The 208,072-nt window shown below is 70.8% G+C and carries 149 protein-coding genes and 4 pseudogenes; 85 read left to right on the top strand and 68 right to left on the bottom strand.

The annotated features are described in order from the left end of the window. From ACZ7LS_RS22370 to ACZ7LS_RS22345, 6 genes are all read left to right on the top strand, one after another. Positions 1 to 11,307: type I polyketide synthase (locus ACZ7LS_RS22370; protein WP_385135641.1), on the top strand; the 11,307-nt coding region annotated here is incomplete at its 5' end. A 454-nt stretch (positions 11,308 to 11,761) separates the two neighbouring features. After that, positions 11,762 to 12,517 carry a thioesterase II family protein gene (locus ACZ7LS_RS22365; protein WP_382519837.1) on the top strand — a complete coding sequence of 252 codons (756 nt, stop codon included), beginning with the start codon at positions 11,762 to 11,764 and terminating at the stop codon, positions 12,515 to 12,517. 521 nt (positions 12,518 to 13,038) lie between these two features. After that, the gene (locus ACZ7LS_RS22360; RefSeq protein WP_382670107.1) at positions 13,039 to 15,945 is read left to right on the top strand and encodes a helix-turn-helix transcriptional regulator; all 2,907 of its coding nucleotides are present in this window, start codon (positions 13,039 to 13,041) and stop codon (positions 15,943 to 15,945) included. Between the two features lie 102 nt (positions 15,946 to 16,047). Continuing rightward, positions 16,048 to 18,813, top strand: a complete 2,766-nt coding sequence (locus tag ACZ7LS_RS22355) for an AAA family ATPase (protein WP_385135636.1) — start codon at positions 16,048 to 16,050, stop codon at positions 18,811 to 18,813. Further along, entirely contained in the window at positions 18,803 to 21,640 is a 2,838-nt protein-coding gene (locus ACZ7LS_RS22350; RefSeq protein WP_382670101.1) for an ATP-binding protein, read from the top strand. Before ACZ7LS_RS22355 ends, ACZ7LS_RS22350 begins: the two co-directional genes overlap by 11 nt. A 512-nt stretch (positions 21,641 to 22,152) precedes the next feature. After that, positions 22,153 to 22,734: a LuxR C-terminal-related transcriptional regulator gene (locus ACZ7LS_RS22345; RefSeq protein ID WP_382519858.1), complete on the top strand. Its 582-nt coding sequence runs from the start codon at positions 22,153 to 22,155 to the stop codon at positions 22,732 to 22,734. A gap of 776 nt (positions 22,735 to 23,510) precedes the next feature. On the opposite strand, the gene ACZ7LS_RS22340 is transcribed toward ACZ7LS_RS22345, so the two are convergent. Continuing rightward, positions 23,511 to 24,266: a hypothetical protein gene (locus ACZ7LS_RS22340; protein ID WP_382875717.1), complete on the bottom strand. Its 756-nt coding sequence runs from the start codon at positions 24,264 to 24,266 to the stop codon at positions 23,511 to 23,513. 508 nt (positions 24,267 to 24,774) lie between these two features. On the opposite strand from ACZ7LS_RS22340, the gene ACZ7LS_RS22335 reads away from it, so the two are divergent. Further along, positions 24,775 to 26,925 (top strand): FUSC family protein, encoded by a 2,151-nt coding sequence (locus tag ACZ7LS_RS22335; protein WP_385135632.1) that lies wholly within the window; start codon positions 24,775 to 24,777, stop codon positions 26,923 to 26,925. Here ACZ7LS_RS22335 and ACZ7LS_RS22330 read toward each other — a convergent pair. The 9 genes from ACZ7LS_RS22330 to ACZ7LS_RS22290 all read right to left on the bottom strand — a co-directional run bounded on the left by ACZ7LS_RS22330 (position 26,918) and on the right by ACZ7LS_RS22290 (position 36,810). Beyond that, positions 26,918 to 28,195, bottom strand: a complete 1,278-nt coding sequence (locus tag ACZ7LS_RS22330; RefSeq protein ID WP_469448323.1) for an acyltransferase family protein — start codon at positions 28,193 to 28,195, stop codon at positions 26,918 to 26,920. The two genes, ACZ7LS_RS22335 and ACZ7LS_RS22330, sit on opposite strands and share 8 nt — an antisense overlap. A 150-nt stretch (positions 28,196 to 28,345) precedes the next feature. After that, positions 28,346 to 29,383, bottom strand: coding sequence for an iron-siderophore ABC transporter substrate-binding protein (locus ACZ7LS_RS22325; protein WP_382519824.1), 1,038 nt, complete (start codon positions 29,381 to 29,383; stop codon positions 28,346 to 28,348). A 24-nt stretch (positions 29,384 to 29,407) separates the two neighbouring features. Next, positions 29,408 to 30,220: an ABC transporter ATP-binding protein gene (locus ACZ7LS_RS22320; RefSeq protein WP_382519822.1), complete on the bottom strand. Its 813-nt coding sequence runs from the start codon at positions 30,218 to 30,220 to the stop codon at positions 29,408 to 29,410. A gap of 24 nt (positions 30,221 to 30,244) precedes the next feature. Further along, entirely contained in the window at positions 30,245 to 31,339 is a 1,095-nt protein-coding gene (locus ACZ7LS_RS22315; protein ID WP_385135624.1) for a FecCD family ABC transporter permease, read from the bottom strand. A gap of 17 nt (positions 31,340 to 31,356) precedes the next feature. Then, the gene (locus ACZ7LS_RS22310; RefSeq protein WP_385135622.1) at positions 31,357 to 32,412 is read right to left on the bottom strand and encodes a FecCD family ABC transporter permease; all 1,056 of its coding nucleotides are present in this window, start codon (positions 32,410 to 32,412) and stop codon (positions 31,357 to 31,359) included. 206 nt (positions 32,413 to 32,618) lie between these two features. Beyond that, entirely contained in the window at positions 32,619 to 33,650 is a 1,032-nt protein-coding gene (locus ACZ7LS_RS22305) for a LacI family DNA-binding transcriptional regulator (protein WP_382519817.1), read from the bottom strand. A 33-nt stretch (positions 33,651 to 33,683) separates the two neighbouring features. Then, entirely contained in the window at positions 33,684 to 34,532 is an 849-nt protein-coding gene (locus ACZ7LS_RS22300; RefSeq protein ID WP_382519815.1) for a carbohydrate ABC transporter permease, read from the bottom strand. Further along, the gene (locus tag ACZ7LS_RS22295; RefSeq protein ID WP_382519813.1) at positions 34,529 to 35,485 is read right to left on the bottom strand and encodes a carbohydrate ABC transporter permease; all 957 of its coding nucleotides are present in this window, start codon (positions 35,483 to 35,485) and stop codon (positions 34,529 to 34,531) included. Before ACZ7LS_RS22295 ends, ACZ7LS_RS22300 begins: the two co-directional genes overlap by 4 nt. Further along, positions 35,485 to 36,810 carry an ABC transporter substrate-binding protein gene (locus tag ACZ7LS_RS22290; protein WP_385135618.1) on the bottom strand — a complete coding sequence of 442 codons (1,326 nt, stop codon included), beginning with the start codon at positions 36,808 to 36,810 and terminating at the stop codon, positions 35,485 to 35,487. The genes ACZ7LS_RS22295 and ACZ7LS_RS22290 overlap by 1 nt, the downstream gene beginning before the upstream one ends. 201 nt (positions 36,811 to 37,011) lie before the next feature. On the opposite strand from ACZ7LS_RS22290, the gene ACZ7LS_RS22285 reads away from it, so the two are divergent. From ACZ7LS_RS22285 to ACZ7LS_RS22255, 7 genes are all read left to right on the top strand, one after another. After that, entirely contained in the window at positions 37,012 to 39,033 is a 2,022-nt protein-coding gene (locus tag ACZ7LS_RS22285; protein WP_385135616.1) for a beta-galactosidase, read from the top strand. 31 nt (positions 39,034 to 39,064) lie between these two features. Next, positions 39,065 to 40,654: a glycoside hydrolase family 53 protein gene (locus ACZ7LS_RS22280; protein WP_385135614.1), complete on the top strand. Its 1,590-nt coding sequence runs from the start codon at positions 39,065 to 39,067 to the stop codon at positions 40,652 to 40,654. Between the two features lie 51 nt (positions 40,655 to 40,705). Next, complete coding sequence (locus ACZ7LS_RS22275) at positions 40,706 to 41,086, top strand: MmcQ/YjbR family DNA-binding protein (protein ID WP_382519856.1); 381 nt, start codon at positions 40,706 to 40,708, stop codon at positions 41,084 to 41,086. 379 nt (positions 41,087 to 41,465) lie between these two features. Further along, the gene (locus ACZ7LS_RS22270) at positions 41,466 to 43,067 is read left to right on the top strand and encodes an FAD-dependent monooxygenase (protein WP_385135611.1); all 1,602 of its coding nucleotides are present in this window, start codon (positions 41,466 to 41,468) and stop codon (positions 43,065 to 43,067) included. Between the two features lie 372 nt (positions 43,068 to 43,439). Next, positions 43,440 to 43,661 carry a hypothetical protein gene (locus tag ACZ7LS_RS22265; protein WP_382519804.1) on the top strand — a complete coding sequence of 74 codons (222 nt, stop codon included), beginning with the start codon at positions 43,440 to 43,442 and terminating at the stop codon, positions 43,659 to 43,661. Continuing rightward, a complete protein-coding gene (locus ACZ7LS_RS22260) occupies positions 43,658 to 44,251 on the top strand; it encodes a sigma-70 family RNA polymerase sigma factor (protein WP_382519802.1) in 594 nt (197 codons plus the stop codon). The genes ACZ7LS_RS22265 and ACZ7LS_RS22260 overlap by 4 nt, the downstream gene beginning before the upstream one ends. 5 nt (positions 44,252 to 44,256) lie before the next feature. Beyond that, entirely contained in the window at positions 44,257 to 44,946 is a 690-nt protein-coding gene (locus tag ACZ7LS_RS22255; RefSeq protein WP_382880025.1) for a hypothetical protein, read from the top strand. Between the two features lie 24 nt (positions 44,947 to 44,970). Here the strand turns inward: ACZ7LS_RS22255 and ACZ7LS_RS22250 are convergent, their stop codons facing one another. The 6 genes from ACZ7LS_RS22250 to ACZ7LS_RS22225 form a co-directional block, all read right to left on the bottom strand. Continuing rightward, positions 44,971 to 46,077 (bottom strand): SagB/ThcOx family dehydrogenase, encoded by a 1,107-nt coding sequence (locus ACZ7LS_RS22250; RefSeq protein ID WP_382880027.1) that lies wholly within the window; start codon positions 46,075 to 46,077, stop codon positions 44,971 to 44,973. Positions 46,078 to 46,529: 452 nt separating this feature from the next. Further along, positions 46,530 to 47,528, bottom strand: a complete 999-nt coding sequence (locus ACZ7LS_RS22245) for an alpha/beta fold hydrolase (protein WP_382519797.1) — start codon at positions 47,526 to 47,528, stop codon at positions 46,530 to 46,532. Positions 47,529 to 47,732: 204 nt separating this feature from the next. After that, entirely contained in the window at positions 47,733 to 48,287 is a 555-nt protein-coding gene (locus ACZ7LS_RS22240; protein WP_382875863.1) for a DinB family protein, read from the bottom strand. Positions 48,288 to 48,369: 82 nt separating this feature from the next. Then, on the bottom strand, positions 48,370 to 49,338 hold the full coding sequence (locus ACZ7LS_RS22235; RefSeq protein WP_382670051.1) for a pectate lyase family protein: 969 nt from the start codon (positions 49,336 to 49,338) through the stop codon (positions 48,370 to 48,372). 113 nt (positions 49,339 to 49,451) lie between these two features. Next, positions 49,452 to 50,942 carry an ATP-binding protein gene (locus ACZ7LS_RS22230; RefSeq protein WP_385135644.1) on the bottom strand — a complete coding sequence of 497 codons (1,491 nt, stop codon included), beginning with the start codon at positions 50,940 to 50,942 and terminating at the stop codon, positions 49,452 to 49,454. Positions 50,943 to 50,956: 14 nt separating this feature from the next. Next, positions 50,957 to 52,615 carry an NAD(P)/FAD-dependent oxidoreductase gene (locus tag ACZ7LS_RS22225; RefSeq protein WP_385135607.1) on the bottom strand — a complete coding sequence of 553 codons (1,659 nt, stop codon included), beginning with the start codon at positions 52,613 to 52,615 and terminating at the stop codon, positions 50,957 to 50,959. A gap of 334 nt (positions 52,616 to 52,949) precedes the next feature. Between ACZ7LS_RS22225 and ACZ7LS_RS22220 the strand changes: the two genes are divergently transcribed. Together ACZ7LS_RS22220 and ACZ7LS_RS22215 are read left to right on the top strand one after the other, a co-directional pair. Next, a complete protein-coding gene (locus ACZ7LS_RS22220; RefSeq protein ID WP_385135604.1) occupies positions 52,950 to 53,954 on the top strand; it encodes an ATP-grasp domain-containing protein in 1,005 nt (334 codons plus the stop codon). Next, on the top strand, positions 53,951 to 54,766 hold the full coding sequence (locus tag ACZ7LS_RS22215) for an ATP-grasp domain-containing protein (RefSeq protein ID WP_382670044.1): 816 nt from the start codon (positions 53,951 to 53,953) through the stop codon (positions 54,764 to 54,766). The genes ACZ7LS_RS22220 and ACZ7LS_RS22215 overlap by 4 nt, the downstream gene beginning before the upstream one ends. Positions 54,767 to 54,778: 12 nt before the next feature. Here ACZ7LS_RS22215 and ACZ7LS_RS22210 read toward each other — a convergent pair whose 3' ends face one another. Then, positions 54,779 to 55,408 carry a CGNR zinc finger domain-containing protein gene (locus tag ACZ7LS_RS22210; protein WP_385135601.1) on the bottom strand — a complete coding sequence of 210 codons (630 nt, stop codon included), beginning with the start codon at positions 55,406 to 55,408 and terminating at the stop codon, positions 54,779 to 54,781. A 121-nt stretch (positions 55,409 to 55,529) separates the two neighbouring features. On the opposite strand from ACZ7LS_RS22210, the gene ACZ7LS_RS22205 reads away from it, so the two are divergent. From ACZ7LS_RS22205 to ACZ7LS_RS22185, 5 genes are all read left to right on the top strand, one after another. Continuing rightward, a complete protein-coding gene (locus ACZ7LS_RS22205) occupies positions 55,530 to 56,009 on the top strand; it encodes a TetR family transcriptional regulator C-terminal domain-containing protein (RefSeq protein ID WP_382519785.1) in 480 nt (159 codons plus the stop codon). A gap of 45 nt (positions 56,010 to 56,054) precedes the next feature. Then, positions 56,055 to 56,558, top strand: coding sequence for an O-acetyl-ADP-ribose deacetylase (locus tag ACZ7LS_RS22200; protein WP_385135598.1), 504 nt, complete (start codon positions 56,055 to 56,057; stop codon positions 56,556 to 56,558). A gap of 124 nt (positions 56,559 to 56,682) precedes the next feature. Next, a complete protein-coding gene (locus ACZ7LS_RS22195; protein WP_382670033.1) occupies positions 56,683 to 57,888 on the top strand; it encodes a cysteine desulfurase-like protein in 1,206 nt (401 codons plus the stop codon). 151 nt (positions 57,889 to 58,039) lie between these two features. Continuing rightward, positions 58,040 to 58,831 (top strand): aminoglycoside adenylyltransferase family protein, encoded by a 792-nt coding sequence (locus ACZ7LS_RS22190; protein WP_382969672.1) that lies wholly within the window; start codon positions 58,040 to 58,042, stop codon positions 58,829 to 58,831. 210 nt (positions 58,832 to 59,041) lie between these two features. Beyond that, complete coding sequence (locus ACZ7LS_RS22185) at positions 59,042 to 60,523, top strand: MFS transporter (RefSeq protein WP_382670028.1); 1,482 nt, start codon at positions 59,042 to 59,044, stop codon at positions 60,521 to 60,523. A gap of 61 nt (positions 60,524 to 60,584) precedes the next feature. Here ACZ7LS_RS22185 and ACZ7LS_RS22180 read toward each other — a convergent pair whose 3' ends face one another. Further along, positions 60,585 to 62,246 carry an ABC-F family ATP-binding cassette domain-containing protein gene (locus tag ACZ7LS_RS22180; protein ID WP_382519776.1) on the bottom strand — a complete coding sequence of 554 codons (1,662 nt, stop codon included), beginning with the start codon at positions 62,244 to 62,246 and terminating at the stop codon, positions 60,585 to 60,587. Between the two features lie 520 nt (positions 62,247 to 62,766). Between ACZ7LS_RS22180 and ACZ7LS_RS22175 the strand changes: the two genes are divergently transcribed. From ACZ7LS_RS22175 to ACZ7LS_RS22165, 3 genes are all read left to right on the top strand, one after another. After that, complete coding sequence (locus tag ACZ7LS_RS22175; protein ID WP_382969663.1) at positions 62,767 to 63,591, top strand: LLM class F420-dependent oxidoreductase; 825 nt, start codon at positions 62,767 to 62,769, stop codon at positions 63,589 to 63,591. A 16-nt stretch (positions 63,592 to 63,607) separates the two neighbouring features. Then, the gene (locus tag ACZ7LS_RS22170; protein WP_382519773.1) at positions 63,608 to 64,039 is read left to right on the top strand and encodes a TIGR03668 family PPOX class F420-dependent oxidoreductase; all 432 of its coding nucleotides are present in this window, start codon (positions 63,608 to 63,610) and stop codon (positions 64,037 to 64,039) included. Between the two features lie 197 nt (positions 64,040 to 64,236). Next, entirely contained in the window at positions 64,237 to 64,470 is a 234-nt protein-coding gene (locus ACZ7LS_RS22165) for a hypothetical protein (RefSeq protein ID WP_382519772.1), read from the top strand. 109 nt (positions 64,471 to 64,579) lie between these two features. Here ACZ7LS_RS22165 and ACZ7LS_RS22160 read toward each other — a convergent pair whose 3' ends face one another. The 6 genes from ACZ7LS_RS22160 to ACZ7LS_RS22135 all read right to left on the bottom strand — a co-directional run bounded on the left by ACZ7LS_RS22160 (position 64,580) and on the right by ACZ7LS_RS22135 (position 72,033). Next, positions 64,580 to 65,491: a S1 family peptidase gene (locus ACZ7LS_RS22160; protein ID WP_382670017.1), complete on the bottom strand. Its 912-nt coding sequence runs from the start codon at positions 65,489 to 65,491 to the stop codon at positions 64,580 to 64,582. A 182-nt stretch (positions 65,492 to 65,673) separates the two neighbouring features. Next, positions 65,674 to 66,636 carry an amidohydrolase family protein gene (locus ACZ7LS_RS22155; RefSeq protein WP_385135593.1) on the bottom strand — a complete coding sequence of 321 codons (963 nt, stop codon included), beginning with the start codon at positions 66,634 to 66,636 and terminating at the stop codon, positions 65,674 to 65,676. Between the two features lie 261 nt (positions 66,637 to 66,897). Continuing rightward, complete coding sequence (locus tag ACZ7LS_RS22150; RefSeq protein WP_382519767.1) at positions 66,898 to 68,217, bottom strand: ABC transporter substrate-binding protein; 1,320 nt, start codon at positions 68,215 to 68,217, stop codon at positions 66,898 to 66,900. Continuing rightward, a complete protein-coding gene (locus ACZ7LS_RS22145) occupies positions 68,217 to 69,080 on the bottom strand; it encodes a carbohydrate ABC transporter permease (RefSeq protein WP_385135590.1) in 864 nt (287 codons plus the stop codon). The genes ACZ7LS_RS22150 and ACZ7LS_RS22145 overlap by 1 nt, the downstream gene beginning before the upstream one ends. Next, positions 69,077 to 70,036, bottom strand: a complete 960-nt coding sequence (locus ACZ7LS_RS22140; protein ID WP_382670008.1) for a carbohydrate ABC transporter permease — start codon at positions 70,034 to 70,036, stop codon at positions 69,077 to 69,079. Before ACZ7LS_RS22140 ends, ACZ7LS_RS22145 begins: the two co-directional genes overlap by 4 nt. 539 nt (positions 70,037 to 70,575) lie before the next feature. Further along, positions 70,576 to 72,033, bottom strand: coding sequence for an MFS transporter (locus ACZ7LS_RS22135; protein WP_382519763.1), 1,458 nt, complete (start codon positions 72,031 to 72,033; stop codon positions 70,576 to 70,578). A gap of 173 nt (positions 72,034 to 72,206) precedes the next feature. Here ACZ7LS_RS22135 and ACZ7LS_RS22130 point away from each other — a divergent pair, with 173 nt between their 5' ends. Next, positions 72,207 to 72,662 carry a MarR family winged helix-turn-helix transcriptional regulator gene (locus ACZ7LS_RS22130; protein WP_382519762.1) on the top strand — a complete coding sequence of 152 codons (456 nt, stop codon included), beginning with the start codon at positions 72,207 to 72,209 and terminating at the stop codon, positions 72,660 to 72,662. Positions 72,663 to 72,746: 84 nt separating this feature from the next. On the opposite strand, the gene ACZ7LS_RS22125 is transcribed toward ACZ7LS_RS22130, so the two are convergent. Genes ACZ7LS_RS22125 through ACZ7LS_RS22110 form a run of 4 tightly spaced genes read right to left on the bottom strand, consistent with a single transcriptional unit; the run spans position 72,747 to position 77,728 of the window. Beyond that, positions 72,747 to 73,895, bottom strand: a complete 1,149-nt coding sequence (locus ACZ7LS_RS22125) for an XdhC family protein (RefSeq protein WP_385130545.1) — start codon at positions 73,893 to 73,895, stop codon at positions 72,747 to 72,749. Beyond that, entirely contained in the window at positions 73,888 to 76,113 is a 2,226-nt protein-coding gene (locus tag ACZ7LS_RS22120) for a xanthine dehydrogenase family protein molybdopterin-binding subunit (protein ID WP_382519758.1), read from the bottom strand. Before ACZ7LS_RS22120 ends, ACZ7LS_RS22125 begins: the two co-directional genes overlap by 8 nt. Next, positions 76,110 to 77,102, bottom strand: coding sequence for an FAD binding domain-containing protein (locus ACZ7LS_RS22115; protein WP_385130542.1), 993 nt, complete (start codon positions 77,100 to 77,102; stop codon positions 76,110 to 76,112). The genes ACZ7LS_RS22120 and ACZ7LS_RS22115 overlap by 4 nt, the downstream gene beginning before the upstream one ends. Next, positions 77,099 to 77,728, bottom strand: a complete 630-nt coding sequence (locus ACZ7LS_RS22110; RefSeq protein WP_385130540.1) for a (2Fe-2S)-binding protein — start codon at positions 77,726 to 77,728, stop codon at positions 77,099 to 77,101. The genes ACZ7LS_RS22115 and ACZ7LS_RS22110 overlap by 4 nt, the downstream gene beginning before the upstream one ends. Positions 77,729 to 77,981: 253 nt before the next feature. Between ACZ7LS_RS22110 and ACZ7LS_RS22105 the strand changes: the two genes are divergently transcribed. Next, the gene (locus ACZ7LS_RS22105; RefSeq protein WP_385130538.1) at positions 77,982 to 78,617 is read left to right on the top strand and encodes a TetR/AcrR family transcriptional regulator; all 636 of its coding nucleotides are present in this window, start codon (positions 77,982 to 77,984) and stop codon (positions 78,615 to 78,617) included. A 96-nt stretch (positions 78,618 to 78,713) separates the two neighbouring features. Here the strand turns inward: ACZ7LS_RS22105 and ACZ7LS_RS22100 are convergent. Continuing rightward, positions 78,714 to 79,063: pseudogene (locus ACZ7LS_RS22100) on the bottom strand (MmyB family transcriptional regulator); the annotation flags it as partial. A gap of 179 nt (positions 79,064 to 79,242) precedes the next feature. Between ACZ7LS_RS22100 and ACZ7LS_RS22095 the strand changes: the two are divergent. From ACZ7LS_RS22095 to ACZ7LS_RS22035, 13 genes are all read left to right on the top strand, one after another. Next, entirely contained in the window at positions 79,243 to 79,581 is a 339-nt protein-coding gene (locus ACZ7LS_RS22095; RefSeq protein ID WP_382669985.1) for a hypothetical protein, read from the top strand. Between the two features lie 106 nt (positions 79,582 to 79,687). Beyond that, positions 79,688 to 80,368 carry an NAD-dependent epimerase/dehydratase family protein gene (locus ACZ7LS_RS22090; RefSeq protein ID WP_385130535.1) on the top strand — a complete coding sequence of 227 codons (681 nt, stop codon included), beginning with the start codon at positions 79,688 to 79,690 and terminating at the stop codon, positions 80,366 to 80,368. A 333-nt stretch (positions 80,369 to 80,701) separates the two neighbouring features. Continuing rightward, positions 80,702 to 81,688: a 3-oxoacyl-ACP synthase III family protein gene (locus ACZ7LS_RS22085; RefSeq protein ID WP_385130532.1), complete on the top strand. Its 987-nt coding sequence runs from the start codon at positions 80,702 to 80,704 to the stop codon at positions 81,686 to 81,688. A 114-nt stretch (positions 81,689 to 81,802) separates the two neighbouring features. Beyond that, positions 81,803 to 83,482 carry a hypothetical protein gene (locus tag ACZ7LS_RS22080; protein ID WP_382519746.1) on the top strand — a complete coding sequence of 560 codons (1,680 nt, stop codon included), beginning with the start codon at positions 81,803 to 81,805 and terminating at the stop codon, positions 83,480 to 83,482. Positions 83,483 to 83,490: 8 nt separating this feature from the next. Continuing rightward, entirely contained in the window at positions 83,491 to 84,588 is a 1,098-nt protein-coding gene (locus ACZ7LS_RS22075; protein ID WP_385130528.1) for a Gfo/Idh/MocA family oxidoreductase, read from the top strand. 30 nt (positions 84,589 to 84,618) lie between these two features. Then, positions 84,619 to 85,908 carry a B12-binding domain-containing radical SAM protein gene (locus tag ACZ7LS_RS22070; RefSeq protein WP_382519742.1) on the top strand — a complete coding sequence of 430 codons (1,290 nt, stop codon included), beginning with the start codon at positions 84,619 to 84,621 and terminating at the stop codon, positions 85,906 to 85,908. A gap of 4 nt (positions 85,909 to 85,912) precedes the next feature. Further along, complete coding sequence (locus ACZ7LS_RS22065; protein WP_382519741.1) at positions 85,913 to 87,019, top strand: Gfo/Idh/MocA family protein; 1,107 nt, start codon at positions 85,913 to 85,915, stop codon at positions 87,017 to 87,019. After that, positions 87,016 to 87,876 carry a class I SAM-dependent methyltransferase gene (locus tag ACZ7LS_RS22060; protein WP_382519739.1) on the top strand — a complete coding sequence of 287 codons (861 nt, stop codon included), beginning with the start codon at positions 87,016 to 87,018 and terminating at the stop codon, positions 87,874 to 87,876. The genes ACZ7LS_RS22065 and ACZ7LS_RS22060 overlap by 4 nt, the downstream gene beginning before the upstream one ends. Beyond that, positions 87,876 to 89,507, top strand: a complete 1,632-nt coding sequence (locus tag ACZ7LS_RS22055; RefSeq protein ID WP_385130523.1) for a serine hydrolase domain-containing protein — start codon at positions 87,876 to 87,878, stop codon at positions 89,505 to 89,507. Before ACZ7LS_RS22060 ends, ACZ7LS_RS22055 begins: the two co-directional genes overlap by 1 nt. 30 nt (positions 89,508 to 89,537) lie before the next feature. Further along, positions 89,538 to 90,671 carry a methyltransferase gene (locus ACZ7LS_RS22050; protein ID WP_382519735.1) on the top strand — a complete coding sequence of 378 codons (1,134 nt, stop codon included), beginning with the start codon at positions 89,538 to 89,540 and terminating at the stop codon, positions 90,669 to 90,671. A 200-nt stretch (positions 90,672 to 90,871) separates the two neighbouring features. Then, positions 90,872 to 91,999 carry a cytochrome P450 gene (locus ACZ7LS_RS22045; protein WP_385130520.1) on the top strand — a complete coding sequence of 376 codons (1,128 nt, stop codon included), beginning with the start codon at positions 90,872 to 90,874 and terminating at the stop codon, positions 91,997 to 91,999. 774 nt (positions 92,000 to 92,773) lie between these two features. Next, positions 92,774 to 95,593, top strand: coding sequence for a helix-turn-helix transcriptional regulator (locus tag ACZ7LS_RS22040; RefSeq protein WP_382875686.1), 2,820 nt, complete (start codon positions 92,774 to 92,776; stop codon positions 95,591 to 95,593). Positions 95,594 to 95,648: 55 nt separating this feature from the next. Further along, positions 95,649 to 97,094, top strand: coding sequence for a glyceraldehyde-3-phosphate dehydrogenase (locus ACZ7LS_RS22035; RefSeq protein ID WP_382519729.1), 1,446 nt, complete (start codon positions 95,649 to 95,651; stop codon positions 97,092 to 97,094). A gap of 47 nt (positions 97,095 to 97,141) precedes the next feature. Here ACZ7LS_RS22035 and ACZ7LS_RS22030 read toward each other — a convergent pair whose 3' ends face one another. From ACZ7LS_RS22030 to ACZ7LS_RS22015, 4 genes are all read right to left on the bottom strand, one after another. Further along, positions 97,142 to 97,501, bottom strand: a complete 360-nt coding sequence (locus tag ACZ7LS_RS22030; RefSeq protein WP_382519727.1) for an SCO4225 family membrane protein — start codon at positions 97,499 to 97,501, stop codon at positions 97,142 to 97,144. Between the two features lie 50 nt (positions 97,502 to 97,551). Continuing rightward, positions 97,552 to 98,232: a response regulator gene (locus tag ACZ7LS_RS22025; RefSeq protein WP_382519725.1), complete on the bottom strand. Its 681-nt coding sequence runs from the start codon at positions 98,230 to 98,232 to the stop codon at positions 97,552 to 97,554. Continuing rightward, on the bottom strand, positions 98,229 to 100,712 hold the full coding sequence (locus tag ACZ7LS_RS22020; RefSeq protein ID WP_385130515.1) for a sensor histidine kinase: 2,484 nt from the start codon (positions 100,710 to 100,712) through the stop codon (positions 98,229 to 98,231). Before ACZ7LS_RS22020 ends, ACZ7LS_RS22025 begins: the two co-directional genes overlap by 4 nt. 167 nt (positions 100,713 to 100,879) lie before the next feature. Next, the gene (locus tag ACZ7LS_RS22015) at positions 100,880 to 101,218 is read right to left on the bottom strand and encodes a MerR family transcriptional regulator (protein ID WP_385130513.1); all 339 of its coding nucleotides are present in this window, start codon (positions 101,216 to 101,218) and stop codon (positions 100,880 to 100,882) included. 399 nt (positions 101,219 to 101,617) lie between these two features. Between ACZ7LS_RS22015 and ACZ7LS_RS22010 the strand changes: the two genes are divergently transcribed. Then, entirely contained in the window at positions 101,618 to 102,151 is a 534-nt protein-coding gene (locus ACZ7LS_RS22010; RefSeq protein ID WP_382519720.1) for a DUF6010 family protein, read from the top strand. Here the strand turns inward: ACZ7LS_RS22010 and ACZ7LS_RS22005 are convergent. Both ACZ7LS_RS22005 and ACZ7LS_RS22000 read right to left on the bottom strand, forming a co-directional pair. Beyond that, a complete protein-coding gene (locus ACZ7LS_RS22005; protein ID WP_382519718.1) occupies positions 102,148 to 102,648 on the bottom strand; it encodes an SRPBCC family protein in 501 nt (166 codons plus the stop codon). The genes ACZ7LS_RS22010 and ACZ7LS_RS22005 overlap by 4 nt on opposite strands. After that, positions 102,645 to 102,965 (bottom strand): ArsR/SmtB family transcription factor, encoded by a 321-nt coding sequence (locus tag ACZ7LS_RS22000; RefSeq protein ID WP_129770166.1) that lies wholly within the window; start codon positions 102,963 to 102,965, stop codon positions 102,645 to 102,647. Before ACZ7LS_RS22000 ends, ACZ7LS_RS22005 begins: the two co-directional genes overlap by 4 nt. A 181-nt stretch (positions 102,966 to 103,146) precedes the next feature. Between ACZ7LS_RS22000 and ACZ7LS_RS21995 the strand changes: the two genes are divergently transcribed. The 4 genes from ACZ7LS_RS21995 (at position 103,147) to ACZ7LS_RS21980 (ending at position 107,450) form a co-directional block, all read left to right on the top strand. Beyond that, positions 103,147 to 104,097, top strand: coding sequence for an arsenic resistance protein (locus tag ACZ7LS_RS21995; RefSeq protein WP_385130575.1), 951 nt, complete (start codon positions 103,147 to 103,149; stop codon positions 104,095 to 104,097). Positions 104,098 to 104,301: 204 nt separating this feature from the next. Continuing rightward, complete coding sequence (locus ACZ7LS_RS21990; RefSeq protein WP_382881567.1) at positions 104,302 to 105,564, top strand: ABC transporter substrate-binding protein; 1,263 nt, start codon at positions 104,302 to 104,304, stop codon at positions 105,562 to 105,564. Between the two features lie 92 nt (positions 105,565 to 105,656). Beyond that, positions 105,657 to 106,571, top strand: a complete 915-nt coding sequence (locus ACZ7LS_RS21985) for a carbohydrate ABC transporter permease (protein WP_385130572.1) — start codon at positions 105,657 to 105,659, stop codon at positions 106,569 to 106,571. Positions 106,572 to 106,574: 3 nt separating this feature from the next. Further along, positions 106,575 to 107,450 (top strand): carbohydrate ABC transporter permease, encoded by an 876-nt coding sequence (locus ACZ7LS_RS21980; RefSeq protein WP_382669941.1) that lies wholly within the window; start codon positions 106,575 to 106,577, stop codon positions 107,448 to 107,450. A 77-nt stretch (positions 107,451 to 107,527) separates the two neighbouring features. Here the strand turns inward: ACZ7LS_RS21980 and ACZ7LS_RS21975 are convergent, their stop codons facing one another. The 5 genes from ACZ7LS_RS21975 to ACZ7LS_RS21955 form a co-directional block, all read right to left on the bottom strand. After that, the gene (locus ACZ7LS_RS21975) at positions 107,528 to 108,991 is read right to left on the bottom strand and encodes a glycoside hydrolase family 43 protein (protein WP_385130508.1); all 1,464 of its coding nucleotides are present in this window, start codon (positions 108,989 to 108,991) and stop codon (positions 107,528 to 107,530) included. Positions 108,992 to 109,102: 111 nt separating this feature from the next. Next, complete coding sequence (locus ACZ7LS_RS21970; protein ID WP_385130505.1) at positions 109,103 to 110,074, bottom strand: carbohydrate ABC transporter permease; 972 nt, start codon at positions 110,072 to 110,074, stop codon at positions 109,103 to 109,105. 1 nt (position 110,075) lies between these two features. After that, positions 110,076 to 110,981 carry a carbohydrate ABC transporter permease gene (locus ACZ7LS_RS21965; RefSeq protein WP_382519707.1) on the bottom strand — a complete coding sequence of 302 codons (906 nt, stop codon included), beginning with the start codon at positions 110,979 to 110,981 and terminating at the stop codon, positions 110,076 to 110,078. A 33-nt stretch (positions 110,982 to 111,014) separates the two neighbouring features. After that, a complete protein-coding gene (locus ACZ7LS_RS21960; protein ID WP_382669931.1) occupies positions 111,015 to 112,358 on the bottom strand; it encodes an ABC transporter substrate-binding protein in 1,344 nt (447 codons plus the stop codon). 158 nt (positions 112,359 to 112,516) lie between these two features. Next, positions 112,517 to 114,343, bottom strand: a complete 1,827-nt coding sequence (locus ACZ7LS_RS21955) for a glycoside hydrolase family 2 protein (RefSeq protein WP_385130500.1) — start codon at positions 114,341 to 114,343, stop codon at positions 112,517 to 112,519. A gap of 112 nt (positions 114,344 to 114,455) precedes the next feature. Between ACZ7LS_RS21955 and ACZ7LS_RS21950 the strand changes: the two genes are divergently transcribed. Beyond that, a complete protein-coding gene (locus ACZ7LS_RS21950; protein ID WP_382669925.1) occupies positions 114,456 to 115,508 on the top strand; it encodes a LacI family DNA-binding transcriptional regulator in 1,053 nt (350 codons plus the stop codon). 72 nt (positions 115,509 to 115,580) lie between these two features. On the opposite strand, the gene ACZ7LS_RS21945 is transcribed toward ACZ7LS_RS21950, so the two are convergent. Then, positions 115,581 to 118,490 carry a helix-turn-helix transcriptional regulator gene (locus ACZ7LS_RS21945; RefSeq protein ID WP_385130497.1) on the bottom strand — a complete coding sequence of 970 codons (2,910 nt, stop codon included), beginning with the start codon at positions 118,488 to 118,490 and terminating at the stop codon, positions 115,581 to 115,583. A gap of 202 nt (positions 118,491 to 118,692) precedes the next feature. On the opposite strand from ACZ7LS_RS21945, the gene ACZ7LS_RS21940 reads away from it, so the two are divergent. The 6 genes from ACZ7LS_RS21940 (at position 118,693) to ACZ7LS_RS21915 (ending at position 126,144) form a co-directional block, all read left to right on the top strand. Next, positions 118,693 to 119,607, top strand: a complete 915-nt coding sequence (locus tag ACZ7LS_RS21940) for an MBL fold metallo-hydrolase (RefSeq protein WP_382519698.1) — start codon at positions 118,693 to 118,695, stop codon at positions 119,605 to 119,607. A gap of 14 nt (positions 119,608 to 119,621) precedes the next feature. Then, positions 119,622 to 121,205 carry a carboxylesterase/lipase family protein gene (locus ACZ7LS_RS21935; RefSeq protein WP_385130494.1) on the top strand — a complete coding sequence of 528 codons (1,584 nt, stop codon included), beginning with the start codon at positions 119,622 to 119,624 and terminating at the stop codon, positions 121,203 to 121,205. Positions 121,206 to 121,374: 169 nt separating this feature from the next. Next, complete coding sequence (locus ACZ7LS_RS21930) at positions 121,375 to 122,247, top strand: hypothetical protein (protein WP_385130491.1); 873 nt, start codon at positions 121,375 to 121,377, stop codon at positions 122,245 to 122,247. A 191-nt stretch (positions 122,248 to 122,438) separates the two neighbouring features. Then, the gene (locus ACZ7LS_RS21925; protein WP_385130488.1) at positions 122,439 to 123,587 is read left to right on the top strand and encodes a winged helix DNA-binding domain-containing protein; all 1,149 of its coding nucleotides are present in this window, start codon (positions 122,439 to 122,441) and stop codon (positions 123,585 to 123,587) included. A gap of 80 nt (positions 123,588 to 123,667) precedes the next feature. Then, entirely contained in the window at positions 123,668 to 124,843 is a 1,176-nt protein-coding gene (locus tag ACZ7LS_RS21920; RefSeq protein WP_382519690.1) for an epoxide hydrolase family protein, read from the top strand. Between the two features lie 377 nt (positions 124,844 to 125,220). After that, entirely contained in the window at positions 125,221 to 126,144 is a 924-nt protein-coding gene (locus ACZ7LS_RS21915; protein ID WP_385130485.1) for a GNAT family N-acetyltransferase, read from the top strand. A 120-nt stretch (positions 126,145 to 126,264) separates the two neighbouring features. Here the strand turns inward: ACZ7LS_RS21915 and ACZ7LS_RS21910 are convergent, their stop codons facing one another. The 3 genes from ACZ7LS_RS21910 to ACZ7LS_RS21900 all read right to left on the bottom strand — a co-directional run bounded on the left by ACZ7LS_RS21910 (position 126,265) and on the right by ACZ7LS_RS21900 (position 128,834). Then, the gene (locus ACZ7LS_RS21910) at positions 126,265 to 126,648 is read right to left on the bottom strand and encodes a VOC family protein (RefSeq protein WP_385130482.1); all 384 of its coding nucleotides are present in this window, start codon (positions 126,646 to 126,648) and stop codon (positions 126,265 to 126,267) included. Between the two features lie 410 nt (positions 126,649 to 127,058). Next, positions 127,059 to 127,733 carry a class I SAM-dependent methyltransferase gene (locus tag ACZ7LS_RS21905; RefSeq protein WP_385130479.1) on the bottom strand — a complete coding sequence of 225 codons (675 nt, stop codon included), beginning with the start codon at positions 127,731 to 127,733 and terminating at the stop codon, positions 127,059 to 127,061. Between the two features lie 156 nt (positions 127,734 to 127,889). Beyond that, complete coding sequence (locus tag ACZ7LS_RS21900; RefSeq protein ID WP_385130476.1) at positions 127,890 to 128,834, bottom strand: aldo/keto reductase; 945 nt, start codon at positions 128,832 to 128,834, stop codon at positions 127,890 to 127,892. Positions 128,835 to 128,995: 161 nt separating this feature from the next. Between ACZ7LS_RS21900 and ACZ7LS_RS21895 the strand changes: the two genes are divergently transcribed. Continuing rightward, positions 128,996 to 129,586, top strand: a complete 591-nt coding sequence (locus ACZ7LS_RS21895) for a TetR/AcrR family transcriptional regulator (protein WP_382875654.1) — start codon at positions 128,996 to 128,998, stop codon at positions 129,584 to 129,586. Positions 129,587 to 129,705: 119 nt separating this feature from the next. On the opposite strand, the gene ACZ7LS_RS21890 is transcribed toward ACZ7LS_RS21895, so the two are convergent. Next, positions 129,706 to 130,188 (bottom strand): DUF6086 family protein, encoded by a 483-nt coding sequence (locus ACZ7LS_RS21890; RefSeq protein ID WP_385130473.1) that lies wholly within the window; start codon positions 130,186 to 130,188, stop codon positions 129,706 to 129,708. 209 nt (positions 130,189 to 130,397) lie between these two features. Here ACZ7LS_RS21890 and ACZ7LS_RS21885 point away from each other — a divergent pair, with 209 nt between their 5' ends. From ACZ7LS_RS21885 to ACZ7LS_RS21850, 8 genes are all read left to right on the top strand, one after another. Continuing rightward, positions 130,398 to 131,801: an aldehyde dehydrogenase family protein gene (locus ACZ7LS_RS21885; protein ID WP_382519678.1), complete on the top strand. Its 1,404-nt coding sequence runs from the start codon at positions 130,398 to 130,400 to the stop codon at positions 131,799 to 131,801. Next, positions 131,798 to 133,321 carry a sugar ABC transporter ATP-binding protein gene (locus tag ACZ7LS_RS21880; protein ID WP_385130470.1) on the top strand — a complete coding sequence of 508 codons (1,524 nt, stop codon included), beginning with the start codon at positions 131,798 to 131,800 and terminating at the stop codon, positions 133,319 to 133,321. The genes ACZ7LS_RS21885 and ACZ7LS_RS21880 overlap by 4 nt, the downstream gene beginning before the upstream one ends. After that, positions 133,318 to 134,376 carry an ABC transporter permease gene (locus tag ACZ7LS_RS21875; protein WP_382519674.1) on the top strand — a complete coding sequence of 353 codons (1,059 nt, stop codon included), beginning with the start codon at positions 133,318 to 133,320 and terminating at the stop codon, positions 134,374 to 134,376. Before ACZ7LS_RS21880 ends, ACZ7LS_RS21875 begins: the two co-directional genes overlap by 4 nt. After that, positions 134,373 to 135,350 carry a sugar ABC transporter substrate-binding protein gene (locus ACZ7LS_RS21870; protein WP_382519672.1) on the top strand — a complete coding sequence of 326 codons (978 nt, stop codon included), beginning with the start codon at positions 134,373 to 134,375 and terminating at the stop codon, positions 135,348 to 135,350. The genes ACZ7LS_RS21875 and ACZ7LS_RS21870 overlap by 4 nt, the downstream gene beginning before the upstream one ends. Continuing rightward, positions 135,350 to 136,840, top strand: coding sequence for a mucin-5B (locus ACZ7LS_RS21865; protein ID WP_385130467.1), 1,491 nt, complete (start codon positions 135,350 to 135,352; stop codon positions 136,838 to 136,840). The genes ACZ7LS_RS21870 and ACZ7LS_RS21865 overlap by 1 nt, the downstream gene beginning before the upstream one ends. A gap of 249 nt (positions 136,841 to 137,089) precedes the next feature. Further along, complete coding sequence (locus tag ACZ7LS_RS21860) at positions 137,090 to 138,061, top strand: ABC transporter ATP-binding protein (RefSeq protein WP_382519668.1); 972 nt, start codon at positions 137,090 to 137,092, stop codon at positions 138,059 to 138,061. Continuing rightward, positions 138,058 to 138,846 carry an ABC transporter permease gene (locus ACZ7LS_RS21855; RefSeq protein ID WP_382519666.1) on the top strand — a complete coding sequence of 263 codons (789 nt, stop codon included), beginning with the start codon at positions 138,058 to 138,060 and terminating at the stop codon, positions 138,844 to 138,846. The genes ACZ7LS_RS21860 and ACZ7LS_RS21855 overlap by 4 nt, the downstream gene beginning before the upstream one ends. A 5-nt stretch (positions 138,847 to 138,851) precedes the next feature. Continuing rightward, positions 138,852 to 139,652, top strand: a complete 801-nt coding sequence (locus ACZ7LS_RS21850; RefSeq protein ID WP_382519664.1) for an ABC transporter permease — start codon at positions 138,852 to 138,854, stop codon at positions 139,650 to 139,652. A gap of 50 nt (positions 139,653 to 139,702) precedes the next feature. On the opposite strand, the gene ACZ7LS_RS21845 is transcribed toward ACZ7LS_RS21850, so the two are convergent. The 4 genes from ACZ7LS_RS21845 to ACZ7LS_RS21830 all read right to left on the bottom strand — a co-directional run bounded on the left by ACZ7LS_RS21845 (position 139,703) and on the right by ACZ7LS_RS21830 (position 143,869). Then, positions 139,703 to 140,800, bottom strand: coding sequence for a carboxylate-amine ligase (locus ACZ7LS_RS21845; protein ID WP_385130463.1), 1,098 nt, complete (start codon positions 140,798 to 140,800; stop codon positions 139,703 to 139,705). A 225-nt stretch (positions 140,801 to 141,025) separates the two neighbouring features. After that, positions 141,026 to 141,862, bottom strand: a complete 837-nt coding sequence (locus tag ACZ7LS_RS21840; protein ID WP_382519661.1) for a family 1 encapsulin nanocompartment shell protein — start codon at positions 141,860 to 141,862, stop codon at positions 141,026 to 141,028. Further along, positions 141,843 to 143,000 carry a Dyp-type peroxidase gene (locus ACZ7LS_RS21835; RefSeq protein WP_385130460.1) on the bottom strand — a complete coding sequence of 386 codons (1,158 nt, stop codon included), beginning with the start codon at positions 142,998 to 143,000 and terminating at the stop codon, positions 141,843 to 141,845. The genes ACZ7LS_RS21840 and ACZ7LS_RS21835 overlap by 20 nt, the downstream gene beginning before the upstream one ends. Positions 143,001 to 143,131: 131 nt before the next feature. Then, positions 143,132 to 143,869 (bottom strand): class I SAM-dependent methyltransferase, encoded by a 738-nt coding sequence (locus ACZ7LS_RS21830; RefSeq protein ID WP_385130569.1) that lies wholly within the window; start codon positions 143,867 to 143,869, stop codon positions 143,132 to 143,134. A gap of 210 nt (positions 143,870 to 144,079) precedes the next feature. Between ACZ7LS_RS21830 and ACZ7LS_RS21825 the strand changes: the two genes are divergently transcribed. The 7 genes and pseudogenes from ACZ7LS_RS21825 (at position 144,080) to ACZ7LS_RS21795 (ending at position 152,620) form a co-directional block, all read left to right on the top strand. After that, positions 144,080 to 144,808 carry a cytochrome P450 family protein gene (locus tag ACZ7LS_RS21825; protein ID WP_385130457.1) on the top strand — a complete coding sequence of 243 codons (729 nt, stop codon included), beginning with the start codon at positions 144,080 to 144,082 and terminating at the stop codon, positions 144,806 to 144,808. Continuing rightward, positions 144,760 to 145,167 (top strand): annotated as a pseudogene (locus ACZ7LS_RS21820) (cytochrome P450); the annotation flags it as partial. The gene ACZ7LS_RS21825 and the pseudogene ACZ7LS_RS21820, both read left to right, overlap by 49 nt. A 432-nt stretch (positions 145,168 to 145,599) precedes the next feature. Next, positions 145,600 to 146,583, top strand: coding sequence for a BtrH N-terminal domain-containing protein (locus ACZ7LS_RS21815; RefSeq protein ID WP_385130566.1), 984 nt, complete (start codon positions 145,600 to 145,602; stop codon positions 146,581 to 146,583). Positions 146,584 to 146,789: 206 nt separating this feature from the next. Beyond that, positions 146,790 to 147,701: a MerR family transcriptional regulator gene (locus ACZ7LS_RS21810; RefSeq protein ID WP_385130455.1), complete on the top strand. Its 912-nt coding sequence runs from the start codon at positions 146,790 to 146,792 to the stop codon at positions 147,699 to 147,701. Between the two features lie 566 nt (positions 147,702 to 148,267). Further along, complete coding sequence (locus tag ACZ7LS_RS21805; RefSeq protein WP_385130452.1) at positions 148,268 to 149,416, top strand: cytochrome P450; 1,149 nt, start codon at positions 148,268 to 148,270, stop codon at positions 149,414 to 149,416. Positions 149,417 to 149,776: 360 nt separating this feature from the next. Continuing rightward, positions 149,777 to 151,882, top strand: coding sequence for a glycosyl hydrolase family 28-related protein (locus ACZ7LS_RS21800; protein ID WP_385130449.1), 2,106 nt, complete (start codon positions 149,777 to 149,779; stop codon positions 151,880 to 151,882). Between the two features lie 159 nt (positions 151,883 to 152,041). Beyond that, a complete protein-coding gene (locus ACZ7LS_RS21795) occupies positions 152,042 to 152,620 on the top strand; it encodes a TetR/AcrR family transcriptional regulator (protein ID WP_382519648.1) in 579 nt (192 codons plus the stop codon). A gap of 111 nt (positions 152,621 to 152,731) precedes the next feature. Here ACZ7LS_RS21795 and ACZ7LS_RS21790 read toward each other — a convergent pair whose 3' ends face one another. Then, positions 152,732 to 153,613: an MBL fold metallo-hydrolase gene (locus tag ACZ7LS_RS21790; protein WP_382519646.1), complete on the bottom strand. Its 882-nt coding sequence runs from the start codon at positions 153,611 to 153,613 to the stop codon at positions 152,732 to 152,734. A 398-nt stretch (positions 153,614 to 154,011) separates the two neighbouring features. On the opposite strand from ACZ7LS_RS21790, the gene ACZ7LS_RS21785 reads away from it, so the two are divergent. The 4 genes and pseudogenes from ACZ7LS_RS21785 to ACZ7LS_RS21770 all read left to right on the top strand — a co-directional run bounded on the left by ACZ7LS_RS21785 (position 154,012) and on the right by ACZ7LS_RS21770 (position 158,141). Then, complete coding sequence (locus tag ACZ7LS_RS21785; RefSeq protein ID WP_382875928.1) at positions 154,012 to 154,830, top strand: DeoR/GlpR family DNA-binding transcription regulator; 819 nt, start codon at positions 154,012 to 154,014, stop codon at positions 154,828 to 154,830. 477 nt (positions 154,831 to 155,307) lie between these two features. Further along, complete coding sequence (locus tag ACZ7LS_RS21780; protein ID WP_385130445.1) at positions 155,308 to 156,192, top strand: spherulation-specific family 4 protein; 885 nt, start codon at positions 155,308 to 155,310, stop codon at positions 156,190 to 156,192. A gap of 103 nt (positions 156,193 to 156,295) precedes the next feature. Further along, positions 156,296 to 157,066, top strand: a pseudogene (locus tag ACZ7LS_RS21775) (GH12 family glycosyl hydrolase domain-containing protein); the annotation flags it as partial. A 232-nt stretch (positions 157,067 to 157,298) separates the two neighbouring features. After that, positions 157,299 to 158,141: an endo alpha-1,4 polygalactosaminidase gene (locus ACZ7LS_RS21770; RefSeq protein WP_382519642.1), complete on the top strand. Its 843-nt coding sequence runs from the start codon at positions 157,299 to 157,301 to the stop codon at positions 158,139 to 158,141. A 120-nt stretch (positions 158,142 to 158,261) separates the two neighbouring features. On the opposite strand, the gene ACZ7LS_RS21765 is transcribed toward ACZ7LS_RS21770, so the two are convergent. The 5 genes from ACZ7LS_RS21765 to ACZ7LS_RS21745 form a co-directional block, all read right to left on the bottom strand. Continuing rightward, positions 158,262 to 159,185, bottom strand: coding sequence for a carbohydrate ABC transporter permease (locus ACZ7LS_RS21765; RefSeq protein WP_382519640.1), 924 nt, complete (start codon positions 159,183 to 159,185; stop codon positions 158,262 to 158,264). Then, positions 159,182 to 160,552, bottom strand: a complete 1,371-nt coding sequence (locus tag ACZ7LS_RS21760; protein ID WP_385130442.1) for a carbohydrate ABC transporter permease — start codon at positions 160,550 to 160,552, stop codon at positions 159,182 to 159,184. Before ACZ7LS_RS21760 ends, ACZ7LS_RS21765 begins: the two co-directional genes overlap by 4 nt. Before the next feature lie 10 nt (positions 160,553 to 160,562). Further along, positions 160,563 to 161,888 carry an ABC transporter substrate-binding protein gene (locus ACZ7LS_RS21755; protein WP_382969608.1) on the bottom strand — a complete coding sequence of 442 codons (1,326 nt, stop codon included), beginning with the start codon at positions 161,886 to 161,888 and terminating at the stop codon, positions 160,563 to 160,565. 69 nt (positions 161,889 to 161,957) lie between these two features. Beyond that, on the bottom strand, positions 161,958 to 163,685 hold the full coding sequence (locus ACZ7LS_RS21750) for a glycoside hydrolase family 13 protein (protein ID WP_385130439.1): 1,728 nt from the start codon (positions 163,683 to 163,685) through the stop codon (positions 161,958 to 161,960). A 163-nt stretch (positions 163,686 to 163,848) separates the two neighbouring features. Further along, on the bottom strand, positions 163,849 to 165,132 hold the full coding sequence (locus ACZ7LS_RS21745) for an ABC transporter substrate-binding protein (protein ID WP_385130436.1): 1,284 nt from the start codon (positions 165,130 to 165,132) through the stop codon (positions 163,849 to 163,851). Between the two features lie 176 nt (positions 165,133 to 165,308). Between ACZ7LS_RS21745 and ACZ7LS_RS21740 the strand changes: the two genes are divergently transcribed. The 3 genes from ACZ7LS_RS21740 to ACZ7LS_RS21730 are packed head-to-tail and all read left to right on the top strand — an operon-like array spanning position 165,309 to position 168,879. Continuing rightward, positions 165,309 to 165,824, top strand: coding sequence for a PadR family transcriptional regulator (locus tag ACZ7LS_RS21740; protein WP_382519633.1), 516 nt, complete (start codon positions 165,309 to 165,311; stop codon positions 165,822 to 165,824). Continuing rightward, the gene (locus tag ACZ7LS_RS21735; RefSeq protein ID WP_382519631.1) at positions 165,821 to 166,579 is read left to right on the top strand and encodes an ABC transporter ATP-binding protein; all 759 of its coding nucleotides are present in this window, start codon (positions 165,821 to 165,823) and stop codon (positions 166,577 to 166,579) included. The genes ACZ7LS_RS21740 and ACZ7LS_RS21735 overlap by 4 nt, the downstream gene beginning before the upstream one ends. Before the next feature lie 2 nt (positions 166,580 to 166,581). Next, positions 166,582 to 168,879 (top strand): ABC transporter permease, encoded by a 2,298-nt coding sequence (locus ACZ7LS_RS21730; protein ID WP_385130431.1) that lies wholly within the window; start codon positions 166,582 to 166,584, stop codon positions 168,877 to 168,879. A gap of 35 nt (positions 168,880 to 168,914) precedes the next feature. Here the strand turns inward: ACZ7LS_RS21730 and ACZ7LS_RS21725 are convergent, their stop codons facing one another. Both ACZ7LS_RS21725 and ACZ7LS_RS21720 read right to left on the bottom strand, forming a co-directional pair. Next, positions 168,915 to 169,199 (bottom strand): hypothetical protein, encoded by a 285-nt coding sequence (locus ACZ7LS_RS21725; RefSeq protein ID WP_382519628.1) that lies wholly within the window; start codon positions 169,197 to 169,199, stop codon positions 168,915 to 168,917. A gap of 66 nt (positions 169,200 to 169,265) precedes the next feature. After that, positions 169,266 to 170,099: a DeoR/GlpR family DNA-binding transcription regulator gene (locus tag ACZ7LS_RS21720; protein WP_385130427.1), complete on the bottom strand. Its 834-nt coding sequence runs from the start codon at positions 170,097 to 170,099 to the stop codon at positions 169,266 to 169,268. A 1,185-nt stretch (positions 170,100 to 171,284) separates the two neighbouring features. Here ACZ7LS_RS21720 and ACZ7LS_RS21715 point away from each other — a divergent pair. Further along, positions 171,285 to 172,736 carry a cellulose binding domain-containing protein gene (locus tag ACZ7LS_RS21715; RefSeq protein ID WP_385130424.1) on the top strand — a complete coding sequence of 484 codons (1,452 nt, stop codon included), beginning with the start codon at positions 171,285 to 171,287 and terminating at the stop codon, positions 172,734 to 172,736. Positions 172,737 to 172,824: 88 nt separating this feature from the next. On the opposite strand, the gene ACZ7LS_RS21710 is transcribed toward ACZ7LS_RS21715, so the two are convergent. Then, a complete protein-coding gene (locus ACZ7LS_RS21710) occupies positions 172,825 to 173,664 on the bottom strand; it encodes a hypothetical protein (protein WP_385130421.1) in 840 nt (279 codons plus the stop codon). A 1,134-nt stretch (positions 173,665 to 174,798) separates the two neighbouring features. Here ACZ7LS_RS21710 and ACZ7LS_RS21705 point away from each other — a divergent pair. Both ACZ7LS_RS21705 and ACZ7LS_RS21700 read left to right on the top strand, forming a co-directional pair. Next, complete coding sequence (locus tag ACZ7LS_RS21705) at positions 174,799 to 176,631, top strand: LamG-like jellyroll fold domain-containing protein (RefSeq protein WP_385130418.1); 1,833 nt, start codon at positions 174,799 to 174,801, stop codon at positions 176,629 to 176,631. A gap of 174 nt (positions 176,632 to 176,805) precedes the next feature. Then, the gene (locus ACZ7LS_RS21700) at positions 176,806 to 177,435 is read left to right on the top strand and encodes an HAD family acid phosphatase (RefSeq protein ID WP_382519623.1); all 630 of its coding nucleotides are present in this window, start codon (positions 176,806 to 176,808) and stop codon (positions 177,433 to 177,435) included. An 85-nt stretch (positions 177,436 to 177,520) separates the two neighbouring features. Here the strand turns inward: ACZ7LS_RS21700 and ACZ7LS_RS21695 are convergent, their stop codons facing one another. The 6 genes from ACZ7LS_RS21695 to ACZ7LS_RS21670 all read right to left on the bottom strand — a co-directional run bounded on the left by ACZ7LS_RS21695 (position 177,521) and on the right by ACZ7LS_RS21670 (position 190,069). Then, positions 177,521 to 181,318: a DUF4132 domain-containing protein gene (locus ACZ7LS_RS21695; RefSeq protein ID WP_385130414.1), complete on the bottom strand. Its 3,798-nt coding sequence runs from the start codon at positions 181,316 to 181,318 to the stop codon at positions 177,521 to 177,523. Between the two features lie 47 nt (positions 181,319 to 181,365). Continuing rightward, positions 181,366 to 183,558 carry a hypothetical protein gene (locus ACZ7LS_RS21690; protein WP_385130412.1) on the bottom strand — a complete coding sequence of 731 codons (2,193 nt, stop codon included), beginning with the start codon at positions 183,556 to 183,558 and terminating at the stop codon, positions 181,366 to 181,368. After that, complete coding sequence (locus tag ACZ7LS_RS21685) at positions 183,555 to 184,718, bottom strand: VWA domain-containing protein (protein WP_382969597.1); 1,164 nt, start codon at positions 184,716 to 184,718, stop codon at positions 183,555 to 183,557. The genes ACZ7LS_RS21690 and ACZ7LS_RS21685 overlap by 4 nt, the downstream gene beginning before the upstream one ends. Further along, positions 184,715 to 187,060: a DUF5682 family protein gene (locus ACZ7LS_RS21680; protein WP_385130409.1), complete on the bottom strand. Its 2,346-nt coding sequence runs from the start codon at positions 187,058 to 187,060 to the stop codon at positions 184,715 to 184,717. Before ACZ7LS_RS21680 ends, ACZ7LS_RS21685 begins: the two co-directional genes overlap by 4 nt. Position 187,061: 1 nt before the next feature. Then, a complete protein-coding gene (locus ACZ7LS_RS21675; RefSeq protein ID WP_385130407.1) occupies positions 187,062 to 188,279 on the bottom strand; it encodes an ATP-binding protein in 1,218 nt (405 codons plus the stop codon). Positions 188,280 to 188,578: 299 nt separating this feature from the next. Then, positions 188,579 to 190,069: a family 43 glycosylhydrolase gene (locus ACZ7LS_RS21670; RefSeq protein WP_385130403.1), complete on the bottom strand. Its 1,491-nt coding sequence runs from the start codon at positions 190,067 to 190,069 to the stop codon at positions 188,579 to 188,581. Between the two features lie 151 nt (positions 190,070 to 190,220). Between ACZ7LS_RS21670 and ACZ7LS_RS21665 the strand changes: the two genes are divergently transcribed. The 7 genes from ACZ7LS_RS21665 to ACZ7LS_RS21635 all read left to right on the top strand — a co-directional run bounded on the left by ACZ7LS_RS21665 (position 190,221) and on the right by ACZ7LS_RS21635 (position 201,140). After that, entirely contained in the window at positions 190,221 to 191,138 is a 918-nt protein-coding gene (locus ACZ7LS_RS21665) for a carbohydrate ABC transporter permease (RefSeq protein ID WP_385130401.1), read from the top strand. Continuing rightward, a complete protein-coding gene (locus ACZ7LS_RS21660) occupies positions 191,138 to 192,088 on the top strand; it encodes a carbohydrate ABC transporter permease (RefSeq protein ID WP_382519615.1) in 951 nt (316 codons plus the stop codon). The genes ACZ7LS_RS21665 and ACZ7LS_RS21660 overlap by 1 nt, the downstream gene beginning before the upstream one ends. 69 nt (positions 192,089 to 192,157) lie before the next feature. After that, complete coding sequence (locus ACZ7LS_RS21655; protein ID WP_385130398.1) at positions 192,158 to 193,498, top strand: ABC transporter substrate-binding protein; 1,341 nt, start codon at positions 192,158 to 192,160, stop codon at positions 193,496 to 193,498. Positions 193,499 to 193,712: 214 nt separating this feature from the next. Next, positions 193,713 to 194,747, top strand: coding sequence for a MurR/RpiR family transcriptional regulator (locus ACZ7LS_RS21650; protein ID WP_385130396.1), 1,035 nt, complete (start codon positions 193,713 to 193,715; stop codon positions 194,745 to 194,747). A 191-nt stretch (positions 194,748 to 194,938) separates the two neighbouring features. Further along, the gene (locus ACZ7LS_RS21645; protein ID WP_385130393.1) at positions 194,939 to 196,696 is read left to right on the top strand and encodes a glycoside hydrolase family 35 protein; all 1,758 of its coding nucleotides are present in this window, start codon (positions 194,939 to 194,941) and stop codon (positions 196,694 to 196,696) included. Between the two features lie 145 nt (positions 196,697 to 196,841). Beyond that, positions 196,842 to 199,097, top strand: a complete 2,256-nt coding sequence (locus ACZ7LS_RS21640) for an FAD-dependent oxidoreductase (RefSeq protein WP_385130390.1) — start codon at positions 196,842 to 196,844, stop codon at positions 199,095 to 199,097. A gap of 3 nt (positions 199,098 to 199,100) precedes the next feature. After that, positions 199,101 to 201,140 carry a beta-galactosidase gene (locus ACZ7LS_RS21635; RefSeq protein WP_385130387.1) on the top strand — a complete coding sequence of 680 codons (2,040 nt, stop codon included), beginning with the start codon at positions 199,101 to 199,103 and terminating at the stop codon, positions 201,138 to 201,140. On the opposite strand, the gene ACZ7LS_RS21630 is transcribed toward ACZ7LS_RS21635, so the two are convergent. The 4 genes and pseudogenes from ACZ7LS_RS21630 to ACZ7LS_RS21615 form a co-directional block, all read right to left on the bottom strand. Next, positions 201,115 to 202,281: an AAA family ATPase gene (locus ACZ7LS_RS21630; protein ID WP_385130385.1), complete on the bottom strand. Its 1,167-nt coding sequence runs from the start codon at positions 202,279 to 202,281 to the stop codon at positions 201,115 to 201,117. The two genes, ACZ7LS_RS21635 and ACZ7LS_RS21630, sit on opposite strands and share 26 nt — an antisense overlap. 117 nt (positions 202,282 to 202,398) lie before the next feature. Next, a pseudogene (locus ACZ7LS_RS21625) lies at positions 202,399 to 203,862 on the bottom strand (glycoside hydrolase). 188 nt (positions 203,863 to 204,050) lie between these two features. Further along, positions 204,051 to 206,252 carry a hypothetical protein gene (locus ACZ7LS_RS21620; protein ID WP_385130382.1) on the bottom strand — a complete coding sequence of 734 codons (2,202 nt, stop codon included), beginning with the start codon at positions 206,250 to 206,252 and terminating at the stop codon, positions 204,051 to 204,053. A 314-nt stretch (positions 206,253 to 206,566) separates the two neighbouring features. After that, positions 206,567 to 207,451 (bottom strand): formylglycine-generating enzyme family protein, encoded by an 885-nt coding sequence (locus ACZ7LS_RS21615; RefSeq protein WP_385130379.1) that lies wholly within the window; start codon positions 207,449 to 207,451, stop codon positions 206,567 to 206,569. Positions 207,452 to 207,632: 181 nt separating this feature from the next. Between ACZ7LS_RS21615 and ACZ7LS_RS21610 the strand changes: the two genes are divergently transcribed. Continuing rightward, positions 207,633 to 208,010: a sulfatase-like hydrolase/transferase gene (locus ACZ7LS_RS21610; RefSeq protein WP_471065181.1), complete on the top strand. Its 378-nt coding sequence runs from the start codon at positions 207,633 to 207,635 to the stop codon at positions 208,008 to 208,010. Positions 208,011 to 208,072: the final 62 nt, after the last annotated feature.

Here is a 208,072-nt window from a genome sequence, read left to right as displayed (position 1 = left end):
GGTCTGGTGGAGCGGCTGGCCGTATTGACGGTGGTTGAACGTCAGGAGGTGCTGTTGGATCTCGTACGTGGCCAGGTGGCTCTGGTTCTGGGGCACGCCGACGGCAACGCGGTCAACCCGGGCCGCGCCTTCCGCGACCTGGGCTTCGACTCACTCACCTCCGTCGAACTCCGCAACCGGCTCAACACGGTGACCGGACTGCGGCTGCCGGCCACGATGGTCTTCGACCACCCGACCGTCGAAACGCTGGTCGATCATCTGCTCGATGAGTTGCTCGGTGCCGACGCGGATGTGGCCCTGCCTGCGCCTGGGCGTAAGGCCGTGGTGGCCGATGATCCGATCGTGGTCGTCGGGATGAGCTGCCGGTATCCGGGCGGGGTGGCCTCGCCGGAGGATCTGTGGCGACTGGTCACCGAGGGCAGCGATGTGATCTCCGCCTTCCCGACCAATCGTGGCTGGGATGTGGACGGCCTGTTCAATCCGGACCCCGACCACAAGGGCACGTCGTACACGCGACAGGGCGGCTTCCTGCACACCGCGGGCGAGTTCGACCCGGCGTTCTTCGGTATGTCGCCGCGTGAGGCGCTCGCCACCGACTCCCAGCAGCGGCTGCTGCTGGAAACATCGTGGGAGGCGATCGAGCGGGCCGGGATCGACCCGGTGTCGTTGAAGGGCAGCGCGACCGGCGTATTCGCCGGCGTCATGTACAACGACTACAGCACGGTCCTGGGCGGCCCCGAGTTCGAGGGCTTCCAGGGGAGCGGCAGCTCGCCGAGCCTGGCGTCGGGCCGGGTGTCGTACACGCTGGGTCTGGAAGGTCCGGCGGTGACGGTGGACACGGCCTGCTCGTCGTCGCTCGTCGCGATGCACTGGGCGATGCAGGCGCTGCGCAGCGGCGAATGCTCCCTGGCGCTCGCCGGCGGCGTGACCGTGATGTCGACCCCGTCGGTGTTCGTCGACTTCTCCCGACAGCGCGGACTCTCTCCCGACGGCCGCTGCAAGGCGTTCTCGGACGCGGCCGATGGTGTGGGCTGGTCGGAGGGTGTCGGCATGCTGGTGCTTGAGCGGCTGTCCGACGCACGGCGTAACGGTCATGAGGTGCTGGCGGTGGTCAAGGGCTCGGCCGTCAACCAGGACGGTGCGTCGAACGGCCTCACCGCCCCCAACGGCCCGTCGCAGCGGCGCGTGATCCGCCAGGCGCTGGCCAGCGGCGGACTTGCGGCCGATGACGTCGATGTGGTCGAGGCGCACGGTACGGGTACGACGCTGGGTGACCCGATCGAGGCGCAGGCACTCCTTGCCGAATACGGCCGGGACCGTAGCCCGGAGCGTCCGCTGCTGCTGGGCTCCGTCAAGTCCAACATCGGTCATACGCAGGCTGCTGCCGGTGTCGCCGGTGTGATCAAGATGATCATGGCGATGCGGCATGGGGTGCTGCCGCGGACGTTGCATATCGATGCTCCGTCGTCGCATGTGGACTGGTCGGAAGGCGCGGTGGAGCTGCTCACCGAGCAGACACGGTGGCCGGAGGTCGGTCGCGCGCGGCGCGCGGGTGTCTCGTCGTTCGGGATCAGCGGCACGAACGCGCACGTCATCCTGGAGCAGCCGGCCACCGTCATCCAGGGAACAGTCCTCGGCAGTACGGAAGCCCCGAAGACCGAGCCGGGCATGGTCCCGTGGGTGCTCTCGGGCAAGACGGCCGAGGCACTGCGCGGCCAGGCGGCCAAGCTGCTGTCGTCGATCGAGGCGCGGCCCGAGCTGCGGCCGGTGGATGTCGGGTTCTCGCTGGCTACGGGCCGCTCGAAGTTCGATCACCGGGCCGTGGTGCTGGTGGGAGAGTCCGCAGATACGGCACGCGCTCTGGCGGCTCTGAGGTCCGGTGTCCCGGATGCGTCGGTGGTGTCGGGTTCGGTCGTTGGTGGGAAGACGGCGGTGCTGTTCTCGGGGCAGGGCAGTCAGCGGTTGGGGATGGGTCGTGAGTTGTATGGGCGGCTTCCGGTGTTCGCGGAGGCGCTGGATTCCGTACTCGCGCTGCTGGAAGCGGAGTTGGGTGGGTCGTTGCGTGGGGTGATGTGGGGTGAGGACGCCGACTCGCTGAATGACACGGGGTGTGCTCAGCCGGCGTTGTTCGCGGTGGAGGTGGCGCTGTTCCGGCTGGTGGAGTCGTGGGGTGTGCGGCCGGAGTTCGTGGCGGGGCATTCGATCGGTGAGATCGCGGCGGCGTGTGTGGCGGGGGTGTTCTCGTTGGAGGATGCCTGTCGTCTGGTGGTGGCGCGTGGGTCGTTGATGCGGGCGTTGCCGGTGGGTGGATCGATGATGGCGGTGCAGGCGACGGAGGAAGAAGTCACTCCGCTGCTGTCGGGTGAGGTGTCGATCGCGGCGATCAACGGCCCCGCTTCTGTTGTTATTTCGGGTGACGAGGACGCTGTCCTGGCGGTGGCGGCGCGTCTGTCGGAGCGGGGGCGTAAGACTGCGCGTCTGCGTGTCTCGCACGCGTTCCACTCGCCCCTGATGCGGCCGATGCTGGACGAGTTCCGTGCGGTGGCGGAGGGGTTGTCGTTCGCGGCTCCCCGGATCCCGGTCGTGTCGAATCTGACCGGGGCCCTGGCGTCGGCGGAGGAGCTGTGCTCGGCCGGGTACTGGGTGCGGCATGTCCGGGAGGCGGTCCGGTTCGCGGACGGTGTGCGGACACTGGCGGAGCAGGGTGTGCGCACGTTTCTGGAGCTGGGTCCTGACGGCGTGCTGTCGGCCATGGCCCAGGAGTCCGTACCGGACGGAACCGCGACCGTACCCATCCTCCGCAAGAACCGCCCCGAGGAAGCCTCGGCCGTCACCGCACTCGCTCAGCTGCATGTACGGGGAGTTCCGGCGGACTGGACGACGTTCTTCGCGGGGGCCGGCGCGCGGCGGGTCGAGTTGCCCACGTACGCCTTCCAGCGCACATGGTTCTGGCCGGCGGGCCCCCTGGGCGGTACCGGCGACGTACGGGCCGCGGGGCTCGGTTCGGCCGAGCATCCGCTGCTCGGAGCGGCCGTCGAACTCGCCGAGATCGAGGGCGCGTTGGTGACCGGTCGGTTGTCGGTCCAGTCGCATCCGTGGCTGGCTGATCACGCGGTGATGGGCCGGGTTCTTCTTCCCGGTACCGCGCTGCTTGAGCTGGCGATCCGGGCCGGTGACGAGGTCGGCTGCGACCGGGTGGAGGAGCTGACGCTCGCCGCGCCGCTGACCCTGCCGGAGCGTGGTGCGGTTCAGGTGCAGGTCGCCGTCGGCACTCCTGACGAGTCGGGCCGGCGTTCGGTGGGGATCTACTCCCGCCCCGAGGACGGGACGGACGGTTCGTGGACCCAGCACGCCACCGGCGCGCTGACAACCGCCGACACCACGGCCACCGACTCCGGTTTCGACGCCACGGTGTGGCCGCCGACCGGCGCCCGCGCCCTGGAAATCGAGGGTTGCTACGAGCGGTTCGACGAGCTGGGCTTCGCGTACGGCCCGGTGTTCCAGGGGTTGAGGGCGGCTTGGCGGCGGGACGGTGAGATCTTCGCCGAGGTGAGCCTGCCGGAGAGTGCGGAGAGTGACGCGGCCAGGTTCGGTCTGCATCCTGCCCTGCTGGACGCGTCCCTGCACGCCTGGCTCCTGCCCGGCGACGGCGAAGAGGGCGGTGGGGGTCTGCCGTTCTCGTGGGTGGGTGTGTCGTTGCACGCGACGGGTGCTTCGGCGGTGCGGGTGCGGTTGGCTCCGGTCGGTAAGGACGCGATGTCCGTGGCCGTCGCCGACACGTCAGGTCGGCCAGTGGCCTCAGTCGACTCGCTGCTCGTACGGGCCGTGTCACGCGAGCAGTTGACCGCCTCCGCTTCCGCGGACCTCGTCCGTGACGCGCTGTTCGGTCTGGAGTGGACGCCGGTGACGGCGGTGACCGAGCCGCCTGTCCGGGAAGTTGTCCAGGGGGCAGTCCAGGGGGCGGCCACGACGGGGTCGGCAGTCCCGGAGGCGGCCGTCCCAGGCTCAGCAGTCCCGGGCCCGGTCGTCGTCCTCGGACCCGACCCGATGGGGCTCGCCGACGCGCTGACCGAGTCCGGCGCGGAGGTCGGGACATACACCGATCTGATGTCGCTGGCGGCGGCGCCGGAGCCCTCGATGCCGGACACCGTGCTGGTGGGCATCGACGGTACGTCGTCCACGAACGAGGTCGCCGAGTCGGCCCACACGCTGACCGCCGAGGCCCTGGCCCTGATCCAGGGCTGGCTGGCCGAGGAGCGGTTCACAGGTTCGCGGCTGGTGTTCGTCACCCGGGGTGCTGTGTCCGTGGACGGCGGTGCTGTCGGCGATCTCGCGGCGGCCTCCGTGTGGGGGCTGGTGCGGTCCGCGCAGTCGGAGAATCCGGGCTGCTTCGGGTTGCTGGATCTGCCCGCCGACCTTTCGTCCCTGTCCGAAGCGCGAAGGGCTCTCGGTTCCGATGAGCCACAGCTGATCGTCCGCGACGGCGCGATCCGCGCGGGTCGACTCACCCGTCTCCCGGTGACCTCCGGCGAGGACGGTGGCCAGGCCGGGCCGGCCTGGGACGCCGAGGGCACGGTCCTGATCACCGGCGGTACGGGCGGCCTGGGCGGCGTTCTCGCCCGGCATCTCGTCGCCGAGCGCGGTGTGCGCCATCTGCTGCTCGCCAGCAGGCGGGGTGCGGAGGCGCCCGGCGCCGCCGAACTGGTCACCGAGCTGACCGCGCGCGGCGCGCGGGTGACGGTCACCGCGTGCGACCTCGCCGACCGGACCGCCGCGTCAGAGCTGCTGGCCGGCGTACCGTCCGAGTATCCGTTGACGGCTGTGGTGCATGCGGCGGGTGTGCTGGATGACGGTGTGGTGGGTTCGTTGACGCCTGGGCGGTTGGACGGGGTTCTGCGGCCGAAGGTGGATGCGGCGTGGCATCTGCATGAGCTGACGCGTGATCTGGGCTTGGGTGCGTTTGTGGTGTTCTCTTCCGTGGCGGGTGTGTTCGGGGGTGCTGGGCAGGGTAATTACGCGGCGGCCAATGCGTTCCTGGACGCTTTGGTGGCGTGTCGGCGGGCCGAGGGGTTGCCGGGTGTGTCGCTGGCCTGGGGTCCGTGGGATCAGGTGGGCGGGATGACCGGGACGGTGGAGGAGGCGGACATGCGGCGCCTGGCACGTGCCGGGATGCCCCCGCTCTCCGTCGACCAGGGCGTCGCGCTCTTCGACGCGGCGCTCGCCTCCGGTGAGACCGTGGTGGCGCCCGTGCTGCTGGACCTCCCCGCGCTGCGCGCGCAAGGCGATGTACCGCCGCTGCTCAAGTCGTTGATCCGTACCCGCTCCCGGCGGAGCGCGATCACCGGATCGGCCACCGCCACGACCGCCACCACCGCCGGGCTTCTCGGCCGGCTGGCAGGGCTGACCTCGTCCGCGCGGCACGAAGCACTGCTGGATCTCGTACGGAGCCAGGTCGCCCTCGTACTCGGCCACGCCGACGCCGCAGCCGTCAACGCCACCTCCCAGTTCAGGGAGTTGGGCTTCGACTCGCTGACGGCCGTGGAACTGCGCAACCGGCTGAGTACGGTGACGGGTCTGCGGCTGACAGCCACGCTGGTCTTCGACTACCCGACGGCGACAGCGCTCGCGGACCATCTCCGGGAGGAACTGTTCGGCGCCGAGGCCGAGGGCGCGACCACCATCCCGGTCAGGATGCTGCCGCCCGTGGCCGACGATCCGATCGTGCTCGTCGGGATGAGCTGCCGCTACCCCGGCGGAGTGGCCTCGCCCGAGGACCTCTGGCGGCTGGTCACCGAGGGCATCGACGCGGTCTCCGGCTTCCCGGCCAACCGTGGCTGGGACGTGGACGGACTCTTCCACCCTGACCCGGACCACGCGGGTACGTCGTACACCCGCTCGGGCGGATTCCTTGAGAACGCGGGCGACTTCGATCCCGCCTTCTTCGGGATGAGTCCGCGCGAGGCGATGGCGACGGACTCGCAGCAGCGGCTGCTGCTCGAAGCCTCGTGGGAGGCGATCGAGCGGGCCGGTATCGATCCGGTGTCGCTGAAGGGCAGTGCGACCGGTGTGTTCGCCGGTGTGATGTACAACGACTACGGCACCACACTGAACGGCAAGCAGTTCGAAGGACACCAGGGCCAGGGCAGCGCGGGCAGCGTGGCCTCCGGCCGGGTCTCGTACACCTTCGGGTTCGAGGGCCCCGCCGTGACGGTGGACACGGCGTGCTCGTCGTCGCTGGTGGCGATGCATCTGGCGGCCCAGGCGCTACGCGGCGGCGAATGCTCGCTGGCGCTCGCGGGCGGTGTGACGGTCATGTCGACCCCGGGCACCTTCGTGGAGTTCTCCCGGCAGCGGGGCCTGTCGCCCGACGGCCGGTGCAAGGCGTTCTCCGAGTCGGCCGATGGTGTGGGCTGGTCGGAGGGAGTCGGCATGCTGGTGCTTGAGCGGCTCTCCGACGCGCGACGCAACGGCCACCCGGTGCTGGCGGTGCTGCGCGGCAGCGCGATCAACCAGGACGGCGCGTCCAACGGACTCACCGCACCCAACGGCCCTTCCCAGCAGCGCGTGATCCGGCAGGCGCTGGCCAGCGGCGGACTGTCGCTGGACGATGTGGACGCCGTGGAGGCGCACGGTACGGGTACGACACTGGGCGACCCGATCGAGGCGCAGGCGCTGCTGGCCACGTACGGACGGGACCGTGACCCGGAGCGTCCGCTGCTCCTCGGTTCGGTGAAGTCGAACATCGGTCACACGCAGGCCGCCGCCGGTGTCGCCGGTGTCATCAAGATGGTGCTGGCGATGCGCTACGGAACGCTGCCGCGCACGCTGCATGTGACCGAGCCCTCGTCGCACGTCGACTGGTCGGCGGGCGCGGTGGAGCTGCTGACCGAGCAGACGCGGTGGCCGGAGAGCGACCGGGTACGGCGTGCCGGTGTCTCGTCCTTCGGTATCAGTGGGACGAACGCGCACGTCATTCTCGAACAGCCGGAGCCGGTGGCCGAGTTCACCGCCGAGCCGGAGGTGTCGACCGAGCCGGGCGAGCCGGAGACCTCGACTGAGCCGGCCGAGTCGGCCGTGGCGGGGTCCGCGTCGCCCGCTGTGGTGCCGTGGGTCCTCTCGGGCAAGACTCCGGGGGCGTTGGCCGCCCAGGCGGCCAGGCTGCTCTCCTACGTCGAGGCGCGGCCGGAGCTGCGGCCGGTGGATGTCGGCTTCTCGCTGGCGACGGGCCGCTCGGTGTTCGAGCACCGCGCGGTGGTGCTGGCGAGTGATGCGGTCGGCTCCGACGACGTGGTTCGTGCGCTGAGCGCCCTGGCGTCCGGTGACGCGGATCCGTCGGCGGTGTCGGGGGCGGTGCTCGGCGGCGGGACGGCGGTGCTGTTCTCCGGTCAGGGCAGTCAGCGGCTCGGGATGGGGCGCGGGCTGTACGGGCGGTTCCCGGTGTTCGCCACCGCGCTGGACTCCGTACTCGCCACGCTGGAAGGGGAGTGGGAAGGTTCCCTGCGCGAGGTGATGTGGGGCGAGGACGCCGAGCGGCTGAATGACACCGGCTTCACCCAGCCCGCGCTGTTCGCCATTGAGGTGGCGCTGTTCCGGCTGGCGGAGTCGTGGGGCCTGAAGCCGGACTTCGTCGCCGGTCACTCGATCGGTGAGATCGCGGCGGCGCATGTGGCGGGGGTGTTCTCGCTGAAGGACGCCTGCACACTGGTCCTGGCGCGGGCGAGGCTGATGCGGGCACTGCCGGCCGGTGGGGCGATGGTCGCCGTACGGGCGACGGAGGACGAGGTTCTTCCGCTGCTGTCGGACGAGGTGTCGGTCGCCGCGGTCAACGGTCCCGCTTCCGTCGTCGTCTCGGGCGATGAGGCCGCGGTCCTGGCCGTGGCGACGCGACTGGAGGAGCGGGGGCGTCGGACCACGCGTCTGCGTGTCTCGCACGCGTTCCACTCGCCCCTGATGCGGCCGATGCTGGATGACTTCAGGGCGGTGGCCGAGGGGCTGTCGTTCGAGACGCCCCACATCCCGGTCGTGTCGAATCTGACGGGCGGTCTGGCGTCGGCCGAGGAGTTGTCCTCGCCCGAGTACTGGGTACGGCATGTCCGCGAGGCTGTCCGCTTCGCGGATGGTGTGCGGACGCTGGTCGAGCAGGGCGTGCGCACGTTTCTGGAGCTGGGTCCTGACGGCGTGCTGTCGGCCATGGCCCAGGAGTCCGTACCGGATGAGGCGGCGATCGTACCGGTCCTCCGTAAGGACCGCCCCGAGGAGCCGACCGCTCTCACCGCGCTGGCTCACGTCCACGCGCATGGGGCGACGGTCGACTGGACCGGGTTCTTCACCGGGACGGGGGCGCGGCCGGTCGAGTTGCCCACGTACGCCTTCCAGCACCAGTGGTTCTGGCCGGCCGGTTCGCAGTCCGCCGCCGCCGGGGATGTACGCGCGGCGGGGCTCGGTTCGGCCGAGCATCCGCTGCTGGGAGCGGCCGTTGAACTCGCGGCGGGTCAAGGTGTGTTGTTCACCGGCCGGTTGTCGGTGCAGTCGCATCCGTGGCTGGCTGATCACGCGGTGATGGGCCGGGTTCTTCTTCCCGGTACCGCGCTGCTTGAGCTGGCGGTCCGGGCCGGTGACGAGGTCGGCTGCGACCGGGTGGAGGAGCTGACGCTCGCCGCGCCGCTGGCCCTGCCGGAGCGTGGTGCGGTTCAGGTGCAGGTCGCCGTCGGCACTCCTGACGAGTCGGGCCGGCGTTCGGTGGGGATCTACTCCCGTGCGGAGGAAACGCCGGACGGGTGGGACGGGTCGGACGCACCCTGGACCCAGCACGCCACGGGCGCCCTGGTCGGCCGTTCCGAAGGGGCGGAGACCGGGTTCGACGCGACGGTATGGCCGCCGGCCGGTGCCGAGTCCCTCGACGTCGAGGGTTGCTATGAGCGGTTCGACGAGATCGGGTTCATGTATGGCCCGGTGTTCCAGGGGTTGAGGGCGGCTTGGCGGCGGGACGGTGAGATCTTCGCCGAGGTGAGCCTGCCGGAGAGTGCGGAGGGTGACGCGGCCGCGTTCGGTCTGCATCCAGCCCTGCTGGACGCGTCCCTGCATGCTTCGCTCCTGGCGGCCGGCAGTGACGGTGAAGAGGGCGGTGGGGGTCTGCCGTTCTCGTGGTTGGGTGTGTCGTTGCACGCGACGGGTGCTTCGGCGGTGCGGGTGCGGTTGGCCCCGGTCGGTAAGGACGCGATGTCCGTGGCCGTCGCCGACACGTCAGGTCGGCCGGTGGCCTCAGTCGACTCGCTGCTCGTACGGGCCGTGTCGCGCGAGCAGTTGACCGGAGTCGGCGGCGCGGGCAGGGACTCGCTGTTCGGTCTGGAGTGGACGGCGGTGACGGCCGCGACCGAGCCGGACGTCCCCGAGTCGGTGGCGCTCCTCGGACCGGACGCCTTCGGGCTCGCCGACGTACTCGCGAAGGCGGGTATGTCCGGAACCGGCGTCGAGACGCACGCCGATCTGGCCTCGCTGGCGGCCGGGGACTCCCCGGTGCCGGATGTCGTGCTGGTGCCCGTCCTGGGCGAACAGAGCGGTGCCGCCGGGCCGGCGGCCGTACCCGGTGCGGTGCGCGAGGCCGTCTCCCGGGTGCTGGAACAACTCCAGGGCTGGCTGGCCGAGGAGCGGTTCACAGGTTCGCGGCTGGTGTTCGTCACTCGGGGTGCTGTGTCCGTGGACGGCGGTGCTGTCGGCGATCTCGCGGCGGCCTCCGTGTGGGGGCTGGTGCGGTCCGCGCAGGCGGAGAATCCGGGCTGCTTCGGGTTGCTGGACCTCGACCCGGCGGCCGAAGCCGCCGCGTTGGCGCCGCTCGGCCGGGCTCTGGGCTCCGAGGAGCCGCAGCGGGTACTTCGAGGGGGCGAGGTCAGGGCCGCGAGGCTGGACCGCGTACCCCTGCCGGAGCCTGTCACCACCCCGGCTGACGGGGACAGCGGAGACGACGGCCGAGCGGCAGGAGTGAGCTGGGAGCGCGGCGGCACCGTACTGATCACCGGCGGCACCGGCGGCCTGGGCGCCGTACTGGCCAGGCACCTGGTCGCGGAACGCGGCGTCCGCCGGCTGCTGCTGCTCAGCCGCCGCGGTCCGGGCGCCGAGGGCGCGGAAGCGCTCGTCGGGGAGCTGGCGCGGCTCGGAGCCGAGGCCACGGTCGCGGCCTGCGACGTCGCCGACCGGGAAGCGCTGGCCGGGGTGCTGGCCGGCGTACCGTCCGAGTATCCGTTGACGGCTGTGGTGCATGCGGCGGGTGTGCTGGATGACGGTGTGGTGGGTTCGTTGACGCCTGGGCGGTTGGACGGGGTTCTGCGGCCGAAGGTGGATGCGGCGTGGCATCTGCATGAGCTGACGCGTGATCTGGGTCTGGGTGCGTTTGTGGTGTTCTCTTCTGTGGCGGGTGTGTTCGGGGGTGCTGGGCAGGGTAATTACGCGGCGGCCAATACGTTCCTGGACGCTTTGGTGGCGTGTCGGCGGGCTGAGGGGTTGCCGGGCGTGTCGCTGGCCTGGGGTCCGTGGGATCAGGTGGGCGGGATGACCGGGACGGTGGGTGAGGCGGACATGCGGCGCCTGGCACGCGCCGGGATGCCCCCGCTCTCCGTCGAGCAGGGCGTCGCGCTCTTCGACGCGGCGGTCACCGGCTCGCGGGCGCTGGTGCTGCCCGTACGGCTGGATCTGGCGGCCCTCCGCGCCCAGGGCGGGATCCCGCCTCTGCTCAGCGGTCTGATCCGTACTCCGGCCCGGCGTTCGGCGACGGCCGCCCCGCGTTCGGCCGAACCGCTCGGGCAGCGGCTTACGGGACTGACCGAAGAGGAGCGTCGTGCCGTCCTGCTGACGCTGGTCCGCGAGCAGGCGGCCGTGGTCCTCGGACACGCGGACGGAACGGCGGTCGGTGCCTCGCGCCAGTTCCAGGAGCTGGGCTTCGACTCCCTGACGGCGGTGGACTTCAGGAACCGGCTGAACGCGGCCACGGGGCTGCGGCTCCCGGCCACCCTGCTGTTCGACTACCCCACCCCGGCCGATGTCGTGGACCATCTCCACTCCCGGCTGGTGACGGAGGCGGTCACCGGCGCCGGATCGGTGCTCGCCGTCCTCGACCAGCTGGAGAAGGCGATCACGGAGATGACGGTCGACGCGCAGGAGTTCAAGCACGTCGGCGGACGCATCGAGGTGCTCAGGGCGAAGTGGGCCGCGTTGCGGCAGGAGTCCGCGAACGGCTCGGGCGAGTTCGACCTGGAGGCGGCGTCGGACGACGACGTGTTCGCGCTCCTCGACGACGAACTCGGCCTGTCCTGAACCGCGAGGGCTCCGGGAAGCGGCACGGTCCGCCTCCCGGAGCCCCGGGCGGTCGGGGCCCCGCGGTTCCGAGTGGTCGGGGTCCCGCGGTTCCGGGCGTCCGGGACCCTGGCAGCCGGAGCCCCGGGAGGCGTTTCCTTCACTCCCGAGCGGGTTCCGTCACCGATGTCCACACAGAGACTAGGGAATTTCCCACTGTCCGTCCTAGTGGAATGGGGAGGCCGGTCACCGGGCCGGCACGTGGCGGTCGATGAGAGTGCGAGTGGCACGATGTGAGTCGCCGTCCGCCCACTTCCGCTGGGTAGGAGTGCCGCATGGAACGTTCGGTCGCTTCGGCGCGATTACGGCGCGCGCGGCGTGCCACGTCCCGTCATGTCCCACTGTCATCGGCCCGGAGGCCCGGATCGCTGCGCGGTCCGGATCGCCCGGCCCACGCCTAGGAGGATGCAACACGATGACGACGTCCACCGAGGAGAGCCTCTGGGCGCGGTGCTTCCACCCGGCACCGGCCGGCTCGGAACAACTCTTCTGTTTCCCCCACGCGGGTGGCTCGGCGTCTTTCTACTTCCCGGTCTCCGCCCAACTGTCGTCCGTGGCCGAGGTGTTCTCGGTGCAGTACCCCGGCCGTCAGGACCGGCGCAAGGAGACCAGCCCCGGTGATCTCGGGGTCATGGCCGATCAGATCTACGAGGCGTTGCGCAAGCGTCTCCGGGCCCGGCCGACCACGTTCTTCGGGCACAGCATGGGCGCGACGATCGCTTTCGAGGTCGCGCGGCGGTTCGAGGCCGACGGCGGTGAACTCTCCCATCTGTTCGCCTCCGGCAGGCGCGCCCCGTCGCGCCACCGGGCCGAGAGTGTGCACGAGCGCGACGACGACGGCATCGTCGCCGAACTGAAGCTGCTGTCCGGTACGAATACGGCGCTGCTCGGCGACGAGGAGATCCTGCGGATGATCCTCCCGGCGATCCGCAGTGACTATCGGGCCATTGAGACCTACCGCTGCGATCCAGCGACGAGGGTCCGGGTCCCGATCTCCGCGCTGACCGGCGACAACGATCCGAAGACCACGCTGGACGAGGCCGAGGACTGGCGTGGCCACACCACGGGATCCTTCGACCTGAAGGTCTACCCCGGCGGGCACTTCTTCCTCAGTTCACAGGCGCCGGCGGTGATCGCGCTCCTGCGGAAACATCTCTCCACTCAGGCGTAGTCGGCCGATCCGGCTGACTCGACTGATCCGGCCGATCCCACTGAGCGACCGAGCTCACTGAGTGATCGGTCAACGTCTCACGCTTGATCAACACCTTCGGGTGGTGTGTGCTCCCTGATGTGCTTCTAGCGCCCGTGATGGCACGGTTGTGCCTGTCGCTCTGGAAGAATGTCTTCTCGTGCGGTCATCCGGATCATCCGGTTATCCGGACATCCGGGTTTCCGGAGTCGGCTGCTGCCCGGAGAGCGGGCGGCTCGTCGGGCGGGCGGGTCACCAACTCCCGCACGGCGCAATGGCGTCCAGCGGACAATAGTGCTTGATCCAGTTTGCGCGGGGTAGTCCCCAGGTGCCGAAACGGGCCTCGTGGGTTTCGTGGGTTACGGGATCTTGTGATCATGTAATCTCGCGCCGCCGGTCGTGGAACGTTCAGCTGTTTTTGCGAGATGTGCGAGATGAGCGGGATGCGTGGGACGCGTCGAGGAGTCATCGCGTCTGTTGTGTCCCCGAGAGGCGAGGAGACCATGATGCTGGAACAGGCCGACCTCTCCGGTTTGTCCAGCACACTGGTCGGTCGCGCCCGTGAGCTTCGGGTGCTGCGCCGCCACGCCGAGGCCGCGCGCGCCGGCCGCGCGGGCCTGGTGATGCTGTCCGGCCCCGCGGGCATCGGGAAGACCAGCCTTCTGCGGACGTTCCTCAGGAGCGACGCGTGCCACAACATGGCCGTGCTGTACGGCTCGTGCGGCGAAGTCGGCGCGGGCGCGGGGTACGGCGGCGTACGGGAGCTGTTCGGCTCGCTGGGGCTCAGCGGCGAGGACGCCAAGAACTCCCCGCTGCTGCGCGGCCTCGCCCGTCGCGCGCTGCCCGCCCTCACGGCGGGACCGTTCGAGCAGGAGACATCAGGCGCGTCCGCCGCCTATCCGGTGCTGCACGGGCTGTACTGGCTCGCGGCGAATCTGATGGTGGACCGCCCGCTCGTCCTCGTGCTGGACGATGTGCACTGGTGCGACGAACGCTCCCTGTGCTGGGTGGACTTCCTGCTGCGGCGCGCGGACGAGCTGCCGTTACTGGTGGTGCTCGCCCACCGGAGCGAGGCCGAACCGGTCGCGCACTCCGCGCTGGCGGACATCGCCGCGCAGCGCCGGCCCGCCCTGATGCGGCTGGCGCCGCTCACGCCCGCGGCCGTCGGCGAGATGGCCCGGCAGGTCTTCCAGACGCCCGTCGAACCGTCCTTCGCCGAACGGGCCGCCGCCGTCTCCGGTGGCAACCCCCTCACCCTCGGCCGGCTCCTGGGCGAACTGCGCGCCGAGGGCGTGCGGCCCGACGAGAAGGGCGTGCGGAGAGTCGCCGAGGTGGGCGGCCAGGTGATCGTGTCCTCCGTGAGCGCGCTGCTGGACAGTCAGCCGCTCTGGGTGCGCGAGGTGGCCAGGGCGATCGCGGTTCTCGGCGAGGAGAGCCCCGAGCTGGTCGGCATGCTCGCGGATGTGCCCCCCGCGCTGGTCACCGAGGGCGTTGTGTCCCTGCGCCGCGCCGAGGTGCTGGCGGCGGACCGCGTGGACCTCGTGCACGAGGTGGTGCGTTCGGCCGTACTGGAACCTCTCGGCGCCGAAGCGCTGGCCGGGCTCCGCACGAGAGCCGCCCTGCTGCTGAGTGACGCGGGCAGACCCGCCGAGGAAGTCGCGGGCCGGCTCATGCTGTTGCCCGCCCTGACCCAGCCCTGGATGCCCGCGGTGCTCCGTGACGCGGCCGTCCAGGCCGAGGGGCGTGGCGCTCCCGAGGCCGCGGTGCGCTATCTGCACCGTGTGCTGGAGGTGGAGCCGGACAGTGTGCCGGTACGTGTCCAGATGGCCACGTCCCTCGCGGAGATCAATCCGGCGGAGGCCATCCGGCTGCTGGAGGAGGCGCTGCCGCTGGCCGACGGCCCACGCGCCAGGGCGATGGTCGCCGTGCGGTACGGGATGGTCTGCCTGGCCGTGCAGCGGGCGCCCGCCGGCGTACGGGTCCTCGAAGGGGTCCTCGCGGAGCTGGAGGCCGAGTTGGGACCCGGCCCGGATCCCGCGGACCGTGAGCTGCGCACACTCGTCGAGTCGGTCCTGCTGATCGCCGGGGCCGACGAGAAGTCGACGGTCTCCGCGACCCTGGACCGGGCGGCGCTGCTGACCGCGCCCCCCGGGGACACGCCCGCCCAGCGCCAGATGCTCGCGATGATGACCGTACTGACCGCGATGGACGGCCGCTCGGCGGAGCGTACGGTCGAACAGGCCCGCCGCGCGCTGAGTTCGCCCGGGACGGAGCTGGAGAGCTGGCCCCTGCTGGCCTCGTCCTTCGCGCTCAGCCTCGCCGACGAGTCGGAAGAGGCGCTGGACGCGCTGGACCGCACGCTCCGGCACAGCCAGGACAACGCCGCCGTCTGGACCTTCGTGCTCGCGCTGTCCACCCGCGCTCTGGTGCTGCACGGCGCGGGCGCGTTCCCCGACGCGCTGGCCGACGCCCAGACGTCCATCGAGATCCTCGGTGAGGAGAGATGGGGGGACGGCGCCGCGCTGCCCCAGATCGCGCTCGCGACGATGCTGGTCGAACGGGGCGAACCCGAACGGGCCGAGGAGGTCCTCCGCGGTATCAAACGGAGCGGCCTGGACCGGTTCGTCATCGAACACCACTGGTGGCTGATGGCGCGAGCCCGCGCCCGATGGGCGGTCGGCGACCGCGAGGCGGCTCTCGGTCTCTACCGCGACTGCGGCAGATCTCTGGAGGAGTCCCGGTTCAGCAACCCGGCGTTTCTGCCGTGGTGGTCCGAGGCGGCCTGTCTGCTCGCGACCATGAACCGCGGCGACGAGGCCCGTGGAATGACCGGGTACGGCAGCGAGCTGGCCCGGCGATGGGGCACCCCCCGCGCCCTCGGGCTCGCCGCGCTCGCCCGCGGCGTGATCGCCCCTGGCGGCACGGGCATCGAAACGCTCACCGAGGCGGTCCTCACCCTGGCCGGCTCGCCCGCCAGGGCGGAGCACGCCAAGGCGGAACTGATCCTCGGCCGCGCCCTGCTGAAGACCGGCGACCAGCGTGGCGCCCGTGAGCATCTGCGCACCGCCACCGACCTCGCCCAGCGCTGCGGAGCCCTGGCGCTCGCCGGGGTCGCCCGCAGGCTGCTGGTCACCGCCGGCGGCCGGATGCGGAAGATGAGCGCGTCACCGCTCGACATGCTGACGGGAATGGAACGCAGGGTCGCCGGCCTCGCCGCGGCGGGCGCCAGCAACCGCTCGATCGCGGAGACCCTGTTCGTCACGGTACGCACCATCGAAACACATCTGACCAGCGTGTACCGGAAACTGGGCGTGAGCGGACGTACCGAACTGGGCGCCGTTCTGCGGACCCCCGACATCCCCGATGGACAACCGCCGGGTTGGGTATCCGAATCACGCTGGCGACGCTGAAGCGAACGAGGCGAGGCGGTGCGTGTGACTGGCCGGAACAACAATTGTCTGAGCACGCGATCCCAGGAGCGGACGTATGGATCCGACACCCGTAGAGACGCGATGGACCTGCTCGAACGGGACCGCGAACAGGCGGCGCTGACCTCCCTGCTCACCGCGCTGGGCGGAAGACGCGCGGGCATCGTGACCCTGACCGGGAGACCGGGCCACGCCCAGAACGCCCTGCTGAGATGGGCCGCCCGGCGCGCCCGGGACGGCGGGCTGTCCGTGCTGCACGCCCAGGCCGCCCCGGCCGAACGTGACGTGCGCTACGGCGTGATCGCCCAGCTCATGACCTCATCCACGGGCCGGACCGAGGGCGGCCCGGCCGGCGCCGCGCTGCGGGAACTGATGGAGCACCGGCATCCCGATCCGCTGCCCGGCCTCGACGCGACCCTTCACTCCGCACAGGAGATGCCTACCCTCGTGGCGATCGAGGACACGCAATGGCTCGATCCCGCCTCCCTGCGCTGGCTCCACGCGCTGGTCCGGCGGCTGACCCCGGACACACCGGTCGCCGTACTGGCGAGCGGCAGCGGCGTGTCGGCCAAGGGCCGGGACTGGCTCGGCCTGCTGCCCACCTCCCCGGTGCCCGCCAAACAGCTCGTGCTGCGCGGACTGACGGAAAAAGGTGTCGCCACCGTGGTGGAGACGGTCTGCGGGGCCCCGGGCGACCAGCGGTTCACCGCGACGGTCGCGGCGGCCACCGAGGGCAACCCCGCCGTCCTGCGCGATGTCCTGTGCCGGTTCACCGACCAGGGCCATGAGCCGGTCGCCGCCCGGCTGCCCGAGCTGCGTACGATCACCGCCGCTGTCGTCGGCGACCACGCGACCCGCGCGCTGCACGGACTGCCCGCCGAGGCCGTCGCGCTGCTGCGGGCGCTGGCCGTCTGCGGCGAACTGCTCAGCTTCCCCCTCGTCCGCGCGCTGGCCGGGCTCAGGCCCGTACGCGGCCAGGAACTGCACGTGATGCTGGAGGCGGCCGGACTCACCGTCTCCGGGGGAACGAAGACACAGGTACGCCACCCCACGGTGAAGGCCCGGGTGCTGGAGGACATGGCCACCGCCGAACGGGCCCAGCTGTACTCCCGCGCCGCCGAACTGGCCCACCGGGCCTGGGCGAACGACGAGGACGTCGCCCAGATCCTGCTCCGTACGCCGCCGCTGGGAGCCCCCTGGGTGGTCAGCACGCTGCGCGACAGCTTCGCCGCCGCCCTGAAGACGGAGGACCACGGCCGCGCCGCCGCGTATCTCTCCCGCGCGCTGCGCGAACCGCTGGATCCGCGCGAGCGCGCCCGGCTCACCCTGGAACTGGCCGCCGTCGAAGCGATGTCGGCACCCCTGGCGGGGGACCGGAGGCTCGGTGAACTCGTCAGGGCCGGCAGCGGCGCCCCCGAAGGACTGCGGGCCCGCGCCGTCGACCTCGGACTCGCCCGCGGCGACAGCGACTGGGCACGCCGGGCGGCGGCCGAGGCCCTGTGCGATGTACGGCCCGGCGAACGCGACGGCCTGATCGCGCTGTTCTGGCTCGCCGACGAATGCCGGGACGACACCGAACCGATGGTGCCCGAAGTGCCCGTACTGCCCGCCCGGCCCTCGACCCCCGCGCAGAGCGGTGTACGCGCCTGGCAGCTCGCCGTGCGCGGCGAGGACCTGGAGACGACCAGGGCGCTGGCCCGCGCCGCTCTCGCGGGCGACAGCCCCGACACCCCGCTCGTACTGCCCCGGCTCGCCGCCTGCCGGGCCCTGATCCTGACCGATGACCACGAAGAGGCCCACGCCGAGCTGGACGCGCTGCTCACCGCCGCACGGCACGGCCACCACAGGGCGGCCATCGCACGGATCCTGACGCTGCGCGCCGAACTGTCCCTGCGCGCGGGCCGCTTCGACGCCGTCGAACGGGACGTCGAGACCGCGGAGCGGGCCCTGCCCCTGTCGAACAGGCATCCGCTCATCGCCCCGAGCCTGACGGCCCTGCGCATCGTGACGGCGGTGGAAGCCGGCCGCCAGGGGTACGCGCGGTCGCTGGCCGCCGCGCCCACGCGGCCCGGGGCGGAGGAGAGCGTGGCCTGGTCCGCCCTCCTCTTCGCCAGGGCGCGCGTGGCAGCCGTCGACGGGCGCTGGACGGAAGCGATGGAGCTGGCGAAGGAGAGCGGCAGACGGCTGTTGCGCCGGCAGTGGAGCAATCCGGCGCTGCTGTACTGGCGTCCGCAGGCGGCCGCGGCCTGCTACGCACTCGGCGACCGCGAGGAGGCGGCGCGGCTGAGCCAGGAGGAACTGCGGCTCGCCCGCCGGTGGGGCTCCGCGAGCGCCGTCGGCCTCGCCGAGCTGTGGACCGCCCGGATGCCCGGCGCCGGCCGCAAGCCCGTGGCCGGCGCCCGCGAGGCGGTGCGAGTGCTGCGCGACTCACCCGCCCGGCTGTCCTACGGATGGGCGCTCGCCCGGCTGGCCTCCTGCGAGCTGGAGGAGGGCGACCGCCGGGCCGCCGCGCTCTCCCTCGCCCAGCTCTCCACGTTCACCACGGCCTGTCCGCCGGGCCGGCTGGCAACGGCGGCGCGCGGGCTCACCGAACGGCTGGAGAGACCGGCCGGGCCGGCGCCCCCCGCCCTGCCCCGGGAGTGGACCACGCTCTCGGAGGCAGAACAGCGCACCGCGACCTTCGCCGGACGCGGCCACGGCAACCGCGAGATCGCGGAACTGCTCTCCGTGAGCAGACGCACCGTCGAGCTGCGGCTGAGCAACGCCTACCGAAAACTGCGTATCACCGGGCGCGAGGAACTGTGCGTGCTCGTAAGGAACATGGGAGAACGGCCGAGCGATGCTTCTTGAGCGGGAGACGGAACTGGCACGCGTGGGGGCCGCGTTGAGCGCCGCCGAGGAGGGCACCTCGTCGGTGATCCTGTTGTCAGGACCCCTCGGCATCGGAAGAACGGCCCTGCTGCGGCAGCTGCCCGGTGCCGTCTCCGGCACGGACGTACGAGTCCTGCGGGCGAACGCCGCGCCCATGGAACGGGACTTCGCGTTCGGTGTGGTCCGGCAGCTGCTCGACAGCCTGCTCTCCAGTGCCTCGCGGGCGGACCGCGAGCGCTGGGCCCGCGAACCCGACCACGCCACCGGCCTGATGTTCGACGTCGACGACCTTCCCCCCGGCTGCCCGCTCGCTGACGACATGCCGAGGGGAGACACGCCCGGCGGCGCGGGCGCCGGGGGACCGGCGGGCGCCGCGTCCGAGGCGACCCTGCACGGCCCGCGCTCGCTCCTCGCCGGCATCAGCGAACACGCCAGCCTGCTCATCCTCGTGGACGACCTCCAGTGGGTGGACATCCCCTCGCTGCGCTGGCTCGCCTATCTCACCAAACGGCTGCGCGGCCTGCGGGCCGTACTGGTCTGCACACTCCGGGACGGAGACCAGGGAGCCGGACACGCCCTGGTGCGCGAGATCGCCGCCGCCGCGACCCAGACACTGCGCCCCGCCCCACTGTCGCGCGACGCCACCCGGGCCGTGATCCACGAACGGTCCGGCGTGCCAGGACACGAGGAGTACGTACGCGCCTGTCATGAAGTGACCGGCGGCAACCCGCTGTTCCTGATGTCCGTCCTGCTGGGCATGGAGGCGCGGGGCCACGCGCCGACCACCGACCACACCGACCGGGTACGCGCCCTGCGGCCCGCGGGGCTGCGGGAACGGCTGGCGAGCTATCTGCGGACCCGGCCGCGGGCGGTACGCGACACGGCCGCGGCGATCGCCGCCTTCGGCGGTCACGGAGACCCCGCGCTCATCACGGAACTCGCCGGACTGGACGAGATCGGCTTCGGCGCCGCCCGGCGCGCCCTCCGCGAGGCGGGGCTGCTGGCCGACGCGCGCGAACCGCGCTTCGTCCACCGTGTCGTCCAGGACGCCGTCGAATCCGCGATGTCCGTGGCCGAACGCGAACGCTGGCACGCCGCCGCCGCGGACCTGCTCTACCGCAGTGGCCGTCCCGCCGAGCAGGTCGCCGCCCATCTGATGGCCGTCACCACCTTCGGCCGTCCCTGGTCGGTGATGGTGCTGCGCGCCGCGGCCGACACCGCGCTGCGCCGGGGCGCCCCGGAGACCGCCGCCCGCTATCTGCGCCGCGCGCTGCTCGGCCACCGCCGCCAGGACGAGAGCCGGGCCAGACTGCTGGTCGATCTGGCCACCGCGGAGCGGGGGTTCGACCCCGAGGCGTGCCGGCGCCATGTCGTCCAGGCGATGCCCTTGCTGACCACGGTCAGGGACCGGGCCGCCGCCGTGCTGCGTACCCCGCCGCCGCTGCTCGACGCCGTGCCCCCCTCCACCGCCACGCTCCTGCGCGGTGTCAGTGACGAACTCGGGCCGCCCGCCGGACTCGACGAGCCGGCCCGGGAGATGGCGCTACGGCTCGAAGCCCGGCTCAGACACTACGGACACGAGAACCCCGGAGAGCTTGCCTCGGCCACGGAACGCCTGCGCGAGCTGGGGGAGGAGCCCCCGCTCGGCTCCGCGGCCGAACGCGAGCTGATGGCCGTGCTCCTCTTCGCCGGCGTCCTCACCGGCAGTCTGTCCGCGGCCGAGGCGGCGCGTACGGGCGCCCGCGTCCTGGATCGTGAACCGGCCGCCTCGGCGGGTGTGCACACCACACTGCCGCTGGTCGTCGTCACCCTCTTCGCCGCCGAGTCGGTCCAGGACGTGGGCTCGTGGCTGTCCACCGAACAGCAGACCCGATGGCAGAACGCGGCGGGCGCCGATGGCGTACTCCTCCTCGCGGAACGGGCGTTCGTCCTCGTCTCGCAGGGCAGGCCCACCCAGGCACGTGAGTACGCCGAGCGCGCCATGGCGTCGGCCGAGGCGGACTGGCGTGAGGTCTCCCTCATGATTCTTTCCACCGTCGCGCTCGAACTGCGCGACCCGGCGCTCAGCGAGCGGATCCTCGCCAGGGCCAGGCAGCGCCGGACGGCGGGGCTGGCGCTGACGGCCTCGCTGCGGATTCTGCAGGCGTCGGTGGACGCCCAGCGGGGACAGCGGCCCGGAGCACTGGAGAATCTGCTCGCCTGCGGCCGTCAGCTGGACGTCTCCCGCTGGCGGAACTCGGCGCTGTTCCCCTGGCGTCCGCATGCCATCGGCCTCTATCAGCGGCTCGGCGACACCCCTTCCGCGCAGCGGCTCGCCGAGGAGGAACTCGCCTGGGCCACGGCATGGGGAGCCCCGGCCGCGCTCGGCCGCGCCCTCCGGCTGAAAGGCTGGCTCCACGGCGCGCAGGGCGTCCCGCTGCTGCGCGAAGCGGTCACCGTACTGCGCGGTTCATCCTTCGAACTGGAACTCGCCAGGACACTCGTCCTGCTGGGCCGTCAGCTGGGCAGCGGCACCGAGGCGGAGGCGGCGCTACGGGAGGCAGGCACCCTCGCGGCGGCCTGCGGTGCCCCGTGGCTGGTCGAGCGGGCCGAGCACGGCCTCGGTACGGCCGCCGCGCCGAAGACAGCCGTGCTCACCCGCAGCGAACGCAGGGTGATCACTCTCGTCGGCCGCGGGCTCACCAACCAGGAAATCGCGGATGAACTCGGCGTGAGTTCGCGCGCCGTTGAGAAACATCTTACGAATTCCTATCGGAAGCTTGGCATCTCGGGCCGGCATGAGCTGGCGGATGCTCTTCCCGCGTAGCCGCCGAGGCGTAACTGTTAACGGCACGCTACGAGGCGCTGTGGCCTGTGCGACCCCTGGGCGGCCTGGTTCGGTCCCCCCTTGCCACGCGTACCCTCAAGGGAACCTCAAACAGGGCTGAATTGCACGGATGCCTCGCCAATCCGTCCCGCCCGGCATGCCGGGTTTTTCCGACCGTGGACATCGTCATTGCGGACCGAACCTTCCGGGGGTGGGACCACAGCTTTAGCCGTGTGAACAGGGCTCTTGTTGACGGGCAACCGCAAAGCTACCTACTCTCAATTCAGTAAATGGATAACCCCGCCAATGAGGTCAGGGGAGGCCGGCTGCCGGTGTTATCCGACCCGCATAATGATGTTGAGTATTCCCAATGAATCGGGGGAACTCGAAAGGATGGCGGTCTCGTGGCGATTGCTGCACTCGCAGATTCGGCGCAGGTCACAACGAGCGATCTCAAACCCGACCAGAACGGGCGCGGGCACGGACACGCCCAGCAGTTCGACCAGCCGGGGCTGTGCATGGCCTCACTCGACCCGGCTCTGACCATCCAGCAGGCGAACGAGGAGTTCTTCCGCCGGTTCGGCGATTCCTCGGCCGGCGTCTGCGGCCGTAGCTTCCGCGAGCTGGTGCATCCCAGCGTCCAGCAGCCGCTGATGCGCCAGTTCTCCCGCCTGGTGGAGGGCAAGCGCCAGCGGTTCGCCTCGCACGTGGTGGCCGTGGGGCCCGAGGACTCCGCGTTCGCGGGGACGCTGACGGCCGCGGCCGTCAGCGGGGAAACCCCCGACGTGGCCGCGATCCTGGTGCTGATGCGCTCGTCGGAGGGGTCCGAGGACGCGGGCGTACTGACCCGTCAGAAGAAGATCCTCACAGAGATCGACGCGCGCATCCTTGAGGGCATAGCCGCGGGTCTGTCCACGATCCCGCTGGCCTCCCGGCTCTATCTGAGCCGGCAGGGCGTCGAGTACCACGTGACAGGGCTGCTCCGGAAGCTCAGGGTGCCGAACCGGGCCGCCCTGGTCTCCCGTGCCTACTCGATGGGCGTGCTGAACGTCGGCACCTGGCCACCGAAGGTCGTCGAGGACTTCATCAAGTGACGTGGGAGCCGGAGCCGGCCGCCAACGGCCCGGTCCGCCGCGGTTGATACCGCCTGTACCGCGCGAATCCGCCGAACCGCACATCCACTCTCGAACCGCGGGTTCTCCCCGGACCGCACATCCATCCGCAGGACCGTGACGCCTTGATCGGGCGCCACGGTCCTGCGGGTTTCCGCGTTCTTGTCCGACTTCCCTCACCGATACGCTCCGCCGGCTATTTCTCCCGGTATCCGTCACGGGTCCCGTCGGTCCTGCGGGCCGGAAAACCCGCTCACGAGTCCGCTTGTGCCGGCTCGGTTGTCTGTTTGCCGAACTCACGGCACGGGATTGTGAATTCACATGTATGTACTATTTCGCATGGCGTGCGAGAAACGTTTCGCTTCGTCGGCCCGCGACTACTCCGAGCCGTGGAGAGCGTGCGACCCACAGTAATTGGGCCATGCGGCACATTTCGAAGCCCGATGTTCGAATGGAATGGTTACCGTGTGGTTTTGGCCACCGCCGCCTGTGGTTTTTCTGACCGATTCGACCGGCGATTCGGGCGGCGCAACGGCGGGCGGGACACCGCCTGCCGGTGTCGGTGGCCGAGAAGTGCCAGGCGCATAGTCAAGAGTCCCGCGAAGCGGGACCGCCTTTCCCCTTACGCCATGCTCTCAATCTCCTGGCCGCAATCGAATCCGGACCGGCCGTGGCTCAGCCACGGCCGGTCCGGAAGAGACCTCCACGCGAGGGACGGACACGGGCGGTGTGGGGGCGGCGGTCGATCAGACGGTCGCTCAGCCGGCGGACGCCTGGTAGAGGCCACGGCCGGCGCGGTGGGCCCGCGAGGTGCCGACGAGCCGGTCAAGCGTGCTGCGTACCGCGTTGATGCTGCCGGGGGTGCTGTCACGCCCCAGCTCCTTCGCCACATCGCGGGCACGGACGGGAGTGCCGGCGGATGCCGCGAGCACCGCGAGGATCTGCTCGGTCAGCCCGCTCGCCTGCTCCTCCGCCGTGGCGGGGGCGGCAGCCGTCTTCTTCGCCGCACGGGTCTTCGTGGCCGCGGCGGGCGCGGACTTCTTGGCCGGGCGGCTCTTCCGCTCCTTGGGAGCCGGCGACTTCGCCCCGGAGTCCCCGCCGGAGGTGCGCGCCGACGCCGAAGCGGTCGCGGACTTACGGGACTTGGCAGCCTTGGCCGCCTTGGCGGGTGCGGGCTTCTCCTCGGCGGGGGCTTCCTCGGCGGGAGTCTCCGCGACGGGAGCCTCTTCGGCGGGAGAGTCCACCGCGGGAGTCTCCGCGACGGGCGCCGGGGCGGCGGCCGGCTCCACGGCCGGTTCCGCGGCCCGCTGCTCCGGCACGGTCTCCTGTGCGGGGCGGGCGGGGGCGAGTGCCTGCAGGGCGCTCAGAGCCGTACGTACCGACTCCAGGCGCTCGGTGACGCCGGCCAGTTCCTGTTCGAGCGACTGCTGCTGTGTTTCCAGCTGAGGCAGTTCTCCGCGCAGGAGTTCCGTCGTGGTTTCGATGCTGTCCGGTGTGCCGGATGACGATGTCATGGTGTAGCCCTCTCGTTCCGTGTCACCGTTGTCGTTGTCCCCGTTGGTGACCGTTGGAGAGCAGACTAGGCTCTGTTGCGTTGTGATTGGTAACGGATGAGCCAGGGAGGGCCCGGCGTTCGGGGCGGAGTGCCCGTGCGCCGAGGTGTGAAACGGCGGTCAACGCAGGCCAACTCCCCCTTGGGACAAGGGTGGTGTGGGGCCGGGGCGCGAACTGCCTCCCATGGGGACGCCGTCATGATTACCTGCGGCATTATCGTCGGCGACGTCAGTGTGGCCGCGGGGTGAGCCCGGTGCCTGAGCGGAGCCGCACCGGCCCGGAGCCGCACCGCCCCGGAACGCGTGCGACATATGTGCGTAACAGAACGGCTGCTCGAAGGACAAGCGTCGGTGTTACGGTCGGGGACACGCGGTCGCCGCTGCCCGCCGGTCTGCTTTCCCCGCTCGACGAGACCGGTCGTACAGGAGACTCGTGTCCGCACCGCCTTCCCTTCGCTCGCTTTCCCCCATGGCGCGTTCCGTGCCCGCCTGGCTCAGGCACCCACTGGGCTGGCGCTCCGCGCCCATCCCGTGGACCGCCGTGCTCCGCGGCGCCCTGAGCGCGGGACCGCTGCTGGCGCTCGGCGTGCTGACCGGGCACCTGAGCCAGGCGGTCCTCGCGGGGCTCGGCGCGATGCTCGCCGGTGTCAACGACCGGCCGGGCACGCGGCGTACCGGTGTGGTCCACGTCGGCCTGCCCGCCGTCGGCGGCGCTTTCGGGCTGCTGTGCGGCGGACTGGTCGCCGACGCCGGGAGCCGCTGGACCGCCGTGCCCGCGCTCTTCGTCGTGGGCTGGTTCTCCGGCGCGCTGAGTGTGACCGGCCCGGTGTGGTCGGCGGCCGCCATGCAGTGTCTGGTCACCGCGTCGATCGGCGCCGGGATGCCGATACCCGGCCCCGCGTGGCTCAAGGCCGTCTGCTATCTCGGCGGCGCGGCCTGGCTCCTGCTGCTCCGGTTCCTGCTGCGCGCCCCGCGCCACATGCTGCGGCGCGGCGCCCGCCGCGAGGGGGAGCGCGAGGCCGTCGCCGCGGTCTTCGACGCGCTCGCCGACGCCCTCCTCGCCCTCGGCGGACCCGACGCGGAGCCGGCCCGCCGACGGCTGATCGCCACACAGCACCGCGCGGACGAATCACTGCGCCTGATGCGGCTGCTGCCCTTCCCCGGACGGCGCGACGGCCGCGGCTCCGCCCAGGCGCACCGGATAACGGAGCGCTTCACCGCCGCCACCGCCCTGTGCGAGGCCGGGATCGCGCTGCTGTGGGAGGGCAGGCCGCTGCCCCGGCACGTGGCGGAGGCGCCGAGCCTGCTGGCCGTCGCCGTACGGACCGACTCGGCCCCCGGCGCCCTGGCGAGCCCCGTCTCCGACACGGTCCAGCGCGGCGCGTTCGACCGCGCGCTGCTGGCCGCGGCGGTGACCTTCGACCGTACGGCGCTGCGCGGGACACCCGTACAACCGGTACCGCCCGTGCAGCCAGTGCCGCCCATACCGCCCGAGTCCTACGAGTCCTACGAGTCCGGTGAGCCGACGCGTCCGGTGCGTGCCCCGCGTCCCCCGCGACCGTCCCTGAAGGCGCGAGGCGCCCGCCGGGCGCTGAGGGAACTGACCGTGCGCGGCTCGCTCCGTACGCTCGGCCGGGTGTTCGCTCCCGCCAGGCGTGAGAACGCGCTGCGCGTGGCGCTCTGCGTCGCGGCGAGCACGGCCGTGGCGCTCAGCCTCCACCAGACCCACTGGTACTGGCTCCCGGCCACCGCGGCCTTTCTGGTGAAGCCCGATCTCGGGCCGCTCTTCTCCCGTGTGGTCAACCGCGTCGCGGGCACCGCCACCGGAGTGCTCGTCTTCACCGGCCTCACCCTGGCCATGGCGGGACTCGGCGGCCTGTGGTGGCTGGTCGCCGTGGTCGCGGCGGGCGGCGCGCTCATCCCGGTCGCCACGCGCCACTTCGGCTTCCAGACCGCGGTGGTGACGCTCCTCGTCCTCTCCTTCGTATACGCGCTGGGTGACACCGAGGCGACCGCCGCCCGGCTGCTGGACACGGCACTCGCCTGCGGGATCGTGCTGCTCGTCGGCCACCTGCCGCATCTGACGGACCCGCGCGTCCGGGTCGGTCACCGCTTCGCCGTCGCGCTGCGCCGCACGGAACGGTATCTGCGGCACGTACTGGACGACCCGGGGTCCGCACCCACCACCTCCGACGGGGCGTCGGGCACAGCGGCCACAGCGGCGGCGCCGCCCCGCGGCGGAGACGCGACGGGCATCGCGCTGCGGTACGCGGCGTACCGGGCGCTCTCCGAGGCTCGGGCCGCGGCGGAGACGGCCGCGGCCGAACTGCCGGGTCCCCACCGCGCACACCGGCACGACTGGCTGGCGGTCATGGCACGCGCGGAGCGCATCGTGGACGCCGCCACCGTCTGCGCCGTACGTGTCGAACAGGGCGTGCCCCGGCGCACGGCCACCGAGGCGCGGTGGGTGACCGAGGCGCTGGCCGCGACGGCGGACGCGCTGGAGGGCGGCCGTGGCACGCCGATGCCCACGCTGCCGCCCGTCCCGAAGGACTGCCGTTCGCTGCGCGATGTGATGACGGAACTGCACGGCATCCAGTCCCTGACGGCCGTCACCTGAGCCGTGCGCCGGTCACCACCTCGCCCGCGGGTTTCGGGCGTTTGCGCCGGGTGAGCGGTTTCTCGATGAGGTAGTGGGACGCCGTGGCGGCGAGGAGACTGGCGGTGACCGTGGCGGTCGCGTGCCACGCGTCGTCCACTCCCAGATCGGAGACCAGCCGGCTGAGCGGGTAGTGCCAGAGGTAGAGGCCGTAGCTGAGATTGCGGCCCACCCACACGAGCGGGGCCAGGGACAGTCCCCGGGAGAGCCAGGTACCGGGCTGGAGTTCCAGCGCCGCCACCACCGTCGCCGACAGCACGGCGGTCACCAGGAAGCCGACGGTGTACCAGGGCATGGTCCAGGCGTTCGCACCGGTCATCGGCACGTACGCGACGATGAGCGCCAGGACACCCAGCGCCGGCCAGGCGAGCCGCGCCGACCAGCGCCGCAGCGCGGCCAGCCGGGGGTCGTCCCTGTGCAGCCGGGCCACCAGGACCGCCAGCAGCGCACCGGCGAGCAGTTGGTCCGCGCGGGTGTCCACGCCGTTGTAGATACGGTGTGCCGCGGTCGGGTTCCACAGGATCAACCGCCAGACCACCGGCAGCAGACACAGCACCGCGGCGCAGAGCAGCACGGTGCGCGCGCCGACCCGGCGCAGGAGCAGGACCAGCACGGGCGGCCAGACCAGGTAGAACTGCTCCTCCACACTCAGCGACCAGGTGTGGGACAGCAGAGAGGTGTCGCTCGAATAGATACCGGGCTGGGCGGCCCTGACGATGTTCATCAGGAACGTGGCGGCCAGCACGATCGCCGCCCACGCGCCGTCGAAACTCGGCAGCCGTGTGGTGAGCGCCAGCACGGCGCACACCGCGCAGACCGCCAGCAGGGCGGGGACCAGCCGCAGCCAGCGCCGCCAGTAGAAGGACCGCATGGCGACATCGCCGGTACGGGCGAACTCGGCCAGCAGCAGCCGGGTGATGACGAAGCCGCTGATGGTGAAGAACACATCCACCCCCAGGGCGCCGCCCGGCAGCAGGCCCGGTTCCAGGTGGTACACGATGACCACCGCGACCGCCAGCGCCCGCAGCCCGTCCACGCCCTGGACCCGTCCGCCTGCCCGCAGCGCGGAAGGGAATCCGCGCCCGCCCCGGACGAGCCGCCCGTCGATCCGTCGTGGGAGGAGGGCCAGGGCCGTACCGGACCGGGTGGAGTGAGGTCCGGTCCGGTCGGGTAGGCGCGCGGCAGCGGTGCCCGCGCTGCCTCGTGTGTCCGCGGTGGGTGGGGTGTCCATTCATTTCCCGTGCCCGCGATGCGGCGGAGCACTCGGCAGTTAACCGAAATCTCAGAAACACCACCCGTCCGCCGCACACCACCCGTCCGCCGCACACCAGCGCCGGGTCCGGCACGGCGCCCGGGGTCGCCACGGTGTCCCGGGAAGCGGCTACTTCAGTGGTGCGGCGAGCAGCGGGACGACCTTCTCCAGCGCGTACGCCACCGAGAACACCGAATCCGTCGAGAAGGCCGCGCTGAGGGTCGCGTCGTCGAACACCACCGAACGGCCCGCCTTGACCGAGGGGACGGCCCGGTACAGCGGGTCGTCGCTGATCTTCGCGGCGGGGATCCCGATGGGGGTCATCACCGTCAGATCGGCGTCGAGCAGATCGAGGTTCTCGCGGGAGACGTTGATGAAGAACGACGCCCCGGCCTTGGCGTCGACCCGCGGGTTGTTCGTGAAGCCGAGGCGCTCGACGAAGTCGACGCGGCCCGTGCCGTGCACGTACGCGCCGAACCCTTCGCTGGTCCTGGAGCCGAGCGTGATGGTCTTGTCCTTGAACTCGGGGTGGGCGGCGGCCGAGTCGCGGAACTTCTTCTCGGTCTCGGATATGAGCGTCCTGCCCTTTCCGGGCACACCGAGGGCGGTCGCGACCATCTCGGTCTGCTCACGCCACGAGATCTTGTACTGCTCGCCGCCCTTCGGGACGCCGACCGTGGGCGCGATCTTGCTGAGCGTGTCGTAACGGGCCTGGTCGCCGCTGGACTTGGTGTCCAGGATCAGATCGGGCTTGAGGGCCGCGATCTTCTCGAACTCCGGCTCCAGTGTGCCGATCATCTGCGGGCTCTTCTTGTAGAGGCCCTTCGCCCAGGGGCCGACCCCGTCGCCGCCGAACGCCAGCCAGTCGCTGGCCCCGACGGGCTGTCCGCCGAGCGAGAGCACGGCCTCGGCGTCGCCCCAGCCCAGCGCGACGACGCGCTCGGGCCGCTTCTCCACGGTGATGTCCCCGAACTTGGTCGCGACGGTGGCGGGGAAGGCGCCGTCCTCGGCGCCGGACGCGGCTTCCGGGGAGGAGCCGCCGGAGTCCGGTGCGGTGCCGCAGGCCGTCAACCCCATGACAAGGGCGGCGAGTACGGCCCACAGCGCGAGCGGAGCCGGCCGGGAGCGGCGTGAGGAGTGAGCGGAGGGGTTCTTTCGTGATGACATGGTATTAGGTTAGCCTACCCTAAATCACGCCTGGACTGGGGTGATGTGATGACGTCCGATCGGTACGATCATGGGCGTGCCCGAGGCGGGGTCCTCGGTGATCGAACAGCGCATCCCGAACACCTCCGTGACCAGCTCCGCCGTCACGATCTCGGTGGGAGCGCCCTCCGCCACGATCCGCCCCTCCTTCATCGCGACCAGATGGTCCGCGTACCGGCAGGCCAGATTCAGATCGTGCAGGACGACCGCGATGGTGGAGCCGTACTCCCGGTTCAGGTCGGTCAGCAGGTCCAGCACATCGAGCTGGTGGCTGATGTCGAGGAACGTCGTCGGCTCGTCCAGCAGCAGGATGTCCGTACGCTGGGAGAGCGCCATCGCGATCCAGACCCGCTGCCGCTGGCCGCCGGACAGTTCATCGACCCGCCGTCCGGCGAGTTCCAGTACATCGGTGGCCAGCAGCGCCCGCGCCACGGCCGCGTCGTCCTCGGCCGTCCAGCGGCGGAACCACCCCTGGTGCGGATAGCGGCCGCGGCCCACCAGATCGCTCACCGTGATGCCGTCCGGCGCCACCGGGCTCTGCGGCAGGATGCCGAGCACCGACGCCACTTCCTTGGTCGGCATCTCCTGGACGCTCCTGCCGTCCAGGAGCACACTGCCCGAGGACGGCGCCAGCAGCCGGGCCATCGCACGCAGCAGGGTGGACTTCCCGCAGGCGTTCGGGCCGACGATCATGGTGATCGCGCCGGGCGGTATGTCCAGACTCAGCCCGCTGACGACCTCACGGCCGTCGTAGCCGAGCCGGACGTCCCGCGCCGCCAGCGTGTGCTCCGCACTCATGCGCAGATCCTTCCGTTCCATCGGTCAGCCGCCCGTGCCCACGCGGTTCGAGCGGGCCAGCAGCCACAGCAGATACGGGGCGCCGATCAGGCTCGTCACCACGCCCACCGGGAACTGGACGGAGCCCAGCAGATGTTGTGCCGCGAAGTCCGCGACGCTCACGATCAGCGCTCCCGTCAGCGCGGCGGGCAGCAGGGCCGCGCCCTGGCCCGGCAGCAGCCGGCGCGCGATCGGCGCCGACAGCAAGGCCACGAAACTCACCGGTCCCGCCGCGGCCGTGGCCACCCCCGCGAGCGCCACGGCGCAGCCGATCAGCGCCAGCCGGCCGCGCTCGACCCGGGTGCCGAGCCCCCGCGCGGTGTCGTCCCCGAGTTGCAGCGCGGGCAACGACCGCGCCGCCAGGAAGGTCAGGGGTACGAGCACCACCATGGCCCACAGCAGCGGCCACATCTGCGACCAGGACCGGCCGTTGAGGCTGCCCGTCAGCCACGCGAGGGCGTTCTGCGCCTCGGTCACCGCCGAGCTGGTCAGCAGGTACGAGACGAGGCTGGACAGCGCCGCGCCGACGCCGACGCCGACCAGCACGAGCCGGTATCCGGCGACGCCCTCGCGCCAGGCCAGTACGTAGATCGCCACCGCGGTCAGCACCGCGCCCGCCAGGGCGCAGACCGAGAGCGGGAAACCGCTGACACCGAAGGCCGCACTGGCCAGCACCCCCGCGGCGCTCGCGCCCCAGGTGATACCGATCATGTCGGGGCTGGCCAGCGGGTTGCGCAGCAGCGTCTGGAACACCGCTCCCGAGAGCCCGAACGCCGCCCCCACCAGCAGACCGGTCAGCGCGCGCGGCAGCCGCAGTTCCATGATGACGAACCGCGAACCGGCGTCGCCCCCGCCCGCCAGGGTGGCGACGACCTCGCGGAGCGGCAGGACGAGATCGCCCACGGACAGCGCCAGACACAGTGCGGCGAGCGTCGCGACCAGCAGGCCGACGGTGACGACGGCGGCGCGGTTCCGGGCCGCCCGGCGGACCAGGGCGACCTCTCGTACGGCACCGGCCAGTCGCCCTTCCGCGAACGGGCCGCCGGGGGCCCGTATCTCTCCGGCCACGTCACCGCCCACTTCCGCCGCCGACCTCCTCACAGCTCCGCCAGATCACGGCGGCGTACCAGCATCACGAAGGGCACCGCCCCGATGGCGGCCGTCACGATCCCCACCTGTACCTCACCGTTCGAGGCGATGAGCCGCCCCACGATGTCCGAGACCAGCAGCAGCACGGCCGCCAGGAGCAGGCTGTACGGCAGGATCCACCGGTAGTCGGGGCCGGTGACGACCCGCGCGGCATGCGGGACGAGGAGGCCGACGAAGCCGATGGGCCCGGCGACCGCGGTGGCCGCGCCGCACAGCAGCACCACGGCCGCGGCCGACGCCAGCCGGGCCATCCCCACGCGCTGCCCCAGCGCCCGCGCGAGGTCGTCACCGAGCGAGAGGGCGTTCAGCCGCGGACCCAGCGCCAGGGCGAACACGGCGCCCACACCGATGAACGGCAGCGCCTGCCAGAGCACGTCGGGATCCCGGTCGGCGAGCGAGCCGACCTGCCAGAAGCGGAACTGGTCGAAGGTCTGACGGTCCGTCAGCAGCAGGGCGGTGGTCAGCGAGGTGAGTACGGCGCTGGTCGCCGCGCCCGCGAGAGCCAGCTTCACGGGAGTGGCGCCCTCCCGGCCGAGCGAGCCGATGCCGTAGACCAGGAGGGCCGCGCCGAGCGCACCGAGAAAACCGAACCAGATGTACCGCGGCGGCTGCGTCAGCCCGAGCACACCGATCGCGAACACCACGGCCACGGACGCGCCCGCGTTGATCCCGAGGATGCCCGGGTCGGCCAGCGGATTACGGGCCACCCCCTGCATGACCGCCCCGGCCAGGCCCAGCGCCGCGCCCGCCAGCAGACCGGCGACCGTACGCGGAACGCGCACCTCCCGCACGATCAGCTGCCCCTTGTCGGACAGGTCGGGGTCGAGCAGCGCATGGAGCACATCAGCCGCCCCGGCGTCGCCAGGACCGGTCACCAGGCTCGCCCAGGTCACCACCGCGAGCACGGCGGCGGTCAGCAGCAGCCCCAGCGCGAGCAGCGGACGGCTCCGCACCGCACGGCCGGCTCTCCCGGTCTCCACGCCGGCCGGCGAGAGCGCCGTCACGCCCCGCGGGCCTTCGAACCGATCGTGCCACCACGCATGCGAGCCGCCCTCACTGCCTCTCCGCGGCCGGCTGTCCACCGGGCGGAATGTCACCGTCAAAAAAGTAAGGTGACCCTAACATTGAGGTGCGGCCGGGTGCGCACCCGGCCGGGAGTGCCCGGTCGCCCGCCGGCACCACCGGCGTCACGCCGGTCCGCGCGCTACGGTCACGCCGATCCGCGCCGCACCAGTTCGGTGGGGAGGATCACCGTGGACGTGTCCTCGCCGCCGATCTGCGCGAGCAGCACGCGCACCATCTCCGAGCTGATGCGGTCCCACGGCTGCCGGATCGTCGTGAGAGCGGGCCGGGTGTCCAGCGCCGCCGGGGAGTCGTCGAACCCGCCCACCGCCACGTCCTCCGGCACCCGCCGCCCCGCGTCCCGCAGCGCGCTCAGCGCACCCTGCGCCATCAGGTCGGACGCGACGAACACCGCGTCCAGGTCCGGTGCCCGCCGCAGCAGTTCAGCGGCGCACGACTCGCCGCTCGCCCTGCTGTAGTCCCCGGTGGCGACCAGCCGTTCATCGGCCTCGATACCGCACTCGGCGAGGACGTCCCGGTACCCGGCGAGCCGTTCGGTGCCGCCCGGGGTGTCGAGCGGACCGGTCACCGTCGCGATCCGCCGGCGCCCGCTCCGTACGAGATGGCGGACCATCTCCCGGGCGCCGTCCCGGTCGTCGGCCGCGACATAGCTGACCCGTGAACTCTGGCCCAGCGGCTTGCCGCAGGCCACCAGGGGGACGCGCGCCGCGCGCAGCCGCTCGGCGACCGGGTCCCCGGAGTGACTGGACACCAGCAGTACACCGTCCACATGGCCGGCGGTGATGTACCGCGTGATCCTGCGCCGTTCGTCCTTCGTACCCGCGATCATCAGCAGCAGCGGAATGTCATGGTGGGCCAGCGCCTGCGTACAACCACGCAGCAGCACATTGAAGTTGGGGTCCTCGAAGAAGCGCTCCTGCGGTTCGGTGAGCAGAAAGGCGACCGAGTCGGACCGGCCCGTGATCAGACTGCGCGCGTGCCGGTTGACCACGTACCCGGTCTTGCGGATGGCGGCGTTGACCGCCTCCTCGGCCGCCGGGCTCACGTAGTGGCCGCCGTTGAGCACGCGCGAGACGGTGCCCCGTGAGACACCCGCCTCCCGTGCCACGTCATGGATCGTGGGCGGCTTGCGCCGGCCGTTGCTGTCCGTGCGGCTCATACCTGTCGTTCTCTCATGATCGTGCCTGTCGCGTCAGGACTTTACGGCCCCGGACAGCAGATCCAGGCTCCAGAACCGCTGGATGACCAGGAAGAGCGCGATCAGCGGCAGCACCGCGAGCAGCGCACCGGTGATCACCAGGGTGTAGAGGGCGGGGGTGTTGGCGCCCTGCTGGAGCAGGGTGTAGAGGCCCAGTGTCACGGGGAACTTCCGGTCGTCGCCGAGCATGATGTACGGGAGCAGGAAGTTGTTCCACACGGCGACGAACTGGAAGAGGAACACCGTCACCAGTCCCGGCACCATCATCGGCAGCGCTACCGACCGGAAGATCCGCCACTCGCCGCCCCCGTCCATCCGCCCCGCCTCCACCACATCGGGCGGTACCGCCGCCGCCGCGTAGATCCGGGCGAGATAGACCCCGTACGGAGAGAGGATCAGCGGGAGCAGCACGGACGGATAGCTGTCCGCCAGGCCGGCCTTCGCCATCAGCAGATACTGCGGTACGGCCAGGATGACCGGCGGCATCAGTACGCCCGCCAGCAGTACGTTGAAGAGGGTCTCGCGGCCCCGGAAGCGGTAGACCGCGAGCGCGTAGCCGCTGAGCGCGGACACCGCGGTCGACAGCAGGGCGCCGAACCCCGCGTAGAACAGGGAGTTGAGCATCCACCGCCAGTACACCCCGTCCCGGTACGCGGACAGGCCGGCGACATTGCCGGCGAACCCGGTACCGGGCAGGAAGGTGAAGGTGGTGAACAGCTCCCGGCCGGACTTCGTGGCGGCCACCACGACCCAGGCCACGGGCAGCAGGCAGTACAGGGCGCCGGTCAGCAGTGCCACGGTCGGCACCCAGGCGATACGGCGGGTGGTGGTGGCGGCGGTCACTGGGTCTCTCCCCGGTTCGAACGGGAGCCCACGGTCCTGAGGAAGCCGAAGGACAGCACGAGCGTGATCACGGCGATGACCACCGAGGTGGCCGCCGCGGAATGGATGTCCCCCTTGACGAAGGCGTCCTGATAGACCTTCATCAGCGGAGACCAGGTGGTGGACAGCGAGTTGGTCAGCGGCTTGAGCGTCGTCGGCTCGCTGAACACCTGAAGCGTCGCGATGATCGAGAAGAAGAAGGTCAGCACCAGCGAGGGCGCGACGATCGGGATCTTGATCCGCAGGGCGGTCTGGAGCGGGGACGCCCCGTCGAGCCGGGCCGCTTCGTGGATCTCCACGGGGATCGAGCGCAGCGACGTATAGATGACGATCATGTTGAAGCCGGTGCCGCCCCACAGGGCGATATTGGCCAGAGCCGCGTAGAGCGGTCCGCCGTCCAGCAGATCGGGCGCCGGCAGACCCGCCCTGTCGAGCAGATAGTGGAACGGGCTGACGTCCGGCAGATAGAGGAAGCCCCACATCAGCGCCGCGATCACGCCGGGGACGGCGTACGGCAGGAAGATCGCGAGCCGGGAGAAGCCGCCGAGCCGGGTCCGCTCGGCGTCCAGCATCAGCGCCAGGACGAGGGCGAGCCCCAGCATCGACGGCACGACGATCGCCCCGTAGCCGAGCACGCGCAGCGCACTGGCGAGCAGCTCGGAGTCGGAGAGCACGGCGGTGTAGTGGGAGAGCCCCGCCCACACCTCCTGCCGCGCCCCCGAACCCAGCCCGAGCCCCTTGACCTCGACCTTCCGCAGGCTCAGATAGACGGCATAGCCGATGGGCAGGGCGAAGAAGAGCGCGAACAGGAGGACGGCGGGGACGAGGAAGGCGTACGGAGCGCCCCGTACCCGCCACCCGGAGGGGCCGCCTCCGGCGCGCTGGGGCCGAGTGACACGCGGGTGCCGGGCCATCACCCGGTGACCTCGAAACCCTGCTTCTCCAGGTCGGCGACGGTGTCCCGCTGCATGACGCCGAGGGCCGCGCCGAAGTCCGACTTGTTCTTGGCCGCCGCGGCGAACGCGTCACGGAACGCGCTGTACGCGACGTTCACATTCGGCCCCCACGCGGAGGGCGCGGCGGTCTTCGCGATCCCGGCCGCCTCGGCGTAGAAGTCCGGCTGGTTGGGGAAGAAGGCGGGGGCCGTGCTCAGCGCGCCGCCCGTCTGCGCGGCGGTGGCGGCCGGGTAGATGCCGCCCTCCTTCACCAGCGCGGCCAGCGCCCGGCCGTCCGTGTTCAGCCAGGCGGCGAACCGCGCGGCGGCCTTCTTGTGGCCCGAGTCGTTGGTGACGCCGGTGGAGGAGCCGCCCCAGCTGCCGGTCGCGCGCTCTCCCGCGCTCCACTGCGGCAGCGGGGCCATCGCCCACTTCCCCTTGGTGTCCGGCGCCGCGGTGGTCAGCGTGCCGGGCGCCCACACCGCGCTCACCCAGGCGAGTTGGCCGCCCGTGTTGAGCGCCTTGTTCCAGGAGGGCGTGTACATGGGCTGGTTGTCGATGGCGCCCTCCGCGACCAGGCCGCCCCAGAAGTCCGCGACCTTCGCCGTCGCGGCGTCGGCTATCCCGACCTTCCACGTCTCGCCGCGCGTCGTCCACCACTTGGCGCCCGCCTGCTGTGCCAGACCGGCGAAGAGCCCCGCGTCATTGCTGGAGAAGGTGGTCAGCGCCCTGGACGGGTCCCTCTTCTTCAGGGCGCGCGCGGTGTCGGCGAACTCTTCCCAGGTCGTGGGCACGTGCAGCCCGTACTTCTTGAACAGGTCCGCGCGGTAGTAGAACATCATCGGCCCGGAGTCCTGCGGGACCGCGTAGACGGCGTCCGTGCTGAGCGTCGTCTGCTGCCAGACGCCCGGGGCGAACGCGCCCTCGGTGGCCGCCACTTCCGAGGAGATGTCCGCCAGTACGTCATTGCTGACGAGCGTCGGGAGCGCCTGGTACTCGGCCTGTACCAGGTCGGGGGCCTTCTTGGCCTTGGCCGCGGTGATGATCTTGGTGACCAGATCGTCCCCGGACGCCTGCTTCTTGACCGTGACCGTGACGCCGGTCTTCCTGCCCTCCGTCGTGTTCCAGAGGTCGGCGACCTTGTCCATGCCGGGCGCCCAGGCCCAGTAGGTGAGTGAGACGGGACCGTCGGCTCCGGACTCCGCGCCGTCCCCGTCGCCCGAGCCGCAGGCGGCGAGGGTGGTGGCGCCGAGCGCGACGGTGAGGCACGTGGCCACGAGGCGTCCGCGCGTGGTGAATGGCATGGTGTTTCTCCCCTGACGAAGGTCCCCGACCTGGCTGCGTCGGACCGGCCGTGCTCTGTGAGCGTTCACAGTAGAGAAACGTCCCGGACACTTGTCAATGGTTGTTCCTGTGCGGTTATGTGGGATCAGCGTCGCCGTTCATGTGTGTGCACGTTCCCACACTTCACAGTCCCCATCGCACGCAGCACAGGAGGCACAGCCATGCCGGACACCGCACCCCACGGGCTCGACGGGCTCGCGTTCGGCGGGGACTACAACCCCGAACAGTGGCCGGAGGAGGTCTGGCAGGAGGACGTCCGCCTCATGCGCGAGGCGGGGGTCAACCTGGTGAGTCTCGGCATCTTCTCCTGGGCCCTGCTGGAGCCCGAGCCCGGCCGCTACGACTTCGACTGGCTCGACCGGATCATCGGCCTCCTCCACGAACACGGCATCCGGATCGACCTCGCCACCCCCACCGTCGCCCCGCCCGCCTGGTTCTACCGCGCCCACCCCGACGCCCTCCCGGTGAGCCGGGAGGGCGTGCGGTACGCGTTCGGCTCGCGCGGGGCGATCTGCCACAGCTCACCGGCGTACCGCGCCGCCGCGGCGGCCATCACCGAACAGCTCGCCCGCCGCTACGGCGGCCACCCCGCGCTGGCCCTGTGGCACGTCCACAATGAGTACGGCGTCCCCGTCAGCGCCTGCTACTGCGACCACTGCGCGGTCCACTTCCGCCGCTGGCTCAGCGCCGCGTACGGCACGGCCGACGCCGTCAACGAGGCGTGGGGGACGGCGTTCTGGGGTCAGCGCTACGGTTCGTTCGACGAGATCGAACCGCCCCGCGCCACCCCCACCGTCTGCAACCCCGCCCAGCGCCTCGACTACGCGCGCTTCGCCGACGCCACCATGCGGGAGAACTTCGTACGGGAACGCGACCTGCTGCACCAGCACTCCCCGGGCATCCCCGTCACCACCAACTTCATGACCGCGCTCAGCCAGTGCGACTCCGTCGACTACTGGGCCTGGGGACGCGAGGTCGACCTCGTCACCAACGACCACTACCTCATCACCGACGGCCGGCGGACCCACGTGAACCTCGCCATGGCCGCCGACCTCACCCGGTCCGTGGCGGGCGGCGCCCCCTGGCTGCTCCTCGAACACTCCACCAGCGGCGTCAACTGGCAGCCGCGCAACCCGGCCAAGTCGCCCGGCCAGATGGCCAGGAACAGCCTCGCCCACGTGGCTCGCGGCTCGGACGGCGCGATGTTCTTCCAGTGGCGCCAGTCCCGGCGCGGCGCCGAGAAGTTCCACTCCTCGATGCTGCCGCACGCGGGCACCGACAGCCGCGTCTGGCGCGAGGTCGTCGGACTCGGCGCCGCGCTGGGCGGTCTGGAGGCGGTACGCGGTACGAGGACGGCCGCCGACGCCGCCCTGGTCTGGGACTGGCAGTCCTGGTGGGCACAGCGCCTCGAATGGCGGCCGAGCGAGGACCACGACGCCCGCGAACGGGCCGACACCTTCTACGAGGCGCTCTACGACCGCCATCTCACCGTCGACTTCGCCCACCCGGAAGCCGAGCTGTCGCGCTACCCCCTCGTCGTGGTGCCCGCCCTCTACCTCGCGGGCGAGGCCACGGGACGCAACCTCCGTACATACGTGGAGAACGGCGGCACACTCGTCGTCTCGTACTTCTCCGGAATCGTCGACCAGCACGACGCGGTCCACCCCGGCGCGCACCCCGGCGTCCTGCGCGACGTCCTCGGCCTCACCGTCGAGGAGTTCTCGCCCCTCGGCGAGGGCGAACGGGTCAGGATCACCGCGGCCGACGGAGCGGAGCTGACCGGCGACGTCTGGAGCGAGTTCGTGGTCCCGCGCGGCGCCGAGACCGTCTGGACCTACGCCGACGGGCTGACCGCCGGACGGCCCGCCGTCACCCGGCACCGGCTGGGCCGGGGCACGGCCTGGTACGTCTCCACGCGCCTGGACGCCGGAGCCCTCGACACCGTCCTCGACGCCGCCGCCGAGGACGCCGGGCTCGCGCCGCGCACCGGCCTGCCGCGCGACGTCGAAGTCGTACGCCGCGCCGGCGAGAGCGGCGACTACCTCTTCGCCGTCAACCACACCGGCACGGACGCCAAGGTGCCGCTGCCCGCACACGGCACCGAACTCCTCACCGGTGAGAGGACGGCGGGCCGGCTCGGCCTGCCCGCCGGAGCGGTACGTGTCGTGAAGCTCGACGACTGAGGCCCGTCACACCCCCGAAGGGACATCGAAGATGCACCTCGCACACCGCACCTGGACCCGGCGCTCACCACGCGCCGCCGCCGCGCTCTGCGTGCTGGGCGCCCTGCTCCTCACCGTCCTGCCCGCCCAGCGGGCACACGCCGCCGACAGCCTCGGCAACGCCGGATTCGAGGCCGACCCCACCGGCACCACCACCCCGGCCGGCTGGAGCACCTACTCCGCCACCGGGCAGAACACCGCCTCCTACAGCGAGAACGGCGGTTACAGCGGCAGCCGCCGGCTCACCCACTGGTCGGCCTCGGCCTACAAGGTCGAGACGTATCAGTACCTGACGGGACTGGCCGCCGGTACCTACACACTCAGCGCCCGGGTCCGCTCCAGCGGCGGCCAGAACGCCGTCTACCTCGCCCTGCGCGACTGCGGCGGCGCCGAACAGCGCACGGACCTGCCTCCCACGCCGAACGGCGAGTGGATCCGTATCGTCACGTCGGTACGGGTGAGCGGCGGCAGCTGCACCGTCAGCCTCAACTCCGACGCCCACGCGGGGGAGTGGGCCAACTTCGACGACCTGACCTTCACGGCCGGCGCGACGGGCCTGGCCGTCAAGGGCGGAGACCTCTCGGCACTCGCGAAGAACGAGGCGTTCGGCGCCACCTACCGCACCGCCGACGGCACGAGCGCCGACGCCCTGCGGATCCTGCGCGGCGCGGGAATGAACTACGCGCGGCTCAAGGTCTGGGTGAACCCGGCCGACGGCTACAACAACAAGACGCGGATCCTGGCACTGGCCAAGCGCGCCAAGGCCGAGGGCATGAAGCTCCTGATCGACTTCCACTACTCGGACCGCTGGGCCGACCCGGGGCAGCAGAACAAGCCGGCCGCGTGGGCCTCCCACCCGTACAGCAGGCTGCGCACCGACGTGTACGACCACACCTTCGACGTGCTGAACGCGCTCAAGGCCCAGGGCACCACCGCCGACATGGTGCAGATCGGCAACGAGATCAACGGCGGCATGCTGTGGCCGGAGGGCTCCACCGACAACTGGACGCGGCTCGCCGGACTGCTCACCTCCGGGGCCAAGGCCGCGAAGGCCGTCTCCGCCACCACCCAGGTCGCCCTGCATCTGGCCGAGGGCGGCGACAACGCGGGCACCCGCTGGTGGTTCGACCAGGCGGTGGCGCGCCAGGTGCCGTTCGATGTGATCGCGCTGTCGTACTACGGCTACTGGCACGGCCCGCTCTCCGGTCTCCAGGCCAACCTGGACGATGTGGCGGCGCGGTACGGCAAGCCGGTCCTGGTGGCCGAGACCGCCTACGCCCACACGCTCGCAGGCGGTGACTTCCTGGAGAACAACGTGTCCTCCGCCGCCCAGCTGGCGCCCGGCTATCCGGCGACTCCGGCCGGTCAGGCGGCGAATCTGCGCGATGTCATGAACGTCGTCGAGGCGGTCCCGGGCGGCCGCGGACTCGGCGTCGTCTACTGGGAGCCGGCCTGGACCGCGGTGAAGGGAAGCGGATGGGACCCGCAGGACCCCTCGTCGGGCAACGCGTGGGAGAACCAGGCGCTCTTCGGGTACGACACCCGGCTGCTGCCCGCGGCGGGGTGGTTCGCGCACCGGTAGAACCGCCATGGGAGTGTGCGCCGAAGGGCATTTACCATGGTCGCCGTGACCGTGATTGATGCCGAGGAAGTCCGCCGTATCGCGCTGTCCCTCCCACAGACCGTGGAGAAGGAGGCGTGGAGCATGCCCACGTTCCGTGTCGCCGGGAAGATGTTCGTCACGGTCCCGGACGATCAGACGTCGTTCGCCGTGCGCTGCCCCCGGTACGAGCGGACGGAGCTGATCGCGGCCGAGCCGGAGAAGTTCTGGGTGCCGCCGCACGAGGCGAGTTCCGCGTGGGTACGGGTACGGCTGAGCGCGCTGGAGGATCTGGGCGAACTGCGCGACATCCTCGTGGACTCCTGGAAGCAGGCCGCGCCGGACCGTCTGGTGGAAGAGTTCCCGGCCGCACAAGCCGATACGGGCGCGGAAGCCGGGACCGGGAAGGACTGAGTCACACCGACACAGCCGCGCTGATTGGTTCTCGCGGACCGGCCCGCACAGACGGGTCCGCACAGACGGGTCCGCACAACAAGAACGCCCCCTCCGTCGGAGGGGGCGTCGTGCTGCTCGATCACGTCGGCCGTGGCCGACGGCGGGATTCGTACCCGCGAACTGAGAAAACCATAGCCCGCGATCGCCGCGCGTCGGGGGAGTGCGGCGGGACACGCCGACCGGGAGAGGGGTGAATTCACCCATTCGGCCGAGCCGTGGACGGTATTGATCACGGTGGGGCCCGGGACATAGATTCCGGTCCGTGCCGCGCCCATGGTCCGTGGGGGAGGCGGGACGGACAGGACGGACGGGCTGTGTGAGACGGATGGGGGCCGAGGTGGGGAACACCGGAGTACCGGTCACGGCGGGCGGGGAAGACACGCAGGTCGTGATCGTCGGGGGCGGACCGGTCGGCATGCTCCTCGCCGCCGAGCTGGGGGCGTACGGCGTCGACACCGTGGTCCTCGAAGTCCGTGCCACCACGTCGGACCGGCCGAAGGCCACCACCGTCCACGCGCGGACGGTGCAGTGCCTGGCGCGGCGAGGCTACTTTCCGGCGCCCGACGCGTCGGCGGAGGGCACCGTCTCGCGGCTGTTCCACTTCGCCGGCCTGCCCGGACTCCGTATCACCGCTCCCGCCTCCGAGCCGGAGCCCCTCCTGAAGGAGACCCAGGCGGCTCTGGAGCGGTCCTTCGAGGCACGGGCGCGGGCCGTCGGGGCGCGGGTGTTGCGTGGGTACCGGGCGACCCGGGCGCGGCAGAGCCCCGAGGGTGTGGACGTCACGGCCGAAGGCCCCGAAGGCGTACGGGTGTTCCGCGCCGCGTATCTGGTGGGAGCCGACGGTTCGCGCGGCGCGGTCCGCGCCTGGGCGGGCATCACGGCGGACATCCGGCCCGCGACGGTGTCCGCGCTGATGGGCCTGGTCCGCTTCATGGGGGAGCGGGTCCCGCCGCTCGGCTGGCACCGTACCCGCCGCGGCTGGATCGTCACCAAGGCCATGGCGGACGGTCGCGTGCTGGTCCGTACGCTCGACTGGAAGGGCGGGCACGGCGACCGCAACGCCCCGGTCACCCCGGACGAGTTGCGCGACCGGGTGTCGTGGATCGCCGGACACGACGTGGAGATGGCGTCCGCGAGCCGGCTGAGCCGGTTCAGTGACTTCGCGCGGCGGGCGGACAGCTATCGCGCCGGACGGGTGCTGCTCGTCGGCGACGCGGCGCATGTGCATTTCCCGATCGGCGGACAGGGGCTGAGCACCGGTCTGCTGGACGCCCTGAACCTCGGCTGGAAACTGGCGTTCACCGTACGGGGCACCGCGGGCGCCGATCTCCTCGACACGTATCACGACGAGCGCGGGCCCGCCGCCCGCAGGGTCATCGACAACACCTCCGTCCAGGTCGCCCTGATGCGTCCGGGCCCCGAACTCGACCCGCTGCGCGCGCTGTTCGCCGGTCTGCTCGCGGGCGACGAGGCGGACGAGGCGAAGGAGGGAGACGACGGGGAGAGCGACGACGAGGGGCGAGCCGGGGGCGAAGGGCGAGCCGGGGGCGAGGGCGGGGCCCGGCATCTGAGCGACATGATCAGCGGGCAGGGCACGGTGGTCGCGCCCCGGTCGGTCCGTTCCTCGTGGTGGGAGGGGCGGTTCCTGCGGAACACCGCGCTGCTCACGGAGTCGGGCCCGGCGGATGTGATCGGGCTGCTGCGCGGCGGCAGGCCGCTGCTTCTGCTGTTCGGCGAGCGCGGCCTTCCGTACGCGGCGGACGCCCGGGGATGGGCCCATGTCCTCCGGGTGGTGCGGACCGAGCCCGTACCGGCGCTGCCCTGCGCCGCCCTGCTGGTGCGCCCCGACGGCTATGTCGCCTGGGCCCCGGAGGGCGGCGCCGCGGCCGGCGCGGGCCTGGGCGAGGCGCTGCGCGACTGGTTCGGCGCGCCGCGGTGAGCGTGCGCTCGGAACGGTCGTTCCGAGGGGAGTACGTGCCAGGTAGTGCGCCACAACTGAGTGATCTGCGCCACATTCGGATCGATTGTGGATTGAACTCGACGCGAGGGTGACCGGTGGCGGCTCGGTCCGCGCTGTCGCGTCGACGCAGGTCGGAGCATGCCTGAGGGTGTTCGCCCGATCACGCGGTGTGGCGCATGAGGCGGATGGGATGGCATCCGCACGTAACGGGACGATCGCTTTCCGTATTTTTCTTGGGTGTCGCGTTGCACGTTTGACCACCCCGGTCCGAAAAGCTGCTTCTTGAGGACATCGAAGTCCTCCAGCACCAGCGGGAGTTCGAGGTGCTGCTCAGTAGAAGAAGGACATGCCGTGACGCCCAACGACGTCTTCGCCCTGCTGGTGCTCGCCACCGCCGCGCGCGTCTTCGCCTCGGACCTGCGCCACCTGACGCGGCGTCTGCTGCGCGCCGGGGTGCGGGTGGGAGCCGCCGCGCTGATAGAGGACCGCCACCGCGGTGCTCCCCGTGCTCCTCGTGCTCCCCGGACCGAAGTGCTCACGCCCGCCGCGCACGACGAGGAGGCCCAGCCGTGAACACCGACCTCCCGTCGCCCGACGACCACGGCGAATACCTGGCCGAGGTGCAGTACACCCTGCCGCCCGCCCTGGAAGCCTTCCACGACCTGTATGTGAAGGCCTATCTGAACTACGCCCACGCCATGCTCGGCGACAAGGCCGCCGCCGTCGCGGTGGTACGCCGCTGCTTCTCCCATCTGGCCCTCAACTGGGAGCGCGTCATGCGGGCCGAGAGCCCGGAGGCGTACGCGTGGGCGCTGCTCAAGGCGCGGGTGGACACCCATCTGCGGCTCGCGGGCCTGGACCCCCAGCTGGTGGAGACGGCCGCGTTCCAGCGGACCGCCCGCGCGGTACTGGAGTCGGTGCGATGCACGTTCGAGGTGATGGAGACCTCGCTCGGCCTCTACACCGCCATCGCCTCCCTGCCCGAGCGGCAGTACGACGTGATCGTGCTGCTGTACGTGCTGGGCTACCCCTCGTACCGGGTCGCCCGCATCATGGGCGTGGAGCGCGACACCGTCCGTTCCCACCGGCGGCTCGCCAAGCGGCGTATCGCCCAGAAACTCGGCCTGCCCCCGTACACGGACGCCGACAAGGAGAAGGAGTGAACCCCATGCAGCCCCCGCGCGGCATCGACGAAGTCCTGGAAGACGCTGTGATCCCCGACGCGTTCGCCGAGTACGACCTCGCGGCCTCCAAGGCGCAGATCGCCCGTGATGTCGCCGACACCCTCATGTTCGACACCTCCGCCGCCCGTGGCGCCGGTATCGCCCGCTCCCGTCCGGCGGCCCCGGCCGGCTTCTTCCCGACCGTCCACGACCAGGCGGGCAAGGATCTGCACGCCCTGTCGGCCGAGGCGCTGCACGGCATCGACGCGGCCGGGCAACTGGCCCGGCTCGCCAACTCCCGGCGTATCGACCCCGACGGCGCGCTGCACTTCGCCTGCCTGCTGAATCTGGCCGGATGGCACGAAGGCGCCCAGTTCTGGTGGCAGTTCGCGGCCGGCGCGGGCAACCCCACGGCCGCCTACTGCCTCTATCTCCTCCACCTCGGCAGAGGGGAGCGACGCGACGCCGCGCACTGGGCGGACCAGGCCGCCGATCTCGACTCCGGGCTCGTGGCGCTCCCGGCGGGGCGGCTCAGCGTCTGCCGGCCCACCACACACCACCGGCGCCCGCCCAGCCCGGCACTGCGCGCGGCCGTGCAGCGCCTGACCATCGAGGAGGACGAGGAGTTCGGCAGCGTTCCCCACCCCGACCCGCATCTCGCGGAACAGATCGGGGAACTCGCCGACGCGCTGTGAGCCCGCCTCCGCGCCCCCGCCTCCTCATCCGCTGAGGGCCGTGTCGCGGAAGGTGTGCAGGACGGCCGGCGGCGGCGCGTCCTCCGGCGCCGGATGGGGGTGGCCGGCGGCCAGGACGTACAGCGGGGTACGGGCGATGTTGTCCAGGGCGCAGCGCTCCGCGACCGCCGAGTCGTGGAACGCGCCGGTCTGCGCCGGGCCGAGACCGAGCGCCGTGGCGGTGAGGGCGAAGGTCTGGCCCAGATGACCGGCGTTGAGCAGGCAGACGCGATAGCAGCGGGGTGTCGGGTACTTGGCGCGCATCCGTTCCAGCGTCGCGCTGAGAACGACCAGGAACGCGGCGCCGCCCGCCCAGTCCTGGTCGGCGCACAGATGCGCGGCCTCGTCGGAGGTGAGGCCCGCGCCGATCAGTTCGAGGGAGTGCTCCAGCGCGTTGTAGTGGTACATGCCGGGAGCGACCTCACTGACGTTGAGGACGCCGACGTACGCGTCGAGTTCCTGCCGGGCGCCGCCGGCCGGGCTGGTGCGCCGGAACAGCGCGCCGCGGCCGGAGTCGATGAAGTCCACGGGCCCGAACACCACGGCCAGCAGTGTGGCCAGCGTCCGCAGCGGCACGGGCTCGCGGGTGAAGTCGCGGTGTGTACGCCGGTTGTAGAGCACCTCGTCGTAGGGGACACGCAGATCCGCGGGCAGCCGGGGCAGCGGCAGCCGGTCCGCACCGGGATGGGTGGTGAACAGCGGAGGCATGTCGGCGGCGCTCGGTGCCCGTTCGGAGACCGCCTCGTGGTCGGGGTAGGGCACGTCCTGGGTGGCGTAGTGGAAGAACGGCGCCTCGGGCGCCCACGTACCCCAGTGACGGTCGATGAGTTCGTCGCGCTGCGCCTGCGGATTGCCCTCGGACATCAGCAGCCCGGCCTCGTGCAGCGCGGGAATGGCCTCGCCGAGCGTCTCCGGGGCGAGATGGCCGAGTGTGCGCGCGGCCTCGGCGGGGTCGGTCCACTCCTCGAACGCGGAGAGGATCTCCGCCGCCGCCGGATGGAGCGCGACGGGTGTGCCGCGCGGATACGGGTGCACGACGAACTGGCCTTCGTGCCAGTAGCAGGACAGGCCGCGGGGACGGCGAAGACGCATCACGAACCTCCGGTGTGACCGGGTGTATGAGCCGCGCCGGCGGACGGAGCGACGGACCTGACGGAAGCCGCCGGACGGTGGGCCCGGAGGGCCGGAGCCCCTGTGGACTCCGGCCCCGGCACGCGTACACGAGCGAGCGGTCGGTTACGCGTAGTACCACCGCCAGCTCCACGGCAGTCCGGCCCGGTCGGAACGGGACACTGCCTGGGCGTTGATCGAAATACGGCGCATGGCTCACACCTCCTCTCAGCACCTGATGAGAGGGGTTATCCCCGGCTTGAACGCAAATATGAGAAATGCGGTCCGATAGGGGATGAAACAACCTTTTAGTGTGCTGTCGAGGCGTACCGTCCGCTTATCGCACGCTTGAGGTACGGCCGTTCGACCTCCGGCGCACGCCCGGCGAGGGTCCGGTGCCCGGTCCCCCGGTGAAGCGTTGTGGTGATGGTCCGTCAGCTACGCGCGGCGGCCGGCAGGGCCCGCAGCCAGTCGGTCAGCAGCCGGTTGACCTCGTCGGCGCGTTCCTGCTGCACCCAGTGCCCGCAGCCGTCGAGGATGTGTGAGGAGACCAGACCGGGGAGGGTGGTGGGGTACGCCGCGATCGCGTCGGCCAGCCAGGTCGTGGACGCGTCGAGCGCACCGCCGATGAACAGCGAGGGCTGGATGATCGGCGCCCCGTGCCACGCGGCGAGATCCTCCCAGTCCCGGTCCATGTTGCGGTAGCGGTTGAGCGCTCCGGTCAGCCCCGTACGCTCGAACTCGTCCGCGTAGACATCGAGATCGGCCTCGCCGAGCCACGAGGGCGGGGAGGCGTCGGGGAAGCGGTCCGAGAGCTTCCCGCCCGCCGGGACGAAGTGCGGGTCGCCGCCGTCGGCCGGGGCGACCGCGTCGCCCGAGAGCGCGGCGTAGAACCCCGCCAGCCAGCCGCGCACATCACGCTCGATCTCCGCCTCCGCCCGGCCGGGCCGCTGGAAATAGCTGACATAGAACTCTTCGGGGCCGCCCATCAGGGAGAAGGCGTCCGTAGGCCGGAAACCGCCGCGCGGCGCGTAGGGAACGCTGAGCAGCCCCACGGCGGTGAAGACATCGGGCCTGAGCAGCGCCGTATTGGCGGCGATGGTCGACCCCCAGTCATGGCCGACGACGACCGCGGTCTCCTCGCCGAGCGCCCGTACGACACCGACGTTGTCGGCGACATGGGCCAGCATCCGGTACGCCTCGATGTCATGGGGCTTCGACGAGCGCCCGTATCCCCTGACATCGACGGCCACCGCCCGGAACCCGGCAGCGGCGAGCACCGGGAGCTGGTGGCGCCAGGAGTACCACGACTCGGGGAACCCGTGGATCAGCAGAACGAGCGGGCCGGTGCCCTGCTCCACCAGATGGATCCGGCCGCCCGGAACGTCCACGAGCCGGTGTGTCACGTCCGGTACCTGAGCGGGCTGAGTCATGCGTCCTCCTTGAGCGTTCCTGCGTCGGTCGTGCGACGGCGCACCACGGCGCGGCGGCCGCGGCGTGTCAGCGCCTCGCCGCGACGGGCACGGCTGTGATGGGCACGGCCGCGACGGGCACCGCCGTCACGAGCGCCGCCGTCACGACCATGTCGCCGCGACCGGACCACGGGCAAGTTTCGTTGCCGACTCGGCAAACCCGGCTCAGGGACACCCCGACGGAGCCCGGGGCGTGTCCACGGACGCCGCGCGCAGCAGCCGGAGCTGGCCGATCTCGGCGACGTTCTTCATCAGCTCCGAATTCACCCAGCCGGCCATATCGGCGACGGTGTGCTCGGGGTCGTTCTGCCACGGGAACGGGGCGATGGCGTCCAGACCGGTGTCGGTGAGCCCGTCCAGCACCGCCAGCCACTCCTCACGGAGGCCGCGCAGCCAGGCGATGGCCGCCTCACCGTCACCCGGCCACGCCACATCCTCCCGGTCCCGTGGCGTCCGCCCCCGCGCGTGGTCGATGGTCGCGCTCCACCACCACCCGATGTGCCAGCTCAGCCAGCCGATCGTGGGGACGGGGACGGGGTCGGGCTCGGTCTCCGCCCAGTCCGGCACCCACGTCCCGTCGGAGCCCTGCCGTACCGTCCAGCAGTGGGACACCGGCTCCCACAGGAAGTCCGCGGGCTCCAGCCGCTCCAGGTGGTAGTCGAAGAGCTGCCAGGTGAGGTCGAACTGACGGCGCAGCAGCTCACATCGGGATGCGTTCACCGGCCGACCCTGTCACGCCGCCGCCCCGCCCGGAAAGCCGTTTTCCGGCGACGGCCCCCGGACGGGCCGGCCCTCGCGGGTGTCAGATCTTCCCCGTGCCGGCACCCGCCGTCACCGAGGCGACGACGGTCGACGCCGGTTCCGCCGTGTAGCCGTACGGCGGCGCGGTGAAGGAACCCGTCTGCGAGATCTCGGTGGCGGCGCCCCCGAGGTCGTTCCCGCGGAGCACCGCGTAGCCGTCCACATCGCTGCTGCGGTTTGTCGTCACCGCGACCTTCGTGTCGCGGAAGACATTGTTCTCGACCAGCAGTTGCGCCCCCATCCGGGAGTGGCAGGCGGTCTCGGCGCCCTGGACGTAGTTGTCGTAGAAGTGGCCGGTGCCGAAGCGGAGGCTCGGGATGCGCGAGTAGACGTTGCTGAAGTGGTTGTGGTGGTACGTCACGCGCAAGTGGCCGGTGTCCTCACCGCTGTTGTTGTCGCTGTGCCCGACGAGCGACCCCTTGTAGTGGTCCTTGAACGTGTTCCAGCTCACCGTCACCTGGTCGGACGCGTGGGAGATGTCCAGCAGACCGTCGTAGTAGTCCTTGTCGTGGTCGCGGTCCGCCGAGAAGGCGTTGTGATCGATCCACACCTTCGTGGACTTCTGCACGGTGATGCCGTCCGCGGGCGCGACGGGCTTGCTGATCCGGAGGTTGCGGATGATGACATTGGTCGATTCCTTGACGCGCAGTCCGCCACCGGTGAAGCCCGACGCCGAACCCACCCCCAGGACCGTGGTGTTGGAGCCGATGTCGACCTGACCGCTGAGCGTGATCAGCCCGGAGACCCGGACGACCTTCGCGGAGTCGTCCGCGACGGCGGACGTGAACGCGGCGAGTGTGCTGACCGTGACGGGCGCCGCGCCGCCGCCTCCGGTCGTGCCGGCGCCGAACCCGACGGGCCCGGTCTCCGCGGCGACGGCGGACTGCTGCGGGATCGCGCCGAGGACGGCGACGGTGACAGTGGAGGCGAACAGGGCCGCCAGTCGGCGCCGGCTGATGAGCGAGGGCATACGGGTGTGTCCCTTCGAGGGCGAGGAGAAAAGAGGGGGACGGGCGCTGTGCGCCCGGGGTACTTCACCCTCTTGTCGCCGACGGAGACGGAAAGGTTGCCGGTCCGCGAAGGTCAGCTCCCGGCGGCGGAGCCGGTGGAATCGACGGATCCGGCGGCCGGGGCGGCCGCGTCGGCCGAAGCGGAGGGACCGGAGGAGTCGGCGGCCTGAGTGATCGGCAGGCACACCTGGAACCGGGTGTGGCCCGGCCGCGAGTCCACCCTGATGTCACCGTGATGCTTGTTGACGACGATGCGGTACGAGATGTCCAGGCCCAGGCCGGTGCCCTCGCCCACCGACTTGGTGGAGAAGAACGGTTCGAAGATCCGCGGCCTGACCTCCGGAGGGATACCGCTCCCGGTGTCCGTCACCTCCACGAACAGCCGGTCGCCCTCCCGCCTCGTCCCCAGCGTGAGCGTCCCCTCTCCCTCCATGGCGTCGACCGCGTTGTCGATCAGGTTCGTCCACACCTGGTTCAGCTCGGCGCCGAACGCCGGGACCGGCGGCAGCGTACGGTCGTACTCCTTGACCACCCGGATCCCGGCGGGGATCTTCGCCCGCATCATCGTCAGCGTGGCGTCGAGCAGCGCGTGCACATCCACGACCTGATGGGGCGCCCGGTCCAGCTGGGAGTACTGCTTGGCCGCCCCGACCAGGTCCGAGACCCGGGTCACGGCGTCATCGATCTCGCCCATCAGGAGTTCGGTGTCGATGGTGTACGCCAGCCAGCGCACCGCCGAGTCCAGGTGGTCCTCGCCCACGGCCTCGGCGACCGCCGCCAGCCACGGCACATTGACCCCTCCGGAGACCAGGACGGGCGCCACGTCCCAGGGGCCGGCCACCTCGTGCTCCTCCAGCCAGTCCGTGAGTTCGTCCTCGGCGTCCGAGGCGTCCAGCGCCGACAGGGGAGAGGCCGCGGCGGCCTGCTTGACCGCCGCGTCCTGGAGCTCCACCAGCCCGCGCAGCCGGGTGCCGTCCAGCCGGCCGTCCGCGATCAGGGCGAGTTTGTGCCGCATACCGGCCACCCGCTCGCGCAGCGCCTCGGTGGCCCGTACCGCCGCGGCGGCCGGATTGTTGAGTTCATGGGTGAGCCCGGCGGACAGCGCGCCCAGCGCGACCAGCCGCTCCCGCTCACCCAGGATCGTGTCCGCCGCACGTGAGCCGAAGAAGAGCCCCTCCAGCAGATGGAGCGCCATCGGGAACCAGGTGCGTATGGCCGTGGCGAACTCATCGGCGGGCAGGACGAAGAACTCCGCGTCGCTGACGGCCCGCAGCGTGTTCGGATAGACCTGGTCGACGCGGTCACCGAGGTACGCCTGCGTAGCCCCGCTGTAGACACCGCGCCGGTCGGCCCTGGTGACCTCGATGTCGTCGCCGTGCAGCCGCCTGCTGAGCGTCACCGCACCACTGAGCAGCACGAAGAAGCAGGTGGCCGGTTCACCCTCGTTGTAGACGGCCTTCCCGCCCGGCCGCTGCTCCACTCTGCCCCGCTCCGACAGCCAGGCCAGCTGGTCCTCGTCGAGCGCCTCGAACAGGAAGAGGGTGCGCAGTTCCGCCGGCGTCATACGGTTCGAAGCGCTCACTGTGACTCCAAGTAGCGGTGGACCAGGGAAATGGCCATCGCGCCGTCACCGACGGCGGAGGCGACACGTTTGAGCGACGCGGCACGGACATCACCGGCCGCGAACACCCCCGGCACGCTGGACTCCAGGTGGTACGGGTCCCGTGGCAGTGGCCAGTTGGCCGGCCGCTGTCCGTCGGCCACCAGATCGGGGCCGGTGATCACGAACCCGCGCGCGTCGCGCTCGACCACGCCCTCCAGCCACTCCGTACGCGGCTCGGCGCCGATGAAGACGAACAGCCAGGACGAGTCGACCGAGTCCGTCGCCCCCGACCGGACGTCCCGCAGCGTGAGCTGCTGCAAGTGGCCGTCGCCCTTCCCGCCGGCCACCTCGGTCCAGGGGTGGACGACGATGTGGTCGATGCCGCCGATCTGCTCGATCAGATACCGGGACATGGAACCGCTCAGCTCGGCGCCCCTGATCAGCAGGTGCACCCGCCGTGCGTAGCGGGAGAGATACACGGCCGCCTGCCCGGCCGAATTGGCGCCGCCCACCAAGTACACCTCTTCGCCCGAGCAGGTGATCGCCTCGGTGACGGTGGACCCGTAGAAGACCCCCGCGCCCGTGAACTCGTCCAGGCTGGAGGTCGCCAGGCGGCGGTACGAGACGCCGGTGGCGAGCACCACCGTATGGGCGGTGATGGCGCTGCCCTGCCCGAACCGCACCACCCGGCCCGATCCGGCCGCGTCCAGCCCGACGACCTCGCGGGCACTGAGGATCTCGGTGCCGAACTTCAGCGCCTGGCGGCGGGCCCGGTCGGTCAGCTGGGCTCCGGAGACGCCGTCGGGGAACCCGAGGTAGTTCTCGATCCTGCTGCTCTGTCCCGCCTGCCCGCCGGTCGCCTCGCGTTCGACCAGCACCGTACGCAGCCCCTCGGACGCGCCGTACACGGCGGCGCCGAGCCCGGCGGGTCCCCCGCCGACCACCACGAGATCGTAGAAGTCCGCGGTGGGGATGGTGCTCAGGCCGACATGCGCGGCCAGCTCGCCCTCGGCCGGTGCCACCAGCGACGTGCCGTCGGCGGTCACCACCAGCGGCACGTCGGTGGGGGTCACCCCGGCGGCGGCCAGCAGCCGGGCCCCCTCGGGCTCGTCGGCCGGCAGCCACCGGTACGGCACCAGATTGCGGGCGAGGAAGTCACGCACGGCGAAGGACGGAGCCGACCAGCGGTGCCCCACCACCCGGGTCTCGGTGATGCCCGGGTCCGGGGTCGTCGCCCAGGCGTCGAGAAGCTCGTCGATCACCGGGTACAGATGCTCCTCCGGCGGGTTCCACGGCTTGAGGAGGTAGTGATCCAGATCGACGACATTGATCGCGTCGATCGCGGCGCCCGTATCCGCGTACGCGGTGAGCAGTACCCGCCGTGCGAGCGGGAAGAGGTCCATCGCCGCTTCGAGGAACTCGATGCCGTTCATCTGCGGCATCCGGTAGTCGGCGAGCATGACCGCGAGCCGTTCACCGCGCAGCTTGATCTCGCGCAGCGCCTCCAGCGCCTCCGCCCCGGAGACGGCGCGCACCACTCGGTACCGGCCGCCGTATCTGCGCCGGATGTCGCGGGCGACCGCCCTGGAGACCGCAGGATCGTCGTCGACGGTCAAGATCGTCGGGTTCGCCATGCCATCACCATCGCCTGAGGACGAAACGGCCTTCGCACAAACAGTCTACGAGCGGCCGCCCCGTCCGCCTCCAGACGCAGGACGCACGGATCGGTGAGAAGACCGGAGGTCACCCGCGGTCACCCGCGGTGACGCTCCGGCTGACCGGGGGGTCGTACCCGGCCCCGGCGCTCCCATGGGCTCGTGGCGGCACACGGTGCCCGCTCCGGGGAACATCATCTCCCGGCCCAGGTGGGGCGGGTGGGGCTGGCGAGGGGCCCGGTTACGGTGTGGCAGATCATGGTCTTCGAGATGTCAGCCGCCCGTTGGCGTCCGGGGGTTGCGGGGAGGGTCGATGAGGCTCTGTTTTGTCGTGGAGGAGCAGTACCGGTTCGACGGCATGCCGGTGGAGGTGATCCGTCAGCTCGCCGCATGGGGGCACCGGGTGGACGTGGTGCGGCCGGGCACGTCACTGCTGCGGTTGTCCGAGGTCGTACGGGCGGGCGGACATGACGCGTGGGTACTGAAGACCGTGTCCGGGGGCCCCGGGCTGGCGTTGCTGGAGGCCGCCGCCGCGGTCGGACTGACGACGGTGAACGACGCCCGCTCGATTCGAGGCGTACGGGACAAGGTGGCGGCGGCGGTGATCGGCCGCGCCCGGGGGCTGTCCGTTCCGGAGACATACGCCGTGGCACGCCCCGAGTTGCTGACGGAGCTTCCCGCGGAGGCGTTTCCGTTGGTGGTCAAGCCCGCGGAGGGGAGTTCCGGGCGGGGAGTGCGGCTGGTGCGGTCGCCGGAGTCGCTGGCGGCGGCGAGTGCCGGGCTGTCGGAGGAGGGAATGCTGATCGCCCAGCCGTACATCCCCAACTCGGGCGTCGATCTCAAGGTGTACGGCGTGGGCGGCGAGCTGTTCGCGACGGAGCGCTCCTCGCCGCTCCATCCCGGCGCGCCGAGGCGGGAGCGGTCCGTGCCGCTGCCCGCGGAGGTGGCGGGGATGGTCGCCGAGGCCGGTGAGGTCTACGGGCTCGATCTGTTCGGTGTGGATGTGCTGCTGGGCCCGGACGGCCCGGTCATCGTCGATGTGAACGACTTCCCGAGCTTCCGGCGGGTGCCGGACGCGGTGGCGCGCGTGGCGAGGGCGGTCCTCGATCTGGCCCGTACGGGCGGTAGCGCCCCGGGAACGGCGGCAGTGGGCGCGCTTCCGCCGCCGGAGCCGGTGTCCGGCGCGCTGCCCGGCCCGATGCCCGGCCCGGCCCCGGGCCTGGTGTGCGAGGCGGTCCCCGTTCCGGGGATCGTGCCACTCCTGACATCCGCCGGGGTTCCGTTCCGGATACCCGCGACGGCGGGTGAGGCCGGATGAGGATCTGTCTGATCACGTCACGCCCCGGTCACCCGCTGCTGGCGGCCACCACCGCGCTGCTGACACCCCACCATCGGGTGGAGACGATCGACCCCGAGGCGGCTGGCGACGGCGCGCCGGGCGGCCCGGCCGCGCCGGGCCCCCTCGCCGACGTCTATCTGCTGAAGGCACACACACCGCGGTCCCTGGCCCTGGCCGGCTCGTTCGAGGAGCGCGGGGCCACGGTGCTGAACTCGGTGGCGGCGACCACGCTCTGCCAGGACCGTACGGCGATGGCCGGCCTGGCCCGGCGCGCCGGGCTGCCGTTCGCTGCCACCCGGACCGTCGCGAGCCTGGCCGAACTCGCCGGCGAACGGGACCTGCCGTACCCCTTGGTGGTCAAGAGCAGGCACAGCCGGCGCCACGACCTCGTCACCCGGGTCGACAACGCCGCGCGACTGCGCGGACTGCGCTCCGGCTGGGCCCAGGAGCCGGTGGTGGTCCAGGAGTTCACGGAGAACAGCGGCTGGGACCACAAGCTCTGGGCGATCGACGGCCGGGTGTTCGCCGCCCTGCGCCGCTCGGAGCTGGCCGAGGGCGGGCGGGGCCCGACGCTGCCGCTCGCACTCGGTGATCTGCCCCACGGCTGGCAGGACTTGGTGCGCACGGTCGGTTCCGTCTTCGCGCTGGATGTGTACGGCGTCGATGTGATCGACGCGGGCGACGGCACCCCGCTGATCGTGGACATCAACGCGTTTCCCGGCATACGCGGCCAGCGGGGCGCCCCGGAAGCGCTCGCGGCCCTGGCACTACGGGCGGGTGGGCGTCCCTAGAGGCGCGACGGGTCAGTCCTCGCCGGGAGGGGTACTCGGCCCTTCCTGACGTCCTGGACGGCGGGTGCTCTCCAGCTTGCGGGCGCGGTGGCTGGCCACGTTGAGCCGGTTGCCGCACACCTCGGGCATGCAGTAGCGACGGCGCCCGGCCTTGCTGGTGTCGACGAACATCCCCTCGCACACCGGTGAGGCGCAGCGGCGGAACCGGTCGTGGCTCAACGTCCGCAGGGCGCCGAGCAGCCCGGTGCCCATGAGGACGGCCAGCTCGTCGGCGACGGACGTACCCGGCGAGATCGCGACGTACCACTGCCAGTGGCCCTCGGCGTCGCGGTACAGGGACGGACCGATGCCACCCCGCGCGACCAGCGCGCTCGCGGCCTCGACGACCTGCTCTTCGGCGCCGGCCTCAAGAATGGCGCGGATCTCCCCGCGCAGGACGCGTACCGCTTCGAGGTCGGCGTCGTCCGGCCGCCGGCCGTCGGCCAGGGCGTCGCGGCGGACATCGTGCTCGGCCAGGAAGCGTGCCAGCGCGGCGGGGCCGGTGAGGATCTCGCCCAGGGCCGTACGGACCACGGGGGAGGTGTTGACCAGATCGGTCGCGACGCCCGCCCCCAGCTTGTAATCGGAAAAAGGAATCTTCAAGCCTTACTCCATGGTAGGGTAACCGGATAAATTAACTATACCCATTAGCCTGCGGCCGGCTCGGAGCCGGCCGGCAGGGGTCGGTACGCCGGTGCCCCCGAAACCCGCTGAGGAGAACACCATGGACACCGCTCCCTTCCTCGCCTACCTCGACGGACGCCACGTCCGCTGGCAGCTGACGCTCGACCAGTGCGTCGACGAAGCGGGCGACGACCCACGCGCCCGGCTCCTCGCCGTCTTCGACGCACTGCGGTCGTGGGCGGCCTCGTCACCGGGCTTCCGCGGCTGCGCGCTCGTCAACGCCATGGTCGAGCTGGCCGACCCGCGGCACCCGGCCCGCTCCGTGACCGCCGCCCACAAGCGGGCACTGCGCGCCAGGATGCTGGAGCTCGCGGAGGCGACGGGCGCGCCCGATCCCGGCCTGCTCGTGGACCAGCTCCTGCTGGTCTACGAGGGAGCGATCGCCGCACACGCCGTGGCCAGCGTCGAGAAGGCCGAGGACAAGGCCCACCTCACGGCCCGTCGGCTGATCGCCGCCGCCACCCCGTACCCCATGGACACCTTCTGGGCCGGCCCCGATCCCATGTCGCGTGAGGTGTGAGGGGAAAGCGGGTGTGGGGGAAAGCGCGGTGGCATGATCGGGCGCATGGCTCCGATCGAGGTCGTACAGGGTGACATCACACGCCAGGACGTGGACGCCATCGTCGCCGCGGCGAATCAGTCGCTGAGGGGCGGAGGCGGTGTGGACGGCGCGATCCACCGGGCCGCCGGGCCGCGGCTGGCCGAGGCGGGCGCCGCGATCGGGCCCTGCCGGCCGGGCGACGCGAAGGCGACGCCCGCCTTCGACCTCGACCCACCGATCACGCATGTGATCCATACCGTCGGTCCGGTCTGGCGGGGCGGACAGCACGACGAGGCCGAGGTCCTCGCCTCCTGCTATCGCCGCTGCCTTGAGGTCGCCGGCGAACTGGGTGTCAGGACCATCGCCATTCCGGCCATCTCCACCGGTGTGTACGGGTTCCCGGCGCAGGAGGCGGCGCGGATCGCCGTCACCGCGATCAGAGCCACGCCGACCTCCGTCGAGTGCGTCCGGCTCATCGCCTTCGACCGGGAGACACACGACCTGCTCGTGGCCGCCCTCGCGGAGTGACGCGCCCCCCCCAGAACCGGATCCGGAGAACCGGATCCCGAGAACCGGATCCGGCACTTCCCGTACGGCCCGGTCCACGCCAGGCTGGGGCGGCACGAGTCATCAGCGAGAGGAACCGACGGCAATGACCTTCGACGTGGCGGCGGTACGCGCGTCCTATCCCGCGCTCAGCGACGGTACGGCGTATCTCGACGGCGCGGCCGGCACACAGGTGCCGGCCGCCGTCATCGACGCGATCACGGACACCTACCGGTCCGGGACCGGTAACGTGGGGGGCTCGTTCGCGGCCAGTCGCCGCGCGGGAGAGATCGTGTCCGCGTGCCGCCTGGCAGTCGCGGACCTGGTCGGAGGGGCCCCCGAGGGCATCGTCCTGGGCCCGAACACCACGTCGCTCATCTACCGCTTCGCCCAGGCACTCGGCCCGACCTGGCGGCCCGGCGACGAGATCGTGGTCTCCCGGCTCGACCACGACGCGAACATCCGCCCGTGGCTCCAGGCGGCGGCCCGCGCGGGCGCGGTCGTACGGTGGGCCGAGGCCGACCCGGCGACGGGCGAACTCCCCGTGGAGCAGTACGACACCCTGCTCGGCGACCGTACCCGCCTGGTGGCGGTGACCGCGGCCAGCAACATCCTCGGCACCCGCCCCGATGTCCCGGCCATCACCGCCAAGGCGCACGCGGTCGGTGCCCTCACGTTCGTGGACGGGGTCCACGCCACCCCGCACGGCCCCGTCGACGTCATACGGCTGGGCGCGGACTTCTACGCGACGAGCGCCTACAAGTGGTCAGGTCCCCATATCGGCGCGGTGGCGGCCGACCCGCGGCTGCTGGAGTCCCTGAGCCCGGACAAGCTGATCTGCTCGCCGGCCGCCGTGCCGTCCAGGTTCGAGACCGGCACGGCGCCCTTCGCGGACCTGGCCGGAGTCACGGCCGCCGTCGACCATCTGGCCGCCCTCGCCGGACCCGCTCCGGGAAACCGGCGCGAGCGGCTGCTCCGCTCGATGGCCGCCGTCGAGTCGTCCGAGCGGGAGCTGTTCGCGGTGATGCTGCGGGGACTGGCGGACCTGCCCGGGGTCACGCTCTACGGCGAGCCCGCGCACCGGACCGCGACCGCCTACTTCCGGGTCGCGGGCCGCACACCGGGCGAGGTCTCCGCGTGGCTGGCCGGACGCGGGGTGAACGTCTGGGACGGGCACTGCTACGCCTGGGAACTGGCCGGCGCGCTGGGGCTGCGGGACACCGGCGGCGCGGTACGGGCCGGACTGGTCCACTACAACGACCGCTCGGACGTGGACCGGCTGCTGGCGGCCGTCGCGGAACTGGAGGACTGACGGCCGGGCGCCGACCCCGCCGAACGCGGTCCCGCCGGGAAATCCGTTGGGTCCGTGGCCGCCGGACGCCTACGATGCGGACGACGCGGCCCTCCCGGCCGTCGCCGCGGACGCGTCGCGTACGAAGGGATGTCGGCCACCGGTGCGGGCAGTGACAGGTCCGGATACTGAGGACATCGTTCACCTGGTGCGGCAGGTGCTCGGCGCGGACGTCGTCGGCGGCTACCTGCACGGCTCCGCCGTGCTCGGCGGCCTGCGGCCCCACAGCGATGTCGATGTGCTCGTCGTCGTCCGCCGGCCCACAACACCACGGGAGCGGCGCGCACTTGTCGACGGCCTGCTGGAGATCTCCGGCCAACAGGCCAGGAACGGCCCCGCCCGTCCCGTCGAGCTGACCGCCGTCGTCCAGTCCGACGTCAACCCGTGGAGCTACCCGCCGCGCTGCGAGTTCCAGTACGGCGAGTGGCTGCGCGACGCGTACGAGCGGGGCCTGACGCCCTCGCCGGAACCGAGCCCCGATCTCGCGCCACTGATCACGATGGTGCTGCTCGGACAGGCCCCGCTGACCGGCCCACCGCCGGGCGACGTACTCGCCCCCGTCCCGCACGAGGACCTCGTCCGCGGGATCGTCGACGGCGTCCCGGAGCTGCTCACCGAGCTCGCATCCGACACCCGCAACGTCCTTCTGACGCTCGCCCGGGTCTGGATGACCGTCGCGACCGGATCGATCGCCTCCAAGGACGCCGCCGCCGCGTGGGCACTCGCGCGGCTCCCGGCCCACCACCGCCCGCCGCTGGCACGCGCGCGAGCCGTCTACCTCGGAGACGAGGAGGAACGCTGGGACGACCTGCTGCCGTACGCCGCCGCGCTCGCCGCACATGTCGTGGCGGCGATCGGCCAGGGCACGACGGGGCCGGACGTCCCCCCTCGCGGCCCTCACTGAGGGGTACGGGGGAGACCGGGAGAAGACACCGACGGGTTCCCGGGGCCGGTCCCGGCGCGGGCGTGTCAGGCCCGGCCGCGCGGCGTACGGACGTACGCTGAGCCGGCGGCCCGGCCGGACCTCGGGCGTCGCATCACGAGGACGGCACAGAGGCCGGCGGCCGGCGCGCGCGACGGTCCGCGGCCCTTCCCTCTCGCCCCGGAGGCGTCCTTGCGGTTCAGCCCACCCTCGCCGCGTCCGTTCAGCCGTATTCCGCTGGCCGGACGCTATCCCGCGGCGGTGGCGCTCTCCCTGCTCGCGCTGAGCCCGTATCTGATCCTCACCACCGCCACAGCCCTCGCGGAACCACGGATCATGGGGGACGTCGGCGCCACCGCGTTCGAGCTCCAGCTCGCCAGTGGCATGTCGAACGCGGCGTACGCGTTCGGCGCGGTGCTCGCCGCGGACCTCGTCCAGCGCGTCGCACGGCGCAGGATCTACCTCATCGCCGAGACGGCGTTCGTGCTGAGTTCGGTGCTTGCGCTCAGCGCACCGGGCGTCGGTCTCTTCACGGCCGGTGTGGTGCTCCAGGGCCTGTGCACCGGGATGCTGCTGGTCGCGGCGCTGCCACCGCTGGTCACCGGGCACCCCATCGGGCGGCTTCGGACGACCGCGGCCGTCGTCAGTCTCGGGCTGTTCGGCATGGTGGCCTTCGGGCCGCTGGTGGGCGGGCTCGTCGGCACTCTGGGCGGCTGGCGGGCGCTGTTCGCGGGCCTCGCCGCGCTGGCGGCGATCGGCCTGACCGTCGGCTCCCTGACGTTCGAGAGCAATGAACCACCGGCCCGCCGGGCGAGGTTCGACTGGTCCGCGATCCCCCTCGCGTTCGGCACCACCACACTGCCGTTCTTCGGCGTCTCCTGGCTGACCCGCGGCTCGTTCAGCGACCCCGAGTTCTTCGTGCCGGTCGTCTGCGGGCTGATCTGCGGGGTGCTTCTGGTGGGCGGTCAGTACCGCAAGGCCAAACCGCTGATGCCCGTACGGCCCATCAGCAACACACTGCCGGTCGTCGGGACACTCAACGCGATGCTCGTCGGCGCGTGCTTCACCTCGCTCCTGGAACTGACCGAGGCCTATCTGACACGGGAGGCGCACTACGCACCGCTGCGCGTCGGGGCGCTCGTCACGCCCCAGATCCTCGGCGTGTTCGTGGCCGCCGTCCTGTTCCGGCGGCTGGTGTCGACCCGCTGGACCCCGTATCTGGCCCTGTCAGGAACGGTCAGCGTGGCCATCGGCGCCGCCGTCCTGCTGGCCGTGTCCACGGCGAACGCCTCCGTGTTCGTCCCCGTCGCCGCGCTCTTCCTGGGCTTCGGCGCGGGCGCGGGCGTGACACCGGGACTCTTCCTGGCCGGGTTCTCCGTACCGTCGGCACAGATCGGCCCGACCTTCGCCCTGGTCGAACTGCTGCGGTCGGAAGCGGCGTTCCTGGTCGGACCCGTGCTGCTGCACCTCGCCCTGACCACGGGCCTGGCGCACGGCTTCCACCTCGCCGTGACGATCACACTCGTGCTCATCGTGATCGGCGCGCTGCTCCTGGTGGGCCTCTACGCCCTGGGCGGCGCGCGTCCCGAGCCGCCGGACCTCGAATCCTGGCTGACCGGCCCCTCGACGGCGTACCACTCACCGGCTCTGCTCGCCGCGATCCGCAAGACCTGAGCGGCTGAGCGGACGGCCCCCCCCGGGGCGCACACACCGGTGATGCGCCCCGGCGACCGCGTCAGCCCGGCTCCGGCGCCTCCAGCAGGCCGCGGACCTCTTCCGCGGTGGTTTCCTGAAGCTCCTCCCCGAGGAGCAGCCAGCGGGTGATGCCGGCCGCTTCGAGGAACGGCAGATCGTGGCTGGCGATCAGGAGCGCGCCCTCGTACGACGCGAGGGCGCTCGTCAGCTGCCGCACACTGGCCGTATCGAGGTTGTTGGTCGGCTCGTCCAGCATCAGCAGTTGCGGGGCCGGCGCGGCGAGCATCATCGCCGCGAGCGTGGCGCGGAAGCGTTCTCCGCCCGAGAGGGTGCCCACGGGCTGCTCGGCGCGCGCACCCTTGAACAGGAAGCGCGCGAGCTGGGAGCGAATGTGGTTGTCGGTCACCCCGGGGGCCATCCGGGCCACGTTCGCCACGACGCTCAGCTCGTCGTCCAGCACATCCAGGCGCTGTGGCAGAAAGCGCAGTGGTACGAACGTCCTGGCCTCGCCCGCCAGTGGGGCCGATTCCCCGGTGAGGGTGCGCAGTACGGTGGTCTTGCCCGCGCCGTTGCGCCCGACCAGCGCGATCCGCTCGGGCCCGTGCACGTGGAGGTTCCCCTCGCGCAGCCCCCCGAACCGGGGGCGCAGCCCGCGCAGGCTCAGTACGGTGCGGCCCGCGGGCACGGCCGTATGCGGAAGGCTCACACGGATCTCCGCGTCCTGACGGATCGCGTCCGCGGCCTCCTCCCGGCGCTCGCGCGCCTCATGGAGCCTGTCCTCCTGAAGGCCGCGCAGCTTGTCCCCGGACTCCTGCGCGGAACGCTTCCGTTCGCCCGCCACGATCCTCGGTGCCCGCCGCTGGGCGTCCATTTTCTTGCTGTGCCGCTGCCGCCGGGCCAGCTTCACGTGCGTCTCCTCCAGCTCGCGTTTCTGCCGGCGTACGTCCGCCTCGGCGGCCCGCAGCATCCGCCCGGCCGCTTCCTGCTCGGTGTCCAGGGCTTCCCGGTACGCGGACCAGCCGCCTCCGTACCAGCTCACCGACCCGGCGCGCAGCTCGGCGATACGGTCCACGCGTTCGAGCAGTTCGAGGTCGTGGCTGACGACGACGAGCACACCGGAGCGCCAGGAGTCGACGGCCTCGTGGAGTCTGCGGCGCGCGGACAGGTCGAGGTTGTTGGTCGGCTCGTCCAGCAGGAGGATGTCGGGACGCTCCAGCAGCGAGGCGGCCAGCCGCAGCAGGACGGTCTCCCCGCCGGACATCTGGCCCACGGTGCGGTCCAGTTCGACGTCGCCGAGGCCGAGCGAGCCCAGTGTCGCCAGGGCCCGTTCCTCGACGTCCCAGTCGTCGCCGATCGTCTCGAAGTGTGTTTCCCGGACGTCACCGGCCTCGATGGCGCGCAGCGCGCCGCGCCGCTCGGCGATGCCCAGGGCCTCGTCGACGCGCAGCGCGGTGTCGAGGGTGACGTTCTGAGGAAGGTAGGCGAGGCTGCCGCTCGTGCTGACCGACCCCTGGGCGGGGCGCAGCCGGCCGGCCAGCAGGCGCAGCAGTGTGGACTTGCCCGCGCCATTGGCACCGACGAGACCGGTGCGGCCCCGGCCGATGGTGAGGGACAGCCCGTCGAAGAGGGTGGTGCCGTCGGGCCACTGGAAGGACAGGGCGGAGCAGGTCAGGGAGGCCGTGGGAGTGGTGGGTGTCGCCATGGGGATTCTCGCAGTCGAAGGCGTGGTGGACGGGGGGCTTCGTATGCGAGCACCACGCGGCGACCGAACCGGGAAAGACCAGACCCGGAAACAAGGAGGGTGCGGCGGTCCGAGGGACTGGGCGGACAGCCCATGCACCGAGGTCGCATCCACGCGTGGGTCACGGGCGGCACGGAAAGCCGCTGCGACGTGACAGGCGTACGGCGAGGGCCGTACGGCGCGGTGATCGCGAACCTCAGATGCGCAACGTCCACCTCAATCGGAGACAACAGAGCCGTGTGAAACCATAACGACCCGTCCGGCGAAAGGCAAAGCCCCCGCCCAAGTCCCTCCTCCCCGGGGCCCGACCCGTCCGCGGGCGGCGCGGGCCTGCCGCGCACTCGCGGATCGCCCGGTCGGCCGTACGGATTGTTGTGCCGGAGCCGTCGGGGGTACGTGGCCATGGACCACGGGTTCGCGGGTCCCGCGCACCCGCGACCGTTCCGCTGACCCCGAGAACCCGGAAACCGAGGGAGCCGCTGTGAAGTTCGGTGTATCGACCTTCATCACCGACCAGGGCATCGCGCCCACCCCGCTGGGGCGCGCCATCGAGGAGCGAGGACTCGACTCCTTGTTCATCGCCGAACACACCCATATCCCGGCGGACCGCCGCTCGCCGTACCCCGGCGGCGGCGAACTGCCGGAGATGTACTACCGCACCCTCGATCCGTTCGTCGCGCTCGCCGCCGCCGCCGCGGTGACCGAACGGATCCTGCTGGGCACCGGCATCGCGCTGGTGGTCCAGCGGGACCCGATCATCACGGCGAAGGAGGTGGCGTCCCTGGACCTCGTCTCCGGCGGGAGGGCGGTCTTCGGGGTCGGTGTCGGCTGGAACGAGGAGGAGATGGAGAACCACGGCACGGACCCGCGCACCCGGGGCCGTCTCGTGGACGAGCGGCTGCGGGCCATCCGCGAGCTGTGGACGAAGGACAAGGCGGAGTTCCACGGGGAGTTCGTCGACTTCGATCCCGTCTACTCCTGGCCGAAACCGGTCCGGCGTCCCCACCCGCCCATCTATGTGGGCGGCGGCGAGGGGTCCTTCCACCGGGTGGCCGCCATCGGTGACGCCTGGCTGGCCAACAGCATGCCGCCCGAGGATCTGGCGTCCCGGATCGAGCGGATGCGAAGCGTCGCGGGCCGGGAGGTGCCGGTGACCGTCTACGCGGTGGGGAAGGAGCCCGAGCTCGTGGAGCAGTACGCGCGGCTCGATGTGGAGCGACTGCTGTTGTATCTGCCGACGCTGCCCGAGGCCGAGACGCTGCCGTACCTGGACGAGCTCGCCGCCGTAGCGGACCGCTTCCGGTGAGCCGCCGGATCCCGCCGTGCCGAGGATGACGAGCGGCCGGGCCCGGGAGCACTTCGACCGGGCCCGGATCGCCCGTCTCGCGACCGTCGACGCCGCCGGCCGCCCGCATCTGGTCCCCGCCGTCTTCGCCCTCACGGGTGACACCCTGGCCTTCGCCGTGGACCACAAGCCGAAGCGGTCGCCCCGGCTGAAGCGGCTGGCCAACATCCGGGCCCACCCCGGGGTCTGTCTTCTCGTCGACGGCTACGACGAGGACTGGGACCGCCTGTGGTGGGCGCGCGCGGACGGAACGGCCACCGTGCTGCCACCGGCCGGGGAATCGGAGGTCTCGGCGCGATACGTGAGCCTGCTGTCGCGGAAGTACCGGCGGCAGTACGCCGACCGCCCGCCGGAAGGGCCCGTGGTGGAAATCGCGGTGACGCACTGGTCCGGCTGGCACGCCAGCTGACCGGCTGCCGTGGCCGCAGGCCGGACCTCGGAGTTCCGAAGCCTGGAGTTCCAGACGCCGGAGTCCCGCAATCACACCGCACGCCGTTTGTCCTGTTCTGATGGGCCGAGCGGGTGACATAGTCCGAGATTTCGCGGAAAAGGCTGTATACCAGGGCATGCATCCGATGTTCGCTTCACCCGACGTAGGGAGCTCACATGCGTATCCGTACGGCGCTCGCCGCCACCGCCCTCGCCGCCACCGCTCTGCTGGGCGGCGCCAGTTCGGCGTTCGCCTGGGAAGGTCACGAAGTGACCGCCGCGGCGGGCGGCCTTGAGGCGGCGGGCGGCACGGGTCACTACCACAACCTGGGCGGCGACGCGGGAATCACCGACGCCGACCACTCGGCGTTCGAGCTCGCGGGCTGGTTCGGCTTCCTCGACCTGCGATAACCGCGCTGTCGTTGCCGCACCGCCCCCTGTGCCGAGCACAGGGGGCGGTGCGGCGTTTCACGCGACGCGGGCCGGTTCGGATCCAGCCGCGGCGGGAGGCCGGGACCGGTCAGTAGATGCTGACGCCGTACGCGTTCAGCACCGGAATGACCGGCTGGAAGAACGACGTTCCGCCACTCGCGCAGCTTCCGCTGCCGCCCGAGAGCACACCGATGGCGCGGTTGCCCGCGTAGAGCGCGCCGCCGCTGTCGCCCGGTTGTGTGCAGATGTTGGTGGCGATCAGGCCGTTGACGATGTTGCCGTTGCCGTAGTTCACCGTGGCGTTGAGGCCGGTGACCACACCGCTGACGACGCCGGAGACCGCGCCGCGGAAGGTGACGGCCATGCCGATGGTGGCATTGGCCGCGCCGGTGATGTCGACGCTTCCGACGGTGCCGGGCGCGGGCACCGCGGAGTTGGTGTAGCGCACGAGCCCGTAGTCGTGGTTGGGGAAGCTGGACCCCACGGTGGGGCCGATGAGCGTGGTCAGCGAGGAGTTGGCGTACCAGGTCGAGCCGGCGCGGGCGCAGTGCCCCGCGGTCACGAAGTAGTACGTACTGCCGCTGACGACATTGAAACCGGCCGAGCAGCGCGCGCCCGCGGAGTAGATGGCGTCGCCGCCGGCGAGCTGGGTGGAGAGCCGGCCGGCTGTGCGCTCGAAGCGCAGCGCACCCGCGTGCGGCCCCGCGGCCCGTTCGATCGCGGCGGTCTGCGCGGCGGTTACCGTGCTGTCCGCGGTGACGACCACGGTGCCCGCCGCGGGGTCGGCGTACCAGGCGGTACCCGCCACACCGGCGTTCAGGACCGCGTCACCGGCGGCGGCCGGCACACGCGCGCCGGACGTGTCGGTGACGGTCCCGGCGTTCGCCGCGCTCGCGGCGGGGACCGCCAGCGCCACGGCGGCGGCGAGGCCCGTGGCGACGGCGAGCAGACGGGGGCGTCCGGGGGTGCGGGCACGGTGAGCGGTGCGCTTGATCCTCACTTGGCGTTTCTCCCGGGAATCGGGGGCCCTCCGAGGAGTACGGGCCCGTGAGGCGCGGCGTGGGTGGCCGTGCACTCCGGCCGGACCGCGCGCCCCCGGCCGGCGTTGCTCGGGAGTATCGGGGGCCTCAACTCACCGCGCAAGGGCGCCTTTTGGCCGTGATCCGGGCGCCTGCCGGACTGTCAGCCGAGGTGCAGGAGGCGCTCGGCGTTGCCGTGGGCGATTTTGTTGAGGTCGGCGTCGCTGAGGGGGAGGCCGCGGAGGAAATCGGTGGCCTGGGTGCTCGACTCGTACGGGTAGTCGATGGCGAAACAGATGTTGTCGATACCGATCGCGAGGACGGCCCCCAACAGGGCGCTGGTGGCCATGACGCCGCTGGTGGTGATGTGGAAGTTGTCGATGAAATACTCGGAGGGCTTCTTGGCCAGCTTCACATCGGATTCGACATACGACAGCCGGGTGTCGACCCGGGACAGGTGGAAGGGCAGCATCTCACCCATATGGCCGAGGATGACCTTGGCGGTGGGGAACCGGTCGAACAGTCCCGCGCAGATCAGGCGCAGCGCGTGGGCGCCGGTTTCGATGGTCCACGCGTAGGTCGGTCCGATCAGCTCGGGGCGGCCCTCGAACACCGACCAGCCCAGGGGCGCGCTGTTGGGGTGCAGATACAGCGGTACGTCGTGTCCGGCGAGCGCTTCCCAGAAGACATGGAACTGGTGTTCGTCGAGGTAGTGACCCAGGGTGTGGCCGTTGACCAGAACGCCGGACAGGCCGAGGCTGTTCACGGCGCGGTCCAGCTCCCGTACAGCGGCGGCGGGGTCCTGCAGGGGCATCGCGGCGAGCCCCGCGAACCGGGTGGGGTGGTCGTGCACGACGCCCGCGAGGACGTCATTGGCCAGCTGTGCGTCGGAGACGGCGATGGCGGCGTCGGGCTGCATCTGTACGCCGGGATTGGTCAGGGACAGCACCTGCATGTCGACGCCGTGCTCGTCCATGTCCTTGAGGCGCAGTTCGTTGAAGTCGGGCAGCCGTCGCTCGAACTCGGCCAGCACGCTCGGCCGGAACTTCGTCGGCTGATGGAGGGACGCTCCGGCGGTGGCCATGCCCGGCACGCTGAAGGCTTCCTCAAGCGCGATGATCTTCATGGTGCTTCCCTTACCGTTGAGGTGGCCGTCCCGCGCCGCAGGAGAACGCAGCCTTCGCCGCTCCTTCACGCCGTGGCCGTCAGAGGCGAGGCCGTGCGTGCGGAGGTGCTGTGCGGAGGTGCTGTCTCGAATATGGAGGACGCCGGTGCCGGCCGCAAAGCGGGGCCGACCCGGCTGGACTCGCTCCGGCTCCGTCGTTCCGTCAGGGTCAGCACTCGTCGTGCGGGCCGGGCCGGCCGGGGGCGGCGAGGCCACGGCGCGTCAGCGCTGATAGCGGTCGAGAATACGGTTGCCGTCGTCCGCCAGGCGTTCGCGCAGTTCCGCGACGCCGAACGCGCCGTTGTAGTACTCCTGGTAGGCGGGGGTGGCGATCTTGTCCTTCCACTCCGGGTAGCCGCGCACCCCGAGCACCGGGGACGGGCGCAGACCGGCCGCGAGATCGGCGCCCGTCTTCCATCCGTACGCCTCGGTGTTGAGGGACGGGTCCTTCAGGGCCTTGACACTGGTGGGCAGGAGCCAGTCGCCGCGTGCCAGTCGCACCTGGTGTTCGGCCTGGGTGAGGAAGGCGATGAAGTCGACGGCGGCCCGTTTGTGTGCGCTGTCCTGGGAGACCGAGAGGGTCTGCGGGATCGTGCCCTGCGTCGGTTCCCCGTCGCCGCTGGGCATCGGCAGGACCGTCCAGTCGAAGCCCTCGGGGGCCTGCTGCCGTACCTGCTGGCGGAAGGAGAAGTTGAGCGGAAGCATCGCGTAGCGGCCCGCGAAGAAGCCGGGCAGGGTGTCGGAACCCGCCATGCCGAGGCCGTTTCTGGGCGCGGTCCGGTCTTCGTTGACCTGCCGGTCGATCAGTTGTGCGACGGCCGAGTCGGCGCTGTCGTAGCGGATCTCGTTCTTGCCGTCCGCGTCCTTGTAGAAGATCTTGCCACCGGTGGACAGCGACAGATTGACGGACTGGGCGACCGGCTCCTTCATGGACCAGGCCACACCGTACTGGTCGTTCGTGCCGTCGTTGTTCTTGTCGCGGGTCAGCTTCTTGCTGACGTCCTCGAACTCGTCCCAGCTCCAGGGGTGCTGGGGGGTGGGGAGCCGGACGTTCGCCTGTTCGAGAAGTAGGGGATTGGCGATCAGGACGCGTGGCTCCTGGAGGAACGGGACGCCGTACGTTCCCTTGCCGTAGGCCGTGGTGTCCCACGAGGCCTGCGGGATGTCCGCACGCAGCGTCCTCGGCAGATAGCCGCTGAGGTCGGCGAGGTAGCCGCCGTTCGCGAAGTCGGTGAGATCGGAGGCGTCGTTGTGGATGATGTCGGGAGCCTCACCGCCCTCGAAGGAGGTGAGCAGCTGGTCGTGGATGGTGTCCCAGGCGCCCTGTACGTACCTGACCTGGACAGCGGGGTGGGACGCGTTCCACTGCCTCACGAGCGCCTTGTTGGCGTCGACGGACTCCTTCTGCCAGGCCAGGCTGAGGAATTCGAGGGTGATCACGCCGTCGGAGGAGTCCGGCTCCGAGCCGGTGCAGCCGGCGACCAGGGCCAGCGAGAGGGCGGTGGCCGCGCAGGCGCTCAGCCTTTTCGTACGGACGCCCATCAGCCCTTCACCGCCCCGCTGAGCATGCCGCTCACGAGCCGGCGCTGGAGCAGCGCGAAGAAGAGGAGGCTGGGGATGGTCGCGAGGACCGAGGCCGCCGCGAGCGGTCCCAGGTCCACGACGCCCTCGGTGCCGAGGAAACGGGTGAGGATCACGGACATCGTCTGGTTCTCCGGGGATTTGAGGAGCACGAGGGCGAAGAAGAACTCGTTCCAGGCGGTGACGAAGGAGAACATCAGCGTCGCCACCAGGCCCGGCGTGAGCAGCGGCAGGACCACGCTGACGAGCGTGCGCAGCCTCCCCGCTCCGTCCATCGCCGCCGCCTCTTCGAGCGAGCGCGGCACCGAGGCGACATAGCCCTGGAGCATCCACAGCGAGAAGGGCAGGTTCCAGACGACGTACACGATGATCAGGCCGGTCAGGCTGTTGATCAGGTGCAGGTTCTTCAGGACGAGGAACAGCGGGATGATCACCAGTACGAACGGGAACATCTGGCTCACCAGGATCCAGACGGTGCCGGCCTGGCTGACCCGCGTCTTGTGGCGGACCATCACATACGCGGCCGGGACGGCGATCGACACCGAGATCACCGAGGCGCTGACCGCCACGATCAGGCTGTTGAGCGCCGAGTGGAGCAGTGGCTGTGTGTCGAACGCCGCGCGGTAGTTGTCGAGGCCGGGGTCGGTGGGCAGCCACGTCGGGTTGATCGAGCCCAGCTCCTGGGGCGACTTGAAGGACGTGGACACCAGCCAGAGGAGCGGGAAGGCCAGGAAGACCAGGAAGCCCAGCAGCGCCGCGTACTGGCCGGTGCGGCCCGCGGCGCGCAGGGCACGGACCTTGGGCGGGACAGACGTCGTGCTCATGCCGCGTCCTCCGTCAGCTTCTTGCGCAGGAACAGGGTGAGGAGGACCGCGATCACGGCGACCATGACCAGGCCCATCGCGGCCGCGTAGCCGAACTGCCCGTATTTGAAGGCCTCTTCGTACGCGAAGAGCATCGGAAGACGGGTCTGTCCGCCAGGACCGCCCTGCGTGAGGACGTACACCAGGCCGAAGGAGTTGAAGTTCCAGATGAAGTTCAGTGACGTGATCGCGAGGACGACCGGCCTGAGCGCGGGCCAGGTGACCGTGGTGAAGCGGCGCCAGAGGCCGGCGCCGTCCAACTGGGCCGCCTCGCGCAGCTCGTGGGGAACGTTCTGCAGGCCGGCCAGGAGCACGACCGTGGTCTGCGGCATGCCAGCCCACACGCCGACGGCGATGACCGCGGGCAGCGCGTAGGAGAGATCGGCGAGCCAGTCGACGTTCTCGTGAAGGAGACCGAGCTGGGTGAGCGCCTTGTTCAGGACACCCGCGTCGGAGTGGTAGACGAGCCGCCACATGATGCCGACGACGACCTCGGGCATCGCCCACGGTACGAGCGCCAGCGTCCGGGCGAGCCAGCGGAAACGCAGGTTCTGGTTGAGCAGCAGCGCGAGGCCCAGGGCCAGGACGAACTGCAGCAGCGTCACGCACACCGCCCAGATGAGGCCGATGCGGAAGGACTCCCAGAACAGTGCGTCGTGACGCAGGTCGAGGAGGTTGTCGAGACCGATGAACCGGTCGGCCGCCGTGCGCCCCGCCTGCGCGTCGGTGAACGCGAGCGAGACGCCGTACAGGAGCGGGCCCACGCTGAGTATCAGGATCGGGATCAGCGCGGGGAGGAGCAGGAACCACGCGCCCCGGTCCAGGCCGAGTGCCTGTCTGCGCCGGGCGGGGGAGCGAGGCGGTGGGGTGCCGCGGCTGCCCGGGGCGGCCTTGGCCCGGGACGTGGTGAGACTCATGGGGACCTCATGCTCTCACTGTTGGCCGCCGTCGGCGTGGTGGAGGCGCGGACGGCGAGACGGGGAGGGGCGGTGCGCGGAGCCATGGGGTGCGTCGTCCGGTCCGCGAAGGCGCTCCGGTATGGAGTGCGGCCGCGTGCCGGCCGCGCCCGGTGGAGCCCAGGCCGACGCTGGTCAGCGGGGGCCAGCTTGCCCGCGCGAGGAGGCCGTCGTCCATCCCCGCGACGGCGGCGTTCTCGGGTGAGCGCGGGCGCCTGTGCGGAATCCCCCGTCCCGGTCGCGGCCTGGCACCGCGCCGGGAGGGCCGCCGACGAAGGCGACGCGGCGGACGCGGCGCCGGCCGGTCGCGTGCGGATGACCCGGTACACGTTCGCAGGAGGCGCTGCCAGGGTTTCCCGACCGTCAGGAGGAGGTGAATATGACGCATCTCATGAGGAGACGGTACGGGTGAACTGCGGCCGCCGCACGGCCGGCCGGCAGCCGGCCCCCGTCGGGCCGGCTGCCGGGGAGCGCCCCGTCACCGGGTGACGGGGCGTCATTCACGCCTGGACGGCGGACTTCTCCGGCTCGGGGGCCGAGGGGGTCTTCTCCGGGCCGGCGGCGATATGGCGCACGGCCGGGATGACGGCCGCGATCGCGGCGGAGACCACGGCGATGCCGCAGCCGATCAGCAGGCCCGTACGGAAGCCGCTCTCGGACGTGATGCTCTGTCCGCCGATGCTGGTCGTCATCTGGGAGAGGACCAGGCCGATCACGGCGGCGCCGACGGAGGTGCCCAGGGAACGCATGAGCGTGTTGAAACTGTTCGCGGCGGCGGTCTCCGAGAGCGGTACGGAGCTCATGATGAGCGCCGGCATCGAGCCATAGGCGAGTCCCACACCGCTGTTGATCACCATGATGGCCAGCATGATTCCCCACGCGGAGCCCATCAGCGCGAGCGAGAGTCCGTACCCCGCGGCGATGACCAGGACTCCGCTGAGCAGAGTGACCTTCGGGCCGCAGGCGTTGGTCAGTTTGCCGCCGAGCGGGGAGACGATCATCATCATCACGCCGCCGGGCGCCATCCACAGGCCGGACGCGAGTATCGACTGCCCCAGTCCGTAACCGGTGGCTTCGGGGAACTGCAGCAACTGCGGCATCACCAGCATGCTGGCGTACATCGCGAAACCGACGAAGACCGAGGCGATGTTGGTGAGCAGCACCCGGGGGCGGGCCGTGGTGCGCAGATCGACCAGCGGATCGGTCGTACGCAGTTCCCACGCTCCCCAGGCGGCCAGCAGTACGACGGCGGCGGCGAACAGGCCCAGCGTGGTTCCCGAACCCCAGCCCCAGTCGGCTCCCTTGGAGATCGCGAGCAGCAGGCAGACCAGGCCGGCGCCGAGGCCGAGCGCGCCGGGCGCGTCGAAACGCTGCCCCTTGGCGGCGGCCGGCACGTTCGGGATCAGGAACCAGATCAGTACCGCGATCGCCGTGGCCAGTACGGCGGATCCCCAGAAGAGCACCCGCCAGTTCGCGTACTGGGCGACCGCCGCGGCGATCGGCAGGCCGAGGCCACCGCCGATCCCCATGGAGGCGCTCACCAGCGCGATGGACGAGCTGAGCTTCTGCTCGGGAACGACGTCACGCAGCAGGGCGATGCCCAGCGGCACCATCCCCATCCCCATGCCCTGAAGGCCGCGCCCGATGATCATCGGGATGACGGAGGACGCGAGGGCGCACACCACCGAGCCCGCGATGAGGGGCACTGAGCACGCGAGGAGCATGCGGCGCTTGCCGATCAGGTCGCCCAGGCGGCCGACGACCGGAACACAGACCGCCGCCACGAGGAGGGTGGTGGTGATCACCCAGGTGGCGTTGGAGGGCGTGGTGTGCAGGATCCGCGGCAGCTCCGCGATGAGTGGCGTGACCAGTGTCTGCATGATCGCCGCCGTCGTGCCGGCGAGCGCCAGCGTGGCGACCACGCCACCCGAACGGGATGCGTGCTGTGGGGCGTCCATCAGGGACTCCTATGACTGTGCAGCGGGGAGCAGGAGGAAATGAGCTTGTGCATCATACATACTGTGTGCAACGGCCACTTTACGTGCATGATTCATGTGGGCGGAGACGAAGTGAGGGCCCTGAGAACGCGATGCGAGAATGGCCCGAGAGAGAGGCAGGAGGCGACTCACGCATGACCGGCGCCACCCACGAGGTCGAGTACGAGCAGATGCTGCTCAGCCGTCACACGTTCCTGAACCAGAGAGGCGGCCGACGCAAAGACGCCGTACTGGACCGCAGCGCCTACATCCTGCTCAGTCGCATCCACATGCAGGGACCGATGTCGATCGGCGAACTCAGCGACGCCTTCGGACTCGACGCCTCCACCCTGAACCGGCAGACGGCCGCGACGGTACGCGCCGGACTCGCGGAGCGTATCCCGGACCCCGACGGCGGCATGGCCCGCAAGTTCCGCCTCACGCCGGAGGGCGCACGCGCGCTCGAAGAGGAGCGGGAGGGCATCGTCCGTTCCCTGGACCGGGTCATGACGGACTGGCCCGAAGAGGACATCGCCGCCTTCGCCGCGTATCTGAAGCGCTTCAACACCGACATCGAGCGTCTCAGCGGCAGGCCCTGGCCCCGCGCGTGAAGCCTCGCGGACCACGGGTCCGCGAGGCGGGGGGTGGGCCCGCACGGTCGTCGTACGGGCCCACCCCCCGGAGTCACCACCGGCTCATGCCGCCGCTCGGGAGCGTCCCTCGGCCTCGTCCCTTCCGTCCACGTCATGGTGAATGGGCGTATCCGAACCGGTGAGCGGAACCCCTGTCCCGCCCCGGCGCGCCGCGATGATCTCCGCCGCGATGGACAGGGCGGTCTCCTCGGGGGTACGGGCGCCGAGATCGAGACCGATCGGAGAGCGCAGGCGGGCCAACTCGCCCTCGGTGACGCCGACATCGCGCAGACGCCGGTTGCGGTCCTCGTGCGTGCGGCGCGAGCCCATCGCGCCGACGAACGCGACCGGCAGCCGCAGCGCCGTCTCCAGCAGCGGAACGTCGAACTTGGCGTCATGCGTGAGCACGCACAGAACGGTCCGTTCGTCGGTCGCGGTGCGCCGGAGGTAGCGGTGCGGCCAGTCGACCACGAGGTCGTCGGCGTCGGGGAAGCGGACGCGGGTGGCGAAGACCGGCCGGGCATCGCACACGGTCACGTGGTACCCGAGGAACCTGCCCGCCCGTACGAGCGCCGTCGCGAAGTCCACGGCGCCGAAGACGATCATCCGGGGCGGCGGCACCTTCGACTCCACGATGAGTGTCACGCCGCCGGGGCAGCGCGATCCGTCCTCCGCGATCTCGACGGTGCCGGTGCGGCCCGTGTCCAGCATCGCGCGGGCTTCCGCCACCGCCGTCCGGTCCAGTTCCGGTGGTCCGCCGAGGCCGCCCTCGTACGATCCGTCGGGACGGACGAGCAGCGCCCCGCCGAGGAGTCCGTCCGGGCCCCGGGCCACCCGGGCGAGTGCCGTCGTCTCCCCCCGGTCCGCGGCCGACACCGCCGCCCGGAACACCGGCGCGTCCGCGCGAACCGGCGTGATGAGGACGTCGATGACGCCGCCGCAGGTGAGGCCCACCGCGAAGGCGTCGTCGTCGCTGTAACCGAACTGTTCACGCACCGTCCTGCCGTCCTGGAGCGCCTGGACGCACAGGTCGTACACCGCGCCCTCCACGCAACCGCCGGAGACGGAACCGATGGCGGTGCCCTGACGGTCGACGGCCAGGGCGGCGCCGGGACCGCGCGGCGCGCTGCCGCCCACGGCCACCACGGTGGCGACGGCGAAGTCCCGGCCCTCCTCGAACCAGCGGTTCAACTGCGCGGCGACATCAAGCACTCCGGGCTCCTCCAGCCGCCGCGCCCCGCGCCGCCCGGTCCTGGGTCTCGTCCGCGGCCCGTCGTGCCGCGTCCGCCGCCCGCAGAACACGGTCCGGACGGATCGGCAGCTCCCGGTGGCGTACGCCGGTCGCGTGCCACACCGCGTTGGCGATCGCGGCGGCGACGCCCACGACCCCGATCTCGCCGATGCCCTTGATCCCGACCGGGTCGTCCGGGTCGGGGTCCTCCACCCAGTCCGCCTCGATGAGCGGCACGTCGGCGTGCGCGGCGAAGTGATAGCCGGCCAGGTCGGCGCCGACATGGCCGCCCGATTCCAGGTCCCTGACCGCCTCTTCGTGGAGGGCCATGGACAGCCCCCAGGTCAGTCCGCCGATGAACTGGCTGCGGGCGGTGAGCGGGTTGACGATCCGGCCCGCGGCGTAGATGCCGAGCAACCGTCGTACGCGTACCTCACCGGTGGTGACATCGACCGCGACCTCGGCGAACTGCGCTCCGAAGGAGTGCCGTTCCTTCTTCGCGAGGGCGCCGATGGCCTCGGCGGTGTTCGACCGGGCGGTGATCCCCTCCGGCGGAACGCTGCCTCCCAGGGCCAGCCGCTCCCGCAGTTCGTCCGCCGCGATCGTCACCGCCCACGCCCAGGAGCGCGTGCCCATCGAGCCGCCGGCGAACATGGCCGGGCCGAGATCGCTGTCCGCGAGGCGCACCCGGACGCGGTCTGGCGTCACACGCAGCGCGTCCGCGGCGACCGAGGTCATCGCCGTCCGCGCGCCGGTCCCGATGTCCGCCGCGTTGATCCGCACGGTGAAGGTCCCGTCCGGCTCGGCGGTCACGGCCGCCGTGGATGGGCCGGTGCCCGACGGGTAGGTGGCAGCCGCCGTTCCGGTGCCGAGCAGCCAGCGCCCCTCCCGGCGCAGACCGGGACGCGGGTCACGGTCCGCCCAGCCGAACCTGCGGGCGCCCTCCTCGAAGCAGGCGAGTACATTGCGGCTGCTGAACGGCAGCCCGGACACGGGTCCCGTCCCGGGTTCGTTGCGTGCGCGCAGCGCGATCGGGTCGATGCCGCACTTCTCGGCCAGTTCGTCCAGCGCGGATTCGAGGGCGAAGGAGCCCGGTGCCTCGCCCGGCGCGCGCATCCAGGCCGGGGTCGGCACGTCGAGCCGTACCAGCCGGTGAAGGGTGTGATGCGCGTCGGCGTCGTACAGCACACGCCCCAGCACGGCGCTGGACTCGACGAATTCGTGCACGGTCGACGTAAGGCTCAGTGCCTGGTGGTCGAAGGCGCGCAGCCGGCCGTCGGCGTCGGCGCCGAGCCTGATCCGCTGCGCCGTGGGGCTGCGGTAGCCGACGAGGGAGAACATCTGACGGCGGGTCAGCACGACACGCACCGGGCGGTGGAGGACGGTCGTGGCCATCACCGCGGCCACTTGGTGCGGGCTGAGCCCCTTCGATCCGAAGCCGCCGCCGACATGTTCGGACCGTACCCGTACCGTGGCCGGATCGAGGGAGAAGAGCTTCGCGAGTTCGGTCGCCACCCACGTGCTGCCCTGGTTGGAGTCGACGACGTCGAGCCGCCCGCCGTCCCAGCGAGCCGTGGCCGCGTGCGGCTCCATCGCGTTGTGGTGCTCCTCGGGAGTGGTGTACTCCTCGTCCACGACGACGGCGGACGCGTCGAGCTGGGCCGCCAGGTCCCCCTTCTCGGTCTCCGCCCGGACCATCGGGTTGCTCTCCGGCGTGTACGCACCGGAACGTCCGGCGAAGAACGCGACGTCGTGCGGCTCCTCGTCATAGCGCACCACCAGCGCCTCGGCGGCCTCCCTGGCCTGCTCGGACGTTTCGGCCACGACCAGCGCCACCGGCCATCCCGCGAAGGGGACACGGTCGTGCTGGAAGAGCCCGAGGACCGGGTTCGGCCGCCCCACCATGCCCACGTAGTCGGTCTCCACACGCGGCGCGTTCCCATGGTGCAGCACCGTGAGGACGCCGGGCATGGCCAGGACGGCGGAGTCCTCCACGGAGCGGATACGGCCACGGGCCACGGTCGACAACACCAGCCAGCCGTGGGCGAGTTCGGCGAAGGGGATCTCTCCGGCGTAACGGGCCGCCCCGGTGACCTTGTCGCGGCCCTCCACGCGGGTGCGGGCGGAGCCGACGGCTCCTGTCACGGCGGAGGCGCCGGTCGTCGCGCCCGTCGTCGTCGGCGTTGCCGGTGTGGTCATCGGGTTGCCTCCTCGGTGAGTTCGGTCAGCACGGCCACGACGAGGTTGCGCGTCAACGTCACCTTGTATCCGTTCTCGGGGAGCGTCTCCGCCGCCTCCAGTTCGGCGTCGGCCGCGGCGGCGAACGCCTCCGCGCTCGCCGGGCCGCCGATCAGCACCCGCTCGGCCGCGCGGGCCCGCCACGGCCGGGACGCCACCGCCCCGAACGCGAGGCGTACGTCCCGTACGGCACCGTCCCGGACGTCGAGCGCGGCGGCGACCGAGCCGATCGCGAACGCGTACGAGGCGCGCTCACGCACCTTCCGGTACCGCGAGTGGGCGGCGACCGGGGCCGGCGGCAGTGTGACGCCGGTGATCAGCGCGCCGGGCGGAAGGGCGGTCTCGATATGCGGGGTGTCGCCCACGGGCGGATAGAACGCGGCGATCGGCGACTCGCCGGGCCCGTCCGCCGTCTCGTACGAGATGACGGCGTCGAAAGCGGCGAGCGCGACCGCCATGTCCGAGGGATGGGTGGCGACGCAGTGCTCGGAGGCGCCGAGGATCGCGTGGTTGTGGTGCTCACCCGTGAGCGCGGGGCAACCGCTGCCCGGTGCACGCTTGTTGCACCGTTTGCTGAGGTCGGTGAAGTAGCCGCAGCGGGTCCGCTGGAGGAGATTCCCGCCGACCGTGGCCATGTTGCGCAGTTGCCCCGAGGCGCCGGCCAGTACGGCCTGAGCCAACGCCGGGTAGTGACGCCGTACTTCGGGGTGGGCCGCGAGATCGCTGTTGGTGACGGTCGCGCCGATGCGCAGCCCGCCGTCGTGCGTGAACTCGATTCCGTCGAGGGGGAGTTCGCGTATGTCGATGAGCAGCGCGGGCCTTTCCACGCCTGCCTTCATCAGGTCGATGAGGTTGGTGCCGCCGCCGAGGAAACGGGCCTCGGGGGCGCCGTCGAGCAGGGCGACAGCCCCGGAGACGTCGAAGGCACGTTCGTAGCCGAACTCCCTCATGCGGCGGCCTCCTCGACGTCGGTCCCCGTCCCGGTCCCGGTCTCGGTCCCGGTCTCTGCCTGGGCCTGGGCCTGGGCCGCTTCCGCCGCCCGCTCGACGGCCCGCACGATCGACACGTAGGCGCCACAGCGGCACAGGTTGCCGCTCATGCGCTCGCGTATCTCCTCGGCGGTGAGTGCGGGCACCCCCGCTTCCGGCCGGACATCGTCGGTCACGGCGCTCGGCCAGCCCGCCGCGTGTTCCTCGATCACCGCGAGGGCCGAACAGATCTGCCCCGGGGTGCAGTAGCCGCACTGGTAGCCGTCGAGGTCGAGAAAGGCCTGCTGCACCGGATGCAGCCGCTCACCATCGGCGACGCCTTCGATGGTGGTGATCGCGCGCCCCTCGGCCGCGACCGCGAACTGAAGGCAGGACACCGCCCTGCGACCGTCGAGCAGTACCGTGCAAGCGCCGCACTGGCCCTGGTCACAGCCCTTCTTGGTGCCGGTCAGATCGAGATGCTCGCGCAGGGCGTCGAGCAGGGTGGTGCGATGGTCGACGGGGAGTGTGTGCTTCTCGCCATTGATGTTCAGGGTGATGGAGCTGTGCGTCGACGGGGCGGCTGCCGATGAGGGGGGTGGGGCCATGATCAGCCTTCTTTCGCGTCGCTGATACGCGTCGAACGAGACGATCCCGGGGGACTGTCCGGACGGGAGAGGGCACAGGTCGGCCACGCTGGCCGAATATGCCGCTATGGTGAACCTAAGCGGACAATTGTCCGCTCGCCATCGAACCTAACGGACAGCTGTCCGGTTATCAAGGCGGGGCTTGATTGTGATTCCGGGGCGAGGACCGACTCCGATTCCGGAAGGATGACGAGCACGGCCGGGAGGAGGACGAGTGCGGGAAGAAGGAGTGCGGGACGAGACGGCTCTGCGCTCGGACGCGCAGCGGAATCGCGAGCGCATTCTGGAGGTGGCGCTGGCCGAGCTGACGCGCGCCGCGGACGCCCCGCTGAGCGCGATCGCGAAGAAGGCGGGCGTCGGCCAGGGGACGTTCTACCGTAACTTTCCCAACCGCGAGGCCCTGGTCCTGGAGGTCTACCGCTACGAGATGCAGCAGGTCGCCGACAGCGCCGCCCAACTGCTCCAGACCCGCGCACCCGACCGGGCGCTGAGGGAGTGGATGGACCGGCTGGCCCAGTACGCCATGACCAAGGCCGGCCTGGCCAACGCGCTGCGCAATGCCACCAGCACGTACGGGAGCCTGGCGCAGCTGGGTCACGACCCGGTGACCCGTGCGGTCACGCTCCTGCTGCACGCGAACGAGGAGGCCGGCACGATCCGCCCGGGGCTGACCCCCGATGACTTCCTGCTCGCCATCGCCGGGCTCTGGCATCTCGACCCGCGCGGCGACTGGCAGCCGCCCGCGACGCGACTGCTGGACCTGGTGATGGACGGACTACGGGCGGGGGCGCCCGGGGCGGACGGATCCGGGGCGGACGGGCCGGAGCGGACGGGCCGGGGCGCGGAGTGACCTGAGCCGGACGGACCTGAGGCGGACGGGTCTGTGGGACGTACGGACATGCGGCGTGGCCCCGGATCACCGGGTCACGTCTCACCGGGCCACGTCTCACCGGGCCACGTCCACGCGCTGCGTGCCGACGACCGACAGCAGCCGCAGCGCCTCCTCGGACGGTGAACCGGGGGCGGCGGTGTAGATCACGACCCGCTGGTCCCGGTCGGTGATGTCGAGGGCGTCGCGGTCGACGGTGACCGGCCCGACCAGCGGGTGCTGGAAGGTCTTGCGCAGTGTGGGCTCGGCGCTCACGTCGTGGGAGCCCCACAGCCGGGTGAACTCCTCACTGCCGGCCAGGAGTTCAGTCACCAGCTCGGCCACCTCGGGATCCTCGGGGTAGCGGGTAGCGGGTAGCGGGCGGCGACGGCGCGCAACTGCTGGGCCGAGGCACGGGCGAACGTCCTGCGGGTCGACGGCGGCGCACGGGCCTGAGCCGGGGAGTGCGGCGCCGCTCGGACCTGAGCCGGGGGAGTACGGCGCCCGCACGGGCCCCTGAGCCCGGGAGCGCCCCGGCGGAACCGCTCGGCGTGCCGTCGCGTCCGTCGTGGGCATGAGCGAAAGAACCACACGAGGGACCGCGGGGATGAACCCGACGACCCGGGGCGCCGCCGGATGCCTGCTCGCCGGCCTCGGCGCGACGACCGCGGCACTCGTATGGGCACCGCGGGCCGCCTTCAGCATCGACGGAGGATTCGAGGGTCATGCCCGCGATCTGAGCGTGCTCTTCGTCGATCTGCCGCTCATCGTGCTCGGCGGCGCTCTGGTTCCGCTCCTCGCCTGGGGGCTGACCACGAAATGGGTGCACCGCCCGTGGGCCGCCGCGCTCGTGGCCGTGGGCGCGCTCGCGCTCGGCGTGTGGGGGCTCACCGAGTGGTGGACCCCGCGCCGGCAGCCGGATCCCGGGTACGGCCCAGGGATCTGACCCCCCGCGTCGTGGGCGCCGACGTCGACCGCGAACGCCGGCGTGCCACCATTGACGCCACCGCGATCCCGCGCGCCCGCCCTCGACACCCTCCCCGGAGCCCCATGTGAACGTCGTCGTCTTCGGAGCGTCCGGCATGGTCGGACACGGTGTGCTGCGCGCCTGCCTGCTGGACCCCGCGGTCACCAGCGTCCTGGTGGTGGGCCGCGGCCCGCTCGGTGTGACCCACCCCAAGCTGCGTGAGGTCATCCACCAGGACCTCACCGACCTGTCCGCCCTCAGCGGGCAACTGGCCGGGCTCGACGCCTGTTTCTTCTGCGTCGGCGTCTCCGCCGCCGGGCGCACCGAAGCCGAATACACCCGCGTCACCCACGACTTCACCCTCGCCGTGGCCGCCGCTGTCTCCCGGCGCAACCCGGGCATCACGTTCGCCTACGTCTCCGGCGAGGGCACCGACAGCACCGAACGCGGCCGCACCATGTGGGCCCGCGTCAAGGGACGAACCGAAAACGCGCTGCTGGCCATGGAGATGGACGCCTACATGTTCCGGCCCGGCTACATCCAGCCCCGCCACGGTGCCGTCTCCAGGACCCCCGCCTACCGCGTGATGTACACCCTCACCTCCTGGCTCTACCCGCTCCTGCACCGGATCGCGCCGGGGCACACCACGACCACAGAGCACCTCGGCCGCGCGATGCTCGCCGTCGCCCGGCCCGCTGCGGTCCGGCCCGGCGGGGTGAACCCCCGCGTCCTGGACAGCCGGGAAATCAACCGCCTGGGCGCGTAGCGGCGGAGTACCGGTTCAGAGTGCCGGCCTTCATCACGAAGGCCGGCACTTCGGCCTGGGCGGACGCCGGCCGGCGGGACTCCTGAGGCGCACGAGCCGCGTAGGGGCTCATAGGGGTTGTAGGGGATGAAGTTCATCCTCCCCTCTTCGTAGGATGGCTTTGCCCGAGGGAACACGGTGAGGCGGCACACCGGAAGCCGCGAACCACCAGGGGGCGGCGGATTCTCCGAATTCGCCCGCCCGCCATGCGTTCCGCTCTCGGCTTCGCACTGTCCTGGAAGGGGACACGAGGAGCGAATCTCTGCCAGCGCTGAGGGCCCAGGGAGGTCTCGTATGCCGGTCGGTGTCTTAGGGGTTGGATTTCATGTTCCTGACGTAATCATCGACAACGCGTGTATCAGCGAATGGGCGGACGCCCCGGAAGACTGGGTGGCCCGGCGCACCGGAATTCACGAGAGGCGTTACGCGCCCGGCGGGGTGGCTACTTCCGATCTCGCCTATGAGGCCGTCACCGACCTGCTGGGCAGAACCCCCGGGATCGAGCGGGACATCGGTCTCGTGATCGTCGCCACCGCCACTCCCGATCAGCCGCAGCCCGCGACGGCCGTGGCCCTGCAGGGCCGCCTGGGCCTGGAAGCGGCGGCGTCCTTCGACATCAACGCCGTGTGCTCCGGCTTCGTCTACGGGCTGACGATCGCCGACGCGCTGCTCTCCTCGTCCTCCGCCTTCGGTACGTACGCCCTCGTCGTGGGCGCCGACATGTTCTCCTCCGTCATGGACCGCACCGACCGCAGGACGGTCAGCCTCTTCGGCGACGGTGCCGGGGCCGCACTGCTCGGACCGGTGCCGGAGGGTTACGGAATCAGCGCGTCGCGGATGGTGGCGCACGGGAGTCTGCGCTCACTGGTGGAGGTGCCGGCCGGCGGTACCAGGAAACCGCTGACGCCCGAGGCGCGTGCCGCGGGGGAGCATCTGTTCAAAATGGACGGACGGCCCGTCGCGGAGTACGCCCTGCGGGCGCTCCCCGAGGTCGTCGGCGCGACTCTGGCGGACTGCGGGCTGTCGATCGAGGACATCGACCGGTTCATTTTCCATCAGGCCAATGTGCGACTGCTGGAGAACATCACGTCCGAACTGAAACTGGACCCGGACCGCGTTCCGATGACGGCCCCGCAGTACGGCAACACCGGAGCGGCTTCCATTCCCATCACGATGCGGGACGCGCAATCGCGCAAGCCGTTCCGGCGCGGTGAGCGAATTCTCCTGGCCGCGGTGGGAGGTGGAATGACAGCGGCGGCCACTGTGCTGACCTGGTTCTAGTTCTGTCTTCCTCTGGATTCCCCCCACCGGATTCATCCCCGGATTCCGCCGGATCCCTCCGGACAGTTATTTGCGATTGATCGCGCCTGAGAACTGAGAAGAAGAGGTTGGAAAGTGACAGTCTTCGAAACCGAGTCGGTAGATGACGCGCTCAATGGCCAGGTGACCGCCGGGCCCCCAGCGGGCCCGAGCGAGCCGCCCGAGGGTCTGTACGAGGTGCTGGACGGCAGGATGACCTGCGACGAACTCCACGACGTCATCAGGTCGGTGCTCCACGACGACGGCCGGCCCACGACGGAACACACACTGGAGGTACTCCAGCCCGGGAACTACCGGGTGCGTCTCGGTGACAGCTGCCTGGAGGTCCGGAGCCGGCCGCTGCCCGATGTCGCGCCCGACACCCTTGACCACATCCTGCCGGCGACGGGCAGCCGCCGGGTGCTCCTCACCACCTCGGGCCCACTGCCCGACGACATTCGCGCCCTGTTCGTCGCCCTGCTGGAGAAGCTGACGCTCCGCGGCCAGTGCTACAGCGAGGCGGAGATCGATTCCATCGTCCGGGCCATGCCGCTGGTCGACCGGTACGCCACGAAGGAACCCGCCCTCGCCGACTGGGCGTTGATCTTCCGCGACCACTACGTGGAGAACAGCGTGGGCTTCCTGCTCGGCATGGAGCGGGCCGGTCTCGACCCGAACTGGGTCTTCGCGCTCTCCAAGGGTGACCGGACCTTGCACCGCAGCCGGGTGCACGCCTGGTTCCTGAACCACGGCTACCTCAGCGACGTACTGGACAACTCCGTCATCAACGACACGGCCGATCCGGCCGCCCAGGCGTACGCGCTCGGCGTCAACGAACGCGTCAACGCCTTCATCCGGCAGGCCCATGCCGCCGGCCGCAAAGTGCTGGTCATCGATGACGGCGGGCTGCTGGCACAGGGCTACGGAGCGGACGGACAGCTCACCGAGTACATCGACGCCGCGCTCGAACTGACCGTCAGCGGCCTGAAACGCATCGCCAACGCCCCGGGCACCCTGTCCATCCCCGTACTCAACATGGCCCGTTCGCGGCTGAAGACGATGCTCGGCTACAACGAGATCGCGGACTCCTGCGTCCGGCGCCTCCGCGCCATCCTCCCCGGCGAGAAGTTCATCGGCCGGCATGTGCTGATCCTCGGCTTCGGCACACTGGGAGCGCGGGTGGCGCACGCGCTGCGGGCCCTCGGCTGCCGGGTGAGCGTGGTGGACACCGACATCCTCGCCCTCATCACGGCCGCGGAACACGGCTTCGAGACCTACACCACCGCCGCCGAGGCGCTGCGCGGCCACTCCCCGTTCCTGGTCATCGGCGGCACCGGAGAGCTCGCCGTCACCGCGGAGGACCTGCCGCTGCTGCCCGACGGTGTCTACCTCGCCGGGTTCGCCACCAAGGACTTCAGCATCCTCAGCGAGGGATACCCGGGGGTCGAGTCGACGGTCGTGCCGTACGTCGGGGTGCGCTACGTCCTCCCCTCCGGAGCCGTGGCCACGGTGCTGGGCGACGGCCGGTCGCTCAACCTCTTCGAGTACGAGGGGATCGCCAACCGCGGCTACGACGCCTACCGGGCGGGAACGCTGATCGCCGCCAAGGCCCTGTGCCGGGACATCGGTTCGCTCGAACCCGGTCTCCAGCTGGAACCGGTGGACCGGGCCATCGACGACGCCGAGCTGTTCCACGCGTACTACCGCGAGTACCTCTCCGGGAAACAGCACCGGACGGCCGCGCCCGGGCACCTCCTGACCGCCACCGCCCTGTGACAGCGCGTATGTCCGGGACACATGTGTGCGTGGTCGGCTACGGGGTCGCGGGCCGGCTGCACGAGAGGTTGCTGAGCGCCCTCGGGCACCGGGTCAGTGTGGTGGACCCGCTGGCCGACGCGCCCGGCACGGGCGCCCCCCGGTACGGCCGTGTGGCGGACGTACCGCGTGATGTGCCCGTCGACGTGTGGTCGGTGTGCTCGCCGACCGCGACGCATCTGGAAACCGTGGCGGAGGTGCTCGCCCGTGACCCGGCGGCGCGGCTGCTGGTGGAGAAGCCGGTCTGCCGTCCCGGCGAGGGCGCCGGTCTCAGCGCGCTGCTCGCCGAGCACGAGCGGGCCCGCCTGGTGGTGATGAACCAGTACGCGCATGCCCAGGCCGGCGCCGTCCTGCGCACACTGAAGAAGGAGTTCGCGCCCGGATACCCGGTGAGCGGCGTCCGGGTCGGATTCGGCAAGGACCGCAGGGAGGACATCGCGGCCGGCCGGTTCGTGGACCACGACTACGGGGTCTTCGGGTACGAGTGGCTGCACATGCTCGCGCTGGTCAGCGGTGTGCTGCCGGCCGGGGTGTACGACCGGTACCTGCGCACCGACCCGGCCGACCACGACGTACGGGTGGAGACCGACCCGGAACTGACCAGCACCGCCGCCTACGAGACCACCACCGTCGACGACCTCACCATCGAGCTGTACTCCACCATCGTGGGGCCCCGCGCCCATCCGCTCGTCCCCACGCCGAAGTGGATGGGGCCGGCTCCCGGGGGCGCGGAGAGCAGACAGCGACTGGTCGAGATCACCGCGGGACCGGTGCGGTTCACCGTGAAGCTGGATCCCGTGACGCTGCTCGACGGTTCACCGATGGCACGCAACACGCACTGGCTGGCCGTCGAGGGACCCGACCACCGGACGGAGTGGTTCTTTCACGACTCCCCGATGGACAACGCGCTGCGGTGGTCGATGGACGCCCTGCTCACCGAACCCGCCCGCCCCGAGGTCGACCTGCGGCCCATTCACCGCATCAGCCGGCTGGCCGAGGTGGCCCGGTCCCGCGAGGGGCTGCCATCCACGGCACAACCGCATGCCACCCCCTCCGCCCGACTGTGAGGTCACGCACTCATGAGCCGAATCTGCTTGGTGGTTCCCAGTAACAAGTTCGACCAGTACTTCATCCAGATCCCCCTGGACATCCTCATGGCCGCCGGCCAACTGCGCGCGGAGGGCCATGACGTCACCGTCTGGGACCAGCGGCTGCAGGACGCGCCGCCGGGTGGCGACGACCCCGACATCCTGCTGATCTCCTCCGCGATCGCCGACCGGGCCCAGTGCTACCCACTGGACCTGGGCCCGATCAGGGCCGCCACGGACGTCGCGAAAGCCCGTTTCCCGGGCGCCCGCACCATCGCCATCGGGCCGCACGGCACCCATCTGCCCGAGGCGACCAGGCTCGACCTCGGGGTCCAGCACGTCGCCCTCGGCGAGGCGGACTCGGCGGCCGTCCAGGCCGTCCGCAGCCTGAGCGCGGGCGTGACGGCCCCGGTGCTGTCCGGCGATGTCGCGCCCGCCTCCCCGCTCGCCATCGTCGGGGACCGCCCGAAGCCGTATCCGAACATCCCCCTGGAGGAGTTCGCGCTCCCCGCCTACGACCTGGTTCCCCTGCGGAACTACACGGCCGAGGTCATCGTCGACGGGCTGCCCCAGCCCGGCCCCTGCGGGATGGTGCTGGCCGCCCGCGGCTGCACGTACGGCTGCACGTTCTGCCATCTGCCGTTCGGCAACCGTATGCGGATCCAGCCCGTCGACCGGGTGATCGCCGAAGTGGAGGCCCAGCAGACGGCCGGCCTGGACTTCCAGTTCTTCCTGGACTACGTCTTCGGCATCAACAAGACCTTCTACACCGACATCTGCCACCGGCTGCGCGGCCAGGGAGTCGGCTGGGTCGGCCAGACCCGGGCCGAGATCGTGCTGAAGAGCGATGTCACCGAGTGGGCCAGGGCGGGCTGCCAGGGCATGTGGCTGGGCGCCGAGTCGCCCGCCGTGGCCGGTACGGGCGTCCACAAACGCGTCAGCGAGCAGCAGATCCATGACGCCGTGCTCAAGCTGAAGGACGCCGGGATCGTCCCCTTCGCGTTCATCCTTCTCGGACTTCCCGACGACGACGCCTGCATGTCCGACTGGCTGGTCGACTGGGCGGGCGGTGTCCCCGGGTGGTTCGGCATCAACCAGCTGTTCCTGCGCCCCGGGACCAGCCTCTACGACCAGCTCGCCCCGCGGTACAACGACGGCGTGATGCCCACGAGCTGGCGCGAGATCCAGGAAGTGACCCGGCGCTACCGCGAGCGGTACCCGGCCGATCTGGACGACCAGGAACGCCGTCTCACCACCCTGCCGAACTACCTGGGGAACGCCATTGTCCCGGTCGGATGATCCTGTGGAGCTGAGGTTCGGGATCATCGGCTGCGGGTCCATCGGAGGCTTCCTGGGGCGGCTCCTCACCCGGGAGGACCCCGAGCTGAACGGCCGGGCCCGGCTGACCGCCGTGGCCGGCCGGGAACGGACGCGCGCCCGGGAGCTCGGCGCCGAGCTGGGCTGTGACCACCACGACGTGCCAGAACTACTCGCCCGTACGGACGTGGACGCCGTCCTGCTGTGCACACCGAGCGGAACACACGCCGACCTCGGAGCCGCCGCGCTCCGCGCGGGCAAACACCTGCTCGTCGAGAAGCCCATCGATGTGTCACCCGCCGCCGCCGACCGGCTGATCTCGGTCGCGCGGCAGGAGGGCGGCACGCTCGGTGTGGTCTCCCAGCGCCGCTTCGACCCCGCGACCCGCCTCGCCCGGTCGGCGATCGACGCCGGAGAGCTGGGACGTATCACCTCCGTCCTGATCGAACTGCCCTGGTGGCGCGAGCAGTCCTACTACAGCTCGGGCAGCTGGCGCGGCACACGTCTCCTCGACGGGGGAGGGGCGCTGATGAACCAGGCCGTGCACGCGGTGGACCTGGCCCAGTGGCTGGCCGGACCTGTCGTGGAGGTGGCCGCGCACACCGCCCTGCTCGCCCACCACGACATCGAGGTGGAGGACGTGGCCACCGCGAGCCTGCGGTTCGCCGGCGGCGCGCTCGGCGTCCTGCTCGCCACCACCGCCGCCTACCCGGGCCGTACCGCCCGGATCTCCGTGCACGGCGACCGGGGCTCGGTGGTCATCGACAGCGACGAACTGGAGTACTTCCACGCCGCGCGCGAAGGTGAACGGGCGCCCGCCTACGGGGCGTTCGGCAGCGCCAACCAGGCCGCCGACCACGCACCGTCCCAGAAACGCGACACGGCCAGGGACCGCATCGGTCTGCTGTACCAGCCGCATCGTGACCAGCTCCTGGACTTCCTCGACGCGGTACGGGACGGCAGACCCCCGCTGGCGGACGCGGCGGCCGGACGGCAGGCGGTGGCCGTAGTGACCGCCGTCTACACATCGGCGGCGACCGGAGGACCGGTACGGCTCGGTACCGGCACGCGACACGAGGAGGGCACACCGTGAGCGATATCGCGCAGGACAGGGAGGCGGACCGGAAAGCGGCGCTGGCCCTGCTCTTCGACCGCAGCGCGCCGACCTACGAACGGGTCGGGGTCGAGCACTTCAACGACCTCGGCCGGCGGCTGGTCGACCACGCCAAGGTCACCACCGGGCAGCGGGTGCTGGACGTCGGGTGCGGCACCGGCGCCGTGCTCGTTCCCGCCGCCCGGGCGGTCGGACCCGAGGGCGAGGTCATCGGGGTCGACCTGTCCGGCGGGATGGTGGCGCGGGCTCGGGAAGAGGCGGCCCGGCAGGGGCTGCTGCACCAGGTGCGGGCCGTCGTCGGCGACGCGGAGACCGTCGCCCTGGCGGACGTGCCCACCGCACCGGGTTCCTTCGACACCGTACTCGCCGGGATCTGCCTGTTCTTCTTCCCCCGCCCGGGGGCCGCCGCCGCCCGCTACCGGGAACTGCTCAAACCGGGGGGCCTGTTCGGGGTGTCCTGGTGGGGGCGGCCGGACCCGCTGTGGGACCCGGTGTACGCCGCCGGCGCCCCGTACGGCCGGGGCCCCTCCTCGCACACCCTGCCCGCCACGAGCCCCTTCCGTTCGGTCGACGCCCTGCACACCATGCTCGACGAGGCCGGCTTCACCGAAGCCGAGACGGCCGAGGAGGACTGTGTCACCCACTTCGCCAACGCCGAACAGTGGTGGCGGTGGGTGTGGTCGACGGCCGGGCGCCAGTTCTGGGAGAGCGTCCCCGACGACGAGCGCGAGAAGGCCGTCGCCGCCGTGAACGCGGAACTGGACACGCTCAAGGCCCCCGACGGAAGCCTCACCATGACCTCGAAAGTCCGGTTCACCCTGGCCAGGAGGTCCTGATGGGCACGGCTCCCGCCAGGACGGACCCGTCCGCCACCACCGTTCCGACCCGGTACGCGCTGTTCTCGCCGGAGTGGCTCGGCGGCGCGGACTCCGCGTTCGCCGCGCTGCCGGCCGACGAGAGCGCCGCCATCCGGGTCGCGCTGGACATCACCGACGCGCCCGAAGGCACCGCCGACGCGCTCGACATCCTGATGGATCTCACGACCGGCGCCCTCCGGTTCGCGGCGGGCCACAGCGCCGTACGCCCCACCCTCGCCTTCACGCTCACCCACGCGGACGCCGGCACTCTGCTGTTCGGAGACCAGACGCGCCGGACACGTCTGTTCGAACACGGCGGCCTGCGGCTGGAAGGCGCGTTCCTGTTCGTCTTCTTCCTCGACCGGATCCTCCAGCAGGACGTATCGGGAGGGCTGGCGAGACTGCGGGCCGAAACCGCCGGTCTCGCGCACCCTCAGGGCCCGCCGCCCGCACGGCGGGCACACCCTCCGGGCACCGGCCAGGAGGACGAGGCGGCGGCGGTGGAGGCGGCCCGCGACACGCTGCCGCGGACCATGGCCGTCCTGCGCGCCGAGCTGGGCCGCACCACCCCCGGCGCGCAGCTCTATGTCTCGCACGCCCCGTCGCGTACCGCCGTCTCCGTCGCCCTCGGGGACAGCCGGCCCCACGAGCCCTTCACCCGCCGGTCCTGGCCGATCTGGTACTGCTGCTCCAAAGCGGTCGGGGCCGTGGCCGTCGGACAGCTCTGGGAGCGGGGGCTGGTCGACCCGCTGCGTCCCGTCGCCGCGTACCTCCCGTGGTTCGAGGGCGAGGGACGGGAGAACATCACCCTTTTCCAGCTGCTGACCCACACCACCCCGGTCCCCATGGCACTGGACCCCCTGCACGGCACCTTCGCCGCACCGGCGGAAGTACGCCGCGAGCAGCTGCGCACGATGCGGATCCCACCGGGCGCGGAACCGGGGACCAGGATCAACTACGCGCCCTGGTGGGCCTGGTTCCTGCTGGCGGACATCGTGCGGGCGGTCGACGGCCGGAGCTACGAGCGCTATCTGACCGAAGAGGTGCTGGCACCCTGCGGGATGACGGACACCCGGATGGTGCTCACCCCCGAGGAGTACCGGGAGGCGGCCGGCCGGCTGCCGCTGATCCACATCACCGGAGGCGGCTTCCCGGCGGAACCGACGCAGTGGTACGCCACGGAGGACTCGTGCACCCGCCCCATCCCGGGGCTCAACATGCGCGGACCGATCCAGGACCTCGGCCGGTTCTTCGAAACGCTGCTGGCCGACGGACAGGGAACCGGCGGCCGGATCCTGCGGCCGCAGACCGTCATGGCGATGACGGCCCGCCACCGCGTCGGACTCACCGACGCCTTCGGCAATGCCGACTGGGGGCTGGGATTCCGGCTGGAATCACACCACCTCGGCAAGGAGTACACAGCATTCAGCCACTACGCCTCCCGTCGTGCTTTCGGCCACTACGGACTGTGGACGTCCGTGGCCTTCGCCGACCCGGACACCGGAGTGGTGGCCGCCGTGCATCTCAACGGCAAGGCGTCGCAGGACGAACACCAGGAACGGATGCTCGCCATCGGCGACGCCATCCATCACGATCTCGGCCTCGTGTGATGTGCCGGTTCTTTCAAGAGGGGAATCAGAATGACTCTGCCGCGGAATGACGCCGGATCTCCCGGACCGGCCGGATCTCAAGGACCAGCAGGATCTCCCGGATCTCCACACGCCATCATCGACATCGCCACCGCCTTCTGGAAGTCGAAGGTCTTGCTGAGCGCCGTTGAACTTGGCATATTCACCGAGCTGTCCGGGCGGTCCCGTACGGCCGAGGAACTGTGCGCGCGGCTGGGGATCAAAGGCAGGGGAGCGCCCGACTTCCTGAACAGTCTGGTCTCCCTGGGAATGCTGGAGCGTACGGAGGGGCGGTATCGTAACTCCCCGGTGGCCGAGGAATATCTCAACCCCCACAAACCTGCCACCGACGTGTCCGGATATCTGTCCTTCCTGAATTCCGGATTCGGTTGGTGGTCCCGGCTCTCCGAAGGGCTGCGCAGCGGCGACCGGCTCGATTTCTCCGGGGCCCTGGCCGAATCGGGCGGCGGCGACGGCCGTACGGCGGGCGACGGCACCCTGGTGGAGGCGGACGCCACCAGCGACACCTTCGGCGAGGCGTTCGCGACCCCCGACCAGGTCACGGGCTTCGTCCGGGCCATGACCGGCTACAGCATGGGGGCGAACCAGGCCATCGCCACCGCGTTCGACTGGAAGCCGGTACGCACGGTCGTGGACGTGGGCTGCTCCGAGGGCGCGCTGCTGGCCCAGGTACTCGGCGCGCACGAGCACCTGAACGGCATCGGGTTCGACCTGCCCGCCGTGAGCGACCGCTTCACCCACCACCTCGGCCAGGCGGGGGTCACCGACCGGTCCCGGTTCGCCGGCGGCGACTTCTTCCACGATCCGCTGCCGGCCGGGGACGTGATCGTCATGGGCCATGTACTCCACGACTGGAACCTGGACATCAAGCAGATGCTGATCCGCAAGGCCTACGACGCGCTGCCGTCCGGCGGCTCGCTGCTCATCTACGAATCGCTCATCGACGACGACCGCCGGACCAACACCACGGGGATGCTGACCAGCCTCAACGTCTCGCTGGTCTCCGCCGGGGGACTGGGCTACACCGGCGCCCAGTGCCGGGACTGGCTGACCGCGGCGGGCTTCCGGTCCGTCGCCGTCAGCCACCTCGACGGGCCCGAATACATGGTCGTCGGCGTCAAGTAGACGGATCCGGCCAGATGACGACCGACGAAGGCGAGTTGTCCTTGTCGCGGACCGCACCCGGCGGCTGTCCCCGGACCACATTCGGGGGCAGCGATCCGTCCGGGGGCGTCCCCCCGTCCGGCACCATTCCCCCACGAGCCCCCGGACAACAGGTGGTTGCCGCGCATACTCAGCACGCCACCGGGGTGCAGCGCGGCCCTATGCTCCCCTACCTTCCACGGCACCCCGTACCGGACGTGGTGCGTGTGCTCGCGCCGACCGGCGACCGGCTCTGGCTCGTCACCCGGTACGAACTCGGGCGTCAGGCGCTGACCGACCCCCGGTTCAGCCGGGCCCTGGCCGTGGCGGAGTCGGCACCCGCCATCCACCCCCTGCGGCCGGACCCGGTGGCCCTCACGAGCCTCGATCCGCCCGCGCACGGCCGGCTGCGCAAACTGATCAACCGTGCCTTCGTCCCCGAGGCCATGGCCGCCCAGGAGGGCCCGATCCGGCGGACGGCCCGTGCCCTCCTCCGGGACAGGCGCGCGATCGACCTCGTATCCGGCTACGCGATGCCGCTGTCGGCCTCGACGATCTGTCAGGTACTGGGCGTACCGGAAGCCGAACAGGACCGGTTCTCCCGGCTCGCCGACCGGGCGCACGGCATCACCCCCTGCTCACCGCGGGAGTCGGAGACGGCCAGGCGCGAACTGCGGGCGTACTTCGAAGCGCTGGCGGATCACGCCCGCCATGACCCCGGGGAGGATCTGCTCGGCACGCTGATCCGGGCCCGCGAGCAGGACGGCGCGCTGGACGAGCGGGAACTCCTCGCCCTCATCGAGCTGCTGCTCAACGCGGGGTACGAGACCACGATCGGCCAGATCGGCCTCGCGGCGCTCGCCCTGCTGGAACACCCCGCGCAGTGGCGGGAGATGGTGTCCCGGCCGGAGGTGATCCCGGGGGCGGTGGAGGAACTGCTGCGGTACGCGCCCGTCGTCCCGATCAGCTTCACGCGCGTGGCACGGCAGGACATCGAGCTGGGCGGGGAGCTGATCAGCGCGGGGGACGGCGTCCTGGTGTCCCTGCTGCACGCCAACTTCGACGCGGCGGAACATACGGAACCCGAAGCCCTCGACGTCCGGCGCGACATGCCCAGGAATCTGACGTTCGGGCATGGACCGCATGTGTGTCTCGGGGCCCAACTGGCCAGGCTCCAGATGCGCGTGGCCCTGGAAGAACTGGTCAGGGCGGCCCCCGGGCTGCGCCTGACCGTGGCCCCGGCCGCCCTGCGATGGCGGCCCGCCGAGGCCGTCGTGCGCGGGCCGACCACGCTCCCCGTTTCATGGTGAGGCGCGGCCCGGGGAGTTGAGAGCCGAGGGAGGTGAAAGCCCGGGGGGTTGAACGCCCCGGGAGCTGAAACGGGACGCCGTGCGGCGGTGAGCCCGTTCGCGGGGGCGACCACCCCGGCCCGTCGTCCCCCGCCTGTCGTCCCTCGTCCTCCGTCCCTGGTTCAACACCCGTCAGTCCCTCGCCCGTCGCGGCCTTCGCGGCGGGCGAGGGTTTTTGCCGTCCCGCCGCGTTTACGGGTGACGCGGTAAATTAAAGGTAAAGCTATGGCTGGAGTGCACTGGCGGTCATTGGTACGTACCGATGGAGTCGAGCGGACAATCAGTCCGGCGAATCGTCACCGTATGACCGATCCCTCCAGTACGTGGACGGAAGGGAAAATGCCAGATAACTCCACCGCCGAACTCGCGGTTTTTGGCGCGTAATTGCTCACGCAACGTTCATTCGTGCGTTCTCGCCGGTTCGCGGTTCCCGCCCGGGGGACGGTCGGGGGCGGACAACATGGCGGCGCGCTTCACGGAGAGGTGAAAGCGCGAGAATGGCGAGTATGCGTCGTATCCCGCTCGCCCGGTTTCGAGTCCGATTGGCCTCCCGGAACCGGCGAAGTGATGCCCGGTCGGGCATGTCGCGAACGTTTGCATGAGGAAGCCGGGTCCGCACGCACTCAAGACAGTTCGCACTCGACTGATTACACTTGATAACCACGAGGTTCGGATTGCGGTGATTCTGCGTTCCTGGGTTTCAGCAACACATTCCTTGAGTGCAAAGGTAGGACGATGAGTTGGGCGAGCCGACGGGATTACGTGGCGGAATTCGGTGAGCTGCTGGCGGAAGCCGGGCCACATCAGGGCGGTGTGATGGCCCTGCACGGAGGGCCTGGGACGGGGAAGACCACGCTGCTGGGGAGATTTCGCGAACACGCCGCGGAGTCCGGAGCGTTGTATCTGGCCGCCACCGGTTTCCGGAGCGAGAACGACGTTCCCTTCGCCACCATCGAGCAACTGACGCACTCCTCCGGCATGCCCGAGGAGGCGCGGGCGGCCGTACACCGGTTGTGGGAGGACGGCGTGCCCCGGGGAGCCTCCGACCGCGGGCATGTGGAGCGGATGCGGGACCTGACCTCTGTCCTGGAAGCCGCCGCGCGGGAAACGCCCCTGGTCGTCGCGGTCGATGACGCCCAGTACGCGGACGAGTTGTCCCGCTCCTGTCTGCTGCATCTGGCCCGGCGTGCGCAGAGCAGCGGAATCCTCATGGTCATGACGCTCGACCGGTCGATGGGCGAGGGCCACATGGACCGGGCGGAGGAGTTCCTGCTCGTTCCTGGCTGCCGAGTGGGGGCGATCACGCCCCTGCCGGAGGCGGAGGTACGGCGGCTGCTGGAGAGCAGGCTCGGCGCGGACGCGGCGAAGGAACTGCACGCCCCCGTCCACCGTGTCAGTGGGGGCAGCCCTGCTCTCGTGTACGCGCTGATCCGCGACCACAGGGCCGCCGCCCGCAAGGCCGCCCCGGCCCCCGGTGCGTCCGGTGAGGGGGGTGTCGTGGTGGGCGAGACCTTCGAGCGGACGTATGTGGCCCGGCTGAAGCACCATCCGCAACTGCTCTCGTGCGTACGGGCGCTGGCCGTCCTCGACCGGCACGCGACCCCGGCCCGGCTGGAACGGCTGCTGGACCGCGGCCAGGAGCGGCTGGCCATGGAGATGCGGGAACTGGAGATGGCGGGGTTGCTGGAGGACGGCGCGTTCCGGCATCCGGCCGCGCGCAGGGCTGTGCTCAAGGCGCTCGGCGGGGACGAGTGCGCCGGGCTCCATCAGCGAGCGGCGGAGGTGCTGCGCGCCGAGGGAGCGTCCGTGACCACGGTGGCGGAGCATCTGATGGCCGGCGGGGCGATACCGGACGAGGCGGGCGTCGCGGTGTTATTACGCGCGTCGCGGCAGTTACTCGCTGAGGGGGACGTGGACGCCTCGCTCCGGTGCCTGCGCCTGGCGGACCGGGCCGGGCTGGAGGAGCCGCAGCGGGTGGAGGTCGCCCTGGGACTGCTCGGCGCGCTGTGGTGTGTCAACCCGGCGGCGGCGGAGCCGGAGGTGAGCCGGCTGATGTCCGTGATGCGTGCGGGAGAGCTCAACGCGCGGTCCGTCCACGCGCTCGTCACCTGGCTGTTGTGGTTCGGCCGGACGAAGGAGGCGGGCGAGGCGATCACTCATCTGGAGAAGCCCCACGACCCACGTGATCCGCGTGCGAGGGAGCGGCTGGCGGCCACCCGCACGATCGTGGCGCACTTGAGTCCGGCCCTGCTGCCCGAACTGCCGGAGCCGGATCCGCTGTCGGGCACGCGCGACACCATGTCGGCCGCCTACCTGGAGCACGCGGCACACATGTCCCGCGGCAGCTCACGCGTCCCTGTCGGCGACATCGACCCGCTTGTCCTCGGCCATGTCGAGACGGACTACGGAGAAACGTTACCTCCCCCCGTCCCCGGACCGCGGTACTCCTGGGACCGTGACGCCATCACGCTGATCGAACTGCTTCAGCACGGGGATCTGCCCCAGGCCGAGAGACTCGGCACGGCGCTGCTCGACCGGCTTCCCGGCGAAGGATCTCCCGCGCGCGTCGCGATCTTCCGCAGCGTCCACGCCTATATCGCCCTGCAACGAGGCGAGACGGCCACGGCGGTCACTCGCGCGGCCACCGCTCTGGAACTCCTTCCGCACCACGGCTGGGGTGTGGTCATCGGCTCTCCCCTGGCCACCCTGGTGGCCGCCCACACCGCCATGGGCAGGTTCGACGAGGCCGCGCGCTACCTCGAATACCCCGTCCCCGAGGAGATGTTCCACTCCACCGTCGGTCTGTTCTATCTGGTCGCCCGCGGCCACCACAGCCTGGCCACCGGCCGTCCCTACGCGGCTCTCAACGACTTCACCGCCTGCGCGCCGCTGGCCGAACGCTGGCACTCACCCTCACGTCACCTCCTCGGCTGGCGCACCGGAACCGCCGAGGCGTACGTCGCACTCGACGAACCGGCCCGCGCCCGCGCCATCATCGAACGCGAACTCGCCGACGTCGGCCCCCGGCCCTCCCGCTTCCGCGGCAACGCCCTGCGCGTCCTGGCCGCCGCGAGCCCGCCCGGCGAGCGCGAGGAACTCCTCCGGGAAGCGGTGCGCATTCTGCGCCTGTCCGACAGCCGCCTCGCCCTGGCGCGCGCCCTCGCCGATCTCGGCCATACGCACACCGACAACGGCCATGAGCAGGAGTCCCGCCCCCGGCAGCACTCGGCACAGCAGCCCGGACACCGGAGCGACACCCCGGCGTCCCCGTGGATGACCTGGACGCCCAGCCGGCCCCGTACCACCGCCGGCCTGCCCGCCGTCACCTCGGCCCCCGCCGACAAGCCACTTCTCTCCGACGCCGAACGGCGCGTCGCCGCCCTCGCCTCCGAGGGCAAGTCCAACCGGCAGATCGCCCGGCACCTCTACATCACCGTCAGCACCGTCGAGCAGCACCTCACACGCGTCTACCGCAAACTCTCCGTCCGGCGCAGGGCCGAACTCACACAATTCCTCGGACTCCTCACCAACGGTATGGACTTCCCCGCCGACTGACCCGGCATATCGAAGGGTTACCATATGAGCGCCGCCTAGCTCGAAAGATAATCCTGTGACTGTCACTGAGGAATCGTTCACCAACTGGAAGCACCGCGAGGAGATCGCGGAAGCGATGATCCCGATCATCGGGAAGCTGCACCGGGAGCGGGACATCACCGTCCTGCTGCACAGCCGCTCCCTGGTGAACAAGTCGGTGATCAGCATCCTCAAGACCCACCGGTTCGCCCGGCAGATCGCCGGCGAGGAACTCTCGGTCACCCAGACGCTTCCGTTCCTGCGCGCCCTCACCACGCTCGATCTCGGCCCTTCGCAGATCGACATCGGAATGCTCGCCGCGACGTACCAGACCGACGACCGCGGTCTCTCGGAGGAGGAGTTCACCGCCGAGGCCGTCGCCGGCGCCACGGGAGAGAACAAGATCGAGCGCCGCGAGCCGCGCGATGTCGTCCTCTACGGCTTCGGCCGCATCGGCCGCCTCCTCGCCCGCCTGCTCATCGAGAAGACCGGCTCGGGCAACGGCCTGCGGCTGCGCGCCATCGTCGTACGCAAGGGCGCCGGCCAGGACATCGTCAAGCGCGCCTCGCTGCTGCGCCGCGACTCCGTCCACGGCCAGTTCCAGGGCACGATCACCGTCGACGAGGCGAATGACACGATCATCGCCAACGGCAACGAGATCAAGGTGATCTACTCCGACGACCCGACGGCGGTCGACTACACGGCGTACGGCATCAAGAACGCCATCCTCGTCGACAACACCGGCAGGTGGCGTGACCGCGAGGGTCTGTCGAAGCACCTCCGCCCCGGCGTCGACAAGGTCGTCCTGACCGCGCCGGGCAAGGGCGACGTCCCCAATGTCGTCCATGGCGTCAACCACGAGACGATCAAGCCGGACGAGCGGATCCTGTCCTGCGCGTCCTGCACCACCAACGCGATCGTCCCGCCGCTGAAGGCGATGGCGGACGAGTTCGGTGTCCTGCGCGGCCATGTGGAGACCGTCCACTCGTTCACCAACGACCAGAACCTGCTGGACAACTACCATCAGTCCGACCGCCGCGGCCGGTCGGCGCCGCTCAACATGGTCATCACCGAGACCGGTGCCGCCTCGGCCGTCGCCAAGGCGCTGCCCGGCCTCAAGGCGAGGATCACCGGCAGCTCGATCCGCGTCCCGGTGCCGGATGTGTCGATCGCGATCCTGAGCCTGCGGCTCGCGCGCGAGACCACCCGCGAGGAGGTCCTCGGCCACCTTCGCGACGTGTCGCTGAACTCGCCGCTCAAGCGCCAGATCGACTTCATCAGCGCCCCCGACGCGGTGTCGAGCGACTTCATCGGTTCGCGCCACGCCTCGATCGTGGACGCCGGGGCGACCAAGGCCGAGGGCGACGACGCGATCCTCTACCTCTGGTACGACAACGAGTTCGGCTACTCCTGCCAGGTCATCCGCGTCGTCCAGCATGTGTCGGGGGTGGAGTACCCGACCTACCCGGCCCCGGCTGTCTGATCCGGAGCGAGGGGCGCGCCGGGGCCGCGCCCCTCGGACCGCCGGCTTCAGCCGGTCGGCTTCGAGCCGCCGCGGCCCTGACCCAGGGCGCGGGCGCACCACCCGATGAGCACGGCATTGACCAGCGCGCCGAGACCGATCGCGAAGAAGATCATGGAGGTGTGGTCCGGCAGCACGATCACGAGAAGGCTGACCGGTGCGGTGGCGATCAGCGGCACCACCCCGGCGAAGGAAGCGTCGGGGTTGTCGCCGACGCTCACCACCACGGCCCAGATGGCCAGGGCCGCGATCACGCCCAGATAGACGCGGGCCAGAACGCTGCCGAGCGCGAGGCGCACGGTGCGCAGCACCGGGTGGGTCGACGTGGACTCGGTCATGACGGTGGTCTCCTTGTGTGTGGTGCTCATGGCCGCACCTGTCCTCTCGGTCATGGGATGGGCTGTGCGCTGTGCGGACGTCAGGGGTGCGTGCCGGGCGGGGTCGCGCGGGCGAGGCCCAGGTCGTACGCGAGGATCGTCGCCTGCACCCGGTCGCGTACCCCGAGTTTGCGCAGCAGTGCGTTCACATGGGATTTGACCGTGCCGACGGTGATGTCGAGTTCGGAGGCGATCTCCGCGTTGTTCATCCCCGAGGCGATCAGGGTGAGGACGAAGCGCTCCCGTGCGGTCAGCCGGTCCAGGGCCGCCGCGTCCTGCCCGGTCCGCGGTCCCGGCGGGCCCGCGGCGTAATGGCCGATGAGCCGGCGGGTGGCCGACGGGGCGAGGACGCTCTCCCCGCCGGCCACGACGCGGATGCCGTGCAGCAGTTCGGCCGCCTGCACGTCCTTGAGCAGGAAGCCGGACGCACCGGCGCGCAGCGTTTCGAACACGTAGGCGTCGAGGTCGAACGTGGTCAGTACGAGGACGCGTGGCGGATTCTCGCGCGCGGTGATGATCCGGGTGGCGGTGATGCCGTCGAGTCCTGGCATCCGTACGTCCATGACCATCACGTCGGGCGCGAGCTGGTCGGCCAGGGTCACCGCGGCGGCTCCGTCCCCGGCCTCGCCGACGACTGTCATGTCCTGCTCGGCGTCGATGACGGCGGCGAAGCCCGCCCGGACGACCGCCTGGTCGTCGACGACCACCACGGTGAGGGTCATTGGGGTTCCTCCTGGTCGCCCCCGAGCGGGGCGCTCTCTGTACGGGGCGGCGCCTGCGGGCCTGGGTCGGTATCGGGGCGCTCGGCGTTCGGGGCGCCACCGGCACGGGGCGTCGCCCCGTCGCCCGGGACGGTGGTCAAGGGCAGACGGAGCAGGACCGTGTCCGGCTGTTCGGTGGTGAGGGTGCCGCCGAGGGCGGCGGCCCGTGTCACCAGCCGCTCGCGTGCGGCGAGACGGGTGGCGTGGGACACACCGGTCGCGGTCAGGGTCAGGACGCGGTCCGCGGCGTCGAGGACGAGCGCGGCCGGTTCGTCACCCCCTGCCCGCAGAATCGTCTCGGCGGCACGGTAGGCGGCGATGTCCACCTCGGGGGGCAGCCGCTCCGGCACCCGGTCGGTGAGCCGCACCTCCACCTGGCGGCCGGTGGCCCGGCACTGGCCGACGAGCAGGTCGAGGGCCTGCAGCGTGGGCTGCGGACGGAGTTCGGCGTGCTGTTCTCCGGCACGGACCGTTTCGAGCAGGGACCGCATCGCGGCCAAGGCGTCGCGGGCCCGTTCCGCCGTCTGCGCGAGCCGGCCCGCCTCCGCCTCCTCGACCACCTCGGCCGTGCGTGCCAGCACCGTGGTCTCCAGTCCGACGGTGATGCGGCGGCGTTCTGCCCACGCGTCCCTGACGGCCTCCTCGGTCCACGCCGCGAGACGGTCCTGGTGCGTGTCCCGTTCGGCTCGCCCGCGCTTCCCGTACCAGGTGCCCAGAAACCAGGCGGCGGCAGCGGCCGGCGCCGTCATGACGGTCGCGGCCCCGACGACACCCCAGGCGGGCGTGGCGACATCGCGGGCCAGTACGGCGGCGATCACCGCGGCCGCGTGGACGACAGCGGCCACGACCGGTACGGCCCGGCGCGGCGCGGCCACGCCCGCGGCCCGGCGCCCGAGCGCCGTCGCCCCCGCCCCTTCCACACCCTTCCCGGACGGAACACCCGGGCCGGCCTCCGGGGAGCCGACCGCCACCATGGCGAGCGCCACGCAGGTGGCGATCATGCTCAGCCCCGGCGGCAGGAGCACCGGCCCCGCGTAGCCGCTCACGGCCATCGTCGCAGGCCAGAGCCCGGCGAGGACCAGCAGCACACTCAGCGCGGTCCGCGGAGCCTGCCGCAGCCACAGCAGCGTGACCACCTGCGCCGTGGCGAGCAGCGCGAAAAGCGCACCGGCCGAGACGCCCGGCCCGGTGGGCGTCGTACTCTCCCGGATGATGAGGAACGGCAGCAGCGGCTGGAGGCACAGCCCCGCGGCCGCGGTGAACTGGGCGAGGCGGTACGTGCGCGGAACGGCTTCCGGCGGCGCTGTCCTGCGCCGCCCCGGCAGTACGGCGCGCACCTCCCACCCCCCGTCCGGTGTCGGCCCGCTGGTGAGCGTGCCGCCCGCCTCCCGAGCCCGGCCGCGCAGGAAGTTCTGGCCGTGCCCGCCCCCGAGTCCCTGGCCGCGCGGCGTACCGGCACCGGACGCGTCCGGCGGCCCGTTGCGCACCACGATCTCCGTGTGGTCGTCGCCGTAGGCGCATCGCACGGTCGTGGCGGCGCCGGAGGCGTGGCGGACCACATTGGTCAGTGCCTCGCGGACGATGCCGTACGCGGCGTCGCCGACGGAGCCGTCCGGCAGGGCCTCGGTCCGGCACGTCACCGGCTGCCCGAGAGCGCGGAAGCCGGCCACGAGTTCCCGCAGCCGCTCCTCCGGCGCCGGGAGGTCCTCCGGAGTGGGTGTCGGGGCTCGCACAGCGCTCAGGGCCCGGGTCACCTCGCGGCCGGTCTCGGCGGCGAACTCCACTGCCTTGTCGGCCAGTTCGGGTCGGCGGTCGCGCAGTCCGAGCGCCGCCTCGACGGTCACGACCACCGCTGTGAGGTGGTGGGCACTGACGTCGTGCAACTCCCTTTCCATCCGGCGCCGTTCCGCCGCCGGAAGCCGGTGCCGCTCGTCCTCCGCCCGGCGCAGACGCCGTTCGGCGGCTCGCCGGGCGGCCCGTAGCCGCCGCAGGGACAGCCCCGTACCGGTGGCGGCCGCGTAGAGCAGCGCGGTGAGGACGAGGTCGAGGCCCTGGCTGCCACCGAGACCGTGCAGGCTGAGACCGTGCACGAGCTGCCAGGCCGCGAGCGTCGCCACGCACAGCAGCGCGGTGGTGGTGTCCCGTTCGACGGCCACCGTGAACAGGGCCAGCGCGACTCCGGCGGTGCCGAGCACGGCCACCGCGCCCGCGGGCAGGGGCGCCGCGCCGACCGCGCAGGCGGCCACGACCAGGATGAGGACGGGCACGGGGCGGGTACGGCGGACCGAGAGCGCGACGGCGACCAGACCGCCCACCAGAGCGGTCGCGAGGAGTTCCGCGGCGGTCGGGGTGGCGCCCCGCAGCAGCGCGTACCCGGGCCACACCACGGCCTGAGCGGCGAGCAGCAGGACCGGGAGAAACCGGTTGTCAGTTCGTTCCATGATGTGACCCACGCTATGGTCGCACGCGGATCGCGGGCATCGGGCCACAGGACGATCACCGCCTCTAACCGGAGATAGAGACAGGCCGGAGACAGAGACAGGCCGGAGACAGAGACGCGCTCGGGGGACGGAGTGGGGTCCATCCCCGTCCCGGGCCGGGGCGAGGGTCAGCTGTCGGAGATGCGGCGGGGTGTGGCGTGCGCGTCGCGCAGTTCCTCGTTGATGCGCAGGGCTTCTTCGAGCTGGTCTTCGAGGATGACGATGCGGCAGGCGGCTTCGACGGGCGTGCCCTGGTCGACCAGCTCGCGGGCGCGAGCGGCGATTCTCAGCTGATACCGCGAGTAGCGGCGGTGTCCGCCCTCGGAGCGCAGGGGAGTGATGAGGCGGGCTTCGCCGATGGCTCTCAGGAAGGCGGGGGTGGCGCCGAGTATCTCGGCGGCGCGGCCCATGGTGTAGGCGGGGTAATCGTCGTCGTCGAGACGGCCGAGAGAGTTTCCTGCGGTCATGTGCACCTCTGATCGGGTAACGCGTCGAGGGGCCTCGGCGTCGTACGGCACCAAAGCCCCGGAGGAGGCGCGACACCATCTGCCGGCGGGGCATGCAGTACTGCTGGCTACGAGGAGGACATTAATCCTGGTAGACCCGTATGTCTACTCTCGTCATGACAGATTTTCTGTGTGGGAGAATGCCGGGCTTCTGTCGTCACCACTATCATCGCACCGCCCGGAAGACCCCGGCGGGCCGGTGCCGGACGGCGTGTCGCGGCCCGGGAGCGGGCCCGGCGGCGGGAACCCGTTGGAACCTGTCGGTAATGCCGCTGGGGGGTGATCGCCCCCGGACCTAGCGTGATGAGCGGTCCCCGCGCCGGTCCGGTCGCGCCACCCGCCCCGAGAAAGGGCACACCCATGCAGTACGTCATGCCGATCGGCATCGGCATCCTCTATGTGTCGCTCATGTCCCTCATCCGTGAACCGCACCGGCGGCGCTTCAACGCGATCATGATCGCCGGAGCGGGGGCCGCCTACCTGAGCGGTGGCGGCCTGGGCGGCTGGGAGTTCGCGTTCACCGCGCTTCTCACCTATGTCGCCTACCGCGGGCTGGACTCGTGGGCCTTCATCGGCATCGGCTGGCTGCTGCACACCGCGTGGGACGTGGTGCACCATCTCAAGGGCAGCCCCTTGATCCCCTTCGCCCACGACTCGTCGCTGGGCTGTGCGATCTGTGACCCGGTCATCGCGCTGTGGTGTCTGCGAGGAGGCCCGTCCCTGCGCGAACTCCTCCGCGGGAAGCGGCCCACGACACGCGAGAACGAGGCCGCTCCGGGCCAGGCCGTACCGGACCGGGCCGTACCGGGCCGTACCAAGGGAAACGGCCGCCTGGCCACCACACCTCGACGGCCCGGCGCCGCCAGCGCCGGGCCGTCAGGACAGAACACCTAGCCGGTCATCGCCCGGCCGGTCTCCAGCAGGGTCTTGAGGTCGCTGAGCAGCATGCTCCAGCCGCCACCCGCCTCGCTGATCTCGCCCGCGACCTGGGCCGCGTGGGCCGGTGCGCCGGTGACGTCGTGGGTCACCGTGAGTCTGGTGACGCCGCCGTACGGCTCTTCCTCGATCTCGTAGGTCAGGCGCGTGAACGGCTCGGCCGCCAGCTCCGGGGAGAACAGCATCCGGTACGTCTGGACGAGTTTGCGCGGCGGGTCCGCCTCGACGATCTCGCCCTCGATGATCTGTTCCGCCGCCCCGTGGCAGCGCATCTCGTCGCTCGACAGCACCCGGAACGTACCGCCGGCCCGCGGGTCGAGTTCGGACGCGCAGCGGTAGCCGTACTTCTCGCTCCACCCGGGCTTCGTGATCGCGTCCCACACCGCCTGGGGTGTCGTCCGGATGTAGACCCGGTGGACCTGAACGGTCGTGGTCTCCTCGGCAGAGACTGTCATGTGTTCCCCTCCAGCTCGTTCTTGAGCTCGGTGAGCGCCGTCACCTGACGCTCGGTGTACTTGTCGATCCACCGGTCGTGGATCAACCGGATCGGCACCGGGTTCAGGAAGTGCAGCTTCTCCCGGCCGGACTTACGCGTGACGACAAGTCCTGCTTCCTCCAGCACCTTCAGGTGTTTCATCGCTCCGTACCGCGTCATCTCCAGCTCGGACTCCAGCTCGGTCAGCGTGCGGCCGTCGCGCACGAAGAGCAGGTCCAGCAGGAAACGGCGCGTCGGATCAGCCAGCGCCTTGAAGACGCGGTCGTCGTCGGTCACGGCTCCAAAATAGGTGACCAGATGGTCACATGTAAAGCGGTTGAGCCCCCCGCCCGACCTTCGGGGCAGGCCGAAGGTTTACGGTCGACGAGGTGAGCACGACCACCCCGGTCACGTTTCTTTTCACCACCCCGTGCGAGGAGCAGGTACGTTGCCGTCGTCATCCGGCCTGGTCGCGGGCATGGAGCGCCACCAGGTCGCCGTCTACGTCGGGGCCCTGGCCGCCGGGGCACTGGTGGGCTCGGCCGCGCCCGCCGCGGGGCCCGGCCTGGCGCACGCCATCAACCCGGTGCTGGCCGCCCTGCTGTATGTGACGTTCCTGCAAGTGCCCGCCTCGGAGCTGATCCGCTCACTGAGGGCAGGCAGGTTCCTGGCCGCCACGCTGGTGGTGAACTTTCTGGTGGTGCCGCTCGTGGTCGCCGCGATGTTCGCCTTCCTCCCGGACGGCCAGGCCGTCCGCCTCGGCGTGCTGCTCGTGCTGCTGGCCCCCTGCGTCGACTACGTGATCGTCTTCAGCGGGCTCGCCGGCGGCAGCAGCCGGCGCCTGCTCGCGGCCACCCCGCTGCTGCTGCTCGCCCAGATGGTCCTGCTGCCGGGCTACCTGTTCCTCTTCATGGGCCCCGACCTGGCCGACGTGGTCGCCGCCGGACCGTTCATCGAGGCGTTCGTCGTACTGATCGTGATCCCGCTGGCGCTGGCCTGGCTCAGCCAGGCCTGGGCCGCGCGCCGCCCGGCGGGGCGGCGGACCGCGGACGCGATGGGCACGACGATGGTGCCGCTGATGGCCGCCACCCTGTTCACCGTGGTCGCCTCGCAGGTGCCCAAGCTCGGCGACGCCGGCAGCCTGGCGGACGTGGCCCGCGTCGTACCGTTCTATGTGGTCTTCCTGGTCGTGATGGCGTTCGCCGGACTCGGTGTCGCCCGCGCGTTCCGCCTCGACGTGCCGTCCGGGAGGGCGATCGTGTTCACCGGAGCGACGCGCAACTCCCTGGTCGTCCTCCCCCTCGCCCTGGCGTTGCCCGACGGCCTGGCCGTCGCCGCGGTGGTCGTGGTCACCCAGACGCTGGTCGAGGTGATCGGCATGGTGATCTACGTCAGGGCCGTGCCCCGGCTGCTTCCGCTGAGAAGCTGATCCGCCGTTGAGAAGCTGATCCGCCGTTGAGAACTGACGCGCCGTTGAGAAGCTGATCCGCCGTCATCCGTTCGGCTGTACTTTCACGGGCGCGCTGACCAGGGGCAGTTGACCGCTGACGGGCCGAGTCACCGGTCCGCACGCGTGGGACGTTTCATATGCGAGCAATCCCGCTTACACGTAGCGGCAGCAGACTGATGGACTATGCGTCCAACTCCTCCCGCCACTCGCATCGGCCGCCGGCAGCTGCTGGCCGTCTCCGGTGCCCTCGCGCTGACCGCCGCCTGCGGCTCCAACACCGGCCGCGGCGGGGGAGCGGGCGGTGGCCCCGCGCTCGATCAGTGGTATCACCAGTACGGCGAGGCCGGCGTGGAACAGGCGGTGAAGCGCTACGCCGCCGCGTACCGGAAGGCGCGCGTCACCGTCCAGTGGCGGCCGGGGAATTACGACCAGCAGACGGCCGCGGCACTGCTGACCGACAACGCGCCGGACGTCTTCGAGGGCGGACCGACCCTGGACCAGATCCGGGGCGGTCAGGTCGCCGATCTCACCGGCCTGCTGGAGGGCGTACGGGACGATGTCCACCCCGCGGTGCTCGCGCCCAAGACGTACCAGGGCAAGGTGTACGGCATCCCGCAGGTCATCGACATGCAGATGCTCTACTACCGCAAGAGCCTGCTGGACGGAGCCGGTGTCCGGCCGCCCCTGACCCTCGACGAACTGATCGACGCCGCCAAGGCGTTGACGACGAAGGACGTCAAGGGACTCTTCCTCGGCAACGACGGCGGCGCCGGCGTCCTCGGCGCGACCCCGCTGCGCGCCGCGGGCCTGGAACCCGTCACCGCCGGCGGGGACGTCGGCTTCGACGACCCGCAGGCCGCCAGGACCATCGGCAAACTGCGCCGGTTCCGCGCGGACGACTCCCTCCTGCTCGGGGCTCCCACCGACTGGTCCGATCCGTCCGCGTTCATCCAGGGGCTGACCGCCATGCAGTGGACAGGGCTGTGGGCCCTGCCGCAGATCCAGCAGGCGCTGGGCGACGACTTCGGTGTGCTGCCCTTCCCCGGGGACGGCCCGCGGGGCAGGCCGTCGGTCCCGGTCGGCGCCTACGGCGCGGCCGTCAGTACGCACAGCGCCGATATCGACGCGGCGAAGGCGTACGTGAAGTGGCTGTGGGTCGAACGCACCGACTACCAGGAGGACTTCGCGCTCTCCTACGGTTTCCACATTCCCGCCCGGATCTCACTGGCGAAGAAGGCGGCCGGGCTCACCAAGGGCGCGGCGGCCGACGCCGTACGGTTCACGACCGACCACGGATACGCACAGCCCCTGCTGTGGACCGAGAAGAGCCAGACCGCCTACCAGGACGCCCTGAGCCGGATCATCACCGCCGGCGCCGACCCGGAAGCCCAGCTCAGGGCGGTCGTCGCCACGACCCGGGCCGAGTTGAAGCGGGTGCGGTCATAGTCACGCCGACATCCACCCCGACATCCACCGGGAAGGCCGCCGGGCCGTCTCCCCGGGCCGGCGCCCGGACGACTCCCCGGACCGGCGGCTCGATCGGGCGGCGCCTGCGCGGACCCCAGAACCGCTACGTGTGGTTCTGGGTCTTCGTCGGCCCCTTCGCCATCGGGCTCGCTCTCTTCACCTACGTACCGCTGGCGTGGAGTGTGTGGCTGAGCTTCTACGACGCCCACAACACGGTGACCCCGACCGAGTTCGTGGGCCTGGACAACTACACCGAAATCCTCAGCGACCCCTCCTTCACCTCCAGTCTCACCACCTTCGCCGTCTTCTCCCTCTTCATCGTCCCGGCGACATACGCCCTCTCGCTCTCGCTCGCGCTGATGGTGCACCGGCTGCGCTTCGCCCAGGCGTTCTTCCGGTCGGTCTTCTTCCTGCCGACCGCCTGCTCCTACGTCGTCGCCGCGATCATCTGGAAGCTGTCGGTCTTCAACGGCGTGCGGTACGGGCTGGCGAACACGGTGCTGGACTGGTTCGGCGGCTCCGGGATCGCCTGGCTGTCGACCACCAGACCGCCGTGGTACTGGCTGGTCATCGTGACCGTGCGGCTCTGGCTCCAGGCCGGCTTCTACATGGTGATCCTGCTGGCCGGGCTGCAGCGCGTCCCGCCCGCCCTCTACGAGGCAGCCGCGGTCGACGGCGCCCGACCCGGCTGGCAGGTCTTCCGGCACATCACCTTCCCGCAACTGCGCGCGACCTCCGTCGCCGTCGTGCTGCTCCTGGTGGTCAACGCCTTCCAGGCCTTCGACGAGTTCTACAACCTGCTGTCCACCTCGGGCGGTTACCCGCCCTACGCCAGGCCGCCCCTGGTCTACCTCTACTACACCGCACTGGGCCAGGAGCAGAACCTGGGGCTCGGCAGCGCGGGCGCCGTGATCCTCGCCCTGATCATCGCCGTCGTGACCGTGGTGCAGGCGCGCTGGTTCAGCCTCGGCCGCAGGGAGGACTGACCCATGCCACGACACCCGACAGGCGCCCCCGCGGCGTACGCGACGAACCAGGCCTTCCAGCGGTTCGCCCGGGGCCTGCGGCTCGTCCTCCTCATCGCGCTCGCCGGGCTCTTCCTCATCCCGTTCTACCTGCTGGTACGCAACGGACTGGCCACGGAAGCCGACATCACAGGGACCGGCTGGACGTTCTTCCCGGACAGCCTCCACTGGGACAACCTCCGGGAACTGTTCGGCGACAGCAGCGTCCCGATGGCACACGCCCTGTGGAACTCCGCCGTGATCGCCGTCCTCACCACCGCCGGCACCCTGCTGCTCGCCTCACTGGCCGGATACGGCCTGGCCCGCATCGAATACCCCTACGCGAACCACGTCTTCTACGGGTTCCTGGTCACACTCATGATCCCGTCCGCCGTCACCTTCGTCCCGAGCTTCGTCCTGGTCTCCTCGCTCGGCTGGATCTCCACCCTGCGCGGACTGATCATCCCGACCCTGTTCAGCGCCTTCGCGGTCTTCCTCTTCCGTCAGTACTTCCTCGGTTTCCCGCGCGAGCTGGAGGACGCGGCCCGGGTGGACGGGCTCGGCCACTGGCGTACGTACTGGCGGATCGTCGTGCCCAACACACGGCCGGTCTTCGCGGCGGTCGGCGCGATCGTCTTCATCGGCTCCTGGAACTCGTTCCTGTGGCCGCTGGTGATCGGCCAGGACCGCGACGCCTGGACGGTACAGGTCGTCCTCGCCACGTTCACCACCGCCCAGACCATCAACCTCCACGAACTCTTCGTCGCCGCCGCCGTCTCGATCCTGCCCCTGCTGGTGGTCTTCCTGCTCCTGCAACGCCATATCGTCGCGGGCGCCGAGCGCTCCGGGATCGACGAGTGACCGGGCCCGGCACGGACGCCCCGGCGCCGTGCGCTCCGACGCTCCCGCGGGCCCGCCCGTACGACGTCCGCCACGGGTCAATCGGTGTACACCTCCGCCCGGTCCACGCTCACGAACCCGCCCCGGGACGCGGCGTTGTGTTCGCCGGTCACCCGCACGCGCAGGGTGTGGCGGCCGTACGGGAGGCGGGGACTGAGGTACTGGACGCTCTCGCCGGTCCGGATCGCGCCGTAGAGGTCGACGCGCCGCTCGCTGCCCCCGTCGACGCTCAGGGCCGCGATGCCGTTGCCGGTGTCGCGGACGGAGAGCAGGGCGACGCGGGTGCCGGTGAAGGTGAAGGTCGCGGTGTTGCCCGCCCGGTCGCTCCAGTGGTCGTCGCCCCAGAAACACTGGGTGGCGCAGCCGGTGCCGGAGTTCCAGGTGCCCGTGTAGGCGACGGTGCCGTCACCGCTGGAGCGGCCGTCGTCGTTGATCCAGTGGCCGCCGGATCCCGGGTCGCCCGAGGGCAGGTCCTGTGTCGCGCCCAGGGCGAGCGGACGGCCGAGGTCCGGGCCGCCGCCGGCGTTCCAGGTGATCTTCTGGGCACGGGTGGTGCGGTCCGTATAGGTGTTCGTGGAGGTCGTCTTGGCGTGGTAGACGATCCAGTCCTCGGTGCCGTCGGGCGAGCGGAAGAAGGCGTGATGGCCCGGCCCGTAGACGCCTCGGTCGTCGGCGCGGGAGAACACCGGCCCGGAGTGCTGGGTCCAGTCGCGGGGTACGAGCGGGTCGGCGCCGTCCGGCAGGGACATCATCCAGACCTGGTAGTCCGGCTTGCCTGTGTCGCACGTGGAGTACGTCATCCACGTACGGCCGTTGCGGTTGAGGAACTCCGGGCCCTCGCGGACCTCCGGGCAGCCGCCGGCCGCGTCGAGCGCGACCGCGTCGCCCGAGACGGTGTAGGGGTTCGACATCGGAGCGATGTTCAGGCCGTTGTGCTGGTAGGGATTGAGGCCGCTGTAGGCGAGATAGAGGCGGCCGCCGTGCTGGAACACACTTGGGTCGATCGCGAAGTCGGAGGCGTGGTTGGGCGGGGTGAGCCTGGCCTTGAAGCGGTACGGGCCGGCCGGGTCGTCGCGTTCGGACTCCAGCACGTACAGCCGGTGGTGCTCGTCGGTGCCGTCGTCGGCGGTGTAGTAGAGGTACCAGCGGTCGCCGAAGCGGTAGAACTCCGGCGCCCAGATGTCGCGGTTGCGTGAGGTGTCGCTGTCCGTCCATACCGTCACGGGGTCGGCGGAGAGCAGGGTGCTCAGCGAGGGGGAGCGCCACATCCGGATGCTGTCGCCCTGGGTGGAGGTCAGGTAGTACGCCCCCTTCCAGTACGTCGTGAACGGGTCGGGGCCGGGGTTGAGCGGATTGCGGAAGGTGGTGCCCGCGACGGCCGGGTACGGGGCAGGGGCCGGGCTCGTGGCGGTGGCAGGCGGGGCGGAGACGAAGCCGAGCAGGAGTGCCAGGAGTGCGGCGACGAGTGCCGCGTGACGCGCCGGGCGGGAATCTGTACGCATGGGCGGGCTCCTTACATCGATGTAAATCCCCGTCGGGCACCGTAGGGAAGGCACGAGGAGGTGTCAACGGCCCTGGACGTGACGGAGGTTGCCCGTCCCGGGCCGTTCTGTTCACTGCCCGCCGAGCCCCGTCGTGGCCACGGACTTGACAATGTGCCGCTGGAAGAACATGAAGACCACGACGAGCGGCAGCGCGGCCAGGACGGCCGACGCCATCGACTGGGCGTACTGGATGCCGTAGGCGTCCTTCACCGACGTGATGCCCACGGGCAGGGTCATCAGGGCGGGGTCGGAGGTGGAGATGAAGGGCCACAGGAAGTTGTTCCACGCCCCGATGAACACGAAGATCGACACGGCGGCGAGCATCGGCCGGGACAGCGGCAGCAGCACCGACCAGAAGATCCGCCAGTGGCCCGCGCCGTCGATCCTGGCGGCCTCCTCCAGCTCGTGGGGCAGCGAGTCGAAGTGCTTCTTCAGGATGAACACCATGACCGGCGCCACGGTCTGCGGCAGGATCACCGCCGCGTACGTGTCGAGCAGGCCCAGGCTGAGCATCTGCTGGAACCACGGCACGATGAGGATCTGGGGCGGTACGAGTACGGCCGCCACGGTGAGGGCGAACAGCCACCTGCGCCCGGCGAACAGCGTGCGGGAGAAGGCGTATCCGGCCATCGCGGAGACCAGCACCGTGATCACGGTGACGGCGGCCGAGATCAGGAGGCTGTTGAGCATCCACAGCGGCAGGTCGCCGCGTTCCCAGACGGCGCTGAAGCCCTGGAGCGTGAAGCCGTGGGCGGGCAGGAGCCAGTGGAGGGGATCACTCGCGTCCCGCTCGGACTTGAAGGCGGTCAGCAGCGCCCAGGCCATGGGCAGCAGCCACACCAGGGCCATGACCGTGAGGGCGGCCAGGGCGAGCACGCGCGAGGTCCGGCCGGCGCCGAGAGTGAGGTGCGTTCGGGGGTGGTGACGGGAGTGGGGACCGGTTCGGGGCGCCCGGCGCCGTACCGCCGACGCCCGTCCGGTGTGCGGTGTGTGCGGGGCGGGACCCGAGGCGTCGCGGACGGGCAGGTCGGTGGAGGTCATGTCACTTCTCCCGGCGGCGGAGGGCGGCGAACTGGGCGGCGGAGGCGAGGATGACCAGGGCGAAGAAGATATAGCTGATCGCCGAGGCGTAGCCGAGCCGGTAGCCGGTGAAGCCGACGTCGTAGACGTACTCGACGACCGGGCGGGTGGAGTTGTCGGGGCCGCCCTTGGTGAGCAGGTAGACCTGGTCGAAGACCTTCAGCGAGGCCAGGATCTGCAGCACGGTGATGACGGTGGTGATACGGCTGAGCTGGGGCAGTGTGATCGACCACAGCCGCCGCCAGGCCCCGGCCCCGTCGATGGCGGCCGCCTCGTACAGATGGTCGGGTATCGACTGCAACGCGGCCAGGTAGAGCAGGAAGTTGAAGCCGACGGTCCACCACAGCGTGGTCAGGGCGATCGCCCCCATGGCCACCGACTCGTCGCTGAGCCACGCCACATGACCGAGGCCGAGCACGTCGAGCAGGTGGTTGTACAGCCCGAGATCGGGCTGGTACAGCCAGATCCACAGCAGACTGACGACACCGACGGGCAGCAGGTAGGGGGCGAAGAACGCCAGCCGCCACACCCACTGGCCGGGCAGACCGGTGTGGACGAGCAGCGCCATGCCGAGCGCGACCGCGACGAGGGGGACGGTCGACAGGACGGTGAACCACACGGTGTGGCCCAGCGCGCGCCACATCTCGGCGTCTCCCAGGGCCTCGGTGAAGTTGTCGAGGCCGATGAACGCCGGGGCGTGGGCCGACAGGGAGGCGTCGGTCAGGCTCATCCACAGGCCCTGGCCCAGCGGCCAGAGCAGGAAGACGGCGAACAGGACGAGGAAGGGGAGCGCGAAGAGCAGGCCGGGGGAGAACAGCCGGCGCGCTGACAGGGCCCCGGAGCGGGGTGCGGCGTGGGGAGAGGACATCGTTGTGCCTCCTGCGCGGTGGTTCGCAGCCGGTCAGGCCGGGCTGGGCTTGGAGAGGAAGGTGTTCAGGCGCCGCACCATGGCGCGCGCCGCGCGGTCGGGGGCGAGACCGTCGAGAAGGGCCTGCTGGAGGACCTGGGACATGGCGTTCTGGAAGTCGGATCCGGCGCCGGCGAACCAGACCGCCGGGTCGAGCACGACGTGGCTCTGCGCCTGTACGTAGTGCGCCTGGGGCCGCAGGCGCTCGTACTCCTCCGTGCGGGTGACGGGCCGGTAGGCGGGGATGTGGCCCGCGGTGGCCCAGATCTGGCCGGCCTTCAGCAGCGCCGCCACCGCCTGGTGGGTGCGGCGGCGCTGCGCGGCGTCCGGGCGCGGGCGGTGCGGCAGGACGAAGGAGTGCGCGTCCGCGTAGACGGCGGGTGTGCCGAACACCGTGGGAAAGGAGGCCGCCTGGACGTTCTTGTCCGCGGCCCGGAAGGTGCCGAGTTCCCACTCGCCCGACAGGATCATCGCCGTCTGCCGGTTGGCGAAGGCGGCGATGGCCGCCGCGTAGTCGAGCCCCCGGGGGTTGACGCGGCCGTCGACGAGCCGGGCCATGAAGGCGATGACCTCGGCCATACGGTCCTCGTCGACCTCGGCCGGTCCGCCCTCGGGCAGCCGGAAGGCCCCGCCGGTCTGCTGGTACAGGCCGTAGAACAGGCGCCAGCCCTGGGCGGTGTCGGTGACGTAGCCGAAGGCGATGCCCTGCTTGCCCGAGGCCCTGGCCAGTTCCCTCCCGGCGGCCAGGAAGCGGTCGGGCGAGCTGAAGGCCTCCGCGTCCAGGGTGCCGTCCTTGGTCAGCAGGCCCGCGTCGGCGGCGGGTCCGGGATGGAAGAAGACGATGAACGGATGGGTGTCCAGCGGGATCGCGTACGTCGCGCCCCCGGACCGCGTGCGCGACCACACCGCGTCGGTGAAGTCGTCGCGGGTGACGCCGTATTCGGCCAGGACGTCCAGATCCCACGGGTCCAGCAGTCCGGTGGGCGCGTACCCGGCGAGACGCGACAGGTGCGCCACCGCCATGTCGGGACCGCGGCCGCCGGCGGAGGCCATGGCGAGCTTGGTGTAGTACGGGGTGCCCCACTCCAGGACGGTGCGCTCGATCCGCGTGCCCCGCGTATCGGCGCGAGCGGCCCGCGTCATGTCGTCGAGGAGGGCGCCGTCGGCCCCGCTGAACAGGTCCCAGAGGTGGACGGTCGGCTCGTCGGCCGCGGCCGCGGATCCGCAGCCGGCGAGCGCGCCGCCGCCGAGGACCGCCGCTCCGGAGGCGAGGGCCGCCGTCAGCGCGCGGCGCCTGGTCAGGCCGGGGCGACCGACTGGTACGGGCGTGCCGGTCATGTGGCTCCTTTCCCGCGGCCGGCGGTGCGGGGGGCGGGGACACCGTGGTCCCCACCTCGCCGGCACCGCCGTGCCGTGGTCATACATCGATGTAAACGCGCGGGCGGGGTGAGTGGTTCACCGCTTCCGTTCGCGCGGGTCCGGGGGATTGCGCGGTGCTACGGCGTGCCTTCGTACGCCGCCGGGCGGGTCTGGGCGGCGCGGAGCGGCGCGGTGTCGACCTTCTCGGAGCGGTCGAAGCGGTAGACGCCGTTGCGTTCCTGGAAGACGTCGGTGAGCTGGGTGTAGCAGTAGCCGAACATGCCCGGGTCGGAGAGCAGCACGCCGGTCAGGCCGGTGAAGCGCTCGACGAACTCGTCGGCGCTGCGGGGCCGTTCGCCGTAACCCCAGGAGGCGTCCCGCTCGGTGCCGGCCGTCCCGGCCGCCGCCTGCGGGTCCCACCAGATGCCGCCGAACTCGCTGCAGAAGTAGGGCTGTCCGCGGTACGGGACCGACCACGGCCGTCCGTCCGGCGCGGTGTTGACGTAGGGGCGGTCCTCCGCCAGGCCGTCCATGGTCCTGGCGAGGGCGGCCGGGTCCTGCTCGTAGCAGTGGGAGTCGTACACGTCGGTCTCCGGCACCCGGTGCGCGTATCCGGAGGCGTCGATGACCGGGCGGGTGGGGTCGGCCAGCTTGGTGGCGAGGAACATCGCCCGGGTCACGTCGTCGAGTGTGGTGACGCGGTCGTGCAGCGGCTGGTACGTCTCGTTCAGCGGGCACCAGCCGACGATCGAGGGGTGTGAGTGGTCCCGCTCCAGGGCCTCCAGCCACTGGGTGACGTACGAGGCGTCGGGGCGCTGGTTGTCGTCGCGGGCGCCCATCTCGCACCCCCAGTCGCCGAACTCGCCCCAGACCAGGTAGCCGAGCCGGTCGGCGTGGTGGAGATAGCGCTCCTCGAAGACCTTCTGGTGCAGACGGGCGCCGTTGAAGCCGGCGCGCAGGCCCAGCTCGATGTCGCGGACCAGGGCGGCGTCGCTCGGGGCGGTCATCAGCCCGTCCGGGTAGTAGCCCTGGTCGAGCACCAGACGCTGGAAGACGGGTTCGCCGTTCAGTACCAGCCGCTTTCCGTGGACGGCGACCGAGCGCAGACCGGCGTAGGAGCGCGCCGTGTCGACGACCGTGCCGTCGGGGTCCAGGACGTCGAGGGACAGGTCGTACAGGTGCGGATCCGCGGGCGACCAGACACGCAGCCGGTCGTCGGGCAGTGGCAGTACCAGGCGCGGGCACAGGTCGAGGTCCGCGCGGGCCTCGGCCGTGGTGATGTCGCCGTGGCCGTCGCGGAGCGTGGCCCGGACGCGGTGGCCGGGGGCGTTCGCGGTCAGCGGCAGTTCGAGGTGGAAGGAGCCGGAGGCCAGGTCGGGGGTGATACGGGGACGCTTGAGGGCGACGGCGCGCGGGACCGGCTCCAGCCACACGGTCTGCCAGATGCCGGTCGTACGGGTGTAGTGGCAGTGGGAGTTGGCGTACCAGGTGGCCTGCTTGCCACGCGCCTGGACGCCGTGCCGGCTGTCACGGGCCCGGACGACGATCGTCAGCTCCTCGCCCGGTACGGCGACGTCGCCGAGGTCGGCCGTGAACGGGGTGAAGCCGCCGCGATGCCGGGCGACCTCGCGGCCGTCGGCCCACACGGTGGTGTCGTGGTCCACGGCCCCGAAGTGCAGCAGTACCCGGGAGCCGGCCCAGCCGGCGGGCACGGTCACCGTCCGCCGGTACCAGACGGCCTCCAGGAAGTCCGTCTCCCCGATCCCGGACAGCTCCGACTCGGGGCAGAACGGGACGAGGATACGGTCGGCGAGCTCGCGTTCCAGCAGACCGCGCTCAAGACCGGTGTCGGACCGGTCGGTCTCGAACTGCCACTCGCCGTTGAGATTGAGCCAGGCCTCACGGGCGAACTGCGGCCTGGGGTACTCGGGACGGGGCACGTCCGGGAGGTGCGGGACGGGCATGGCGCTCCTTGCAACGAGTAGTGCCGGGTCGGTGCGAGGCTCATGGCACCATGGCGATTACATCGATGTAAATACGTCGGTGGAGGATGGTCCGGCCCGCAACCGTTTCGTGATGGTCGGTACGATCACGGCCGACGGAAGGATGAACACAGTGGCGGCCAGGCCGAGGATCAAGGACGTGGCGCGGTACGCCGGGGTCTCTCCCAAGACCGTCTCCAACGTCATCAACGACTTCGAGCACGTGTCGGAACAGACCCGGGCCGCCGTGCGCGAGGCGATCGACGCGCTCGGCTACCGGGTCAACATCGCCGGACGGCAGCTGCGTCAGGGCCGGACCGGCATGATCACCCTGGCGGTCCCGGAACTCGACGTCGCCTACTTCTCCGAGCTGGCCAAACACGTCATGGCCGAGGCCGACCGCCGGGGACGCACCGTCCTGCTCCATCAGACCGAGGGCGTACGCGAACGCGAGCTGGCCGCGCTGCACGGCTTCGACACGCAGTTCTCCGACGGCGTCATCCTCAGCCCCCTCTCCCTCCTGCCCCGGGACCTGGCCACCCGCGACCAGCGCCTTCCGGTGGTGCTCCTCGGTGAACGGCCCGTCGCGGGCGGCACCGACCACGTGGGCATCGACAACGTCCGGGCCGCCCGGGAAGCCACCGCGCACCTGCTGTCCCGGGGACGTCGCCGCATCGCCGTCCTGGGCGGCGCCGTCCGCGGACGCCAGGGCACCGACCGGCTGCGCACCGACGGCTACCGCCAGGCCCTTGAGGCCGCCGGCCTGCCCTTCACCGCCGACCTCGTGGTGCCGGTCGAGGCGTACCACTGGCGGGACGGTGCCCGCGCCGCGGCCGCGCTGCTGGCGAAGGAGCCGCACCCCGACGCGCTGCTGTGCCTGAACGACCATCTCGCCCTGGGCGCGCTGCGCACGCTGTACGAACAGGGCCGCTCCGTCCCCGGGGACCTCGACGTGGTCGGCTTCGACGACATCGAGGCGTCGCGGTTCAGCGTGCCGAGCCTGACGACGGTCGCCCCCGACAAACCGGAGATCGCCCGAGCCGCCGTATCCCTGCTCCTGGAACGCATCGACGAGCCGGACACCGGCGCCCTTCAGGACCATGTGGCCGGGCACCGGCTCATCGTGCGCGAGAGCAGCGGCGGCTGACGCGGCATTTCGCGCGTGCGCCGGACCGGCCGGGGTCGACGACCGGCGCCCGGCCCTCACTCCCCGTGGCCCCTACTCCCGGTGGCCACCCGCCGGGAGGGGGCCCTCGATGAGGTCACGCAGCTGGGAGCGGGCGGTGATGCCCAGTTTGGGGAAGCTGCGGTAGAGGTGCGAGCCGACCGTGCGCGGGGAGAGGAAGAGCCTCTCCCCGATCTCGCGGTTGGTCAGCCCGCGGGCCGCGAGCCCGATGATCTGCCGCTGCTGCGGGGAGAGTCCGGCGAGCGCGTCGGGGGCCGGGTCCGTGACATCGAGGCCGGCGGCGCGCGACTCGGCACGGGCGCGCTCGACCCACGGGCGCGCGCCCAGGCGCCGGAAGATCTCCAGGGCCTCCGTCAGCGGCGCCCGCGCCTCCGCGACGCGCCGGCGGCGCCGCAGCCACTCGGCGAGATCCAGCAGGGTCTGGGCGCGTTCGAAGGGCCAGTGCTCCAGCACCGGATCCGCCAGGGCCGCCCGGTAGTACGGCTCCGCGTTCCCGGCGTCCGCCAGCAGGCCACGCGCCCGGCTGATCAGCGCCCGCAGCCGGGGCGAGGCGTTGTCTCCGAGCGTGCGTGCGCAACGCTCGACGATCGCGGCCGCCTCCTCGCGGCGGCCGGCGCGCACCGCGGCGGCGGCCAGATCGGCGAGAGCCGGATAGGAGGAGTGGTAGTGCACGGGCGCGCCGTCCGCCGTGAAGACCATGCGGAGGTGGTGGTACGCGGTCTCGTAGGCGCCTTCGGCGGCCGCCGCGGCACCGAGGGCGCGACGGGCACGGACGGATACCGAGCGGCTCTCCAGCGGATCGATCAGGGCGAGTGCGTCGGCGGCCCGCTCCCGGGCCGCCGACGTGTCGCCCTGGAAGGCCAGTACGGTGGCGTCCGCCGAGGCCGCGCACGCCACGGCGTGATCGAGGCCGGCCGTCGAACCGACCGCGGTGGTGCGGGCGCAGAACTCACGGGCCTGGTCCCATTTCCCCTGTTCCACATAGGCCCAGGCGACCGCGCCGCCCAGCCCCTCCGGCAGCGGTCCCCGCGGCTCCCAGCCGCTGAGAGCCTCGTCGACGGCGCGGACGGCCCGCGGGGTCTCGTCCAGGAGCCACGCCATGATCGCGAAAGTGATGAGCCGGTCCGGCCGGCGTTCCGCCTCGGCGGCCAACCGCGGCAGCCGGGAGACGAGTTCGGCTCTGTCGTCGAAGGGATCGGACACGGCTCTCACCCACGCACGCAGCCAGGCGTGTGACGCGTTCTCGGGAAGGCGCCGCAGGAGGGCCTGGACGCGAAGCCGTTGCGCGTCCTCTCCGGAGTAGAAGCGGACGACGGCGGCGACGGCCAGCAGGTCCAGCGCGACGGCGGGCCGTGAGAGCGTCAACCGCTGGGCGGTGTCGGCCAGTCGGGAGAAGACGACGGTGTGGCGCACGGTCAGCGCCGCCAGCCGTCCGGTCTGTACGGCGGCGGACGCCAGCAGCGAGGCGTCGTCGGTGCGCGCGCGTGCCGCGGCGGCCAGTTCCTCGACCCAGCCGATGTCGCCGGTGAACACGGCGGTCGCGGCGGCCTCGACCAGCAGCCGGGCGCTCTCCGCACGCCGTGGCGCGAGTTCCGCGGCGCGTTGCAGGGCCTTGGCCGCCGCCGCGTAGCCGCCGCGCCGGCGGGCCCGGCCCGCGGTCCGCTCCAGCTCCGCCGATACGGCCGCGTCCGGGTGGGAGGAGGCGGCGGCGAGATGCCAGGCACGCCGGTCCGGTTCGTCCCGCAGCATCCCGGCGAGTGCGAGATGGGCCGCGCGCCGCGCGTCGGAGGACGCGGCGTGATACACGGCGGACCGGACCAGCGGGTGGCGGAACCGGACGTCCCGGCCCGTCCGCCGGACCAGCCCGGCCCGCTCGGCGGGCGGCCACGCGTCGGCGTCGGCGTGCGGCAGCCCTGCGGGGGCGGCGATCGCCGAGTCGACGCCGTCCATGGCGGCCAGGAGCAGCAGGGCCCGCGTGGTGGCGGCGGGGAGGCCGTCCAGCCGGGCGGCGAAGATCCGCTCCAGGCGATCGGTGAGCGGGAGCGGACCCGCGGACGGCGATCCCGTGGACAGCGGACTCGCGTCCGGTGATCCTGCGGACGGCACCCCCGCGGTCGATGGCGCGGCGGTGGCGCCGTGCCCGGCGGCCGCCCTCGCCAGTTCGGCCAGTGCCAGCGGGTTGCCGCCGGCCTGGTCGAGGATCTGCGTCCTGGCCCGCCCGGTGGGGGGCCACGGCCGGCGGTCCAGCAGTCTGCCGGCCGCGGCGTTGTCGAGCGGCCCGAGGACGAGCGCCGGTACGCGCCGGTCGAACCCCGGGAGAGGATCGCCGACGCGGGCTCCGATCAGCATCGTGACCCGTTCGCCGCGCAGCCGTCTGGCGGCGAAGGACAGCGCGTCCAGGGAAGCGCGGTCGCACCACTGCGCGTCGTCCAGCACCACGAGCACGGGGCCCTCATCGCCCAGGGCCGACAGCAGGCTCAGGACCGCGACCCCGATGAGCATGAGATCGGGCGCCGTGGTGGCCGGCCCCACGCCGAAGGCGTCGTGGATCGCCGTGCGCTGCCTCTCCGGCAGCCCGTCCACCTCCGCCCGCACCGGCCGCAGCAACTGATGCAGCGCGGAGAACGCGAGGCTCGACTCCGACTCGCTGCCATCGGCACTCAGTACGCGAGCACCCCGCGCTTCGGCGCGGCGCGCCGCGGAGTCCAGCAGCGTGCTCTTCCCCGTGCCCACCTCACCGACGAGCACCAGAACCGGCTCGGCCGGCACCGGGCCGGCCGCCGGACAGGAGCCGGCCGCCGAACCTGGTCCGGCCGCCGATATCGAGTCCACCGCACGGAAAAGGCGTGCCAGCTCCGCGTCCCGGCCGACGATCAGCTCCGCCGAATCCGGCTCCGATTCCCTTTCCAGGACCGCGCCGGGGCCGCCTGCCTGCTTGTCCACAGAGTCTCCGGGAATCGTGGCTCCCGCGCGGAGCCGCCGTGCCGTGTCCCGCCCAGGCTACAAGTGGCGAGGCCGGTGTCCGGTGTCCGGTGTCCGCGGTTCATGAGTGCGGGCGCGGTGGTGCAGTCATGTGACGGATACCGCACGCGCCGGGGCCGCTCCTACGCTTCCGGGAAATCCTCCGAATTCTCAAGGACGCCCTGTGGAACAGATCAAGCTCGGCAATGTCACCGTCACCCGGGTCTGGGAATACTTCGGTTCCGTGGACATGACGCCCGAGACCTTCTTCCCGGAAAGCTCGAAGGAGGTATGGGACGACGGAGCCTCCTGGCTGACCCCGCATTTCCTCGATTCCACGACCAATATCGTGAATTCCGCGATCCAGACCTGGCTGCTGCGCAGTGAGGGCAGGACCATCCTCATCGACACGGGCGTGGGAAATCACAAGGAGCGCCCCTACGCACCGGTCTGGAGCCATCTCGAAACCGGCTTCCTGGCCAATCTCGCCCGGGCCGGTGTCCGGCCCGAGGACGTGGACATCGTCGTCAATACGCATCTCCACGTCGATCACGTCGGCTGGAACACCTGTCTGGACGGGCGGAGCTGGGTTCCGACGTTCCCCAACGCCACCTATCTGATGGCGAAGGACGACTTCGACTTCTGGAATCCCGAGAACGGCCACAAGCCGTCGCTCGGACGCGGCAACCAGAACGTCTTCGAGGACAGCGTGGCTCCGGTGCACGAGGCCGGCCGGACGCTGCTGTGGGAGAACAGCCACCGGATCGACGCCAACCTGCGCCTGGACGCGGCTCCCGGGCACACCCCCGGCTCCTCCGTGCTGACCCTCGAATCCGGGTCGGACCGCGCGGTGTTCGTCGGCGACCTGCTGCACAGCCCGGTGCAGATCCTCGAACCGGACGCGAACAGCTGCTTCTGCGAGGACCCCGTGGGCGCTCGTGCCACCCGCCGCAAGCTACTGGGCTGGGCGGCCGACAACAACGCGCTTCTGATCCCCGCGCACCTGGGCGGCCACGGCGCCGCGGAAGTGGTGCGTGACGGAAGCACGTTCGCCATCAAGGGCTGGGCCCCCTTCGCCCCGTACACCGAGCAGGGCTGAGGCCCACGGAAGGCATGACCGTGAACCACCAGAACCACCAGAACCACCAGAACCACCAGAACCACCAGAACCACCAGAACCACCAAGACATCCGGAACGACGGCAGTCACCGCCCGGGACCCGTTGTGACCACCGCGCAGGGGGCGGTCCGGGGCCTGCGCCGGGGCGGCACCGCCGCCTTCCTGAACATCCCCTACGCCGCTCCTCCCCTCGGCGCCGGCCGGTTCGCGCCGCCACGGCCGCACGAGCCCTGGGACGGCGTACGCGACGCCACCACGCCGGGCCCCAACGCGCCGCAGTCCCCGCGCAGGCTCGGCAGCGTGAACATGTCCCCGTACTTCGGCGAGGGCTGGAGCCACGGGGAGGACTACCTCACCGTCACCGTGTCGACCCCCGGGGACACGGGTGGTGACCTGCCCGTCATGGTGTTCGTCCACGGCGGGGGATTCGTCGCCGGATCGACGCGGTCCGCGATCTACGACGGTTCCGCCTTCGCCCGCGACGGCGTCGTCCTCGTCACCCTGAACTACCGGCTCGGCATCGCGGGGTTCCTCGACCTCCCCGGAGCGCCCCGCAACCGCGGGCTGCTCGACGTCGTCGCCGCGCTGCGCTGGGTACGGGAGAACATCGCGGCCTTCGGCGGTGATCCGCACAACGTCACCCTCTTCGGCCAGTCGGCCGGGGCGACCGTCGTCGGCGGCGTCCTCGCCACCCCCGAGGCCGCGGGGCTCTTCCGGCGGGCGATCATCCAGAGCGGCAGCGGCCTGGGGGCGTTCACGACCGAGCAGGCCGCCCGTGTCACCGGCGCGGCGGCCGAGGCCCTGGGCGTCGATCCGCGCGCCGACGCCTTCGCGGAGATCTCCGACGAGCACCTGGTCGAGGCCGCGTCCCGGCTCACCGGCATCGACCTGCGGACCGGGACGCACACCGACCCGCTGGCCGGGCTCAGCCCCTTCAGCCTGGTCCTCGACACGCAGCCCGCCGAATCCGTCGCCGCAGGCCTCGGCGCCGATGTCGATCTGCTCATCGGGACCAACACCGAGGAGGGAAACCTCTACCTGGTCCCCGTCGGCCAGTACGCCACCTCGACCGCGAGGGACGTCGACGCGGCGGCGGCGCGCTCGCACTCGAATCCCGCGCGGCTCGTCGAGGCGTACCGGACGGCACGCCCCGGCGCGTCCTTCGGCGAGCTGCGGTCCGCGATCACGGGCGACGCGCTGTTCGGCGCGGGCAGCTGGGCCATGGCCGACGCGCATGCCGCACGCGCGCACCCCGAATCCGGCACCTTCCGCTACGAGTTCGCGTGGCGCTCCCACGCCCTGGACGGAGAGCTGGGCGCCGCTCACGCGGTCGAACTCCCCTTCGTCTTCGACCTCGCGCGCCTTCCCCAGCTGCACGGACCCGACGGCCTGCTCGGCCCCGGCGAGCCACCCGCGAATCTCGCCGCCCGCGTGCACGAGACCTGGATCCGGTTCGCCAGGACCGGTGATCCCGGCTGGGCTCCGTACGACAACGAGCGCCGGACCACGATGCGTATCGACGCCGGGTGGACCCAGGTCGACGACCCCCGAGGCCAGGAACGACAGGCCTGGAGCTGACCCCGCCGGCACCTCGTACACCCTGCTCCGCAGGGACCCGCGCGGGGGACGACGTCCGAGTGGAACCCGGCCCGGGGGCGGCGCGTCACAGGGGCGGCAGGAGGTCCGCGCGGTCCGCGCGGCCGCCGCTCGCCGCCGCCGTCAGTACCGTCTGTCCTCGGGGGGACCCATGCGTACGAAGACCCGACGCGCCGTCGTTCCGGCCGTCCTGCTCACCCTGTTCACCGCCGTTGCCGGCTGCGGCTGGGACTCGGCCGACCGGGAGGCCCGTGCCCGTGAGGTCGCCGAGGCCTGGGACGGTTCCAAGGCCGCCGAGGTGTGGGGCGCGGGCTTTTACCCGATGGGGGATGCGGTCCAGCTGCCCGGGAGCGGCTTCCGCGGCGAAGCCGGCGAACGCGCCTACGCGACCCGGAAGTTCGTCCTGCGCACCGGACTTCCCGCCATCCGCCGGAAGGACGGACAGGTGAGATGGGAGAGCGGTGGCTCGCTCACGCTGCCGCTGACGGAGGCGCGAACGGCGTACGAGAGCGTGGCCCGAGGTGGCGGCGACGGACCGCGTCTCACTGTGACCGGGGCGGAGCTGGGCGAGATGACCCTCGCCACCAGCCGTGGCCCGGCGACCGTCCCGGCCTGGCTGTTCTCTGTGGAGGGCTACGACACTCCGCTCAAGCGCGTCGCCCTTGCCCCGTCGAAGCTTCCCGTGCCGCCGGTCAAGCCGGTCGCGGACCCGCCCACCGACGCGTTGGCGCCGCTCGGCCGGCTGGTCGAGGTGGCCGGGGACGGACGGTCCGTCACCGTGGTGGCCAACCATGGATCCTGCGACGACGGCCCCGCCGTGGACGTGCTGGAGACGAGTGACAGCGTGGTGCTGTCCGCGTCCGTCGTCGGGGCGAAGGACGGCCCCTGCACTGCCGACCTGCACCACGAAGAGCTGACGGTGAGGCTGGACCGGCCGGTCGGCGACCGTATCCTCCTGGACGCGTTCACGGGCCGGCCCGTGCCGTACGGGCTGCCGCACCAGCCCTCGGCGAGCTGGAGCTGAACCGGCGGTCAGAGCGCCGTAGCGCATGACGTCACCATGTCCGGGCCTCGCGCGTTCCGGGGCCCGGACATGCGTCCAGGCCCCGGTGCGCGTCCGGGCTCCGTCGCGGGACGGCCTGCGGCCGGCGGTCCAGACATGAGGCTCTGGACCCCGGGGGTTCCGCGCCGCGGACGGAACGAGAGAATCCCGGTATGAGTATCAGTGCGCACGCGCTCAACCGGGCCACGCTCGCCCGGCAGTTGCTGCTGGGCCGTGAGCCGCTCGACGTCGAGGACGGCATACGACGTGTGGTCGCGCTGCAGGCCCAGCAGCCCGCCTCGCCGTACATCGCGCTGTGGAACAGACTCAGCGGCTTCGACCCGGCCGCCCTCGACACCGCCCTCGCCGGGCGCCACGCGGTCAAGGCGACACTGATGCGCCTCACCCTGCACGCGGTCCACGCCGAGGACTACCGGACCTTCCGTGAGGCCATGGAGCCGACGCTGCGCGGCTCCAGGCTCGGCGACTCACGCTTCACGGCATCCGGGCTCACCGTCGACGCCGCCTCCGTACTGGTCACGGATCTGCTGAACTACGCCGACCAGCCGCGGACGGTCGCCGAGATGGGAGCCTGGCTACGGGACCGGCTCGGCGCACCGCTGGAGTCCGCGGCCCAGCGGATGCTGCGGCAGTACGCCCCGCTGTGGCACGCGCCGACGGGAGGCCCCTGGTCCTTCCAGACCCGGCCGTCGTACGTCGCCGCGGGCACGCGGCCGGTGCTGGCGGATCCCGACGTCGCCGCCGGGAGTCTCCAGACCCTGATCCGCCGCTACCTGGCGGGATTCGGGCCGGCGTCGGTGGCGGACATGGCGCAGTTCGCGCTGGTACAGCGGGCTCGGGTCCGAGCGGCGCTGACCGCGCTCGCCGGCGAACTCGAACAACTGGAAGGACCGGGCGGCACGGTGCTGTACGACCTGCCCGGCGCGCCACGGCCGGCCGAGGACACCCCCGCTCCCCCCAGACTGATGGCGATGTGGGACAGCACCCTGCTGGCCTACGCCGACCGCAGCCGCGTCATCCCACCCGCCTACCGCAAGCACGTGACGCGTGTGAACGGCGACGTACTGCCCACACTGCTGGTCGACGGCTACGTCGCCGGCGTCTGGCGTGCCGTGGCCGGTGGGATCGAGGCCACCGCCTTCCACCCCCTTTCCGGCTCTGTCTGGGAGGGACTGGCCGCGGAGGCCGAATCGCTCGTCGCGTTCCTCGCCACCCGTGACCCCAGGGTCTACGGACGCTACGACCACTGGTGGGCCAAGGGGCTGCCGGGCGCCGAAACACGGCTGCTGCCCGGTGACTGAACCGACGGGCCCACGCGTACCCGCTCCGTAGCAGCGCGGCCCGCCCGCTCCGTGACCGCGCCGCCCGTAGAATGCGAGCCATGCCGGACGCCCTGTCTCGCCCCGAGCCGTTCATCCCGCGGACCGCCCCCGGGGCGCTTGAGGACCTCCGCGCGCGGCTGCGCGCGACGCGCTGGCCGGACTCGCCCGAGGACGCGGGATGGTCGCTCGGGACCGACCTCGCCTACCTCCGCGAGCTGGTCGCCTACTGGGCGGACGGCTTCGACTGGCCGGCGCGGGAGGCGGAGCTCGCCCGGCTTCCCCGCTTCCGCGTCCGGCTCGGCGGCCTCGGGATCCACTACGTGCACGCCAGGGCCGCCGCGCCCGCCGGGACCGTGCTGCCGCTGGTCCTCAGCCACGGCTGGCCGGACTCGTTCTGGCGGTACGCGAAGGTCATCCCACTCCTCACCGATCCCGGCGCGCACGGCGCCGACCCCGCCGACGCGTTCGACGTGGTCGTGCCCGACATGCCGGGCTACGGGTACTCCGACCGCCCCGCCGGCCCGCCGCTCGACTCCATCGCCGTCGCCGGCCTGTGGGCCGAGCTGATGAGCGTCCTCGGATACCCGCGATTCGGGGCGGCGGGCGGGGACATCGGCAGCCATGTGAGCCGCTACCTCGGGCTCGACCACTCCGAGCGGGTCGTGGCCGTCCACCGCATGGACGCGGGCCTGCCCATCTTCACCGGAGACCCGGCGGACCTCGCGCCCGAGGAGCGCGCCTGGATCGAGGGCGCCACGGCCTGGGGCGCGGCCGAGGGCGCCTACGCCGCCATGCACCGCACCAAACCCCAGACCGCCGCCGTCGGGCTCACCGACTCGCCCGCCGGGCTCGCCGCGTGGATCGTCGAGAAGCTCCGGGCCTGGAGCGACTGCGACGGCGATGTCGAACGGAGCTTCACGAAGGACGAGATCCTCACGAACGTCACCCTCTACTGGCTCACGGGGACGATCGGCTCGTCCATGCGCATGTACCACGCGAACGCCGCGATCCCGCCCGCGCAGCACGCCCGCCGGGTCGAGGTGCCGTCCGGTTTCTCGCTCTTCCCCGGTGACATCGTCCGCCCGCCGCGGGCGTGGATCGAGCGCACGGCGAACACCGCGCGCGTGACCGAGCCCGCGCGCGGCGGGCACTTCGCGCCGTTCGAGGAACCCGAGCTCTACGCGGAGGAGTTGCGCGCGTTCTTCCGCCCGTACCGGATGGCGGCGGGGGACTGAGGCGGCGGCGGGGGACCGAGGGCGCCCCCGCGCGCCCGGAGCGGTCGCCACGTCCCGTACATGGCAGGTCCCGTGGGAGAAGGTGACCGGCTGCTGTCTCGCCGCCGCCGACGGCCGCCGTAAGCGCCGCGGCCTTCCCGCACCACGAACCACCGTGATCGAAAAGGGTTTGCGGCCGGGGGCCGCGGTTGGATAGACGTTACCCCTGGGCCCCACCACGAGGGGTGAGTGGCCATGACAGCGAGAGGAGGGATAAGCCCATGATCCCCATGATCATCGCGCTTGTGACCTCCCGGGGCGCGGACCGCGTCTGACCCCGGAGCGAACGGGCGCCTTCACCGGAGCGTGCCTTGACCGTGGAACAGCACCATCTGACCATGCGTCCGATCACCGGACGCGAAGAACTCGATCTCTTCTCCCAACTGCCCTACGTTCTCGACGAGGAACTGGCGGACGACCTCGCCGCCGGCCGCCGGCGTCCCGAATGGATGTGGGTCGCCCTGCGCGGTGACCGTGTGCTGGCCAGGGCCGCCTGGTGGAGCCGGCCTGGCGGCGGCGCGCCACTCATCCTCGATGTCCTCGACATCGACGACAGCCTCGCGGGGCCCGACCGTGTGGACATCGGAGTGCGGCTTCTGCACGCCGCGATGGCGGCCACCCTCCCGGGCGGGGAGCGCCGCCCCAAGTACAGCCGTTTCGTCCCGCCGGACTGGCGTGACAACGCGGAAACCAGGCAATCCGTCAAGGACCGCATGACAGCGCTGCGACGGACCGGTGCCCGGTTCTTCGTCGAACGGCTGCGTCTGGAATGGCGTCCGGAGTCGCCCGTTCCCGAACCCGGCGGACGTCTTGTGTTCCGGCCGATCCAGGACGCCGAGGAGCTTGTGTCTCTGATGGCCCTGGCCCTGGACGGAACACTGGACGCACACGGCCGTGACGACCTCACCCGCATGTCCGTCCACGAAGCGGCCGCCCGGCACTACGAGGACGAGCTCGCGCGCTACAGGAGCCCGCGGGACTGGTGGCGGATCGCGGCACTGCCCGATGGAGAGCCGGTGGGGTTCGTCCTCCCCGCCCGCAACGACTACAACCCGATCATCGCGTACCTCGCGGCCCTGCCCGCGCACCGCGGCAACGGCTACATCGACGACATCCTCGCCGAGGGCACCCGCGTCCTCGCCGAACAGGGCGTCCCCCGCATCCGTGCGGCCACGGACCTGGGCAACGTCCCGATGGCGAACGCTTTCCGCCGCGCCGGATACGTCAATTTCGAGCGCGAGATCAATATGACCTGGAGCTGAGCGAGTACGGGGCCGGGGGCTCCGCCGTCCCACTCGGTGCGCCGGCCCCCGGACCGGCGCACCGTGTCCTCCGGCCCGCCGGACCTGCCCGGGGCGCCGCCGCCGGGACGCCGCCGACGTTCAGGAACTCATCGCGGCCCGGTCGGAATCGCTGCGAAGAACACAGAATTCATTGCCTTCGGGATCAGCGAGGACCGCCCAGCCGGAGCCATCAGGATTCCGGTGATCGGTGACAAAGGTGGCACCGAGTCCCAGCAGCCGTTCCACCTCCTGCTCACGTGAGGTTTCAGGGCGCAAACACAGATGCATCCGGTTCTTGACCGTCTTGGACTCGGGCACCTGGTTGAAGTACAGCACCGGTCCCTCCGCCAGCAGCACCTGAGTCTCCCGGCTGCCCGGCCTGTCCTCCGGATGCAGGGGACAGCCGGTCGCCCTGCTCCAGAACCGGGCCAGCTCGTAGGCATCCGCACAGTCGATCGCCACGTTCTGCAATACCGAAACCATGCGCGCAAGCCTTGCCGACTTCCACGCCGGGCGCCACCGGGTTGCGCCCGGCCCTCGGGCACACGGCCCTCGGGCACACGGCCCTCGCGCATACGGCCCGCGCGCACACGGCCCGCGCGCACTGCGGGTAGCCAGTTCGTCGGGAGAAACCGTTGATGAGGCAACCGCCCTACTCCAAGGTCGCGTTCATCGAACGTTCGCCCTCGCCGCTGATCGGCGGGGGCGGACCTGGCCTACGGCGGTGGCGGCCACGGAGACGACCGCGGCCGCGCGCGGTCGCGGACCTGCCGGTCGCCGTGACGGCTCTGACCGACGTCCTGCTCGCCATCGCCGTGGTGGGAATGGGCGGCATGTGGGCGCAGAGCGGGGTGCGCTCCGTCCACGCGGGCCCCGCGGCGGGCCGGACGGGGTCATGCGTGCGGCAGGGCCGCCCCCGTCCCGGATTTGCGGGCCAGCAGGTGAACCTCCTGGAACTGCCGTCGGTCGGTGGGCTGAGGCTCGCGCACCGTCCGGGCCACCTCGGCCAGCCCGGACTCGCGCAGCAGCGCCGCGAGGTGATCCGGCGACCACCGATAGGCCGGCGCGACGGTGTGGTCGAAGGTCTGGGTCGGATGCGTCGCGTCATCGCTGGCCGAGAAGCCGACCAGAAGGTGGCCGCCAGGTGCCAGCACGCGGTGGAACTCCGCCAGGATGACGGGGAGTTCGCGCGGTGGCGTGTGGATGATGGACCAACGGGAGAGTACGCCGTCCAGCGCGCCGTCAGCGATGTTCAACGCGGCCATCGAGCCCACGTCGAACCGCAGGCCGGGATAGGCCTGCCGAGCCAGCTCGATCATCGCCGGAGAGGTGTCGACGCCGGACGCCGCGAGCCCCAACTCGTCCAGGTGAGCGGTGATATGGCCGGGCCCGCACCCCACATCCGCGACCTGACCGTTCCCGCTCGCCCGTACGGCCTCGGCGAAGACACCCAGGACCGCGCGGTCCAGGGGACTGTCGCGCAGCGAGTCGCGGAACAGCTCCGCGTAGGTGAGGGCGACAGCGTCGTAGCCCTCGCGGGTGACACTGAGGGCATCGTGTTCGACCATGGTCGCGACCGTAGCCCCTGGTGCTGAGGCGAGCCAAGGGAATTACGGGCTGCCCTCCCACCCGTTCGTCCAAGCCCCGCGAGGGGTGACCGGGCCCCCGCGAGGGGCGAGCGGGCTCCCGCCAGGGGTGGGCCGGCGGGCTTCTCCCGGCACAGGTCAGCCGAGCGGTACGTCCGCCGAGCGCGACGGGACCGCGTCGAGCGCGGCGAGCGTCGCGTCGTCGAACGTGATCCCGGCCGACGCGACGTTCGCCTCCAGGTGGCCGGTGTCGGCGGTGCCCGGGATGAGGAGCGTGTTCGGCGAGTGGCGGAGCAACCAGGCGAGGCCGACCTGCGAAGGGGTGCTGCCGAGGGACTGTGCCGCGGCGCGGACCGCCGGCTCGTCGGTCACCTTCGGTATGCCGGGGAACGCACCGCCGAGCGGGAAGTACGGAACCCAGGCGATCCCCTCGGCGACGCAGAGCTCCAGCATGTCCTCGTCGTCGCGTGTCACGAGGCTGTAGGCGTTCTGCACACAGGTGATGCCCGCCGGGATCGCCCGGCGCAGTCCGTCGAGCGTCACACTGCTCAGCCCGATCGAGCCGATCTTGCCCTCATCGCGCATCGCGACCATCACCGCGAGCTGGTCATCGAGGTCGACCGCTTGGTCACCCTCGGCCCGGATGCCGGGGCCGGCGTCGAGGCGGCGCAGGTTCACGGCCGGGATCCGGTCGACACCGAGGCTTGTGAGGTTGTCCTCGACGCTGGCCCGGAGCTCCTGGGGCCGCTGGGCGGGACGGAGCGGGAGGGGGCCGCCGGGGTTCGGGTCGGCGCCGACCTTGCTGACGACGAGGACGCCGTCCTCGGGACGGATCGCCTCGCGGATGAGCCCGTTGACGAGACCGTCGCCGTAGAACTGGGCGGTGTCGATGTGGTCGACGCCGAGTTCGACCGCGCGGCGCAGGAGCGCGATGGCCGCGCCGCGGTCTCCCCGGAGGCGCTCAAGCTGCATCGCGCCGTAGCCGACGCGGGAAACGGAGCGGCCGGCGAGCCGGCCACTGCCTCCCGGGCGCGGCACGCCGGTGACGGTGACCTCGGGGGACGGTGTGCTGTTCGATGTCATGGAATTCCGCCCTTGTGCGATGATGAAGGAAGCGGAGGAGCCTCCGTTAATTCGACTGTAGCACTACCGGAGGTGCCTCCGTTTTGAGTCTTCCCGAACCGGCGTCCGAGCCGACGCCCCTTCCCACGCCTGAGCCGACGACCGGGCCGGCCCCTGCCTGCGTGCAAGCCGACGACCTGCCCGACGGGGCCGAGCGCCCGGTACGCGCCGACGCGCGGCGCAACCGCGAGAAGCTCCTCACCGTCGCCCGAGCCGCCTTCGCGGCCGCCGACGACACCGTCGCGCTGGAGAGCGTCGCCCGCGAGGCCGGGGTCGGTATCGGCACGCTCTACCGCCACTTCCCGACCCGTGAGGCACTCGTCGAGGCCGTCTACGCCGCCGAGCTGGACGCCGTCGCCACGAGCGCGCCCGGCCTGCTCGACGAGCTCCCGCCCGAGGCCGCGCTCCGTGCCTGGATGGACCGGTACGCGGGATTCGTCGCGACGAAGCGAGGAATGATCGACACGCTCCGCACCGGCTGGGCCTCGGGGCGGATCGCGACACCGACCACACGGGAGCGCGTCACCGCCGCGATCGGGACGATCCTCGCGGAGGGAGCGCGAACGGGTTCACTCCGCGCGGACGTCGACCCCGAGGACGTCACCACGATGCTTCTCGGCGTCTTCCTCTCGACGGCGGCCGGCGACACCCCGGAGCGGACGGAGCGACTGCTCGACCTCGTCGTCGACGCGCTGCGCCCACCGAGGGGATGAGGAGGGCCGGACGCAGGACGACGGTCACGGCGCCCCGGGCGGACGCGTAGGCAGCGGGAGGCGCTCGGTGCTCGCGGACGGCCTCGTCGTGGAGGATTCCGTACCCGGTCGGTTCAGGTTCAGGTCGCCATGAACCGGCCCAGCTCGCGTGACCTCTGCCGCAGGGCGGCCATCCACGCCTCCCCGGTGGGACGCGGGGCCGCCGGGACCTGGACATCCTCATGGCCGCCGTTCCCGGCGGCGTCGGCTGCCTGCCACCGCACCTCGATGCCCGCCCTCTCCGCCAGAACCAGCACCGTGGCGACGAACCCCTCGGACAGGGCGGTCATGACGGCGTGACTCGTCCTCCGGTGTCGCGCGAGCAGGGCGTCGGCGAACGCCTCGAACACGACGGGATCGATCTGGCACGCGTCGGCCTCCATGGGCCCGATGCCGGACGGCTGACCCAATTCGTCCTGGTGGAGGTCCACCTGACGCAGGAACAGCCGGGAGGCCCCGTTGGACGGGTTCCACAAGGTCTGGTCGCCCATCTCGTAGTACTGGCTCACCGGTGCCTCTTCCTGCTGTCGTACGGGCCGGGCCGGCAGGTCGTGGCATGACATCCTGCCAGCGGCGAGCCGCAAGCTACTTACTTGACAAAATCACCGCCCGGAATGCCTGGCCAATGCACTATTTGCCGTCCTCAAGAGTGTCCGAAGGTTACAGGCCAGCATTTTGTCACCGCTGTTGACTAACTACGGGGCGGGTGCCAGCATCGCTGCGACTTCTGGAGATCCGTCTTCCGGTCAAGATCGCACAGGAGAGCCGACGTATGACGTCCCGTAGTACTGCTGTGTCCGTACACAATCCAGGAACAGGTGAAGTCCTCGGTGAGATCGAGGACTTCACAGCCGAGCGCATCGGCTCCGCACTCGAAGCCGCGGCGAACGGCCAACGGGCCATGGCTGCGCTACCCGCCCACGCGAGGGCACAACTCCTGCTCAAGGCAGCCGAGTTGATCGAGGGCGAGGCCGACGCGCTGGCCCGGCAGCTCGCCGCGGAGAACGGCAAGCCGGTCTTCCAGACCACCGAAGAGGTCCGCGCCGCCATCAGGATCTTCCGTGGCTTCGCGGGCGAGGCCACGCGGCTGCTGGGGAGGCAGATTCCGCTCGACGCCGTGCCGGGCCTGGAGCGCCACCTCGCCGTCACGATGCGCGAACCCCTCGGCCCCGTCGCGGCGTTGGTGCCCTTCAACTACCCCGTCGAGCTGTACGCCCACAAGGCGGCCGCCGCACTCGCCGCGGGCAACGCGGTGCTCGTCCACCCGCCCGTGCGGTGCCCGCTCACGCTCATCCGGATCGCGGAACTCATCGCCGCCGCCGGCTTCCCCGACGGCGCGCACCAACTGCTCACCGGCGGGGTACACGTCTCGCAGGAACTGGCCACCAGGGCGGGCGTCGCCGCGGTCAGCCTGACGGGATCCACCACCGCCGGACGCGAGATAGCCCGCCGCGCCGCGGACACCCTCAAGAAGGTCCACCTCGAACTCGGCGGCAACGACGCCCTGATCGTCTGCGACGACGCCGACGTGGAGGCCGCGGCGAACGCCGTGATCCTGGGACGTCTCGCCCGCGGCAACGGGCAGATCTGCTGCGCGGTCAAGCGCGTCTACGTCCAGAACGGCGTGCACGACGCCTTCGTGGACGCCCTCCTGTCGGGTGCCGCCAAGCTCAGCGTCGGCGATCAGCTCGCCGACGGCACCGACGTGGGCCCGCTCATCAGCGAGGCCGCCGCCCAGCGCGTGGAGCAGGCCGTGGGCACCCTCGTCTCGGACGGCGCGCGCAAGGTGGCGGGCGGCGCCCGTCGCGGCGCCTTCTACGACCCCGCCGTCCTCGTCGACGTACCCACCGACAGCGCGGCCTTCAACGAGGAGATCTTCGGACCGGTCGCCCCCGTGGCCCGCTTCGACGACCCCCTGGAAGCCGTCCGGATGGCGAACGCCTCCCCGTACGGACTCCAGGCCGCCGTCTTCACCCGGGACATCCAGCGCGCCTACACCCTGGCCGGCCGGCTGGAGGTGGGCGGCGTCGTGATCAACGGATCCACCGCGCTGCGCGCCGAGAACCTGCCCTTCGGCGGCCCCAAGGACACCGGCGGCTCCGCCGAGGGGCTGCACGACACGGCTCTGGAGTTCACCCGGCAGAAGACGGTCATCGTGATGGAGGCCTTCCAGTGAGCGGTGCGCCCGCTCCGCTGGCTCTCGATGTGCGGGGGGTGCACAAGTCGTACGGCGGTACGAAGGTGTTGCACGGCGTGGACCTCAAGGGCCGTGCCGGTGACGTGCTCGCCGTGGTCGGCGCGAACGGCGCGGGGAAGTCCACCCTCATCAAGATCCTCGCCGGCGCCGAGCCCATGAGCAGCGGTGAACTGTGCCTCGACGGGGAGACCGTGGCCCTGCGCTCCCCGCATGACGCGCACACCCATGGCATCAGGACCGTCCACCAGGAGCTCACCCTCGTCCCCGAACTGTCCGTCACGGAGAACCTGTTGATGGGCCACTACCCGCGGATGCCGGGCGGCCTCATCAACTGGCGGGCCGCGCACGCCCGCGCCCGGGTCCTCCTTGAGGACATCGGATACGGGGCGATCGACCCCCGGGCCAAGGCAGGCAGTCTCACCGTCGCGCGCCAGCAGATGGTGGAGATCGCCAAGGCCCTCGTGGACGAGAACGGGGAGCCGCGGGTGCTGGTCCTCGACGAGCCGTCGGCGGTGCTCGCCGGCGCCGACCTGGAGGCCCTGTTCGCCCTGATCCGTAGGCTCCAGAAGCGTGGTGTGGTCATCGTCTACGTGTCGCACCGGCTCGCCGAGGTCACCGAACTGGCCACCACCATCGTCGTCATCAAGGACGGCCGCGTCGTCGCCGAGACCACACCGCGGCACACGGACGAGAACGAGATGATCCGCCTGATGGCGGGCCGCCGTCCGCAGCAGCTCTACCCCGACCGGCGCACCGACGTGGGGCCCGAACTGCTCTCGGTCCAAGGGCTCAGCAGACCGGGCGAGTTCGACGACGTCTCCTTCACCCTGCGGGCAGGCGAGATCACCGGCCTGTTCGGTCTCGTCGGGTCGGGCCGCAGCGAGCTGGCCCACTGCGTGTTCGGCGCCCGGCGCGCGGCCAAGGGGACGATCAGGGCCGAAGGGTCACGTACCGACCGGTTCCGCAGCCCCAAGGAGGCCATCGGCGCGGGGCTCGCCCTGGTCACGGAGGACCGCAAGCGCACCGGCCTGGTCCTCGGCCTCAGCACCGAGGAGAACATCGGCCTGACCACACTCAAGACCGCGACCAGGGGACCGTTGCTGGACACCGCCCGGCGCAGCCGAGACGCCCTGGCGATGACCGAACGGCTCGACATCAGGCCCGCCCACTCGGCGCGGCTGCCCGTACGCACGCTCAGCGGCGGCAACCAGCAGAAGGCCGTACTGGCCAAATGGCTGCTCACGTCGCCCCGCGTGCTCCTCCTCGACGAGCCGACCCGCGGTGTCGACATGGCGACCCGGGTGGAGATCTACCGCATGCTCGACGAACTCGCCCGCGACGGAATGGCCGTCCTGCTCATCTCGTCCGACCTCACCGAGGTCCTCGGCGCCACCGACCGCGTGCTGGTGATGCACGAGGGACGGATCACCGCCGAGCTTCCTTCTGGCCGTACGTCCGAGGACACCGTCCTCGCCCACGCGATCGGACACGCCGCATGACGGATCAACTCTCGGCATCTCCCAGGGATTCCGAGCATCTCTCCCAGAAGGCCGGCGGGGCGGGTGAGGGCTCGCGGCTGCCCAGGATCAGGGTGGCGGGGCGCGACATCACCCTGGAAGTGGGCCTTGCCGCGCTGCTCGTCGCCTTCATCGCGATCGCCGGTGCGACCACCGACGCCTTCCTCACCGAGGCGAACGTGACGAACCTGCTCAAGCAGACGGTCACCACAGGACTGCTCGCCTTCGGCATGCTCACCGTGATCCTGACCGGCGGCATCGACCTGTCGGTCGGCTCGGTGGTCGCCTTCTCCGGCATTCTCGCCGCGGGCCTGTCCGCCGGACTGCCCGTGTGGCTGGCGATGCTGATCGGCGTGGCGTCGGGCATCGGGTTCGGGCTCGTCAACGGGGCACTGGTGGCCCGCTTCCAGCTCGCGCCCTTCGTCGTGACACTCGCCGCGCTCACCACCATCCGCGGGCTGGCCTTCGTCTACTCGGAGACCCCGGTCGCCCCGGAGAAGGCCGGATTCTTCGAACTCGGATCCGCCGCGCTCGGCCCCATACCCGTCTCCACGATCATCATGATCGCCGTGTTCCTGCTCGGCGGCGTCTTCCTCGGCCGCACCCCGGCGGGCCGGGCACTGACCGCGATCGGCGGCAGCGCGGAGACCGTACGCCTCGCGGGCATCGGCGTACGACGCCATGTGGTGCTCGCGTACACCATCAGCGGCGCCTGCGCCGGACTCGCGGGCGTCATTCTCGCCAGCCGGGTCGGCATCGCCCAGCCCAGCGTGGGCACCGCCTTCGAACTGGACGCCATCGCCGCCTGTGTGATCGGTGGTGCCAGCCTGGCCGGCGGCAAGGGCACCGTGCGGGCGACCTGCGCCGGTGTTCTGGTGCTCGCGCTGATCAACAACCTGCTCAACCTCTACGACGTACAGAGCTTCTGGCAGCAGGTTTTCAAGGGGCTCATCATCGTTGCCGTCATTCTCGTCCAGCGCGCGGGGCGGCTCCGCCCCGCCGGAGCGACGACCCCGGGAAAGGGATCGCTGTCATGACCGCCCACAGCAAGATGCGCTGCGCCGGACTGCTCGCCGGGGCCGTTCTCGTCACCACCCTCTCGGGCTGCTCGTCCGACGGTGGCAACGCGAGCGGCGAGGGGGATGGCGACTATACGGTCGGTGTCGCCAACTTCACCTTGAGCGGGCCCTACTTCAACGGCATGGACCGCGCGATCAAGGCGCAGGCGAAGAAGAAGGGCGTCGAGATCCGCAGCACGGACGCGGGCGGCGACGCGGCCAAGCTCGCCTCGAACGTCGAGGACCTGCTGAGCAAGGGCGTCGACGCGGTCATCATCTCGGGCGGCCCCCTGGAATCGGCCCCCGCCGTCCTCAACGCCATCAAGGCCGCGGGCAAGCCGGCCGTACTCGTCGACCGCAAGTTCAAGACCGGCGACTACACGAGCTGGATCGGCCCCGACAACGAGGCGATCGGCAAGCAGAACGGCGAGTTCCTGGCCGGCCGGCTGCCCGACGCGGCCACGGTCGCGATCGTCAAGGGCGGCCCCGCCGACAACAGCATCGGCCTGGCCCGCACCAACGGCGTCAAGGGCGCCCTCACCGGTGCCGGACTCAAGATCGTCGAAGCTCCCGACTTCGGGAACTGGAGCTCCGACGGGGGACTGACCGTGACGGAGAGCCTGCTCGCCTCGCACCAGGACATCGACGCGGTGTTCTGCGAGAACGACGCCATGTGCCTGGGCGCCCAGCGCGCCATCAAGGACGCGGGCCGCGACAAGGACATCGTGCTGGCCGGCGTCGACGGCCAGGCCGAAGCTCTCAAGGCCATCTCGGACGGTACGAACTACCTGGTCACCGGCCTCAACGACGCCGACCAGATCGGCAGTCTCGGCTTGGACAGGACCATCGACATCCTGGACGGCAAGAAGACGGAGAAGGACACGGTGGTGCCTTCGCCAAGCGTCACCAAGGAGAACGCCGACAAGTACTACGACCCGGACGGGGAGTTCTGATGAGCCGCACTGAAGCGTACCGAGCCCGTCTCCCGCTGCGCAGAACACACCGCTACGTGGTGACCGCCCTGCTCGGCGGCGCCCTCGCCCTCACACCGCTGCTCGCCGCGGCGCAGACCTCGGGCGAAAGCGCACCCGCCTCCCTCGCCGGGCAGAAGCCGCCCGCGCAGAAGCCGTCCGCGCAGAAGCCGCCGACGAAGCAGCAGTGGACGCTGTTGCACTCCGAGAACTTCGCCCAGAAACTCGACCCGGGGAAGGCACCCTGGGTCAGGGAAGCCTACGACAACCCGTTCGACACCGTCATGGACGACAACGGCGAGTGGTACCACAACGACTACGGTGACGCCTGGGACAAGCAGCTCAACTCCTTCGCCACCTACCGGAAGGAGTTCCCGGTCGGCGAGGACGGCTGGCTGACCGCGTCGCTGTCCGCCCGCGACTGGAACAAGGACGGCACCATCGAGAAGCCGCCGTCCATCACCAACGGCACGGCGGGCAAGTCCACCGTCGCCAGACTCGACGTCCCCGACCACACGGGCGGCGCCATCTTCCGGCCGACCGAGTCGCTTCCCGAGCAGTACCGCATCGAATACAAGCTCAAGACGCTCGATTTCGGCGGCAAGCGCAACGGAACCATCGACTACGACAACCGCGTCAACGGTTACAGCAAGGACGGGTGCAAGACCCAGCACCCCTGGGGCGAGGGCTCCAGAAGCCCGGGCTGGGAGGGCGACGCCGCCGCCCCGTACTGCGAGTGGCAGGACGTCCGCGCGGGCAAGTACGGCTACAACGGATTCCACTACCTGTCCATCGTGGACTTCGCCGACCCCGCGCCCCGCAACAACCACTTCTGGCACTACCGGCGCAAGGTGCTCATGGACTCCTTCGCCCAGCACCCCGACCGCGTCGGTACGGGCACCGGAGGCCGCGTCTGCAACGCGAAGACCAACGAGTACTACGACTACAAGGACAGCAGCTTCAACACGGTCAACATGTGGATCAGCGGACTGCCGAACTGGACCCCGGGCCAGGGCGGCCTGGCCGGTAACTCCCAGTGGTTCATGACCAGTTGCTCCAACGGTGTCGCCGAGCAGCAGTTGTCGTCCGCGGCCGAACTCCAGCCCGAGCTGATGCCGAACGAGGACTACACGTTCGCCATCGAGCGCGACGCGACCGGCTATACGCTGGAGGCCAGTGGAAACTTCGCCCGTGCCGGACAGCAGACACTCCGCTTCCACCGCGACTTCATCGTGAACAACAACCCGATCTGGCACTACAACGTCAAGCCCGGCGAGTACGACGGCCGCTACAACAACACCCTCGTCCAGGGCAAGGACCTCCACGGGAAGTCCGAGTGGCCCGACCAGTGGCCGAAGGACTCCGCCTACCCGGACTCCTTCGTCATCGGCGACCTCTACACCAACGTGTACGAGGGCAGCGCGAGCCTCACGGACATCAAGCTGTTCGTGCCGAAGCCCGGGAAGAAGTGAGCTGACTCCCGCGGTCCCCTGCTCCGCCTCCTCGCCCGGCCACTCGCGGGCGAGGAGGCGGAGCACTGTCACGCGCGGACCTGTGCCGTGGCGGCCGGGGGCGACCGCGGCGCCGATCCCGTGACCGGTCATTCCGTGACCGGTCATTCGTGATCGATAATTCGATGGCGGAGAAGGCGAGTTGACGGGCACACTCGCTGATCGACCACTTCCCGCGCGGGAAGCCGGCACGGTCCAGGAAAGGCACCCATGCCCGTCATCGAGGTGACAGACCTCGTCAAGGAGTTCCGCAGACCCAAGCGGCACCATGGCTCGTTCGCGGGCATCCGCACGCTGCTGACCCGCGAGTACACCGTCAACCGGGCCGTCGACGGCATCAGCTTCCGGATCGAGCCGGGCGAGATAGTGGGTTACCTCGGTCCCAACGGCGCCGGAAAGTCCACCAGCATCAAAATGCTCACCGGCATTCTCGTGCCCACCTCCGGCACCGTCCGCGTCGCCGGGGCCACGCCCTGGCGCGACCGTGCCCGCAACGCCCGCCAGATCGGCGTGGTCTTCGGCCAGCGCAGCCAGCTCTGGTGGGACCTGCCACTGCGCGACTCGCTGTGGCTGATCGGCCGGCTCTACGACGTACCCGCGGGCCGGTTCGCCGAGAAACAGAAGCAGTTCACCGAACTGCTCGACCTCGGCTCCTTCCTCGACACCCCGGTGCGCCAGCTCTCGCTCGGCCAGCGGATGCGCGGCGACCTCGCCGCCGCCATGCTCTACGACCCGAGCATCCTCTACCTCGACGAACCGACCGTGGGGCTCGACGTCGTCGCCAAGGAACGAATACGCGGCTTCGTCGCCGAACTCAACCGCCAGTCCGGCACCACGGTCGTCCTCACCACCCACGACCTCGACGACGTCGAGGAACTGTGCGAACGCATCGTGCTCATCGACCACGGCAAAGTCGCCTACGACGGCGACGTGGACGAACTGAAGGCCCGCTACGCACCGCACCGCGAACTCGTCGTGCAGACCGACCACCTTGAGGAGGTCGAGGGCGCCGAGATAGTCCGCCGCGAGGAGGGCAAGGTGTGGCTCCGCTTCGACCCCGCGCGGACCTCGCCCGCCGAGCTGGTCGCCGCCGTACTGGCGGAACACCGGGTGACCGATCTGTCGATCGTGGAACCGGAGCTGGAAAGCGTCATCCACCGGATCTACGCGGACCGCGGATGAACGCCCATCTCGCCTGCGCCCGGATGGAATTCCGCGTCGCCCTCGCCTACCGCACGTCCTACCTGTCGACATTCGTGATGATGCTCCTGCAGATCTACCTGCTGACGGTGGTGTGGAGCGCGTTCTACGACGGCCGCCAGGAGGTGGACGGGATCCCCCTCGGCACCATGACGGCGTACGCGACGCTGGCCACCCTCCAGTACACGCTGGTCAGCCCCTGGCGGTCCTCGCCCATCGACCAGCGGGTCCGCGAGGGCAAGGTCGCGGTGGACCTGCTGCGCCCCATCGGCTTCCCCGGACAGATGCTGGCGGGCCAGCTCGGGTGGATCTCCGCCTCGGTGCCGGTCCTGGTGGTGGCACTGCCGTTCGCGCTGCTGGTCGGCGCGGGCCGGGCCCCCGCGTCACCGGCCGCCGCGTTCGCCTATCCGCTGGCCCTGCTCGGCGCGCTGGTCGTCAGCCAGCTGCTGGGACTGCTGCTCGGCATGGTGTCCTTCTGGACGCTGGAGGTGAGCGGAGCCCTGCTGGCCTACCGTTTCGTCGCACAGTTCTTCTCCGGCGCCCTCGTGCCCCTGTGGTTCATGCCGGATCCGGTCAGGGCCGCCGCGGAACTGCTCCCCTTCCAGGCGACCGCGCACGCCCCGGCCGCCATCTACCTCGGCCAGGCCGAGGGCTCCGGCATCGCCGCCGCCCTCGCCGTGCAGCTGTGCTGGATCATCGCCCTGAGCGGGCTGGCCGCGCTGGTCTGGTCGCGGGCGCGGCACCGCGTCATGTCGCAGGGCGGGTGAGCGCGATGCGATGGCTCCGTGTCTATCTGCTGCTGGCCGGTGCGGCGTTCCGCGCCGAATTCCAGTACCGGGGAAACCTGTTCATCAACATCATCGGCGGTCTGTTCTACCAGGGCGTCGGGCTGGCCTTCATCTGGGCGGTCCTCGACCGCTTCGGCGAGGTCGGCGGCTGGGGACTGTCCGAGATCGCCTTCCTCTACGGGCTGCGTCTCACCGCGCACGGCCTCTGGCTCGTCCCGGGCCACCAGCTGATCCATGTCGACGAGGTCATTGTCGAGGGGGAGTACGACAGATATCTGATCCGGCCCGTCTCGCCGTTGATCCAGCTCCTCACCCGCAGACTCCGGCTGAGCGCGCTCGGCGACCTGGTCGGCGGGTTCGTACTGCTGGCCTTCGCCTCTGCCCAGGCGCCGGTCGACTGGTCACCGGGGGCCGTCGGCTTCCTGCTGCTGGCGGTCGTCGGCGGCGCGCTGGTCGAGGGATCCCTGCAACTCGCGGCGTCGGGGCTGGCGTTCAAGATGAAGAAGGTCACTCCGATCAAGTTCGCCATCGACATGATCTTCAGCGACTTCGGCAACTACCCGCTGAAGATCTTCGGTTCGGCCGCCGGCTTCGGACTGACCTTCGTCTTCCCGCTGGCGTTCGTCGCGTACCTCCCGGCCACCGTGCTGCTGGACCGCGAGGAGGAGCTGGCCGTGCCCGCGTGGCTCGGCTGGGGCGCACCCGCCGTCGGTGTCCTGCTGATGTACGCCGCGTACCGCTTCTGGGAGCACCAGTCCCGCCACTACGAGAGCAGCGGGCACTGAGCAGGAGCTCGCGGCCCCGATGGGCCTTTCCCTTCAGCAACGCCGGTCTCTCACTTCAGGAACAAGGAGCGGAGATAGGAGGACACATCAGCCAGTTCCCCGCCCGTTTGGATGATCTTCCGTTGCCGGGCGGCCCAGGAACCGTTCGCGCGTAACTCCGCCAGAAGGTCGTGGGCCAGGGCGAGGTCCCCCGCGTCGGACAGTGCGGGAGCGACATGCTCCACCAGCCGTTCCACCAACGTCCAGGCGGGCAGCGGGCGTCCGGAGGACATGTCCAGGGCGTCGCCCTCCAGTCCGTAGCGGGCAGCCTGCCAGTGAGCCGCTGCCAGCAACTGGTCCGATACTGGAGGGAGTTGGGCATCTCGTTCCACATCCCGCAGGCAGGTGGCGACCAGTGCGCGGGTCAGTCCCGCCAGCAGGATCACGGTGTCGCTGGTGGGGCAGACATCCATGACCCGTATCTCGATGGTGGGCACGTTCTCGGAAGGGCGGGCGAACCAGTACGCCATCTTCCGGTCGAGGAGCACCCCCGAGGCGACCAAGCTGTCGAGCAGCGCGTCGTAGTGGCCGGCGTCGGCGAACAGCGGAGCCGCACCCGCCACCGGTGTGTATCCCCACCAGGTTGACCGAAAGCTCGCGTATCCGGTCTCCCTTCCCAGCGAGATGGGGGAGTTGGCGGCGAGTGCCTGGAGTGTGGGCAGCCAGGTCCGAAGGTGGTTGCTCACCCGGACGGCATGCTCCCGGTCGGGCATACCGACGTGAACGTGCAGGCCGCACGGTATATGGCCGAACAGGAGAGCACCGTACTTCTGGTGGATCGCGCGATAGCGGGAGCCGCTGGTCGGTGGCATGTACGGTCCGGCCACCAGCTCCGTACCGCACGCCAGCACCGCACAGCCCGCCTTCTCCGCGGCGGCCGCGGCGGCCGAGCGCAACGCGCGCACGTCGTCGGCCAGCAGCGACAGTTCGTGATGAGGCTCCGTCACAGCCTCCACCACCGCCGAGGAGACCTCCGGCTTCAGCCGTTGAGCGGGTCCGGTGGTGGGCGTGGCCGCGATCACCGCCTCGAAAGCGGGCACGGCCGCCCCACTGTCCGGGTCGACCAGCAGGAACTCCTCCTCAACACCGACGGACAGCGGCTGTGCCATGGGCTTCCCCTCCCGGGCTTCGGAGCCTTGAGTATGTGCACGGCCGGAGCCCCACCGCCATACCACGTCACCCGTAACCGGCCACCCGCCCCGGACCCCACGGAGGCCGCTCCCGTCACGCGCGGCGAGCGGTTCGCCCGCCGCACGTCACGCGGCCGGGCGCCGGACGCCGGACGCGGAGGAGGAGGCGGTCGGCGGGCTCGACGCGGAAGCGGAGACCGCCGGTCACGGTCCCCGTCGAGAAGCCCCGGTCGAGTCCGGGGCCTCCACCTCCACGGACACGACGGCTTCGCCCGTGTACACGAGGAAGGTCAGCGTCTCCTGGAAGTACAGACGGATGCCGCGCTCGTCGTGCGACAGGTATCCGATGGACACGTCCTGGCCGAGGCGCAGTTCGAAGTCGCCGCCCCGCGTGGACAGCAGGAAAGCCCCGTCGATCGCGGGCGCCCAGACGATGTCGCCGTCCAGGAGCCGGGCCATGTGCTTGATGACCGGATAGCCGAAGTCGGAGGTCTCGCTGACGGCGGTGTACGCCTCGGCGCTCAGCGCGAGTGCGTACGGACCGCCGACCCCCGCCAGCCGCAGCGCGCTCGCGGCCTTGCTGACGACGGTGGGGTACTCGCGCACGTCGGCGGGCACGGTCAGGGCCCGGTTCGACGAACTCGCGCGCAGCCCCGCGATACCGGCGGCGGCATAGCCCTCGAAGACGGCCCGGTCCTCGGCGAACGCGAGCCTTCGCGCCGCGTCCTTCACGGGCTGCCAGTCCGCGTCCTTGGCCCCGCGTTCCACATCGTCCACCTGCTGCCGGTCCACGGTGAACGGCACGCGAAGCTCCACCAGAGGCTGGAAGGCTCTTGAGTGGGCCGTGACTCCGGCCGCGGGCGGTTCCGCGGCCCTGAGATGGCCGGTGCCCACACCGGACAGTTCGGCGCCGCCCGGCTCGGGAACGTCCACGAGCCGGCGGCCCGCCACATGGCGTGTGAACGTACGTCGCGCCTCCTGCTCCATATCGGCCCACGCGGCGGAGGAGATGGGCGCCAGTTCACGGTGCAGATTGCTCATCGGCGGTGCTCGCCTTCTGTCGCTCTCTCAGGCCGCCGACTCCCAGGGAGCCGTCCCCGGCCGGGAACCGGGCCACCGGGGGGACGGGGACGGCATCGGCGCCTGCCTTCTCGCTCCGGTCCCTCTCGCTCCGGTCCCTCTCGCTCCGGTCCTTCTCGCTCCGGTCCGGCGGATCGGGGAGATCGTCCAGGAAGTCGCTGGTGGGTACGTAGAACAGTGACCCGGTGACCGGCGTGGAGAAGTCCAGGATCCGGTCGTGGGAGACCGGGGGAGTGCCGTCCCGGGGCACCGGGGGAGTGCCCAGGAACATGCGCTCCAGCATCCGCTCGGTCACCGTCGGGGTACGGGCGTATCCGATGAAGTACGTGCCGAACTCACCCTGTCCGACGGACCCGAAAGGCATGTTGTCGCGCAGGATCTCGTGCTTGGTCCCGTCCGGGTCCTCGATCGTGGTGAGGGCCACGTGGGAATCGGGCGGCTTCTCGGCGTCGTCGAGTTCGATGTCGGACAGCTTCCTGCGCCCGATGGCCTTCTCCTGCGCCTCGACCGTGAGAGCGTTCCAGGCCCGCAGATCGTGCAGATACTTCTGCACGATCACATAGCTGCCTCCGGAGAACGGCGGGTCCTCGTCGCCGATCAGCACGGCGGCGCTCGCCGCCGGGCCCGTCGGGTTCTCGGTGCCGTCGACGAACCCGAGCAGGTCACGTACGTCGAAGTACTTGAATCCATGGACCTCGTCGCACACGGTGACGACATCGCGGAGCCGCGCCATGATCTCGGCGGCGAGCGCGAAGCACAGGTCCAGGCGGGCGGCTCTGATGTGGAAGAGCAGGTCACCGGGTGTCGACACGGCGCGGTGGCGCGATCCGGTCAGCTCGGGGAAGGGATGCAGCTCCGCCGGGCGCGCCCCGGTGAACAACCGGTCCCACGCCTGCGAGCCGATGCCCACGACGGCGCCGAGCCTGCCGTCCGGTGTGGCGCGGAAGCCGACCGCCCGCTGCAGCCCGTTCAGGTCCGACAGCAGCCCCCGTGTGACCGGCTCGCCGCCCTCGTCGATGGTGAGGACCAGGAAGATCGCCGCGGCTGACAGCGGGGACAGCACCGGCTGCGGAACCGGCTCGGGGGAGTGGGCGCCCATGGACCACATCCCTTTCTCGCGTCACGGCCCGGGAAGGCGAGGCTCCGTCCACCGTATGGCGGGACCGGGGCGCCCGCCACCGCGCTGCTCGTCACTTCCCGCCCCTGGGCCGCACTCGGGCACGGGAGCCACTACACGGGCGGGACGCGGTAGACGGAGACGTGAGAGCGCGACTCGGCCGTGAACGCGGCTCCGTCCCAGTCCGCGTGCCTGGTCTCCAGTTCGAACCCGGCCAGTCGGGCCATGAGGTCGAGTTCGGCCGGCCAGATGTAGCGGTGAGGGCTGCGGGACAACCGCGCCTCCTGGGTCTCGTCGAACCGGAAGTGGTGCGACACCACGTGCTGGTGCAGGACGTCGTAGGTGTCCAGACCGATATAGCCGGGTTCGGACTGCCAGACGGTGGCCGTCTGGCCCGGCGGGAGCTTGCGCAGCTCCGGCACCCAGAGCTCGATCACGAACCGGCCGCCGGGCGCGAGATGGCGGGCGGCGTTGCGGAAACACTCGACCTGCTCATCCTGGGTGAGCAGGTTGGAGATCGTATTGAAGACGAGGTAGACGAGGCTGAACTTCCCGGGGGCGACGGCGGTCGCCATGTCACCGATGACCACGGGGATCGTCGCCTCGTCCGCCTTGGTCCGCAGTAGCTCCACCATCGGGAGCGAGAGCTCGATGCCGGTGACGGAGACCCCCCGCCCGGCGAGCGGGACGGCCACCCGTCCGGTCCCGATGGCGAACTCAAGCGCCGGCCCGTCCCCCGCGAGCCGAGCGAGCCGGTCCACGGTCGGCCCCACGACCTCGGGCGCGAACATACCCGAGCCGGGCGTGTCATAGCGCTGGGCGGTCTCGGCGTCCCAGATGTTCTGCTGCATGCCGTCCACGCTCGCTCCTGCCCTACGCGATGTCCAACGCTTTTCCCGGCGCCGCTCCGATGTCTCCAGCCGGTTGGTTGGGCGTGCGACTCCTCATGGATGGCCGACGGAACGGGCATACGATCCACGTCATATGAGTCCCCGGACCAGCGGCGTGTCTCCATGACTGACCGCCGATGCATCCATCCACCTGGAAAGAGGGAGCCCCGGTTGTCCACGTTTCATGATCCACTCGCCCTGGACGAGGATTTCTTCTCAGCCCCGCATGCCTCCTACGCGGCCCTGCGGTGCAAAGGCGCCGTCCACCGGGCCGTCACCCAGGATGGCGCCCCGCTCCTCCTCGTCACCGGGTACCGGGAGGTGCGTGACGCGGCAATGGATCCCGCCCTGTCGCTGAACAAGCGTCATGCCCGAAGTGGCGGCCGGGACGGAAGCTCCATGCCAACCGAACTCGACGCGCATCTCCTCAACACAGACCCACCGGACCACACTCGCCTGCGACGCCTGGTGAACAGCACATTCACACCCCGCCGGACCGAGCTTTTACGAGACGATATTCAGGAGATCACCGACCGGCTGCTGGATCAGATTTCTGCCCGTCGTCGCGCGGACATCGTGGCTGATTTCGCCATGCCGTTGTCCATGGAAGTGATCTGCCGTCTGCTGGGCGTCCCGCAGGAGAAGCGCTTCGACTTCCGAGCGTGGACGAACACGCTGCTCAGTGCTGCCGCCGGAGCCGCTCCACAGTCACGTGAGGCCATGCGGCACATGTATCGCTTCCTTGGCGCGCTGATCGACGGCAAGCGGGAAAACCCGGCGATGACCTCCTGTCCGCACTCATTCTCGCCCATGACGCTGAAGGTCGCCTCGCCGCCGACGAACTGGTGGCCATGGCTTTCCTCCTTCTCTTCGGCGGTTACCACAACACTGCGAGCCTGATCGCCACCAGCGTCATGGCACTGCTCAGCCACCCGACCCACATGTCCGACTTTCGGTCCGGTGACCTGACCGTGCACGCGATAACGGAAGAGGCACTGCGCTGGAACTCGCCCGCGATGCTCGCCGTCCGGCGTTTCACCACACAGCACGTCCATATCGGAGACATGCCGGCCGTTACCGGCGACCGGATCTGGCTGTCCTGGGCTGCGGCGAATCGTGACGCGGAGCGTTTCGAGAGGCCGGAGGTATTCGACCCGCATCGGGGAAACAACTCCCATCTCGCTTTCGGGCACGGACTTCACTATTGTCCCGGCGCGTCTCTTGCCCGCTTGGAAAACAGCGTTGCCGTTGTCTCCCTGATGTCCTGGTTCCCCGAGATGTCGCTGATCGATCATCCTGATCGCTTGCGGTGGGTCGCTTCTCCGCGCAGCCGCTGTCTCCGTGAATTGCGTGTTTCTCCAGGGCTGAACCACAAAGGAGCGAGGCGCCGGTGCGGTGTCGCGCGCGTTTTCGGACGCGGTTCTCGCAGCGGGCCGCCGTCGGTGACATGCCATCTACGCCTTCTGCGCCTTCCCCGGTTCCTTTCCGGGCAGTTCAGCACGGCCCGCCGCCCTTGGGGCACCTGCGTTGTATCCGGCGCTACGGCACTTGAGCGGGTGATGTCGGGCTGTTCGCCGGACAGCGTGAGGGTGGCCTCGCCGGGCCCTGTCCGGCAGATCGTGTCTGGGGCGTGGTGGCCCGGCATGCCCATCTGCGGCGTTGTCGTCAGGCGAGGAAGGAGAATGAGCGGCATGACCATGGTGAAAGACATCGATGTCCGCGGTATGCGGCACTGCGAGACGACGGCGCTGGGTGTACTGCTGCGGCATGAGGGACTCGACTTGTCCGAGCCCATGCTGTTCGGGCTCGGCTCCGGGTTGTCCTTCGTCTACTGGGACAGCAAGAGCATGGGCTTTCCCTTCCTGGGAGGCCGGGTCAAGCCGTTCGAGCTCACCAGGAACCTGGCCGCCACACTCGGACTTGAGCTACAGGTCGAGGAGACCACCTCCCCGCGCAAGGCATGGCAGAACGTGGCGGCACCCATCGGGGCCGGCCGGCCGGTCGGCCTTCAGCTCGACAGCTACCACCTGGACTACTTCAGCACCAAGGTGCACTTCGGCGGACACATCGTGGCCATGTACGGCTACGACGAACAGGACGCCTACCTGGTGGACACCGCCGCCCAGGGCGGATCCGTCTCCACCGGCCTCGCCGGCCTGGCCAAGGCCAGAGCCGAGCGCGGCCCCATGACCGCCAAGCACCGCTCCTTCACCATCACAGCGCCCAGCCCCCCGACGCCACCGCAGGACCGGATCATCCCCGCGATCAAGAGCTGCGCCGACGCCTTCCTGAACCCGCCCATCGCGAACCTGGGCCACAGGGGCATCGGGAAGACCGCCGAGCACGTGCCGAAGTGGCTGCGGCGCGGCGACAATCCGCAGGCGGACCTGTCACGTGCCGCCACCCTCATGGAAAGGGCCGGCACCGGCGGCGCCCTGTTCCGTAATCTCTACCGGGACTTTCTGGCCGAGTGCGCCCAAGTGATCGACAACAACCACCTGCGCACCGGCCACAGCCTGTATGCCGAGGCCGCCACCCTCTGGACACAGGTGGCCGGACTCGTCGCGGCGGCAGGCGAATCCGGCGACGCGCAGAACCTCACGCAGGCCGGCTCCATCCTCCACGAGCTGTCGCGCATCGAACGCGACGCGATGCAGGCGCTCAGCCTCATCTAGGCCGTGTTCCGGGTTCGGCTTCCTGTGCGCGCCCCGCACGATGATGATCAAGATGTGGGGCGGGGGCTCTTTTTGATGAGCAGTGGTCGGTGCTGAAGTCGTTGCCGCCTGTGGTGGGCATAAGCCGCGGATGGGGTTGCACCTTCCGTAGCGGCATGTGGTCCGCTGGACTTACGTCCCGATCTTTTGAGGAAAGGTCCCCGCTCATGCGTTCGTCTTTCATGCCACCCCGCCAGGTCAAGATCGGTGACGCGGCGGCCTTCGCCGGCAGCACGCCACGGGCGATTCGCCACTACCACGAGATCGGCCTGCTCCCCGAGCCTGAGCGGGGTGGCGATGACCGCCGCCGCTACGAGTACGAGGACATGATCCGCTTGCTGTGGATTCGCAAGATGGCCGACGCGGGGATCGCCCTGGACGACATCCGTGACGCCTTCACCACCGGCACGGCTTCCGCCGGTGCGGACAGCGGAGAAGGCATCGCGGGCATCCTGGAGCGGTTGGAGGAAACCCTCGCCGAGCAGGAGGCGAAACTGCGGCGGCAACGGACCGCCGTGCAGCGGATGCGCACCGAAGGCAGCCGGATGGGCCTGCTCTCCGACTTCGTCACCGAACGCCTCAAGAGCCTGCCCGAGGGTTCCCCGCGTCAGGCGGACCTGGACACGCTGCTGGTCACTGAGCGGATTTTCGGCCCGCTCGGCGCGGCCGTCCAGGCCACCCGCTTCATCGTCCTGGCCACGCATCCCACTCTGCGGGAGGACTCCGACCGCATCGACGACGCCGAGGAGGCACTCGACGACAGCGTCGCCGTCGATGATCCACGGGTGGCTCAACTGGCCGCCGAGCGGCACGCCTTCGAGAACGTCCTGCACGCCGTCATCGAGGAGTCCGGCCTGGACAAGGACGACGATGCCCTCTTCGACGCCTGGGACACTTCGCACCCCGCTACCGCCGATGACGGCGAGGGCGAGGCCGACCTCAGCTCTGGCAGGCGGGAGGCTGACTCCATGAGCGCGTTCGAAGCCATCGGCAAGATGCCCTACGACTTCTCCCCAGCTCGCCTGCGCTGTATGGAACTGGCCGAAGAACTCTCCGCCCGGGACTCACCCGCTACCTGAGACACGGCCCAGGACTGTCCGTCAGGCCATTCATCGCGGAGCCTCGGCTGGAAGGACTACCGCGACCTGGCGGCCCACGTACGGCCCGGACCTCAACCCGCGGGAGGGCATGCGGCCCCTGGTCGTACGGGACATCTGCAATCGGCTCAGCCCGTCGTAGTCGCTCGCCGGCAGTTCCTCGGAGACCACGACGCGGCCGAGTTCGGCCAGTGCCCGGTTGACCGTGGCAAGGCCGGCGCCGTCCAGCTCGCGAAGTGGACGGCGCTCTCGCCGCGGTCGTGGTGCCGCGGCCACTCCAGCCACCGCGGATCATCGACCTCGCGCAGCAACACCGGCAGACCTGCTTCGCGGCGCCGCCTGTGGCCGGTTTTGTCAGTTCCCCGCTTCTGCGAGGTGGGTAGTGTCGTAGCCGAAGCGGTGCGCCCACGGCCGGCTGTCAACCGCTTGATGAGGAGGACCGGCAATGTCATGGATCACCAGATGCCTTCGAGCACTCAGCGGCGAGATGCGTGCGCGTCGAAACCAGTACGGTGACAGGTACGGGCGGAAGGATTGACTGTCTGTTCATGGACAGACAGAGCCTGTGGCGTCATCTGCGGCGGTGGGAAAGCCTGGCGGCGGACGCGGACGGCCCGTTCAGGCTCCGCTTCGGGACGCTGTTCGTCGCCGACGCCGATTCCGCCCGGGAGATTCTGGTCGACTCGGCCGACCACTATGTACAGCAGTCCGGCTTCTTCCGCCTGGGTGCTGAGCCTCTTCCCCAGGCGCTCCGGACGGCGGCGTCACACGAACTGCTCAGAGCCCTGAGCCATCACGATCTCCCTTCATCGTTCGATGTTGACTTCGCCCTTCATGAGGTGAGTGACAGCCGCGGCCGTCTGCGGCACCAACGCTGGGGAGTGGGGCTGGTCCGGCGCTTCTTCGCCCCCGTTGTCGCGCACCCTCGTCACGCCGAACTCAACTCGCTTGTCGACGCGTACATAAAATCGAGCGTCATCGCCGACGACATCGTCGGCCGCGTGGCGACGCGCTCGCACCGTTCGGTAAGCCGTATCCGAGCCGGGTTCGCCGAACAGCTCGGACGGATTCCAGCCCGGGAAACCGAAGCCGCAACCGACGTCGACGTGAGCGATCTGGTCGATGTGGTGCTGAGTATGCGGGGCGAGTTGACCTCGGCGGACCGCGCGCAACTTCTGCAGCGACTCATACTCTCCGTTGTCGGGTTCACCGGAGTCACCCTCGAATGGGTCGTGCTGCTCGGCATCCAGTACGGGTACAACACCCCTGCTGTACGGCCGGACCAGGTCCGCTCTCTGGTCAGGGAGACATTGCGCCTGTACCCGACCGCGTGGCGCCTGGTCAGGGTGTCGGCAACGGACCACGACATACGCGGTGTGCCGGTCAGCAAGGGCGAACATGTCATGATCGGCACACACGCGATCCACCGGTCGGGTGCCGTATGGGACAAGCCGCTGGACTTCGATCCGTCGCGCTGGGAAAGGCTCGCTGACGACCAGCGGCGAGCCTTCCTCCCCTTCGGCAAAGGCGCGGAGATGTGCCCGGCCAACGGATTCGCCCTCAAAGCGCTGGAACACCTTGGCTACCTGATTCTGCGCGGCTACCGGGGCGATGTGCGGATCCGGAGATGGAAGCCGCACGTCCGCACGCTCCTGGCCCCACCAGCGGGCTGGACCCGCCTCACCAAGAGCACGTGACACGATCCACGGCACCCCACGCCTTCGCTGTCCACGGTGAACGCACCCGTCACCCAGCGCAGTTCAGTTCAGCATGGCGTGGATTGTTTACTTCTGTTGCTCCCCTTGTTCTTTTTTGGTGGCGGCCCTACCTTCCAGCTACGACATCGGATGATTGGCCTCGGACACCCCCCAAGGAATGACATGAGACTGACGCGACCGGGCTCCGCCCGCTCACGGCTCGGCGGGCGCAGTCCCCTCCGCACAGCCACTGTCCTGGCCGTCGGGGTGTTAACCGCCCTGACGGGAACAGCGACCGCGCAGCCCGCCCTGCGTCCGCAGACCGCCACGGTCATCGGAGGTCTTCACGGTGGGGCCGTCGTGGACAACACCGGCCGCACGGTCATCGACGTCACGGACTTCGGCGCGGACCCTTCCGGCAAGGCCGATTCCGCGGCGGCCGTCAACGCGGCGATCGCGCACGCGAAGGCCGTGGACGGCCCCACCACCGTCCACTTCCCGCCCGGTACGTACCACATCTGGCCCGAACGGACGCCGAAGCGGGAGCTGTACGTCAGCAACACGGTCGGCAGCGACCAGGCGTTCAAGACGAAGAACATCGGCATCCTCGTCGAGGACATGCGGGACGTCGTCGTCGACGGCGGCGGGTCGAGGATCGTCAACCACGGCTTCCAGACCGTCTTCGCGGCGATCCGCTCGCGCGACGTGCGCTTCACCAACTTCTCGCAGACCTGGGTCGCCCCCAAAACGGTCGACATCACGGTCGCCGGCGCCGGAGTCGTCTCCGGGCAGGCCTACCGGATCATCGACATCCCCGAGACGTACGACTACGCCGTGGAAGGCACCTCGGTGCGCTGGAACGGCGAGCGGAGCCCGGCCACCGGACAGCCGTACTGGACCGGCACGGACTCCTTCGACTACTCCCAGGTCCACGACCCCGCCACCAACAGGACGTGGCGTACGTCCAACCCGGTCTTCCAGAACGTCACGAAGATCACTGACCTCGGCGGCGACAGGCTGCGGATCGCGTACGGCGACGCCGCCACCCCCGGCGACCGCGGATACGTGTATCAGATGCGCGAGGTCACCAGAGACACGCCGGGCGCGCTGTTCTGGGAGTCGTCGCGTGTCACGGTCGACCATCTCCGGCTCGGCTATCTGCACGGCTTCGGCATCGTGGGCCAGCTCAGCGAGGACATCAGCATCGACTCGGTCACCTTCAAGGCCGACCGCGGCAGTGGCCGGGTCACCTCGGGCTTCGCCGACCACATCCAGATGTCCGGCGTCAAGGGCACGGTGCGCGTCACCAACAGCCTCTTCGACAACCCGCAGGACGACCCGATCAACATCCACGGCACCTATCTCCAGGTGACCGCCGCCGAGCGGAAGACGCTGCGGCTGCGCTACATGCACCACGAGACGTCCGGTTTTCCCCAGTTCCATCCGGGCGACACGGTCGAACTCGTCGACAAGCGCACCATGCTCGCCGCCCCCGGCGCGACGGCGAAGGTGGTCTCGGCGACCGGACCGACCGGCAGCGGTGTCCCGGCCGGTGCGGACCCGGACACCTATCTGCGCACCATGACCGTGGTCCTCGACCGGGCGCTGCCCGCCGCGGTGCTCGCCGCCCCGGGCGACTACGTGGCCGAGAACACCACCTACACGCCGACCGTCGAGATCACCGGCAACACGTTCCAGGCCGTGCCCACGCGAGGGATCCTCGTGACGACGCGCAGGCCGGTGCTGATCGAGAACAACCGCTTCGACGGCATGAGCATGGCCAGTATCTACATCTCGTCCGACGCCCGTGCCTGGTACGAGTCGGGCCCGGTACGGAATGTCACCATCCGCGGCAATGTCTTCGACCGCCCCGCGAGCCCCGTCATCTTCTTCGACCCCACCAACCAGGACTTCGTCGCGGGACAGCCGGTGCACCGCAACGTCCTCATCGAGGACAACGACTTCAACCTCACCGGCGGGACCATTCTCTCCGGCCGCGGCGTGGGCAGTCTGACCTTCCGTGACAACCGCGTCGAGCGCTACGCCCACCTGCGGCTCACCGGACCCTCGCGGGCCCTGCGCGTGGGCGACACGACGACCGTGACCACGGACGCGCCGCCCGCCGGCCATCCGTCCCCGCTGTTCACCTTCGACGGCGCGGATGACATCACCCTCGCGCACAACACCTATGGCAACGGCTTCAACAAGCGGATCAACACAGCCGATATGGACACGTCCGAGATCACGGTCACCGGTGACGACCTGGCCCTCAACGCCGACAGCGTCTCGCCCGCGCCGGTCGCCGTCAGCTACTCCAGCTCCCGGCCGAAGGTCGCCACGGTCGACAGCGAGGGCGTGGTCAGGGCGGTGAGCGGCGGCACGGCGTCGATCACGGCCCGCGCCACCATCGGCGGGGTCCTGGTGACCTCCAACCCGGTGCGGGTCCCCGTCACCACGGCCCGGTGACGAGGACCGGTACGACACGCCGCCCGAGCGGACGCGCGGTGCCCGGGCGGCGTCCGCGCCGCTCGTCAGGCGGTGGTGGCAGGGTGTGGAAGCGGTGGCCCCTGCCAGAGGTTTTCGCTCCGTCTGATGTCAGCTGCCGTCATCACGTAGGATCTGACCATGGGCAGATGGGAGCCGAACGCGCACGGGCGCCTGGCGACAGCGGCGCTGGAGCTCTACACCGAGCGAGGGTACGAGCAGACCACCGTGGCGGAGATCGCCAAACGCGCCGGGCTCACGGAGCGGACCTTCTTCCGCCACTACGCCGACAAGCGCGAGGTACTGTTCGCCGGCTCCGGCGAGTTGCAGGAGCTGTTCGTACGGGCGGTCGCCGGCGCACCGGAGTCCGCGGCGCCGATCGACGCGCTGGCGGCGGCCCTTGACGCCGTCTCCGAGGTGTTCGCCGATCGCCGCGAGTACGCGCGGAAGCGACAGACGGTCATCACGGCGAACCCGGAACTCAAGGAGCGCGAGCTGATCAAGCTCGCCTCGATCTCGGCCGCGCTCACCGACACCCTGCGCCGACGCGGCGTCGCGGAATCGGCCGCGAGCCTGACCGCCGAGGCGGGGGTCGCCGTCTTCAAGGTCGGCTTCGAGCGGTGGATCATGGCGGCCGAGGAACGCGAGATGGCCCAGCTGATGCGGGAATCGCTGGACGAGCTCAGAGCCGTGATCGCGGGCGGCCACGGCGTGTGGTGAAAGGTGCGCGGTCCCTCCCCGGGAAGGGCCCGCGCCCGCGGTGGCAGCGGCGGACGCCACCGGGCGAACGCCTGGCGCGACGGGCCGGGAGCACCACGCGTGGTGTGCGTGTCATCCGAGTGCCCTGGGGGCGGGCAGGACCGCTTCTGTCTCAACGGGCTCCCACCGCGTGCCGATCAGACGTCCGAATGCCTGGTCACCGAAGTGGAAGGCGAACCCGATCGTTCCCGGCCGGGCGAGTTCCCCGGCGATGCGCCGGCGCGCCGTGGTGACCGCGGCGCTGTCGGAGTCGGGGCGCGACCCCCAGTGCGGATGAGCGATCTGCGCCGGGATGTGGAAGACATCACCGAAGACCACGACCCGTTCGTCTCCCGCGGTGATCACATACGAGGTGTGTCCGGGGGAATGCCCCGGCGTCACTAGGGCGTGCACGCCATCGAAGATCTCGTCCCCGTGTGAGATCAGGGTGTGCGCGCTCTTCATCGGTTCGATGGTGTCCTGAGCCGGTGCGCCGGGAACCGTCTCGCCGCGGCCGTGCGGTGCCCACTCTTCGGCGGCGACGAGATAGCGGGCGTCGGGGAAGAACTTCTCCGGCGCGAAGGCCCAGCCGGTGTGGTCGACATGGAGGTGGGTGAAGGCCACGGCCTCAATGTCGTGCGGCGCGATGCCCAGCGCGGCAAGGGTGTCCGGGAGAGCGCCGGAGTTCGTGTGTCCGACGGGCTCTCCGTAGACCCTGGTCGGCCCGGACACGGGTCCGAGCCCGGCGTCGATGAGCAGGCGGCGGCCGTCACGCTCCACGAGCAGGCCACCCGCCGACATGGCCACGAAGCCGTGCTCGTCGAGCGTCTCCGGATGCTCCTGCCAGTACCGCGTGGGTACCGCCGGGAGGAAGCTCTCCGGCAGCATGCCCATCGCTCCGTCGACGACGTAGGTGAGGCGGGCGTCGCCCAGTTCGAGCGAGCGGACGGCGGACTGTTCGTTCAGTGCACCCATGAGTCGTGCCTGCTTCCTTGGTGTGCGGTTGTACCACGCCGGTGGGAAGGGTGGGGCTGTTCGTGCCCACCAGCTTGCGGGCGCCGACGGTCGTGTGCTGTCCGTTCCCGGGTTTTGGGCCTAGGGATTTTCCCTGGTCCGTTCGGGGAGCGCGCGCGAGAGAGTGGCAGTCCGTCGGCGCCTCCCGCGTCGGCAGACGTGAACACCGCGCGCCGCCGTGAGACCCCCGCACGCGTGCGTGGGGGAGGCGGGCGACAACCGGTGTGGCCGCGGCGGTCCGCGGCCTCACACACAGCTGTCGCGGGGCAGGCATAGCGCAGGCGAACGAGGGCTCCAGGTCGTAGCACTTCGGGTTTGCCGGAAGGGCAGGCGAAGTTGAGGCGACCGCGGAGCGGCCGATGACCGACAGGAAACGCGACGAGCGCGTCTCGATCGTTCTCACACTTCTGTCGCAGCGCGGAGAACTGAAAGTCCACCTCCTGCCCAGAATTCTCGGAGTCTCCGGAGCCACGGTCCGCAGGGATCTGGCGATGATGGAGGAAACGGGCCTCATCCGCCGTTCCTACGGCAAGGTCACCGCGGCCCGGCGTGGCGTCGAGCTGCCGGTGAGCCTGCGGCATTCCCAGAACACCGAGGCGAAACGCCGCATCGGTTCCCTGGCCTCGTCCTTGATCCCCAGCCGTCCGCTCACCATCGCGCTGAGCGGCGGTACCACGATGGACTGCGTCGCCAGGTGCCTGGCCGCGCGGTCGGATCTGACGGTCGTGACGAACGGCCTCGACACGGCGACGTCCCTCACGGCGCGTCAGATGGTCCACGTCGTCGTCACCGGAGGAACCGCCAGGTCGCTCTCGAACGACCTCGTCGGAAAGGGAGCCGAGGAATCGCTGCGTTCGTACCGCTTCGACTTCGCGATCGTCGGGGCCGACGGCATCAGCCCGGCAGCCGGAATCACGCGGCACAGCTCCCGTGGAGCGGAGATCGACCGCGTCATGCTGGAGCAGGCGGACCACAGAATAGTCGTCGCCGACAGTTCCAAACTGGGCAGGGTGCATCAGGCGAAAGTCGCTGATATCGGTTCCGTCCACACCGTAGTGACCGACTCGCAGGCGAATCCCGCCATTGTCGCCGCTCTCAGAAAGGCCGGCGTGACGACAACCATGGTGGTTGTCCCACCTCTCGGCGGCGCCGTTCAGCAGCGCCGCCGTCAGCCGTGACCGGCGGGAGAGCACACCGGTCCCCGGCCGCGCCGAACGGCACAACGGTCAATCCGGGTGCGCATTTCGAACGCGGCTCGATCCATTGTTGTGGAGCGCGGTGACCCTCGTGTATTCGCCCCTGATTCAGGCCACTTCTCGCGACCAGTGAGCAGTATGGGTAAGCGGTATGACGGCACGTCATGGAAAACCTTGTGAGCCGGAAAAGCAGCTCCTAGGGTGTGCGGAAGCGCCCTCCCGATCCTCCTTTCGTAGGCGGTGGAGGAGCGTCCGTACCCCCGATCCTTTTCCATGTCGTGTTCCGCGGAAGGAGGCCCTCTGACGTGCGTCCCCAGCGCACACCCCGGTTATTACCGGATTCGGCACCCACAGGACCCGTCTGGTGGCCGCCTCACAGCCCCACCGGCCGACGGTCGATCGTGCCCGCGCCCCACGCACACGCGACCATCCGGCATCCCCCCACGAAAGAGGTACACCATGACGTCGCGTTCCACGCGCTCCCTGATAGGCGGGGTGTTCGCCGCCGGAGCCCTCGCCCTCTGCGCGGTCCCGGCCATCGCCGTGCCGGATGCGCCCGCGGGCGCCACCACGCAGGCGATCTCCCAGAAGGTCTCCGTACCCGCCTACTTCTACCCCGGCGCCCTGTGGGACCAGCTCACCCGGTCCGGAACGGGGGTCGGGCTGGCGGTCGCCAACCCGTACAACGGTCCCGGCGACGGTGACGATCAGTACACCGACGCCATCAAGAAGGCCGACGCCGCCGGCATCACCGTCATCGGCTATGTGGCGACCGGCTACTTCGGTACCACCGGCATGACCACGCGGTCCGGCTCCACCGACCCGGACGAGTGGATGCGGCAGATCAAGGCCGATGTCGACGCCTGGTACCGGCTCTACGGTGGCGCGGGACTCGGCGGCATCTTCTTCGACGAGGGACTGGCGCGCTGCGGTTCCGGAAACGCCGACGTCAACCGGTACATCGAGCTGAAGAACTACGTCGAGAGCAGCCATGGCGCCGGCGCGGTCGTCGTCGACAACCCGGGGACCGGTGTCGAGGAGTGTTACACCCAGGCCGCCGACACACTGGTCACCTTCGAGGGCGACGAGAATTCGTACCGCGGCCACCAGCCGCAGGCATGGGAGAACCGCGCTTCCCCGGACAAGGTCTGGCACCTCGTCTATGACGTCCCGGACGAGAACCGGATGCGTGGCGTCATGGACCTCGCGCGCCAGCGCAACGCCGGGCATGTCTACGTCACGCCGGACACCATGGCGGACAAGAATCCCTGGGACACACTGCCCCCGGACGCGTACTGGAACTCCGAGATCAGCCTCGCCGGCGGCGGTACAGCCCGGCGTTGACGTCCGCCGGCCGCGCACGAGCACCGCCCCGGGCGCTCGGCCCCTCTCTTCTTGTCACAGGCTCTTGGCAGGTCACGAGCTATTCCCTTTCATCCCCACATGAATGGAAGACAGCATGAAACTCTCCACGCGAACCGCCGTCTACGCCCTGTTGCCGGCGGTCGCCGCGGGGGCCGCGCTGATGACCCTGGGCGGCCCCGCGCAGGCAGCCGAGATATGCGGTCAGTACGACAGGGCCACGGTCGGCGCGTACACGGTGCAGAACAATCTGTGGAACCCCGCCGGCGCACAGTGTGTCAGCCCCACCGGGTCCGGCTTCGAGGTGACGAAGGCCGAGGGCCAGGTCCCCACCAACGGTGCCCCCAAGTCCTATCCGTCCATCTTCAACGGCTGCCACTACACGGCGTGCTCACCCGGCACCAAGCTGCCCGCGCGGATCAGCTCCATCAGCAGCGCCCCGAGCAGTGTGTCCTACGGTTACACCGCTGACGGGGTCTACAACGCGTCCTACGACATCTGGCTCGACCCGGAGCCGAAGACCGACGGTGTGTCCAAGGTCGAAATCATGATCTGGGCCAACAAGGTCGGTCCCATCCAGCCCATCGGCTCCGATACCGGCACCACCGTGACGATGGCGGGGACGACATGGCAGGTGTGGGAGGGAGACAACGGCCAGAACAAGGTCATCTCCTATGTGGCCCCGTCCGCCGTCGACGAACTCGACTTCGACGTCAAGGAGTTCATCAGCCACGCCAACAGCCGAGGCTTCGGCGACTCCTCGTGGTACCTCACGAGCGTCCAGGCGGGCTTCGAACCGTGGGAGGGCGGAGCCGGCCTCAAGGTCAACTCCTTCTCGTCCGAAGTGAACACGGGCTGATCCGCCGAAGTGAACGCGCGCTGACACGTCCAGCGGCGTCGCCGGCCGGCGACGGTGCTCCACAGCAGTGAGACAGGCCTCCTCGGCGAGCGGGTCAGCCGCTCGCCGAGGAGGCCGTCGTGCTGCCGTACCGGCACCGGCCCCCGTACACCGCACCACCAACCCCCGAGTCGTTCCTTCCCACTTCCTCCCGCCCTCACGGGCGCTCACGCCTCCTTTGGAGTTCCCCATGCGCTCCCGCCGCCGTTCCAGGACCGGAGCCGTCGTGGCCGGTCTCGCTCTAGCGACCACCCTCGGCGCCGCCGCCACCGCGCTCGACCTGACCAGGGCCGGGGCCAACCCGGCCTTCACCCTTCCGCCGGTCAACGCGCCCTTCGACTACCAGATCGGCGGGGCCTACACCCCGCCCTCCGGGGTCAAGGTCGTCAGCCGTGATGTGAAGGCGTCCCCGGCACCGGGTCTCTACAACATCTGCTACGTGAACGCCTTCCAGACCCAGCAGGAAGGCGACGCCGGCGGACCGCAGGAATGGGACAGCGACCTGCTGCTGACCGACGCCGGCGGCCCGGTCGTCGACCCCGACTGGGACGAGGTCATCCTCGACATCACCACGGACGCCAAGCGCCAGCGGATCGCGGACAAGATCAATGGCTCTATCGACCAGTGCGCGTCCAAGGGCTTCGACGCCGTCGAGCTCGACAACTACGACACCTTCACCCGTGACGTGGTGGACGGCAGGATCACCGCCGACCATGCCCAGTCCTACATCCGTCTCCTCTCGCAGCACGCCCACGCCGAGGGGCTGGCCGTCGCGCAGAAGAACACCGTCGAACTGGCCGGCAACCGAAAGGCCAACGGGCTCGACTTCGCGATCGCCGAGGAATGCGGCGACCCCCGGTGGAACGAGTGCGGCCAGTACATCTCGGCCTTCGGCGACAACGCCATCTTCATCGAGTACACGAGCGCCGGCTTGAAGAACGCGTGCGTCTACGGTGACCGCGTGAGCGTGGTCCGACGGGACGTCGACGTCACTCCGGCGGGCGGCAGCGGGTACGTGCGCGAGACCTGCTGACCCGGCCACCGCATCCGCGGGAGAGCGGGCGGGCCGTGAGGACGCGTGAACCGGTGACGGTTACGCCTCCTCACGGCCCGTCGTCGCCCGCTTCCGGGGGCTCGCATCAGGGCGCCGCGATCACTTGACGGACCCCGCCATCACTCCCTGCACGAAGTGCCGCTGGAAGGCGAAGAACACCACTACGGGCACAATCAGCGAGAGGAAGGCACCCGGGGCCAGGACGTCGATGTTGCTGCCGAACTGCCGTACCTGCGACTGAAGTTCAACGGTGAGCGGCTGCGACGACGTGTCCGCGAAGAGCAGCGCCACCAGCATGTCGTTCCACACCCACAGGAACTGGAAGATCGCGAGGCTGGCGATGGCCGGGCGTCCCACCGGGATGACGAGCCGGGTGAAGATCCGCCACTCGCCACCGCCGTCCATCCGGGCGGCCTCCAGCATTTCGCGCGGGATGTCGGCGAAATAGTTGCGCAGCAGGAAGATCGCGAAGGGCAGCCCGTAGGCGACATGGAAGAGCACCACACCGGGGATGGTGCCGAACAGGCCCAGCTGCCCGAAGAGCTTGGCGACCGGCAGCAGGCCGATCTGGACCGGGACCACGAGCAGGGCCACGACCAGCAGGAAGATCCAGTCCCGGCCGGGGAACTCCAGCCAGGCGAAGGCGTATCCGGCCAGCGCCGCGATCACGACGACCAGCGCGGTGGCGGGCACCGAGATGAACACGGTGTTCCAGAACGCCCGGGTGATCCCCGTGTTGCCGAGCAGCGCGGTGTAGTTGTCGAAGGACAGCTGTCCCGGGCTGGTGAGGGTGGTCCACCAGCCGCTCGACGCGTTGTCCCGCGCCGTGCGGAGCGAGGAGAGGAGCAGGCCGGCGAGCGGAGTGATCCAGACGAGACTGATCACGACGAGGAATGCCTGGACCAGGCTGTTGCCCAGCCAGCGGCTGAGCCGGCTTCCCGCGGTGCGTCGCGGACGCGCGGACCCGGTGGACACCGGCTGCTTCACCTCCGCCGCCGGCCGGGTGGGTGCGGTGGTGCTCATGACTGACTCCTGCGGAAGCGGCGGACGTTGAAGACCATGGCGGGGATGACCAGAAGCAGGAGCAGCACGCCGAGCGCGCTTCCCAGCCCCTGGTTGTTGCCTCCGCCGAACGAGACCAGCCACATCTGGGTGGCCAGCACGGTGGCGTCCTCCTGCACCGGACCGGGCGCGATGATGTAGACGAGGTCGAAGACCTTCATCACATTGATCACCAGGGTCACGAAGACCACGGTCAGGATGGGAGCGAGCAGAGGCACGGTGATCTTGCGGAACACCTGCCACTCGGTCGCGCCGTCCACGCGGGCCGCTTCGAGGGTGTCAAGCGGCAGCGAGGCCAGCCCGGCGCCGATCAGCACCATGGCGAAACCCGTCCAGATCCACAGGTACGCTCCGATGATGGCCGGGGTGACCAGCGCGGGTCCGAGCCAGGAGACACCTTCGTAGGGCGGGGCGAAGTTCGCCGCCGGAAGCCGCACGGTGTACGCGCCGGGGTCGAGGTCCTTGAAGCTGAAGGAGCCGTCGGCCGCTGTGGTGGCACGGGCGACGGTCGTCCCGTCCCGGACCGCCTCGACGGACATCTCCGGCAGCCCGCTCTCGGCCTTGTCGACCTTGCCCTGCTCGCCGCCGCCGCCCGGAGCGAAGTCCAGATACACCACGCCGCGCAGCTCCGTCCCGGCCGCCTCCCGGGCAGCCGCCGGGAAGGCGGATTCGGCTTGGGACGGTACGTCCTTGGGCGCCACGCCGACGAGCCCCAGGACCGTCGTCCCGCCGGGTGACACCGTGTCCGATGTCGCGTACGACCCGTCGGAGCCCTTGGTCAGACCCTGGCCGTCACGGGCGCGCGCGGAGGGATAGGCGGCCGAGTCCTCGAAGGCGTCGTGCACCCCGACGGCGGCCGCGTTGAGTACGCCCTTGTCGGGGTTCTCCTCGTAGGCGAGGCGGAAGATGATTCCGGCCGCGAGGAACGACACGGCCATCGGCAGGAACAGCAGCAGTTTGAACGCGGTGGCCCAGCGCACCTTCTCCACCAGGACGGCGAGGATCAGACCGAGCCCGGTGAGCACGGTCGGAGCGACGACGATCCAGATGGTGCTGTTGCGGATGGCCTTGAGCGTCGCCGGGTCGCGGAACACCTCGGCGTAGTTCCCGCCGCCGACGAACCGGCTGCCGCCCGCGTCGAAGAAGCTGCGGCCGACCGAGAACAGCACCGGGTAGACGACGAGCGCGCCGAGGAGGAGCAGCGCCGGGAGGACGAAGGTGACGGCGACGGCCCGCCGGCGCCGCGTCGCGCGCTGCCGGGTGTCCGTCCCCCGGGAAGGGGAGCCGGCCGGTTCTTCGGTCCGGGCGGAGGCGGTGGTGACGGTCATGATGTCCGCCTCAGCCCTGGTACGCCTTGGCGGCCGCGGCTTCGAGGCGGCCCGCCGTGGCCTTGGGGTCGGAGGGGTCGCGCAGGAAGTCCTGGAGGAGCTTCCACTCGCCCATGCCCTTGGTTCCGCCGAACGCGGCAGGCGCCTGGTCGGACATGTCGAAGCGGACCGAATCCCCGGCCTCGACCAGCGACTCGGCGGTGCGCCGTGTCGTCTCGTCGCCGTACTTGGCGAGGTCGACCTTCTTGTTCGGGGAGACGAAGCCTCCCGCCTCCGCCCAGACCTCCGCCGCCTCAGGGCTCGCCAGGTACTCCATGAAGGCCATGGCCGCCTTCTGGTTCTTGCCGTCCTTGAGGACCACAGCGGCGTCGCCGCCGCTGACCACGGGGGCCTTTCCGCCGTCGACGGCGGGGAAGGGGAAGAACGTGGCGTCCTCGCCGATCTTCCTGCCGAACTGGTCCTTGGCGACTCCGGCGACGAAGTCACCCTCGTAGACCATGCCCGCCTCGGGTTCGGGGCCGAAGACCTTCTCTACGGAACCGGGGAAGTCGGTGCTGAGGGCGCCCTTCTGACCGCCCGCGACCAGTTCCTTGTCGGCGAAGAGGGTGCCGAGCGTGGTGAGCGCCTTCACCACCGTGGGATCCGTCCACTTGATGGTGTGGGCGGCCAGCTGGTCGTACTTCTCGGGGCCGGCCTGGGAGAGGTAGATGTTCTCGAACCAGTCGGTGAGGGTCCAGCCGTCCTCGCCCGCGACGGCGAAGGCGGAGAGCCCGGAGTCGGAGACGGCCTGCGCGGAGGTGAGCATCTCCGCGTACGTCTTCGGCGGCTTGACGCCCGCCTGGTCGAGGGCGTCGGGGCTGTACCAGACGGTCGACTTGTGGGCCGCCTTGAAGTACAGACCGTACAGCGAGCCGTCGACACTGCCGTACTTCTTCCACACCGAGGCGTAGTTGGCGTCCACGGACTGCTGTGCCGCCGCGGAGAGGGGCTTGAGCCAGCCCTGCTTCGCGAACTGCTGGAGCACACCCACCTGGGGCACCATCGCGATATCGGGGGCGTTGCCGCCCTCGATCTTGCTTCCGACGACGGTCGAGACGTTGTCACCGGTGGAGACGAACTCGGTCGTGGCGCCGGTCTTCTCGGAGAAGGCGTCGAGCACCTTCTGGAAGTTCTTCTGCTCGGCCCCCGACCAGACGCCGGCGACGGATACCGTCTGCCCCGCGAGGGACTTGTCACCGCCGCCCGCGGTGGTGACGGGATCACCGCCGCAGGCGGTGGCGCCGAGTGCCAGGATCACCGCGGTACAACTCACGAGCATCGCGCTTCGTCGCGTCATGGTCTGCTTCCTCTGGGGTGTGGATGGGGTTCGTGCGGGAGCACGGGGAGGCGCTGGGGGGCGGCGCTCTCAGAGCGCGGTGCGGTCGCTGATCCACCAGGCGGCGGTGGATCCTGGAAGCACGCCGATGGGGCAGGGCCCGCTGGAGAGAAGTGGGGAGCCGGAGACCGGGGCCGGTACGGGGGCAGTGCCGAAGTTCACGGCGCAGACGAGCCCGTCGCCCCGGACGAAGGCCAGCACATCGGGCCGGGTCTCCAGCCAGCGCAGTGTGCCTTCGCCCAACTGGGGGAGCCCGGAGCGCAGTTGCAGGCCGTCGCGGTAGAGGTGCCAGAAGGAACGGGTGTCGGCCAGCGCGCGGTCGGTGGCGTGATCGGCGAACCAGCCGGGCTGCGGCAGCCAGGGCTTGGCCCCGTCGGCCCCGGAGGTGAATCCGAACGGGGACGCGTGTCCTGACCAGGGCAGCGGGACCCGGCAGCCGTCACGTATCCGGGCCCGGCTGCCGGTGCGCCGGAAGATGGGGTCGGTGACCACGTCGTCGGGAAGGTCGACGACCTCCGGCAGCCCCAGCTCCTCGCCCTGGTAGATATAGGCCCCACCGGGCAGGGCCAGCATCAGAAGGGCGGCGGCCCGGGCGCGTGCGGCGCCCAGCCCGCTCTTCTCGGTGCCGCACTCCCCGTAACGGGTGACCGTCCGGACCTGGTCGTGGTTGTTGAGGACCCAGGTGACGGTGGAGCCGGTGCCCGCGATGTCCTGCATGGCCTCCGAGATGACCTTGCGGAAGGCGTCGGCGTCCCAGGGCGCGCTGAGCAGGTCGAAGAAGAATGCCTGGTGCAGTTCGTCCGGGCGTACGTACCGGGCGTGTTCGCGCGCGGTGGGCACGGAGACCTCGCCGACCAGCAGCCGTTCACGGCCGTCGCGGGCGGTGTACTCCTCGCAGACCGACCGCCAGTGCCGCCACACGTCGTGCACCTCGGGCTGGTTCCACGCCAGTGGGTTCACCGAGTCACGCGTGCGGGCGTCGGCCTCGGGATCGGGGGAGTCGGGCAGGTCCGGGTGTTTGAAGAGGCCGGCCGCCACGTCGATACGGAACCCGTCGACACCGCGGTCGAGCCAGAAGCGCAGCGCTTCGTCGAAGTAGCCGCTCACCTCGGGGCTGCGCCAGTTCAGATCGGGCTGCTCCGGCGTGAACATGTGCAGGTACCACTGGCCCGGGGAGCCGTCCGCCTCCGTGACCCGGGTCCACGCGGGGCCCCCGAACATCGCGTGCCAGTTGTTGGGCGGCTCCTCACCGCCGGGCCCCCTGCCGTCGGCGAAGTGGAACCGGGCGCGGCCCGCACTCCCGGGCGCGGAGGCGAGCGCCTCGGTGAACCACGGGTGCTCGCTGGAGCAGTGGTTGGGGACGATGTCGAGCAGCACCTTCACACCGAGCCGGTGTGCGTCGCCGACCAGCAGACCGAACTCGGAGAGGTCGCCGAAGACGGGGTCGACGTCACAGTAGTCGGCCACGTCGTAGCCGTGGTCGTGCTGGGGAGACGGGTAGAAGGGGCTCAGCCAGATGCCGTCGACACCGAGCTTCTTGAGGTAGGGCAACCCGGCACGGACGCCGGCCAGATCGCCGATTCCGTCTCCCGTGCTGTCCAGGAAGCTGCGCACATAGACCTGATAGATCACCGCGTCGCGCCACCAGGGACGTGCCGCGGAGAGTATGGGGCCGTCGCCGACCGGAGCTGGAAGCTTCACCCGTTGACCTTGTTTCTGCGCGAAGGACTTCCGCAGTTGACCCTGCGGGTTATGCATACATGTTAGGTAGAGGTTTCAAGACGGTGTCAACGATCGGACCGAAACGCAAAGGAAGTTGGGCTCTTTGTCCCTGTTTGGGGACTGAGAGGGGCTGATAAAAGGCGTCGGTCTGATACCTAACGGATAACTAGGACTGGCAAGTAACTAAGAGGCGAGGGGATCAGCCGCGGCGCGCGATGGCCGCCAGCTCGACGGCCAGCCGGCGTACGGCGGCCTCCGGCGTCTGATGCTGCGCCATCGCGTCGTTCACCACGGCCTGCACGGCGAGGCTCACCTGTTCGTACCGCGGGCTCTTGGGCCGGGGCGCGGCGGCCAGCACGCTCGCGCGCAGCGCCGGCAGATACGTGAACCGCCGTACGAGCTGCGGGTCCTGATAGACCGACGCCCTGACCGGCGGCAGCGCGCCCTCGGTCAGCACTCTGCGCTGCACCCGGTCGCTGGTGAGATAGGCGATCAGATCCCTGGCCGACGCGGGATACCGGGCATGCGTACCGACCGCGAGATTCGACCCCCCGAGAACGCTTGTGCCCGAGCCGTCGCTGCCCGGCAGCGGTACGGCACCGAACTTCCCGGCGATCTTCGAGCCCTCGCCGGACGCGCCCGCGAAGGCGTACGGCCAGTTGCGCAGAAAGAGCAGCTTGCCGTTCTGGAAAGCCTGGCGGGACTCCTCCTCCTTGTACGTCAGCGCGGCCTTCGGGATCCAGCCGTCACGCACCCCGCGGGCCAGGAGGCCGATACCGGTACGGGCCGCGGCCGAGTCCACCGTCACCCGCTCGCCCTCGTCCCCGAGGATCGAGCCGCCGGCCGAATAGACCATCTCGGCGGCGTTGACGGTCAGGCCCTCGTACGGCAGGAACTGCCCCGCGTAGCCGTCGACACCGTACTTCGGGGCGATCGTCCTCGCCTGGCGCTCCAGCTCGGACCAGGTGCGCGGGGGCCGCTCACCCTCCCGGTCCAGCAGATCCTTGCGGTAGTAGAGCATCCCGGCGTTGGTCACGTACGGGACGGCGTACAGCTTCCCCGCGTAGGTCGCGGTCTCCACCACCGGCGGAAGGAAGGACTTCAGCGGAAACCTGCCGGGCTCCAGCGGCGCGATCCAGCCGGCCTCGGCGAACTCCGAGGTCCAGGCGACATCGATGTTGAGGATGTCGTAGCGCCCGGCGCCGGAGCGCAGCTCCGTGATCATCTGTGCCCGGGCCTCGTCGGCGGAGTCCGGGAGTTCGACAAGTGTGACCTTCTCCCGTGGATGGCCGCGGTTCCAGTCGTCGAGCAACGGCCCCAGGTAGTTGGTGAGGTCCCCGGCCGTGGCCAGCGTCATCGGCCCGCGTGCACCGTCCCGTACCCCGCCGGCCGCCTCGCCGCCGCGAACACCGGCGCCGGCGTAACCGGTCAGAACCATGGCGACGGTCAAGAGCGCCCTACCGGCGGCACGCATCCACCGCATGGGTTCCTCCCTGTGCAAGGCCTCCAGGCATCGTCGTCCGGGGTTCCTGCATGTATACCCGTTAGGCATGAGCGATACTAGGCCCGGTCAGACGACGAGGGCGATCCGGGCCCACCGGCCGAGCGGCGACGAATCCGCTCGACGCGGGGCCCGACACCAGGGAGGAGGGAGCGCGCATGCGCATGCCTCTCCTGGCGCTGTTGTCCAGAGGGCCGGCCCACGGATACGAACTCAAACAGGACCTTGAGCAACTGCTGGGCGCAGCGTACCCTCAGCTGAACGTCGGCCAGATCTACGTCACCCTGAGCCGGCTGGAGAAGTCGGGGCTGATCGCGGGCGAGGAGATCGCCCAGTCAAGCCGGCCCAACAAGAAGATCTACCGACTGACGGACGCCGGAACCGAAGCGCTGAGCGTCTGGTTCGAGGAGACGGCGGACGAGCCCCGGCTCCGGGACGACTTCTTCATGAAACTCGCCCTCGCCTCGCACACCGGGCTGGCCGACCAGATCGGCCTGATCAACAAGCAGCGACGCGAATACCTCAACATCATGCGTGGTCTGTCGAAGCTGTCGATCACCGAGAACCGCGACAACCGCATCGCCCAACTGCTGATCGAGGGAGCCATGCTGCATCTCCAGGCCGATCTCGACTGGCTGGAGCGCTGCCAGGAAGAGCTGGAGGGCCCGCGATGAGCCGGCCGGCCGACACCGCCCAGGTCGCGCTGCGCGCCGAGGCCCTGACCAAGACCCACCAGGGAGAAGGCGGCCCCGCCCACGCGGTCCGCGGAGTGGATCTGACCGTGCGCCGTGGGGAGTTCGTCGCCATCAGCGGGCCCTCGGGCGCCGGCAAGTCCACCCTGCTGCACCTTCTCGGCGGCCTCCAGCGCCCCGACAGCGGCAGCGTCTGGCTCGACGGCGAGTGCACCGACTCCTACAACGAAGCGCGCTGGGCCGTCGAGCGCCGCCGCAGCATCGGCATCGTCTTCCAGTTCTTCAACCTCGTCTCGAACCTGACGGTCGCCGACAACATCGAGCTGCCCGCACTGCTGACCGGCACCCCCTGGAAGAAGGCCCGCGCGAAACGCGAGGAACTGCTGTCCGAACTGGGCCTGGAAGGCAAAGCGCGCAGTATGCCGGGCGAGCTGTCCGGCGGGGAACAGCAGCGGGTGGCCCTGGCCCGCGCACTCGTGAACCACCCGCGGCTGCTGCTCGCCGATGAGCCCACCGGCAGTCTGGACAGCAAAGGCACCCGCGAAGTGCTGCGGCTGCTCTCCCGCTTCCACCAGCGCGGCCAGACGATCCTCCTGGTCACACACGACGCCCGGCTCGCCAGCACCGCCGACCGCGTCATCAGCTTCTTCGACGGCCGGATATCCGACGACGCCGAACTGGGCGACACACCCGCACGGCGCGCCGGCCTGTCCGGCGTCCTCGAACTGAAGGACTGACCGTGCGGGCAACCCTTCGCTGGGCGCACACCGATCTGCGCACCCATCGCGGCGAAGCACTGTTCATCGTGTCGGCCACCACCGGAATCGTCATCGCCCTGCTGCTCGCCGCCGCCCTGTTCGGTTACGCCACCAACCCCTGGCAGCGGATCTTCACCCAGTCCCAGGGCGCCCATGTCTGGATCCGTACCGGACCCGCCGCCGACCCCGGCCGGCTCGCCTCCCTGGACGGCGTCGAAGCCTTGTCCGGCCCCTTCCGCACCGCGTCCGCCACCGTCGAATCCCACGGCGCCCGAGCCGGTGTGGAAATGCGCGGCGCCGACGAGACCCCACCCGTCAACGGACGGCCGCTCATCACCTCCGGCCAGTGGCTCACCTCCGGCAGCCCGGACGGTGTGGTCCTGGAGAGCAGCCTGGCCCGCGCCCTGTGGGCCGAACCGGGTGACACCCTGACCGTTCCCGGCAGCGGCAGGACCCTGACCGTCCGTGGTGTCGCCGACAGTCCGGAACCCCGCTACCGGCCCGGCGAGCGAAAGGGCACCGTATGGGCGCTGCCCTCCGCCGTCGAGAGCGCGGGCGGCACCTGGTCGGGGCAGATCACCGGACTGCTGCTGACAGAGCCCGACGACACCGACTACGCGATCCAGCGCGCCGTCACCGAACTCGGCGCGGGAACCGTGACCGACGTCTCCAACTGGCAACAGGCGCGCGCCGAGGCACAGGGCGACACCCGGCTGCTCGGGCAAGTGCTCGCGCTGTTCGGACTCGGCGCACTGGTCGCCGCCGCACTGGCCGTCTTCGGGGCCATCAGCACACGGGTACGCGGACACCTGCGGGACATCTCCGTACTGAAGGCGATCGGATTCACCCCCGGGCAGGTCACCCGGGTCTTCCTGGCACAACACGTCGCCCTCGCCCTGCTGGGCGCGCTCATCGCGACCGTGCTGACCGAGACGCTCGTCGGCCGGATCCCCGGCAGGCTCGGCGAGGCGGTCGACGTCTGGCAGCGGCTGCCCGGCCACTCCACCACACTGCTCGCCGTGCCGGTCGGCGCCGTCCTCTTCATCGGAGCCGCCACGTGCCTCGCCGCCTGGCGGGCGGGACGGGTGCCGCCCGTGCCCGCGCTTCCGCCGACGGCGGCACCCTCCGGCCGGCTCTCCAGAACAGCGGGGAGAGGACTGGCACTTGGTGTGCCGGCGGCCCTGGTCCTCGGCTGGCACCGGGCTCTCGTACGCGGCCACAGGACACCGGCGACGGTCGTCCGGCTGGCACTGCCACTGCTGCTGATCACCGTGGCTCTCAGCGCCTGGACCACCGTCGGCCGCTTCGAAAGCAGGCCCGCGCAGATGGGAATGGCGGCCGCTCTCACCGCACGCGCCGACCAGGGACTGAGCGACCGCGAGGCGCGCTCGATACTCGAAGCGGGCGAGCAGGTCGTGGCGGCGCACCCGGGCGTCGAGGTGGCGGCGCTCGTACCGGGACAGACAGGGACCATCGCACTGCGCGGCCTCGGCACCCGGGACGAGCCCTACCCCTTCACGGTCGCCGAGGGCAGACCTGCCGACGGGCCGGACGAAGCCGTCGCGGGCCAGGGGCTGCTCGACCTTCTCGATGTGAGCATCGGTGACTGGGTGCGGATGACCGTCGGCGGACGACCGCAGATCCTGCACATCGTGGGCCGCAGCATCGAGCCCGAGAACAGCGGCCGGGTGATCTCCACCTCGCTCGACACCCTCCGCCAGAACGATCCCGGCCTGAGCCCCACGCTCTACCAACTCCGGCTGCGCGCCGGAGCCGACCCCGAGGAGGTCCGTACGGCTCTGACGGATGCCTCCCGGGGGCGCCTCGACATCCGCGAGGTCACGAGCCCGGGCGACAGACTCTCCCCGATGCCGGGCGTCGTCGTGGGCGTGGTCGCCGTGCTCGCGCTCATCGGTCTCATCGAACTGTTGACGGCGATCGGCGGCAGCGTACGGGCTGGGGAGCGAGATCTGCTCGCGCTCAAGGCGATCGGATTCTCCCCTGGGCAGATCACCGCGGTCACGGTGACGGCCATCGGCTCCACGGCCCTGCTCGCGGCGGTGGCCGGCACGGCGCTCGGGGTGCCCCTCGCCCACTGGCTGATCGACGCCGAGGCACACTCCAGCGGGATGGGCGCGGGAGTCGCCCAGGCGCCCCCGCTGCTCCATCTCGTACTGCTCGCCACCGCCGCGGTAGCGGGCGCTGTCTCCCTGGCTCTCCTTCCCGCCACCCGGGCGGCCCGCCGCCGACTGGCGGACACGATCGGCGTCGTCGGCTAGGAGTTGTCTTCTCAATGTCACGCCCGCTTCAGGAGCTACCAGAATCCACCACACAAGATCATTTGAAGACACCACCCGGCCAGACCTGGCTGGCGCCTGTCGACGGCGAGCCCGCCGTTCAGGATCACCATGCTGAGGTCGCGAAGGCCGCCGATGTCCGCGGTGGGATCGGCGTTCGGTACGAGCGGGTCGGCGCGCTTGCCGGGGGCCAGCGTGCCGAGGTCGGGGCGCACGCACTGTCGCGCCGCGCCGCTGGTACCTGCGGCCGGCACCTGGGTGGGCGTCAACCCGGCCGTCACCATGAGTTCGGCCTGGCTCACGGCGGGCCAGGCGGGACTTTCACAACACGCCCCGGACGTGGTGTGAAAGCGGCGCCGCCGGCCGGCCTAGGTGAACCGGGTGCGACTGCCCGTGGGCGCGGGAGGGGCCACGACCAGGGTCGTCGTCACACCGGTCTGCCGAAGGGCCGCGACGATGGCGGCGCTGGCATGCGAGTCGGTGACGATGGTGCGGACGGAGCCGAGGTCGGCGACCTTCGCTTGATGCACTCGGCCCAGTTTCGAGCTGTCGGCGACGACGATCGCGTGGTCGGCCTGCTCCAGCATGACCCGGTCGACCTCGGCGCCCCGGTAACTGTGCCGTGTGAGCCCGGCCTTGGGGCTGATGCCGTCCACGCCGACGACCGCGAAGTCGAAGCGGTAGGAGCGCAGCGACTTCTCCGCCTCCTTTCCCACGAGATCGTTCGACAGCGGTCTGGCGGTTCCGCCGGTGACGACGACCTGGACCACCTGCCGGGTCATCAACTGGGCAGCTGTGTCAAGCCCGTTCGTCACGACCTTCAGGTCCGCGCGGCCGACGAGAGTTCTCGCGACGAACCCCACCGTGCTGCCGCCGCTCAGGGCCATGGTGAGCGGACGGTACGGAATCAGGGACGAGACCAGGGCACCGATACGGCGTTTGGCCTCGGTGTTCTGGGAGCGCCGCAGGCTCACCGGAAGTTCGGCCCCGGGCCGGGCTGCCATGATCTTTCCGTAGGAGCGGCGGATGAGCCCCTGTCCCTCCATCCCGGCCAGATCCCGCCGTACCGTGGCCCCCGAAGTGCCGAGGATGTCCTGGAGGGTGCGTACCTGCAATTCTCCGCGTTGCGCAAGGAGCGTCAAAATCCGGGAGATGCGTTCGTCCCGTGTCCTGTCATTCACCGGCGGCCCTGCCGAATCCATGCACAGGAATGTCGGCGAACTCCTGGGTGATATCCCGTAGAGGCGCTCTGCCGGGGAACATGTCCGAAAGTCTCGGGCGCGAGTACTCGTTATCCGATTTCATGGAATTTCCCGTGAGGCCGTTCCGATGGGGGTTCCGTGATGGAGCGATAGATGTACGGGGCGACAGTGCCGGGCGGTTGGTGCGCGAAAGGCGCTGGACTCCTTACCTCAGGCTCGGCCGTCGCCGCTCACCGGCCGGCAGATCGTGCGGCCGGGTCGGCTCCCACCCGTCGTACGCCGGCAGGATCCCTCTCGCATTGCCCGGAAAGAAGCGCCAGAGGCGTTAGCTTTCAAGGCAACTATAATGCAACCTTGTTGCATTATTCGCGCCTGCGGGTGAAGTGATCATTTGGCGTGAGCGTTTCGGAGGTCCCCGGGTGCCAATGGCACCTGAGAGGTCGATTCCGCCCGAAGGGGAGAGAAGTGCGCCTCGGCTGTGAGCCCGCTGTGCCCGCTGTGTCCCGGCAGGGCGAACCGGGCAGCGGCAGAGGGCCGGCTCCGGACTGACGCGGTAAGTGCGGGAACATCCGGCGTCACTTTGGTTCCATCGAAAATACCCATGCACATCACCCGAACACACGCCACTGACAACGCCCCTCGCGCTCTTGTCGCCACGGAGGGGGACCGCCGCGGAACGCGGCGCGAACGCTCACCATTCATGAGCGCTTTTATTGTTCTGGAGCGCGTGGCGTCCCGTGAGTGGTCCGTCCGCGCGGCCGTGGGACTCAGGTGGAAATCCCGGTCGGCGGGAGACGGGGGAAAGGGGCTCCCACGGGCGGAGAAGGGCGGCGCACGCCATTTTCCCGAGGGGCCGGCCCGGTGTGTGCCCGGTGCCGGAACGGGCGCGCGCTCTGCCCTGTTTCAGCCGGTAGGGCGCCAAGCGCTCCCGGGTGTCCGGACCATGGCGGACCATCTGCCGGGAGGGGGACGGATGTTGTTTCGGGGATGGCCCTCATGCCACGCTGCGAGCGGCACGCGACGCACACGGCGATACGGCGTCCGCGACGCGAAGTGCCTTGACCGAGGCCGTCCGTGTCGGGCGGTACCTCGCTTCACACCGCTGCCCACGAAAGAGGACTCGTGTCTCACTGGCTTGCTTCCAGGATGCCAAGGCGCCGGTCGGTCGTCGACGGTGGGAAAGCGGTGTCCGATCTCGGCCTCAGACTCTGGGAAGACGAACTCGGTCCCGTCATGGCCTACGCGCGGATGTGTACGCGCAGCCGCGCCGCGGGGGCCGAACTCGCCGCGCAGGCCGTCGATTGCGGTCGTGCGCGGACGTCGCCGCGATCCGCTTCCTGGGCCGACGAACTCCCCAGCGTTCCGCGCGCCCTGCGCTGGGTTCTCGACACCGCGGTCGTGTGGAGCACATCGGACGCGCGGCGCGAGCACCTCGCGCCCGCGCTGTTGCGGTGGCTGGAGGACAGCAGCGCCCAGGAGGGCCGTCGGCGGCTCGCCTTCAACGAGGATTCGCTCGCTCTGCGCGGCCTGAGAGCACTTGCCCCGTCCGACGGGGAGTTGTTCTGGTGGAGCCGTGTGGAGGCGGTGCCGGTGCCGGAACTCGCACGGCGGCTCGGGCGCTCCGCCCAGGACGTATCGGCGGAGGTCGACCGTGTGTCGGCGGAGTTCCGGGAACGGTGCTGGAGCACGCACCGCCTCGAACTCGCCGATTCCACGTGCCGTTCGTACGCCGGCATGCTGGATGCCATGGCCCGGGAGAGCGCCCCGTCGCCCCCTTCGGACCTGCCGGAGCACCTCGGCTCCTGCGAGAGATGCGCGGAAGCCCTCACGTGCCTGAATGCCAGGAACCCGTCCCTCCCCACGGTTCTGGCCGAGGCCGCCCTGCGGTGGCGTGGCCCCGCCTATGTCGCACGGAGGCGGAAGCATCCGGTGGTGGCCGCGTCCGCCGCACCCGAGGACAGGACCCGCCCGCTGCCCTCTCCCCGGGCGAATGGCGGCGGGCTGCGCACCGGGCGCCGGCTGTCCGCCCTGGTGGGAACCGTCAGCGGCGTCGCGCTGATCCTGATGGCGGCTTACGCACTGCGTGACGACCCGGCGGCCGAAGGCGGGCCGCCGTCCGCTGCGTCGCCGCCCCAGCGGCAGTGGACGATTCCGCCGCCGCCCGCGGAGGACCCGGAAGACGCGCGTACCAGCTCTCCCCCGGCGAGCACGTCCGAGCGCCCGTCCCTGTCCCCGAGCAGCTCCGGCCCGTCGTCGTCCGCAGGGCAGGAGAAGCAGAAGCCACCGGTCGAGAAGCCCCCCGCGTCGAGCGACGGCGCCGACTGCACCGTACGCTTCGCGGCGCGGAACACCTGGCCGGACGGAGTGCAGGCGGACCTGGTGTTGCGACCGGGCCGGGCCGTCCCCGAGGGCTGGGCGGTGACGTTCGACATCGCACCGGGCGCACGCGTCGGCCGGCTGTGGCACGGCCGTTACACCACCGAGGGCCGCCGGGTGTCGGTCGGCGCGGCCGACTACAACCGGACCTTCTCCGCGGGAGCGACCATGACCGTCGGCCTGGTGCTGAACGGTTACCCCGAGGGCGCGTGGGTCTCGGACGTCCGGGTGAACGGGCAGTCCTGTCGGGCGACGGCGTAACACCGCACCGGGCCGCACCGGGCCGGGGCAGGGAGGGGTGGTGCCCGCCCCGGACCGGCGCGGCGGCCTTCCCGCCGCGCGGGCCGTCTCAGCCGGTGGTCATGGAGGCTTCCTCGATCTTGACCGCGTCGATCGTCTCGCCTGCCGGAGGGGACGGAGGTACCGTGAACGGCTTCCCGAAGTCGGACAGGAGCAGCGTCATCTTCGCCTTCCGCGAGTCAGCCTTCACTATGTAGGGTCGGCCCTCGGTGGCGACGTACGCCGTCCACTTGCCGTCCTTCGCCGAGTCGATGTGCACGGGCACGGCTTTCACGCCCTCAACAGTGGTCACGGCGCCCTTGGTCAGCTTCTGTCCGTCACCGGAGAGCTTCGCGAACCCGTCCGCCGACCCGAGTTCGCAGTACGCCGAGACGAGCGCCAGCGAGAAGGACTTCTCCGCGGTGCCGTGCATGTACTTTCCCCTGGCCTCGGGGAACTTGGTGAGAACGCCCTTGACGGCCGGGTCGTTCCAGTACGCGTCCTCCGGCTTGAACCAGACCTTGTCGCCCTTCCTGATGAGGCGGCTGGTGAAGCCCTCAGTGGTGACCGTGCCAGCGCAGTTGCCCGTCTTGTCCATCGTCAGGTCGATGGAACTCGTGCTGGAATCCGCCGTGGAGACGCGCAGCGTGCTGGCCGACGTGATCGCTTCCGTGCCCTTCGCCAGGATGTCCCGGGCCGGAAGCCCCTCCACTCCCGAGGGTGCTTTCCGGCCGGCGGAAGAGGATTCCGTGTCCCCCGGGCCGGACTTCTGACGGTCCTGCTCCTTCACGGTGCTCCCGCTCCCGCCGCCGGACTTCTGGCCGTCGCCGTTCCCGTCGCCGCAACCGGTGACGCCCAGCACGACGCCTGCGCATACCGCGGCCGTCAGTATGGTGTGTTTCCTTGTCATCACGTACTCCTTCAGGGATGTGCGGTGTTTCAACACGGAGGCCGACAGCGGCCGGCCTCCGACTCCGTCCGGGCGGCGGTCCGAGCCGCGCCCGAGGTCTGGTGCGCACGGTGTCCGGGGCCGTCGCCCTCAGGACCGGTATGGCGAGTACCGGGCCCGGGTGCCCGGCTTCCCGCGAAAAGCGCACCGGAGCACGGACGTTCGCTCGCCACATCGAACATACGTACTGCTTCACATCACACCACACGCCACTGACACCGCAGGGTCCGTGCCGTGGCGTCCGCCCGTGTATCGGCAGGTGGCCGGCCGTCAGACGGCCGTCGGCGTCGCCGGGACCGAGGCGTCCTCGGCCCCCCACAGCGCGGGGGATCGGGCCGGAGACGGCCGCTCCCGGGGTGATGCCGGGCCGCGTTGCCCGGGTATGACCGGTTCCACGATCCGCCGTCACACACTGCTCAGCCGTCCTGCGCGTTGTGTCGGTGTGGAGCTCACGTTCCGGCCCGCGCGCCACGGGTGGAGCGGCGTTCGACGACGTCACGCGAACCGCGCGCGGTGCCCGAGCACTTCAGGTGGTCGACTCGGCGCCGACGCCTTCTTCTCTCCGGCCCGTACGGCTCTCCGTACGCTCCCGGTGGGAGAACACGGCCTCCACGGCCCCGTGAACGCGGCCCGGCGCGCCCGCGCGGGGCGGCTGCCACGCGGCACGACGCGACGGGCCGCCGTGCTTTACCCCACGTACCGGGAGAGAGCAATGCCCCTGTGCACAAGGGCCGTTGCCTCACCCGAACGGTGGTGGAGCACCCCACCGGTGTGGCACCGTGGTCGTGTGCTTGGACCGCCTTCCCCCGTGGCGGTCCAAGCCTCCTCCCCCCCCCCACAGCGGACGTGACACGCTTGAGTGCCCCTGGCGTACCCGGCACAGGTTGATGTGCGGCGGGGGAGAGGCGCACGAACGTCTCCGTCTCCCCGGTCCTGTCCGGCCGGGTGTTCCGGCGCGCGCGACGCGGCGGGGGCTCCTCGACGAACGCCGACAGTCCCAGGAGATCCGACGTGCCGCACCCCGCGCGCCACCTGCCCCTCTCTCCCGACCGGTCACCGGCTGCACCCGATCCGTCCCTCAGGGGCGCGGCCGGGTTGAGCGATCGCGAGCTGGTACGGATAACCCTCCGCGCCTCCGGCGGGGCGGAGGCCGCCGCCCGGGAGCTCTCCGATCGTCACCGTGGCGCGGCGACCGGCTACGCGGCGCAGTGCACCACCACTCCGACCGCCGCGGCCCTGCTGGTCACCTCCGCGGAGTTCACGGCGGCGCGGTCCTTCCTCGTCGACGGCGCTTCCACGGCCTGGCGGCCCTATCTGCTGAACACGCTCGTGCGCACGGCCGCCGAGTGGGCCACAGACGACAAACAGCACCATCTCGCGCCCGGTCTGTGCTCCTGGCTGGCGGAGTCCGGCGGGGTGGCCGGGGCTCCGGTCCAGGGGGACGACACCACCGGTGCCGTCCTGCTCGGCCAGGCGTTCCACCAGCTCCCGGAGCGCCTTCAGGCCGTTCTCTGGCACAGGCTCGTGGACCAGGAGGACATCGCGCAGGTCGCACGGTGCACCGGCACCGGCCAGGACTCTGTCCGTATCTGGGCCGGCACGGTGGAGGACAAGTTCCTCACGCTGTACGGCCGGCTGTACGAGGAGACGGCGGCGGCGCGGTGTCGTCCCTTCAGCCGTCTGGTACTCACCACGGCACGGATCGGTCTCCCCCGGGCGCTCGGCAGCGGCGGCGCGAGCGGGCTCAAAGGGCACTTGGCCGCGTGCGGGAACTGCGACCGGGTGTTCCGTAATCTGTCGCGGCCGCACGGGCACGAGTGGGGACCGCTGCTGGCGGAGAGCCTGCTGCCGTGGGGCGGGGGAGACTACCGCGCGGCCTGTGCGGCGGTCCATGCGGGGGAGCCGCCCGAAGAAGCGCAGGCCGGGGGCCTGCCCCCGGCGCCGTCCCTCCGGCCGCGGATTCTTCGGCCGCGGGCTCTTCGGACGCGATCCGGCCGCGCCCTCGTCGCGATCGCCGTCGCCGGAATCGCGCTCGGTGTGGTGCTTCTCGGCACGGGAGACTCCGACCCGGCCGGCGATCCGCCGGCCACACTGCGGGACTCCCACGACAGCTCCCACACGTGGAGCGGAAGCACCGCCCCGAAGGAGGAGGGCCCGTCCCTCTCGGTGTCACCTTCCGCGTCGAAGTTGTCGAAGTCGTCGAAGCCGGGCTCGAAGCCGGGCTCGAAGCCGCCGGCCGACCCGCCCTCGGCGTCGAAGAGCCCGCCGCCGCCCAAGCCCGGGAATCTCGCGGGTGCCCGGCTGCGCTGGGACTTCGAGAACGCCGGTGAACGTCCCGAGGACACCTCGGCGGCCAGGCGGCCGGGCAGCTACCACGGCCGGGTGGAGTGGAGTGATGACCGGGACGGCTCGGTGTGGTTCAACGGCGCGAGCTACGTGGAGACTTCGCGTGCCGTGGTCGACACGACCCGCGGTTTCACCGTCTCGGCGTGGGCGCGGCTGACGTCGAGCGAGGAGTTCTACACCGTCGCCGCACAGGACGGCGGCGACATCAGCGGGTTCTTCCTCCAGTACGCCCAGGACGACAACCGCTGGCGGCTCGTCATGGGGCATGCCGATTCCACGGAGGCGGGGGAGGACGAGGCCGAATCGGCCGGCCCACCGGCCATGGACACGTGGCAGCACCTCACGGGGGTGTTCGACGCGGAGAAGCGGCAGATCCTGCTGTATGTCGACGGCCGCCTCCAGAGCACCGCCGCGCACCACTCCACCTGGGAAGCGAACGGCCCCTTCACCGTCGGACGCGGCCTGTGGGAAGGGGAAAAGGCCGACCGTTACAAGGGCTATGTGGACGACGTCCGCGCCTATCAGCGGGCCATGAGCGCCTCGGAGATCGCGGCCCTGGCCGCCGTCGGCCCCAACGGCTGACCCGCCGCCGCGCCCGAAACGCTCACCGCCACTGAGCGTTTCGGACAAAAGTGCTACCGGCCAGTAGTAAGAATGTCGCCGGGCATTCACCATGAGACGCGAGCATGACAACTCGTTCGTCCGGTCACTGTCCACGAGCCGTTGGCAGCTTCCCCCACCTTCAGGAGAGCCCCGATGCACGCACGCGCCACCCTCCCGCGTACCGCTGCGGCACTCGCCGCCACCTTCGTCCTCGTCGCGGTCCCCGTCACCTCCGCCACCGCCGCGGAGACGGCCCCGGCGCCCCGCACCAGCGCCGCCGCCGCGGCCGTCGACTACACCGTCTGGCAGCGGGACGTCGCCGCCGTCGTCGCCGAGGCGCGCCCCTGGATCGAGGCCCGCACCGCGAGCGCCGGCACCGAGAAGCAGGCGATCGTCCTGGACATCGACAACACCGCGCTGGAGACGCACTTCCACCCGTTCTGGCAGCTGCCCACCCCCGCCGTCTCGGACGTCCGGGAGCTGGCCCGCTACGCCGACTCCCGCGGTGTGGCCGTCTTCTTCGTCACCGCACGTCCCGGCATCATCCAGTCCCTGACGGACTGGAACCTGAAGGAAGCCGGCTACCCCGTCGACGGCCTGTACGTACGCGACCTGCCCGACCTCTTCGAAGAGGTCAGCGCCTACAAGACGGAGAAGCGAGCCGAGATCGAGGCGAAGGGCTACACGATCATCGCCAACATCGGGAACAACACCACCGACATCGTCGGCGGCCACGCCGAACGCACCTTCAAGCTCCCGGACTACGACGGCCAGCTCTCGTAATGCCCTGAGCAGGGAGCGCGCCGAGGACGTCCCGCGACCGCGCGATCGGCCACCGCGCGGTCGCGGGTCCACGTCCCGGCCGGCGTCACCCCGGGTTCTCCTCCAGGACATCGGTGAGATCGAGGAGGAGTTCGGACGCCGCGAGGGGGTCGAGCCGGCCGAAGCGGACCTCGCCCCGATGGTTCGGATAGTCGTTCCAGCGCGTGTCGATCCAGACGGCCGTCAGGAGAACGGGGGCCGCGTAGTCCACGTCATTGATGTTGAAGCCTTCCTCGGGAGCCACGCTCACCACCTGCTCGGGACCGCACACCTTGTAGACACCGGCGAAGCACCCCGCGTCCAGGACGTCCATGCGCCGCCAGCCGCGCTCGGTGAGACCGAGGAGCGCGCCGGTGACGGCCCTGGCCCGCTCGAAGCGCGGCAGGCTGGACCCTTCGGCTTCCTCCGGGGTGAGGCTGAGGACCGGGCGGGCGAGCTGGCGGAACGGCTGGAGGATCTCGTAGTCCGCGAAGACCTCCCGCCAGGCCGCGAGGGCGTCACCGAGACGCAGCGGGTGCGGGATCCGCACGGTCGCGTCGTCGGACAGGACGAACGTGTCGTCGGCGCGGTCGGCGAGGGTGCCGTCCTCGGCGACCCGGAAGGTGTGTTCGCCGGTCTCGTGGACACTCGACCACACCAGACGGCGGGCCAGATGACGCATCAGCGGGTGGCTCGCGAACAGGTCGCGGAACTCGGCCGCCGTCCACGTACCGCCCAGGACCATGGCGGTCTCCAGGCGCCGGATCCGGTCCGCCGCGACGGTGCGTACGTCCTTCTTCAGTGCGCTGAAGCGCTTGCGCTCGGCGGTCGCGAGGTCGGTGTCGTCCGCGGCACCGGGCTTGGGCAGGTCCTTGCGCCGCTTACCGGCCCCGTCCAGGACATACGGCCGCAGGAGTTCGTCGAAGCCGACGGTGAAACGGCGCGTACCGTAGTCGATGACGGTGCTCCCGTCGGGTCCGAGGCCCAGATCGGGCACGAGCCGGTCGGCCAGCTGGTCGGCCGTCAGGCCCAGCCCCTCGGCCACCTCGCCGATCTTCTCGCGCGCGCGGTCCTTCAGCCCGGTGAACTTCACCCGCTGCGCGATCCCGTGCAGATGCGTCAGGGCCACATCGCCGCCGATCTCGGCCAGCACGTCCAGCCCGTCCACCGCCCGGCGGTGCGCCGACTCACCCGGCCAGGCCCGGATCACGGGGGTCAGCCGGCGTACCGTCTCGTCGTCACCGAGCCGGCCCAGCACCATCAGCGCCCAGCTCTGCTTGGCCGGCATGTGGGCCTGGCGCCAGCGCTGGAACACACTCCACGCGAACTCGGAGAGCGAGGCGGGCTCGCAGGTCTCCTCGACCACGTCCAGCCCCGGATAGTGCACCTCCGGCTTGGACAGGGCGAGCATGGTGATCACGTGCCGCGTCGCCTCGGCGGGCAGCGCGCCCCCGGCCCGGACCGTGATCTGCGGCAGAAGCCCGGGGTCGGCCCAGTCCGGTAGCCGCGGCATGGTCCGGGGCAGCGTGTCCACGAGCGGGTCGGCGTTGTCCAGCAACCGGCCGATCGCGGCGGCGGCCTCCGGCCCGTGGCCGACGGCGGCCTCGCGCACCACGGTTCCGCCGTGCCGGCCGGCGATGTGCAGAAGAGCCGACTCGGCCGCCCGCCGTGCCGGACCGGCCGGACCGACCGCGTCCGGCACGAGGAGTTCCGCCGCTCGCGGTCCGTGCCTGTCGAGCCATGAAAGCGCCATGGCGGCCGACGTCTTGAGCCGCGTCAGCCAGTCGGCCATCATCCGGGCGATGCCGGCGCTGAGGAAGGGCAGGAGCAGAGGCCCGGCGTTCCGCGGCTCACGGGCGGCCAGCCGGACCAGGAACGTGTATGCCTTGAGGCCGTACGCGGCGGTGAACGGCCGCAGCACTCCCTCCTCGTCGTAGAAGCCGGAGGGGGCCCAGTCGTCGAGCAGCGGCAGGATCTTGTCGTCCGGCTGCTCCATGTACCAGCCGGCCGTCCGCACCTCCCGGGACATCCGGCCCGCGCGCAGTTCACCGGCCTCGTACGTCGCGTCCCAGGGCCAGGGGACCCATGGCGAAGGTGTCGCGGCCCACTCCTCGCGTTCGCCGGGCAGCCACGCCTCGACGGGTTCCTCGGGTACGGCCAGGCCCGTGACGGTCAACGGCCGGACGGTCCTGCGGGGCCGGGTCCAGGGCGGGCTCGTCAGCAGGCCGGGCAGGTCGGCGGCGTCGGCGTCCGGCAGCCGGCCGGAGTCGTCGAGGACAGCCCGGACGGCCTCACCGGCCACCGCGTCGAGGGCGGGCAGGTGCTCGGCGGTCAGCTCCGGATGAGCCCCGACGTGCGAGACGAGCAGGGACTGGACGGCGGAGTCCGGTCCCTCCACGGCCGCCGCGCGGGCCAGCACCCGCAGGGCGCGTACGGGATAGCGCTCCATGGCCTTGACGACGTAGGGCCGTATGTCCTTGTGGCCCGCGTGTGCCACGAAGTACGACAACGCCCGGTCGGTGGGAACTTCGAGCAGCGCGCGGCGCAGTTCGGTGGGCTTGCGGTACGAGGTACGCGACTGGGGCCACACTTCCAGCCCACGGATGATCAGCGCGTCGACAGCGACCCCCGCGCCTTCGGCCGCTGTCGCGAACTCCGCGGGACTCGCGGGCTCCTGGTCGTGCTCGGTCAGCGTCGCGACCTGCTCGGCCGTGTGCGGCAGGCAGCGCAACAACGATCGCAGACTGTGGTGGCCCGCCAGGGGCGCGGCGTTGGCGGCGCAGTCGGCGAAGCACTCGGCGACCCAGTCGCTCTCGGTCGGGACGAGGTAGGCCACCACGACCCGGCGGGTGAAGTCGTCGCGATGGCCGGACAGCCGCGCGACGGCCTCCTCGTACGTCCGGTCGTCGCAGTCCGCGAGCAGCCCGCGGACCCGGTCGAACGCTTCCCGCAGTCCGCCGTGAAGCGGCCTCCTGGTTCCGGCGACGGCGGCGACGGAAGGGTGGATCGGCCCTGCCAGGGCGGAGGCGGCGTTCCCTCGGTCCGTCAGTTCATGGCACTCGGGAGAGGAGTTCACACCCCAGAACAGAGCGAAGGACCGCTCCCACAACTGGTCGCGCAGGCGCACCAGACGAGGGTCCGCCTGGTGCACCCAGGCGACCTCAAGACCCAGCAGATGCATGACCCCGGACGCCGCGAAGGGCAGTCCGTGAGCGGCGGCCCACGCGTCGACGACCGAGGGCAGGCCGACGTCGACGGTGGTCGCCATGGTGCCGATGACGGCGGCACCGAACGGGTCGGGCACACCGGCGAGATGGGCCAGCGCCGCCTCGGTCAGCGCCGGGTCCGTCCGTTCGCTGAAGGTCGCGGGAGTCCAGTGTTCACGGTCGCGCAGCACTGTCAGCGTACGGGTGTGCTGTTCCGGATCAGGCGCGGACGGCGGACGGCGGACACCGCCGCGCCGGGGGTACAGCGTGTTCCGCCACGCCGTGGGAAGCCGGAACGTCTCCTCGTCCGGGCGCCGTTGTGGCGCGGGCGCAGGCGGGGGCGCGCCACCGGCCGGCTCCGTGGCGGCCGGGGCGCCGGTGACCTGGGCCCCGGTGACCTGGGCCCCGGTGACCTTGGCCCCGGTGACCTGGGCCCCGGTGACCTGGGCCCCGGCGGTCGCCTCCTGGTAGCCCTTGCGTTCCTTCTGCGTGATCGTTCCGGCCAGGTACGACTGCGCCGCCGCGGCGTCGGCGAACTCCTTCGCCTGCTCCTGGCCCCGGGTCCCCGTGCGCCCATAGCGGATCGTCACCACGGTGCCCGAGACCTCCGCTTCCCAGAACTTCGAAGAGGTCCCCTGGTCGAACTCCCAACGGCGCATGGCGCGGACCGTCCTTTCCCTTGTACGTGTGATGACGTGCGGGCCGGTCAGGGCCCTGATGCCGCCGTTCCGGCGGAGGCGGCCCCGTGGAGCGAGGCCGCTGTGAGGAGGAAGAGATGGGCGTCCGTCCAGTACGGGACGGACGCTTCGGGCTCGCCCCGGGCGAGGGCCCCGGCGACGGCGCCCACCCGGGCCGCGGCCTCGCCGAGACCGGTGCGCGCCAGGGCCGCCGCGACGTCCTCCAGCCGGCGCAGGCCCGGTCCGTCCAGATGGCGCAGGCCCCGGTGGGCGGTCTCGTCAAGGGCGTCGACGGCGTCGTCCAGCGCGGCGGTGAGCGGGTCGGCGACGGCCGGGACGGCCGGTGGCGGGCCCGCGTGGCCGCTCGGCGGGGCCAGGTCGAGCACGGTCACGCCGGTCCGGGTCAGGACGGCGACCGGGTCCAGCAGCAGACCGCCGGACGCGGTGCCCGTCACGAAGGCGCTCACATGGCGGGGCCCGTCCCGCGTCACGTCACCGAGCGCGGCGGCCAGTGCGTCCAGCCCGCCGGGGCCGTACGGGTTGTACGGCGCGGCGAGCACGGCCGGGTGTCCGTACGCGTCACGGACCACCGCGGTCAGGCTCTGCTCGGCGGGGTCGTAGCCGAGATCCTCCACGGCGTGCACGGCGAGGACGCGGATGTCGTCGGCGGCGACCCGGGGCCGGATCAGGCGCGGCGGGAGGTCGCTCAGCCGTCGCGCGCACGCGGCGAAATCGCGGACCAGCAGCGATTCCGGCAGCTCGGTCCAGGACGTGCCGAGCGGCGAACACCCGGCGGCGACCTGGCGCGAGGCGCCGAGCACCAGGGCGTGTCCCGCGGTGCGTACGGCGGTCTCGGTGACCACCTGCGAGCGGGAGAGCCGGCCGAGAGTGGTCCCGGCGATCCGGCGGGACGCGAGGACGGCGCCGTCCGGGCCGACGGACCGGCCGTCACCCGGGGCGGTGGACCCGGGCAGCTCCCAGCGGTGGCGCAGCACCAGTGCGAGGCCCGTGTCGCCGTGCCCGAAGTACACCTCGGCGGTGCGGGAGGTCCGGTCGCCGGAGATCCGGCAGCCGAGGGAGGTGAGGCGCGCCAGACGCATCGCGGCGCGACCGGGGCCGCCGTCGCCGTGACGGCCGGTGCGGTGCCGGGCGTGGAGTTCGGTGAGGAGTGCGGCGAGCCGTCCGTGATGGTGGTGGGCGGCGCGCGAGGCGTAGGCGTCGAGCTGGCCGGACAGCTCGCCGACGGCGTCGGCGGTCCAGTGCAGGCCGTGTCCCGCGAGTTCGTCCCGCAGGCTCCGCAGGGCGGCGCCGAGGGCCGGTCCGGCGTGGGCGGCACCGTCCAGCAGCAGCCGGCCGGCGAGTTCGGCGGTTGCCTCGGCGGCCTCCCCGGCGTTCCGTCCGCTCGGTGCGGCGGCGCCGACGCGGACCTCGGCCGGCGGGGCTTGGGCATCCACGGCCAGCGCCGCACGGAACGCCCAGACGGCGAGGGCCACGGCTTCGCCGCGCCGCTCGTCGCGGCTGTCGGTGAGAGCCCAGGCCAGGGCCCCGGGGACGGTGAACCGGACGGTGCTGGTGGGCAGTTCGGCGCGGGCCTCGTCACCCGCCCCGGTGGGGTGGACGAGCCGGGCGGTGTAGCCGCGTGCCCGGATACGGCGGGCCGCGGCGACGGAGCGCGCGCCGACCGCCGCGGTCAATTCTTCGTCGGTGACGCTCCCGGGCGACCAGGGGGCCGGGGGCCGCGGAGGGACGAGGACGGCCGTATCGCGCGGTGCCGTATCGCTTCGTGCCGTATCGCTTGGTGCCGTATCGCCCGGTGCCGTATCGCTCGGTGCGCTCTCGCCGTCCGGCCGGGGCCGCTGCCGCCGGTCCGGCGCCGGGGCACCGACGGGATCCCGGTGCCCCGCTCCATCGGCGGCCGGGGTGCCGGGGCGGCCGTGCCCCGGAGGCGCGGCGGACTCCTGGTAGGCCAGGACCAGGCCGACCAGATGGCGGCAGACCCCGGTGGCCGCGCAGGCGCAACTGCCCAGGTCCAGCCCGGCGCCCGGCGGCAGAGCCGCCTCGGTGCCGTCGGGGTAGCGGCCGGTGAGCGTACCGTCCGGGGCGAGGACGGCAGTGGCGCCGCCGCCCGCCGCGCGTTCCCTGGCGGCCCGCTTCACCAGGCCGCGGTTGGTGAGCGCGGCCAGCGTCTGCGAGGTCAGGGCGATCAGGTCGGCGCGGATCATCGGCCGAGCCTCTCTGCGACGAACTCGGCGAGCCGGCCGGGGGTCATCGCCCCCACGAACGCCCCGGCGTTCGCCAGGCGCTGGGCCGTCTCGCGGTCGTACGCAGGGTTCGCCTCCTCGTCGAGCGCGGCCAGGCCCAGCACGGTGGTGCCCTGTTCGGCCAGGCGCCGCACGGTGCGCACCAGCCGGTCGGCGTCGCCGCCCTCGTAGAAGTCGGTGACGAGCGCCACGATCGCGCGGCGCGGGGCGTCGATGAGCCCCTCGGCGTGGTCGACGGCGCGGGCGATGTCGGTTCCGCCGCCGAGCCGCACCCGCATGAGCAGTTCCACGGGGTCGGTGACATCGTCGGTCAGATCCACCACCGACGTGTCGAAGGCCACGAGATGCGTCCTCAGCCCGGGAAGTCCCCACAGGGCGGCCGCGGTGACGGCCGAGTGGATGACCGAGCCGGCCATGGAGCCGGACTGGTCGACGAGCAGGATGAGCTGCCAGCGTTCGAGGTGGGGCCTGGTCCGGGAGGTGAACCGCGGCTTCTGGATGATGAGCCGCCGCTCCTCGGGCTGGTAATGGGACAGATTCGCCCGGACCGTGGCGCGCAGGTCGAAGTCGCGGGCCCGGGGCAGGACGCTGGGCCGCCGTGAACGGGTGCCGTGGAAGGAACGGCGGATCTCGGGCGTCAGCTTGGCCAGCAGCTCCCGCACGACGGCGTCGACGATGCGCCGGGCCGCCCGCAGGACATCGGGGTTCATCAGGTGCTTGGTGCGCAGTACGGCGCGCAGCAGGGTGGGGTTGGGGGCGACGCGTTCCAGGACGCGCGGGTCGGTGACGATCTCGTGGATCTCGTACCGTTCGACCGCGTCGCGTTCCAGCCGTTCGACGGTCTCGCGGGGGAAGAGGCGGTGCACGTCCTCCAGCCAGTCGACGGCCGTCACGACGGACGGCCCGTGGCCGCCCTCCCGGGAGGAGCAGGGGGCGTCCGCGTGGTGCGGCGCGAAGCCCTGGCGTACGCCGCGGACCGCCTGTTCGGGGTCGCGTCCGTACAGCCAGTCCAGCGCGGCGTCCTGGGCGGCGGCCTCCGCGCCGAGCGCGCCGGTGCAGGCCTCGGCCGGACTGCCGAGAATCAGCCGCCAGCGTTCCAGTCCGGGGTCGGGCACGGTCATCGGGCCGCTCCCAGTCCGTGCCGGTCGAGCGTGCGCAGCACGTTCTCCTCCAACTGGCGTGCGTGGGCGAGCAGCAATGGGTCCCCCGTGGTCCGCAGCAGGGACCGGGCGGAGCCGCCCAGTCCGCGCCGGGCGAGGAGCCGGTCCGCGATGTGCCGGCGTTCCCGGGGCGGGAAGTAGGCGAACGCCTGCCGCAGAGCGGGCAGTCCCACGAGGAAGCCGGTCCCGCTCAGGCCGGTCACCAGCGTGTCGAGAGTGGCGAGCAGGCTCCGGGAGTCGTCACCGGGGGCGGTCAGTTCCGCGCGGGCCAGCGCGAACAGACCGGCCAGCCAGTCGCCGAGAACGGCGGGTTCCGACAGGGACACGACCGCCGCCGCCGGGTCGGCGCCGGTGCCCAGCGAGCGGCACAGGCCGAACGCGGCGCCCCGCAGGTCGGCGGGGGCCTCCCGGTCGCCGCTGACGCGCGCGCAGACGGCGAAGGCCGCGTCCCGGTCCAGGGTGAGCCGGTCGGCGGCATGCAGCAGGGCGTCACGGACGGCGGCCAGGGCGCGCAGCCGTCCCGGATCGGCGCCGGCCGCGCCCCGCACCCCTTCGGCCAGCCACAGCACCCGGTGCGCGGCGGTGTCCACGAAGCCCGCGAGCAGCGGGTCGCGGCCGACCCCGTACACCCGGTCGTGCCGCCACAGGCCGAGCGCGGTGTGCAGTGCCTCCCCGAGCGGCCCGGGGTCCACCGACCGGCCGGCCGCCGCGCGCAGTTCGGTGAGCAGGGGACCGAGCAGTCCGGTCACGCCGCAGACGACGGCGTCGAACAGGACGCCGGCCAGGGCGTCGGGCGCGGGGCCTTCGGCCCGCATCCGCTCGGCGAGGGCCGCGGCTGAGGCGTCCTCCAGGGTCCTGCCATGGCACCCCGCCTCGATGAGGGCGGCCTCCCGGCCGACGGCAGGGCCCGGTTCCCAGCGCTCGGTGTACTCCGGGTCGGTGCCGTGGCCGGGGCCGCGGGTACGGATGTATCCGGGGACGCCGAGGATCCGCAGCCGGTGCAGCAGCCTGCCGCGCTCACGGCCGGAGGGTTCGGTCAGCCGCAGGGTGACCGGGCCCGAGAAGTCCAGGCCGAGCGCGGCGAGCCGTTCGGTGACGTCCCGTACCAGCGGGGGCAGCGGGGTGTCGGGGTGCAGGCGGCCGGTGCGGTCGCCGCGACCGGCGGCGATCAGTTCGGCGAGCACCGGATGGGTGCCGGCACGGAGCCGGCCGTGCCGGGTCCACGGCAGTGGTTCGTCGACGGCCTCGTCGAGCAGGGCTCCGGCCAGGCCGTCGAAGAGATCGAGCCGGGCGGGGCAGGTGTGGCCGCGCAGCGCGGCGAGTCCTCCGGCGGCGGCCCGCGCCCCGATCAGCGCGGCGGTGGATACGGGCACACCGCGGGCGCGGAGCCGTCCGGTGACCGCCCGTACCAGGGCCTCACCCGCGGCGAGCGGACCGTTCTCCCACAGGTCCTGGTGGTAGCCGGGCGAGGGCATGCCGGACTGGTAGCCGGTGAACGCGTCGAGCCGGTGGAAGGAGTAGGGGACGAGATGGCTGCCGGCCACGGCGTCGGCGGGCGGCCGGGGCACCTCCGGCAGGCCCTCCTTCCGGTCGGGTGTCCCGGCCAGGGGCCCCTCGACGAGGGCGCGCAGCGCCGGCCGGTGGAACCCGCCGGTCACCACCAGCACGGGACGCCCGCCCGCTTCGGCGAGGGAGGCGCGGACCCAGCCGGCCATGTACTCCTCCCGCGCGCGGTCTCCCGGGTCGGCCCCTGCGTCCCCGCGCAGCACGTCGAAGTAGAGGGCGAGCCGTTCGGCGAGGGCGTCCCCGCCGTCCGGGTCCGGAGACGTGTCCGGGTCCGGCGGGTCGGCCGGGTCCGGCGGGTCGGCCGCCTCGAACAGCCGGTCCCAGAGGGCGTCCGCGCAGTCCACCCCGAACCGGTCGCGGAGCCGGACGGTCGCCCATACGTAACGGGCCTCAGCGTCCGCGTACCGGTTGGAGCGTCCCTCGAACGCCGGGTGCCAGGCCGGCAGGTCGATGAAGCGGACCTGAGCCCCCGCCGCCCGGCCCTCGGTGAGCGCCACCCACTCCGGGGAGTACGCGCAGAACGGCGTCCACGACGTGGTGGTACGCGCCGCGTCCCGGTAGTGGCTGAACACGGCGACGGGCAGTTCGTGGCCCAGCAGCAGTTCGTCGAGCCGGTCGTTCATGTCGGCGGGGCCCTCGATCAGTACGTGCGAGGGGCGGAGCGCCGCGATGGTCCGCGCGACGAGCCGCGCGCAGACGGGCGAGTGGTGGCGTACGCCGAGGAAGGTCGCCGGCATGTCAGCCCGCCAGCAGGTGCCGGGCCGCGTGCAGCTGCCGCCAGGCCCGGCCGACGCGGTGGACGGCCCGCTGCTCCAGGTAGCGGCGCAGCCGGACCAGGTCCTCCGGGCTGTCCTTGGCCGCCGTACCGGCCAGACAGGTGACCAGGTCGGCGGCGTTGCCCGGTTCTCCGCGCAGGTACCAGCCGCGTACGCCGACCGCGTGGGCGACCGAGACGGCCTCGGCCGTGCTCATCACGGACGTCATCGCGTCGCCTCCGCCACCGCCGTCCCCGCGGTCCGGGCGGAGGTCCCGGAACGTGGTGACGAGGACGTCCATGACCTCGGGGTCGGGCGCCAGGGTCACGCCGGAGCGGCGCAGCAGGGCAGCGGCCTCGGCCTCGACCAGCGCGCTCTCGGTGTCATGGTCGGCGATGGGCAGCACGGTTTCGAAGGCGAAGCGGCGTTTGAGGGCGGCGCTCATCTCGTTGACGCCGCGGTCGCGGGTGTTGGCGGTGGCGATGACGTTGAACCCGTGACGGGCGAAGGCCATGCCTCCGGGGCCGGGCAGCTCGGGGATGGTCACGACCCGTTCGGACAGCAACGACAGCAGGGTGTCCTGTACCTCCAGCGGGCAGCGGGTGATCTCCTCGAAGCGCACCAGCGCGCCGTCCCGCATGCCGCGCAGCACCGGCGCCGGGACCAGCGAGCGGTCGGACGGCCCGTCGGAGACGAGGAGGGCGTAGTTCCAGGAGTACTTGATGTGTTCCTCGGTGGTGGCCGCGCCGCCCTGGACGACGAGGGTGGAGTCACCGCTGACGGCGGCGGCGATCAGCTCGGACAGCAGCGACTTGGCGGTGCCGGGCTCCCCGACGAGCATCAGGCCGCGGTTGGTGGCCAGCGCGACCAGGGCCCGTTCGACGAGCGCGATGTCGCCGACGAACTTGCGGCTGACGCCCGCCTCGGCGTCACCGCAGATGAACCGGCGGGCGGCGCGCAGGCTGAGCGCCCAGCCGGGCGGCCGGGGAGCGTCGTCGGCGGCCCGCAGGGCGGCGAGTTCGCCGGCGTACCGGACCTCCGCGGGCGGACGCTGGAGATTCTCCGGATCCGCCCGCGCGGTGCCCGGGGAGAGCGGGGACGTACCGCCACCGGGGGCGGACGCCCGCTCGCCCGGGGGTACGTGAGAGCGCGGCCCGCCGCTGCCGTAGCCGCCCTCGTCGTCGTGCTCCCAACGCCGCACCGCTCCTCCGCTCCGTCGTGATCGATGTTGCCGAGGACCATAACCACGACGACTGACAACGGACCGGGACACCCGGACACGGGAAACGAGGTGCGATAACCACCCAATGGTTCATCTATGTCACGGTACTTGGACCCGATGGAGGCCGTGGTGTGCCCCGAGCCCCTCCTCACACGCCCCCCTATTGCTCACTCCCGCTGAGCGATTGGTGTCGCCACCGGGGGATTCGTCGCGGGTACGACCGGGTGGCAGCGCGCGCGTACCGCGGCGTGTGCGCGTCCGCCACCCGGCCGGGCCACTCAGCCGGCGGGCAGGACCGACACGTTGTCGACGTTGAGCCATGTGTCCTTGGCGCTGTCCGCCCAGATGCCGAGGTTCGCCTTGCCCGATGTCACGGTGAAGTTCACCGTCTTCGTCGTCCAGGCCCCCTGTTTTGTCGTGAGGTCGGTGCGCACCGCGGCCGAACCGTGGTCCTTCACCTCGAAGTAGGCGTTGTTCTGACCCCCGCTGGTCCGGTAGTCGAAGGACAGCTTGTAGGAGCCGTTGGGGAGAGCGACCTGCTGGTCGGCCCACGCGGAGTAGGCCGCGTCGTCCCACAGGGTGAGCTGCCGGCGGCCGTCGCCCACCGTCGACTCGTCCACGCGAGCCGCGCCCGTGACCCCCCACTGGGGGATCCTGGAGCCGGTGACGTCCTGGTCGAAGCGGCCGTTGGCGACCGGGTTGCCGGTGACCGTACCCGCGGCCGCGTCGACGTCGACGTCGGTGTAGCCGTGCAGCCGGGGGACTCCGCCCTCGAACGTCAGTGGGTACCAGGCGTTGTGGCCGATGCCGCCCGGTGCCGGGGCGCCGGTGCCGTGGTACTGCGAGTACCGGTCGCCGTTGTAGAGGTAGGAGGTCCCCTGCGTGCCGACCACCGGGATGATCTGCTCGAACTGCGTGCCGTACGAGTTGTCCGACGCGGGGCGGGTGGCGACGGACTTCCAGGAGTCCTGGCCCCAGGAGCTCATGTCCTTGCCCGTGCGGTACGAGGTCGGTGTGGCGTTCCACCAGTCCATGCCGGAGGCGAACATGTAGTACGTCGCGCCGGCCTTCACGATGCCCGGGGCTTCCTTGTGGCCGGTGTTTCTCTCGGACCAGACGGCGGGCTTCACCTTGGTCCAGTTCGTGTCGAGCGGTGCCACGTTGAGCGTGGAGTTGATGTCGCCGCCCTGGTCTCCCACGTAGACGAGATAGGCGTCGGAGCCGTCGACGAAGACCGAATGGTCGCCCATCGTGGTGCCGTTGACCGGGGTGGCGCCGTCGTCCGTCGGCTTGTAGGCGCCGTCGACCGTGGGGCTCGTGGCGAAGAGCACATGGTTGCGCTTCGTCGCGGGGTCGGTGACCTCGACCACGAGGACGAACGTCCCGGTGGCCGGGTTGCGTATGAGCTGAGGACGTCCGAGCCACAGGTTGCCGGTGGCGGCCAGGGGGCCCTCGGTGCCCGACTGGCTCAGGACGGGGCCCCTGAACGTCCAGTTCTCCAGGTCGGTGGAGCTGTACAGGTTGACCTGCTTGGGCCGGCCGCTCACCAGCTTCGTGCCGACCCAGTAGTAGGTCGCGCCGACCTTGAGTACGTTGCCGCCCTGGGCGAGGATGGGGTTCCCGTCGGTGTCGGTCCAGACGGTGTCGTTGGCGATGACGGACGAGGGTCCCGCGGCGTGTGCGGGCAGTGTGACGGTGCCACCCAGAGCCAGGGCGACGGCGGCGGTCAGTGTCGTGGTGAGGTGCGTGGCACGTGCTCTGACGTTCATGAGGCTTCTCCGTCGGTAGCGGGTTGTGAAAAAAATTATCACGCAAGCTATCCAGATGGCCCTGGCGTGAAATAAATTTGAGTGGCCGGTTGGTCGTCACCTCCCCGGGGCGCCCATCGCGTCAGCACATCCCAGCGGCTCTGGAGTACACATGAAGAAAAGGCCGGCCTCATCGCCGCTCAGGGCGCCGGTCGTCCGGCGGCCCCTGAGGCGGCGGTTGACCGGATGGGCCTTCGTCCTGCCCTTCGCGGTGCCGTTCCTCCTCGCTGTCGTCGCCCCGATCGTGTACACCGCGGGCCTCAGCGTCTTCCAGGAACGGCTCGTCGGCGGGGTCACGTTCGCCGGCCTCGACAACTACCGGGACCAGCTGAGCGACCCGCGGTTCTGGGACGCCGTCGCGAGGGTCGGGCTCTTCCTCCTCATCCAGGTCCCGCTCATGATGGCGCTGGCGCTCGGCGCGGCCCTCGCCCTGGACAGCGCGCGGCTCTACGCTCCTTCCGTCTTCAGACTCGGCGTCTTCCTTCCCTACGCCGTGCCGGGCGTCGTGGCGTCCCTGCTCTGGGGCTACATCTACGGAGCGCAGTTCGGCCTGGTCGGTGACCTCAAGGAGATGTTCGGCATCGCCCTCCCCGACCCGCTGTCGAGCACACTCATCCTGCCGTCGATCGGCAACATCGGCCTGTGGCTCTACATCGGCTACAACATGCTCGTCTTCTACGCGGCGCTGCAGGCCATCCCCGCGGAGCTGTTCGAAGCCGCCAGGCTCGACGGCGCCGGCACCTGGCACATCATCGTCGGCATCAAACTGCCGGCCATCCGCCCGACCCTGGTCGTCGCCACGGTCTTCTCGGTGATCGGCGGATTCCAGCTCTTCAACGAACCCAACATCCTGCGATCCATGGTGCCCAACGTGATCAGCACCGACTTCACACCCAACATGTACGCCTACACGCTGTCGTTCGCCGGACAGCAGTACAACAGTGCCGCCACCGTCGCCATGATCATGGGCGTCGTCACCGCGATCGTCGCCTTCGTGGTGCAGCGCCGCGGTATGGGGAGGGCTGCCTGATGCTCACCCGTGAACAGCCGGCCGCTGTGGACCGGCCGACCTCCCGGAGGCGTCGAACCGCGGCGGAACGCGGCCGGGCGCACGAGGCCGGGACCCGCGCCAGGCCGCGACGGCAGCGCTCGGTCGTCCTGACCGTCCTGATGACGCTGCCGCTGCTCTACAGCCTGATGCCCCTGGTCTGGCTGGTCATCAACGCGACCAAGTCGCGGGATCAGCTGTTCTCCAGCTTCGGGCTGTGGTTCGGCGACGACTTCTCCCTCTGGGACAACATCGCCGCCGTTCTCACCTACGACGACGGCATCTACGGACGCTGGTTCGCGAACACACTGCTCTATGTCGTCGTCGGTGCGGCCGGTTCGACCCTCCTGGCGGCGCTCGCCGGATACGGGCTGGCCAAATTCGACTTCCCCGGGCGCCGGGCCGTCCTCGCCGTCGTGCTGGGAGCCGTCGCCGTGCCCGGGACCGCGCTCGCCGTGCCGACCTTCCTGCTCTTCGGGGAGCTGGGCCTGACGAACACTCCCTGGGGAGTCCTGGTTCCGCTGCTCGTCACCCCCTTCGGCCTCTTCCTCCTGTTCAGCTACGCGAACGAGGCCGTACCGAACGAGATCCTCGACGCCGCGCGGGTCGACGGCGCGGGTGAGTTCCGTACGTTCTTCACCGTCGTGCTGCGGCTGCTGTCACCGGCGCTCGTCTCCGTCTTCCTCCTGGAAGTGGTGGGCGCCTGGAACAACTACTTCCTGCCGCTCATCATGCTCAACGACCCCTCCTGGTTCCCCCTGACCGTGGGCCTGAACCAGTGGAACAGCCAGGGCGCCACCGCCGACGGCGAGGTCGTCACCCACCTCGTCCTCACCGGCTCGCTCCTGACGATCATCCCTCTCGTCATCGTCTTCCTCTGCCTCCAGCGCTTCTGGCGCGCGGGGCTGGCGGCGGGCAGCACCAAGGGCTGACGTCCGCCCGTCCACCGCGTGGGACCCACCGTCCCGCGCCGCTCACGGAACCAACGAAAAGGAAACACAGTGAAAAGATGGTCGCGTCAGCGCAGAACGACCGCACTGCTGCTCGGTACCGTGCTCACGGCGGTGAGCCTGTCCGCCTGCGGGGGCGGTCCGGGCGACGGCTCCGGGTCCGGGGCGGTCGGTGAGGCGGAGATCCGGAAGGCACTCGACAAGCCGTCGGAACTGACCGTGTGGAGCTGGTCGGCGAGCCTGCCGGAGGTCGCCAAGGCGTTCGAGAAGGAGCACCCCAAGGTCAAGATCAGTGTCAAGAACGTCGGTACCGGTCCCGCGCACTACACGAAGCTCCAGAACGCGATCAAGGCGGGCAAGGGCGGACCCGACCTCGCCACCGTGGAGTACAGCGCCATCCCGCAGTTCGCCCTGTCCAAGGCGCTCGTCGACCTCAACCGGTTCGGCTTCGACTCCCTGAAGGAGAAGTTCACCCCCGCGACATGGGAGGCCGTCAACGTCGACGGAGGTCTCTACGAGCTGCCACTGAACTCCGGCCCGATGGCGCTGTTCTACAACAAGAAGACGTTCGACAGGTACGGCATCGAGGTCCCGGCCACCTGGGACGAGTACCTCGACGCGGCCCGCGCGCTCCGGAAGGCCGACCCCGACACGTACATCGCCGCGGACAACGGCAACCCCGGGCTCACCGAGAGCCTCATCGCCGCCGCCGGTGGCCGCCCCTTCGGCGCGGACGGCGACAAGCTCACCGTCAACCTCCAGGACGCCGGATCCAGGAAGTACGCCGAGAGCTACCAGAAGCTCCTGGACGAGAAGCTCCTGTCACCCGTCGCGGGCTGGAGCAACGAGTGGTACCAGGGCCTGGCCAAGGGCAATATCGCCACCCTGCTGTCCGGGGCCTGGATGGCCGGCACCCTGAAGTCCGGCGTTCCCGACGCGGCCGGTGACTGGCGGGTCGCCCCGCTGCCCACCTACGGCGGAGAGTACGCCACCTCCGTCAACGGCGGCGGCAGTCTGGCGATGATGAAGCAGTCCGACAACCAGCTCGTCGCCGCCGCGTTCCAGCGCTTCCTCAGCGCGGAGAAGGGAGCGGACCTCACCCAGGCGACCGGCTCCTTCCCGGCCCGCGCCGAGGTGCTCGCGTCGGAGTCGTTCCTCGGGGAGAAGGACCCGTACTTCGGGGGCCAGGAAGTCAACCGTGTCTTCGCGGATTCACTGGCCGCGGTACGGGAGGGCTGGCAGTTCCTGCCGTACGACGTCTACGCCCTCAACATCTTCAACGACAAGGTCGGCAAGGCGTACACCGGCTCCACGACACTCCAGGAGGGGCTGAACCTCTGGCAGGACGATCTGATCACGTATGGAAAGGAGCAGGGATTCACCGTCAACTAGCCCTGGAACACGGGTGGTTGGGCGCCGTCCGCGCGGCGGCCCCGCCCCTGACCGTCAGTGACCGAGTGATGCGGAACCGCGACCGCGGGGAGGGTAGAGTGTCATGAAGTGTGAGACCGGCCGGGGCGATCCCTCTGGCAGATCAACCGAAGCAGCCATCCTGTCCGGCGCGCATCGAGACCGCCGCGGCCGGCCCACAGCGAGGGAGCAGTCCGTGAGCCGCGACCCGGAGTCGACCCGGCGCCCCTCCAGGTCCCGGTCGCCCGAGGACGGCGCACCGGTGTCCCCCGCGAAAGGGGAGGACGCTCACAGCCGTGGGGGCCGCGCCGAAGCGAACGACAACCGGCGGGTCGGCGATGTGGGTGAGGCCAGCCCACTGGAACTGCTCCGATCCGCCCTGTCCGACCTCACCGGCGCCAGACTCCGCGTCGCCGAGGTCATCCTGAGGATTCCCGCCGTCGTGGGCCGCAGCTCCATCACCTGGCTCGCCGAGGAGGCCCGCACCTCACCGGCGACCATCACACGGCTGTCGACGGCCCTGGGCTTCGAGGGCTTCCCCGAACTGCGCGCGGCGCTCGCCCGGGAACACGGCCGGGGCGTCCAGGCCGGCTGGGAGAAGGACATCGGCTCCGCCATCACCCCGGACGACCCCGCCGACAAGGTCCTCAGCACCCTGGCGGCCAATCAGTTCAGCGCGGCGCGCAACGCCATGGCCTCGGTGGACCTGGACGCCATGGCCCGGGTGGCGGACCACATCGTGTCCGCCCGGCGCGTGCAGCTGTTCGGCGAGTGGGGGGACGCTCCTCCCGCGTACGAGCTCTACCTGCGGCTGTTCCGCATCGGCATCCCCGTCTGGTACGACGAGGGGGCCTACTTCGCGCAGGTGGGAGCGAGCCTGCTGACGCCCGGTGACGTGGCCCTGGTCATCTCCCGCTCGGGCGAGAGCCCCATCGCCACGAAGTTCGTCGAGATCGCCCGCGAGCACGGTGCGATGACCGTCCTCATCACCGGCGACCCGCAGTCCTCCCTGGCCACCGAGGCCGACGTCCCCCTGCACACCGGCACCGGGGTGGACGGCTCCTGGACGGATTACTTCGCCGGGCGTTCGAGCGACGCCCTCGTCGGGGCGCTGCTGTGGGCGCTCGTCGCACAGCGGGTACCGGACCGTATCTACGACCGGATGAACCAGAGCGGCCCACCGCAGGCGCGCACCCGCAGCCAGGCCATCTTCGACAACCCCACGCACTGACCCCGTCCGCCGCACGACGCGGCGGCAGGACACCACACCGCGGCCGGGGCGTCTCCCCGGGGAGCGCGCCCGCACACGCCGGCCCGGCGCCGTGGGCGCCACGCCGCCGTACGCCGCCTCCCCCTCCGCAGGCCGGGACCGGGCCCTCGCCCGCCCGTCGCCGCGCCCCCGACAGAGACCGAGACACACCCATGCCCGAACTGACCATCACCGACGACGGCTTCCGGATCGGCGGCGAGCCGTTCCGCGTCATCTCCGGGAGCCTGCACTACTTCAGGATCCATCCCGGCCACTGGGCCGACCGACTGCGCAAGGCCCGCCTCATGGGACTCAACACGGTCGACGTGTACGTCCCCTGGAACCTTCACCAGCCCCGCGCGGGCGGCCCACTCGTCCTGGACGGCGGGCTCGACCTGCCCCGCTTCCTCGACCTCGCCGCCGCCGAGGACCTGTACGTACTGCTCCGCCCCGGTCCGTACATCTGCGCCGAATGGGAGGCGGGGGGCCTGCCGGCCTGGCTGCTCGGCGACCCGGACATACGGCTCCGGACGTCGGACCCCCGCTACCAGGAGCCGGTCGAACGGTACTTCGACCTGCTGCTGCCTCGCATCCGCCCCCATCTCGCGAGCGCGGGCGGACCCGTCATCGCCGTCCAGGTCGAGAACGAGTACGGTGCCTCCGGCCTCGGCGACAGCGCCCACCTCGGCCACCTCGTCACCCGGCTCCGTGAAGGAGGCGTCGACGTACCGCTGTTCACCTCCGACCAGGCGGGCGACCTCGCCGACGGCGGCATCCCCGGCATCCTGCGGACCGTCAACTTCCGCCGCGGCGCGGCCGGGCATCTGCGCACCCTCCGCGAACACCAGCCGCGAGGCCCGCTGATGTGCGCCGAGTTCTGGGCGGGCTGGTTCGACCGGTGGGGGAGCGAACACAACGCGCGGCCCGCGTCCGAAGCCCGCGACACGCTGGACGAGATCCTCGCGGCGGGAGCGTCCGTCAACATCTACATGTTCCACGGCGGCACCAACTTCGGCTTCACCAACGGCGCCAACGACAAGGGCCATTACCGGCCCACGGTCACCTCCTACGACTACGACGCCCCGCTCGACGAGGCCGGTGACCCCACCGACAAGTACCGGGCGTTCCGCGAGACGATCGCCACGTACGCCCCCGTGCCCGGCGAACCGGTCCCGTCTCCCGGCGCCCGACTGCGCCTGCGGGACATCCGGCTCACGGAGAGCGCGTCCCTGCTCGCACAGGCCGGCCGTCTCGGCGTCGCCCGGCGGGCGGACCGTCCGCTCACCATGGAAGAACTCGGGCAGGCATTCGGATACGTCCTGTACGACGCCGAACTGCCCGCGGCCGGCGACGGCGTGCTGTACGTCCCGCGGACGCGCGACCGTGCGCAGGTCTTCGTCGACGGACAGCCGGTGGGCACCCTTGAGCGCGAGAACCGCGAGCGGGCCCTCAGTCTCAGATCACCGGCCGCGGGCGCGAGGCTCACCATCCTCGTCGAGAACCAGGGACGGGTGAACTACGGCGCGGGGCTGCGGGACTGGAAGGGCATCGCGGGTCCCGTCACCTTCGACGGCCGCGAACTGTCCGACTGGACCTGCACACCGCTGTCCCCGGAAAACCTGGAAGCGCTGGAAACCCTGTCGTTCTCGACGGCCGGGGCCGAGGCCGGCCCGGCCTTCTTCCGGGGGAGGTTCGAGGTACCGGCTCCGGCGGACACCTTTCTGCACCTGCCGGGCTGGACCAAGGGCCATGCCTGGATCAACGGGTTCGCGCTGGGCCGGTACTGGTCCCGGGGGCCGCAGCAGTCCCTGTACGTGCCCGGCCCGGTGCTGCGGCCGGGAGACAACGAGATCGTGGTCCTGGAACAGCACGGCCGCCGCGACGGGGTGGTGCAGCTGGAGGAGACCCCGGACCTGGGTCCGACCGAATAGAAGGCCCCGGTCTCACTCCGATCGCGCACACCATGGATGCAAATATTTTTCTCACGAACGAGATTCGATCATGAAAGATGATAATATCTTTCGGGTGGGTGGCTCGGAGGCCCGGAGACACGAACGCACAAGAAGGTGGGCTGGCATGCAGCGGCTATCGGTCGAGACCGACGTCACCGTCGTCGGAGGAGGCCTCGCGGGCGTCGCGGCGGCCATCGGTGCGGCCCGCACCGGTGCCCGGGTCGCCCTGATCAACAACCGGCCGGTGCTCGGCGGCAACGCGAGCAGCGAGATCCGCGTCTGGGTCTGCGGAGCGACCGCGCACGGCGCGCAGAAATACGCGCGGGAGACCGGCGTCATGGGCGAGCTGTTCCGCGAGAACCAGTACCGCAACCCGGAGGGCAACCCGTACCTCTGGGACCAGGTCGTCCTCGACGCCGTGCGCGCCGAGCCGGGGATCCGGCTCTGCCTGAACACCGACGTACGAGAGGTGGAGGCCGACGGCGCCGACGACGACCGGACGGTCCGGGCCGTGACGGGGTGGCAGATGGGGTCGGAGCGGATCATCCGCTTCACCTCCCCGGTGTTCATCGACGCCACCGGAGACGGACTGGTCGGGGCTCAGGCCGGCGCCTGGTACCGCTCCGGCCGTGAAGCCGCCCACGAGTTCGGCGAGGAATGGGCGCCCGACCAGGCGGACTCCGACATGCTCGGCAGCACGATGTTCTTCTACACGAAGGACACGGGGCGGCCCGTCCGCTTCGTACCGCCCTCGATCGCGAAGGACGTCGCGGCCACCTCCATCGTCCGCAACCGGCCCATCAGCACCACGGCCAACGGCTGTGACTACTGGTGGATCGAGTACGGGGGGCAACGCGACGCCGTCGCCGACAACGAGGCGATCCGCGACGAACTGTGGGCCGTGGTCTACGGCATCTGGGACCACATCAAGAACTCGGGGAAGTACGACGCGGACACCCTCACCCTGGAGTGGGTGGGCTCGGTGCCCGGCAAGAGGGAGTACCGGCGCTTCGTCGGCGACCACGTCCTCACCCAGCGGGACATCATCGAGCAGACGCGGTTCCCGGACGCCGTCGGCTTCGGCGGCTGGTCCATAGACCTGCACCCCGCCGGCGGCATGTACGCCGAAGGGGACGGATCCAAGCACCTGTTCTCCGCCGGTCTCTACCACATCCCCTTCCGTAGCCTGTACTCCCGGAACGTGAGGAACCTCCTGCTGGCCGGCCGCGACATCTCCGCCAGCCATGTGGCGTTCGGCACCACACGTGTCATGGCGACGTGCGCGGTCACCGGCGAAGCGGCGGGCGTGGCGGCAGGGCTCTGCGTCCGCGACCGGATGACCCCCCGTCAGCTGGCGAACGACCACATCGACCGGCTCCAGCAGGAACTCCTGCGGCACGACGCCTCGCTGCTCGGCGTCGAGTGGCACCACCCGGCCGACCTCGCCGCCTCCGCGCACGCCACCGCGTCGAGCGAACTGCGCACCCTGCGGGCGGAGCCCCGGCCCGGTGAGCGCACGAGCCTGCAGTCCCTCGACGGTCACGACGTCGGGCTCGTCCTCCCCGTCGAGCCCGCCATCGAGTCGGTGGATCTCCTGCTCGACGCGTCGGAGGCGACGCCTCTGGAGCTCGAACTGTGGTCGACCGGTGGCGGTGAGAACCACATACCGGTGGAACGGCTCGACCAGGCGTCCGTCCCACTGGTCCCCGGCGAACAGTGGGTCCGTGCCCCGTTCTCCCACCGGGCTCCCCACGGCCGGAACGTGGTCCTGCTCCTGCGCCGCACCCCCTCGGCCGCGCTCGTGGTCCTCGACAGACCGGGCCCCTACGGCGTTCTGGGACTGGTGAGCCGTACGCCACGGACCCCCAGCGACCGGCCGCAGTCCAACGCGTGGTCCGCCGGGGAACTGCGCCGCCGCTGCCCGGTGATGGTGGTGCGCGGCGACAGCGGCGCCTACAGCGCCGGCCAGGTGACAGGCCCGCTGCAACGCCCCTACGACGGTCCGCGCATGTGGTCGTCGGAATCCCTCCGCGAGGACCCCGAGCCCTGGATCCGGCTCGACTGGACGGAGCCCCGCACCCTCGGATGCGTCGATGTCGTCTTCAACGACGATGTCGACCTGGATCTCATCAACCTCCACCATCACCGCACACCGTTCCCGGTCGTCCCGGAACTCGTACGGGACTACAGCGTCGAGATCCTGACGGACGGTCACTGGCACACCGTCGTGTCGGTACGGGACAACCGGGAGCGGCGCAGGTCGCACCCGCTGGAGACGCCCGTCGCCGCCACGGCCGTGCGGCTGACCGTGGGCGCGACCAACGGATCCGAGTGGGCCACCGTCGTGGCGCTGCGGGTGTTCGGAGCGAAGGAGAACTGACACATGTCCAAGAGCCCCCTCACACCGGAACGCACCCGGCCCGTTCTGCCCGCCCTGGCCTTCGGCGGGGACTACAACCCCGAGCAGTGGCCCGAGCCCGTATGGCAGGAGGACGTACGCCTGATGCGGGAAGCCGGCGTCAACCTGGTCAGCGTCGGCGTCTTCTCCTGGGCCCTACTCGAACCGGAACAGGGCCGGTACGACTTCGGCTGGCTCGACCGCGTGCTCGGCCTCCTCCACGAGCACGGCGTGCGCGCCGACCTCGCCACCCCCACGGTCGTCCCGCCCGCCTGGTTCTACCGCGCCCACCCCGACGCCCTGCCCGTCACCCGCGAGGGTGTCCGCTACGCCTTCGGCTCGCGCGGCGCCATCTGCCACAGCAACCCCGCCTACCGCGAGGCCGCCGCCCGTATCACCACCGAAGTGGCGCGACGGTACGCCGGGCACCCCGCGCTCGCGATGTGGCACGTCCACAACGAATACGGCGCCCCGCTGAGCGCCTGCTACTGCGACCACTGCGCCGTGCGCTTCCGCCGGTGGCTCGCCGCCCGCCACGGAACGGTCGACGGCGTCAACGAGGCCTGGGGCACGGCCTTCTGGGGCCAGCACTACACCTCGTACGAACAGATCGACCCGCCGCGGCTGACACCGGCGGTGTGCAATCCGGCCCAGCGACTGGACTACCGGCGGTTCGCCGACGCCACCATGCGCGAGAACTTCGTGGCGGAGCGGGACATCCTGCACCGTCTGTCGCCCGGTGTGCCGGTCACCACCAACTTCATGACCGCGCTCAGCCAGTGCGACTCCGTCGACTACTGGGCCTGGGGACGCGAGGTCGACCTCGTCACCAACGACCACTACCTGATGACCGACGGCCGCCGCACCCATGTCAACCTCGCGATGGCGGCCGACCTCACCCGCTCGGTCGCCGGCGGCGCCCCCTGGCTGCTCCTGGAGCACTCGACCTCGGGTGTCAACTGGCAGCGGCGCAACCCCGCCAAGTCGCCCGGCGAGATGGCCCGCAACTCCCTCGCCCATGTGGCCCGCGGCTCCGAGGGCGCGATGTTCTTCCAGTGGCGCCAGTCCCGGCGCGGCGCCGAGAAGTTCCACTCCGCGATGGTGCCGCACGGCGGCACCGACACCCGTGTCTGGCGCGAAGTGGTCCGACTGGGCGCCGACATGGGAGCGCTGGCCTGCCTCCAGGGCACACGGACCGTACCGGACGCGGCCATGGTGTGGGACTGGCACTCCTGGTGGGCGCAGCGGCTGGAGGGACAGCCGAGTGTCGACCACGATCCCCGCGAACGCGCCGACAGTCTCTACGAGGCCCTCTACGACCGCCATCTGACCGTTGACTTCGCCCACCCCGAAGCGGACCTGTCGCCCTATCCGCTCGTCGTGGTCCCCGCGCTGTATCTCGCGACGGCACGCGCCGGGGACAACCTGCGCCGGTACGTCGAGAACGGCGGGACGCTCGTCGTCTCCTATTTCTCGGGCATCGTCGACGAGCACGACGCCGTTCACCCGGGCCCCTGCCCGGGAGCGCTGCGCGATGTGCTCGGGCTCACCGTCGAGGAGTGGTCACCGCTGCTCCCCGGTGAGACGGTCCGTGTCACCGGTCCCGGCGGCACACCTGCCGACGCCGACGTGTGGTCCGAGTTCGTGATCCCGGACGGGGCCGAGACGGTGTGGAGCTACGCCGACGGCCCGGCTGCGGGCGGCCCCGCCGTCACCCGTCACCGCTACGGCGCGGGCACCGCGTGGTACGTGTCCACGCGCCTGAGCCCCCCGGGGCTGGCCACGGTACTGCGGTCGGCCTGCGACGACGCCGGTGTCACGGATCGCGGCGCACTGCCCCGTGACGTGGAGGTGGTACGCCGCTCCGGTGACAGCGGCGAGTACCTGTTCGTCATCAATCACTCGGCGCGGGAGGCCCTGATCCCGTTGCCGGACTCCGGCACCGAGCTGTTGAGCGGCGAGCGGGTCGGCGGCCGGCTCACCGTGCCCCCCGGCTCGGTCAGGGTCGTCCGGCCGGGCGGCTGACGGTCGCGTCGCTCATCGCCGGCAGGACTGCATCAGGTCGCGGAGCTGCCGCCTGGGCATCGTAGGTCTCCGCCGCCGCCACCTGATGGCGCCGGCGGACGGGCGGCTCCAGCAACGCGGCGGCCCGCAGATGCATACGGTTGCGCTCCGGCCGGGCGATGGCCGCGTACAACGCGTCCCGCTGCCCGGCGTGCACGAGCCGGAGCGTCGGTACCCCGCCCGGCGCCCACACCACCGCGTGCTGTTCCACCAGGGCCTCGGCGTCGGCTCCCACGCGGTCCGAGCCGAGCAGCTGGCCGAGCAGCGGGACGCTGGCCGGAGCGTCGAGTACGGCGAGCATGTTGAGGATCGCCCGGCCCGACGGAGAGAAGGAACGGGACCACGCGCCGACCGCTTCGCTCAGCGACGAGGGCACTCGGATCGTGGCCGGGTCCTCGGGCAGATTCCCGCCGAAGGCTCCGAGAGCGGCCTCCAGGAACAGCGGATTGCCGTGGCTCCACACGGCGAGGCTGCGCAGTCTCGCCCCCGAATGCGGCCGTGCGGTCCGGTCCTCGACGAACTCCCGCGTCTCGGACGGGGTGAATCCCGTGAGTTCGACGTGGTCCGATTCCGCCATCAGGTCCGCCATGCCCATGTCCCGCACGGTCCTGGCGGCGTGCTGGGTGCAGATGACGGTCAGCACGCGCTCCGCGCCCTGGCGCAGCAGGGCGAAACCGATCGCCTGCAAGGACTCGGGATCGATCCCCTGGGCGTCGTCCAGCACGAAGAGCACCGGGCCGGCCTCCTGCGACGAGCCGAGCAGATCGATGACCGCTCCGCCCATGCCGAGAACCGAGGGCTGGGTACGGGACGGGTCGTACCGACGCCGTGCCGAGGACTTCTCGCCGCCGTCGGCGAGGAGTCCGGTGACCGTGTGGAAGGGGAGATCCGTCTTCGGCGGAGCGTCCGAAACCCTGAGGACCATGAGCTCCTCGCCGGCCGCTTCCGCGAAGTGGTCGACGAGCGCCGTCTTGCCCGCACCCGCCATCCCCGAGACGATGACGATCCGGGGAATTTCCCGGACGGCGTCCCGGGCCGCCTTCCGCAGGATCCTCAGTTCATCGGTGCGCCCGATGAACCGATGACCGGGAGACTCTTTCATGCGCACCTCTCGACGCCGTCGCGGCTCACACGGCTCGGCAGTGTGCGTTCCAGTCTAGTGATTCCGGTGTGTCACCCGCGAAGGCGGAGCCGGTGCCCTGGGCGCGTAACCGCTGTCCTAGGCCATGACGCCGTCCACCTCCAGCGTCTGCAGACACTTCCCGGAGATCGGAATGGTCACCGACGTGCCGGTCAGGGTCGCCGTACGGGCGGTGTAGGCGTCACCGGCACCCGTGTTCCACCGGGGCACGAGGCCGTCCGCGCCCCCCGTCACCGTCGTGAAGCGGGAGAGGTCGAAGGTGAGGTTCTGGCGCGCGTCGGAGTTGTTGGCGACGACGATGACCAGCTTGTGCGCCTTCTCGTCCAGGGCCGCTGCCGCGTAGTTCACGCCGGTGTGGAGGATCCGCATACCCGGGCGGATGTGCCGGCTGAACTGCGCCATCAGGTAGTACTTGTTCTTGACGGCGCCCGGTGTCCTCGTGTCCGGGTCGTAGGCGATCATCCCCCAGTTCGGGTTCGGGTCCATCACCTGCCAGTACAGCCAGGCGGTCGGGTGGAGCGCGTGGAGATCGCTCAGCAGGGACAGGGCCATCGAGAAGCCCTGGCCGTCGCCGTTGCCCGTCTCGGAGTTCTACAGGCTCTTGCCCGACGTGGTGACGACGTCCTGGTGGAGCAGGTCCCGGGGGCCGCCTCCCTGCTCGTAACCGTGCACGTTCACGCGGTCCACCAGGGCCTTCGTGGACGGGGCGAAGGCGGCCCAGGTCGCGCGGGCGTGGCTGACGCTCGTCTCGTCCGATGCCGCGATCCGCGTCGCCGTCAGGCCGCGCCGGTCCAGTTCGCTCCTGAGGAGGGGCAGCACCTCCGCCTGCACCGCCCGGTCCATGTGGCAGCCTTCCTGGATCCCCTTGTCCCACCAGTAGCTGGTGCTCGGCTCGTTGAAGGGCTCCACCGACACGAAGTCAACGCCCCAGTTCTGCTTGGCGTACAGCGCCACGGAGGCCAGGTGGGAGGCGTGCTGGCGGTAGTTCCAGGGCTGGAGGTTGTTGCCCCGGTCGGCCGCTCCCGACGGGTTGTGGTTCTTGCACATCCACCACATGGGGGAGTTGGCGAACAGCTCGCTCATCGCCCCGCGCTGTGTCGCCTTGATCAGCATGGCCCGCTGAGTGGGGTCGGCCGACCAGTTCCAGGCCGAGGAGGCGGGGTCCTCGTTCCGCCAGTCCTGCCAGTAGCCCTCGATCTGCTTGAAGTCCGGGATGTTGGGGGAGGCGGCCATCCTGGTGCCGTCCACATCGTTCCAGCCGCACGCGCCGAGGTTGTAGCGGGCGATGTTCAGGCCCAGGCCGGGGCGGGACGCGCCGTCGTAGGTGACCCACTTGGTGGTGAAGAAGAGGTCGGCCAGGTCGTCGCGGTCGCCGAAGAGCTTCGCCCACCAGGCCAGGGACGTTCCCCAGCCCTCCCAGACGCCGTAGTCCGCCGCCGGGTCGACGGGGATCGTCACATCGGCGTGTGCCGTGCCCGTCGCCAAGGCGCTGCCGAGGAGCCCGGCTCCCGTAGCGGCCAGGAGAGTTCGTCGTCGCATCATCAGATGTCTCCGCTCGATCGATTGCGGGCGGTCGAAGGGGCGTCGCTGCCGTCCGTTCCGGCGCGACCTGCCGAACCAACAACACACACACTGCAACGCCGAGGGCCTCGCCGTCGAGGCCCTCGGCGCATATCCGTCGGCGAGAGAGGGGCGGGGAGGCCCTCACAACGCCTCCGGACGTTCAGGACCTACCGGGTGGTGAGGATGAGCCGGCTGGAGCCGTCGGGCAGGCCGGTGATGCCGACCTGGTCACCGGCGAACGTCCCGGCGCCCCTGATGCCGCTCACGCGCTGGAACGGGGTCCAGTCGCCGCTGGAAAAGCGTTCGGCGTGGTAGACGTCGCCGTCGTGTCCGACGGCGGCCACCTGGACGGAGCCGTCGGGCATCCCGGTGAGGGAGACGGTGGAGGCTCCCATCCCACCGCCCGACACTCCGGCCGGAAGACCCCAGCCCGACCAACCACCGTCCGCGCGGTGGATGGTGTGCCAGATGTTGCCGTCGATGCCGATCGCCGCGATCTGGCTGTCGCCGTTGGGCAACGCCGCGATCGACAGGGCCGGTCCCTGGAAGTCCGGGGCGTTGACGCCCGCGACGGTCTTCCAGGCGCTCCAGGCGCCGTCGGCGGCCCGGGTGCCCAGACGCATCCTGCCGTCGCCGCCGAAGACGAGCACCTGGGTGGAGCCGTCGGGCATGTGGGCCGCGGCGACCCTGGTCGCCTTCAGCAGGCCCGCGTCCTGGCCGGGCATGGCGGCCCAGCCCTGCCAGTTGCCGTCGGCGTAGCGGATGTTGTGGTACGCGTACCCGTCCTTGCCCACGGCCACGACCTGGGCGTCGCCGCGGGGCGAGGTCGTGAGGGCGATGTCCTCGGCGGCGAAGCCGACGTTCTTGTTGTCCGCGGCTTGCAGGGCGTTCCAGCCCTGCCAACCGCCGTCGGCGCGGCGGATGTTGTGCCAGATGTTGCCGTCCACCCCGACGCCGAGCACCTGAACGCCACCGTCGGGCATGGCGCTCACGGCCTGCCGGTCGCCGACGTAGCGGAACGCGTTGCCCGCTCCGCTGAGCGCGCTGGGCCCGGTCCACGTACCGTCGGCCTTGCGTGTGGAGTTGTAGAACGTGTGCGAGGTGATGCGCTGCGGGAGGTTCTTGGAGATGATCTCCCGCTGGAGTTCCCCGGCGGCCACCCCGTTGCGGTTCTGGTTCACGTCGTCGGTCATGACGATGTTCATGTTGTCGGTGACGTTGGTGTTGTTCCAGGACGCGCGCAGTTTCGCCAGCAGTCGTCTGTTCAGCTCGTTCTCCATGCTGATCAGGAAGTTGTCGGCCTTCCACTCCGACACGAGCTTGAGCTTGTCCAGGATCTGGATGACCGCGGCGCTGGGTATGGAGTGCGAGGGATCGATGATGCCCTGCTGGACGAAGAGCTTCTTCTCGCTCCCCGGCTCCGGCGTCCTGCCCAGCACCTCGTCGCCGCGCTTGAGCACCGCGTCGTACGTCTTCTCTTCGAGCGCCGGGTCCAGCGCCGCCTTGAGGATGTCGTCCCACTTGGCACTGACACCGACGTAACTGCCGCGGTAGTCCTGCACGTCCGGCTGCTGCCAGGCCCACGGGTACGACGTGCTGTCCGTGTCGTCGACGACGACCACGTGCTTGCCCGCGGCCATGAACTCGTCGTACGTCGACGTGGGCTTCAGTGATTCGTCCGCGATCGCCGGGTTGTCCAGCCTGCCGCCGCCGACCATGCCGCCCAGCTCGGAGATGGCCGCGCGGCTGTCCTCCTTGAGCGTCGCCGCCGGGCCGGTGGTCTTCACCCGGAGGATGACGATCTCCTTCGGGTGCCGGTTGATCCAGTCGGCCAGCTCGCGCGCCTCGCCCGGAATGATCCCCTGGTTCCCGCCGAGCGCGTCGAAGAACTGCCGCCCCAGCGGGCCGCCGTGGTAGCTGTACCACCTGTCGCCCTGCTTGCACAGGCGCAGATCCAGGTAGCGGGAGCCGGCTTCGAGCTGCTCCACGAGCGAGCCGCTCTGCGTGCGCGACATGCTGGAGGCCAGCTCGGGCCACATCCGCGCGGTGTCGACCGTGTCACCGGCGTCGCACATGCCGCTGTTCTTCGTGATGCCCGCGCTGGCGGCGTCATGGCTGCCCGGCATCACGATCTGGTTCAGGGGGCGGTCGCCGATGGCGCTGCCGAGCTGGGACATCCACGAGCCGAGCTGGATGTTCTCCGGCGCCGTCGCGACCCGCGCCGACAGGGCGCCGGAGTCCTGCCCGGCCGCGGCGGTCCCCGCCGTGGCGGTCCCGGCGGTCGCGGTACCGGTCGTCAGCATCCCGAGCACGACCGATAACGCTCCCAGCGCCGTCCCTCGCCGCACCACTCTGCCAACTGAGTCCATGGCTGTTCCCTCTTCTTCCGCGGTGTAGGAGTGGGCCTCGGTCATCTCGCCCACTCCGGTGTGTGAACCGTCGTGGGAGCGCTCCCAAGCCCGCCAGATCATGAAGTGCGTGTGTGGACCACGTCAACTGGTGTGACCGGGGAGTGAAGTTACTCGGTGGTTGCGGGCGACTGGGCACCTGCGCGCCGGTTCCGGCGTCCGCCCCCGCCACACCGCACCCGGGAGACCGGGAGTCACCTGCCGGTACGCGGTCCGAGCGCGGCTCCCGGCCGCGCCGAACTGCTCACCCCGCCTGAGCGTTGTGCGCTCCGCTCTCAGGCTTCCGCCGCGCAGCGGAAGCCGCAGTTGCCGCTGCTGGAGTCCGGGGTGTTGGCGGTGCGGGCCGCGACCCGGTAGCGGTTGCAGTACGAGTCGTGGCACAGATAGGAGCCGCCGCGCATGACCCGGCTCGCGCCCGCGTCCGGGCCGCGCGGATCGGTGCGGGGCGCTGCCGTGTGCGCGGCCGTGAAGCGGTCGGCGACCCACTCCCATACGTTGCCCACCGTGTTGTACAGGCCGTAGGAGTTGGGCCGGTACGCGCCGGCCGGGGCGGTGCCCGGGTAGCCGTCGTCGACGGTGTTGACCACGGGGAACTCGCCCTGCCAGATGTTGCAGCGCCAGCGGCCGCGCGGGGTCAGTTCGTCGCCCCACGGATAGCGGGCCTGGTCGAGGCCGCCCCGTGCCGCGTACTCCCACTCGGCCTCGGTCGGCAGCCGCTTGCCCGCCCACGCCGCGTACGCGCGGGCGTCCTCCCAGGTCACATGCGTGACGGGGTGCTGGGCCCGGTCGCCGATGCCGGAACCGGCGCCCTCGGGAGTCCGCCACGCCGCTCCCTCGACGCCCCGCCACCAGGGGGTGCCGGCCGCGGCCCGGCTCTCACGCACCCGCTCCGGTGTGAGGAACCCCGCGAAGACATAGGACCAGCCGAACCGTTCGGCGGCCGTGACGTATCCGGTGTCCCTCACGAACGCCGCGAACCGTGCGTTGGTGACCGCGGTCTCGTCCATGAGGAACGGCGAGACGGTGACATCGCGCACCGGCCCCTCCCCGTCACCGGGGTTGGCGTACGCGTCCTCGTTGCCCATCCGGAACGTACCGCCGGGCAGTGCCACCATGCCGCTGCCCGACGCGCGCCGTGCGCGCGGCACGGCGGGCGCCATGGGCCGCGGTCCGCCGCCTCCCGAAGGCGCGCAGCACGCGGAACCGGTCCCCGCCCCGTCGTCGGCCGGCGTAAAAAAGTTTTGCACGGTCAATGGACTCCTCCTAGTCGGACATGGAGCATCAGAATCGAACAGCTAGATCCGCAAAAGACCTCGTAATCAAAACTGCTACGGAGACGCTATGCCCAACCGTCGTCAGTTCCTCGCGGGTTCGGCCGCGGCACTGGCCCTCGCGGGCCTGCCCAGCACACCGGTCTCGGCCGCGGCGCCCCGCGCCCCCGGCCGGGCCCCGAACATCGTGCTCGTCCTCGCCGACGACCTCGGCTACGGCGAGCTGGGCTCCTACGGTCAGAAACTCATCGCCACACCGAGACTCGACGAACTGGCCGCGCAGGGGCTGCGCTTCACCCAGGCGTACTCGGCGGCCGCGGTCTGCGCCCCGTCCCGCTGTTCGCTCCTGACGGGCCTGCACACCGGACACGCGACCGTGCGGCAGAACCCGTTCAGCGGCCCGCAGGGCGCGGGGCGAAGCGGCGCCAGAGGAAAAACCGTTTCCTAGGGGCGGGGTGCACCATGCTATCCCACACTGGGTGTTTGGGAGCGGGGGGTTTGGCCACAAAA

The organism is Streptomyces sp. NPDC039430 (assembly GCF_055639435.1).
The sequence above is the reverse complement of the archived record's forward strand: the minus strand, read 5'-3'. Positions and strand labels throughout refer to the sequence as shown.

What these genes read in the sequence shown, in the direction of transcription:
- ACZ7LS_RS22365 (WP_382519837.1), top strand. Translation starts at nt 11,762, where the DNA reads ATGACGACGTCCACCGAGGAGAGCCTCTGGGCGCGGTGCTTCCACCCG.
- ACZ7LS_RS22360 (WP_382670107.1), top strand. Translation starts at nt 13,039, where the DNA reads ATGATGCTGGAACAGGCCGACCTCTCCGGTTTGTCCAGCACACTGGTC.
- ACZ7LS_RS22355 (WP_385135636.1), top strand. Translation starts at nt 16,048, where the DNA reads ATGGACCTGCTCGAACGGGACCGCGAACAGGCGGCGCTGACCTCCCTG.
- ACZ7LS_RS22350 (WP_382670101.1), top strand. Translation starts at nt 18,803, where the DNA reads ATGCTTCTTGAGCGGGAGACGGAACTGGCACGCGTGGGGGCCGCGTTG.
- ACZ7LS_RS22340 (WP_382875717.1), bottom strand. Translation starts at nt 24,266, where the DNA reads ATGACATCGTCATCCGGCACACCGGACAGCATCGAAACCACGACGGAA.
- ACZ7LS_RS22335 (WP_385135632.1), top strand. Translation starts at nt 24,775, where the DNA reads ATGGCGCGTTCCGTGCCCGCCTGGCTCAGGCACCCACTGGGCTGGCGC.
- ACZ7LS_RS22330 (WP_469448323.1), bottom strand. Translation starts at nt 28,195, where the DNA reads ATGGACACCCCACCCACCGCGGACACACGAGGCAGCGCGGGCACCGCT.
- ACZ7LS_RS22325 (WP_382519824.1), bottom strand. Translation starts at nt 29,383, where the DNA reads ATGTCATCACGAAAGAACCCCTCCGCTCACTCCTCACGCCGCTCCCGG.
- ACZ7LS_RS22320 (WP_382519822.1), bottom strand. Translation starts at nt 30,220, where the DNA reads ATGAGTGCGGAGCACACGCTGGCGGCGCGGGACGTCCGGCTCGGCTAC.
- ACZ7LS_RS22305 (WP_382519817.1), bottom strand. Translation starts at nt 33,650, where the DNA reads ATGAGCCGCACGGACAGCAACGGCCGGCGCAAGCCGCCCACGATCCAT.
- ACZ7LS_RS22295 (WP_382519813.1), bottom strand. Translation starts at nt 35,485, where the DNA reads ATGGCCCGGCACCCGCGTGTCACTCGGCCCCAGCGCGCCGGAGGCGGC.
- ACZ7LS_RS22290 (WP_385135618.1), bottom strand. Translation starts at nt 36,810, where the DNA reads ATGCCATTCACCACGCGCGGACGCCTCGTGGCCACGTGCCTCACCGTC.
- ACZ7LS_RS22285 (WP_385135616.1), top strand. Translation starts at nt 37,012, where the DNA reads ATGCCGGACACCGCACCCCACGGGCTCGACGGGCTCGCGTTCGGCGGG.
- ACZ7LS_RS22280 (WP_385135614.1), top strand. Translation starts at nt 39,065, where the DNA reads ATGCACCTCGCACACCGCACCTGGACCCGGCGCTCACCACGCGCCGCC.
- ACZ7LS_RS22255 (WP_382880025.1), top strand. Translation starts at nt 44,257, where the DNA reads ATGCAGCCCCCGCGCGGCATCGACGAAGTCCTGGAAGACGCTGTGATC.
- ACZ7LS_RS22250 (WP_382880027.1), bottom strand. Translation starts at nt 46,077, where the DNA reads ATGCGTCTTCGCCGTCCCCGCGGCCTGTCCTGCTACTGGCACGAAGGC.
- ACZ7LS_RS22245 (WP_382519797.1), bottom strand. Translation starts at nt 47,528, where the DNA reads ATGACTCAGCCCGCTCAGGTACCGGACGTGACACACCGGCTCGTGGAC.
- ACZ7LS_RS22235 (WP_382670051.1), bottom strand. Translation starts at nt 49,338, where the DNA reads ATGCCCTCGCTCATCAGCCGGCGCCGACTGGCGGCCCTGTTCGCCTCC.
- ACZ7LS_RS22230 (WP_385135644.1), bottom strand. Translation starts at nt 50,942, where the DNA reads ATGACGCCGGCGGAACTGCGCACCCTCTTCCTGTTCGAGGCGCTCGAC.
- ACZ7LS_RS22225 (WP_385135607.1), bottom strand. Translation starts at nt 52,615, where the DNA reads ATGGCGAACCCGACGATCTTGACCGTCGACGACGATCCTGCGGTCTCC.
- ACZ7LS_RS22220 (WP_385135604.1), top strand. Translation starts at nt 52,950, where the DNA reads ATGAGGCTCTGTTTTGTCGTGGAGGAGCAGTACCGGTTCGACGGCATG.
- ACZ7LS_RS22215 (WP_382670044.1), top strand. Translation starts at nt 53,951, where the DNA reads ATGAGGATCTGTCTGATCACGTCACGCCCCGGTCACCCGCTGCTGGCG.
- ACZ7LS_RS22205 (WP_382519785.1), top strand. Translation starts at nt 55,530, where the DNA reads ATGGACACCGCTCCCTTCCTCGCCTACCTCGACGGACGCCACGTCCGC.
- ACZ7LS_RS22200 (WP_385135598.1), top strand. Translation starts at nt 56,055, where the DNA reads ATGGCTCCGATCGAGGTCGTACAGGGTGACATCACACGCCAGGACGTG.
- ACZ7LS_RS22195 (WP_382670033.1), top strand. Translation starts at nt 56,683, where the DNA reads ATGACCTTCGACGTGGCGGCGGTACGCGCGTCCTATCCCGCGCTCAGC.
- ACZ7LS_RS22180 (WP_382519776.1), bottom strand. Translation starts at nt 62,246, where the DNA reads ATGGCGACACCCACCACTCCCACGGCCTCCCTGACCTGCTCCGCCCTG.
- ACZ7LS_RS22165 (WP_382519772.1), top strand. Translation starts at nt 64,237, where the DNA reads ATGCGTATCCGTACGGCGCTCGCCGCCACCGCCCTCGCCGCCACCGCT.
- ACZ7LS_RS22155 (WP_385135593.1), bottom strand. Translation starts at nt 66,636, where the DNA reads ATGAAGATCATCGCGCTTGAGGAAGCCTTCAGCGTGCCGGGCATGGCC.
- ACZ7LS_RS22150 (WP_382519767.1), bottom strand. Translation starts at nt 68,217, where the DNA reads ATGGGCGTCCGTACGAAAAGGCTGAGCGCCTGCGCGGCCACCGCCCTC.
- ACZ7LS_RS22145 (WP_385135590.1), bottom strand. Translation starts at nt 69,080, where the DNA reads ATGAGCACGACGTCTGTCCCGCCCAAGGTCCGTGCCCTGCGCGCCGCG.
- ACZ7LS_RS22140 (WP_382670008.1), bottom strand. Translation starts at nt 70,036, where the DNA reads ATGAGTCTCACCACGTCCCGGGCCAAGGCCGCCCCGGGCAGCCGCGGC.
- ACZ7LS_RS22135 (WP_382519763.1), bottom strand. Translation starts at nt 72,033, where the DNA reads ATGGACGCCCCACAGCACGCATCCCGTTCGGGTGGCGTGGTCGCCACG.
- ACZ7LS_RS22130 (WP_382519762.1), top strand. Translation starts at nt 72,207, where the DNA reads ATGACCGGCGCCACCCACGAGGTCGAGTACGAGCAGATGCTGCTCAGC.
- ACZ7LS_RS22120 (WP_382519758.1), bottom strand. Translation starts at nt 76,113, where the DNA reads ATGACCACACCGGCAACGCCGACGACGACGGGCGCGACGACCGGCGCC.
- ACZ7LS_RS22115 (WP_385130542.1), bottom strand. Translation starts at nt 77,102, where the DNA reads ATGAGGGAGTTCGGCTACGAACGTGCCTTCGACGTCTCCGGGGCTGTC.
- ACZ7LS_RS22110 (WP_385130540.1), bottom strand. Translation starts at nt 77,728, where the DNA reads ATGGCCCCACCCCCCTCATCGGCAGCCGCCCCGTCGACGCACAGCTCC.
- ACZ7LS_RS22095 (WP_382669985.1), top strand. Translation starts at nt 79,243, where the DNA reads ATGAACCCGACGACCCGGGGCGCCGCCGGATGCCTGCTCGCCGGCCTC.
- ACZ7LS_RS22085 (WP_385130532.1), top strand. Translation starts at nt 80,702, where the DNA reads ATGCCGGTCGGTGTCTTAGGGGTTGGATTTCATGTTCCTGACGTAATC.
- ACZ7LS_RS22075 (WP_385130528.1), top strand. Translation starts at nt 83,491, where the DNA reads ATGTCCGGGACACATGTGTGCGTGGTCGGCTACGGGGTCGCGGGCCGG.
- ACZ7LS_RS22055 (WP_385130523.1), top strand. Translation starts at nt 87,876, where the DNA reads ATGGGCACGGCTCCCGCCAGGACGGACCCGTCCGCCACCACCGTTCCG.
- ACZ7LS_RS22050 (WP_382519735.1), top strand. Translation starts at nt 89,538, where the DNA reads ATGACTCTGCCGCGGAATGACGCCGGATCTCCCGGACCGGCCGGATCT.
- ACZ7LS_RS22045 (WP_385130520.1), top strand. Translation starts at nt 90,872, where the DNA reads ATGCTCCCCTACCTTCCACGGCACCCCGTACCGGACGTGGTGCGTGTG.
- ACZ7LS_RS22040 (WP_382875686.1), top strand. Translation starts at nt 92,774, where the DNA reads ATGAGTTGGGCGAGCCGACGGGATTACGTGGCGGAATTCGGTGAGCTG.
- ACZ7LS_RS22030 (WP_382519727.1), bottom strand. Translation starts at nt 97,501, where the DNA reads ATGAGCACCACACACAAGGAGACCACCGTCATGACCGAGTCCACGTCG.
- ACZ7LS_RS22025 (WP_382519725.1), bottom strand. Translation starts at nt 98,232, where the DNA reads ATGACCCTCACCGTGGTGGTCGTCGACGACCAGGCGGTCGTCCGGGCG.
- ACZ7LS_RS22020 (WP_385130515.1), bottom strand. Translation starts at nt 100,712, where the DNA reads ATGGAACGAACTGACAACCGGTTTCTCCCGGTCCTGCTGCTCGCCGCT.
- ACZ7LS_RS22015 (WP_385130513.1), bottom strand. Translation starts at nt 101,218, where the DNA reads ATGACCGCAGGAAACTCTCTCGGCCGTCTCGACGACGACGATTACCCC.
- ACZ7LS_RS22010 (WP_382519720.1), top strand. Translation starts at nt 101,618, where the DNA reads ATGCAGTACGTCATGCCGATCGGCATCGGCATCCTCTATGTGTCGCTC.
- ACZ7LS_RS22005 (WP_382519718.1), bottom strand. Translation starts at nt 102,648, where the DNA reads ATGACAGTCTCTGCCGAGGAGACCACGACCGTTCAGGTCCACCGGGTC.
- ACZ7LS_RS21995 (WP_385130575.1), top strand. Translation starts at nt 103,147, where the DNA reads ATGGAGCGCCACCAGGTCGCCGTCTACGTCGGGGCCCTGGCCGCCGGG.
- ACZ7LS_RS21990 (WP_382881567.1), top strand. Translation starts at nt 104,302, where the DNA reads ATGCGTCCAACTCCTCCCGCCACTCGCATCGGCCGCCGGCAGCTGCTG.
- ACZ7LS_RS21980 (WP_382669941.1), top strand. Translation starts at nt 106,575, where the DNA reads ATGCCACGACACCCGACAGGCGCCCCCGCGGCGTACGCGACGAACCAG.
- ACZ7LS_RS21975 (WP_385130508.1), bottom strand. Translation starts at nt 108,991, where the DNA reads ATGCGTACAGATTCCCGCCCGGCGCGTCACGCGGCACTCGTCGCCGCA.
- ACZ7LS_RS21970 (WP_385130505.1), bottom strand. Translation starts at nt 110,074, where the DNA reads ATGACCTCCACCGACCTGCCCGTCCGCGACGCCTCGGGTCCCGCCCCG.
- ACZ7LS_RS21965 (WP_382519707.1), bottom strand. Translation starts at nt 110,981, where the DNA reads ATGTCCTCTCCCCACGCCGCACCCCGCTCCGGGGCCCTGTCAGCGCGC.
- ACZ7LS_RS21960 (WP_382669931.1), bottom strand. Translation starts at nt 112,358, where the DNA reads ATGACCGGCACGCCCGTACCAGTCGGTCGCCCCGGCCTGACCAGGCGC.
- ACZ7LS_RS21955 (WP_385130500.1), bottom strand. Translation starts at nt 114,343, where the DNA reads ATGCCCGTCCCGCACCTCCCGGACGTGCCCCGTCCCGAGTACCCCAGG.
- ACZ7LS_RS21950 (WP_382669925.1), top strand. Translation starts at nt 114,456, where the DNA reads ATGGTCGGTACGATCACGGCCGACGGAAGGATGAACACAGTGGCGGCC.
- ACZ7LS_RS21935 (WP_385130494.1), top strand. Translation starts at nt 119,622, where the DNA reads ATGACCGTGAACCACCAGAACCACCAGAACCACCAGAACCACCAGAAC.
- ACZ7LS_RS21930 (WP_385130491.1), top strand. Translation starts at nt 121,375, where the DNA reads ATGCGTACGAAGACCCGACGCGCCGTCGTTCCGGCCGTCCTGCTCACC.
- ACZ7LS_RS21925 (WP_385130488.1), top strand. Translation starts at nt 122,439, where the DNA reads ATGAGTATCAGTGCGCACGCGCTCAACCGGGCCACGCTCGCCCGGCAG.
- ACZ7LS_RS21920 (WP_382519690.1), top strand. Translation starts at nt 123,668, where the DNA reads ATGCCGGACGCCCTGTCTCGCCCCGAGCCGTTCATCCCGCGGACCGCC.
- ACZ7LS_RS21915 (WP_385130485.1), top strand. Translation starts at nt 125,221, where the DNA reads ATGCGTCCGATCACCGGACGCGAAGAACTCGATCTCTTCTCCCAACTG.
- ACZ7LS_RS21910 (WP_385130482.1), bottom strand. Translation starts at nt 126,648, where the DNA reads ATGGTTTCGGTATTGCAGAACGTGGCGATCGACTGTGCGGATGCCTAC.
- ACZ7LS_RS21905 (WP_385130479.1), bottom strand. Translation starts at nt 127,733, where the DNA reads ATGGTCGAACACGATGCCCTCAGTGTCACCCGCGAGGGCTACGACGCT.
- ACZ7LS_RS21900 (WP_385130476.1), bottom strand. Translation starts at nt 128,834, where the DNA reads ATGACATCGAACAGCACACCGTCCCCCGAGGTCACCGTCACCGGCGTG.
- ACZ7LS_RS21890 (WP_385130473.1), bottom strand. Translation starts at nt 130,188, where the DNA reads ATGTCATGCCACGACCTGCCGGCCCGGCCCGTACGACAGCAGGAAGAG.
- ACZ7LS_RS21885 (WP_382519678.1), top strand. Translation starts at nt 130,398, where the DNA reads ATGACGTCCCGTAGTACTGCTGTGTCCGTACACAATCCAGGAACAGGT.
- ACZ7LS_RS21875 (WP_382519674.1), top strand. Translation starts at nt 133,318, where the DNA reads ATGACGGATCAACTCTCGGCATCTCCCAGGGATTCCGAGCATCTCTCC.
- ACZ7LS_RS21870 (WP_382519672.1), top strand. Translation starts at nt 134,373, where the DNA reads ATGACCGCCCACAGCAAGATGCGCTGCGCCGGACTGCTCGCCGGGGCC.
- ACZ7LS_RS21865 (WP_385130467.1), top strand. Translation starts at nt 135,350, where the DNA reads ATGAGCCGCACTGAAGCGTACCGAGCCCGTCTCCCGCTGCGCAGAACA.
- ACZ7LS_RS21860 (WP_382519668.1), top strand. Translation starts at nt 137,090, where the DNA reads ATGCCCGTCATCGAGGTGACAGACCTCGTCAAGGAGTTCCGCAGACCC.
- ACZ7LS_RS21855 (WP_382519666.1), top strand. Translation starts at nt 138,058, where the DNA reads ATGAACGCCCATCTCGCCTGCGCCCGGATGGAATTCCGCGTCGCCCTC.
- ACZ7LS_RS21850 (WP_382519664.1), top strand. Translation starts at nt 138,852, where the DNA reads ATGCGATGGCTCCGTGTCTATCTGCTGCTGGCCGGTGCGGCGTTCCGC.
- ACZ7LS_RS21845 (WP_385130463.1), bottom strand. Translation starts at nt 140,800, where the DNA reads ATGGCACAGCCGCTGTCCGTCGGTGTTGAGGAGGAGTTCCTGCTGGTC.
- ACZ7LS_RS21840 (WP_382519661.1), bottom strand. Translation starts at nt 141,862, where the DNA reads ATGAGCAATCTGCACCGTGAACTGGCGCCCATCTCCTCCGCCGCGTGG.
- ACZ7LS_RS21835 (WP_385130460.1), bottom strand. Translation starts at nt 143,000, where the DNA reads ATGGGCGCCCACTCCCCCGAGCCGGTTCCGCAGCCGGTGCTGTCCCCG.
- ACZ7LS_RS21830 (WP_385130569.1), bottom strand. Translation starts at nt 143,869, where the DNA reads ATGCAGCAGAACATCTGGGACGCCGAGACCGCCCAGCGCTATGACACG.
- ACZ7LS_RS21815 (WP_385130566.1), top strand. Translation starts at nt 145,600, where the DNA reads ATGACCATGGTGAAAGACATCGATGTCCGCGGTATGCGGCACTGCGAG.
- ACZ7LS_RS21810 (WP_385130455.1), top strand. Translation starts at nt 146,790, where the DNA reads ATGCGTTCGTCTTTCATGCCACCCCGCCAGGTCAAGATCGGTGACGCG.
- ACZ7LS_RS21805 (WP_385130452.1), top strand. Translation starts at nt 148,268, where the DNA reads ATGGACAGACAGAGCCTGTGGCGTCATCTGCGGCGGTGGGAAAGCCTG.
- ACZ7LS_RS21795 (WP_382519648.1), top strand. Translation starts at nt 152,042, where the DNA reads ATGGGCAGATGGGAGCCGAACGCGCACGGGCGCCTGGCGACAGCGGCG.
- ACZ7LS_RS21790 (WP_382519646.1), bottom strand. Translation starts at nt 153,613, where the DNA reads ATGGGTGCACTGAACGAACAGTCCGCCGTCCGCTCGCTCGAACTGGGC.
- ACZ7LS_RS21785 (WP_382875928.1), top strand. Translation starts at nt 154,012, where the DNA reads ATGACCGACAGGAAACGCGACGAGCGCGTCTCGATCGTTCTCACACTT.
- ACZ7LS_RS21780 (WP_385130445.1), top strand. Translation starts at nt 155,308, where the DNA reads ATGACGTCGCGTTCCACGCGCTCCCTGATAGGCGGGGTGTTCGCCGCC.
- ACZ7LS_RS21770 (WP_382519642.1), top strand. Translation starts at nt 157,299, where the DNA reads ATGCGCTCCCGCCGCCGTTCCAGGACCGGAGCCGTCGTGGCCGGTCTC.
- ACZ7LS_RS21765 (WP_382519640.1), bottom strand. Translation starts at nt 159,185, where the DNA reads ATGAGCACCACCGCACCCACCCGGCCGGCGGCGGAGGTGAAGCAGCCG.
- ACZ7LS_RS21760 (WP_385130442.1), bottom strand. Translation starts at nt 160,552, where the DNA reads ATGACCGTCACCACCGCCTCCGCCCGGACCGAAGAACCGGCCGGCTCC.
- ACZ7LS_RS21755 (WP_382969608.1), bottom strand. Translation starts at nt 161,888, where the DNA reads ATGACGCGACGAAGCGCGATGCTCGTGAGTTGTACCGCGGTGATCCTG.
- ACZ7LS_RS21750 (WP_385130439.1), bottom strand. Translation starts at nt 163,685, where the DNA reads ATGCATAACCCGCAGGGTCAACTGCGGAAGTCCTTCGCGCAGAAACAA.
- ACZ7LS_RS21745 (WP_385130436.1), bottom strand. Translation starts at nt 165,132, where the DNA reads ATGCGGTGGATGCGTGCCGCCGGTAGGGCGCTCTTGACCGTCGCCATG.
- ACZ7LS_RS21740 (WP_382519633.1), top strand. Translation starts at nt 165,309, where the DNA reads ATGCGCATGCCTCTCCTGGCGCTGTTGTCCAGAGGGCCGGCCCACGGA.
- ACZ7LS_RS21735 (WP_382519631.1), top strand. Translation starts at nt 165,821, where the DNA reads ATGAGCCGGCCGGCCGACACCGCCCAGGTCGCGCTGCGCGCCGAGGCC.
- ACZ7LS_RS21720 (WP_385130427.1), bottom strand. Translation starts at nt 170,099, where the DNA reads ATGGATTCGGCAGGGCCGCCGGTGAATGACAGGACACGGGACGAACGC.
- ACZ7LS_RS21710 (WP_385130421.1), bottom strand. Translation starts at nt 173,664, where the DNA reads ATGACAAGGAAACACACCATACTGACGGCCGCGGTATGCGCAGGCGTC.
- ACZ7LS_RS21700 (WP_382519623.1), top strand. Translation starts at nt 176,806, where the DNA reads ATGCACGCACGCGCCACCCTCCCGCGTACCGCTGCGGCACTCGCCGCC.
- ACZ7LS_RS21695 (WP_385130414.1), bottom strand. Translation starts at nt 181,318, where the DNA reads ATGCGCCGTTGGGAGTTCGACCAGGGGACCTCTTCGAAGTTCTGGGAA.
- ACZ7LS_RS21690 (WP_385130412.1), bottom strand. Translation starts at nt 183,558, where the DNA reads ATGATCCGCGCCGACCTGATCGCCCTGACCTCGCAGACGCTGGCCGCG.
- ACZ7LS_RS21685 (WP_382969597.1), bottom strand. Translation starts at nt 184,718, where the DNA reads ATGACCGTGCCCGACCCCGGACTGGAACGCTGGCGGCTGATTCTCGGC.
- ACZ7LS_RS21680 (WP_385130409.1), bottom strand. Translation starts at nt 187,060, where the DNA reads ATGCCGGCGACCTTCCTCGGCGTACGCCACCACTCGCCCGTCTGCGCG.
- ACZ7LS_RS21670 (WP_385130403.1), bottom strand. Translation starts at nt 190,069, where the DNA reads ATGAACGTCAGAGCACGTGCCACGCACCTCACCACGACACTGACCGCC.
- ACZ7LS_RS21665 (WP_385130401.1), top strand. Translation starts at nt 190,221, where the DNA reads ATGAAGAAAAGGCCGGCCTCATCGCCGCTCAGGGCGCCGGTCGTCCGG.
- ACZ7LS_RS21660 (WP_382519615.1), top strand. Translation starts at nt 191,138, where the DNA reads ATGCTCACCCGTGAACAGCCGGCCGCTGTGGACCGGCCGACCTCCCGG.
- ACZ7LS_RS21645 (WP_385130393.1), top strand. Translation starts at nt 194,939, where the DNA reads ATGCCCGAACTGACCATCACCGACGACGGCTTCCGGATCGGCGGCGAG.
- ACZ7LS_RS21640 (WP_385130390.1), top strand. Translation starts at nt 196,842, where the DNA reads ATGCAGCGGCTATCGGTCGAGACCGACGTCACCGTCGTCGGAGGAGGC.
- ACZ7LS_RS21635 (WP_385130387.1), top strand. Translation starts at nt 199,101, where the DNA reads ATGTCCAAGAGCCCCCTCACACCGGAACGCACCCGGCCCGTTCTGCCC.
- ACZ7LS_RS21630 (WP_385130385.1), bottom strand. Translation starts at nt 202,281, where the DNA reads ATGAAAGAGTCTCCCGGTCATCGGTTCATCGGGCGCACCGATGAACTG.
- ACZ7LS_RS21620 (WP_385130382.1), bottom strand. Translation starts at nt 206,252, where the DNA reads ATGGACTCAGTTGGCAGAGTGGTGCGGCGAGGGACGGCGCTGGGAGCG.
- ACZ7LS_RS21615 (WP_385130379.1), bottom strand. Translation starts at nt 207,451, where the DNA reads ATGGCGCCCGCCGTGCCGCGCGCACGGCGCGCGTCGGGCAGCGGCATG.
- ACZ7LS_RS21610 (WP_471065181.1), top strand. Translation starts at nt 207,633, where the DNA reads ATGCCCAACCGTCGTCAGTTCCTCGCGGGTTCGGCCGCGGCACTGGCC.